Origin of the sequence: Acidovorax sp. SUPP3434 (assembly GCF_030159015.1) — a bacterium.
Classification (GTDB): Bacteria; Pseudomonadota; Gammaproteobacteria; order Burkholderiales; family Burkholderiaceae_C; genus Paracidovorax.
This window is the reverse complement of record NZ_BQXL01000004.1, coordinates 54,518-282,354: the sequence shown is the minus strand read 5'-3', so window position 1 is coordinate 282,354 and position 227,837 is coordinate 54,518. Positions and strand designations below refer to the sequence as shown.

At 68.9% G+C, this 227,837-nt stretch carries 196 protein-coding genes, 3 pseudogenes and 1 riboswitch (2 of these 200 running past the window's edge); of the genes and pseudogenes, 107 read left to right on the top strand and 92 right to left on the bottom strand.

Translation table 11 applies throughout. The features are described from left to right. From AVKW3434_RS10220 to AVKW3434_RS10165, 12 genes are all read right to left on the bottom strand, one after another. Window positions 1-67, bottom strand: the beginning of a protein-coding gene (locus AVKW3434_RS10220) for a GyrI-like domain-containing protein (RefSeq protein ID WP_284405752.1). Its footprint begins 404 nt before the window's first position; only the first 67 of its 471 coding nucleotides appear in the window; the start codon lies at window positions 65-67; the stop codon falls past the left edge of the window. A 13-nt stretch (window positions 68-80) separates the two neighbouring features. Next, window positions 81-482 carry a VOC family protein gene (locus AVKW3434_RS10215; RefSeq protein ID WP_284405751.1) on the bottom strand — a complete coding sequence of 134 codons (402 nt, stop codon included), beginning with the start codon at window positions 480-482 and terminating at the stop codon, window positions 81-83. 102 nt (window positions 483-584) lie between these two features. After that, complete coding sequence (locus tag AVKW3434_RS10210; protein ID WP_284405750.1) at window positions 585-1,562, bottom strand: ProQ/FINO family protein; 978 nt, start codon at window positions 1,560-1,562, stop codon at window positions 585-587. 78 nt (window positions 1,563-1,640) lie between these two features. Beyond that, the gene (glcF, locus tag AVKW3434_RS10205; RefSeq protein ID WP_284405749.1) at window positions 1,641-2,900 is read right to left on the bottom strand and encodes a glycolate oxidase subunit GlcF; all 1,260 of its coding nucleotides are present in this window, start codon (window positions 2,898-2,900) and stop codon (window positions 1,641-1,643) included. Between the two features lie 23 nt (window positions 2,901-2,923). After that, the gene (locus AVKW3434_RS10200; protein WP_284394659.1) at window positions 2,924-3,727 is read right to left on the bottom strand and encodes a YoaK family protein; all 804 of its coding nucleotides are present in this window, start codon (window positions 3,725-3,727) and stop codon (window positions 2,924-2,926) included. Window positions 3,728-3,731: 4 nt separating this feature from the next. Then, window positions 3,732-4,856 (bottom strand): glycolate oxidase subunit GlcE, encoded by a 1,125-nt coding sequence (gene glcE, locus AVKW3434_RS10195; protein ID WP_284405748.1) that lies wholly within the window; start codon window positions 4,854-4,856, stop codon window positions 3,732-3,734. A gap of 113 nt (window positions 4,857-4,969) precedes the next feature. Further along, on the bottom strand, window positions 4,970-5,941 hold the full coding sequence (locus AVKW3434_RS10190) for an SMP-30/gluconolactonase/LRE family protein (protein WP_284405782.1): 972 nt from the start codon (window positions 5,939-5,941) through the stop codon (window positions 4,970-4,972). A gap of 210 nt (window positions 5,942-6,151) precedes the next feature. Then, window positions 6,152-7,588: an ammonium transporter gene (gene amt / locus AVKW3434_RS10185; RefSeq protein WP_284405747.1), complete on the bottom strand. Its 1,437-nt coding sequence runs from the start codon at window positions 7,586-7,588 to the stop codon at window positions 6,152-6,154. A 46-nt stretch (window positions 7,589-7,634) separates the two neighbouring features. Then, the gene (gene glnK / locus AVKW3434_RS10180; protein WP_092744562.1) at window positions 7,635-7,973 is read right to left on the bottom strand and encodes a P-II family nitrogen regulator; all 339 of its coding nucleotides are present in this window, start codon (window positions 7,971-7,973) and stop codon (window positions 7,635-7,637) included. 42 nt (window positions 7,974-8,015) lie between these two features. Then, entirely contained in the window at window positions 8,016-8,744 is a 729-nt protein-coding gene (locus AVKW3434_RS10175) for a TorF family putative porin (protein WP_272565959.1), read from the bottom strand. A gap of 298 nt (window positions 8,745-9,042) precedes the next feature. Continuing rightward, window positions 9,043-10,656: a SulP family inorganic anion transporter gene (locus AVKW3434_RS10170; protein WP_284405746.1), complete on the bottom strand. Its 1,614-nt coding sequence runs from the start codon at window positions 10,654-10,656 to the stop codon at window positions 9,043-9,045. 18 nt (window positions 10,657-10,674) lie between these two features. Then, window positions 10,675-11,337, bottom strand: a complete 663-nt coding sequence (locus AVKW3434_RS10165; RefSeq protein ID WP_284405745.1) for a carbonic anhydrase — start codon at window positions 11,335-11,337, stop codon at window positions 10,675-10,677. Window positions 11,338-11,855: 518 nt separating this feature from the next. On the opposite strand from AVKW3434_RS10165, the gene AVKW3434_RS10160 reads away from it, so the two are divergent. Beyond that, a complete protein-coding gene (locus tag AVKW3434_RS10160) occupies window positions 11,856-13,397 on the top strand; it encodes a YifB family Mg chelatase-like AAA ATPase (RefSeq protein ID WP_284405744.1) in 1,542 nt (513 codons plus the stop codon). Window positions 13,398-13,405: 8 nt separating this feature from the next. On the opposite strand, the gene AVKW3434_RS10155 is transcribed toward AVKW3434_RS10160, so the two are convergent. Then, on the bottom strand, window positions 13,406-14,212 hold the full coding sequence (locus tag AVKW3434_RS10155; protein WP_284405743.1) for an SDR family NAD(P)-dependent oxidoreductase: 807 nt from the start codon (window positions 14,210-14,212) through the stop codon (window positions 13,406-13,408). Window positions 14,213-14,318: 106 nt separating this feature from the next. Here AVKW3434_RS10155 and AVKW3434_RS10150 point away from each other — a divergent pair, with 106 nt between their 5' ends. Then, window positions 14,319-15,239, top strand: coding sequence for a LysR family transcriptional regulator (locus tag AVKW3434_RS10150; RefSeq protein ID WP_284405742.1), 921 nt, complete (start codon window positions 14,319-14,321; stop codon window positions 15,237-15,239). Between the two features lie 7 nt (window positions 15,240-15,246). Here the strand turns inward: AVKW3434_RS10150 and AVKW3434_RS10145 are convergent, their stop codons facing one another. From AVKW3434_RS10145 to AVKW3434_RS10130, 4 genes are read right to left on the bottom strand one after another with little or no spacing between them, the layout of a single operon-like run. Beyond that, the gene (locus tag AVKW3434_RS10145; protein WP_284405741.1) at window positions 15,247-15,894 is read right to left on the bottom strand and encodes a TetR family transcriptional regulator; all 648 of its coding nucleotides are present in this window, start codon (window positions 15,892-15,894) and stop codon (window positions 15,247-15,249) included. Window positions 15,895-15,934: 40 nt separating this feature from the next. After that, window positions 15,935-17,389 carry an AdeC/AdeK/OprM family multidrug efflux complex outer membrane factor gene (gene adeC, locus AVKW3434_RS10140; RefSeq protein ID WP_284405740.1) on the bottom strand — a complete coding sequence of 485 codons (1,455 nt, stop codon included), beginning with the start codon at window positions 17,387-17,389 and terminating at the stop codon, window positions 15,935-15,937. Window position 17,390: 1 nt separating this feature from the next. Beyond that, window positions 17,391-20,558, bottom strand: a complete 3,168-nt coding sequence (locus AVKW3434_RS10135) for an efflux RND transporter permease subunit (RefSeq protein WP_284405739.1) — start codon at window positions 20,556-20,558, stop codon at window positions 17,391-17,393. Between the two features lie 18 nt (window positions 20,559-20,576). Further along, window positions 20,577-21,785, bottom strand: coding sequence for an efflux RND transporter periplasmic adaptor subunit (locus AVKW3434_RS10130; protein ID WP_284405738.1), 1,209 nt, complete (start codon window positions 21,783-21,785; stop codon window positions 20,577-20,579). A gap of 125 nt (window positions 21,786-21,910) precedes the next feature. Here AVKW3434_RS10130 and AVKW3434_RS10125 point away from each other — a divergent pair, with 125 nt between their 5' ends. After that, window positions 21,911-22,531 (top strand): TetR/AcrR family transcriptional regulator, encoded by a 621-nt coding sequence (locus AVKW3434_RS10125; protein WP_284394670.1) that lies wholly within the window; start codon window positions 21,911-21,913, stop codon window positions 22,529-22,531. Between the two features lie 231 nt (window positions 22,532-22,762). Continuing rightward, the gene (locus tag AVKW3434_RS10120; protein WP_272549805.1) at window positions 22,763-23,536 is read left to right on the top strand and encodes a ferredoxin--NADP reductase; all 774 of its coding nucleotides are present in this window, start codon (window positions 22,763-22,765) and stop codon (window positions 23,534-23,536) included. Window positions 23,537-23,814: 278 nt separating this feature from the next. On the opposite strand, the gene AVKW3434_RS10115 is transcribed toward AVKW3434_RS10120, so the two are convergent. After that, window positions 23,815-24,618: an outer membrane lipoprotein gene (locus AVKW3434_RS10115; protein ID WP_284405737.1), complete on the bottom strand. Its 804-nt coding sequence runs from the start codon at window positions 24,616-24,618 to the stop codon at window positions 23,815-23,817. A gap of 219 nt (window positions 24,619-24,837) precedes the next feature. Here AVKW3434_RS10115 and AVKW3434_RS10110 point away from each other — a divergent pair, with 219 nt between their 5' ends. Beyond that, entirely contained in the window at window positions 24,838-25,746 is a 909-nt protein-coding gene (locus tag AVKW3434_RS10110) for a DUF72 domain-containing protein (RefSeq protein ID WP_284405736.1), read from the top strand. 36 nt (window positions 25,747-25,782) lie between these two features. On the opposite strand, the gene AVKW3434_RS10105 is transcribed toward AVKW3434_RS10110, so the two are convergent. From AVKW3434_RS10105 to metH, 4 genes are all read right to left on the bottom strand, one after another. Then, window positions 25,783-26,703 carry a YihY/virulence factor BrkB family protein gene (locus AVKW3434_RS10105; protein ID WP_502869046.1) on the bottom strand — a complete coding sequence of 307 codons (921 nt, stop codon included), beginning with the start codon at window positions 26,701-26,703 and terminating at the stop codon, window positions 25,783-25,785. A gap of 66 nt (window positions 26,704-26,769) precedes the next feature. After that, entirely contained in the window at window positions 26,770-29,043 is a 2,274-nt protein-coding gene (locus AVKW3434_RS10100) for a phosphocholine-specific phospholipase C (protein WP_284405735.1), read from the bottom strand. A 46-nt stretch (window positions 29,044-29,089) separates the two neighbouring features. Next, a complete protein-coding gene (locus AVKW3434_RS10095; RefSeq protein WP_284394674.1) occupies window positions 29,090-29,272 on the bottom strand; it encodes a hypothetical protein in 183 nt (60 codons plus the stop codon). Between the two features lie 109 nt (window positions 29,273-29,381). Beyond that, window positions 29,382-32,138: a methionine synthase gene (gene metH, locus AVKW3434_RS10090; RefSeq protein ID WP_284405780.1), complete on the bottom strand. Its 2,757-nt coding sequence runs from the start codon at window positions 32,136-32,138 to the stop codon at window positions 29,382-29,384. Window positions 32,139-32,149: 11 nt separating this feature from the next. After that, window positions 32,150-32,247: riboswitch (S-adenosyl-L-homocysteine riboswitch) on the bottom strand. Window positions 32,248-32,361: 114 nt separating this feature from the next. Here metH and AVKW3434_RS10085 point away from each other — a divergent pair. Beyond that, entirely contained in the window at window positions 32,362-33,201 is an 840-nt protein-coding gene (locus AVKW3434_RS10085) for a transporter substrate-binding domain-containing protein (RefSeq protein ID WP_284405734.1), read from the top strand. Between the two features lie 37 nt (window positions 33,202-33,238). On the opposite strand, the gene AVKW3434_RS10080 is transcribed toward AVKW3434_RS10085, so the two are convergent. After that, window positions 33,239-33,970 (bottom strand): hypothetical protein, encoded by a 732-nt coding sequence (locus AVKW3434_RS10080; RefSeq protein ID WP_284405733.1) that lies wholly within the window; start codon window positions 33,968-33,970, stop codon window positions 33,239-33,241. A 294-nt stretch (window positions 33,971-34,264) separates the two neighbouring features. Here AVKW3434_RS10080 and AVKW3434_RS10075 point away from each other — a divergent pair, with 294 nt between their 5' ends. The 5 genes from AVKW3434_RS10075 (at window position 34,265) to AVKW3434_RS10055 (ending at window position 42,584) form a co-directional block, all read left to right on the top strand. Then, window positions 34,265-35,209 (top strand): DMT family transporter, encoded by a 945-nt coding sequence (locus AVKW3434_RS10075; protein ID WP_284405732.1) that lies wholly within the window; start codon window positions 34,265-34,267, stop codon window positions 35,207-35,209. A 159-nt stretch (window positions 35,210-35,368) separates the two neighbouring features. Beyond that, the gene (locus AVKW3434_RS10070) at window positions 35,369-37,606 is read left to right on the top strand and encodes an NADP-dependent isocitrate dehydrogenase (protein ID WP_284405731.1); all 2,238 of its coding nucleotides are present in this window, start codon (window positions 35,369-35,371) and stop codon (window positions 37,604-37,606) included. A 541-nt stretch (window positions 37,607-38,147) separates the two neighbouring features. Next, a complete protein-coding gene (locus AVKW3434_RS10065; RefSeq protein ID WP_284405730.1) occupies window positions 38,148-39,110 on the top strand; it encodes a DNA adenine methylase in 963 nt (320 codons plus the stop codon). A gap of 26 nt (window positions 39,111-39,136) precedes the next feature. Continuing rightward, window positions 39,137-41,218, top strand: coding sequence for an ATP-binding protein (locus AVKW3434_RS10060; RefSeq protein ID WP_284405729.1), 2,082 nt, complete (start codon window positions 39,137-39,139; stop codon window positions 41,216-41,218). Window positions 41,219-41,234: 16 nt separating this feature from the next. Continuing rightward, the gene (locus AVKW3434_RS10055; RefSeq protein ID WP_284405728.1) at window positions 41,235-42,584 is read left to right on the top strand and encodes a hypothetical protein; all 1,350 of its coding nucleotides are present in this window, start codon (window positions 41,235-41,237) and stop codon (window positions 42,582-42,584) included. A 244-nt stretch (window positions 42,585-42,828) separates the two neighbouring features. On the opposite strand, the gene AVKW3434_RS10050 is transcribed toward AVKW3434_RS10055, so the two are convergent. The 7 genes from AVKW3434_RS10050 to urtA form a co-directional block, all read right to left on the bottom strand. Continuing rightward, on the bottom strand, window positions 42,829-43,185 hold the full coding sequence (locus AVKW3434_RS10050) for an FmdB family zinc ribbon protein (protein ID WP_284405727.1): 357 nt from the start codon (window positions 43,183-43,185) through the stop codon (window positions 42,829-42,831). Window positions 43,186-43,213: 28 nt separating this feature from the next. Beyond that, complete coding sequence (fmdA, locus tag AVKW3434_RS10045; RefSeq protein ID WP_284405726.1) at window positions 43,214-44,440, bottom strand: formamidase; 1,227 nt, start codon at window positions 44,438-44,440, stop codon at window positions 43,214-43,216. A gap of 75 nt (window positions 44,441-44,515) precedes the next feature. Continuing rightward, window positions 44,516-45,205 (bottom strand): urea ABC transporter ATP-binding subunit UrtE, encoded by a 690-nt coding sequence (gene urtE / locus AVKW3434_RS10040; RefSeq protein WP_284405725.1) that lies wholly within the window; start codon window positions 45,203-45,205, stop codon window positions 44,516-44,518. A gap of 50 nt (window positions 45,206-45,255) precedes the next feature. Further along, window positions 45,256-45,999: an urea ABC transporter ATP-binding protein UrtD gene (gene urtD, locus AVKW3434_RS10035; RefSeq protein WP_284405724.1), complete on the bottom strand. Its 744-nt coding sequence runs from the start codon at window positions 45,997-45,999 to the stop codon at window positions 45,256-45,258. Window positions 46,000-46,023: 24 nt separating this feature from the next. Beyond that, a complete protein-coding gene (gene urtC, locus AVKW3434_RS10030; protein ID WP_284405723.1) occupies window positions 46,024-47,226 on the bottom strand; it encodes an urea ABC transporter permease subunit UrtC in 1,203 nt (400 codons plus the stop codon). 49 nt (window positions 47,227-47,275) lie between these two features. After that, on the bottom strand, window positions 47,276-48,190 hold the full coding sequence (gene urtB, locus AVKW3434_RS10025; protein WP_284394685.1) for an urea ABC transporter permease subunit UrtB: 915 nt from the start codon (window positions 48,188-48,190) through the stop codon (window positions 47,276-47,278). Between the two features lie 204 nt (window positions 48,191-48,394). After that, the gene (gene urtA / locus AVKW3434_RS10020) at window positions 48,395-49,660 is read right to left on the bottom strand and encodes an urea ABC transporter substrate-binding protein (protein ID WP_272549824.1); all 1,266 of its coding nucleotides are present in this window, start codon (window positions 49,658-49,660) and stop codon (window positions 48,395-48,397) included. 173 nt (window positions 49,661-49,833) lie between these two features. On the opposite strand from urtA, the gene AVKW3434_RS10015 reads away from it, so the two are divergent. Then, window positions 49,834-53,271 carry a hybrid sensor histidine kinase/response regulator gene (locus AVKW3434_RS10015; RefSeq protein WP_284405722.1) on the top strand — a complete coding sequence of 1,146 codons (3,438 nt, stop codon included), beginning with the start codon at window positions 49,834-49,836 and terminating at the stop codon, window positions 53,269-53,271. Beyond that, on the top strand, window positions 53,255-54,172 hold the full coding sequence (locus AVKW3434_RS10010) for a response regulator transcription factor (protein WP_284405721.1): 918 nt from the start codon (window positions 53,255-53,257) through the stop codon (window positions 54,170-54,172). The genes AVKW3434_RS10015 and AVKW3434_RS10010 overlap by 17 nt, the downstream gene beginning before the upstream one ends. On the opposite strand, the gene AVKW3434_RS10005 is transcribed toward AVKW3434_RS10010, so the two are convergent. Continuing rightward, on the bottom strand, window positions 54,169-55,155 hold the full coding sequence (locus tag AVKW3434_RS10005) for a LysR family transcriptional regulator (protein WP_284405720.1): 987 nt from the start codon (window positions 55,153-55,155) through the stop codon (window positions 54,169-54,171). The genes AVKW3434_RS10010 and AVKW3434_RS10005 overlap by 4 nt on opposite strands. Before the next feature lie 262 nt (window positions 55,156-55,417). Here AVKW3434_RS10005 and AVKW3434_RS10000 point away from each other — a divergent pair, with 262 nt between their 5' ends. Genes AVKW3434_RS10000 through AVKW3434_RS09980 form a run of 5 tightly spaced genes read left to right on the top strand, consistent with a single transcriptional unit; the run spans window position 55,418 to window position 60,009 of the window. Beyond that, a complete protein-coding gene (locus AVKW3434_RS10000; protein ID WP_284405779.1) occupies window positions 55,418-56,434 on the top strand; it encodes an alpha/beta hydrolase in 1,017 nt (338 codons plus the stop codon). A 10-nt stretch (window positions 56,435-56,444) separates the two neighbouring features. Further along, on the top strand, window positions 56,445-57,434 hold the full coding sequence (locus AVKW3434_RS09995) for an aldo/keto reductase (protein WP_284405719.1): 990 nt from the start codon (window positions 56,445-56,447) through the stop codon (window positions 57,432-57,434). A gap of 15 nt (window positions 57,435-57,449) precedes the next feature. Beyond that, window positions 57,450-58,067: a flavodoxin gene (locus AVKW3434_RS09990; RefSeq protein ID WP_272566039.1), complete on the top strand. Its 618-nt coding sequence runs from the start codon at window positions 57,450-57,452 to the stop codon at window positions 58,065-58,067. Further along, on the top strand, window positions 58,064-58,888 hold the full coding sequence (locus tag AVKW3434_RS09985) for a (R)-mandelonitrile lyase (protein WP_284405718.1): 825 nt from the start codon (window positions 58,064-58,066) through the stop codon (window positions 58,886-58,888). Before AVKW3434_RS09990 ends, AVKW3434_RS09985 begins: the two co-directional genes overlap by 4 nt. Before the next feature lie 35 nt (window positions 58,889-58,923). Then, window positions 58,924-60,009 (top strand): alpha/beta hydrolase, encoded by a 1,086-nt coding sequence (locus tag AVKW3434_RS09980; RefSeq protein WP_284405717.1) that lies wholly within the window; start codon window positions 58,924-58,926, stop codon window positions 60,007-60,009. A 91-nt stretch (window positions 60,010-60,100) separates the two neighbouring features. On the opposite strand, the gene AVKW3434_RS09975 is transcribed toward AVKW3434_RS09980, so the two are convergent. Beyond that, complete coding sequence (locus AVKW3434_RS09975; RefSeq protein ID WP_284405716.1) at window positions 60,101-60,910, bottom strand: alpha/beta fold hydrolase; 810 nt, start codon at window positions 60,908-60,910, stop codon at window positions 60,101-60,103. Between the two features lie 96 nt (window positions 60,911-61,006). Then, window positions 61,007-61,912 carry a LysR family transcriptional regulator gene (locus AVKW3434_RS09970; protein WP_284405715.1) on the bottom strand — a complete coding sequence of 302 codons (906 nt, stop codon included), beginning with the start codon at window positions 61,910-61,912 and terminating at the stop codon, window positions 61,007-61,009. Between the two features lie 126 nt (window positions 61,913-62,038). Here AVKW3434_RS09970 and AVKW3434_RS09965 point away from each other — a divergent pair, with 126 nt between their 5' ends. The 3 genes from AVKW3434_RS09965 (at window position 62,039) to AVKW3434_RS09955 (ending at window position 64,124) form a co-directional block, all read left to right on the top strand. Then, window positions 62,039-62,479: a DoxX family protein gene (locus tag AVKW3434_RS09965; RefSeq protein ID WP_284394691.1), complete on the top strand. Its 441-nt coding sequence runs from the start codon at window positions 62,039-62,041 to the stop codon at window positions 62,477-62,479. A 53-nt stretch (window positions 62,480-62,532) separates the two neighbouring features. Then, window positions 62,533-63,357: a DODA-type extradiol aromatic ring-opening family dioxygenase gene (locus tag AVKW3434_RS09960; protein ID WP_284405714.1), complete on the top strand. Its 825-nt coding sequence runs from the start codon at window positions 62,533-62,535 to the stop codon at window positions 63,355-63,357. A 77-nt stretch (window positions 63,358-63,434) separates the two neighbouring features. After that, window positions 63,435-64,124: a hypothetical protein gene (locus tag AVKW3434_RS09955; RefSeq protein WP_284405713.1), complete on the top strand. Its 690-nt coding sequence runs from the start codon at window positions 63,435-63,437 to the stop codon at window positions 64,122-64,124. Window position 64,125: 1 nt separating this feature from the next. On the opposite strand, the gene AVKW3434_RS09950 is transcribed toward AVKW3434_RS09955, so the two are convergent. Then, the gene (locus AVKW3434_RS09950; protein ID WP_284405778.1) at window positions 64,126-64,602 is read right to left on the bottom strand and encodes a PACE efflux transporter; all 477 of its coding nucleotides are present in this window, start codon (window positions 64,600-64,602) and stop codon (window positions 64,126-64,128) included. 117 nt (window positions 64,603-64,719) lie between these two features. Between AVKW3434_RS09950 and AVKW3434_RS09945 the strand changes: the two genes are divergently transcribed. Further along, window positions 64,720-65,667, top strand: a complete 948-nt coding sequence (locus AVKW3434_RS09945) for a LysR family transcriptional regulator (RefSeq protein WP_284405712.1) — start codon at window positions 64,720-64,722, stop codon at window positions 65,665-65,667. Window positions 65,668-65,727: 60 nt separating this feature from the next. Here the strand turns inward: AVKW3434_RS09945 and AVKW3434_RS09940 are convergent, their stop codons facing one another. Continuing rightward, window positions 65,728-66,546 (bottom strand): fumarylacetoacetate hydrolase family protein, encoded by an 819-nt coding sequence (locus AVKW3434_RS09940; RefSeq protein ID WP_284405711.1) that lies wholly within the window; start codon window positions 66,544-66,546, stop codon window positions 65,728-65,730. 85 nt (window positions 66,547-66,631) lie between these two features. On the opposite strand from AVKW3434_RS09940, the gene AVKW3434_RS09935 reads away from it, so the two are divergent. Together AVKW3434_RS09935 and AVKW3434_RS09930 are read left to right on the top strand one after the other, a co-directional pair. Next, window positions 66,632-67,558, top strand: coding sequence for a PPK2 family polyphosphate kinase (locus AVKW3434_RS09935; protein WP_284405710.1), 927 nt, complete (start codon window positions 66,632-66,634; stop codon window positions 67,556-67,558). A gap of 166 nt (window positions 67,559-67,724) precedes the next feature. Continuing rightward, on the top strand, window positions 67,725-69,026 hold the full coding sequence (locus tag AVKW3434_RS09930) for a Glu/Leu/Phe/Val family dehydrogenase (protein WP_284405709.1): 1,302 nt from the start codon (window positions 67,725-67,727) through the stop codon (window positions 69,024-69,026). 111 nt (window positions 69,027-69,137) lie between these two features. On the opposite strand, the gene AVKW3434_RS09925 is transcribed toward AVKW3434_RS09930, so the two are convergent. Next, entirely contained in the window at window positions 69,138-70,262 is a 1,125-nt protein-coding gene (locus AVKW3434_RS09925) for a hypothetical protein (RefSeq protein ID WP_284405708.1), read from the bottom strand. A gap of 219 nt (window positions 70,263-70,481) precedes the next feature. Here AVKW3434_RS09925 and AVKW3434_RS09920 point away from each other — a divergent pair, with 219 nt between their 5' ends. Further along, window positions 70,482-71,012: a GNAT family N-acetyltransferase gene (locus AVKW3434_RS09920; protein WP_284405707.1), complete on the top strand. Its 531-nt coding sequence runs from the start codon at window positions 70,482-70,484 to the stop codon at window positions 71,010-71,012. Window positions 71,013-71,087: 75 nt separating this feature from the next. Here AVKW3434_RS09920 and AVKW3434_RS09915 read toward each other — a convergent pair whose 3' ends face one another. Further along, a complete protein-coding gene (locus AVKW3434_RS09915; protein WP_284405706.1) occupies window positions 71,088-72,098 on the bottom strand; it encodes a LysR family transcriptional regulator in 1,011 nt (336 codons plus the stop codon). 169 nt (window positions 72,099-72,267) lie between these two features. Between AVKW3434_RS09915 and AVKW3434_RS09910 the strand changes: the two genes are divergently transcribed. The 4 genes from AVKW3434_RS09910 to AVKW3434_RS09895 all read left to right on the top strand — a co-directional run bounded on the left by AVKW3434_RS09910 (window position 72,268) and on the right by AVKW3434_RS09895 (window position 77,633). Next, window positions 72,268-73,170, top strand: a complete 903-nt coding sequence (locus tag AVKW3434_RS09910; protein ID WP_284405705.1) for an oxidoreductase — start codon at window positions 72,268-72,270, stop codon at window positions 73,168-73,170. Between the two features lie 583 nt (window positions 73,171-73,753). Then, window positions 73,754-74,812, top strand: a complete 1,059-nt coding sequence (locus AVKW3434_RS09905) for a SagB/ThcOx family dehydrogenase (RefSeq protein ID WP_284394702.1) — start codon at window positions 73,754-73,756, stop codon at window positions 74,810-74,812. Continuing rightward, a complete protein-coding gene (locus AVKW3434_RS09900; RefSeq protein ID WP_284405704.1) occupies window positions 74,813-76,408 on the top strand; it encodes a carbamoyltransferase C-terminal domain-containing protein in 1,596 nt (531 codons plus the stop codon). Window position 76,409: 1 nt separating this feature from the next. Next, window positions 76,410-77,633 (top strand): MFS transporter, encoded by a 1,224-nt coding sequence (locus AVKW3434_RS09895; RefSeq protein ID WP_272566060.1) that lies wholly within the window; start codon window positions 76,410-76,412, stop codon window positions 77,631-77,633. Window positions 77,634-77,684: 51 nt separating this feature from the next. Here AVKW3434_RS09895 and AVKW3434_RS09890 read toward each other — a convergent pair whose 3' ends face one another. Both AVKW3434_RS09890 and AVKW3434_RS09885 read right to left on the bottom strand, forming a co-directional pair. Next, window positions 77,685-80,054: an ATP-dependent DNA helicase gene (locus AVKW3434_RS09890; RefSeq protein ID WP_284405703.1), complete on the bottom strand. Its 2,370-nt coding sequence runs from the start codon at window positions 80,052-80,054 to the stop codon at window positions 77,685-77,687. Further along, window positions 80,054-80,959 carry a hypothetical protein gene (locus tag AVKW3434_RS09885; RefSeq protein ID WP_284405702.1) on the bottom strand — a complete coding sequence of 302 codons (906 nt, stop codon included), beginning with the start codon at window positions 80,957-80,959 and terminating at the stop codon, window positions 80,054-80,056. The genes AVKW3434_RS09890 and AVKW3434_RS09885 overlap by 1 nt, the downstream gene beginning before the upstream one ends. 271 nt (window positions 80,960-81,230) lie before the next feature. Between AVKW3434_RS09885 and AVKW3434_RS09880 the strand changes: the two genes are divergently transcribed. Both AVKW3434_RS09880 and AVKW3434_RS09875 read left to right on the top strand, forming a co-directional pair. Then, window positions 81,231-82,397: a serine hydrolase gene (locus AVKW3434_RS09880; protein WP_284405701.1), complete on the top strand. Its 1,167-nt coding sequence runs from the start codon at window positions 81,231-81,233 to the stop codon at window positions 82,395-82,397. Then, entirely contained in the window at window positions 82,279-83,451 is a 1,173-nt protein-coding gene (locus AVKW3434_RS09875) for a serine hydrolase (protein ID WP_284405700.1), read from the top strand. The genes AVKW3434_RS09880 and AVKW3434_RS09875 overlap by 119 nt, the downstream gene beginning before the upstream one ends. Here the strand turns inward: AVKW3434_RS09875 and AVKW3434_RS09870 are convergent. The 4 genes from AVKW3434_RS09870 to recQ form a co-directional block, all read right to left on the bottom strand. Further along, the gene (locus AVKW3434_RS09870) at window positions 83,448-85,163 is read right to left on the bottom strand and encodes an SAM-dependent methyltransferase (RefSeq protein ID WP_284405699.1); all 1,716 of its coding nucleotides are present in this window, start codon (window positions 85,161-85,163) and stop codon (window positions 83,448-83,450) included. The genes AVKW3434_RS09875 and AVKW3434_RS09870 overlap by 4 nt on opposite strands. A 151-nt stretch (window positions 85,164-85,314) precedes the next feature. Then, window positions 85,315-86,451: a M15 family metallopeptidase gene (locus tag AVKW3434_RS09865; RefSeq protein WP_284405698.1), complete on the bottom strand. Its 1,137-nt coding sequence runs from the start codon at window positions 86,449-86,451 to the stop codon at window positions 85,315-85,317. 28 nt (window positions 86,452-86,479) lie between these two features. Next, the gene (locus AVKW3434_RS09860; RefSeq protein ID WP_284405697.1) at window positions 86,480-87,481 is read right to left on the bottom strand and encodes a hypothetical protein; all 1,002 of its coding nucleotides are present in this window, start codon (window positions 87,479-87,481) and stop codon (window positions 86,480-86,482) included. Between the two features lie 271 nt (window positions 87,482-87,752). Then, on the bottom strand, window positions 87,753-89,627 hold the full coding sequence (recQ, locus tag AVKW3434_RS09855; RefSeq protein ID WP_284405696.1) for a DNA helicase RecQ: 1,875 nt from the start codon (window positions 89,625-89,627) through the stop codon (window positions 87,753-87,755). Window positions 89,628-89,907: 280 nt separating this feature from the next. Here recQ and AVKW3434_RS09850 point away from each other — a divergent pair, with 280 nt between their 5' ends. From AVKW3434_RS09850 to AVKW3434_RS09800, 11 genes and pseudogenes are all read left to right on the top strand, one after another. Beyond that, a complete protein-coding gene (locus tag AVKW3434_RS09850) occupies window positions 89,908-90,879 on the top strand; it encodes a Bug family tripartite tricarboxylate transporter substrate binding protein (RefSeq protein WP_284405695.1) in 972 nt (323 codons plus the stop codon). Between the two features lie 94 nt (window positions 90,880-90,973). Beyond that, window positions 90,974-92,227 carry a CaiB/BaiF CoA transferase family protein gene (locus AVKW3434_RS09845; RefSeq protein ID WP_284405694.1) on the top strand — a complete coding sequence of 418 codons (1,254 nt, stop codon included), beginning with the start codon at window positions 90,974-90,976 and terminating at the stop codon, window positions 92,225-92,227. Continuing rightward, entirely contained in the window at window positions 92,224-92,631 is a 408-nt protein-coding gene (locus tag AVKW3434_RS09840) for a cupin domain-containing protein (protein WP_284405693.1), read from the top strand. The genes AVKW3434_RS09845 and AVKW3434_RS09840 overlap by 4 nt, the downstream gene beginning before the upstream one ends. Continuing rightward, window positions 92,628-93,791, top strand: a complete 1,164-nt coding sequence (locus tag AVKW3434_RS09835; protein WP_284405692.1) for an acyl-CoA dehydrogenase family protein — start codon at window positions 92,628-92,630, stop codon at window positions 93,789-93,791. Before AVKW3434_RS09840 ends, AVKW3434_RS09835 begins: the two co-directional genes overlap by 4 nt. A gap of 52 nt (window positions 93,792-93,843) precedes the next feature. Beyond that, window positions 93,844-94,725 carry a LysR family transcriptional regulator gene (locus tag AVKW3434_RS09830; protein ID WP_284405691.1) on the top strand — a complete coding sequence of 294 codons (882 nt, stop codon included), beginning with the start codon at window positions 93,844-93,846 and terminating at the stop codon, window positions 94,723-94,725. Between the two features lie 22 nt (window positions 94,726-94,747). After that, window positions 94,748-95,812 (top strand): homocysteine S-methyltransferase family protein, encoded by a 1,065-nt coding sequence (locus AVKW3434_RS09825; protein ID WP_272566075.1) that lies wholly within the window; start codon window positions 94,748-94,750, stop codon window positions 95,810-95,812. Window positions 95,813-95,903: 91 nt separating this feature from the next. After that, complete coding sequence (locus AVKW3434_RS09820) at window positions 95,904-97,184, top strand: sensor histidine kinase (RefSeq protein WP_284405690.1); 1,281 nt, start codon at window positions 95,904-95,906, stop codon at window positions 97,182-97,184. Next, a pseudogene (locus AVKW3434_RS09815) lies at window positions 97,169-98,558 on the top strand (sigma-54-dependent transcriptional regulator). Before AVKW3434_RS09820 ends, AVKW3434_RS09815 begins: the two are co-directional and overlap by 16 nt. Before the next feature lie 151 nt (window positions 98,559-98,709). Continuing rightward, a complete protein-coding gene (locus AVKW3434_RS09810; protein ID WP_284405689.1) occupies window positions 98,710-100,023 on the top strand; it encodes a hypothetical protein in 1,314 nt (437 codons plus the stop codon). A 4-nt stretch (window positions 100,024-100,027) separates the two neighbouring features. Further along, window positions 100,028-101,359, top strand: a complete 1,332-nt coding sequence (locus AVKW3434_RS09805; protein ID WP_284405688.1) for an MFS transporter — start codon at window positions 100,028-100,030, stop codon at window positions 101,357-101,359. 164 nt (window positions 101,360-101,523) lie between these two features. Then, window positions 101,524-102,993 carry a methyl-accepting chemotaxis protein gene (locus AVKW3434_RS09800; protein ID WP_284405687.1) on the top strand — a complete coding sequence of 490 codons (1,470 nt, stop codon included), beginning with the start codon at window positions 101,524-101,526 and terminating at the stop codon, window positions 102,991-102,993. Window positions 102,994-103,017: 24 nt separating this feature from the next. Here the strand turns inward: AVKW3434_RS09800 and AVKW3434_RS09795 are convergent, their stop codons facing one another. The 4 genes from AVKW3434_RS09795 to AVKW3434_RS09780 form a co-directional block, all read right to left on the bottom strand. Further along, a complete protein-coding gene (locus AVKW3434_RS09795) occupies window positions 103,018-103,341 on the bottom strand; it encodes a non-heme iron oxygenase ferredoxin subunit (protein ID WP_272566083.1) in 324 nt (107 codons plus the stop codon). A gap of 13 nt (window positions 103,342-103,354) precedes the next feature. After that, window positions 103,355-103,846 carry an aromatic-ring-hydroxylating dioxygenase subunit beta gene (locus AVKW3434_RS09790; protein WP_272566084.1) on the bottom strand — a complete coding sequence of 164 codons (492 nt, stop codon included), beginning with the start codon at window positions 103,844-103,846 and terminating at the stop codon, window positions 103,355-103,357. 3 nt (window positions 103,847-103,849) lie between these two features. Continuing rightward, window positions 103,850-105,115 (bottom strand): aromatic ring-hydroxylating dioxygenase subunit alpha, encoded by a 1,266-nt coding sequence (locus AVKW3434_RS09785; protein ID WP_284405686.1) that lies wholly within the window; start codon window positions 105,113-105,115, stop codon window positions 103,850-103,852. Window positions 105,116-105,197: 82 nt separating this feature from the next. Next, entirely contained in the window at window positions 105,198-106,190 is a 993-nt protein-coding gene (locus AVKW3434_RS09780) for a 2Fe-2S iron-sulfur cluster-binding protein (RefSeq protein ID WP_284405685.1), read from the bottom strand. Window positions 106,191-106,303: 113 nt separating this feature from the next. Between AVKW3434_RS09780 and AVKW3434_RS09775 the strand changes: the two genes are divergently transcribed. From AVKW3434_RS09775 to AVKW3434_RS09745, 7 genes are all read left to right on the top strand, one after another. Beyond that, window positions 106,304-107,215, top strand: a complete 912-nt coding sequence (locus AVKW3434_RS09775) for a LysR family transcriptional regulator (RefSeq protein ID WP_284405684.1) — start codon at window positions 106,304-106,306, stop codon at window positions 107,213-107,215. A gap of 289 nt (window positions 107,216-107,504) precedes the next feature. Beyond that, window positions 107,505-107,741: a hypothetical protein gene (locus tag AVKW3434_RS09770; RefSeq protein WP_284405683.1), complete on the top strand. Its 237-nt coding sequence runs from the start codon at window positions 107,505-107,507 to the stop codon at window positions 107,739-107,741. After that, window positions 107,738-108,832 carry a DNA adenine methylase gene (locus AVKW3434_RS09765; RefSeq protein ID WP_284405682.1) on the top strand — a complete coding sequence of 365 codons (1,095 nt, stop codon included), beginning with the start codon at window positions 107,738-107,740 and terminating at the stop codon, window positions 108,830-108,832. The genes AVKW3434_RS09770 and AVKW3434_RS09765 overlap by 4 nt, the downstream gene beginning before the upstream one ends. A 95-nt stretch (window positions 108,833-108,927) precedes the next feature. After that, window positions 108,928-111,063, top strand: a complete 2,136-nt coding sequence (locus tag AVKW3434_RS09760; protein WP_284405681.1) for an Eco57I restriction-modification methylase domain-containing protein — start codon at window positions 108,928-108,930, stop codon at window positions 111,061-111,063. After that, complete coding sequence (locus AVKW3434_RS09755; protein ID WP_284405680.1) at window positions 111,056-111,649, top strand: hypothetical protein; 594 nt, start codon at window positions 111,056-111,058, stop codon at window positions 111,647-111,649. Before AVKW3434_RS09760 ends, AVKW3434_RS09755 begins: the two co-directional genes overlap by 8 nt. Then, complete coding sequence (locus AVKW3434_RS09750) at window positions 111,630-112,787, top strand: AAA family ATPase (RefSeq protein ID WP_284405679.1); 1,158 nt, start codon at window positions 111,630-111,632, stop codon at window positions 112,785-112,787. Before AVKW3434_RS09755 ends, AVKW3434_RS09750 begins: the two co-directional genes overlap by 20 nt. Window positions 112,788-112,790: 3 nt before the next feature. Continuing rightward, a complete protein-coding gene (locus AVKW3434_RS09745; protein WP_284405678.1) occupies window positions 112,791-114,095 on the top strand; it encodes a 5-methylcytosine restriction system specificity protein McrC in 1,305 nt (434 codons plus the stop codon). A 29-nt stretch (window positions 114,096-114,124) separates the two neighbouring features. Here AVKW3434_RS09745 and AVKW3434_RS09740 read toward each other — a convergent pair. Together AVKW3434_RS09740 and AVKW3434_RS09735 are read right to left on the bottom strand one after the other, a co-directional pair. Next, window positions 114,125-114,271: pseudogene (locus AVKW3434_RS09740) on the bottom strand (thioredoxin domain-containing protein); the annotation flags it as partial. 16 nt (window positions 114,272-114,287) lie between these two features. After that, window positions 114,288-115,154 (bottom strand): fumarylacetoacetate hydrolase family protein, encoded by an 867-nt coding sequence (locus tag AVKW3434_RS09735; RefSeq protein WP_284405677.1) that lies wholly within the window; start codon window positions 115,152-115,154, stop codon window positions 114,288-114,290. Between the two features lie 163 nt (window positions 115,155-115,317). Between AVKW3434_RS09735 and AVKW3434_RS09730 the strand changes: the two genes are divergently transcribed. The 3 genes from AVKW3434_RS09730 to AVKW3434_RS09720 all read left to right on the top strand — a co-directional run bounded on the left by AVKW3434_RS09730 (window position 115,318) and on the right by AVKW3434_RS09720 (window position 122,051). Further along, window positions 115,318-116,250 (top strand): LysR family transcriptional regulator, encoded by a 933-nt coding sequence (locus tag AVKW3434_RS09730; protein WP_284405676.1) that lies wholly within the window; start codon window positions 115,318-115,320, stop codon window positions 116,248-116,250. Window positions 116,251-116,338: 88 nt separating this feature from the next. Next, window positions 116,339-118,006 (top strand): acyl-CoA dehydrogenase family protein, encoded by a 1,668-nt coding sequence (locus AVKW3434_RS09725; protein ID WP_284405675.1) that lies wholly within the window; start codon window positions 116,339-116,341, stop codon window positions 118,004-118,006. A gap of 370 nt (window positions 118,007-118,376) precedes the next feature. After that, window positions 118,377-122,051, top strand: coding sequence for a hypothetical protein (locus AVKW3434_RS09720; RefSeq protein ID WP_284405674.1), 3,675 nt, complete (start codon window positions 118,377-118,379; stop codon window positions 122,049-122,051). A 183-nt stretch (window positions 122,052-122,234) separates the two neighbouring features. Here AVKW3434_RS09720 and AVKW3434_RS09715 read toward each other — a convergent pair whose 3' ends face one another. Next, window positions 122,235-124,019, bottom strand: a complete 1,785-nt coding sequence (locus AVKW3434_RS09715; RefSeq protein ID WP_284405673.1) for an NEL-type E3 ubiquitin ligase domain-containing protein — start codon at window positions 124,017-124,019, stop codon at window positions 122,235-122,237. 157 nt (window positions 124,020-124,176) lie between these two features. Here AVKW3434_RS09715 and AVKW3434_RS09710 point away from each other — a divergent pair, with 157 nt between their 5' ends. From AVKW3434_RS09710 to AVKW3434_RS09645, 14 genes are all read left to right on the top strand, one after another. Continuing rightward, on the top strand, window positions 124,177-125,385 hold the full coding sequence (locus AVKW3434_RS09710; RefSeq protein ID WP_284394762.1) for a threonine ammonia-lyase: 1,209 nt from the start codon (window positions 124,177-124,179) through the stop codon (window positions 125,383-125,385). 128 nt (window positions 125,386-125,513) lie between these two features. Beyond that, window positions 125,514-127,115, top strand: coding sequence for an OpgD/OpgG family glucan biosynthesis protein (locus tag AVKW3434_RS09705; RefSeq protein ID WP_284405672.1), 1,602 nt, complete (start codon window positions 125,514-125,516; stop codon window positions 127,113-127,115). A gap of 82 nt (window positions 127,116-127,197) precedes the next feature. Next, window positions 127,198-127,353, top strand: coding sequence for a hypothetical protein (locus AVKW3434_RS09700; protein ID WP_272549895.1), 156 nt, complete (start codon window positions 127,198-127,200; stop codon window positions 127,351-127,353). 76 nt (window positions 127,354-127,429) lie between these two features. Continuing rightward, complete coding sequence (gene queC / locus AVKW3434_RS09695) at window positions 127,430-128,140, top strand: 7-cyano-7-deazaguanine synthase QueC (RefSeq protein WP_284405671.1); 711 nt, start codon at window positions 127,430-127,432, stop codon at window positions 128,138-128,140. A gap of 214 nt (window positions 128,141-128,354) precedes the next feature. Further along, entirely contained in the window at window positions 128,355-130,001 is a 1,647-nt protein-coding gene (locus AVKW3434_RS09690) for a long-chain-fatty-acid--CoA ligase (RefSeq protein ID WP_284405670.1), read from the top strand. Between the two features lie 112 nt (window positions 130,002-130,113). Continuing rightward, window positions 130,114-131,337, top strand: a complete 1,224-nt coding sequence (locus AVKW3434_RS09685; protein WP_284405669.1) for an ABC transporter substrate-binding protein — start codon at window positions 130,114-130,116, stop codon at window positions 131,335-131,337. Window positions 131,338-131,373: 36 nt separating this feature from the next. After that, window positions 131,374-132,285, top strand: a complete 912-nt coding sequence (locus AVKW3434_RS09680; RefSeq protein ID WP_284405668.1) for an SMP-30/gluconolactonase/LRE family protein — start codon at window positions 131,374-131,376, stop codon at window positions 132,283-132,285. Continuing rightward, window positions 132,282-133,037 carry an SDR family NAD(P)-dependent oxidoreductase gene (locus AVKW3434_RS09675; RefSeq protein ID WP_284405667.1) on the top strand — a complete coding sequence of 252 codons (756 nt, stop codon included), beginning with the start codon at window positions 132,282-132,284 and terminating at the stop codon, window positions 133,035-133,037. Before AVKW3434_RS09680 ends, AVKW3434_RS09675 begins: the two co-directional genes overlap by 4 nt. A gap of 22 nt (window positions 133,038-133,059) precedes the next feature. Continuing rightward, on the top strand, window positions 133,060-133,815 hold the full coding sequence (locus AVKW3434_RS09670) for an ABC transporter ATP-binding protein (protein WP_284405666.1): 756 nt from the start codon (window positions 133,060-133,062) through the stop codon (window positions 133,813-133,815). Beyond that, complete coding sequence (locus AVKW3434_RS09665; protein WP_284405665.1) at window positions 133,808-134,524, top strand: ABC transporter ATP-binding protein; 717 nt, start codon at window positions 133,808-133,810, stop codon at window positions 134,522-134,524. Before AVKW3434_RS09670 ends, AVKW3434_RS09665 begins: the two co-directional genes overlap by 8 nt. Window positions 134,525-134,558: 34 nt before the next feature. Continuing rightward, window positions 134,559-135,440, top strand: coding sequence for a branched-chain amino acid ABC transporter permease (locus AVKW3434_RS09660; RefSeq protein ID WP_272566111.1), 882 nt, complete (start codon window positions 134,559-134,561; stop codon window positions 135,438-135,440). A gap of 8 nt (window positions 135,441-135,448) precedes the next feature. Further along, window positions 135,449-136,405 (top strand): branched-chain amino acid ABC transporter permease, encoded by a 957-nt coding sequence (locus AVKW3434_RS09655; protein WP_284405664.1) that lies wholly within the window; start codon window positions 135,449-135,451, stop codon window positions 136,403-136,405. A 9-nt stretch (window positions 136,406-136,414) separates the two neighbouring features. Continuing rightward, a complete protein-coding gene (locus tag AVKW3434_RS09650; protein ID WP_284405663.1) occupies window positions 136,415-137,206 on the top strand; it encodes an SDR family NAD(P)-dependent oxidoreductase in 792 nt (263 codons plus the stop codon). Window positions 137,207-137,420: 214 nt separating this feature from the next. Then, window positions 137,421-139,124 carry a flavin-containing monooxygenase gene (locus AVKW3434_RS09645; protein WP_284405662.1) on the top strand — a complete coding sequence of 568 codons (1,704 nt, stop codon included), beginning with the start codon at window positions 137,421-137,423 and terminating at the stop codon, window positions 139,122-139,124. A gap of 30 nt (window positions 139,125-139,154) precedes the next feature. On the opposite strand, the gene AVKW3434_RS09640 is transcribed toward AVKW3434_RS09645, so the two are convergent. Further along, window positions 139,155-139,922, bottom strand: coding sequence for an IclR family transcriptional regulator (locus AVKW3434_RS09640; RefSeq protein WP_284405661.1), 768 nt, complete (start codon window positions 139,920-139,922; stop codon window positions 139,155-139,157). 218 nt (window positions 139,923-140,140) lie between these two features. Here AVKW3434_RS09640 and AVKW3434_RS09635 point away from each other — a divergent pair, with 218 nt between their 5' ends. After that, on the top strand, window positions 140,141-140,938 hold the full coding sequence (locus tag AVKW3434_RS09635) for an SDR family NAD(P)-dependent oxidoreductase (protein WP_284405660.1): 798 nt from the start codon (window positions 140,141-140,143) through the stop codon (window positions 140,936-140,938). Between the two features lie 178 nt (window positions 140,939-141,116). Here the strand turns inward: AVKW3434_RS09635 and AVKW3434_RS09630 are convergent, their stop codons facing one another. The 8 genes from AVKW3434_RS09630 to AVKW3434_RS09595 all read right to left on the bottom strand — a co-directional run bounded on the left by AVKW3434_RS09630 (window position 141,117) and on the right by AVKW3434_RS09595 (window position 150,525). Next, window positions 141,117-142,346: a porin gene (locus tag AVKW3434_RS09630; protein WP_284405659.1), complete on the bottom strand. Its 1,230-nt coding sequence runs from the start codon at window positions 142,344-142,346 to the stop codon at window positions 141,117-141,119. 288 nt (window positions 142,347-142,634) lie between these two features. After that, window positions 142,635-143,192: a nuclear transport factor 2 family protein gene (locus tag AVKW3434_RS09625; RefSeq protein ID WP_284405658.1), complete on the bottom strand. Its 558-nt coding sequence runs from the start codon at window positions 143,190-143,192 to the stop codon at window positions 142,635-142,637. Further along, window positions 143,179-145,290 carry an acetate--CoA ligase family protein gene (locus tag AVKW3434_RS09620; RefSeq protein WP_284405657.1) on the bottom strand — a complete coding sequence of 704 codons (2,112 nt, stop codon included), beginning with the start codon at window positions 145,288-145,290 and terminating at the stop codon, window positions 143,179-143,181. The genes AVKW3434_RS09625 and AVKW3434_RS09620 overlap by 14 nt, the downstream gene beginning before the upstream one ends. Before the next feature lie 68 nt (window positions 145,291-145,358). After that, window positions 145,359-146,438 carry an acyl-CoA dehydrogenase family protein gene (locus AVKW3434_RS09615; protein WP_284405656.1) on the bottom strand — a complete coding sequence of 360 codons (1,080 nt, stop codon included), beginning with the start codon at window positions 146,436-146,438 and terminating at the stop codon, window positions 145,359-145,361. Between the two features lie 3 nt (window positions 146,439-146,441). Next, on the bottom strand, window positions 146,442-147,659 hold the full coding sequence (locus AVKW3434_RS09610) for an acyl-CoA dehydrogenase family protein (protein WP_284405655.1): 1,218 nt from the start codon (window positions 147,657-147,659) through the stop codon (window positions 146,442-146,444). A gap of 154 nt (window positions 147,660-147,813) precedes the next feature. After that, window positions 147,814-148,809, bottom strand: coding sequence for a Bug family tripartite tricarboxylate transporter substrate binding protein (locus AVKW3434_RS09605; RefSeq protein ID WP_284405654.1), 996 nt, complete (start codon window positions 148,807-148,809; stop codon window positions 147,814-147,816). A 147-nt stretch (window positions 148,810-148,956) separates the two neighbouring features. Next, a complete protein-coding gene (locus AVKW3434_RS09600; protein WP_284405653.1) occupies window positions 148,957-149,586 on the bottom strand; it encodes a TetR/AcrR family transcriptional regulator in 630 nt (209 codons plus the stop codon). Between the two features lie 165 nt (window positions 149,587-149,751). Beyond that, a complete protein-coding gene (locus AVKW3434_RS09595; protein ID WP_272566129.1) occupies window positions 149,752-150,525 on the bottom strand; it encodes an enoyl-CoA hydratase/isomerase family protein in 774 nt (257 codons plus the stop codon). A gap of 430 nt (window positions 150,526-150,955) precedes the next feature. On the opposite strand from AVKW3434_RS09595, the gene AVKW3434_RS09590 reads away from it, so the two are divergent. The 4 genes from AVKW3434_RS09590 to AVKW3434_RS09575 all read left to right on the top strand — a co-directional run bounded on the left by AVKW3434_RS09590 (window position 150,956) and on the right by AVKW3434_RS09575 (window position 160,766). After that, a complete protein-coding gene (locus AVKW3434_RS09590; protein WP_284405652.1) occupies window positions 150,956-152,842 on the top strand; it encodes a phosphoenolpyruvate carboxykinase (GTP) in 1,887 nt (628 codons plus the stop codon). Window positions 152,843-153,161: 319 nt separating this feature from the next. Next, window positions 153,162-154,436, top strand: coding sequence for an efflux RND transporter periplasmic adaptor subunit (locus tag AVKW3434_RS09585; protein WP_284405651.1), 1,275 nt, complete (start codon window positions 153,162-153,164; stop codon window positions 154,434-154,436). Between the two features lie 52 nt (window positions 154,437-154,488). Then, window positions 154,489-157,650 (top strand): efflux RND transporter permease subunit, encoded by a 3,162-nt coding sequence (locus tag AVKW3434_RS09580; RefSeq protein ID WP_284405650.1) that lies wholly within the window; start codon window positions 154,489-154,491, stop codon window positions 157,648-157,650. Beyond that, window positions 157,647-160,766, top strand: a complete 3,120-nt coding sequence (locus tag AVKW3434_RS09575) for an efflux RND transporter permease subunit (protein ID WP_284405649.1) — start codon at window positions 157,647-157,649, stop codon at window positions 160,764-160,766. Before AVKW3434_RS09580 ends, AVKW3434_RS09575 begins: the two co-directional genes overlap by 4 nt. A 68-nt stretch (window positions 160,767-160,834) precedes the next feature. On the opposite strand, the gene AVKW3434_RS09570 is transcribed toward AVKW3434_RS09575, so the two are convergent. Further along, window positions 160,835-161,275, bottom strand: a complete 441-nt coding sequence (locus tag AVKW3434_RS09570; protein ID WP_272566134.1) for a hypothetical protein — start codon at window positions 161,273-161,275, stop codon at window positions 160,835-160,837. 126 nt (window positions 161,276-161,401) lie between these two features. Here AVKW3434_RS09570 and AVKW3434_RS09565 point away from each other — a divergent pair, with 126 nt between their 5' ends. The 3 genes from AVKW3434_RS09565 (at window position 161,402) to AVKW3434_RS09555 (ending at window position 163,799) form a co-directional block, all read left to right on the top strand. Continuing rightward, complete coding sequence (locus AVKW3434_RS09565) at window positions 161,402-162,370, top strand: LysR family transcriptional regulator (RefSeq protein WP_284405648.1); 969 nt, start codon at window positions 161,402-161,404, stop codon at window positions 162,368-162,370. A gap of 35 nt (window positions 162,371-162,405) precedes the next feature. Next, window positions 162,406-163,251, top strand: a complete 846-nt coding sequence (locus tag AVKW3434_RS09560) for a metallophosphoesterase (protein ID WP_284405647.1) — start codon at window positions 162,406-162,408, stop codon at window positions 163,249-163,251. A gap of 125 nt (window positions 163,252-163,376) precedes the next feature. Continuing rightward, window positions 163,377-163,799: a universal stress protein gene (locus tag AVKW3434_RS09555; protein ID WP_272566139.1), complete on the top strand. Its 423-nt coding sequence runs from the start codon at window positions 163,377-163,379 to the stop codon at window positions 163,797-163,799. Here the strand turns inward: AVKW3434_RS09555 and AVKW3434_RS09550 are convergent. After that, entirely contained in the window at window positions 163,747-164,418 is a 672-nt protein-coding gene (locus tag AVKW3434_RS09550) for a TetR/AcrR family transcriptional regulator (protein WP_284405646.1), read from the bottom strand. The two genes, AVKW3434_RS09555 and AVKW3434_RS09550, sit on opposite strands and share 53 nt — an antisense overlap. A 53-nt stretch (window positions 164,419-164,471) precedes the next feature. After that, a complete protein-coding gene (locus AVKW3434_RS09545; RefSeq protein ID WP_272566141.1) occupies window positions 164,472-165,383 on the bottom strand; it encodes a LysR family transcriptional regulator ArgP in 912 nt (303 codons plus the stop codon). A gap of 88 nt (window positions 165,384-165,471) precedes the next feature. On the opposite strand from AVKW3434_RS09545, the gene AVKW3434_RS09540 reads away from it, so the two are divergent. After that, window positions 165,472-166,815 (top strand): D-amino acid dehydrogenase, encoded by a 1,344-nt coding sequence (locus tag AVKW3434_RS09540; RefSeq protein ID WP_284405645.1) that lies wholly within the window; start codon window positions 165,472-165,474, stop codon window positions 166,813-166,815. A 29-nt stretch (window positions 166,816-166,844) separates the two neighbouring features. Next, window positions 166,845-167,405, top strand: coding sequence for an NAD(P)H-dependent oxidoreductase (locus AVKW3434_RS09535; protein ID WP_284405644.1), 561 nt, complete (start codon window positions 166,845-166,847; stop codon window positions 167,403-167,405). 26 nt (window positions 167,406-167,431) lie between these two features. Here AVKW3434_RS09535 and AVKW3434_RS09530 read toward each other — a convergent pair whose 3' ends face one another. Next, window positions 167,432-168,610, bottom strand: coding sequence for a M14 family zinc carboxypeptidase (locus AVKW3434_RS09530; protein WP_284405643.1), 1,179 nt, complete (start codon window positions 168,608-168,610; stop codon window positions 167,432-167,434). Further along, window positions 168,607-169,389, bottom strand: coding sequence for an alpha/beta fold hydrolase (locus AVKW3434_RS09525; RefSeq protein ID WP_272566145.1), 783 nt, complete (start codon window positions 169,387-169,389; stop codon window positions 168,607-168,609). Before AVKW3434_RS09525 ends, AVKW3434_RS09530 begins: the two co-directional genes overlap by 4 nt. Window positions 169,390-169,482: 93 nt before the next feature. Between AVKW3434_RS09525 and AVKW3434_RS09520 the strand changes: the two genes are divergently transcribed. Next, window positions 169,483-170,040, top strand: coding sequence for a flavin reductase family protein (locus AVKW3434_RS09520; protein WP_272566146.1), 558 nt, complete (start codon window positions 169,483-169,485; stop codon window positions 170,038-170,040). Between the two features lie 64 nt (window positions 170,041-170,104). On the opposite strand, the gene minE is transcribed toward AVKW3434_RS09520, so the two are convergent. The 5 genes from minE to AVKW3434_RS09495 all read right to left on the bottom strand — a co-directional run bounded on the left by minE (window position 170,105) and on the right by AVKW3434_RS09495 (window position 173,521). Continuing rightward, on the bottom strand, window positions 170,105-170,368 hold the full coding sequence (minE, locus tag AVKW3434_RS09515) for a cell division topological specificity factor MinE (RefSeq protein WP_092744488.1): 264 nt from the start codon (window positions 170,366-170,368) through the stop codon (window positions 170,105-170,107). Between the two features lie 3 nt (window positions 170,369-170,371). After that, window positions 170,372-171,187 carry a septum site-determining protein MinD gene (gene minD / locus AVKW3434_RS09510; RefSeq protein ID WP_284397011.1) on the bottom strand — a complete coding sequence of 272 codons (816 nt, stop codon included), beginning with the start codon at window positions 171,185-171,187 and terminating at the stop codon, window positions 170,372-170,374. Window positions 171,188-171,244: 57 nt separating this feature from the next. Next, a complete protein-coding gene (gene minC / locus AVKW3434_RS09505) occupies window positions 171,245-172,027 on the bottom strand; it encodes a septum site-determining protein MinC (protein ID WP_284405642.1) in 783 nt (260 codons plus the stop codon). A gap of 292 nt (window positions 172,028-172,319) precedes the next feature. Continuing rightward, entirely contained in the window at window positions 172,320-172,943 is a 624-nt protein-coding gene (pssA, locus tag AVKW3434_RS09500) for a CDP-diacylglycerol--serine O-phosphatidyltransferase (protein ID WP_272566151.1), read from the bottom strand. 116 nt (window positions 172,944-173,059) lie between these two features. Continuing rightward, window positions 173,060-173,521 (bottom strand): Lrp/AsnC family transcriptional regulator, encoded by a 462-nt coding sequence (locus AVKW3434_RS09495; protein ID WP_284397018.1) that lies wholly within the window; start codon window positions 173,519-173,521, stop codon window positions 173,060-173,062. 153 nt (window positions 173,522-173,674) lie between these two features. Between AVKW3434_RS09495 and ocd the strand changes: the two genes are divergently transcribed. After that, window positions 173,675-174,808 (top strand): ornithine cyclodeaminase, encoded by a 1,134-nt coding sequence (gene ocd, locus AVKW3434_RS09490; RefSeq protein ID WP_284405641.1) that lies wholly within the window; start codon window positions 173,675-173,677, stop codon window positions 174,806-174,808. 158 nt (window positions 174,809-174,966) lie between these two features. Further along, window positions 174,967-175,956, top strand: coding sequence for an arginase (gene rocF, locus AVKW3434_RS09485; RefSeq protein ID WP_284405640.1), 990 nt, complete (start codon window positions 174,967-174,969; stop codon window positions 175,954-175,956). Between the two features lie 23 nt (window positions 175,957-175,979). Here the strand turns inward: rocF and AVKW3434_RS09480 are convergent, their stop codons facing one another. From AVKW3434_RS09480 to AVKW3434_RS09465, 4 genes are all read right to left on the bottom strand, one after another. Further along, complete coding sequence (locus tag AVKW3434_RS09480) at window positions 175,980-178,100, bottom strand: acetoacetate--CoA ligase (protein ID WP_284405639.1); 2,121 nt, start codon at window positions 178,098-178,100, stop codon at window positions 175,980-175,982. Between the two features lie 135 nt (window positions 178,101-178,235). Beyond that, window positions 178,236-178,472: a DUF6139 family protein gene (locus tag AVKW3434_RS09475; RefSeq protein ID WP_272566159.1), complete on the bottom strand. Its 237-nt coding sequence runs from the start codon at window positions 178,470-178,472 to the stop codon at window positions 178,236-178,238. Between the two features lie 209 nt (window positions 178,473-178,681). Then, window positions 178,682-179,506, bottom strand: coding sequence for a M48 family metallopeptidase (locus AVKW3434_RS09470; RefSeq protein ID WP_284405638.1), 825 nt, complete (start codon window positions 179,504-179,506; stop codon window positions 178,682-178,684). A gap of 303 nt (window positions 179,507-179,809) precedes the next feature. Next, window positions 179,810-181,438 carry an IclR family transcriptional regulator domain-containing protein gene (locus tag AVKW3434_RS09465; protein ID WP_284405637.1) on the bottom strand — a complete coding sequence of 543 codons (1,629 nt, stop codon included), beginning with the start codon at window positions 181,436-181,438 and terminating at the stop codon, window positions 179,810-179,812. A gap of 183 nt (window positions 181,439-181,621) precedes the next feature. On the opposite strand from AVKW3434_RS09465, the gene AVKW3434_RS09460 reads away from it, so the two are divergent. Beyond that, the gene (locus AVKW3434_RS09460; protein WP_284405636.1) at window positions 181,622-183,106 is read left to right on the top strand and encodes an aldehyde dehydrogenase (NADP(+)); all 1,485 of its coding nucleotides are present in this window, start codon (window positions 181,622-181,624) and stop codon (window positions 183,104-183,106) included. 52 nt (window positions 183,107-183,158) lie between these two features. Here the strand turns inward: AVKW3434_RS09460 and AVKW3434_RS09455 are convergent, their stop codons facing one another. Together AVKW3434_RS09455 and AVKW3434_RS09450 are read right to left on the bottom strand one after the other, a co-directional pair. Continuing rightward, complete coding sequence (locus AVKW3434_RS09455) at window positions 183,159-183,686, bottom strand: class IV adenylate cyclase (RefSeq protein ID WP_284405635.1); 528 nt, start codon at window positions 183,684-183,686, stop codon at window positions 183,159-183,161. Window positions 183,687-183,714: 28 nt separating this feature from the next. Beyond that, window positions 183,715-184,170 carry a winged helix-turn-helix transcriptional regulator gene (locus AVKW3434_RS09450; protein ID WP_284405634.1) on the bottom strand — a complete coding sequence of 152 codons (456 nt, stop codon included), beginning with the start codon at window positions 184,168-184,170 and terminating at the stop codon, window positions 183,715-183,717. A 121-nt stretch (window positions 184,171-184,291) separates the two neighbouring features. Here AVKW3434_RS09450 and AVKW3434_RS09445 point away from each other — a divergent pair, with 121 nt between their 5' ends. The 6 genes from AVKW3434_RS09445 to AVKW3434_RS09420 all read left to right on the top strand — a co-directional run bounded on the left by AVKW3434_RS09445 (window position 184,292) and on the right by AVKW3434_RS09420 (window position 190,238). Beyond that, window positions 184,292-185,512 carry an MFS transporter gene (locus tag AVKW3434_RS09445; protein WP_284405633.1) on the top strand — a complete coding sequence of 407 codons (1,221 nt, stop codon included), beginning with the start codon at window positions 184,292-184,294 and terminating at the stop codon, window positions 185,510-185,512. A 59-nt stretch (window positions 185,513-185,571) separates the two neighbouring features. After that, window positions 185,572-186,183 (top strand): helix-turn-helix domain-containing protein, encoded by a 612-nt coding sequence (locus AVKW3434_RS09440; RefSeq protein ID WP_284397041.1) that lies wholly within the window; start codon window positions 185,572-185,574, stop codon window positions 186,181-186,183. Further along, entirely contained in the window at window positions 186,180-186,758 is a 579-nt protein-coding gene (locus AVKW3434_RS09435) for a GNAT family N-acetyltransferase (RefSeq protein ID WP_284405632.1), read from the top strand. The genes AVKW3434_RS09440 and AVKW3434_RS09435 overlap by 4 nt, the downstream gene beginning before the upstream one ends. Window positions 186,759-186,998: 240 nt before the next feature. Continuing rightward, window positions 186,999-188,297, top strand: a complete 1,299-nt coding sequence (ubiM, locus tag AVKW3434_RS09430) for a 5-demethoxyubiquinol-8 5-hydroxylase UbiM (protein ID WP_284405631.1) — start codon at window positions 186,999-187,001, stop codon at window positions 188,295-188,297. 35 nt (window positions 188,298-188,332) lie between these two features. Continuing rightward, the gene (locus tag AVKW3434_RS09425) at window positions 188,333-189,601 is read left to right on the top strand and encodes a PDDEXK-like family protein (RefSeq protein WP_284405630.1); all 1,269 of its coding nucleotides are present in this window, start codon (window positions 188,333-188,335) and stop codon (window positions 189,599-189,601) included. An 82-nt stretch (window positions 189,602-189,683) separates the two neighbouring features. Then, window positions 189,684-190,238, top strand: coding sequence for a gamma carbonic anhydrase family protein (locus AVKW3434_RS09420; RefSeq protein WP_284405629.1), 555 nt, complete (start codon window positions 189,684-189,686; stop codon window positions 190,236-190,238). A 25-nt stretch (window positions 190,239-190,263) separates the two neighbouring features. On the opposite strand, the gene AVKW3434_RS09415 is transcribed toward AVKW3434_RS09420, so the two are convergent. Then, window positions 190,264-191,301, bottom strand: a complete 1,038-nt coding sequence (locus tag AVKW3434_RS09415; protein WP_284405628.1) for an MBL fold metallo-hydrolase — start codon at window positions 191,299-191,301, stop codon at window positions 190,264-190,266. A gap of 147 nt (window positions 191,302-191,448) precedes the next feature. Between AVKW3434_RS09415 and AVKW3434_RS09410 the strand changes: the two genes are divergently transcribed. Continuing rightward, complete coding sequence (locus AVKW3434_RS09410; RefSeq protein WP_284405627.1) at window positions 191,449-192,093, top strand: TetR/AcrR family transcriptional regulator; 645 nt, start codon at window positions 191,449-191,451, stop codon at window positions 192,091-192,093. Window positions 192,094-192,112: 19 nt separating this feature from the next. On the opposite strand, the pseudogene AVKW3434_RS09405 reads toward AVKW3434_RS09410, so the two are convergent. Then, window positions 192,113-193,008, bottom strand: a pseudogene (locus AVKW3434_RS09405) (LysR family transcriptional regulator ArgP). A 95-nt stretch (window positions 193,009-193,103) separates the two neighbouring features. On the opposite strand from AVKW3434_RS09405, the gene AVKW3434_RS09400 reads away from it, so the two are divergent. The 5 genes from AVKW3434_RS09400 (at window position 193,104) to AVKW3434_RS09380 (ending at window position 197,095) form a co-directional block, all read left to right on the top strand. After that, the gene (locus AVKW3434_RS09400) at window positions 193,104-193,745 is read left to right on the top strand and encodes a LysE/ArgO family amino acid transporter (RefSeq protein WP_284405626.1); all 642 of its coding nucleotides are present in this window, start codon (window positions 193,104-193,106) and stop codon (window positions 193,743-193,745) included. Continuing rightward, a complete protein-coding gene (locus AVKW3434_RS09395) occupies window positions 193,742-194,155 on the top strand; it encodes an ACT domain-containing protein (protein ID WP_284405625.1) in 414 nt (137 codons plus the stop codon). The genes AVKW3434_RS09400 and AVKW3434_RS09395 overlap by 4 nt, the downstream gene beginning before the upstream one ends. Window positions 194,156-194,254: 99 nt before the next feature. Beyond that, on the top strand, window positions 194,255-194,533 hold the full coding sequence (locus tag AVKW3434_RS09390) for a DUF2164 domain-containing protein (RefSeq protein ID WP_272566177.1): 279 nt from the start codon (window positions 194,255-194,257) through the stop codon (window positions 194,531-194,533). Continuing rightward, on the top strand, window positions 194,530-195,096 hold the full coding sequence (locus AVKW3434_RS09385; protein ID WP_284405624.1) for a GNAT family N-acetyltransferase: 567 nt from the start codon (window positions 194,530-194,532) through the stop codon (window positions 195,094-195,096). Before AVKW3434_RS09390 ends, AVKW3434_RS09385 begins: the two co-directional genes overlap by 4 nt. A gap of 85 nt (window positions 195,097-195,181) precedes the next feature. Next, window positions 195,182-197,095, top strand: a complete 1,914-nt coding sequence (locus AVKW3434_RS09380) for a B12-binding domain-containing radical SAM protein (protein ID WP_284405623.1) — start codon at window positions 195,182-195,184, stop codon at window positions 197,093-197,095. 4 nt (window positions 197,096-197,099) lie between these two features. Here the strand turns inward: AVKW3434_RS09380 and AVKW3434_RS09375 are convergent, their stop codons facing one another. Next, a complete protein-coding gene (locus AVKW3434_RS09375; RefSeq protein WP_284405622.1) occupies window positions 197,100-199,082 on the bottom strand; it encodes an ATP-binding protein in 1,983 nt (660 codons plus the stop codon). After that, window positions 199,082-199,789, bottom strand: coding sequence for a response regulator transcription factor (locus AVKW3434_RS09370; RefSeq protein WP_284405621.1), 708 nt, complete (start codon window positions 199,787-199,789; stop codon window positions 199,082-199,084). The genes AVKW3434_RS09375 and AVKW3434_RS09370 overlap by 1 nt, the downstream gene beginning before the upstream one ends. A gap of 171 nt (window positions 199,790-199,960) precedes the next feature. Here AVKW3434_RS09370 and AVKW3434_RS09365 point away from each other — a divergent pair, with 171 nt between their 5' ends. From AVKW3434_RS09365 to AVKW3434_RS09355, 3 genes are all read left to right on the top strand, one after another. Beyond that, window positions 199,961-200,986 (top strand): phosphatidylinositol-specific phospholipase C, encoded by a 1,026-nt coding sequence (locus AVKW3434_RS09365; protein WP_284405620.1) that lies wholly within the window; start codon window positions 199,961-199,963, stop codon window positions 200,984-200,986. 135 nt (window positions 200,987-201,121) lie between these two features. Further along, entirely contained in the window at window positions 201,122-201,682 is a 561-nt protein-coding gene (locus AVKW3434_RS09360) for a hypothetical protein (protein ID WP_284405619.1), read from the top strand. Window positions 201,683-201,869: 187 nt separating this feature from the next. After that, the gene (locus AVKW3434_RS09355) at window positions 201,870-202,715 is read left to right on the top strand and encodes a hypothetical protein (RefSeq protein WP_284405618.1); all 846 of its coding nucleotides are present in this window, start codon (window positions 201,870-201,872) and stop codon (window positions 202,713-202,715) included. A gap of 27 nt (window positions 202,716-202,742) precedes the next feature. On the opposite strand, the gene AVKW3434_RS09350 is transcribed toward AVKW3434_RS09355, so the two are convergent. Continuing rightward, a complete protein-coding gene (locus tag AVKW3434_RS09350; RefSeq protein ID WP_284405617.1) occupies window positions 202,743-205,343 on the bottom strand; it encodes an ATP-binding protein in 2,601 nt (866 codons plus the stop codon). A 213-nt stretch (window positions 205,344-205,556) separates the two neighbouring features. Then, a complete protein-coding gene (locus AVKW3434_RS09345; RefSeq protein WP_284405616.1) occupies window positions 205,557-206,852 on the bottom strand; it encodes an AsmA family protein in 1,296 nt (431 codons plus the stop codon). Between the two features lie 275 nt (window positions 206,853-207,127). Here AVKW3434_RS09345 and AVKW3434_RS09340 point away from each other — a divergent pair, with 275 nt between their 5' ends. After that, on the top strand, window positions 207,128-208,414 hold the full coding sequence (locus tag AVKW3434_RS09340) for a solute carrier family 23 protein (RefSeq protein ID WP_284405615.1): 1,287 nt from the start codon (window positions 207,128-207,130) through the stop codon (window positions 208,412-208,414). A 37-nt stretch (window positions 208,415-208,451) separates the two neighbouring features. Here the strand turns inward: AVKW3434_RS09340 and AVKW3434_RS09335 are convergent, their stop codons facing one another. Then, window positions 208,452-209,180, bottom strand: a complete 729-nt coding sequence (locus AVKW3434_RS09335) for a TFIIB-type zinc ribbon-containing protein (RefSeq protein ID WP_284405614.1) — start codon at window positions 209,178-209,180, stop codon at window positions 208,452-208,454. Between the two features lie 166 nt (window positions 209,181-209,346). Here AVKW3434_RS09335 and scpC point away from each other — a divergent pair, with 166 nt between their 5' ends. Together scpC and AVKW3434_RS09325 are read left to right on the top strand one after the other, a co-directional pair. Next, a complete protein-coding gene (scpC, locus tag AVKW3434_RS09330; RefSeq protein WP_284405613.1) occupies window positions 209,347-210,864 on the top strand; it encodes a succinyl-CoA:acetate CoA-transferase ScpC in 1,518 nt (505 codons plus the stop codon). Between the two features lie 92 nt (window positions 210,865-210,956). Continuing rightward, the gene (locus AVKW3434_RS09325; protein ID WP_284397097.1) at window positions 210,957-211,379 is read left to right on the top strand and encodes a hotdog fold thioesterase; all 423 of its coding nucleotides are present in this window, start codon (window positions 210,957-210,959) and stop codon (window positions 211,377-211,379) included. 39 nt (window positions 211,380-211,418) lie between these two features. Here AVKW3434_RS09325 and AVKW3434_RS09320 read toward each other — a convergent pair whose 3' ends face one another. Beyond that, a complete protein-coding gene (locus tag AVKW3434_RS09320; RefSeq protein WP_284397100.1) occupies window positions 211,419-211,991 on the bottom strand; it encodes a cob(I)yrinic acid a,c-diamide adenosyltransferase in 573 nt (190 codons plus the stop codon). A gap of 167 nt (window positions 211,992-212,158) precedes the next feature. Between AVKW3434_RS09320 and AVKW3434_RS09315 the strand changes: the two genes are divergently transcribed. Then, a complete protein-coding gene (locus tag AVKW3434_RS09315) occupies window positions 212,159-212,539 on the top strand; it encodes an EF-hand domain-containing protein (protein WP_284405612.1) in 381 nt (126 codons plus the stop codon). 131 nt (window positions 212,540-212,670) lie between these two features. Here AVKW3434_RS09315 and AVKW3434_RS09310 read toward each other — a convergent pair whose 3' ends face one another. The 8 genes from AVKW3434_RS09310 to AVKW3434_RS09275 form a co-directional block, all read right to left on the bottom strand. Then, on the bottom strand, window positions 212,671-213,471 hold the full coding sequence (locus AVKW3434_RS09310) for an amino acid ABC transporter ATP-binding protein (RefSeq protein WP_284405611.1): 801 nt from the start codon (window positions 213,469-213,471) through the stop codon (window positions 212,671-212,673). Further along, window positions 213,458-214,108 (bottom strand): amino acid ABC transporter permease, encoded by a 651-nt coding sequence (locus tag AVKW3434_RS09305; RefSeq protein ID WP_272566202.1) that lies wholly within the window; start codon window positions 214,106-214,108, stop codon window positions 213,458-213,460. The genes AVKW3434_RS09310 and AVKW3434_RS09305 overlap by 14 nt, the downstream gene beginning before the upstream one ends. Window positions 214,109-214,140: 32 nt before the next feature. Continuing rightward, a complete protein-coding gene (locus AVKW3434_RS09300) occupies window positions 214,141-214,803 on the bottom strand; it encodes an amino acid ABC transporter permease (RefSeq protein ID WP_284397113.1) in 663 nt (220 codons plus the stop codon). Between the two features lie 53 nt (window positions 214,804-214,856). Beyond that, window positions 214,857-215,666 carry a transporter substrate-binding domain-containing protein gene (locus AVKW3434_RS09295; RefSeq protein ID WP_272566205.1) on the bottom strand — a complete coding sequence of 270 codons (810 nt, stop codon included), beginning with the start codon at window positions 215,664-215,666 and terminating at the stop codon, window positions 214,857-214,859. Continuing rightward, the gene (locus AVKW3434_RS09290; protein WP_284397649.1) at window positions 215,663-216,424 is read right to left on the bottom strand and encodes a GntR family transcriptional regulator; all 762 of its coding nucleotides are present in this window, start codon (window positions 216,422-216,424) and stop codon (window positions 215,663-215,665) included. Before AVKW3434_RS09290 ends, AVKW3434_RS09295 begins: the two co-directional genes overlap by 4 nt. A 91-nt stretch (window positions 216,425-216,515) precedes the next feature. Continuing rightward, the gene (locus AVKW3434_RS09285; RefSeq protein ID WP_284405610.1) at window positions 216,516-218,018 is read right to left on the bottom strand and encodes a carboxylesterase/lipase family protein; all 1,503 of its coding nucleotides are present in this window, start codon (window positions 218,016-218,018) and stop codon (window positions 216,516-216,518) included. Then, window positions 218,015-219,010 (bottom strand): Bug family tripartite tricarboxylate transporter substrate binding protein, encoded by a 996-nt coding sequence (locus tag AVKW3434_RS09280; RefSeq protein WP_284405609.1) that lies wholly within the window; start codon window positions 219,008-219,010, stop codon window positions 218,015-218,017. The genes AVKW3434_RS09285 and AVKW3434_RS09280 overlap by 4 nt, the downstream gene beginning before the upstream one ends. A gap of 76 nt (window positions 219,011-219,086) precedes the next feature. Continuing rightward, on the bottom strand, window positions 219,087-219,758 hold the full coding sequence (locus tag AVKW3434_RS09275) for a TetR/AcrR family transcriptional regulator (protein ID WP_284405608.1): 672 nt from the start codon (window positions 219,756-219,758) through the stop codon (window positions 219,087-219,089). Window positions 219,759-219,892: 134 nt separating this feature from the next. Between AVKW3434_RS09275 and AVKW3434_RS09270 the strand changes: the two genes are divergently transcribed. From AVKW3434_RS09270 to AVKW3434_RS09235, 8 genes are all read left to right on the top strand, one after another. Beyond that, window positions 219,893-221,317: an FAD-binding oxidoreductase gene (locus AVKW3434_RS09270; protein ID WP_284405607.1), complete on the top strand. Its 1,425-nt coding sequence runs from the start codon at window positions 219,893-219,895 to the stop codon at window positions 221,315-221,317. A gap of 94 nt (window positions 221,318-221,411) precedes the next feature. Further along, complete coding sequence (locus AVKW3434_RS09265; protein ID WP_284405606.1) at window positions 221,412-221,939, top strand: hypothetical protein; 528 nt, start codon at window positions 221,412-221,414, stop codon at window positions 221,937-221,939. 31 nt (window positions 221,940-221,970) lie between these two features. Next, window positions 221,971-222,300 carry a hypothetical protein gene (locus AVKW3434_RS09260; RefSeq protein WP_284405605.1) on the top strand — a complete coding sequence of 110 codons (330 nt, stop codon included), beginning with the start codon at window positions 221,971-221,973 and terminating at the stop codon, window positions 222,298-222,300. Window positions 222,301-222,338: 38 nt separating this feature from the next. Further along, window positions 222,339-222,764: a hypothetical protein gene (locus AVKW3434_RS09255; RefSeq protein ID WP_284405604.1), complete on the top strand. Its 426-nt coding sequence runs from the start codon at window positions 222,339-222,341 to the stop codon at window positions 222,762-222,764. A 67-nt stretch (window positions 222,765-222,831) separates the two neighbouring features. Beyond that, complete coding sequence (locus AVKW3434_RS09250; RefSeq protein ID WP_284405603.1) at window positions 222,832-223,206, top strand: DUF485 domain-containing protein; 375 nt, start codon at window positions 222,832-222,834, stop codon at window positions 223,204-223,206. Between the two features lie 130 nt (window positions 223,207-223,336). Further along, window positions 223,337-224,734: an MFS transporter gene (locus AVKW3434_RS09245; RefSeq protein ID WP_284405602.1), complete on the top strand. Its 1,398-nt coding sequence runs from the start codon at window positions 223,337-223,339 to the stop codon at window positions 224,732-224,734. Window positions 224,735-224,768: 34 nt separating this feature from the next. Further along, entirely contained in the window at window positions 224,769-225,614 is an 846-nt protein-coding gene (locus AVKW3434_RS09240) for a shikimate dehydrogenase family protein (protein ID WP_284405601.1), read from the top strand. 61 nt (window positions 225,615-225,675) lie between these two features. Then, window positions 225,676-226,686 (top strand): aldo/keto reductase, encoded by a 1,011-nt coding sequence (locus AVKW3434_RS09235; protein WP_284397135.1) that lies wholly within the window; start codon window positions 225,676-225,678, stop codon window positions 226,684-226,686. A 101-nt stretch (window positions 226,687-226,787) separates the two neighbouring features. Here AVKW3434_RS09235 and AVKW3434_RS09230 read toward each other — a convergent pair whose 3' ends face one another. Next, a protein-coding gene (locus AVKW3434_RS09230) for an MFS transporter (RefSeq protein ID WP_284405600.1) crosses the window boundary here: on the bottom strand, window positions 226,788-227,837 show its 3' portion. It continues 237 nt past the right edge of the window; only the last 1,050 of its 1,287 coding nucleotides appear in the window; the start codon falls outside the window, past its right edge; it ends in the stop codon at window positions 226,788-226,790.

Here is a 227,837-nt window from a genome sequence, read left to right as displayed (position 1 = left end):
GGTTGCAGGTGCGCGTGGCGATGCCGGCAACGGTGAAGGCGCCGAAGGTTTCCAGGGTGGGAGACATGCGGCCCGCCCCTTCAGCGCGCCATGGCGTGCAGGCCGACGGTGTTGCCCTCGGTGTCGCACAGGTGCGCGATGAAGCCGATGCCGTTCGGCAGCTCGATGCAGGCATCGATCACGCGCCCGCCCGCCGGGGCGATGCGCTCGACGGCGGCGTCCAGGCCCGGGGCGCAGTCGAGGTAGATGCGCGTGCCGGCATCGGGCGCCACGCGGCGGCTCGGGCCTTGGATGAGGCAGCCGCCGGTGGCCGGCCGGTCGTAGGCGAAGACGGCCAGCGGATCGCCGCCCATCGTCTGGCGTTGCATGGGCCGGCCCAGCACCTGTTCGTAGAAGGCCTGGGCGCGGCCGAGGTCGGCGCAGGGGATCTCGAACCAGCTGATGGCGGAAACGGAGGAAGTGGCTGCGGCGGTGGAAGTCATGGCGGAGAGGTCCTTTCGGTGGTTGTTGCGAAGGACGCCATGGTGCGGGGGGCCTCCTGACAGCGTCGTGTCAGGAGGCTGCGCCGGCCCGGCCGCGCGGGCTCAGGCGGCGGGCTCGGCCGGGGGTTCGGACGGCGCGTCGGCAGCCGGTGCGGCCGGAGCCGCCAACGGCGCGGCGCGCAGCTGGCGCGCGCGGTGCAGCGAGCGTTCGGCCGTGCGCGGGTCCATGCCGTACATGTCGGCGAACTGCGCCACCGTGCTGCCGCTGGCCTCGAAGGCACGCAGCAGCGCCTCGGCCTTGGCATCGCGTTCGGCCACTTCGGCGAAGGCTTCGTCGAGCAGGGCATTGGCGGCCTCGTCGCGGCCCCGCACCAGCGCGTCGTACGCCTCGCGGGTGAGGCCCGAGGCCTCGTAGGCCTGCGCGATGCGGCGGCGCAGCTTGGCCGTCATGTCCTCGCCGTCGCGGGGCTTGCGGCGGCGGAACACTTCCAGCAGCGCATGGTGCACATGCTCGGGGGCCATGGCCTCCACGGCATGGCCCTGCAGATCGTGGCGCTGGCGGCCTTCGGCCACCACCTGCAGGTAGCGCGTGGACCGGGTGTGGATGCCCAGGGCGAGCTTGAGCGCATCGCGCTCGAACAGGTCGGGGTGGGCGGCCTGCAGGTCCTGGAAGATGCCGCGCTTGAGCGGCAGGAACTGCGCGCCGAACAGATGCGGGTACAGCGCGGCCAGTTGCTCCAGCGCGGGATGCGTGCGGCGCGGGCCTTGCGAGCCTTGCGGGGCGGCGCCCTTGCCGTTGCGGGGCGCGGCCTGCGCTGTGGGCGCGGCGCCTTCGGCGACCGGGGCACCGCCGGGCTTGCGGCGGTTGCGGCCGCCACGGCGCGAGGCGGGGCGGTCGGCGCGCGGCGCGGCCTCCTGCGGCCCTTCGCCTGCCTGCGGGCCATCGGCCGCGGGCGATGCCGTGGCGGCAGCGGCGTCGGTCACCACCGGTGCGCTGGAAGCGTCGGTCGCGGCCGCCGAGGTGGAGGCCGGCGCGGGGACGTGGTTCTGTTGTTCTTGTGCGGTCACGGAGTCGGTCATGGCAGAGGAAAACGCGGTTGGTGCGCGTCAGCGCGGCGGTCAAAACCCACCATCATGCCAGCCTCGGGGCCGGCGGGGTCAGCGCGCGGCGGGCGACAGCGCCTCGTCGAGCACTTCCACCCAGTGGCGCACCGGCAGCGGCGTGCCGCTTTGCAGGTGGGTGATGCAGCCGATGTTGGCCGACAGGATGGCCCCGGGCGGCGGCTCGCCGAACGCCTCGCCCAGCGCCGCGAGCTTGCGGTCGCGCAGCGGATAGGCCAGCTCCGGCTGCAGCACCGAGTAGGTGCCGGCCGAGCCGCAGCACAGGTGCGCCTCGGTGCGCGCCACCCGCACCCGAAAGCCCAGGGCGCTCAGGTGCGTCTCGACGCCGCCACGCAGCTTCTGGCCGTGCTGCAGGGTGCACGGCGCGTGGTAGGCGAACAGCGTGTCCGGCGGCACCACGCGGCCGCGCAGCGTGCCGGCCAGCCCGGCCAGCAGCTCGGGCAGCCACTCGGACAGGTCCTGCGTCAGCGCGCTGATGCGGGCGGCGCGCTCGGCATAGGCCGGGTCGTCCCGCAGCAGGTGGCCGTAGTCCTTGACGGTGACGCCGCAGCCCGAGGCATTCATGACGATGGCCTCGACACCGCCCTGCTCCACGAACGGCCACCACGCCTCGATGTTGGCGCGCATCTGCGCCTTGCCGCCCGCTTGGTCGTTCAGGTGGAACCGCACCGCGCCGCAGCAGCCGGCCTGCGGCGCGACGACGGTCTGGATGCCCGCCGCATCGAGCACGCGCGCCGTGGCGGCGTTGATGTTGGGCGCCATGGCGGGCTGCACGCAGCCGGCCAGCAGGAGCACCTTGCGCGCGTGCTCGCGCCCGGGCCACGCCCCGGCGTCGCGCGGCGCCGGCACCTTGGCGCGCAGGCCCTCGGGCAGCAGCCCGCGCACGGCCTGCCCCGCCTTCATGGCCGGGCCGAACCAGGGCGACGGCAGGCCCTCCTTGAGCGCCCAGCGCAGGGCGCGCTCGCCCAGCGGGCGCGGCACCTTCTCGTCCACGATCTTGCGGCCGATGTCCACCAGATGGCCGTACTGCACGCCGCTCGGGCAGGTGGTCTCGCAGTTGCGGCAGGTCAGGCAGCGGTCCAGGTGCAGCTGCGTCTTGCGCGTGGGCTGCTCGCCCTCCAGCACCTGCTTGATGAGGTAGATGCGTCCGCGCGGGCCGTCCAGCTCGTCGCCCAGCAGCTGGTAGGTGGGGCAGGTGGCGGTGCAAAAGCCGCAGTGCACGCACTTGCGCAGGATGGCTTCGGCCTCCTGCCCTTCGGGCGTGCCCTGGAATTCGGGGGCGAGCGTGGTTTGCATGGCGTGTCTCGGCGGTGGGGTGGTCAGGGGCCGGGGGGCTCGGCGTGCGGCGCGCGCTGGGCCAGCGCGCGGCGGGCGCGCCAGAGCCGGGCCAGGTGTTCGAAATCGGCCGCCAGCGGCGGCAGCGACAGGCCCAGCAGGATGGCGGCCAGCGGCACGACCCAGATGAAACCCACGTGCTTGAACCCGGCCGCGCCCACGATGCCGCCCACGGTGAACATGGCCAGCAGGCTGGCGAACAGCCGCAGCCGCGCCTGGTTGGCGTGCACCTGCGCCTCGGGCGGCGTGCCGTTGCGGTTCCAGTACAGCATCTTGCCGATCTCAATGCCCAGGTCGGTCGCCACGCCGGTCATGTGCGTGGTGCGGATCTGCGCCGAAGACATCTTGGTGACCACCGCGTTCTGCAGCCCCATCAAAAAGGCCAGCAGCAGCACGGTGAGCGGCACGGAAAACGGCGTGCGCCATTCCAGCGTGATGGCGCCCAGCAGCCCGAAGACCAGCAGCAGCACGGCCTCCAGCAGCAGCGGCAGCGCGAAGCCGCTGCGCAGCCGGTGGTGGCGCGCCCAGTTGACCAGGATGGCCGTGGTGCCCGCGCCCGACATGAAGGCCCACAGCGTGCCCACCGCGCCGAGCACCAGCGCCATGTTGCCCAGCACCAGGTTGTCGGCCACCATCGACAGGAACCCCGTCATGTGCGAGGTGTACCGGTGCACCACCAGAAAGCCGCCCGCGTTCACCGCCCCGGCGTTGAAGGCCAGCAGCAGGCCGAGCAGCCGGTTGGTGGACGGGGTCCGGTGCCGGCCGGTGAGGTGCCGCAGCAGCCGCATGGCGCTACCGCCCCGGGCCCATCCGGCCGAGGTTGAAGATGCCCGCCGGATCGAACGCCTGCTGCAGCCGGGCATGGATCTGTGCCAGCGTGCCGGGCAATACCGGATCGAAATGACCAGACGCCCTAGTACCGATTGCTTTGTTTGCTATAAAAAGAGAAGCATTCCCACCCACGGTCTGCGCCGCCTCGTGCAGCGCCGCGCCCGCTTCCGGCGGGGCCTGCACCCAGCGCAGGGCGCCGTGCCATTCGATCAGCGGCGCCGCCACACCGGCGGGCAGCGCCAGCATCGGGGCGGCGGCGGGCACCGACAGGCGCCAAAGGGCCAGGTCCGGTCGCTCGGCCCGGGCAGCGAACCACGGCAGGGTCTGCTCGCGGCAGGCCTGCCAGGCGGGCGCCGCGGCAGCGGTGTCCAGGCGCTCGCCCCCCATGCTGCGGCAGGCGGCCTCCACGGCGGCCACGGCCCCGCGCAGCCGTACCCACAGCGTGCCCGTGCCCCCGGGACCGCCTTCCCAGCGGCTGGCGTTCAGGGGCAGCGGCTGCCCGCCCCAGGCCTGCAGCCGGCGCAGCGCGTCTGCGGGGTTGGCATCGAAGCGCAGGGTGGCCTCGGCCGGCGGCACGGGCAGCACCTTCAGGCTGACCTCGGTGAGCACGCCCAGCGTGCCCCAGGCGCCCACCATGAGGCGCGAGACGTCGTAGCCCGCCACGTTCTTCATCACCTGGCCGCCGAAGCGCAGCAGCTCGGCCCGGCCGTTGACCAGCTCCAGCCCCAGCACGTAGTCGCGCACCGCGCCCACGCTGGCGCGCGCGGGCCCCGACAGCCCGGCGGCCACCATGCCGCCCACGGTCGCGCCCGGGCCGAAATGCGGCGGCTCGAAGGGCAGGCACTGGCCGTGGGCCGCCAGCGCGGCCTCCAGTTCGGCCAGCGGCGTGCCGGCGCGCACGGTGGCGACCAGCTCGCTCGGCTCGTGGTTCACGATGCCCGACAGGGCCGTGGTGTCCAGGCGCTCGCCCTGCAGCACGGCGCCGCCGTGGAAGTCCTTGGTGCCACCGCCGCAGATGCACACGGGGGCCTGGCGCTGGACGCTGTCGCGCACGCGGTCGATGATCTGGCGGAGGGCGGAGTCCATGGCGTGGATCGTACCGGCCCCCCTTCGCCAACGGGTGCCGACGGAGCTCGGCCGGCCGTGAATTTTTTGAACGCCGGGCGTGAATCCACCGTCCCGGCGCCGGGCCCTGGCACTCAGGCGAGGCCGGCGGGCAGCTGCCCCTCTTCGTACCAGTTCACCGGCCGCCCGGCCACCGGCAGGCGCTCGCCGGCGACCAGCAGGTGGCCCGAATGCGGCTCGCGCGCCAGTTCATCGGCCGGGCGCCCCTGGCGGGCCGAGGTGACGAACAGCGTGGCGCCCTCCGGCCCGTCGCCGCCCAGGCAGGGCATGGTGGGGCACTGCGCCGGCACCGGGAGGTCGGCCACGATCTCGCCGCCGGGCGACAGCCGCAGCACGCGGCCGCCCTCGTACATGGCGCACCAGTAGTGGCCTTCGGCATCCACCGCCGCGCCGTCGGGCCGGCCGCCGTAGCCCGGCTGGCCGGGCTTCCAGCCATCGGGCTTGGGCGCGAAGGCATGCAGCACGCGCGGCGCGCCCACGGGCTCGCCCGAGGCATCGCACGCCCAGGCCCGGATGGTGTGCGAGGGGGTATCGACCCAGTACAGCGTGCCGCCGTCCGGCGACCAGGCCAGGCCGTTGGCCGTGGCCACCCCGTCCAGCATCCGGCGCACGCGGGGCACCCCGTCGCCGCGCCCATCCACGCAGTACAGCGCGGCCACCGGCTGGCGGGGGCCCGCGGCGGGCTCGTGCATGGTGCCCACCCAGAAGCGGCCCAGCGCGTCGCACTTGCCGTCGTTGGCCCGCTCCGTGGCCGGATCGATCGGCAGCCGGGCCACCGGCACCAGGGGGCCGCCCCAGTCCTTGGCGCGGTAGAGGGTGTCGCGCAGGGCGATCACCAGGCCGCTGGGCTGGCCTGCGGTGCGCGCGGGCGCGATGCAGCCGGGCTCGGACGGCATGGCCCAGCGCTCGGCCCGGCCCGAGGCCGGGTGCAGCCGGCACAGCGCGCGGCCGGCGATGTCCACCCAGTAAAGGCGCGATTCGACGGGGTGCCAGAAAGGCGATTCGCCCAACTGGTCGGGCTGGGAAGTGGCGGGACGCCAGTCCATGGGCATGGGGGGAACTCCTGGGAAGGCGGTGGAAGGGGCCGGGCACGCCACCGCTGGCGCGCCGGTCTGCGGCTTCCATTATTCGCGGCCGGTGGCCGCGGGCCAAAAAAAAGGCCCACCTTGCGGCGGGCCCAATGTCCAGGAGGAATATCTCGCTTGTTGTCGCACCGCCGCGATGCCACCAGTCACCGCGGCAGGGATCTCAGCCAGTCAGCGGTTGTAGGCGGTTTCGCCGTGCGAAGTGATGTCCAGGCCTTCGCGCTCGGCTTCTTCCGGCACGCGCAGGCCCACCAGCAGGTCGGCGATCTTGTAGGCGATGAAGGCCACGACGCCGGACCACACGATGGTCACCAGCACGCTCTTGAGCTGAATCCAGACCTGTGCGCCCATGGCGAACGTGTCGGGGGTCAGGCCACCCGTGCCGCCCAGGCCTTGCGATGCGAACACGCCGGTCAGGATCGCACCGATGATGCCGCCCACGCCGTGCACGCCGAACACGTCGAACGCATCGTCGGCGCCCAGCATCTTCTTGAGGCCACCCACGCCCCAGAGGCAGACCACGCCGGCGATCAGGCCGAGCACGATGGAGCCCATGGGACCGACGAAACCGGCGGCCGGCGTGACGGCCACCAGGCCCGCCACGGCGCCCGATGCGGCGCCCAGCATGGAGGCCTTGCCCTTGTGCAGCGACTCGCCGGCCAGCCAGCTCAGCGTGGCGGCGGCCGTGGCCAGGACGGTGTTGATGAAGGCCAGGCCCGCAGCGCCGTTGGCGGCACCGGCGGAGCCGGCGTTGAAGCCGAACCAGCCCACCCACAGCAGCGAGGCACCAACCATCGTCAGCGTCAGGCTGTGGGGCGTGAGCGCTTCCTTGCCGAAGCCGATGCGCTTGCCCACCATGTAGGCGCCCACCAGGCCGGCGATCCCGGCGTTGATGTGCACCACGGTGCCGCCGGCGAAGTCGAGCGCGCCGTCCTTCGCCAAAAGGCCGCCGCCCCACACCATGTGCGCCATGGGGATGTAGCTGAAGGTGAACCACAGCACGCTGAAGATCAGCACGGCGGAGAACTTGATGCGTTCGGCGAACGAGCCCACGATCAGCGCCACGGTGATGGCCGCGAAGGTGCCCTGGAAGGCCACGAACACGTACTCGGGGATGGTCGGCAGCGCGCCCGAGAGCGTGTCCGGCGCGATGCCCTTGAGGAAGATCTTGTCGAAGCCGCCGAAGAACGTGCCTTCGCCGCCGAACGTGAGGGTGTAGCCGTACACGGCCCACAGCACGCTCATCAGCGAGAAGATCACGAACACCTGCACCAGCACCGACAGCATGTTCTTGGAGCGGGCCAGGCCGCCGTAGAACAGGGCCAGGCCCGGGATGGTCATGAGGATCACGAGCAGCGTGGAGGTCAGCATCCAGGCCGTGTCGCCCGAATCGAGCTTGGGCGTGGGGGCGGCGGCAGGTGCTGCGGCCGCGGCGGCTTCCGCCGGTGCGGGTGCGGCCGCCACTGGCGCAGGGGCTGCGGCCGCAGGGGCGGCGGCGGGCGCCGTGGCCGATGCGGGTTCGGATGCCGCGGGCGTCTGGGCCAGCACGGCGGTGCCGGAGGCCATCAGGCTCAACCCCAGCAGGAAGGAAGCAAGCAGTTTTTTCATGGCAGTTTCTCTTGGGTGTCTGGTGACAGGCGCGGGGGACCGGGCCTTACAGGGCTTCCTTGCCGGTCTCGCCGGTGCGGATGCGGACGACCTGCTCCAGGTGGCACACGAAGACCTTGCCGTCGCCGATCTTGCCGGTGCGCGCGGCCCCCTCGATGGCTTCGATGACGCGGTCCACCAGCTCGTCGGACACGGCCGCCTCGATCTTCACCTTGGGGAGGAAGTCCACCACGTATTCGGCGCCGCGGTACAGCTCCGTGTGGCCCTTCTGGCGGCCGAAGCCCTTGACCTCGGTCACCGTAATCCCTTGGACCCCGATGTCCGACAGGGCTTCGCGCACCTCGTCGAGCTTGAAGGGTTTGATGATGGCAGTCACCATTTTCATGTTGCTTTTCTCCATTGGAGGCACCCCTCGGCGCCCGTTGTCTTACAGGGTTTTCGTGAGCGCAACGATCAGGCGCGACTTGTTGACCGGGCCGAAGAAGGCCTTCTTGTTGGCGCCCACCACGGCGGCCGACAGGGACAGGCCCGAACCGAAGTCATAGGCACCGCCCACGCTGTAGTCCATGTAGTTGGGCACGCCCAGGTCCTTGATGTCGCTGGCGAAGCGCGTGAAGCCGACCGACGCCTTCAGCGTCGTCTTGGGGGCCACTTCCTGCGCGTAGGCCAGGTTCAGGTAACCGGTGTTGCGGCCCTTGTTGCTGGTCGTCTTGGCGGAGGCCCAGCCGAAGTAGTCCTTGGAGATGGTGTGCGAGTACTTCGCCGTCAGCGGGCCGTAGGTGGCCGCGCCGTAGAGTTCGGTGGTGTTGCCGACGGAATTGCCGGGGTACGCATAGGTCAGCGCGCCCAGGTCCAGGTCCACGTCGCCGGCCTTGAATTTGTAGCCGCCGTAGAAATCCATCTCGATGGAATTGCCCGGCAGCCAGTCCACGCTGGAGTTCCAGTTGCCCAGATACCAGCCGCTGTCGCCGAAGCTGTAGTCGAAGCCGCCCTGGATGGCGGGCTTGACGGCCTTGACCCGGCTGGCGTCCTGGTCCTGACCACGGAACTTGTAGTTGGTGGTCAGGCTGACGTTGCCCGTCAGTTGTGCGCTGGCCAGCAGAGGCAGGGCGGCAACGAGGGCGACGCTCAAGGACTTCATGGATACACGGGACATGGTTCCTCCGGGGGTGGCTGATTAGGGATGTCCACGCTCCAAGCATGGACCGTGCCATCTCCCTCGCACGGTGCCGTCCGGGCCTGGGCGCCGGTCTGGCAGGTATGCCGAAAGTGGTTACATGCTATGCGCCCGCGTTACTTTTTGCACCATTGCAGTGCCATCCAGGCCACGATTCGCCGCGATCGCACCGCCATGCACCGCCATGGGGACAGGGCGGCGGGACACACTGCGTTGGTGCATCCCGCCGCCCCTCCGGGGCCGATCGCGCCGTTTTGGGGGGGAAGCGCTCCCGCCCTCAGCGTGCCGAACGGGCCTTGAGCCACTGCGCCGGAGGCTCGTCCGGCGGGGCGGGGGGCGCCGCCTGCGGCATGGAGCGCAGTTCGACCTGGATGCCGCGCTCCTGCGCATGGGCCATGAAATCATCCAGCGCTTCGCGGATGTCGCGGTCCATGAAGCCGCAGTTGCAGCCGTCGATGACCAGCGAATGCCCCGGCTCCACCCGGTTCAGGTGGTTGCGCAGCGTGGCCTTGCTGAAGAACGAGACATCCTTGCTGAGCCGGATCAGATGGACGTTGCCCTCGGAGATCATCGTCAGCGCGCCGCGCGTGTTCGCCTGGATCAGGAAGAGCATGCTGCAGGCCAGTCCGATGAGGATGCCGATGAGCAGGTCGGTCGCCAGGATCGCGCCCACCGTCACCGCGAACGGCACGAACGCCGACCAGCCCTCGCGCCAGACCGCCGCGATCATGGCCGGCTTGGCCAGCTTGAAGCCGGTGTGAAGCAGCACGGCGGCCAGCGCGGCCAGCGGCACCCACTGCAGGAACTCCGACAGGAACAGCACGCTCGCCAGTAGCAGCACGCCATGGAACACCGCCGACAGCCGGGTGCGCGCACCGGACTGGATGTTGGCCGAGGTGCGCACGATCACCGCCGTGATCGGCAGCCCCCCCAGCAGGCCGGCCAGCATGTTGCCTACCCCTTGCGCCTGCAGCTCCCGGTTGGGCGGCGCCACGCGCTTGAGGGGATCGAGCCGGTCTGCCGCCTCCAGGCTCAGCAGGGTTTCCAGGCTGGCCACGACGGCGAGGGTGAAGGCGATGGTGTAGACCTCCGGCCGCGCCAGCGCCGACCAGTCGGGCGAGGCGAGCTGAGACCATAGCGCGGCCAGGCCGTCGCCTTCGGGCAGGGCCACGCGCTGGTGGTCGGGCAGCGCGACGGACGGCTCGGTGGCCATGGCCACGGCCTGGTACCCGATGCCCCAGAGCACCGCCAGCAGCGGTCCGGGCAGCCGGCCGATCAGCGGCAGGCGCTTGGCCCAGGGGGAATCCCAGGCAAACAGGATGGCCAGCGCACCGGCGGCGATGATCACCGCACTGCCGGTGACGGCGCCGACCAGTCGGCCCAGGTCGTCGAAGCCGTCGATCGTGCGGGGCACCAGGCGCATGGCCTGCTCGCCCGACACGAAGCCGAACGCCACCGGAAGCTGCTTGAGGATGAGGATCAGCCCGATGGCGGCCAGCATCCCCTTGATGACGGGCGAGGGAAAGCAGGCGCCGAGATCGCCGGCCTGCAGGCGGCCGAACAGCCACTGCAGCGCGCCCGCCACCATCACGGCCACGAGGAACGCCTCGAAGCTCCCCAGCTTGGCGATCGCATCGACGACGATCACGACCAGGCCGGCCGCCGGCCCGCTCACGCTGAGCTGGGAGCCCGACAGCCAGGCCACGACCAGCCCGCCCACGATGCCGGAGACAAGCCCCGCCATCAGCGGCACGCCGCTGGCCAATGCGATGCCCAGGCACAAGGGCAAGGCCACGAGGAAGACGACGACGCCCGCTGGCACGTCGCTGCGCCAGTGGGCCAAAAGACCGGCGGCCGACGCGCCGTCCGGGTTGCGAAGGGTGGTTTGCATGGTGCGCACTCCTTCGGGTCAGGCCGCCGCGGCCAGCTGGATGCTGCTGGCATCGAGGTCCAGCACCTGGCGCAGGCGCCCGTCCCGCAAGGCGTAGACCCAGCCCAGCAGCTGCAGGGACTGTCCCCGCTGCCAGGCGCGCTGCACCTGGGGCGTGGCCGCCAGCGTGTGCACCTGATCGGCCACGTTCAGCTCCACGAAGCGGCCCACCCGGGCGGCGACTTCATCGGCATCGTCCGGGTCGGGAACGGTCTGGCCGTCGATCTCGCCCGCACGGCGGCGGTACAGGGCCCGCAGCGGGCGAAGGTGCTCGGCCAGGTAGTCGCCGCGCGCCGGCACCGCGCTTTCGGCCGGCATCAGGGCGGCCCGGACGCCGCCGCACCCTTCATGGCCGCAGACGATCACGTACCGCACCTGGAGCACGTCGAGGGCGTATTGCAGCGCGCTCATGATGTTGGGATCGTCCGGACGGACCAGGTTCGCCACGCTGCGGTGCACAAACAACTCGCCCGGCAAGGCATTGGTGATGCTTTCGGCGGGCACGCGGCTGTCGGCGCACCCGATCCAGAAGACGCGCGGCTGCTGGCCGGCCACCAGGTTTTCGAAGAATGCCGGGTCGCGTGACGTCATTTCGTCAGCCCAGGCACGGTTTTGAAGCATGAGTCGCGTGGTCAGGTCCATGGAAAACTCCGTGTTGTTGATTCGATGTTGCAGTGCAGCACGGTATTAGGCTAGATCAAAAACCACTGCCATTTTTAATATGGGGTTTTTATGTTTCATTTGCTTGCGTGTGATTCGATCAATGGCCTCCACGCCACGCTGGTTTTCCACACAACATAAGGAAATTTTATTTAACGCATCGAGTGAAAATAATATTCGCAGCGAATAAAGTACGGAGTTGTACATTATTAAACCGCTGTTTATCTTTTCGGGTCCGACCTTTTCATGTAATTAATCTCCGGCTTTGCCGGTCCTGATTAACCCCGGCAAACAAAGGCATTCAAAACAGGACCGCAACGGCGGCGCGCGGCGGCCGACCGATGGCGCGATCCCGCGCCCCGGCGCGGCCAGCCTGGGCGCCCTCTGCACTGGTTCTCAACCGCTGCCGTGCCGGGAGGGCCGCGATTGCCGATATCCTCGCCCTTCGAAATTCAGGCGCTGGCGAACAGCCGGCTTTCCAACGAGGGAGAAAATCAACCATGGGTCTTGCTTTGGTGCAGAGCCGGGCATTGCTGGGACTGCAGGCCCCGTGCGTGACGGTCGAAGTGCATCTGGCCAACGGATTGCCCAGCTTCACGCTGGTCGGTCTGGCGGATGTGGAAGTGAAGGAGGCGCGGGAACGCGTGCGCTCGGCACTGCAGAATGCCGGGCTGGAGTTTCCGCACAACCAGAAAATCACGGTCAATCTCGCTCCGGCCGATCTGCCCAAGGACTCCGGCCGGTTCGATCTGCCGATTGCGCTGGGCATTCTGGCGGCCAGCGGGCAGATCGACAGCGCGCGCCTGGCAGGCCACGAGTTCGCGGGGGAGCTGTCGCTGTCCGGCGAGCTGCGCCCCGTGCGCGGCGCGCTCGCCACCAGCCTGGCCCTGCGTTCGGCCGGCGTGGCCGTGCGCATGGTGCTGCCGCCCGGTAGCGCGGAGGAAGCCGCCCTGGTGCCCGGCACCGAGGTGTACCGGGCGCGCCACCTGCTCGACGTGGTGCAGCACTTTCTGCCCGTCTCCGCCCATGCGCCCGCCGAGCCGGCCGGCGAGGGGTTCGTGCGGCTGCAGGCGTCACCGCTGCAATCGGCTGCGCCGCAGGCGGATCTGGCCGACGTGAAGGGCCAGGCCGCCGCCAAGCGGGCGCTGGAGATCGCCGCTGCGGGCGGCCACGGTCTGCTGCTGGTCGGCCCCCCGGGGTCGGGCAAATCGATGCTGGCGCACCGCTTTGCCGGGCTGCTGCCTCCGATGACGGTGGACGAGGCGCTGGAGAGCGCGGCCATCGCCAGTCTGGCAGGACGCTTCGGCCCGGAAAGATGGGGCAACAGAAATACGAGCGCTCCGCACCACACCTGCAGCGCGATTGCACTGGTCGGTGGCGGCTCACCCCCACGGCCCGGCGAGATCTCGCTCGCCCACCATGGCGTCCTTTTTCTCGATGAATTTCCGGAGTACGCCCGCAGTGCGCTGGAAGCCCTGCGCGAGCCGCTGGAGACCGGCCGCATCACCATCGCCCGTGCGGCACAGCGGGCCGAATACCCTGCCCGCTTCCAGCTGGTGGCCGCGATGAACCCCTGCCCTTGCGGCTTTCTCGGCTCCGGCCAGCGCACCTGCCGCTGCACGCCCGACCAGGTGGCACGCTACCAGGGCAAGCTCAGCGGCCCGCTGCTGGACCGCATCGATCTGCATGTGGAAGTGCCCGCGCTGCCCCCGGGCGAGCTGCTGCAGGCCCCGCCCGGCGAGGCCACGGCGGCGGTGCGCGAGCGCGTGGTGCAGGCCCGGCAACGGGCCATCGACCGCCAGGGCCTGCCCAACCAGGCCCTGCAGGGCCAGCAGATCGACACCCACCTGGCGCTGGACGATGCGGCCGCGCGCTTTCTGCAGGCCGCCGCGACCCGGCTGGCCTGGTCGGCCCGCAGCACGCACCGCGCGCTGAAGGTGGCCCGCACGATCGCGGACCTGGCGGGCAGCGCGGCCATCGCCCCGGCGCACGTGGCCGAGGCCGTGCAGTACCGGCGGGTGCTGCACCGCGGCGCGGCTTGAACTGAGGCTTACAGGAACATGCCGCCGGACGCCTCGATGCGCTGCGCGTTGACCCAGCGGCTGCCGGGCAGCAGCAGCGAGGCGATCACGCCGCCGATGTCGTCCGGCTGGCCGACCCGGCCCAGCGCGGTCTGGGACGCGATGAAGGCGTTCATCTGCGCGTTGTCGCGCACCGCTCCGCCGCCGAAGTCCGTCTCGATGGCACCCGGGGCGACCACGTTCACGGCGATGCCGCGCGGGCCCAGCTCCTTGGCCAGATAGCGGGTCAGCACCTCCACGGCGCCCTTCATGGCCGCATAGGCGGCGAACCCCGGCAGCGCGAAGCGGGCCAGGCCGGTGGACACATTGACGATGCGCCCCCCGTCGTTCATGAGCGGCAACAGCTTTTGCGTGAGGAAGAACACGCCCTTGAAATGGATGTCGACGAGCTGGTCGAACTGCGCCTCGGTCGTCTCCATGAAGCCGGCATGGATGCCGATGCCCGCGTTGTTCACCAGGAAGTCGAAGCGCTCGCGTTGCCAGCGGCCCGACAGCACCTCGCGCACCTGGGCGGCGAACGCGGCGAAGCCGGCGCTCTGCGAGACGTCGAGCGGCAGGGCCACGGCGCGCCGGCCCAGGCGTTCGATCTCGGCCACGGCGGCCTCGGCTTCGGCCGCCTGGCTGCGGTAGGTCAGGATCACGTCGATGCCCTGCCGGGCGATGTGCAGCGCGGCATTGCGGCCCAGGCCCCGGCTGCCGCCGGTGACCAAGGCGATGGGCGCGCCGGCTTCCGGCGAGGACGCGGTGGAGGATGGGGAGGGAAGAGCAACGGTCATGGCAGGCCTTTCAGTGGGATGGCAACGGAATGCTTGGCAGTCTATTGAGCAGGCACCCTCCCATAAATCGGCAAAAATTGATCAGTTTGTTCACCCCAGAAAGACAATGAACCCCCTCGACCGCATGCTGGTGTTCGTCCGCGTGGCGGAGCTGTCCAGCTTCACCCAGGCCGCCGATGCGCTCGGCATCCCGAAAGCCGCCGCGTCGGTGGCGGTTCAGCAGCTCGAAAGCCAGCTCGGCACCCGGTTGCTGCACCGGACCACGCGGCGGGTGCAACTCACGCAGGACGGCCAGGCCTACTACGAGCGCTGCAAGGACCTGCTGGCCGATGTGGACGAGCTGCAGTCCATGTTCCAGCAGCCCGGGGGCGAAGCGCTGCGGGGGCGGGTGCGCATCGACATGTCCACCGGCATCGCGCGCCGCGTGGTTATGCCGCAATTGCCCGAACTGCTGCAGCGCCACCCGCGCCTGGAGATCGAGATCAGCAGCACAGACCGCCGCGTGGACCTGGTGCGCGAGGGCTTCGATTGCGTGGTGCGCGTGGGCACCGTGTCGGAGCCGGGCCTGGTGGCGCGGCCGCTCGGGCAGTTGCGCATGGTCAATTGCGCCAGCCCGGGCTACTTGGCGCGGGCCGGGCAGCCGCAATCCGTGCAGGACCTGGCGCACCACCACCTGATCCACTACGTCACCACGCTGGGCGCCAAGTCCGGCGGGTTCGAGTACCTGCATGAGGGCGAAACCGTGCGCCAGCCGATGGCCGGCCCCATCACCGTCAACGGGGCCGAGGCATACCAGGCCGCCTGCCTGGCGGGGCTGGGCATCGTGCAGGCGCCGCTGATCGGGGTGCATGCGCACCTGGAGCGCGGCACGCTGGTGCAGGTGCTGCCCGGCCACCCGGCCCCGCCGATGGCCTTGACCCTGCTCTACGCCCACCGCCGCCACCTGCCCCGCCGCGTGCGTGTGGTGATGGACTGGATGGCGCAGGTGATCGAGGCGCACGTGGCGCGCATCGATGCGTTTGCCTGAGCCCGCGTCAGGGGCTGGGGGCGAGGGCAGCGCGCGGCCTGCCCGGCGCCATGCCGTCCATCAGAAACCCAAGGCAGGCGTCCACATGCCGCCGGTACCCGGCCGGATCGGTCTCCTCCACCGGCTCGGCCAGCACGCTGCGCCCGACCGCATGCAGGCAGCGCGCCGCCAGGGCCGGCTCCAGGCCCTCGCGCAAGTGGCCCCGGCGCGCCGCCACGGCCAGCGCGGACTCCAGGTGGCGAACGGCCGCCGCCTGGGCCACCGCCGCGCGCGGTCGCAGGCCCTCCCACCCCTCTGCCTCACCGGCTTCGCGCAGCACCCATTGCACCAGCGGCCATTGCACCGGGTCTTCACGGCACTCGCCGATCTGGTGGGCCAGGCAGCGGTGCAGGAGCGACAGGGGCTGCGCCGCGCTCTGGTAGGCATCGAGGCGGGCACCGATGTCCAGCGGCCACCGCAGCCGGCCGAGCAGCTCCTGCAGCAGCGCGGTCTTGTCCGCGAAGTGCCAGTAGATCGCGCCGCGGGACACCCCCGCCTGCCGCGCCACCTCGCCCAGCCCGGCGCCTTGCACCCCATGCCGGGCGAAGGCCTGCAACGCCGCGCTGACGATGCGCGCCCGCGTCAGCTCCGCTTCGGTCTTGGTGTGCTTGGCCACGGTGGCAGGCGCTCAGGCCCCGTCAGGTGCTCGGCCGGCATCAGGGTTTCGCGGTGCCGACGGCGGCCACCGGCGTTCCGGTCGACTCCACCCACCCGCCGCCGAGCGTCTTGTAGAGCGTGACGAGGTTGGTGTAGCGCGACAGCCGCGTGCCGATCAGGTTCTGCTGCGCGGTGTAGAGCGAGCGCTGCGAGTCCAGCACGGTCAGGTAGCTGTCCACGCCACGCTTGAAGCGCGCGTCCGACAGGCGGTAGCTGTCGGCCGTGGCGTCCACCAGCGACTGCTGGGCCTCCAACTGGCGGCCCAGCGTGCTGCGCTGGGCCAGCGCATCGGACACCTCGCGAAACGCGGTCTGGATCGCCTTCTCGTACTGCGCCACGTCGATGTCGCGGTCGGTCCGGGCGATGTCCAGATTGGCCTGGTTGGCGCCGCCGTCGAAGATCGGCAGCGAGATCTGCGGCGCGAACGTCCAGCTGCCCGAGCCGCCCTTGAACAAGCCCGACAGGTCCGCGCTGGAGGTACCGGCCGACGCTGTCAGGCTGATGCGCGGGTAGAAGGCGGCGCGGGCCGCACCGATGCTGGCGTTGGCGGCCCGCAAGGTGCGCTCGGCCTGCAGGATGTCCGGGCGGCGCTGCAGCAGGTCCGATGGCAACCCGGGCGGAACCTGGGCCAGCGGGTTCGATGCGGCGCTGGCATCGCTGGGCAGGGCCTGCGGCAGCCACTCGGGCGGCACGTCGGCGCCCACCAGCAGCACCAGGGCATTGCGGTCCTGCGCCACCTGGGCGGTGTAGCGCTCCACATCCACCCGGGCCGAATCCACGCTGGTCTGCGCCTGCCGCAGCGTGAGGGCCGAGGCCACGCCCAGGTCGAAGCTGCGCTGGTTGAGGGCGAAGGCATTGCTCTGGTTGGCGAGCGTGTCCTGCGCCAGGCGCAGCCGGTCCTGGTCGGCCGCCAGCGTGAGGTAGGCCGACGCCACTTCGGACACCAGGCTGATGTGCGTGCTGCGGCGGGCCTCCGCCGTGGCGAAGAACTGCTCCAGCGCCTGCGCATTCAGGCTGCGCACGCGGCCGAACAGGTCCAGCTCGTAGGCGCTGAAGCCCACGGTGGCGCTGTAGCTGTGGGCCACCACGGGCCGGCCCGCACCGGACAGGTCTGCCGGCGTGCGGCTGCCGCTGCCGCCGCCGCTGGCGTTGACGGTCGGGAACAGCGCCGCGTCCTGCACGCGGTACTGCGCACGCGCCCGCTCGATGTTGAGCGCCGCCACGCGCAGGTCGCGGTTGTTGGCGATGGCCATCTCGATCACGCGCTGCAGCGAGGGGTCGGTGAACACGTCGCGCCAGCCGATGTCGGCCACCGGCACCGCGGCGGGCGTGCCGGCATCGCCGGCGAAGGTGGAGGCCACGGGGGCCGCAGGCTGCACATAGGCCGGCATCAGGCTGCAGCCAGCCAGGGATGCGGCGGCCAGGGCCAGGGGAGCGAAGAGGAAGCGGGACATGTCAGGCACCTTCCGAAGCAGGGTGTGGCAGCGCGCCGTGCGCGGCCTGGGCGTTCGGGGCGGCCGGCTTGCGCCGGAACAGGCCCACGATCAACACGAAGAACAGCGGCACGAAGAAGATCGCGAGGACGGTTCCGGACAGCATGCCGCCGATCACGGCCGTGCCCAGCGCATGCTGCGCGCCCGCCCCGGCGCCACTGCCCAGCACCAGCGGCAGCACCCCCAGGATGAACGCCAGCGATGTCATCAGGATGGGGCGAAGGCGCATGCGCACCGCCTCCATGGCCGACTCGACCAGGCCTTTGCCGCCCTCGTACAGCTCCTTGGCGAACTCCACGATCAGGATGGCGTTCTTGGAGGCCAGCCCGATGGTGGTGAGCAGGCCCACCTGGAAGTACACGTCGTTCATCTTCCAGGTCAGCATGGCCCCGAGCAGCGCGCCGAACACGCCCAGCGGCACCACGAGGATCACCGAGAACGGGATCGCCCAGCTTTCATAGAGCGCGGCCAGGCACAGGAACACGATCAGGATCGACAGCGCATAGAGCAGGCCGGTCTGGCCGGTCGAGGCCTTCTCCTGGCGCGACAGCCCGGTCCACTCGAAGCCGATGCCGGGCGGAAGCTTGGCCACCGCTGCCTCGACGATCGCCAGCGCCTCGCCGCTCGATGCCGCGCCCGGCATCGCCATGCCCAGGATTTCCATGGAGGGTACACCGTTGTAGCGCTCCAGCCGCGGCGAACCCGATGTCCAGCTGGCCTTGGCGAACGAGGTGAAGGGCACCATCGTGCCGGCGCTGTTGCGCACGTACCAGCGGTCGATGTCCTCGGGCAGCATGCGAAACGGTGCGTCGGCCTGCAGCATCACCTTCTTCACGCGCCCCTTGTCGATGAAATCGTTGACATAGCTGCTGCCCCAGGCGGCCGAGAACGTGTTGTTGATGTCGGCCATCGACAGCCCCAGCGCCCCGGCCTTGTGCGGATCGATCTCCAGGCGGAACTCCGGCGTGTCCTCCAGTCCGTTGGGGCGCACCGCCACCAGGCGTGGGTCCCTGGACAGCTCGCCCAGCAGCTGGTTGCGCGCCTGCATCAGCGCGGCATGGCCCAGATTGGCGCGGTCCTGCAGCATCAGGTCGAACCCGGTGGCGTTGCCCAGTTCGGACACGGCAGGCGGCGCGAAGGCGAACACCTGCGCATCGCGGATCGTCGCGAAGAACGCACCGGCCTTTTGCGAAACGCCCGACACGCTCAGCGCCTCGCCCTTGCGCTCGTCCCAGGGCTTGAGCTTGACGAAGGCGAACCCCGTGTTCTGGCCGCTGCCGGCAAAGCTGAAGCCGGACACCGAGAACACGCCCGCCACCGCATCCTTCTGGTCCTCCAGGAAATGCTTCTCCACCTGGTGGATGACCTCTTCGGTGCGCGCGTTGGCGGCACCGGGCGGCAGTTGCACCAGCACGAACATCGTGCCCTGGTCCTCGTCGGGCAGGAAGCCCACGGGCAGCTTCATGAAACCGAACACCACCGCCGCCAGCAGCACCGCATACAGCGCCATGTAGCGCCAGCCCTTGCCGAGCATGTGCCGCACGATGCCCTGGTAGCCGCGGTTGCCGCGATCGAAGGCACGGTTGAACGCGCCGAAGAAGCCGGTCGTCGCCATGGCGTGGCCCTTGGGCACCGGCTTGAGCAGCGTGGCGCACAGGGCGGGCGTCAGCACCATCGCCACCAGCACCGAGAGCGTCATCGCCGAGACGATGGTGATGGAAAACTGGCGGTAGATGACCCCGGTCGAACCGCTGAAGAACGCCATGGGCACGAACACTGCGGCCAGCACCAGGGCCACGCCGACGAGCGCTCCGGTGATCTGGCCCATCGATTTGCGCGTGGCCTCTTTGGGCGACAGTCCTTCCTCGGTCATCACCCGCTCGACGTTTTCCACCACCACGATGGCATCGTCCACCAGCAGCCCGATGGCCAACACCATCGCGAACATGGTCAGCGTGTTGATCGTGAAGCCGAACGCCGCGAGCACGCCGAAAGTGCCCAGCAGCACCACGGGCACCGCAATGGTGGGGATCAGCGTGGCGCGGAAGTTCTGCAGGAACAGGTACATCACCAGGAACACCAGCACCACGGCCTCGACCAGGGTCCGCACCACCTCCTCAATGGAGATGCGCACGAACGGCGTGGTGTCATAAGGTTTTTGCACCTTCATGCCGGGAGGGAAGAACTTCTGCAGTTCGTCCACCCGCGCGTCAATCGCGCGGACCGTGTCGAGGGCATTGGCGCCGGTGGCCAGCTTGATCGCCAGGCCCGCGGCCGGCTTGCCGTTGTAGCGGCCGACGGTGCTGTAGTTTTCGCTGCCCAGCTCGATGCGCGCCACATCGCGCAGCCGCACCTGCGAGCCGTTGGTCAGGGTGCGCAGCAGGATCTCCTCGAACTCCGGCGCCGTCTTCATGCGCGTCTGCGCGGTGATGGTGGCGTTGATCTGCTGGTTGCCGGCCGCGGGCAGTGCGCCCAGCTGGCCGGCCGAGACCTGCGCGTTCTGCGCCTGGATGGCCGTCTTCACATCGAGCGGCGTGAGACCGAAGTTGGCCAGCTTGTCCGGATCGAGCCAGACCCGCATGGCGTACTGCGAGCCGAACAGGGTGGTGTCGCCCACGCCTTCCACGCGGCTGATCGCGTCCTGCACGTTGGCGGCCACGTAGTCCGACAGGTCGGAGCCGTTCATGCTGCCGTCTTCGGAGGTGAAGGCCAGCACGTTCAGGAAGTTGGTGGCCGACTTGGTGACCGTGACGCCCTGCTGCTGCACCTCTTGCGGCAGCAGCGGCGTGGCCAGCGACAGCTTGTTCTGCACCTGCACCTGGGCGGTATCGGGGTCGGTGCCGTTGTCGAACGTGAGCGTGATGGTGACCTGGCCGGACGACTCGCTGGTCGAGGCCATGTAGCTGAGCCGGTCCAGCCCCTTCATCTTCTGCTCGATGACCTGGGTGACGGTGTCCTCCAGCGTCTTGGCGGAGGCGCCGGGGTAGTTGGCCGTGATCGCCACGGCGGGCGGCGCGATGCTGGGGTACTGCGCGATCGGCAGGGTGAAGATCGATAGGGCGCCGGCCAGCATCACGATGATGGCCAGGACCCACGCGAAGATGGGGCGGTCGATGAAAAAGCGTGCCATGGGGTTCTTTCGCGCGCGTCAGTTCGCGGGGTTGGCGGCACCCTCGGGGGCGGTGGCCTGTGCCACGGGCGCGGCCGCGGCCTTGGGTGTCCAGGGCATCGCCTTCACCAGGGCGCCGGGCGCGGCCCGCTGCTGCCCGTCCACCACGAGCCGGTCTCCGGCCTGCAGCCCGGTGCGCACCAGCCACTGGTCACCCACCGTGCGCTCGGTCTCCAGGGCCCGCCGCTGCAGCTTGCTGTCGGCGCCGACCACGTAGGCTATGGGCTTGCCGGTGCTGTCGCGCGTGACGGCCTGCTGCGGCACGAGCAGGCCCTGCTCCTTCACGCCTTCCTGCAGCACGGCGCGCACGTACATGCCGGGCAGCAGATCGGCCCGCGGGTTGGGGAACACGGCGCGCAGCGTGATCGCGCCGGTGCTCTGGTCCACGGTGACGTCCGAGAACTCCAGCTTGCCTTCCAGCGGGTAGGCGCTGCCGTCTTCCAGCATCAGCCGCACCTTGGCGGCATTGGCTCCCGCCTTTTGCAGATCGCCGCGGGCCAGGGCCTGCTTGAGGCGCAGCAGCGCGGCGCTGGGCTGCGTCACGTCCACGTAGATCGGGTCCAACTGCTGGATGGTCGCCAGCGCCGTGGCCTGGCTGGCGGTGACCAGCGCGCCCGGCGTGACGCTCGACTTGCCGATGCGGCCCGAGATGGGCGCATCGACCCGCGCATAGGCCAGGTTGATGCGGCTCGTTTCCACGTTCGCCCGGGCCGATGCCACGTCGGCCTCGCCCTGGCCCAGCGATGCGGCCGCGTCGTCGTAATCCTGCTGGCTCACGGCCTGGATGGCCACCAGTTCCTTGTAGCGGTCGGCCTTGAGCCGGGTGGTCTTGAGGCTGGCCTGGGCCTTGGCCAGGGCGGCCACGTTGCTGTCGTAGGTGGCCTGGTAGGTGGCGGGGTCGATCTGGTAGAGCGCCTCGCCGGCCTTCACATCGCTGCCCTCGCGGAACTTGCGTGCCTTCACGATGCCGCCCACCTGGGGCCGCACGTCGGCAACCTGGTAGGGCACGGTGCGGCCGGGCAATTCGGTGCTCAACGCCACGGCCTGCGGCTGCACGGTCATCACGCCCACGATGGGCGTGCCTTGCGGTGGCGGCGGGCCGCCCGGGGGCTTGCCGCAGGCGGCGAGCAGACAGGCCATGGCAGCTGCGGCCGACAGCGTGAGCAAGGGGCGGTGAACGGGTCGCATGGGCAATCTCCAAAGAACAATGCGCCGATGATATACAAACCGTACTGTACGGTAAAGTAAATTTGACTTCGATTCTTCGCCCATCAATACTCGGACGCATGAATACAGAAAACGGAAGTCGGTAGATGCGCGTCAAGACGGAAGCCAAGCGGGACGCGATCGTGGAAATTGCCTCCCAGGTTTTTTCGGAGTCGGGGTTCGAGGGGGCGTCGATGGCGGAGATCGCCGCCCGGGTCGGGGGCTCCAAATCCACGCTGTACGGGTATTTCAGCTCCAAGGAAGAGCTGTTTCTGGAGGTCGCCATCGGCGCGGCCAAGCAGCACATCGAATTGTTCTTTCTCGCGCTCGAGCAGGACGAGAGCGAGCTGGAAACCGCGCTGAAGACCTTCGCCGAGAAGATGCTGGCCGTGATCTGCAGCGAGCCGGCCATCCAGGCCAAGCGCGCCTTCGTCGCCGAATCGGGCCGCAGCGACATCGGCAAGCGTTTCTTCGAACTGGGCCCCCACAAGGGCATTCAGGCCCTGGGTTCGTTCCTGGAAGCCCAGATGCGCAAAGGCCTGCTGCGGCAGGCCGACCCCCTGACCGCGGCGCGCCACTTCATGGCCCTGATGGAGTCGGAGACGGCCACGCCGCGCCTCTTCGGCCTGGAGGACAACCTGTCCAAGGTGAAGATGCGCCAAGCCATCGGCCGGGCCATCGACGTGTTCTTGCGCGGCTACGCGGTGGACCCGGCCGACGGCGCCTGAAGCGCCCGGCACCGCCGATCGCGGGAGCGCCCCGGCGCCCGCCAGCCCCCACCGGGCCCGGCTGGCATAAGCACATGCGCAGATGCCATAAGGCCGCAGGGCCGGTTTGCCTGACAATGTGCGGGTTTGCCCGCATGGCAGGGGGCAGCCCAGGTCGCGCAATGCGCCCATCCGCCACCGGCCCTGCCCCTGAAGGCTTCTTTCGTCTCACACCCAATCTGCACCATTTCCATGAGCGCATTCAACGAAGAACGAGTCCTTTCCGTCCACCACTGGACCGACCGCCTGTTTTCCTTCACCACCACGCGCGACCCGGCGCTGAGGTTCTCCAACGGCCACTTCACCATGATCGGCCTCAAGGTGAACGACAAGCCGCTGCTGCGGGCCTACAGCATCGCCAGCGCCAACTACGAAGAGCACCTGGAGTTCCTGTCGATCAAGGTGCCGGACGGCCCGCTGACCTCGCGCCTGCAGAACATCCAGGTGGGCGACTCCATCGTGGTGGGCAGAAAGCCCACGGGCACGCTGCTCATCGACTACCTGCTGCCCGCCAAGCGCCTGTATTTGATCTCCACGGGCACGGGCCTCGCGCCCTTCCTGTCGGTGATCCGCGACCCCGACACCTACGAGAAGTTCGAGGAAGTGGTGCTGGTGCACGGCGTGCGCCAGGTCAAGGAGCTGGCCTACCACGACTTCATCACCGAAACGCTGCCGCAGCACGAGTTCCTGGGCGAGACGGTGTCCAAGCAGCTCAAGTACTACCCCACGGTGACCCGCGAGCCGTTCCGCAACCAGGGCCGCATCAACGACCTGATCGAAAGCGGCAAGCTCTTCACCGACCTGGGCGTGCCCCCGCTGGACCCGCTGGTGGACCGCGTCATGCTGTGCGGCAGCCCCGAGATGCTGGCATCGCTCAAGGCCATCCTGGAGCACCGCGACTTCGAGGAAGGCAACACCACGAAGCCCGGCGACTTCGTGATCGAACGCGCGTTCGTCGAGAAATGAAGTGACGCGCCGGGCGCGGGCGGGCCCGGGATGGCAGAGGCCGACCCTACCCGCGAGGCACCGGCCTCACGCAGTGCCGGCCCGTGGACAAAACCACCCCTTTAATTGCTATTAAATCAATAGCACAATGCCCTAGTACTGATTGTGCCGGAGGCACAAAACACGAGATACCGCCCCGGTGGCCGGCGGCCCCGGAACTGCCGCCCCCAATGGCAACGGGCGGCCAAGGCCGCCCGTGAGACAGTGATGAGGCCAGGGGCCTGCGCAGGCCCCGCCGATCAGTAGCCGTTGTTGGCCACGCGCATCGACTGCGCGCCCTGCGTGTAGCCGGCCTGGCCCTGCGGCCGGTTGTCCACGCGGAAGCTGCGGCCCTCCACGCGCACCGGCGTGCCCTCGGCCACCGGCTGCGAGCGCGTGAAGGTGCGCACCGAGCCGTCATCCATGCGCACGCGCATCTGGTAGGCCGTGGTGGTGCGGGTGCGCTGCTCCACCGTGTGGCCCAGGTAGCCGCCGCCCACCGCGCCCAGCACGGTAGCCGCCGCGCGGCCCGAGCCCTTGCCCACCTGGTTGCCCACGACGGCCCCCAGCACGCCCCCCGCCACGGCACCCACGCCGGACGCGGGAGCGGCCTGCTGCACCGTCTGCACCGACTCGATGCGGCCACAGGTGCTGCACACTGGAACCTGTGCCGGCATGGCCACCGGGCGGCCGGCGTCTGCGGAGGCGTCGTACCCACCGCCCGAGCCGCTGCCATACTGCGGCGAAGCCGGGGCCCGATTCACGATATTCTGGCCCAGGGGCTGCGGTTGCCGTGCGGGCTGGGCGCCCGCCCGTTCATTGATGACCTCGGCTTCGGGCGTGCGCGTGGCACCGGGGGCCAGTTGCGCGACCTGCGCGGCGGATTCGGCGGGGGCGCTGCCGCCGCGCTGCTGCATGACCAGGGTGGCGCCCAATGCCAGCACGCTCACGCCCAGTGCACCCACGGCCGCCCACAGCCATTTGACGGATGCGCCCCCGGCGGGGGCAGCGGAGGCGCCGAGCGCCGGCGAGAGGGAGGGATTGTTTCGGACGATGAGACCCATGGTGTTCTCCTTTTCAGGTGTTTCGAAGGGAGGGTACACGCGGGTCCGCTTCACACGGCAGGGCGTTCTGTAAACGAAGTAAGTAGCTGTTTGCCCCACCGGACTGTGCGAATGCGCCTACCACCAGGCGCGCTGGCGGGCGGTGGCGGGAATGTCGGCCACACACCACACTGGCGCCACGCATGCCACCCGGCGTGCGTGAAGAAAGGAGGCAGGCAGATGGCTGCACAGATCCGCATCGGGGTGTCCGGCTGGCGCTATGCGCCCTGGCGGGGCCCGTTCTATCCGGAAGATCTGGTCCAGGCGAAGGAACTGGCTTTCGCATCGCACCAGTTTCCCGCGATCGAGTTGAACGGTTCGTTCTACGCGCTGCAGCGCCCGTCCAGCTACGTCCGGTGGGCGGCGGACACGCCCGAGGGCTTCGTGTTCACCGTCAAGGCGCCGCGCTACATCACCCACATCCTGCGGCTGCGCGAGGCGCGGGCGGCGGTGGCCAACTTCATGGCGTCGGGGTTGTTCGCGCTGGGCGCAAAGCTCGGCCCCATCCTGTGGCAATTGCCGCCGAGCCTGCCATTCGACGCGGCGTTGCTGGAGGAGTTTCTCGCCCTGCTGCCGCACGATACCGACGCTGCCGCCACGCTCGCGCAGGCGCGGGAGGAACGCATGCACGGCCGCGAACTGCTCCAGCCGCCCCGCCCCTGGCGCCTGCGCCATGCCCTGGAAGTGCGGCACGCCAGCTACTGCACACCGGAGTGCATCGACCTGCTGCGGCACCACCGCGTGGCCCTGGTGGTGGCCGATACCGGCGGGCGATGGCCCGAACTGGGCGATGTGACGGCAGACTTTCTCTACCTGCGGCTGCACGGCGCGCAACAGCTTTATGCCAGCGGCTACAGCGATGCGCAGATCGCGCAGTGGGGCGAACGCATCCGCGCCTGGGCCCACGGCCAGGCACCGAAGGGGCTGGAGACAGCCGCGCCACCGGACACGGCACCGAGTCGGACCGAACGCGACGTGTTCTGCTTTTTCGACAACACCATGAAGATCCACGCGCCCGAAAATGCCCTGCGGCTCGCACGCTACCTGCAGCTGGGCACGCGCCTGCAGGCCGCCCCGCCCCGGGCCTGACACGGCGGCCCGGTTTGCGAACGCCCCTCGGCCGCCTCAGCGATGACGGGCTGGCGGCCCTTCCAGGTTTTCCTCCCGCACCTCCTGGAAGGCCCGCGCGCAACTGGCCGAAAACAGCAGCACGGCCGACGAAAAGTAGATCCACATCAGCACCACCACCAGCGAGCCGGCAGCGCCATACGCTGATACCACCGCCGCGGTGGCCAGGTACAGCGCCAGCAGCTGCTTGCCCACGGTGAAGAAGATGGCGCCCACCACCGCCCCGAACACCAGGCAGATGAGCGGCGGCTTCTGGCCGCCGCCAATGCGCATCAGCCCCACGAACAGCAGCACGGCAATGCCGAAGGCGACCAATTCGTTCGCCAGCTGCAGCAGCGGGCCCGTGGCCATGGGCAGCCGCGCGCTGGCCCAGGTGGCCACCACGTGGATCACGGTGGACACCACCAACGAGATCAGCAGCAGGAAACCGATGGCCAACACATAGGCCAGCCCCCGCACCCGCAGCGAAGCCATGCGCCACCACGCCTTCTGCTCCGGCACCGGGGTCGAATCCCGCGCCCACAGCCGCTCCAGCGCCGACTGCAGCTCCACGAACACGCCCGTGGCGCCGGACAGCAGCAGCACGAAGCCAACGATGGAAGCGATCCGCCCTTCCGACGGCGCCCGCGCGCTGGACAGCGCCAGCTGCACCACTTCGGCCACGCGGTCGCCCATGACGCCGCGCACCTGGCTGACCATGGTGCTTTCCAGGTAGGACTTGTCGATCCACCAGCCCAGCACGCCCACCAGCAGGAGCAGCACCGGCGCCAGGCTCAGCAGGCCATAGAACGACATCGCCGCGCTCATGCGCAGGCCGTCTGCATCCAGCCAGAGATTGGCCGCCCGCACCAGCGGCATGATCGGGCTGGCGAGCGCTTTCGCGCGCTCGATCCATGGCGTGAGGAACGATGGGGACATGGCGCCCATTGCACACCAAGGCCGGGCGGCCAGGTGTCGGAACAGTTCGCCAGTCCGCCTGCAGCCTCAACCAGGGTGGCCCATGGCAGGGTCGGACACCGAGTCCTTGCCGGTCTCGATGCGGCCGGCGAAGCGGCGCTGGAACGCGGGTGCGGCACTGCAGCGCACCACGAAGTCGTACCAATTGCCGCTGTCGCCCAGGGGCCAGGCGAGTTCCTCCACGCCGCCGGGCGCCACGCTGCGCGTCCAGGGACCGTCGCTGCGATAGGCCCGCGCCTCGGCGGAGAACGTCATCGCGCTGCTGCTGCGGTTGTAGAGCTTGACCCGCACCTGCGGCGGCTCGCACAGCTCGTAGCAGACCTGCACCTCGGGGCCACCGGTGGCCCCCTGCTGCTGCAGGTCGCCGATGAACTCGCGGTGGTAGCCGTTGGGGCCGAGCACCCACAGGTCGTACCGTCCGCCATCGGCCGCGGCATTCCAGACTCCGCTCAGGGCCTTGCCGGCCTCCACGACGTAGCGCCGCGGAATCCGGTCGAGATGGTTCTTGTCGTACACGTGGAACACTGCCGCCGCGGTGCCCGCTTTGCCGGTGTGGGCGAACAGCAAAGTGACCGTGCCGGCACCGGCGCTGGCCTGGGCCGTGGTGTGCAACTCGTAGGGCAGCGCCCGCGAGGGCCGCACGCCTTCGGCCTGCACCGGCAGGGCGGCATCGGCCGTGGCCGTGGGCTGGGGCAGCTTGGCCGCAGCGGCCTGCGCAGCCACCCGCGCGTCCACCGCGACCTTGTTGGTGCGGCCCGCGAGGGTCGGCAAGGTTTCGCTGTTGGGGTTGACGAAGTTGAAGCAGCTCGTCAGGTCGCCGCAGACCGCGCGGCGGTAGGGGCTGACCTGCGGCTCGGCCACGCCGAAGCGCTTTTCCAGGAACAGCAGGGTGGAGGTGTGGTCGAACACCTGCGAATTGACCCAGCCGCCCCGGCTCCAGGGCGACACCACCCACATCGGCACGCGTGGGCCCGGGCCGTAGGGCTTGCCGTCGGCCGCCGGCTGGCTCGGCGTGGCGGGCTGGAAATCGTGGTACTCCACCGCCACGTCGGCGGCGGGCAGCGTGCAGGCACCGGCCAGGCTGCCATCGGGATTGCGCGACGGTGCGGCGGGCGAAGGCAGGTGGTCGAAAAAGCCGTCGTTCTCGTCGTAGTTGATCAGCAGCACGGTCTTGCTCCAGACCTCGGGGTTGGCCGTGAGCGCATCCAGCACCTCCTGCACGTACCAGCCGCCCTGTGCGGGGCTCGACGGCCCGGGGTGCTCGCTGTAGACCGAAGGCGGAATGATCCACGACACCGCCGGCAGCGTGCCCTGGCGGATGTCCTCTCGGAAAGTCTCCAGAAAGCCCTGCGGCATGGTGTTGCCGAAGCCCTTGGCCAATGGGCTCAGCGGATCATCGATCCTGGCGTTGTAGAACGGCCCGGCCAGATCGACCGGCTGCGTGATGTCGGTCTTGGCGACGTAGATCGGCTTGCGGTCCGCGGGCATCTTCTCGATCTCGGCGCGCCAGTGGCGAAAGCCCATCATCTCGTTGCAGCCGAAGTTGTCGATCAGGCTCTGATAGACCTTCCATTTCACGCCCGCTTTCTCCAGGCGGTCCGCGTAGGTGGTCCAGGTCCAGCCGTCGGTGGAGGCGCCGATGTCGTTGCCGCCGTTGAACTGGTTGTTCAGGCCCGCGACACGGACCCTGGAGCCGTCGATGGGGCTGACGCCGTTCGGGCCGTTGGTGCCGGTCCAGTAAAAGAGGCGGTTGGCGATGGTGCCGGTGTGCATGCCGCAGTGGTAGTGGTCGCACAGCGTAAAGGCGTCGGCCAGCGCGCGCTGGAACGGCACCTCCGCCGTTTCGTAGTAGCCCATCGACAAGGGCAGCTTCGCGTCGGGCCACTGGGACATGCGCCCGTGGTCCCAGGCCGCCTGCGAGTCCACCCAGGTGTGGGGCATGCTGCCGGCGCGCTGGGCATTGCCCTTCGCTTCGTCCAGGCGATAGGGCACATAGGTGCTGGGCGGCGACGTCTTGGTGTAGGTCTGGTAGAAAACGTTGCGGCCGTTGGGGGTGGGGATCGGGAAGCGGTCACCGAAGCCGCGCACGCCCTTGAAGGTGCCGAAGTACCCATCGAACGAGCGGTTCTCCATCATCAGCAGGACGACGTGCTGCACGTCCTGGATGGTGCCGGTGGCGTTGTGGGCTTCGATGGCCAGGGCGCGGCGAATGGCCGGTGGAAACGCGGTGAGCGTGGCCGAAGCGGCGCCCACGCCGAGCGCGGTCGTGAGGAAATTGCGTTTGGAGGAATCGACGGTCATTTGGAGGAGTCTTTCTTGTCCGTGGGCGGGGCTCGGGAGGGCCCGTTCAGGGCTTGGGCGCGCAGTGCGTGTCAGGGCTGGCGCATGTGGCCGCCGCGGCCGGAACGGTGGCGTCCGAGCCACCGCTGCCGCCGCAGCCCGCCAGCAGCAGGGCAAGAAAGAGCGCGCTGGCGCCCGGCAACGGGCGGCCGATCAGGGGCAGCGGCGAGCGCTGCAGAGGGATGGTCATGGCGTGGGAAGAAGGGAAGGAATGAAGTCCTTCATTCTTCCCGCCGACTGTGGCGCCAGAGTGACGTCAGCGTGACGCGGCTGGGGCTGCGCCGTGACGCCGCTGCCGGTCAGAGGTTGGGTGCGAGCAGGCGCTGCAGGATGCCTTCGTCCATGCCGCGCCGCGTCGCCAGGTCGTGCACCTGGTCTTCGCCGATCTTGCCGACGTTGAAGTACTGGCTCTCGGGATGGCCGATGTAGAAGCCGCTCACGCTGGCGGCGGGCGTCATGGCCAGGCTTTCCGTGAGGCCCATGCCGATCTCGCCGCACTGCAGCACGCGGAACAGTTCGCTCTTGGCGCTGTGGTCCGGGCAGGCCGGATAGCCGGGCGCGGGGCGGATGCCCTGGTACTTCTCAGCGATCATGTCGTCGTTGCTCAACTGCTCGCCGGCCGCATAGCCCCACAGGTCGGTGCGCACGCGGTGGTGCAGGCATTCGGCAAAGGCTTCGGCCAGGCGGTCGGCCAGGCTCTTGAGCATGATGGCCGAATAGTCGTCCAGCGCATCGACGAAGGCCTGCTCCTTCTTCTCCACGCCCAGGCCCGCCGTGACGGCGAACAGGCCCGCGTAGTCGGCCACGCCGCTTTCCTTGGGCGCCACGAAGTCGGCCAGGCACCGGCTGGGGCGCGGCACGCCGTCGATCACGTGCTTTTCGGTCTGCTGTCGCAGGCCGTACCAGGTCATGGCGACCTCGGTGCGCGATTCGTCGGTGTAGAACTCGATGTCGTCGCCCACGCTGTTGGCCGGGTAGAGCGCCAGCACGCCGCTGGCGCTCAGCCAGCGGCCCTCCACCAGCCGGCGCAGCATGGCCTTGCCGTCGGCGAAGACGCGCGTGGCCTGCTCGCCCACCACCTCGTCGGTCAGGATGGCAGGGTACGGGCCGGCCAGGTCCCAGGTCTGGAAGAACGGGCCCCAGTCGATGTACCTGGCCAGCTCGTTGAGGTCGAAGTTCTTGAACATGCGCCGCCCCAGCAGGCGCGGCGTGGCCGGGCGGTAGGCCGACCAGTCGATGGGCGTGCGGTTGGCGCGGGCCTTCGCCAACGGCCAAAGGGGCGTCTGCTTTTTGTTGGCGTGCTGGGTGCGCACCTTGTCGTAGTCGGCGTTCAGCTCATCGACATAGCTTTGCACGCCGTCGCCCAGCAGGCTCTGCGCCACGCTCACGCTGCGGGACGCATCGGGCACGTAGACCACGGGGCCTTCGTAATGCGGCGCGATCTTGACGGCGGTGTGCACGCGGCTGGTGGTGGCCCCGCCGATGAGCAGCGGGATCTTCTTGATGCGAAAGTGCTCGTCCTTCTGCATCTCGCCGGCCACGTATTGCATCTCTTCCAGGCTGGGCGTGATCAGGCCCGACAGGCCCACGATGTCCGCGCCCTCGACCTTGGCGCGCGCCAGGATCTCGTGGCACGGCACCATCACACCCATGTTCACCACCTCGAAGTTGTTGCACTGCAGGACCACGGTGACGATGTTCTTGCCGATGTCGTGCACGTCGCCCTTCACGGTGGCGATGATGATCTTGCCCTTGCTGCGCACGTCGCGGCCGGCCAGTTCGTCCTGGCGCTTTTCTTCCTCGATGTAGGGGATCAGGTGGGCCACGGCGGACTTCATCACCCGTGCGCTCTTGACCACCTGCGGCAGGAACATCTTGCCCGCGCCGAACAGGTCGCCCACCACGTTCATGCCGTCCATGAGCGGGCCTTCGATCACGTGCAGCGGCCGCCCGCCCTTGGCGACGATGGCCTGGTAGGCCTCTTCGGTGTCTTCCACGATGAAGTCGGTGATGCCGTGCACCAGCGCGTGCGACAGGCGTTCGCCCACGGTCTTGGGATGCTCGGGCGTGCCGCGCCATTCGAGCCGCTTGCTCTCGTCCTTGGCACCGCTGCGGGCCGTCTCGGCCACCTCGACCAGGCGTTCGCCGGCATCGGGGCGGCGGTTGAGCACCACGTCCTCCACGCGGTCTCGCAACGTGGGCTCCAGGTCGTCGTATACGCCGACCATGCCCGCGTTGACGATGCCCATGTCCATGCCGGCCTGGATGGCGTGGTACAGGAACACGGTGTGGATGGCCTCGCGCACCGGGTCGTTGCCGCGGAAGCTGAAGCTCACGTTCGACACGCCGCCCGAGACCTTCGCGCCCGGCAGGTTCTGCTTGATCCAGCGCACGGCCTCGATGAAATCGACCGCGTAGTTGTTGTGCTCTTCAATGCCGGTGGCCACCGCGAAGATGTTGGGGTCGAAGATGATGTCCTCGGGCGGAAAGCCCACCTCGTCGACCAGCACGCGATAGGCCCGCTCGCAGATCTCGATCTTGCGCTCGTAGGTGTCGGCCTGCCCCACCTCGTCGAAGGCCATCACCACGGCAGCGGCGCCGTAGCGCTTCACGAGACGCGCCTCGTGCTTGAACTTCTCCACGCCCTCTTTCATGGAGATGGAGTTGACGATGCCCTTGCCCTGGATGCAGCGCAGGCCGGCCTCGATCACGTCCCACTTGGAGGAGTCCACCATGATCGGCACGCGCGCGATGTCGGGCTCGGAGGCGATCAGCTGCAGGAAGCGCACCATGGCCGCCTTGCTGTCGAGCATGGCCTCGTCCATGTTGATGTCGATGACCTGCGCGCCGTTCTCCACCTGCTGGCGTGCAACGGCCAGGGCCTCTTCGTACTGGCCGTTCAGAATCATGCGGGCGAAGGCCTTGGAGCCGGTGACGTTGGTGCGCTCGCCGATGTTGACGAACAGCGTGCCCTCGCCGATGGAAACCGGTTCGAGGCCCGAGAGCTTCATGGGAGGCGGGATAAGGGGGGCGGACATCAGGCTCACCTGCGCAATCGGTAGTTGGGAACAGGCGAGCGTCGTTGGACAGTGGGGCCATCGCCGCCCGAGCCTGACGCCTGGTTGAGCCGGTTGATCGGCAGGCGCTGCAACGCTCCTCGGGGGCGGCCGGATTTTACGCGCCCTGCGCCCGGGCCATCACCGCGCCCCGCCTCCTGAGCGGGTTCTCCGGACAGCGGCATGGAAAGTGCTTGGCCGCTTCCCAGGAAGGAGCCCTCCCATGCAATCGCCCTTCGATGGTGCAACGCCCAGCCTATGGGCCAGTGAGATTCTGCAACGACGCCGCCTGGTGTGCGGCTCCATTCTGGCCCTGGGCCTGTCGGGCCCGCTGGCGGCCGCCGAACATCGCGATCAGCTGGAACGCATCCGATCCGCCCGGGTCCTTCGCGTGGCGGTCCCGCAGGACTTCCCACCGTTCGGCTTTCCGCAGGGCAACGAGCTGGCGGGCTTCGACATTTCCATCGCCAAGATGCTTTCGATGCACCTGGGCGTGTCGCCGCAGATGGTACCGGTGCCCAGCGGGGACCGGCTGGCGGCACTGCTGGAAGATCGCGTCGACATCATCATCTCCAGCCTGGGCAAGACGCCCGAGCGCGAGAAAAGCATCGACTTCTCCAGTGTCTACGCCCCGACCTACCTCGGTGTCTTCAGCCAGCAGAAATTGAGCCGCGACGAATTGCTGAAACTGCCAGCCCCGGTCGTCGGAGCGGCGGAAAACAGCCTCGAGGAATCCCTGGTCCGGGCATTCCTGCCAGCCGCGAAAATCCAGGGATTCAAAGGCAGCGCCGCGTTGCTGGACGCCTATGCCGCAGGCCATTTCGAATTCTTCGCGGGTGGCAACGTGCTGGTGGAATCTATCAAGGATGTCGGTCTGCAGACCCGTGTGCACCAGGTGGCGCTCCTCAAAGAGAGCCCATGCTATATCGGCCTTCGGCAAAACGAGGCACGGCTGAAGGACGAGATCAACCGCTTTCTGGCAAACATCCGTTCGTCGGGCGCCCTCATGGTCAACGCCATGAAATGGTTCCGCCAGAGCTTCTCGGCCGACATGTTCAAGTGAGCAGCACCGGAAACAGCGCCCACCGCCACCCTCTGATTCATCGCACCGGCAAGAACTGCAGGAAAGAACCGCCCACCAGCCCCTGCACATAGGTGATGGCGGCGCGACGGTACTTTTCGGTGGCCACCGCCGACAGCAGGTCGAGCCGGCCGATGATCTTGCCGAACTCGCGCTCGAAGCTCAGGTTGCGCCCCTGCGGACCGATCTCGTCGGCCAGCAGCAGCGGCTGGCCCGCCGCGGTGCGGCGCTGAGACAGCATCCACACGGCGATCTCCACGTTGCGCGCCGCGTTGTACAGGTGCTGGGCATCCAGGCTGTCGAGCAGGAAGAACTCGATCTTTCCGTCGTGCGCGGTGATCAGCATGTCGGCCGTGGCGTAAATGAACGCCGCCACGCGGTCGCCCGCGAATTCGGGCGCCAGGGCCGCGGCCATCGCCGCGATGTCGCGCCGCCCCTGCAAGGGCGCCCAGACCCCGCCCTTCTCGATGGTGGTGCGGACCTGCTCCATGGCCTGCTCGCGGCCCACGGCGCTGGTCTTGCGCCATTCGGCAGGGTTGCGGCGGTAAAGCTTGTCCATCAGCCGGTAGAGACTGTCCAGGTTCTCGCGCATGGCCAGCGTCGCCATGCGATTCACGTCGGACTGCCCCAATTCGCTGCCATTCGCAGACGCGCCTTTGACCTCTCCATGGGGCGCAGGCGGGCTGCTGCAGCCGGACAGGGCCGCCAGCGTGCAGCAGGACAGGAGGAGCGGAACGAACGTCAGTCGCATTGCGCCGCATTATCGACAAGGCTTGAAAAGCAGCCAGGGTTTCCTGAAACTGCCGAGGCGGTCCTTCCGTACTCACGTCGATGCCGCCGCAGGGCCGTCGGAGGTGGGCCCATGCCTTGTGATCGGCTCCCGAGGCCAGTTCACTGCGGTTTCGGATAGTCATCGGACAATAAGGAGCAAAAATACTCTAAAAGAGGCCACATTCGGCCAAGTCAGGATATTTACATGCAGAGTTGTCGTACAACTTGTGCAAAATTCACCATTTTGGGGCACCGCCCCGCCTGGAAAGAAGCCATGTCGCCCCCTATCTCCCCACTAGCGCAACGCAGGAACGTCTTCCTGCTGGCGTTGTTTTGCTGCCTGCTCTGGGGCAGCTCGTACCCGGCGATCAAGAATGGCTACGCCCTGTTCGGCATCGACAGCAGCGACACCCCGTCCAAACTCGTGTTCGCCGGCTGGCGCTTCGCCCTGGCGGGCCTGGCGCTGCTGGCGTGGGTGGCCGCCAGCGGCCGGCAGATCGGCGGCTGGCCGGCCCGGGCCTGGGGCCAATTGGCGCTGCTGGGCCTGTTGCAGACCACGCTGCAGTACATCTTCTTCTACATCGGCGTGGCGAACACGACGGGGGTGAAGGCGTCGATCATGAACGCCACCGGCACCTTCTTCAGTGTGCTGCTGGCGCATTTCCTGTACCACAACGACCGCATCAGCCATGCCAAGGCCTGGGGCTGCATCGTGGGCTTCGCCGGGGTCATGGCGGTCAACCTCGGCGCCGGGTTGGCTGGGACGCTGAGCGACTTCGAGTTCGCCCTGCTGGGCGAGGGTTTCGTGGTGATCGCCGCCCTGGTGCTGGCGCTGGGCGGCGTCTACGGCAAGCGCATTTCCCAGGGGATGGATCCCATCGTGATGACCGCCTACCAGTTGACCATCGGCGGCCTGGTGCTGCTGGCGCTCGGCTATGCCACGGGCGGCGCGCTGGGCGAAGTGACCTGGGCCTCGTCGTCGCTGCTGGCCTATCTGGTGGTGCTGTCGTCCCTGGCGATCTCGATCTGGAGCCTGCTGCTCAAGCACAACCGGGTGAGCCTCATCACCGCGTTCAACTTCATGGTGCCCGTGTTCGGCACGCTGCTGTCGGCCTGGTTCCTGGAAGAAAGCCTGCTCGAATGGCGCAACGCGGTGGCCCTGGTGCTGGTGTGCGGCGGCATCTGGCTGGTAACGAGGGTATCCGCACCGCGCGCGTGAGCCTGCAGCAGCGCGTCGAGCGGGCACCCCTTTCATGCCCATGATCGGGCGCGTGGGCACCTGCCCCGAACGGCGCTGAGGGGCATCTGTGCCGACTGCCTTCAGAAAGCGCGAAAATCACCGGCTGATCTGTCACCCCTTCCCAAGGAACGCAAGCGAATGAGCACGACGCAACCGACCATCATCTACACGCTGACCGACGAAGCCCCCGCCCTGGCGACCGCCGCCTTTCTGCCGATCGTGCGGACCTTCGCGGCCCCAGCGGGCATCCACGTGGAGACCAGCGACATCTCGGTCGCCGGCCGCATCCTGGGCCAGTTTCCCGAGCGCCTGACCGAGGCACAGCGCGTGCCCGACAACCTGGCCGCCCTGGGCAAGCTGACGCTCTCGCCTGACGCCAACATCATCAAGCTGCCCAACATCAGCGCATCGGTATCGCAGCTGGTGGCAGCCATCAAGGAACTGCAGGGCAAGGGCTATGCGATTCCCGACTACCCCGAAAATCCGACGACCGACGATGAAAAGGACATCCGCGCCCGCTACAACAAGTGCATCGGCAGCGCGGTGAACCCGGTCCTGCGCGAAGGCAACTCCGACCGCCGCGCACCCAAGGCCGTCAAGGAATACGCCCGCAAGAACCCGCACAGCATGGCCGAATGGAGCCAGGCATCGCGCTCGCACGTCTCGCACATGCACCACGGCGACTTCTACCACGGCGAAAAGTCGATCACGCTCGACAAGGCGCGCGACGTGAAGATGGAACTGGTCGGCAAGAGCGGCAAGACCACGGTGCTCAAGCCCAAGGTGTCGCTGAAGGACGGCGAGATCATCGACAGCATGTTCATGAGCAAGACGGCCCTGCTCGAGTTCTACGAAAAGGAGATCGAGGACGCGCACAAGACCGGCGTGATGTTCTCGCTGCACGTCAAGGCGACGATGATGAAGGTGTCGCACCCGATCGTCTTCGGCCACGCCGTGCGCATCTTCTACAAGGAAGCCTTCGCCAAGCATGCGCAGCTGTTCGAAGAACTGGGCGTGAACGTGAACAACGGCATGGTCGATCTGTACAACAAGATCGCCACGCTGCCCCAGAGCAAGCAGGACGAGATCAAGCGCGACCTGCACGCCTGCCACGAAAACCGCCCCGAGCTGGCGATGGTCGATTCGGCCAAGGGCATCACCAACTTCCACTCGCCCAACGACGTGATCGTCGATGCCTCGATGCCCGCCATGATCCGCAACGGCGGCAAGATGTGGGGCGCCGATGGCCGCCTGAAGGACACCAAGGCGGTGATCCCCGAGAGCACCTTCGCCCGCATCTATCAGGAGATCATCAACTTCTGCAAATGGCATGGTGCCTTCGACCCCAAGACCATGGGCACCGTGCCCAACGTGGGCCTGATGGCCCAGCAGGCCGAAGAGTACGGTTCGCACGACAAGACGTTCGAAGTTCCGGAAGCCGGCGTGGCCGACATCGTCGATCTGGCGACGGGCGAAGTGCTGCTGAGCCAGAACGTGGAAGAAGGCGACATCTGGCGCATGTGCCAGGTGAAGGACGCGCCGATCCGCGACTGGGTGAAGCTGGCCGTGACCCGCGCCCGCAACTCCGGCATGCCCGCCGTGTTCTGGCTGGACCCGTACCGCCCGCACGAGAACGAGGTCATCAAGAAGGTGAAAACCTACCTGAAGGACCACGACACGACCGGCCTGGACATCCAGATCATGAGCCAGGTGCGCGCGATGCGCTACACGCTGGAGCGCGTGATCCGCGGCCTGGACACGATCAGCGTCACCGGCAACATCCTGCGCGACTACCTGACCGATCTGTTCCCCATCATGGAACTGGGCACCAGCGCCAAGATGCTGTCCGTCGTGCCCCTGATGGCCGGCGGCGGCATGTACGAAACGGGCGCTGGTGGCTCGGCGCCCAAGCACGTGCAGCAACTGGTGGAAGAAAACCACCTGCGCTGGGATTCGCTGGGCGAGTTCCTGGCCCTGGCCGTCAGCCTGGAAGACCTGGGCCTGAAGACCGGTAACCAGCAAGCCACCCTGCTGGCCAAGACGCTGGACACCGCCACCGGCAAGCTGCTGGACAACAACAAGAACCCCAGCCCCAAGACCGGCCAGCTGGACAACCGCGGCAGCCAGTTCTACCTGGCCCTGTACTGGGCCCAGGAACTGGCCGCACAGACCGAGGACACGGCACTGGCCGCCAAGTTCGCAGGCCTTGCGAAGACCCTGGCCGACAACGAACAGAAGATCGTGGGCGAGCTGGCCGACGTGCAGGGCAAGCCGGCAGACATCGGTGGGTACTACCTGCCCGACCCGAAGAAGACCGAGGCCGTGATGCGGCCCAGCGCCACGCTGAATGCAGCGCTGGAGGCTGTAAGGGGTTAAGAAAGGTTGCGGCCTTAGTGGGGCCTGTTTGATGGAAAGCTGTACTTGTTGAAAAGCAAGTACAGCTTTTTCGCCCATCTCAGTCCAGATCGCTGGGGGATTAGCCACAGATCGATGGTTTCTTGGTTGCGATCAATTTTCTTGAATTGAATCTGGCTAAAGCGGTAATTACAGTTCGTACAACATGTCTGCTTAGGCTGGCTGTGGCTTGCTGATTGAATTTCCGCATTTGTATGAAGTGGACATTTTGTGTGCATCATGGGCCATGCGGTCGGCATTACCAGCGCAATGCGGACGCACAGCGGCTAAATGCATGCGCGCTCCCAACCTGAAAGGAGTCGTCGTCTACCTTGTCTGACCCATCGGGCTATGGTCGCCTAAAAAAAGGAGCCCCATGAGGCTGCCCTAATCCAGCGCGTGATTGCAAAGCCACGCAGTTATGGTCGCAGCATGTTTGAACCGACTTCGCGACATCAACGAATACCATTCGGGACGGGCTATATAAATAGCCAGCGGCTAGATCAAGAAATAAGTTTTGAGCATGAGCACCAGCACAAGAAGCGTCCTTAGATATCCGGGGAGCAAAGCGCGTTTCAGCGACTTCATCGCGAAGACGATCTCTCTCAACGCTGGCCGCCCTCGGCTGTTTGTCGAGCCCTTTTGCGGCGGGGCAAGCGTTTCGATCGCACTGCTCGAAGATGGTGTTGTCGACAAAATCGCGATCAATGACGTCGACCCCCTCATCGCACAGTTCTGGGCGACAGTTTTTTCAAAGGCCGGCGCCGAGTGGCTGGCTTCCCGCGTTGTCGAAGTGCCGCTATCCGTGGAAGAGTGGAAGCGGCAGAAGGCTCTGACGCCCACCAACCAACGCGCGGCAGCGTTGAAGTGCCTCTACCTCAATCGCACATCGTTCAATGGAATCATTCATAAATCGGGCCCTCTAGGCGGGTGGGGGCAGAAGAATATCAAGATCGATGTGCGCTTCAATCGTCAACGAATCGCCAATCGCATCCTCGCGCTTTCGGAGTTGCGTTCCAAAGTCACTGTCGCCAATGAAGGATGGCGCGCCTTCTGCGAGCGCTTTGCCGACGACGAGCGCGCTGTCATCTATCTCGACCCTCCCTACTATCACAAAGCGGACCAGCTCTATGGTTACGTGTTTGACGAGGTAGAGCACGAGGCCTTACGGGACTTTCTTCAAAAAATGAGCCGGCCTTGGCTTCTGTCTTATGACGATGCCCAAGAAGTGCGCGATCTTTACGAGGATGTGACGAACAAGGCCCGCGTCATCGACAACACCTATTCGACACATCCGTTGGGTGGGTGCGCATTCGTGGGGCGCGAGCTTGTGCTCACAAATATGAAGCGACTGCCGGCGGCCGCCAAAGTGGCTATAGCGCACGTTGGGCTCAGCATCAAGAAGCCTCAAAAATCCCGAGCCGGCAGCGACCTCGCCCTCCGGTTTCCGATCTCCGCAGCAGCAGCGGCTTCCCTAGCCCAATAAATTCCGAACGACTCAGAGGAGAGAGCATGTCTAACGTCTTCGATAATGCGGTCCTTCCCAACAAGCTGATGCCGCTCTTGGGCGACTTCGAAACTAACCACATCGGCTACGTTTTCGGCATTGACTTTCAGAGGGCGACGGTCCTGACGAACGACAATTGGAAAGCGCGCGTGGCAGGCATCCCACACAACAGCTTTCTAGTGGCCACTGCGATCAATCCGCAGAGTCCCGCAAATGCGACCGCATTCGACAACGAACTGATTCTGCTGAGAGTACTTGGGCCGGCGCGCCTGCCCTCCGACGGCGAGATGGTGCAGACCCGCATTGAGCACAATCAGCGTCGCGAGGCTAACGAGCGCTATCCGACCAGCGACACCGACGGCTTCGACCCAATGACGCAGAGCGAACTCCAATACGCGGGGCTCGAATGCCGCATCCTAGGAACGTTCTTTCTTGATGATGACGGAGAGATCAAGTTGGGTAGCGATGTCGAGAACTACTTCGCCGCGACACGTCTTCGCGCCTACAAGCCTCGCGCCGGCGCGCTTGAAAAGATCGTCAACCACATCAACACCGACCGCCGCAAGACGATGCTGACTGACGCGCTAGCTGCCGGATTCAAGTCGGCTCCGAGCTCGATTCCCATCGGCACGGTGCGCTATACGTCGACCTCCCGGCTGCACCGCGGCAAGGACGAGCCCAAGGTGCTGGTCCTGATCCAGCCTTCCGACTTCTTGGCTCGACGAACGGCAGTTTTGGGCATGACACGTACTGGTAAGTCGAACACGGTCAAGACCACCGTGGCTTCCGTGGCTACGGCCGGACGTCGAGATGGCATCAAGATCGGCCAGATCATCTTCGACATCAATGGCGAGTATTCGAACGCAAACCACCAAGACGACGGGAGCTCCATTGCGGCGGTGTTCGGCGCCGACTGCGTTCGCTATCGGGCCATTGAGACGGAAGGCTTTCTCGACCTTCGGACCAACTTCTACGAGCAGCCCGCCGAGGCGCTCAACTTGATCTCGAAGCTGCTGGTCAACGATCCGTTCCGCAACCAGACTGATTTGCAGCAGTTTCTCGAATCGGGACTCGAGGAGCCCGAGGCCACCGACATGTCCAACCACAAGCGTTGGCAGCAACGCGTCGCGGTCTTTCAAGCCATCCTATTCGCTGCCGGCTTTCCCGCGCCAACTGGCTTGGTAGTGAAGTTCCCAGCGAACAAGGACGTTCTGGAGGCGGTGAAGAACGCAGACGGCCCGACGCCCACTCCGGTAGGCAAGGGGCCGTGCAGCCTTTCCCCGCAGCAGGCGGTGGATTTCTTCACCACTGTCCGTAGCCTCAACTATGAGCTGCGCGAACAGCAGAAGGCGGAGAGCAAGCCGCAGAAGGGCTTCACGAACTCGTCGGGCAACGCTTGGGTGGACCCCATGATGGAGTCCTACCTGAACGTGCTCGCGAGGGCCAATGCCACCGGCACCTCGATCCGTGGCTTTCGGGCACTGATCGGAATCAAGGAATATCACTCGCCCAAGCGTCAAGGCGACGTCGTCAAGGAAGTCGTCGGCCACCTATGGGCTGGCAAGATCGTGATACTGGACTTGTCGGCGGGGCCGGTCGAGGTTCGCTCCGTCCTCTCCAAACGCATTGCGCAGCAGATCTTCGACACATCCTTCCGCGAATACAACTCGGGCAGGACGCCGCAGAACATCGTGATCTACGTTGAGGAGGCACACAATCTCATCGGCAAGAAGGAGGAGCTCACTACAACTTGGCCGCGGATCGCCAAGGAGGGCGCCAAGGCCAAGATCGCGTTCGTTTACGCCACACAGGAACCGTCGTCGATCCATCCAAACATCCTTGCCAACACCGAGAACTGGTTCGTCACGCACTTGAACAATGACGACGAGTTGAAGGCGTTGGCCAAGTTTTACGACTTCGCGGACTTCGTTGCCTCGCTGAAGTCGGCGCAGGACGTCGGTTTCGCTCGCATCAAGACGCTTTCGTCGCCCTTCGTTGTGCCAGTTCAAATAGACCGATTCACCCCGGCCGAGTTGAAGAAGCAACTCGCGGAGATAGACGCGGCCAACGCCTCCAAGGCAAATTGAGTTTCAAGGAGCGCGCATGCCCTACGAAGGACAGCAGGCCAGCAAGCGGGGGCACATCGACATCGTCAAGAACGATGACGTCAAGAAGTTCCTGTCGGAATGTTCTTATTTGACGCAGCCAGGAGACCAAGCCGCGGAATCCATCGCGGCGCTCTACCAGCCCGCGCCGAAGTGCTATGAGCTTCCGCGACTGGTGGTGGCCTCGGACGGCAGCGCCTACTCGGAGCCCATCGACAAGAAGTTTCCATCTACCCAGGTGGGCTACGTGAAGACCAGCTTCATGGCGTTCGACATGGGCGACTACAACGGGCTGGTGACTCCAGGCAGCCCATTCGTCGACCCATACGCGGCGGCAAGCCTTCACAACAAGGCCCGAGCCGTCGCGTTCACGCTGCCCGGCTCAAATGTCCGCTACAAGGGATTGCGCGTTCAGGACGGATTTCGCAGGGCGGTCTACGAGCAACTCTCCGACGAGCGCACGCAGATCCCCCGAGGCGGCTTGTCCGTGAAGGACATGCTCTATCACTTGGAGGGTGGGCAGATCGCCATTGAGAAGTGCCCGTCGTGCGGTCTCGAATGCCCCCACCTGTTCAAAAAGGGCGAGGACGAGAGCGCTTGTTCCGGCTGCGGCGCTACGGTCTATGTCACCGATTCGCTGCGCATCCACGAGCAGATCTCCGACCAAGGCGACAACTCCTCGGCGATCACCCGTTTTATGAATGCAGTGGAGCACCTGCAGTTGGTGACCCTCCTGAAGGCGATGGCGGACAACAACCTGTCTACAGTGTCCGGGGCTGCCATCATGGTGGACGGGCCGTTGGCCCTCTTCGGCCAGCCCGCGAGGTATCACGCGTCGATCCAAGCCTTCTACAACGGGCTTTTTGAGCGGTGCGCCGCCGCGTGCTTGCCTCCGCCTGTGATCATGGGCCTGCAAAAGGACGGCATGGTCATGGAGCACGCCCGCGCTCTTTCTCCCCACTTGGAGAACGGCACGTTCTGCGCGATCTCGGACAAATACCGTGCTGAGTTCATCAACGGCATCGCGCCGCTGACCGACAACTTCGGCCACGAGACCTACTATGGGCAGGACTTCATCTACAAAACCGACAGTGGGCGCATCTTCGACGTCTGCCTCGCCTACCCGTTCGCCAACAAGCAGAACCGCAAGGACTTCTCTGGGCAAAAGGCTGATCCCAAAAATTATGATCGTTGGCTTGCGCGGGCGTTCGCGCTAATTAGGCACTTGGAGTTCGACCTCTATGAGAACTCCGTTGTGCCTGTCGCGCTTGCCCATCGTCATGCTTCGATCAGCCTCTCGCCGGGCGGCACTCTATTGGACGTGTTGACGAAAAAGCATTTGAGCTAGTGTCGAGTGCTGGTCGGAACCTTGTAGGCGGCGAAGGCCGGAAGGAGCGAACCGGGGTAGCCTGATCCTTGATTAGCCACCACCACGACCGGCAATGTGCTGCTGATTTGGAGGTCTGCTTGAGGTTATATGTGAGGCTGCAGCCGCCAGCGACTGCCTCGTCCCTCTGCAAAGCAATACCAGCTTGAGCTGGTCGACTAACAGCGATGATCCTATCAGGCGACCCATCGTCACCTTGCCATCTTTAGTGGCTAATCATCCAAGGCCTCTTACTAGGAAACGCCTTCGCTCCGTTCGCCGCCGTCACCGTGGCGCCGCGCTTGCCAGAGCCGCAGCAACCGCACCCTGCCGGATGGCGCATCCGGCCGTAACTGCCTTCGTCACCGTTGCGGGAGGACCGCGGCGCATGCTGCGCCCGCTCGTTGGTGTCGAAGGCTCGGCGCTGCTCTGGGCTCACGCAGGCCAGTCGCGGGGCCGTGGCGAAAACGCGGGGGGACGCAGCGCTGCATTGGGGGCAGGCGGCGGGCTCGTTGCGCAGCGCCAGGCTGCGCAGGGCATCGAAGCCGCCACACGTGGCGCACTGGTAGTCGTAGGTGGGCATGGAGTAGGTCCTGTCGTGTGGCGGCCGGTCAGGCGAGGTCGGGCGACAGCGGCATGTCGATGCTGCCATCCAGCATCTTCACCGGGCCGCTGGCGTTCGGGTTGATGTCGAACTCGAAGATCTGCGTCGGCAGCCACAGCGTGGCGCAGGCGTTGGGCACATCGACCACGCCGCTGATGTGGCCCTGCACCGGGGCGGTGCCCAGGATCGAATACGCCTGCGCGCCGCTGTAGCCGAACTTCTTCAGGTATTCGATCGCGTTCAGGCAGGCCTGGCGGTAGGCCACGTTCACGTCCAGGTAGTACTGCTTGCCCGCCTCGTCGACCGAGATGCCTTCGAAGATCAAATAATCGTTGTAGGTCGGCACGATGGGGCTGGGTTTGAAGATCGGGTTCTTGATGCCGTACTTCGCCATGCCGCCCTTGATGAGGGTGACCTTCATGTGCACCCAGCCGGCCATTTCGATCGCGCCGCAGAACGTGATTTCGCCGTCGCCCTGGCTGAAATGCAGGTCGCCCACCGAGAGGCCCGCGCCGTCGACATAGACCGGGAAGAACACTTTCGATCCGCGCGACAAGTCCTTGATGTCGCAGTTGCCGCCGTGCTCGCGCGGCGGCACCGTGCGCGCGCCTTCGGCCGCGGCCTTGGCCTTGGCCTCGCCGGTCAGGCGGCCCATGTGGGCGGTGCCGGCCGAGGGGGGGTTGGCCAGGCCGGCGGTGGGGTCGGTGTCGATGAGCTTTTGCTCACGCTCGTTCCAGAGGTCGAGCATTTTCTTGTCGGGCAGGCAGCCGATCAGGCCGGGGTGGATCAGGCCGGCGAAGTTGACGCCGGGAATGTGGCGCGAACTGGTGAACATGCCCTTGAAGTCCCAGATCGATTTCTGTGCCTCGGGGAAATGCTCGGTCAGAAAGCCACCGCCGTTCTTCTTGGAGAAGAAGCCGTTGAAACCCCACAGGCTGTCCTGCTTGGCGCCGATGTCGAGCAGGTCCACCACCAGCAGGTCGCCCGGCTCCGCGCCCTTCACGCCCACCGGGCCCGAGAGGTAGTGCACCGTGGTCAGGTCAATGTCGCGCACGTCGTCGGCGCTGTCATTGTTCTTGATGAAGCCGCCGGTCCAGTCGAAGGTTTCCAGAATGAAATCGTCGCCCGGATTCACCCAGCAGGCCATCGGAATGTCGGGGTGCCAGCGGTTGTGGATGTTCTCGTTCTGGGTCGGCGATTGGCTCAGATCGACGTGGATGAGGGTTTCAGCCATGGCGTGCTCCTGGAAAGTGAAGGGAAGGGAAGGCGAGAGGGAAGGAACGAAAAATCCGTCGCGGACCGTGGCCGTTCACACGGACAGGTAGGCCTTGATGCGCTGCTGGTCGGTGTCCGCGCGGGCGGTTTCATGCACCAGGCGGCCGCCTTCGATCACGAACAGGCGGTCGGCCACGTCCATGGCGAACGAGAGCACCTGCTCGCTCACCACGATGGTGATCTGGCGCAGCTTGCGGATCTCGTTGAGGGCGCGGGCGATGTCCTTGATGATCGAAGGCTGGATGCCCTCGGTGGGCTCGTCCAGCAGCAGCACCTTGGGATCGGTCACCAGCGCACGGGCGATGGCCAGTTGCTGCTGCTGCCCGCCCGAAAGATTGCCGCCCTTGCGACGGCGCATGTCCCACAGCACGGGGAACAGCGCATAGATCTCTTCGGGGATCTGGCGGGTCTTCGAGTTCTCCAGGCCGGTCTGGATGTTCTCCTCCACCGTCAGCGTGGGGAAGATCATGCGGCCCTGCGGCACGTAGGCGATGCCTTTGGCCACGCGCCGAAAGCTCTCGTCCCGCGTCACCTCCTGGCCGGCCACGGTGATGCAGCCGCTCTTGACCGGCATCACGCCCATCAGGCTCTTGAACAGCGTGGTCTTGCCCATGCCGTTGCGGCCCATGATGGCCACGGTTTCGTTGGCGCGGCCCTCGAACGAGATGCCGTGCAGCGCTTCGCTCTGCCCATAGGCGACGTGCAGGTCGGTGACTTTCAGCATGGGGGGGGCTCCAGAAAACTCAAGGCGTGGGCAAAGGGCAGCGGCGCGTCTCAGTGGCCGAGGTACACGTCGATCACCTTGGGGTCGTTCTGGACCTTGTCCATCGACCCTTCGGCCAGGATCTTTCCCTGGTGCATCACGGTGACCTTGTGCGCGATGCGCTTGACGAACTCCATGTCGTGCTCGATCACGATCACCGCGCGGTTCCTGCAGATGCGCTGCAGCAGCTCGGCCGTGAGCTCGCGCTCGCGCGCGCTCATGCCGGCGATGGGCTCGTCCAGCATCAGCAGCTCGGGCTCCTGCATCAGCAGCATGCCGATCTCCAGCCATTGCTTCTGGCCGTGCGAGAGCAGGCCGGCCTCGGTGGCGAGCAGCCCGCCCAGGCCGATGTCGTCGGCCACGTCCTGCACCCGCTCCTTCACCGCGCTGGTGCAGCGAAAGGCCAGGGCGCCGAACACGGTGCGCCCGGTGGGATAGGACACCTCCAGGTTCTGAAAGACCGACAGGTTCTCGTAGATGGACGGCGTCTGGAACTTGCGGCCGATGCCCAGCCGCACGCGCTTGTGCTCGGCCATGTGCGTCAGCTCCTCGTTCTTGAACTTGATGCTGCCGCTGGTGGCGCGCGTCTTGCCGCAGATCAGGTCCAGCAGCGTCGTCTTGCCCGCGCCGTTGGGGCCGATGATCACGCGCAGTTCGTTCCTGTCCACGTACAGCGTGAGGGTGTCGATGGCCTTGAAGCCGTCGAACGAGACGGTCAGGTCTTCCACGGCCAGGGCGAAGTCGGTGTTGCTCATGGGAGGTGCTCCGGTTGCGTGCGCTCAGGCGCTCTGGCGGCGGGTGCCTTCGGGCAGGCCGGGCCCGCGCACCGCCGGCTCGGTGTCCACCGCGGCGCTGCGTGTCGCGGCGGCCTGCGGCGCGGGCACTGCGGCCTGGCGCAGGGCCTCGCGGCGGCCCTTCCACCAGGGCACGATGCGGCTTTCCCACAGGCCGGCCAGCCCCAGCGGGAAGGCCATGGTCACGCCGATGAACAGTCCCGCCATGAGGAACAGCCACAGGTCGGGAAAGCTCTCCGAGAAGTACGTCTTGCCCGCGTTGACCAGCAGCGTGCCGTACACCGCGCCCACCAGGCTCATGCGGCCACCCACCGCCGCGTAGATCACCATCTCGATGGACGGCACGATGCCCACGAAGCTCGGCGACATGAATCCCACCTGCAGCGTGAACAGCGCGCCGCCGATGCCCGAGAGCGCGGCCGCCAGGCAGAAGGTGAACACCTTGAAATTGGCCACGTCGTAGCCCGAGAAGCGCACGCGGTCTTCCTTGTCGCGCATGGCCAGCAGCAGCGTGCCCAGCTTGCTGGTCTGGATGAAGCGGCACAGCACGATGGACAGCACCAAAAGTGCCACGCACACGTAGTACAGGATGTATTTGGCGCTGTCGGTGCGCGTGTCCCATCCCCAAAGGGTTTTCAGGTCGGTCATGCCGTTCACGCCGCCCGTGTAGCCCTGCTGGCCGATGATGAGCACGGTGCAGATCAGCGCCACGGCCTGCGTGATGATCGCGAAGTACACGCCGCCCACACGGCGCTTGAACATGGCGAAGCTCACGATCCAGGCCAGCAGCGTGGGCACCACGATCACGGCCGCCAGCGCGAACGGCAGGCTCTTGAAAGGCACCCAGAAGGCGGGCAGCTCGGTGATCTGGTTCCAGTCCATGAAGTCGGGGATGCCGGGCGTGGACTGGATCCTGGTGCTCACGGGGTCGGAGGCTTCGAGCTTGAGGAGCATCGCCATGGCATAGCCGCCCAGACCGAAGAACACGCCCTGCCCCAGGCTGAGCACGCCGCCATAGCCCCACACCATCACCAGGCCGATGGCCACGAAGGCATACGTGAGGTACTTGCCCACGAGGTTCAGCCGGAAGATGTCCAGGGCGAGCGGTAGCACCACGGCCAGCAGCACCGTGAGCAGCACCAGGCTGGCCAACTGGTAGCGCAGGATCCAGGCTTTGAGGGCATTCATGGGACGACTCCGGTGGGTGCAGGGTGGGGGCAAAGCAGTGGGCGCGCGCTCAGCGGCGCACCTTCGAGGCGAACAGGCCCTGCGGCCGCACCATCAGGATCAGCACGATCAGCGACAGCGTGATCACCTTGGCCATGGAGCCGGCCAGGAAGAACTCGGTGATCGACTGCGTCTGCGCGATGCCGAAGGCCGACACCACCGTGCCCAGCAGGCTCGCCGCGCCGCCGAAGGTGACGACGAGGAACGCATCGACGATGTAGAGCGAGCCCGAGGTGGGCCCCGTGGAGCCGATGGTGGTGAACGCGGCGCCCGCCACCCCCGCGATACCGCAGCCGATGGCGAAGGTGAGTCGGTCGGTCTTCTTCGTATCGATGCCGATGGCGTTGGCCATCACCCGGTTGCTGACCGTGGCGCGGACACGCAGGCCCCAGCGGCTCCTGTGCAGCGCGAGCAGCACGCCCGCCGTCACCACCAGCGTGAGCGCCAGCACGAACAGGCCGTTGATGGGAATGTCCAGCCCCTCGGCGGGCGCCCACGATCCGAGCAGCCAGTCAGGCAGGGTCGGGCTCACTTCCTTGGGGCCGATGAAGGTGCGAAAGCATTGCTGCAGCCCCAGGCTGATGCCCCAGGTAGCCAGCAGGGTGTCCAGCGGGCGCTTGTACAGGTGGCGGATCAGGCCCCACTCCACCAGCCAGCCCGCGATGAACGCGAAGCCGAAGGCCGCGGCGATGGCCAGCGGGAAATAGAACGGCATCCACTGCGGCGCGTGCGTGGACGCGAGCGTGGAGCCCAGGTAGATGGTGTAGGCGCCGATGGTCATGAACTCGCCGTGCGCCATGTTGATGACGCCCATCTGGCCGAAGATGATCGCCAGCCCCAGGCCCATGAGCAGCAGCACGGCGAACAGGCTCAGGCCGGCGAAGCCCTGCATCAGGCCGATGTTCATCATTTCGGAAAAGGTCATGGTGCAGCTCCTGCGTGCAAGCCCATCAAAGAAAAAAGCCCGATGCGGCAGTGCCGCCCTCACAACGGTCCGCACCAGGCGCGGGACTGACGACCGGCGCGGCCTCATGCCGGGGACACCGAGGAAGGGCCGCCCCGCACCGAAGGTGTCGTCCCCCTCCCGCGCAGCGAGAGAGGGGAAGGCGCTCAGCGCCTCAGGGGGTGGTCACTGATACCCCTTGGGGAAGGGATCGGGCTTGATGAGTTCGGGCGATTCGGCCACCACCTTGAACGTGGCGTCCGGCAGCCCCTGCGCGATGCGGGACTTGCTCCACAGGTGGTGGTTGGCGTCCACCTTCACGTAGCCCTCGGGCGCGGTCTTGAGTTCGATGCCCGGCGATGCGGCCACCACCTTGTCCACGTCGAAGCTCTTGGCCTTCTCGACGGCGGCCTTCCACAGCCAGGGACCCAGGTAACCCGCCTGCGTGACGTCGCCGATCACCGCATTGGGGCCGTACTTGGCCTTGAAGGCGGCCACGAACTTCTTGTTGTTCTCGTTGTCCAGCGACTGGAAGTACTTCATCGACGAATAGAAGCCCGCGAAGTTCTCGCCGCCCACGCCGGTCATCTCGTCCTCGGTGACCGACAGCGTCACCAGCAGCTGCTTGTCGCCCGTGATGCCCGCCGCCTTGAGCGCCTTGTAGAACGCCACGTTGGAGCCGCCCACCACGGCGACGAACAGGCAGTCGGGCTTTTGCACCTTGATCTTGTTCATGAGCGAGCCGAAGTTGGTGCTGCCCAGCGGGTAGTACTCCTCGCCCACGACCTTGCCCTTCTGGAAGTTCTCCACGTGCTTGCGCGCGATCTTCATCGAGGTGCGCGGCCAGATGTAGTCCGAGCCGATCAGGAAGAAGGTCTTGGCCTTCTTCTCGGTCTTGGCCCATTCCAGGCTGTACAGGATCTGCTGCGTGGCCTCCTGGCCGGTGTAGATCACGTTCTTGGACTGCTCCAGGCCCTCGTAGAACGTGGGGTAGTACAGCAGGCCGTTCTCCTTCTCGAACACGGGCAGCACGGCCTTGCGCGATGCGCTGGTCCAGCAGCCGAACACGGCGGCGCAGTGGTCGTTGATGAGCAGCTTCTTGGACTTTTCAGCGAACGTCGGCCAGTCGGAGGCGCCGTCTTCCTTGATGACCTTGATCTTGCGACCCAGCACGCCGCCCATGGCGTTGATCTGGTCGATGGCGAGCTGCTCGGCCTGGATCGATCCCGTCTCCGAGATGGCCATGGTGCCGGTCGCCGAATGCAGCTGGCCCACGGTGACCTCGGTGTCCGTCACCGCCAGCTTGGTGGTGTTGACCTGCGCCGTGGGCTGCGCGAAGGACCATGCGGGCAGGCCCGCCACCGAGGCGGCCCCCATGGCCTGCAGCAGCCGGCGGCGGCCCGCATCCGCGGCCAGGAGGGGGGAGACATTCGGATCGAGGGGGTGCTTCATGGGAGCGCTCCTTGCAACAGGCAATACGGGGTGGTTGGACGGCGTCGGTGGTTCCGCGCTGGGGCCAAGATTAGGGACAACCCTGCTGCGCGCCCATACGTCAATTGACGTAGCCGCCCGCCCGGCCCCGGCGCACGGCGCGGACAAGAACGTTTCTTGCATGCAGGCCCGGCATGGCCCCGATCGCACCGCCCACCCCCCAGACCGCGCCGCAGACCATTTTTCGGTTCCGCCGCGAATACAACGCCTGGGTGGCCGACGAGACGATGGAGGACTACGCGCTGCGCTACACGCCCAAGGGCTTTCGGCGCTGGAGCGAATGGCGCGTGGCCAACACGGCGTTCGGCTCGCTGTCATTCCTGGCGCTCGAAGCCATCGGCGGCGCCATCGCGCTCAACTACGGCTTCGCCAATGCGATGTGGGCCATCCTGGCGGTGGGCGTGCTGATCTTTCTCACCGGCCTGCCGATCGCCTACTGCGCGGCGCGCTACGGGCTGGACATGGACCTGCTCACGCGCGGCGCGGGCTTCGGCTACCTGGGCTCCACCATCACCTCGCTGATCTACGCGGTGTTCACCTTCATCTTCTTCGCGCTGGAGGCCGCCATCATGGCGCTGGCACTGCAGATGGTGGTGGACTGGCCGCTGCAGTGGTGCTATGTGCTGTCGTCCCTCGTGATCCTGCCGCTGGCCATGCGCGGCATCACGCTCATCTCCCGGCTGCAGGCGTGGACGCAGCCGCTGTGGCTCTTCCTGCTGCTGCTGCCCTTCGTGTGGATCGCGCTCGCGCAGCCGCAGCTGTACCGCGACTTCGCGGGGCTGTCGGGCCTCAAGAGCGGCAGCAGCCAGTTCGATCCGCTCATGTTCGGTGCCGCGGCGGCAGTGATCTTCTCCCTGGTGGTGCAGATCGGCGAGCAGGTGGACATCCTGCGCTTTCTGCCCGAGCGCACCGCCGCCAACCGCTGGCGCTGGTGGGGCGCGGTGCTGGTGGCCGGCCCGGGCTGGATCGTGATGGGCATGCTCAAGATGGCGGGCGGCGCGTTCCTCGCCTTCGCCGCGCTGCAGTTCGAGGTGGGAACGCACCGCGCGGCCGAGCCCACGCAGATGTTCCTGGCCGGCTTTCAGCAGGTCATGCAGGCGCTGGGGCTGCCGGGCCTGGCCGTGGCGGTCACGGTGGTGTTCGTGGTGGTCTCGCAGGTGAAGATCAACGTGACCAATGCCTACGCGGGCTCGCTCGCCTGGTCCAATTTCTTCGCCCGCATCACGCGCAGCCACCCGGGACGCGTGGTGTGGCTGGTGTTCAACGTGGGCATCGCCACGCTGCTGATGACGCTGGGCGTGTTCGGCGCGCTGGAGAAGGTGCTGGCCGTGTACAGCAACGTGGCCATCGCCTGGGTGGGCGCGCTGGTGGCCGATCTCGTCATCAACAAGCCGCTGGGCCTGTCGCCCCGGGGCATCGAGTTCCGGCGGGCGCACCTGTACGACTTCAACCCCGTGGGCCTGGGGGCCATGGTGCTGGCGGCCTCCGTGGCCTGCTGCGCCTATGCCGGCCTGCTGGGCGACCATGCGGCCGCGTTCTCGCCCTTCATCGCGCTGGCGCTGTCGATGGCGCTGTCGCCGCTGCTGGCCTGGGCCACCGGCGGGCGCTACTACCTGGCCCGCATGCCGGACACGCTGTGGAAGCCCGGCGAGTCCGTGCGCTGCGCCGTGTGCGAGAACCCGTTCGAGTCCGAGGACATGGCCCGCTGCCCGGCCTACGGCGCGCCCATCTGCTCGCTGTGCTGCTCGCTCGAATCGCGCTGCCACGACCGCTGCAAGACCGGCTCGCGCGCGGCCGACCAGTTGCGCGCGGTGGCCGCGCTGCTGCTGCCGCGCACCTGGGCGGCCCGGGTGAACTTCCGCCTTGGCCAGTACCTGATGGTGCTGGTGTCGCTGTGCGCGGTGATGGCGTTCCTGGTGGGCGTGGTCTATGTGCAGGAGGGGCTGGAGACACCGGCCCAGTTCCTGCGCACCCCGTTCCTGAAGGTGTTCGCCCTGCTGTCCCTGCTGGCGGCCGTGTGCGCCTGGTGGGTGGTGCTCAGCACCGACAGCCGGCGCATGGCGCAGGACGAGTCCGAGCGGCAGACGCAGCTGCTGCTGCAGGAGATCGAAGCCCATAAGCGCACCGATGCCGAGTTGCAGGCCGCCAAGGACCGGGCCGAATCCGCCAGCATGGCCAAGACGCGCTACGTGGCCGGCATGACGCACGAGCTGCGCTCGCCGCTCAACAGCATCCTCGGCTACACGCAGATCCTGCTCAAGAACCCCGAGACCGACGGCTGGATGCGCGAGACGCTGTCCACCATGCAGCACAGCGGCCAGCACATGCACGCGCTGATCGACGGCTCGCTCGAGCTGGCCCGCATCGAGGCGGGCCGGCTGAGGCTGGACCTGGCGCCGCTGCCGCTGGCCGAGCTGATCCGCAACGTCGAAGGCATGCTGCGCCCGCAGGCCGAGGCCCGGGGCCTGACCTTCGTGGTGGAGACGCTGGGCACCGTGCCGGACTGGATCCGGGCCGATGGAAAGCGGCTGCGCCAGATCCTCATCAACCTGCTGTCCAACGCCGTTCGCTTCACCCAGCAGGGCGAGGTGCGGCTGCGCCTGGACTTTCGCCCGCACGTCTCGCGCATCGAGGTGATCGACACCGGCATCGGCATCGAGCCGCAGGACCTGGAGCGCATCTTCCTGCCGTTCGAGCGCGGCAGCGCCGGGCGCCGCGCGAGCGAGGCGGGCACGGGCCTGGGCCTCACCATCACGCACCTGCTCACCGAACTCATGGGCGGCCAGCTCACCGTGGCCAGCCGGCACGGCCAGGGCAGCACCTTCACCGTGCGGCTGTACCTGCCCGGCATCTCCCCCGACCCGGCCTGGCGCCCCACGCACGCCGTGGCCCTGCGGCCCGTCATCGGCCACATCGCACCGCGCCGCACGCTGCTGGTGGTGGACGACCAGCCGCTGCAGCGCCAGCTGCTGGCCGGGCTGCTGGTGCCGCTGGGGTTCACCGTGCGCGAGGCCGCCAGCGGCCGCGAGTGCCTGGAGATCGTGCGGCAGGCGCCCCCCGACCTCGTGCTGCTGGACATCACCATGGACGACCTCGACGGCTGGCAGACGGCCGCCCTGCTGCGGGCGCTGCGCCCGGCGGCGGCGCTGCCGATCGTCTTCGTCTCGGCCAACCAGTTCGACAACGAGCCCGCGCGGCTGGCCGCCGCCCAGTGCCAGGGTTTCGTGGGCAAGCCCATCATCGAATCGGAACTGCTGCAGGCCCTGCAGGCGGCGCTGCAGCTGGAGTGGGTGCACGACAACACGCCGGCCAAGGCCCCTGCCTCGCAGGGCTCGCCACCCGCCAGCCCCGCGCCGCCGCCCCACACCCTGCCCGCCGACCTGCGCGAAGACCTGAACCGCCTGGCGCGGCAGGGCCAGGCCGCCGCCGTGCGCGAGCGGCTGCGCGGCGCACGCGACGGTCTGCCCGGCCATGCCGCCGCGCTGGCGCAGCTGCAGGCCTGCGCGGACCGCTTCGACTTCGACGCCCTGGCCCACCTTCTGCGAGAACCCGAACATGACGAACTCCCCTGACAGCGTGCAGGCCGCCGCCCCGCGCCGCGTCATCCTGGTGGTGGACGATGCGCTGGACACCCTGCGCATGTTGTGCGATGCGCTGGCAGGCGAAGGCTATGCCGTGCTGGCCGCGCGCGATGCCGACGAGGCCATCGAGCGCTTCGAGGTGACCGTGCCCGACGGCATGCTGCTCGATGCGGTGATGCCCGGCACCGACGGCTTCGCGCTGTGCCGCCGCATCAAGGCCACGCCGCCGTGGGCGCACGTGCCCATCGTCTTCATGACCGGGCTGTCGGAGACCGAGCAGATCCTGCGCGGCTTTGCCAGCGGCGGCGTGGACTATGTGGTCAAGCCCCTGCGCATTCCCGAGGTGATGGCCCGCCTGGCCACCCATGTGGCCAACGCGCAGGCCGCCCGGCTGGCGCGCGAGGCCGTGGACGTGGCGGGCCTGGGCGTGGTCGTGCTCGATGGCCAGGACCGCATCGCCTGGCGCTCGCCGCAGGCCACGCGCTGGCTGGAGGCCGCCTTCGGCGGGCACGGCGACGCCACTGCGGGCGACCCCGCGCGCTGGCTGGCGCAGGCCCAGCGGCAGGGCGAAGCCAGCACGCCCCTGCCCGGCGGCCTCCAGCTGCAAGCCCGTCACCTGGGCGCGAGCGGCCTGGCCGAGTCGATGCTGCTGCTCAGCCAGGGCCCGGCCGCAGGCGCCGCCGCGCCGCGGTTGCCGCCCGTGGCGCTGACCCCGCGAGAGACCGAGGTGCTGTCGTGGCTCGCCAAGGGCAAGACCAACCGCGATATCGCTGATATTTTGGGCATGAGCCCGCGCACGGTGAACAAGCACCTGGAGCACATCTTCGAAAAGCTCGGCGTGGAAACGCGCACCGCCGCAGCGGCGCTGGCGGGGCAGCTGCTGCAGGACTAGGGCCGGGCCACGGCGCCCTTCGACAACGCGCGCCTCGCTCCCTGCGTGGCCGAGGCCAGTTCCTTGCCGGAGAGCACGTAAGCAGGGCAATCGAGCAGGCGAGCGATCGCAAGGTCCAGGAACGCCCGCACCCGCCTGGGCTGGGCCGTGCGGTTTCCGTAGTAGATGTGCAGGCCGATGTGGGTGCTGAGGTGCGCCACCAGCACGGGCACCAGCCGCCCCGCCCGGATATGCGAGGCCGCGGAGAAATTCGCGAGCTGCCCGATCACCTGCCCCGACAGCACGGCCTGCAATTCCAGTTCGGAATCGTTGGTCGCGAACGCTGGCGACATTTGCCGGTGCTCGACCTTTCCATCGACGGTCAGATACCAGGCGGAGACCTTCCCCGTGGCCGGATGGCGGTACACGCTGCATCGGTGTGTGGCCAGATCCTCCAGCGTGTGGGGCATGCCGTGCGCAGCCAGATAGGCCGGGGCGGCGCACACGATCATCTGGATCGGAAACAACTGGCGGCCGATCACCCCATCCTGGGGCGATGCCCCGATTCTGAAACCGATATCGACCCGGTCCTGCACCCAGTTGCCAATGCCGTCGTCCAGGTGAACGTCCGGTTGAATGCCGGGATGGGCTTGGCAGAACTCGTCCAGCACCGGCATCAGGATTTCCGCAAAGGAGGTCCTGGGTCCGACGATGCGCAGGGGGCCGGCAATGCCCTCCTTGCTCTGGCGGGCCGAGGCCAGGGCCCGGTCCAGCGCCGCCAGTGCCGGCTGTGTGCTCTCCAGCAGGTTCTGTCCCTCTTCGGTGAGCGCGAGATGGCGGGTCGTGCGGTGAAGCAGCCGGACACCGAGGTGCTGCTCCAGTTGGGCGATGGCCTGACTCGCCGCCTGCGGAGAGACCCCTTGCGCCAGGGCCGCCTGTCGAATGCTCCCCAGTTCGACGGCCTTGGCGAAGGTGGAGATTGCCTTGAATTCATTGATTGGCATGGTGGGTGTGACCGGATGAGAACACGCTGTCGCGCGCGCCCCAGTATCAACCTTTACTTGCCACTGGTGCAAGCTGAAGCGGCCTAGTGGCTTGCAGCCTCACTGCTTAAAGTCCGAGGCGAGGGTGGAACGCTGCGCAGTCGCGATGACAACGATCCGTCGCCAGTCGCAGCGTGCGAAGCCACCCGGATTCCACAACCCTTTCTGGACAGGAGCCTCGCCCATGATTCCCAACCCATTGAAAACCACGCTTCTTGCGGCGATGGTCGGCATCGCCGGCGCAGAGGCCGTCTCGGCGGACCATGAGAAGAACCCCTTCACCCTGGTCTACGAGGGTGCGATCACCAGGAACGAGCCCGGCAAGGTTCAGATCCACCCCGTCAGATACGTGCTCAATGGCCTGGACATTTCCGCGAATGTCTACACGCCGGCCCATTTCGATCCTGCCAAGGCCTATCCCGCCGTCGTGGTCGCGCATCCGAACGGCGGGGTCAAGGAGCAGGTGGCGGGCCTGTACGCGCAACGACTGGCCGAGCAGGGCTACATCACGATCGCGGCGGATGCGGCCTACCAGGGCGCCAGCGGCGGACTGCCTCGCAGCGTGGACAAGCCCGCGAACCGCATCGAGGACATCCACGGCATGGCGGATTTCCTGGCGCGGTATGCCGGGGTGGACCCCCAGCGCATGGCGCTGCTGGGCCTGTGCGGCGGCGGTGGGTATTCGCTGGCTGCGGCCCAGACGGACAAGCGGTTCAAGTCGGTCGCGACGGTCAGCATGTTCAATTCGGGACGGGTGCGCCGCAATGGCTATGCGGATTCCCAACTCCACACCGTGCCGCAACGGCTGCAGCAGGCTTCGGCGGCCCGGGCGCAGGAGGCCGCGGGCGGAGAAGTCCTTTACGCAGGCGATGCCAACCTCAACGACGAGCAGATCGCAAAGCTGCCCTTCGACCTGTACCGCCAGGGCTACGCGTATTACTGGAAGACGCACGCACACCCGAACTCGACCTTCAAGTACACGATGAGCAGCCTGGTGGACCTGATGCGCTGGGATGCGACCGACCATATCGACCTGATCGAGCAGCCCTTGCTGATGATCGCCGGCAGTCAGGCCGACAGCCTGTACATGAGCGAGGACGCCTTCGCCAAGGCCACGGGCGCCAAGGACAAGGAACTGTTCAAGATCGAAGGGGCCACCCACATCGAGACCTATTGGGTCCCGCGCTACGTGGATGCGGCCATGGCCAAGCTGACCGCGTTCTACGCAAAAACTTTGTGAGGTGAACCCCATGGAAAAACGTCAACTGGGCCAATCCGGCCTGCAGGTGTCCGCACTGGGCCTGGGCTGCATGGGCCTGAGCCATGGCTATGGGCCGGCGACCGACCGGCAGCAGGCGGTCTCTCTCATCCGGGCCGCGGTGGAGCGCGGCGTGACCTTCTTCGACACCGCAGAGGTGTACGGCCCCTATCTCAACGAGGAGGTGGTCGGCGAAGCCTTGGCACCGATGCGCGATCAGGTCGTGATCGCCACCAAGTTCGGCTTCACGTTCGGGGACGACGGCAAGCAGCAGATTCTCAACAGCCGGCCCGAGCACATCCGCCGGGCGGTGGAGGGTTCGCTCAAGCGCCTGCGCACGGGCGTGATCGACCTGCTCTACCAGCACCGGGTGGACCCCGATGTGCCCATCGAGGATGTCGCCGGCACCGTGAAGGCGCTGATCGCCGAAGGCAAGGTGCGCCACTTCGGCCTGTCGGAGGCCGGGGCGCAGACCATTCGCCGTGCCCACGCGGTGCAGCCGGTGACCGCCTTGCAGAGTGAATACTCCCTGTGGTGGCGCGAACCGGAGCAGGCGATCCTGCCGACCCTGGAAGAGCTGGGGATCGGCTTCGTACCGTTCAGCCCCCTGGGCAAGGGGTTTCTCACCGGGGCCATCGACCCGACCACGCCCTTCGGCCAGGACGACTTCCGCAGCATCGTGCCCCGCTTCAGTCCGCAGGCGCGCCAGGCCAACCAGGCGCTGGTCGAGTCCTTGGGCGCCATTGCGCAAGCCAAGGGCGCGACGCCCGCACAGGTGGCCCTGGCGTGGCTGCTGGCGCAAAAACCGTGGATCGTGCCCATTCCCGGAACGACGAAGCGGCACCGTCTGGACGAGAACCTGGGCGCGGCATCCCTGGCGCTTTCCGCCGACGATCTCCGCAGTATCGCGCGCGTGCTGGCCGAAGTGCCGATCGAAGGCGACCGCTATCCCGCAGCGCTGCAGGCGCGCGTGGGACGTTGATGCACAGGCGCTCGCATGGCATTCCCACCAGCGCCTGACCGGCGTGCGCTGATGGCCTCGCTGGCGGGGCTGTCGCTCGGCGGCCCGGCAGGCGCCAGCACCCGATCGGAGGGGCCGCGCCCAGGCCCATCGCCGACCACGCTGGTGGCCTGCTTCTCGCGCACCGGCAACACGCGCGTCGTGGCCGGCCTGATCCAGCGCGCCCACGGTGCCGATTTCTTCGAGATCCAGACGGCCGTGCCCTATCCCGCGGAATACCTCGCGGTGGTCGAGCAAGCCCGGAAAGAGCGCGACAGCGGCCTTGAACCCGCGCTGCATGCGCAGGTGCCGGGCATCGGCCGCTACGACACGATCTTCCTGGGCTTTCCGATCTGGGGCGAGACGGCACCTCCTGCCATCCGCTCGTTCCTCTCCACACACGATCTTGCAGGCAAGACCTTGATCCCCTTCGTCACCCACGGGGGCTACGGATTGGGCAACAGCCCGTCCGTGCTCGCGGCCCATGCGCCGAAGGCGCGGCTGCACCGCGGCTTCGCCATGGAGGCGGACCAGGAGCGGCGCACCATGAACCAGGTGACGCAATGGCTGCAAGCCCATCTCCCGTCCACCACACGCCAAGGAGGCACACCATGAAACCCATCGCAGCCGCTGCGCTTGCGCTCTCGATGCTGAACACCGCCGGCGCCGCAGAACCGGAAATCCGGATCTCCCGCGCGGCCTCGCGCCCGGTGCAGTCGGCACCGGCGCAGAACTTCACCGGCACGGTCCAGGTCGAGATGCTCTTCACCCCCGACGGCGGCACCCGCACCTCGGCGGGCAAAGTCCGCTTCGCCCCCGGTGCCCGCACCGCGTGGCACACCCATCCGCTGGGCCAGACGCTGATCGTGACGGAAGGGGTCGGCCGCGTGCAGCGCTGGGGTGGACCCGTCGAGGAAATCCGTCCGGGCGATGTCGTGCGCATCCCGCCCCATGCGCGCCACTGGCACGGCGCCGCGCCGGACAGCGCCATGGCGCACATCGCCATCCAGGAAGCGCAGGACGGCAAGACCGTGGACTGGCTGGAGCAGGTCAGCGAACAGGACTACCAGGCAAAGCCGCGCACGGACACGCCCCCGTCTCCCTCCGCTTCTGCGGCCCAGCCCTCCCGTGCCCAGCAGTTGCTCGGCGACGTCGCGCCGAAGCTGGCCCAGCTCACCGACGACGTGCTGTTCGGCGATGTCTGGGCCCGGCCGGGCCTGTCGCCGCGTGACCGGAGCCTGGTCACCGTCAGCGCACTGATTGCGATGAACCGCCCCGACCAGCTGCGCTCGCACATGGCGCTGGCGCGGCAAAACGGCGTCACCGAGTCGGAACTGGTCGAGGCGCTGACACACCTGGCGTTCTATGCGGGCTGGCCGAACGCCGTGACGGCTGCCGGCGTGGCGCGGGACGTCTTCAAGGCCCCTGTCCAATGAGAAAGCGCAAAGCCCCGACCCCGTGGAGGAACACCATGCAACGCCATCTCTGCAAGACCCTGACCGCGCTGCTCGGCGGCACGGTCGCTCTTCACGCCCATGCCGCGCCGCAGGAGACTGCGGCTTCTGCACCCATCGCCGTCCAGGCGCAGGGCAGTTTCGCGGTCGGCGGCACCGTCGTGCAAAGCCCTGGCACCTACGTCCTCGGACAGCCGGGACCGGCCGGGCAGACCTTGCACGGCGACCATGCCCGCGTGACCTACCAGATCCCGGTGAACGCGCGCCAGCTGCCCCTGGTGATGTGGCACGGCTTCGGCGTGTTCTCCAAAACGTGGGAGACCACGCCCGATGGCCGCGAAGGGTTCCAGACGATCTTTCTGCGCCGCCGATTTCCGGTCTACCTCGTCGATCAGCCGCGCAGAGGGGGTGCCGGCCGCAGCACCGTGGCCGGCCAGATCACGGCGGAGCCCGACGAGCAGCGCTGGTTCAACGTTTTCCGCCTGGGTGTCTGGCCGAATTTCTATCCGCAGGTGCAGTTTCCGGGCGACCCGGAGTCCTTGAACCAGTTCTTTCGGCAAATGGCGCCCGACACCGGTCCCCTGGACAACCCCGTGGCCGTCGATGCCATGTCCGCGCTGTTCCGGCGCATCGGGCCCGGCGTGCTGGTGACGCACTCCTACAGCGGCGGGCTCGGCTGGAAGGCCGTCATGGACAACCCCGCCATCCGCGCCGTCGTCTCCTACGAGCCCGGAAGCGGCTTTGTTTTTCCCGAAGGTGAAGTGCCCCCCACCCTGCCCAGCCTGACCGGCCCGCTGAACGGGGTCGCGGTGCCGATGGCGCAGTTCAAGGCGCTCACGCGGATTCCCATCGTCCTCTACTACGGCGACAACATCCCTGCAGCGCCGAGCACGGACCCCGGACAGGACAACTGGCGCGTGCGGCTGGCGATGGCACGGCTGTGGGTCGAGGCCGTCAACCGGCATGGCGGCGACGCGAAGCTGGTGCATCTTCCCGAGATCGGAATACGCGGCAACACGCATTTCCCGTTCTCCGACCTGAACAACGTGCAGGTGGCCGATCAGATGCAGCAGTTTCTGTCCAGCAAGCGGCTGGATCGATAGGGTGATTCGACGGACGGGCAGAGCGCCTGCTTGCAGGGAAAGCCTTCGGACACGGGTTCGCGTGGCAAAGACAACAGCCTCTCCACCGGCTTCATATCTCGCCCAAAAACTGCCTCAGCAAGTCCGTGACGGCATCGGGGCACTCCAGGGACGGCAGATGCGCCACGCCGTGCAACGCGATCCCCTGTGCATTCGGCATCTGGTCTGCGGCCCTCTGGGCGCGCTGCTGAACGTGGGGAAAATCCAGGTCACCCCAGACCACTTGGGCAGGCAACCGGATCTCCGCGAGCCGGCCGTACACCGGCACGTTGTCTGTCTCCCCGCCCCGGAGCCTGTTCGCGATGGCGATCGCATTCATCGCCAGGAACAGCTTTCGCGCGTCGCCTTCCACCCGGAGTTCGGGCGACAGGGGGCCGTCCAGCCAGAGGCGTGCCTTGATACGGTTCAGTGCCTCCCAGTCCTGAGCCTGCTCCGCGAGTTGCTGCGCTCTCAGCAGGCTTTCGATCTCGGGGGGATACGCCGGCGCCGGGGCGCCGCTGAGCGAGGGGGCGATCAGAAAGAGGCCCCGCACCCTGGACGGATGCGCCAACGCCATCTCCAGCGCGATGCGGCCACCCTGGGAGCAGGCCACCACGACCGCCGGTTCCGTCACGCCCAGGCCCTCCAGAACGGCCAGCCCATCCGCCATCGATGACGAATCGGCCGTGCGCAGGGGCGAGTCACCGAATCCGGGGCGGTCATAGGCCATCACCCGGCAGGTGCCGGCCAATGCGCCCATCTGGGCCGCCCACATGCGCCTGTCACAGACCGCAGCGTGGAGGAACACGACGGGCAGGCCTTGCCCGATGGCCTGCACCGACAGCAGCGATCCTTGCGACGGGAGGGTCCTCATTTCTGTCATCGCGCTCTCCAGGGGATCGCATGGCGTTGGAATGGGCTGCCTTGGGTGGTGGGATCTCCGGCGGCGGCTGTGCGCATTGTCATCGGTGCGCGAGCGTCAGGACGGCAATGGCGCCCCACCCAGGCGCTCGGCCAGAAAGTCGATGAAGCTGCGCAGCTTGAGCGGCATCTGTCGCCGGCTGGCATAGACGGCATACAGTGTGCCCACGAACTCCGCATCGCCCGGCAACTGCACCAGCCGCCCGCTGGCCAGGTCGTCGTCCACCAGCCATGCGGGCAGGAAGGCCGCGCCCATGCCGGCCACCACGGCGTGGTAGCTCAGGGTGCTGTCGCTGGACTTCATCACGGCGTCGATGTGCCGGTGCATGCCTTCCTGCAGGGCATTCTTGAGGCGCTCGAGCTGCACGTAATTGGGCATGACCATCGGGATGGGCCGGGGCGCGCCGGCCGAATCAACGTCCCCGTCGGGGCCGGACTGGAAGCCGGGCGCCGCGACCAGATGGAACGCCATCTGGCACAGGGGCCGCGCGATCAGTTGGGGCGCAGGCTCGGCGGTCATGCGTAGCGCCACGTCGAACCCCTCCGAGACGAGGTCCACCATGCGGTTGTCCAGGTGCAGGTCCAGCCGCACCTCGGGGCATGCCCGGCGATAGTCGGCCAGCAGCCGGGCGAAGCGCGGGGTGGCACACCACACGGGGGCGCTGATGCGCAACTCGCCCCGCGGCCGGTTCTGCCCGTGGCCCACCGAGGCCGCGGCTGCGTCGAGCAGTTCCAGCGCCTGCCGGCCCTGCTCGTAGAACGCCGTGCCGGCCTCCGTCAGGCTCATGCTGCGGCTCGTGCGGTGCAGCAGGCGCGCGCCCAGCGTGCGTTCCAGCCGGGCGATGTGCTTGCTCACCATGGGCGGCGCCATGCCCAGGCGGTCCGCGGCGGCACTGAAGCTGCCGGCTTCGACGATCGCCTGGAACACGCGCAGGCCGGTCAGTTCCAGGTCTGCAGGGTTCATGGTTGCCAAAAAAGGAAAGAATGCCATCACTCTAACGCCATCGATTTCCTTTGGGGGAAATCTTAAATTGCGTCCAGTCCCATTCCCTTTCATCGCCACGCGCTGTGGCCCCTTTGGAGAACCGCCATGCCCGCCACCCCGTATTCGCCCACCGCCGCCACCCCGTCCGCGGGCCGGGCGCTGCGCATCGGCCTCTGGATCGCCCAGGTGCTGGTCGCCGCGGTGTTCTGCGCCTCGGGCGTCGTGAAGCTGACCACGCCCATTCCTGAACTGAGCGCGATGATGCCGTGGACGGGGCAGTACCCCGTCGCCTTCGTGCGGGCCATCGGGCTGATCGACATTGCGGGCGGCCTGGGCATCCTGCTGCCCGCGCTGACGCGCATCCTGCCCCGGCTGACCGTGCTGGCGGCCCTGTGTTGCGTGGTGCTGCAGGGGCTCGCCATCGCCTTTCACCTGAGCCGCGGCGAGGCGATGGTGGTGCCGCTCAACCTCGTGCTGCTGGCGCTGTGCACCTTTGTGCTGTGGGGCCGCGCCCGGCGCGCGCCGATCCGCCCGCGCGGTGCCTGACACCCTCGCCGGCGCCTTTCGCCCTCTACCGCCCCCCATTCCCACGGACCGCCATGAACTCGCCCTCCTCCCCCCTGCCCACCTATTTCCTGTCGCACGGCGGCGGCCCCTGGCCGTACGTGCCCGAGATGCGCCGCACCATGCACACGCTGGAGCACTCGCTGCAGGACATCCCGCGCCAGATCGCCACCCGCCCCCAGGCCGTGCTGGTGGTGTCCGGCCACTGGGAGGACGAGGCCTTCGCCGTGATGGCCAGCCCCCGGCCGCCGATGGTGTACGACTACCACGGCTTTCCGCCCCACACCTACGAGGTGCGCTACCCGGCGCCGGGCGCGCCCGCCCTGGCGCAGCGGATCGCCGCCCTCATCGGGGCCGCCGGCCTGCCCAGCCGGCTCGATGCGGAGCGGGGCTTCGACCACGGCACCTTCGCGCCGCTGCAGGTGATGTACCCGGCCGCCGACGTGCCGGTGATCCAGGTGTCGCTGCAGCGCGATCTGGACCCGGCCCAGCACCTGGCGCTCGGCCGCGCACTGGCGCCGCTGCGCCATGAAGGCGTGCTGATCGTCGGCAGCGGGCTGAGCTACCACAACCTGCGCCGCTTCGGCGAGGCCGGGCGGGCGCCTTCGGTGGCGTTCGACCAATGGCTGCAGGACGCGCTGGTGCACGCGGATCCGGCCGACCGGCCCGCGCGGCTGATGGGCTGGGAAAGCGCGCCGGCGGCCCGCATCGCCCACCCGCGCGAGGACCACCTGATTCCGCTCATGGTCGCGGCCGGCGCGGCCGAGGCCGAACGGGCCGACTGCGTGTACCACGAGGAAGGCGTGTACGGCGGCGTGACGGCGTCGAGCTTTCGCTTCGGCGCTGGCGCGGCGCACTGAAACGCCCGGCAACGCCTGGCCTGGGCGCTTCGGGCATCATGGGCAGCCTCTTTCACTGCACGCCGCCGCGCCACGCCATGAAGCCCCTTCCCGCCCCCGCACGCCTGTCCCCGCTCTTCGTGGCGGCCACCCTGATCCTGGGCGCCGGCGCGGCCACGGCCCAGACGGCCCCGGCCGCAGCGCCCACGGCGGTATCCCCCGCCGCCGCACCCGCCCAGACCGTGCGCCTGCGCGGCACCATCGAAGCCGCCACGCCCACTTCGCTCACCGTCAAGGAACGCGGCGGGCAGACGGTCACGCTGGCGCTTTCGCCCACGCTGGTGGTGCAGGAGGTCTATCCGATCGCGCTGGCGGACATCCAGCCGGGCAGCTTCATCGGCACGGCCGCGCTGCCCCAGGCGGACGGCACCCAGCGCGCCATCGCCGTCACGGTGTTCCCCGAATCCGCGCGCGGGGCCGGCGAGGGCCACCGCCCGTTCGACCTGCAGCCCCAGAGCACCATGACCAACGCCACCGTGGCCGACGTGGCAGGCGTGTCCGATGCCGCCGGCGGGGCCGCCAAGGGCCGCACGCTGAAGCTCACCTACCTGGGTGGCGAGAAGACCGTCATCGTGCCGCCCGGCGCACCGGTGGTGACCTTCCGCGGCGGCGACCGCAGCCTGCTGGTGCCGGGCGCCAGCGTGTCGCTCACCGCGCAGGAGGTGAACGGCACCCCCACGGCCACGCGCATCAACGCCGGGCGCAACGGCTTCGCACTGCCTTACTGAATCACTGAATCACGGTCTGGGGGGTGGCCTGCGTGGTGGCCTGAACGCCGGACGGCCCCGCCTGGGCCGATGCCGGCAGGCCGAAGATGCGGTCGAAGCCCCAGTTGAAGACGAAGGTGTAGCAAAGAAAGAAGGCGATCAGCCCCAGGTCCATCACGAAGGCCTGCCACAGGCTGACCTTGAACCACCAGGCGAACAGCGGCACCAGGGTGAAGACCAGGCCGCCCTCGAACCCGATGGCATGGGCGATGCGGCGCGCCGTGCTGCGCCCGCGCACCGGCTGGCGCACCTCCCAGCGCTCGAACGCCCAGTTGAACACGAGGTTCCACACCACCGCGATGGCCGAGGCCGCCACGGCGACCACGCCGGAATGCCCCGGCCCCTGCCCCGTGAGCCACGCCAGCGCCGCCGTGGCGGCCACGATGGCGATGAGCTCGTACAGGGTGACGTAGAGCACGCGGCGCGGCAGGCCTTGCAGGCCGGTGGGGCGGTGGGTAGCGGGGGCGGTGTGCGTGGACATGGGGCCACTGTATGTGTGTCAGGCTGATACATAAAGTCAGCTTGTTTCAGTTTTATTGATAGATACTCCGGCCCCATGGCGTTCTCTTCCGACAGCGTGCAGGTGTTTCTGGCCGTGCTGGACCAGGGCTCGTTCTCGGCCGCGGCGCGGGCGCTGTCGCGCGTGCCCTCGGCCGTGAGCATGACCATCGCCCACCTCGAAGCCGAGCTGGCCGTGCCGCTGTTCGACCGCACCGGCCGCGAGCCCCGCCCCACCGCCGCGGCCCGCGCGCTGGAGCCCCAGGCGCGGCTGCTGGCGGCGCAGCTCAAGCAGCTGAACGCGCAGGCGCTGGCCCTCACCCAGGGGCTGGAGGAGCGCCTGACCCTGGCCATCGCGCCCGAGCTGCTGGCCGCCCACTGGCGCAGCCCGCTGGCGGCCCTGGCCGAGGAGCACCCGCTGCTGCAGGTCGAGGTGCTGGCCGCGCCGCAGGCCGATGCGCTGGCGCTGCTGCACGCCGGGCGCGCGCAGCTGGCGCTGGTGTTCGAGCGGCCCAGCATGGACGGGCGCGAGGGCTTCCAGGAGGTGGGCAGCGAAACCCTGGTCGCCGTGATGGCGCCGGGCCACCCCGTGCTGGCCGCCGCGCAGGCCGCGGCCGCGGAGCGCGGCGAGCCCCCGGACGCCGCCCTGCTGCGCGAGGAACACCTGACCACCACGCGCCAGATCGTCGTGGCCAGCCGCGACCTGGCGCAGACCGATCCGCGCTTCGTGTTCGCGCGCCACCACTGGCGCACCGACAACCACCTGGCCGCGCTGGGCCTGATCGAGGCGGGCCTGGGCTGGGGCTGGCAGCCGCGCGCGCTGGTGCAGCCGCGCATCGCGGCGGGCTCGCTGGTGGAGATGCCGTTCGAGAACCTGAGCAACGGCGTCGCGCTGTGGGTGGACGTGGTGTGGTCCAAGGAGCGCCCGCTGGGCCTGGGCGCACGGCGCTTCGTGGAGCTGATCGACGGGCAGGCCGCGCGGCCTTTGAGCCAAAACCGGCCCTAGCGCATATTCCACTAGGGCATATTGCTATTTATTCAATAGCACAACACTCCGAGGTACCGGCTACAGCTGCACGCTCGCGGTGCCGATGCCGTCGAACGCCACCTCCACCGCATCGCCCAGGCGGGCGTTCAGCCGACCGGCCCAGTTGCCGGTGGTGACCACGGTGCCGGCCGGCAGGGTGCCGAAGTGCTGCGTGGCATGGCGCAGCCACGCGGCCAGCAGCCAGGCGGGGTCGCCCAGCGAATGCGTGCCCTGGCGCTCCACCGCGTCCTGGCCCGTGATGCGCACCGTGCAGCGCTGCTGCGCCCAGTCGGGCGGCGCGCCGGCATCGAACGGCACCCAGTCGCCCAGCACCAGCGCGCCGTGCGACTGCTGGTCGGCCAGCGTGAGCAGGCCAGCCACCGCGCCGTCCTGGGCCCAGCGCGTTTCCACGATCTCGATCAACACGGCCATCGCGTCGACCAGGTGCGCGCCCTCGCCGTCGGCCAGCCGGGCCGCGGTGGCGGCATCCACCGCCTGGCCCAGCCGCAGGGCGATCTCGGCCTCGATGCCGCGCAGCGCGAACGGCCAGGCCTGCGCCTGGGCCGGATGGGCCCACACGCCCGCCTCGGGCAGCGGGGCGTGGGTGAGCACGGTCGCCCGGTCCGCGCCGCCGGACTTCCAGTACCGGGGCACGCCGGTGGACCACCAGCCCAGCGCCTGCGCCACGGCGCCCTGCACGGCATAGGCGGCATCGGCGTCCGGCAGGGCCGCCGCCAGCGGCTGCGCGTCGGCGGGCACGGCGGTGGCGCGGGCCTGCAGCAGGGCCTGCGCGACCGCGGCAACCCCGGCAACCGGAGGGGAGGAATCGGCGGAATTCACGGCGGGGTCGACGGACATGGCAGGCTTTCTCGTTCAGGGGCTCGGACAACGATTGTGCGGCCCGCGCGACACTATGGACTTTCCCACCCCACCAGGACCCGCCATGGCCGCCAAAGCCCCCGCCCCCGCTCCCCTGACCCCCGACGAGATCGCCCGGCGCCTGGCGCCATGGCAGCCCGCGCCGGCCCAAGCGGAGCCGGCCGGCAAGGCCGCGAAGGCCGAGGCCAAGGCAGCGGCGAAAGAAGGCCCCCTGCCCGCCCTGGACCTGGCCCGCTTCGACCCCTCGGCCAAGCCCTTCTCGCAGGGCGACAAGGCCAGCGACAAGGCGCGCGTCGAGGCCCTGGCCCTCGAACTGGACGCCCTGCAGGACCTGCTGTACGCCGACAAACGCTACAAGCTCCTGGTGATCCTGCAGGGCACCGACACCTCCGGCAAGGACGGCACGGTGCGCGGGGTGTTCGGCCGCATGAGCGCGCTGGGCGTGCACGCCGTGGGCTGGAAGGCGCCCACCGACACCGAACGCGCCCACGACTACCTCTGGCGCATCCACCAGCAGGTGCCCGGCGCGGGCGAGCTGACCGTGTTCAACCGCAGCCACTACGAAGACGTGCTGGTGCCCGTGGTGAACGGCTGGATCACACCCGAGCAGCACCGCCAGCGGCTGGCGCACATCAACGACTTCGAACGCCTGCTGACCGAAACCGGCACCGTGGTGGTGAAGTTCATGCTGCACATCAGCCGGGACGAGCAGCGCAAGCGCCTGCAGGAGCGCCTGGACGACCCGGCCAAGCACTGGAAATTCGACCTGGGCGACATCGCCGCGCGCAAGCAGTGGGACGACTACCAGCGCGCCTACGCCACCCTGCTGGCCGCCACGCACACGCCGTGGGCCCCCTGGACCATCGTGCCCGCCGACTCCAAGACCCATCGCAACCTCATGATCGCCACCGTGCTGCGCGAGGTGCTGGCCCGGCTCGGCCTGCGCTACCCCGAAGGCGATCCCGCGCTGGCGGGCATCCAGGTGGAATGAGCCGCGCGACCGCCCGTCGGCCGGCCCTTGAAAAACGGCGCTGCGACCCGCTGCCCAGGTTATGCATTCGACGCATAAACCTGTAACACTACGGCCTTGGACAGTTGCCGGGGGCAGGCATAAGCTCCGTCGTCTGAACTGATCCCTCCTTCAAGGAAACCCCCTCATGTCGAACACCAACGGCACCCGCACCCAGCACGAACTGCCCTCCTACCTCCAGGCCGACGACCTCGGCCCGTGGGGCAACTACCTGCAGCAGGTGGACCGCGTCACCCCCTACCTGGGCAGCCTGGCCCGCTGGGTGGAAACGCTCAAGCGCCCCAAGCGCATCCTGGTGGTGGATGTGCCGATCGAAATGGACAACGGCACCATCGCCCACTTCGAGGGCTATCGCGTTCAGCACAATCTGAGCCGCGGCCCCGGCAAGGGCGGCGTGCGGTTCCACCAGGACGTCACGCTGTCCGAAGTGATGGCCCTGTCGGCCTGGATGTCGGTCAAGAACGCGGCCGTGAACGTGCCCTACGGCGGTGCCAAGGGCGGCATCCGCGTCGATCCCAAGAAGCTGTCGCGCGGTGAGCTGGAGCGCCTGACGCGCCGCTACACCAGCGAAATCGGCCTGCTCATCGGCCCTTCGAAGGACATTCCCGCCCCCGATGTGAACACCAATGGCCAGGTCATGGCCTGGATGATGGACACGTACTCCATGAACACCGGCGCCACCGCCACGGGCGTGGTCACCGGCAAGCCGGTGGACCTGGGCGGCTCGCTCGGCCGCGTCGAGGCCACCGGCCGCGGCGTGTACACCGTGGGCGTGGAAGCCGCCAAGCTGACGGGCCTGCCGCTGGAAGGCGCGCGCATCGCGGTGCAGGGCTTCGGCAACGTGGGCGGCATCGCCGGCAAGCTGTTCGCCGAAGCGGGCGCCAAGGTCGTGGCCGTGCAGGACCACACCGGCACCATCTTCAACCAGGGCGGCCTGGACGTGCCCGCCCTGCTGGAGCACGTCAAGAAGACGGGCGGCGTGGGCGGCTTCGCCGGCGCCGATGCGATCGCCAAGGAAGACTTCTGGGGCGTGGACTGCGAGATCCTCATCCCCGCCGCGCTGGAAGGCCAGATCACCAAGCACAACGCCGGCCAGATCAAGGCCAAGCTCGTGATCGAAGGCGCCAACGGCCCCACGACCACCGAGGCCGACGACATCCTGCACGACAAGGGCGTGCTGGTGCTGCCCGACGTGATCGCCAACGCCGGCGGCGTGACGGTGAGCTACTTCGAATGGGTGCAGGATTTCTCCAGCTTCTTCTGGAGCGAGGACGAGATCAACGCCCGCCTCGTGCGCATCATGCAGGAGGCCTTCGCCGGCATCTGGCACGTGGCGCAGGAACACAAGGTGAGCCTGCGCACGGCCACCTTCATCGTGGCGTGCCAGCGCATCCTGCACGCCCGCGAAATGCGCGGTCTGTACCCCTGATCCGCCTTTGCCCGAGGAGGGTCCGCCCGGCCTACCCGGCCGGCGCCCTTCCCTGGAATGGACCGCCAGCGCCCCACCGGGCCTGGCGGTTTTTTCATGCCCGTACGCCGGTCAGGGCGGCGGACCGGAGCCCTGCGGCGCATCGCCCGCCGGCCGCGCCGCGCCGGCCTCGAACACCCGCAGCGCCACGCAAAAGGGCTGCACGCAGGGCGCCCGGCCCGCGTAGGGGCAGCCCGCCGTGTCGCACGCCTCGCCCTGCCCGCTGCGCCCGGCCTCGTCGTCCTCGGGGCGCCAGCCGCTGGCCTGCAGCGCGGCCATCTGCAGCCAGGGATCGGAGCGCTGCAGGGCCAGCATGTCCCGCCCGTACACCACGGCCGCCGCCTGGGCGTGCGGCGCCAGGTCCAGGGCCAGCAGGGCGCTGGTGCGGCTGGCCGCCGCGCCCTCGCCCGACTGCAGCACCAGCGCGAACAGCCCCGACTGCAGCGCCTGCGGGCGGCCCGCGAACACGAGCGGCGGCGAGGCTTCGCCGGGCACCGCCGGGCCGGCCCCTGCCGACGCTGGCGACCCGCCTGCCGCCGCCGACGGCTGTTGCTGCTGCAGCCACGCCGCCGGCACCCGCAGCGTGAGGGCGTAGCCGCGCGGGCCATCGGCCGTTTCCACCACGCCCTGGCGCGCCAGCCAGGTCTGCAGGGGCGGCAGCTCGTCCGCCGCGCCCTGCGCCAGGGCCGCGGGCCACGGCTGCGCCACGGCGACCTGCTGCGGCCGCCCCGTGGGCGCCGTGAGTTGCTGCAGCAGCGCGCCGAGCATCTGGCGCAACGGGGCGCCGACGCCACTGGTGGGCCAGGGCAGGCCCTGCACGGCGGCCGCGCCCGGTGCGGGTGCGGCACCGGAAAGCCCAGCGGCGGGCGCTGCCGTGGCGGGAGCGCCCGGCCCCGGGACGGCCACACGGGCGGCGGATGCCGCGCCCGCCGGCCCGGTCGCCGCGCCCTCCAGGCTCTGGCGGGCCTGCGGAGAAATGCTGACGCGGTCGGCCGGCGCGGGCAGGGGCGGGCGCTGCGCCGTGGGGGGCAGGGGCAACGCGCCGGGCACCGGGGTGCCGCCATCGGCACCGCTCGCCGCGGGCACCCCCGAGGCATCGACGCCGAGCAGGGTGTTCTGCCGCTGCAGCGCCGCTTCGGCCAGCACGCGCGCCACCGGGGCGAGCGGCGCGCGGGGCGGATCGATGGAGGCGGACATGGCGTGGAGCGGGGTCAGGGGTGGCGGGCTCGGTCGGCGGTGGGGCGGTGCGTTCGCGGAACTGTGCACCGATTCTGGCGGTTCGCCAACCCGCCGCCACCGCGCAGGTTGGTATAACGGAACGCATCCCCGCGCCGGATCGTGCGCCCGCCCCCGGAGGCCGCCGCGACGGCCCGGCCCCCGGCCCTTCTCGGCCGCCCCGCTTGACCCATGCCCTCCATGCCCCCCGACCTCGACGCCCTGCAGTTGCGCCCCCTCACCCCCGGCGACGCCGCGCCGTTCGCCGCCCTGCGGCTGCGCGGGCTGCGCGAATACCCGCAGGCGTTCTCGTCCAGCTACGAGGAAGAGGCCGCCACGCCCCTGGCCGACTTCGAACGCCGCCTGCAGCCCCAGCCCGGCCGGGCTGTGCTGGGCGCCTTCGACGGCGGCACGCTCGTCGCCACCGTGGGCATCAAGCGCGAAGACATGCGCCAGCTCTCGCACAAGGCGTTCCTCTGGGGCATGTACGTGGCGCCCGAAGCGCGGCGCCGGTCCGTGGGGCGTCGCCTGCTGCGCCATGCCCTGGAATACGCCGTCGAGCCGCTGGGCGTGCGCCAGGTCAACCTGGGGGTGACCGCGTCGAACACGGCGGCGGTGGCGCTGTACCGGGCGCTGGGTTTCGTGGCGTACGGCGTCGAGCGGGAGTACCTCTGCGTCGACGGCCAATACCACGACGAAATCCTGATGGCGTGCCGGCTGCGCCGCGGCTGACACGGGCGATGCGCGGGCACGCCACGGTGATGCGCCCGGCACCCGGCACCTTGGATTCGGGGCCCGCCTGGCGCGTCACCCCGAGCGGGTCGGCGCCTGGGCGGCAGCGGCTTTGTGGCTTTTCTTCAGCGCCTTCGCGTGCGCCGCGCTGGCCCCCGCCAACTCCTGTGGGCTCAGGCCGAACGCCGGGTTGTCCGCCAGCATGTCCACCGCCAGGTCGATGAAGGCGCGCACCCGCGCCGGCTGGGCCGCACGGCTGCCGTAATAGACATACAGGCCCAGGTGGTGCGCGACCACATCGGTCAGCACCGGCACCAGCCGACCGCTGCGCACCAGCGGCGCGGCGGTGGTGCCCACCAGCTGGCCGATCGCGTGGCCGCCCAGCACGGCGCGCGCCTCCAGCTCGATGTCGTTGACGCAGAACGCCGGCGCGACGGCATGGGCCACGATCTCTTCGCCCACGCGGAACTCCCACGGCATGGGCTTGCCCGTGGCGGGGTGGCAAAAACCGCTGCAGCGGTGCCCAGCCAGGTCTTCGATGCGCAACGGCACGCCATGGCGCGCCAGGTACTCCGGCGTGGCGCACACCACCAGCTGCAGCGCCATCAGGCGCCGCGCGACCACCCCGCCCTCGGGCGGGTAGCCGGAGCGAAAGCCCACGTCCACCCGGTCCTCCACCCAGTTGCCGATGCGGTCGTCCAGCTGCACATCGGGCTCCACCTGCGGATAGCGGCGGCAGAACGCGTCCACCACGGGCCAGATGACCTCCAGCATCATCGACCGCGGCGCGGTGATGCGCAGCGGCCCGGCAATCTCCTCACGCCCGCGCCGCGCGCCGTGCACCGCCCGCTGCAGGGTGGCCAGCCCGGGCTGCGCGGCATCGAGAAACCGGCGGCCCTCCTCCGTCAGGCTGAGGCTGCGCGTGGTGCGGTGGAACAGCCGCACGCCCAGGTGCGCCTCCAGCTGTGCCAGCGCCAGGCTGGCCGCCTGCGGCGTGACGCCCTGTGCCGAGGCCGCCTGGCGCAGGCTGCCGAGTTCGGCGGCTTTCGCGAAGGTGGCGATGGCCCGCAGTTCGTTGATGGCCATGGCATTCCCCCTTGATTGACCGTCGATTGACAAGTATTGCTTGCGTATGAATCGAGGGATTATGGGCTAGTGCAATGGCAATGGTGTGCCTAAAGTCCCACCCACGGCAGCCGGATCGACCGGCCTGCCAGACCGAGCAGACCGCCAATAGAAACCCGAGGACCTTTCCATGACCGCCACCGCTTCCATTGCCACTTCCGCTTCCACCTCCGCTTCGTCGTCTGCCTATCCCCGCGTCTGGCTGATCACCGGCGCCTCGCGCGGCATCGGTGCCCGCATCGCAGAGGCCGCGCTGGCCCGGGGCGATGCCGTGGTGGCCACCTCGCGCAGCGCGCAGTCCGTCACCCAGCGGCTGGGCACCCATGACGCACTGCTGGCCGTGTCCCTGGACGTGACCGACGAGGCACAGGCCCGCCAGGCGGTGGGCGCCGCGCTGGAACGCTTCGGCCGGATCGACGTGCTGGTCAACAACGCGGGCTACGGCCTGCTGGGCGCGGTGGAAGAGGCCACCGCCGACGAGGTGCGCAGCCTCTACGACACCAACGTGTTCGGCCTGCTGAACGTGACCCGTGCCGTGCTGCCCACCCTGCGCGCGCAACGCGCCGGCCACGTGATCAACATCTCGTCGCTGGGCGGGGTGCAATCGAGTGCGGGTTTCGGCGTGTATTGCTCGACCAAGTTCGCGGTCGAGGGCCTGACCGAAGCCCTGCACGCCGAGCTGGCACCGCTGGGCATCCACGCCACGGTGGTGGAGCCGGGCTACTTTCGCACCGAATTCCTCGACACGGCGTCGCTGGCGATCTCGCCCCGGGTCGTGCAGGACTACGCCGCCAGCGCCGGCGCCGTGCGCGAGGCGGCCCGCCGCATCCACCTGAACCAGCCCGGCGACCCCGTGCGCCTGGCCCAGGCCATCCTGCAACTGGTGGACAGCCCCTCGCCGCCCCTGCGCCTGCCGCTGGGCACCGACACGCTGCAGGCCATTGCCGACAAGCACGCGTTCGTGCAGGCGGAAACCGCCCAGTGGCGCGCGCTGGCCGCGTCCACGGACTTCCCGGCGAACGCAGCCGCATGACCCCGGCGGCGCGGCACCCCTCGCGGAAGCCGCGCCACCGTCGCGCCGCGCTCTGTTTCGATGCGCAGGCATGCAAGATCGATTCAGTCGAATGCTACAAATTAAATAGCAACATACCCTAGTGGAATATGCGCTAGAGGCCGATTGGAGACCAAACTCTCTGCCACTCACCGTCCGGCTACAGGTGCGGCACCACGGCTTCCGCCATCGTAGGCCCTGTTTATCGACGCACTATCATTTTTTATTAGCCCACTGGATTGGGGGAAGCAATTCATAAAAAATTCAAATAATTATATTAAATAAAATTTATATAGAAAATTATTTCTTCGCAGATAAGTTATTTTTATTTTGTTGATGTTTCTCATATTACCTTTCCAGACACCTATTTGGTGGCAATATTGTTCTGTCGCAATTTCGCGGCGTTTTAAATCTTAAGGATCATCATATGAAGAAAATTCAAATTGAATCGCCATTGAAATGCCAATCCAATGACGCATATCGAGACCACGCGATCAGAAAATAATTAACTCAGCAATGGGTGAACTTGTGTTCACCCATTTCAATAAATTCTCCAATTACAGTTATGAAGTGGCTGCAGCCTTCTCACTTTCTAAAAATAGATGCGGGAAAATTGATTTTTTGGGACTATGAAAAACATCAACAATTCGAAATAACACCCAAGCATCTTAATCGCCTGCTTGAATTTTCAACGGGGGCCTTTGTCAAAAAAACGCAGGTTGACGAAGATATTTCCAATGCAGAGGTATTAGTTGATGCCTTTCGGGAGCAAAAATGGTCTTGGGATTGGCTGTCTCATATTTTTCATTATGGCACCCAGCACCCCCTAGCGCCAGAATCAATGCAGTCGCCCACAAGCTCACACGAATATGCAGCTTCATACTTGGATTTCTGCGCCTCTATTCGTGATGCCATGCCGCCGGTCGAAATCATCAAAGGAGGCACCCGATTTGCCCTACCGGATTTCGAATTAAAAGAACTGAATAGTGCAAATCTGTGGGAATCTTTGCTCAGCAGGCGGACCTGCAGGGATTTCGATAGCAAGCCCGTGTCTCTCAGAAAGATTTCAACGTTACTCTACTGCGCCTTTGGTGATATCAAGGCAGACGAAAATATGGAAAATCTATCTGTCTATGGATACAAGCGGACTTCGCCAGCTGCTGGGGGATTGCAATGCACCGAACCCTATCTATGGGCAATCAATATCGAAGGCTTGCCTAGTGGCATATACCACTACCTGTCGAAAAGACACGAATTAGAGTTCATCAAGGCACTTCCAGAGGAACCGATAGGCACTTACTTATGCCATCAAGATTGGGCTAACGACATGGCTTTCGCCATTGTGATGACCTCACGATTCGACAAGATGTGGTGGAAATATCCGCACTCCCGAGCCTACCGCCCGATGTTGATGGAAGTGGGCCACCTCTCCCAAACCCTGAATCTATTGATCACAGCCATGGAATTGAAGCCTTGGCTTACCGGTTATTTTCACGACCGGGAGCTTGCGGAAATTCTGGAGTGTTCTGCGGATATCGAACATCCAATTTTGGTCGTGGGCGGAGGCACAGGCAGTGGAAACAGTGTGGATAGAATAACCCGCAAGATAACAGGGGGAGTTTAGTTGATAACATCCATTAAGGATTTATGTATATTAGTCATAAAACCCGGTCATGACGGCACAGCCGCTCTGATTGAAAATGGCGAGCTAATCTATTCCCTAGAATCGGAAAAAGACAATGGCCGCCGATACAGCGATTTTTCCGGAGACACGCTGTTGAAATTGATGCTCACTGGAGAAAAACAGCCCAATGTGCTGGCTTATGGCGGTTGGAGCAAAGGCTCAGACCCTGAAGGTTTTTCGATTGAAGCTGGGTATTCGAACACCGATGGTGTCATATCAAAAGCGGTAACGATCTGGGGCCAACCCGCGACTTATTTCAGCTCTAGTCACGCCCGCTCCCATTTGATGTGCGGCTATGGGCTTTCGCCATGGGAACAGGGGCGGGCATGTTATGTTCTTCTTTGGGAAGGTTATCTCGGCGCGTGGTACTTCATCGACGAGAACGTGCAAATCAAGAAAATCGGCGATGTCATGACTTATCCGGGGGTACGTTACGCGTTCCTTTTCGGGCTCGCAGACGCTGAATTCAAATTGAAGCCTGGACTCGTCAGACTCAGCGATGCGGGCAAGCTGATGGCCATCGCAGCTTATGCCCAGCCCAGCGGGGTAGACCTTGAGGTTCAGGAACTCATCAGTCGAATTCTTTCCACTGGCGATATTAGAAACACGCTAGATAAAGAAAAACTCAAAAATAGCAAATATTATAATTGCGGCGTTACGAGTCAAAAATTTTCCAATGTGGCCCGATTATTATCCGATACCATCTATTCGAAGTTTGAAGAGGCGGCGCGATCTGCAATAAAACTGTATGGAAAACATCCACTCATCATTTCAGGAGGATGCGGCCTCAACTGTGAATGGAATTCAAAATGGGTAGACAGCCAGTTATTCGAGGATTTTTTCATTCCGCCGTGCGTGAATGACAGTGGCTCGGCCATCGGAACGGCGATCGATGCGCAACATTTCCTCAGTGGCCATGCAAAAGTCAAGTGGAACGTTTACGCCGGAGAATCTCCCTACGATGACAATCCCGATCTCAGCGGTTGGGACATCTTCGATTACGCTGCGCCTGCATTTGCCAAGTTGCTCGCAAATGGGGCTGTTCTAGGATGGATGCGCGGTCGCTATGAAATGGGACCTCGCGCACTGGGGGCGCGATCCATACTGGCATCCCCTTCAACCAAAAACATGCTGGCAAAGCTCAACAAAATCAAAAAGCGGGAAGCCTACCGTCCAATTGCACCAATATGCCTAGCCAACGACATGCAGGAGTATTTCGGCTCCTCCGTCCCCAGCCCGTACATGCTGCATTTCAGGAATGTCAATTCCGACAAAATTCCAGCCGTCACCCATGTAGACAATTCGGCCAGACCTCAGTCGATCACGCCAGAAAATAATGCCGATATATTTGAATTATTAGTGGAATTCAAAAAATACACTGGCCTGGGAGTGCTATGCAACACCTCACTGAATTTTAACGGAGGAGGTTTTTTAAACCGACTTAGTGATCTGATTCATTTCGCAAAAGAACATGGCCTAGACGGCTTTGTTTTTGAGAACAGAATTTTTACTCCAAAACCCAAAAATATTCCCTAACATGCAAAAAAATCACCAATCCAAGTATTGGTTTTTGCTGTGCATTCAGACATTGGCAGGCTTTGCTTCCTGGATAGATATTTTTTTAATCTTTTCAGTGGCCTCTTTTATTTGGAAGTCGTCCCCTTCTGAAGTTGCATTGGTCGCGGCCCTCTATGGCTTACCTAGTTTAATCATTGGCCCTATCTTTGGCGCATTTCTTGACCGAAGCGACCCCCGAAAGTTGATGCTCTTGGGCACGATTTTCCGCACCTTTTTCACTGTTCTCATTGCCGTTGCCCCGTCATTTTGGATCTTTGCTATTTTGGTGCTGGCAAAAGGTTTGGCCAATCTGGCTTATTGGCCATCTAGCGCCGTTATCACGAACCAAGTTATCCACCAAAATGTTCGCACCCGCTATTTTTCAAGCTTGAGCGCCTTGGATCAATTGGCCAAAATCGCCACCCCGGCATTGGCAGGTTTGCTCATTCTGGCAGTGCCAGCCCAACGGGTCTTTTTCGTATCTGCAGCTTCGACTGGTATCTGCGTGTTGGTACTACCGCGCTTGTTCAAGGGCATCGACTTTCCAATCAAGGAAAATATCCGTGGCGTCAGAAATCTCGCGATGAATCTCATCGACGGCTTCAAATCATTCAGCAGCCTCCCTCCCGCTTTATTGATTAGTATGTGCTTGACAATCGGGGCTTCACTGGCCTTGGCAATCTACGACCCCCATTTGGCTTCTTTTGTCAGATCAAAGGGATTCGACACCACCGTTTTTTCCCTCATCGTTTCGAGCACTGCGGCAGGGGCAATCACTGCGGCATTCTTGGTACGGTTTCTTTTGAAGAACAAGGAGGCAGGATTTCTTATCCGCCATGGCATTGTTATTTTTTCGCTCGCCATCGTTTCTTCGGCAGTTATTATTAAAGTGGCGCCACACCATTTGAATAATCTGTCCTTCGCGGCGCTTTGGTTTACCAACGGTTTCGGTTATGAATTATTCACCATCGGCGCGAGTGTCAATATTCAGAACCTGTGCCCCCAGCATTTGCTGGGGCGGGTAAGCACCTCCTTGAGGAGTGTGTCTACCTTCGCGATCGTGTCGGCCCCGTCTCTTGGTGCTTTGCTTATTGCACATGGAGGCACTGAAATACCGTTCATCGCAGCCGCTGCCATCTCGGTGATGCTGTTGGCACTGGTGTTCATGTCAAACCGCTGGAATCGCCCTTTTTTTCGCTACTAATTTAATAGCAACATGCCCTAGTGGAATAGGTGCTGAAGGCCGATTGGAGACCTAACCCTCCACAGCCCACCAAGCCGGCAGCAGCCGCTGCACCTCGGCCCGAGCGAAGCGGTCGTCGATGAGGTGCACCACGCCCTCGTCGCTGGGCGAGCGGATCACACGGCCGGCCGCCTGCACCACCTTCTGCAGGCCCGGGTAGAGGTAGGTGTAGTCGTAGCCCGCGCCGAAGAGGGCGTGCATGCGCTGGCGGATCTGCTCGTTCACCGGGTTCATCTGCGGCAGCCCGAGCGTGGACAGGAACGCGCCGATCAGGCGCCGGCCCGGCAGGTCGATGCCCTCGGAGAACGCGCCGCCCAGCACGGCGAAGCCGATGCCCTCGCCGCCCTCGGTGAAGCGCGCCAGGAACTCGCGCTGCCCGGCTTCCTGCATGCGGCGCGACTGCAGCCAGTGCGGCACCTGCGGGTGGCGCCGCGCGAACGCCTCGGCCACCTGCTGCAGGTATTCGTAGCTGCTGAAGAACGCCAGATAGTTGCCCGGCCGGTCAGCGAACTGCCGGGCCATCAGGTCCGCGATCGGCACGAGTGAGGCGGACCGGTCCGGGTAGCGCGTGGAGATGTGGCGGGCCACGGCCACGCGCAGCTGGGCGGCCTGGAACGGCGAGGCAACGTCCACGCCGGCATGGCCGGTCGGCAGGCCGAGCAGGTCGGCGTAGTAGCGCGCCGGCTGCAGCGTGGCGGAAAACAGCGTGCTGGTGTGCGCCGCCGCGAAGCGCGGCGCCAGGAACGGCGCCGGCACCACGTTGCGCAGGCAGACCACCGAGCTGCCGGGCGCGCCGCCGGGGGCGCGGGTTACGTCCACCATCGAATGCGTGTCCAGGCACTCGGCCAGCCGCTGGGTGTGCAGCAGCTCCAGGTAGAAGGCCTGCAGCGCCGGGTCCATCTGCTCGGGGTGCTCCGCGAAATGGTCGGCCAGGGCGCTGCCGCACTGCTGTAGCGCGACCAGCAGCGCGGCGGGGAAGGCCTCGTGCACGGCGTAGGCCCCCGGCTGCGCCTTGTCCAGCGCCACCCAGGCGCGGCGCACCTTGTCGAGCGCCTTCTTCACCGCCGGCACGCGGGCGGCGGTGTCCGAATGCCGCGCCTGGTAGAGCGAATCGGGCAGCAGCTCGGCCGTGTACATGCGGCGGCCGCGCTCCACGAGGTTGTGCGCCTCGTCCACCAGCACCGCCACGCGCCACTGGTTGGCCTGCGCCAGGCCGTGCAGCAGCGCGCCGGCATCGAAGTAGTAGTGGTAGTCGCCCACGACCACGTCGGCCCAGCGGGCGAGCTCCTGGCCCAGGTAGTAGGGGCACACGCCGTGGGCCAGGGCGGCGTCGCGCACGTGGGCCTGGTCTAGGAGAGGCCGGTCGCCGCCGCCCGTCGTGGGCGAAAGCGCCGCCGCGCGCGCGGCCGGCAGGCGGTCGTAGAAGCCCCGGGCCAGCGGGCACGACTCGCCGTGGCAGGCCTGCCCGGGGTGCTCGCAGGCCTTGTCGCGCGCGATCAGCTCCAGCACGCGCAGCGGCAGGCGGCCGGCAGGCGCCGGGGCCTGTGCGCCATCGCCCCCCGGCGCAGCGGCCGGGTCCGCCACCGGCTGCGCCGCGGCGATGCGGGCCAGCGCATCCAGCGCCACCTGCCGGCCCGAGGTCTTGGCGGTGAGGAAGAACACCTTGTCCAGCCGCTCGCCCGGCGCCGCCTTGAGCAGCGGGAACAGCGTGCCCACCGTCTTGCCGATGCCGGTGGGCGCCTGCGCGAGCAGGCACCGGCCCGCTGTGGCGCTGCGGTACACGGCCTCGGCCAGGGGCCGCTGCCCGGTGCGAAAGCCTCCGAACGGAAACACCGCCGCGCGCAGCGCTGCATCGCGCGTGGCGCGGTGGGCCGCCTCCTGCTCGGCCCAGCCGAGAAAGCGCTCGCACTGCGCCTCGAAGTGGGCGCGCAGGGCGTCGGCCGTGCAGGGCTCGACCAGCACCGTCTCCTGCTGGCTGCCGATGTCGAAGTACACCAGCGCCACGTCGATCCGCGCGAGCTGCCGCGCCTGGCACAGCAGCCACCCATAGACCCTGGCCTGCGCCCAATGCAGCGCGCGGTGCGAGTCGGGCTGCCGGTCCAGCCGGCCCTTGAAGGTCTTGACCTCGTCCAGCCGGCCCGCGGCGGCATCGAACCCGTCGGCCCGGCCCCGCACATGCAGGTGGCGGTAGTGGCCCTCCAGCGCCACCTCGCTCTCGTAGCCCGGCCCGGCGCCCGTGCCCCGGCCCGCCATGCGCCGCTGGGCCACGGTGGCATGGCCGGCGATGCCTTCGAGCGCGGTGGGCGCGGGGGTGAAGCGCAGGTCCAGATCGCCCTGCTTGGCCGTGAATTCGCACAGCTCGCGCACGGCCACGGTGTACATCAGGCGGCGCCCTCGCAAGGGTCCGGCGCCGGCCCCCGGGCCGCCTCCCGCGAAAGGTCGGCATCCTCCAGGCCGGCCAGCCCCTCACCCAGCAGCCCCTGCGCCGGCTCGCCCTCGCTGCGCAGCGGCGTGGCCTTGCACAGCGCCATCCAGACGGCGAACGGCAGGCTGCAGCCCGCGTGGCGGGCGGGGCGCAGCAGCTCGAACCGGCCGTGGTCGATCTCGCCGTGCAGCACCCACACGCCGAACTGCTCGGGAATCTCCTCGGGCGCGGCCACGCCGGCCGGGAACACGTAGTAGCACTCCTCGCACAGCCACTGGTAGGCCTGGCGCTTGGCGCCGTGCCGCAGGTCGGACAGCAGGTCGGCGCGGCTGGCCTTCACCTCGTGCACCATGGGCTGCAGGTAGGCGGGCACGGTGGTGTTGCGCACCGAGAACAGATCGGGCCGCGCCATGCGCCAGACCTGGGCGGCGGCGCGGGCCGGGGGCGCATCGGCCTCATCGGCCCAGAGCCGGCCCGGTTCCGCGGCACGGCCCGCCACCGGCGCTGCGGCGGGCCCTTCGGCGGCCAGGGCCACCTCCGGGGGCGCCGGCTCGATGGCGGCGCGCAGCGACAGTTCGCGCCAGACGATGCGGCCGGCGCCCAGCAGGTGCTCGGCAAAGCGCTGGGCCAGCCGGTCGTGCGCGCTCAGGGCCCGCAGGCCGCGCTGGCGGGCCTCGGCCAGCCACTGGATGCCCGCGTCCGTCAGGCGCAGCACCGCGTGGCCCTCGGGCACGGTGTGCAGCGCGACCATGTGCGCCGCCAGCAGGTCGATCTCCAGCGCGTCCTGGCAGGGCCAGCCGGCCGAACGCCAGATCTGCATCAGGCGGGTGCGGTGGGAACGGGTGAGCGTGGGCTCGGGCATGGTGGGGAGGCGGTGGGGGGCCGGGTGCGTGAGTGCGTGTGAGGGTGGGGGGTGCGCGAAGGCACTGATTATAAAAACAGTGCCCGCAGCCGGCCATGCGCTCCTGTCCCACACCCACGCCGCACGGGGTGTTACGCCGCCGGACCGGGGGCCGGTGTACCTTGGCGGCTTCGCATCCCTTCCCGGTTGTCCTCACACGCCACGCATGCCCTCTATCGCCTTCGCACGCTTGCGCCCCATCGCCCTGGCCTGGACCACAGGGGCGGCACTGATGCTGCCGCCGCCCGCGCTCGCCACACCGCCCGACCCCTCGCCCCCGGCGACCACCCCTGCGCCGCCCTGGGCCAAGGCCCTGCAGCGCGAGCTGGACCGCGTCGCCGCGCACAGCAGCGCGGCCTTCGGCGTGCACGTGCGCGACCTGGACACGGGGCAGTCCTTCTCCTTTCACGGCGAGGAGCGCTGGTACCTGGCCTCGTCCATCAAGGTGCCGGTGGCCATCGCCGTGCTGCGCGGCGTGGAGCGCGGCGACTACACGCTGGACACGCCGCTCACCCTGCGCGCCACCGACTACGTGGACGGCGCCGGGCCCGCCAAGAACCAGCCGGTGGGCGCGGCGCTGAGCGTGCGCTGGCTGCTGGAGCAGATGATCGTGTACAGCGACAACACCGCCAGCGACATGCTGATCGACCTCGTCGGCCTGCGCGAGGTGAACGCGCTGGTGCAGTCGGTGGTGCCGGGCGGCTTCGAGCGCATCACGCACCTGGCGGACGTGCGGCGCCAAGCCTACGCCCAGCTCACGCCCGAAGCCGTGCACCTGTCGGGGCGCGACTTCATCGCGCTCCACCAGCAGCGCACCGATGCCGATGTGAAGGCCACCCTTGCACGCCTGCTGCGGGTGCCGGCCGATGGCCTTCGGCCCCTGTCGGTGGGCGAGGCCTACGAGGCCTACTACGCCAGTGGGCTCAACTCCGGGCGGCTCGATGCGTACGCCGAACTGCTCGCGCAGCTGGTGGAAGGCAAGCTCCTGGAGCCGCGCCACACGGCCTACCTGCTGGGCGTGATGGAGCGGGTGAAGACCGGCCCGAACCGCATCAAGGCCGGACTACCCACCCGTGCGCGCTTCGCCCACAAGACCGGCACGCAGCGCGCCCGAACATGCGACTCGGGCCTCGTGACGGTACCGCGCCTGCCGACAGACCGGCGCGTGATCGTGGTGGCCTGCACGCGCGGCGAACTGTCCACGGCCCGGTCCGACCGCACGCTTCGGCAGGTCGGCATCGCCCTCTGCCAGTCGGGCCTGTTGTCGGATGGAAAACCCCATGAAACTCCCTGCCAAACCGTGCCGAGCCGCGCCGCGGCCCCTTCCGGCACCGCGGGCCCGGGGGGCCACGCTGGCCCTGCTGGTCCTGGCGCTGGCGTGGACGACGACCCACCCTGAGCCCGCCCATGCCGCGCCCGCCTGGGCCGATGCGCTGCGCCAGCAGGTGGAACGCATCGAACAGGCCACGCCCGGCCAACTGGGCCTGTACGTCAAGCGGCTCGACAACGGCGAGACCTTCGCGCATGCGGCCGACCGGCCCTGGTACCTGGCCTCGTCGGTCAAGCTGCCCGTGGCGATCGCCGTGCTGCAGGAGGCAGAAGCCGGCCGCCTGCGCCTGGACCAGCAACTCGTGGTGCAGGCGCGCGACAAGGTCGACGGCTCGGGCGCCGTGGTCTGGCAGCCCGAAGGCACGCGCCACAGCGTGCAATCGCTGCTGCAGCGCATGCTGATGGAGAGCGACAACACGGCCGCCAACATGCTCATCCGCGCCGTGGGCGAAGACACGCTGAACCAGCGCGCGCAAGCCCTGCTGGGCGGCCGCGGCGTGGGCCGCATCACCAACTTCACCGAGGTGCGCTACCAGGTCTATGCCGAGGCCCACCCCGACGCGCGCCGGCTCTCCAACATGGACCTGGTGCGCATCGCAGGCGCCCCCGTGGGCCCCAAGCGCCTGCAGGCGCTCGCCCGCACGCTCGGCGTGACGCCCTCCGCGCTGCGCGTGCAGACCCTGGACGAGGCCTACGACCGCTACTACCGCACGAACCACAACACCGCCACGCTGGAGGGCTACGGCGCCATGCTGGAAAAGCTGGTGCGCGGCCAGCTCGTTTCGCCGGCGCACCAGCAGTTGCTCTACAAGGACCTGAAGTTCGACACCTACGACGCCTACCGCCTGGAGGCCGGCCTGCCGCGCACCGTGCGGTTCATCCACAAGACCGGCACGCAGCTGCACCGGGCCTGCCACATGGGCGTGATCGACCCGCAGGACAACGGCCGCAACGCCATCGTGGTGGCCGCCTGCGCCGAGGGGCTGGACGAGATGAAGGAGGCCGGCAAGGCCTTCGAACAGGTGGGCCGCGCGATCACGCAGACGATGCTGCAGGACCGGATACCGGCCAAGGGCCGCGGGGCGCCGGCCGGGCCCCAGGCGGGAAGCAGGCCGCCGCTCTAAGCCGCCTGCAGCCGTGCGGCGCGCTCTGCGGAGCGCTGCATTTCCGTGGCCCGCAGCGATGCCATCTGGGCCAGGATCTGTTGCTGCTTTTCCAGCAGGCGGGGGCCGTGGATGCCGTGCACGTCGCCCGCCAGGCCCCGCGCCACCGCACCGAGCGCCTTCTCGAAATCCGCGCGCTGCTGCCAGGCATAGGCCAGGTTGAGCTGGGTGCGCGCGTCCTTCGGATCGATGCGCTGCGCCTGGAAGTACGCCTCCTGGGCCTCGCCATGCCGCTCCAGGCAATAAAGGCAATCGCCCAGGACGTTCCACAGCCAGGCGCTCAGCCACGGGTTGATGTCCAGCGCGCTGCGCGCCAACTCGATGCCTGCGGCGAAGTCACGCAACTGGATGCCCACGAACTCCGCCACCTCGCCCAGCAGCCGCCAGTCCCGCGGATTGCGCGCAATGGCCAGGCGGTAGCTTTCGAGCGCAGCATCCTGCCGGCCGGCCTGCAGGTGCCCGCGCGCGTCCTGCGCCGGGCCATCGAAGAACTGCTGCGCATCGGCGCAAAAGCGGTTACTAAACGCCGCAATGGTGCGCTCCTGCTCCGCCTTGACCAACAGGCGGGCATGGATGGCGCGCGTGGCATCGCCCTCCGGCACCACCACGCGCCAGCCGTCGCGGTCGAACAGTTGCCCGAGCAGCGGGAAATTCAGCCCGATCGCGCTGGTCTTGCCGAAGCGCTGGGGCGCCGCCGACTCCGCAGCTGCCTGGGGCGTGCTGGCACCATAGTCGTTGATGAGGATGAATCCCCCGTCCACCAACTGCCCCTGCAGCGTGTGCAGTGCGCCGAATGCCCCGTGGTTGACCAGCAGCTTCGGCACCGGATCGGCCCGCTCCAGCGCCTGCTCGGCAAATGGCGGCAGTTCGCCCTCCAGCGGAAAGAAGTCCACCTCGTAATCGAACAGGCCTGCCAGCGGCAGCAGCAATGCGCGTTGGTCCGGATCGTGGGCATTCGCCAAGGCCCGAATCTCCTCCAGGCCCAAGGGGGTGTACTGGCGCACCAGGTCGGCGTTGTCGGTCAACCGGGTGCGCACGCGCAGTTCCTCGATGCGTTCCCCCTGGCGGCGCAGCACCGTGGCGGGCAGCACGTCGAGCACGTAGTTGCAGAACACGGCCTGCAGCGCTTGCAGCGACTGGACCCTTCCGTCAGCGAGGCGGATCTCGGTCGGCCGGGTGGCATCGCATCGCGCCATGACCACCTGTGCCCCGAATGCATCGAACATGCGGCGCTCGCGCCACTGCGCCAATGTGCGCTCGGACGCATCGGTGACGAAATACACCAGTTGCCTGTCGAAGGCACGGCCTTCCTGCTGGCACAGCTGGTTGAAGGCCTGCAGAAAATAGCGGGCGAACAAGCCGCAGCCCGCGCCCAGTTCAAGCACATGGATCGGGCCTGCCGGCTCGGTCGACACGCAGTGGTTGAACAGCAGCGCGGCCGCGTCTTCCGACAGCCGCCCACTGTTGTTCACCACGAACGGCACTTCGTTCTCGGCGAACGCCAGCAGCCCCGCCCGGGCCCAATGCAGATGGCCCAGGTCCCACTCGATGCTCTCGGCGATGGGCCGGAAACCCTGAAGCTCGTGCGAGGCGACCTTGACGCAAGACAGCACGTCCTGTGGAGAGCGCGGTCCCGAAGGCATCGCGCTGGTGGACTCAGGATTGAAGGGCAAGGGGATGCGCGCGGCACCCTCCAGGGAAAAATCATTTCTCAAGATAGGGCCCCTCGGGCATGGAATGTCGAACGGCAAAACTTCGCAGGGGCGAAGACGCCTGCAGGTACGGACCGTCCAAGGCACCGAGGCCCGGTCCGGGACCCGTGCATCAGGGCACGGCGGTCCACTTCACCCAGTTGTCATCGGCGGCCTGGAAGTCCGCCTTCAGCGTCTTGCGCATGGCGTCGACCTCGGCCTGCGCAATGTCGGCATCCTTGACCTGCTTTCCGGTGGCCGCGGTTCGCGCCTTGGCCAAGTCGGATTTCGTCACCGTCGCGTTGCCGGCCCAGATGGCTTTCGCCGTGCCGACATTCGCCCAGTATTTGCCCTGGGACTGCAGGTCGGCCTGGTAGGCCGCTTTCCAGCGCATGTTGCTCGCGGACACCGCGTTCAACAGCTGGGCCAGCGATCGCTGGTTGCTCACGCCCTTCTGTGCGAACGCCTGCAGATGCACCCGCTCGAAGTTCAGCGGCAGCAGCCCTTCCTTGGCGGCCAGCAGATCGCGCTCGTTCCACCAGCGGGTCGCTTCGCCGGCCTTGGCGGCTTCGAGCCCGTTGAGCCAGTCGGCATCGGTGGCGATCACCCCGTTGCCCTTGACCCACTGGAACCGCCGAAAGCCGATGTCCGCCGCGCGGCCGAAGTTGTGGTTGCTCTCGCCGGGCCCGGCATTGGTCTGCGTCTCTGCCGCCTGCTGGGCGAAGGTGCGGCGGCGGCCCGTGGGCGTGATCCACAGGACGATCTTGTGGGTGTCGTACATCTGCTGCACCAGGTTGGACAGCTTGGCGCGAAAGGTGGGCTCGTACTCCGCATCGCTGGCGATCGCCGCCTTGCTGGTGGCCGCATCCTTGGCATCAGCCGCGATATACACCGTCTTGGAGCCGGGGGAAGAGCGCATCGCCTGGTGGGTGGCCGGCAGCATGGCATTGAGTTTTTGCAACGTCGCGCTGCCAGGGGCGACCAGACCCAGTGTCTCCTGGGCTCCGCCCGCCGCAGCCGGCACGGGTGGTACCGCTGCAGGACCTTTCGCTGCAGCGGCCTTGGCGACCGGGCTCTGCGCCAGCTTCTGGTCGATCTGAAAGCGTTCGATCGCCGCGCGGGTCTGCCCACCGTAGCTGCCGTCGTAATCCACGCTGAGGTAGGGCGCATTCTTGGCATCCTTGATGACCCGCAGCATGGCTTGCAGAAGTGCCACGTCGTGGCCTTGGTTCTTGGCGCCTTCTCCGACGCTGTCCTTGATGTCCGGCATGGTGCTCCCTCGGTGCGATGGTTCGGGCTTAGGGGTTGGAAGATGAACGCGGCGACAGGCGACTGAGCAGATGCTGCCGTGCCTGCAGGCCTGGCTGGCACTGTCCCAGGCGCGCCGCCTCCGCATGGGCCTGCTCGGGTGCCACCGCCAGTGCGATCAGCGCGTAGCGGTGGGGCACCCGCCCTTTGCCAGGCCAGGTGTCCACCACGCCATATCCCGCGAAACAGGCCGACGCGGCGCGTGCAGCGCGGGCCGCACGGACGGTGGGATACGAACCCGCCACCACCGCTTGCACGGCGGCCAGAGACGGTTCTTCGGAAAACACCTGCCGTTTGGCGTCCCACGCCAGACGCTGGGCGGACACCTTGTCGGCCGCATCGTCATCGGGGGAAAAGAACACGGAAAGGTACATGGGCGCATGGCCTGGCGTGGCGATGACCTGGGACACGTAGGGTCCCTGCGGTTCGCTGCGCGACCATGCCATCTTGAGAGTGCCCTGCGAAGCCACGTACAGCGCGTGGCGGCGCTTGGGGTGGTCGAACCCGGCCATCTGCGTGACCAGCAAGGCGCGCGCACCAGAGGGCTTGCCCGGCTCCACCGGCACGGCGCTGGCCGACGCGGTGACCGTGCTTTCCTCTTCCCCCGTCGACCAGACGCGGGACGCGGCGGTGTTGGCCAGAAACGGGCCGGTTCCCGGCTGCGGGGCGTCCAGCGGCTGCGCGGGCGCTGCAGAGGCAGGCCACTCCAGCGCCGTGGCCCCCAGTACCGATACACCCGCACCGCCTTCGGCCAGCGGCTCCCCGACCCCGGACAGCAGGCGAACCTCGAAAGCACAGGCCGCATCCTTGCATGCAGCAAGGGAAAGCTCGTAGCCCTGCTGCACCCCAGGCACCGGCTGGCCATTCGCCGGGAAAGACTCCAGCACCTGGCGGGAGGAAGGAACGTCGTTCTGTGCGGAGGCGGCATTGGCCACCCCTGCCAGCAACAGGAAGGACGCCAGCACCCCCAGCGCCCGGGTGGCGGCGGGCACGCCAACCGACGGGCAGGCACTGCGACATGACGATGAGGGGGAAACCATGGACATCCGCCTAGAAAAAGAAGGAAACACGGTGCGCTGGCCCCAAGGAAGGACAGGCAAAGCATGCGCGCGCCAGGCCATGCGCTTCGGGCAAGACCGGGGGCCATGGCAACGCCCGGCGCAGCGTTCGAGAGCGAACGCCGGCGGATGGTACCGGGCGCGTTACACCTGATCCAGTCTTCTTACGAGCTGAATCAATTAAGGCCGCGGTGTCAGGCGGGTGTCATCCAACGGTGCTCTCGCCCTGCCCGCAAACCCGCAGCACCTCGGCCCCATACGCCTCCATCTTCTTGGCGCCCATGCCGCTGATACCCTGCAGATCGTCCAGCGTGGACGGGTTGCGTTCGGCGATCGCGGCCAGCGTGGCGTCGTGGAAGATCACGTAGGCGGGCAGGTTGTGCTCGCGCGCGACCTCGGCGCGCCAGGCCTTGAGGTTGATGAAGCGCACCTGCGCGTCCGGCCCCAGGTTGGCCGCGGCGGCCGGTGGGGCGGCGCTGCGGCGCGTGCGCCGGGCCGGCGTGGCGGCCGTGGATTCGCGCAGCTGCACCGGCGTCTGGCCCTTGAGCACCGGGCGCGAGCCGTCGGTGAGGCTGAGCGTGTCGAAGCTGTGGCCGCTCTCCAGCATCACCTTGTGAAGGCCCACGGCGCCGGTGGCCAGCAGCTGGCGCAGCACGCCGCGCAACTGCGCCTCGGAGTAATCCTTGCCCAGGCCGAAGGTGGAGAGCTGGTCGTGGCCGAACTGCTTGACCTTTTCGGTGTCCTTGCCGCGCACGATGTCCATGATGTGCCCGGTGCCGAAGGTCAGGCCGCTGGCCTCGTGCACGCGGTAGATGGTGGACAGCAGCTTGCGCGCCGCATCCGTGCCATCCCACACCGCGGGCGGGCTGATGCAGTTGTCGCAGTTGCCGCAGGGCTCGGACGGCTCGCCGAAATAGCCCAGCAGCCGCACGCGCCGGCAATCGGTGGCCTCGGCCAGGGCCAGCAGCGCGTCGAGCTTGCCGCGCATGACCTGCTTGAATTCCTCGCCCGCCGGGCTTTCGTCGATCATGCGGCGCTGGTTGACCACGTCCTGCAGGCCGTAGGCCATCCAGGCGTCGGCCGGCAGGCCGTCGCGGCCGGCGCGGCCGGTTTCCTGGTAGTAGCCCTCGATGTTCTTGGGCATGTCCACGTGCGCGACGAAGCGCACGTCGGGCTTGTCGATGCCCATGCCGAAGGCGATGGTGGCCACCATCACGATGCCCTCCTCGCGCAGGAAGCGGTCCTGGTTCTGCTGGCGCACCTCGGGTGGCAGACCCGCGTGGTAGGGCAGCGATTTCAGGCCCGCATCCACCAGCGCGGCGGACATCTCTTCCACCCGCTTTCTCGATTGGCAATAGACCACGCCCGCGTCTTCGGGGTGCTCGCGCTCGATGAAGCGCAGCAGCTGCGCGAGCGGCTCCTTCTTTTCTTCGATGCGGTAGCGGATGTTGGGCCGGTCGAAGCTGCTGACGAAGTGCTGCGCGCCTTCGAGCTGCAGCCGTTCGACGATGTCGGCCCGCGTGAGCGCATCGGCCGTGGCGGTGAGCGCGATGCGCGGCACGCCCGCATAGCGTTCGTGCAGCACGGTGAGCGCGCGGTACTCGGGGCGGAAGTCGTGGCCCCACTGGCTCACGCAGTGCGCCTCGTCGATGGCGAACATCGACAGTTGCCCGCGCTGGTGCAGGCCGTCCAGCAGCTCCAGGAATCGCGGCGTGGTCAGCCGCTCGGGCGCGGCGTAGAGCATGGTGATGTCGCCGCGCGCCACGCGCTTTTCCAGCTCCTGCGTCTGCTGCCAGTCGAGCGTGGAATTGAGGTAGGCCGCATCGACGCCCGCCTCGTGCAGCGCGCCCACCTGATCGTGCATGAGCGCGATGAGCGGCGAGACCACGATGGCCACGCCCCGCCCCGCATCGCGCCGCACGATGGCCGGTACCTGGTAGCACAGCGACTTGCCGCCGCCCGTGGGCATGAGCACCAGGGCGTCGCCGCCGGCGATCACGTGCTCGACGATGGCCTGCTGGGGGCCGCGGAACTGGTCATAGCCAAAGACGTCGTGCAGAACGAAATGCGCGGGGGACAAAATCGAATACTCTCTTTTTGATAGCAGATCGCCCTAGTGGAATATGCGCTAGAGGCCGATTGGATGGGAATTTCCCGGCCCCGCCGCGCCAGGCGGCCCACCGGGAAAGGCGCTTATTGTGCGCCGGCCCCGCGAACCCACCACCGGCCGGCGGCCCCCAACGATTCGCAATGCGAATGGATCGCTCCGATTATTCAATTGGACGCGAATCGCTGCGCCGGACAAGATGCCTTCAGCCCCGGCACAGGGGCATGGCCTACCGACCCAGGAGACAAACGACATGAAGCACCTCATCCCGGCCCTGCTGGCAGCCTGCGGCCTGGCCGCCGCCGTGGCGCCCGCACGGGCCCAGCAGCCGCCGTACCCCAACGCCCCCATCACCCTGATCGTGCCGTTCGCGGCCGGCAGCGGCACGGACTCGGTCGCGCGCACCGTCGGGCAAAAGCTCGCGGAGCGCCTGAAGCAGCCGGTGCTGGTGGACAACAAGCCCGGCGCCAACGCGCAGGTGGCCGCGCAGATCGTGGCCAAGGCCAAGCCGGACGGCTACACGCTGTTCATGACGACCAACACGTCGCACTCGGCCAACCCGGCGCTCTACAGCCACCTGAAGTACGACCCCATCAAGGACTTCACGCCCGTGGCGCGGGTGGGCGAGCTGCCCTTCGCACTGGCGGTGCACCCCGGCGTGCCGGCGAAGACGCTGGCCGAACTGATCGACTACGCGCGCGCCAACCCGGGCAAGCTGAGCTACGCCACGCCCAACAGCACCTCGCTGGTGGCGATGGAGAGCATCAAGCACATCGCCCAGGTCGATGTGCTGAGCATCCCCTACAAGTCCAGCCCCCAGGCCATGACGGACCTGGTGGGCGGGCAGGTGCAGGTCTACGTGGCCGACCTGGGTTCGGGCAAGAGCATGCTCACCAGCGACAAGGTGCGCACGCTGGGCATCACCACCACGCAGCCCTCGCCCCTGCTGCCGGGCGTGCCGCCGATCGGGCAGACGGTGAAGGGCTTCGACCTCACGTCGTGGAACGGCATCTTCGGGCCGGCCGGCATGCCGCCGGCCATCGTGAACCGCCTGAACACGGAACTGCAGGCCGTGCTGGCCGAAAAGGACACGCAGGACAAGCTCGCGCAGATCGGCTTCCAGGTGTGGCCCAGCAAGACGCCGCAGGAGTTCGCGACCTACGTGGCCGACCAGCTGGCCCACTGGCGCACGCTGATCCAGCAGGCCCGCATCCAGCCCGAATGAACGACATCCCCCTGAGCGGCGTTGCGGCGTCTGCTCGCGCGGGCCGCACCGGTGGCGCCGGCCGCTGCCCCTGTCAGACGTTCTGGAGAATGGCATGACCGACAACACGCATAGCACTTCACGCACCGGCCCCCTGGCGGGCGTGCGGATCCTGGACCTGACCTCGGTCATCATGGGTCCGTTCGCCACGCAGATCCTCGCCCAGCTGGGCGCGGAGGTCATCAAGGTGGAAACGCCCGACGGCGACAACATGCGCCATGTGGGCCCCATGCGCCACCCCGGCATGGGCCACATCTTCCTGCATGCCAACGCGGGCAAGCGCAGCATCGCGCTGGACCTCAAGCACCCGGAGGGCCGCGAGGCCGCGCTGCGGCTGGCCGAGCACTGCGACGTGCTCATCAGCAACGTGCGCCCGCAGGCCCTGGCGCGGCTGGGCCTGGACCCGGCCAGCGTGGCCGCGCGCAACCCGCGCCTCATCCACGTGAGCTGCTGCGGCTTCGACCAGGAGGGCCCCGACGCGGCGCGCCCCGCCTACGACGACCTGATCCAGGGCGCCACCGGCATCCCGTGGCTGATGCAGCAGTACGGCGCGCCCGAGCCGGCCTATGCGCCCACCACGCTGTCGGACCGCGTGACCGGGCTGCATGCGGTGTACGCGGTGACGGCGGCGCTCTATGCCCGCGAGAAGACGGGCCAGGGCCAGGCCATCGTCGTGCCCATGTTCGAGGCCATGGCGCAATTCATCCTGGGCGACCACATGGCGGGCCTGACCTTCGAGCCGCCGCAGGGCGAGGCCGGCTACGCCCGGCTGCTGACCACGCACCGCAAGCCCTATGCAACCGCCGACGGCATGCTCTGTGTGCTGATCTACAACGACAAGCACTGGCGCAGCTTCTTCGCGGCCATCGGCGAGATCGGCGAGGCGCAGGGCCTGGCGCAGGACCCGCGCTTTGCCACGCACGGCGCCCGCGCGGCGAACATCGATGCCGTCTATGCCGAGGTGGCGCGCATCCTGCGCACCCGCACCACGGCCCAATGGCAGGCGCTGCTGGATGCCGCCGACGTGCCGCACATGCCGATGAACTCGCCGGCCGATCTGCTCACCAACCCGCAGCTGCGCGCCACGGGCTTCCTGCACGACAGCGTGCACCCCACCGAGGGGCCCATGCACGCCATGGCCCACCCCACGCGCTGGTCGGCCACCCCGCCGCCCCGCACCCTGGCGCCCGCGCCGCAACTGGGCGAACACACCCGCACCCTGCTGGCCGAGGCCGGCTACACCCCCACCCAGATCGACGCCCTGCTCGCGCAAAACGCCTGCCACGCCGCCACCGGAGAATCCGCATGACCCTCGCCACCACCACCACCGCGCCCCGGTACCGCGTGCGCGCCGCCCAGGTACCCAGCTACCAGCCCGCCAACCACCACCACACGCACAACCAGCGCCTGATCGGCCCCGAGACGGTGGGCGCGCGGCAGATGGAGGTGCTGCTGGGCACGCTGCACAAGGGCGGTGGCGCCCTGCCCCATGCCCATCCGGGCATCGAGCAATCGTGCTACTTGCTCGAAGGCACGGCCCGCGCCGAAGTGGTGGGCGAAGCCTTCGACATGGTGCCGGGCGACATGTGCTTCTTTCCGGCCGACCAGATGCATGTCTTCACCGTGACCAGCGACACCCCCGTGAAGCTGCTGGTGATCTACAGCCCGCCCTACGGCGAGTCGCCCGACAAGGTGATCCGGCCCGCCCCATGAACTTCGACCTCTCTCCCGAACACGCCCAGATCCAGGACGCGATCGAGCGGGTGTGTGCCCCGTTCGATGCCGACTACTGGCTGCGCCGCGACCGCGAAGGCGGCTTTCCGGAGGACTTCCACCGCGCGCTGGCCGACGCCGGCTGGCTGGGCATCGCCATGCCCGAGGCCTACGGCGGCGCCGGCCTGGGGATCCGCGAGGCCGCGCTGATGATGCACACGATCTCCGCCACGGGCGCGGGGCTGTCCGGCGCCTCGGCGGTGCACATGAACATCTTCGGCCTGCACCCGGTGGTGGTGTTCGGCACCGAAGCGCAGAAGGCGCGCTGGCTGCCGCCGCTGATCGCAGGAAGCGACAAGGCCTGCTTCGGCGTCACCGAACCCAACACCGGGCTGAACACGCTCCAGCTCAAGACCCGCGCGGTGCGGGAGGGCGACCATTACGTCGTGCACGGCCAGAAGGTCTGGATCAGCACCGCGCAGGTGGCCAACAAGATCCTGCTGCTGGCGCGCACCACGCCGGTGGAGCAATGCCGCGGCACCGAGGGCCTGAGCCTGTTCTACACCGACCTGGACCGCAGCACCGTCGAGGTGCGCGAGATCGACAAGCTGGGGCGCAAATGCGTGGATTCGAACCAGGTGTTCATTGACGGCCTGCGCATTCCGGTGGAAGACCGGGTGGGCGAGGAAGGACAGGGCTTCCAGTACATCCTGCACGGCCTGAACCCCGAGCGCATCCTGATCGCCAGCGAGGCCGTGGGCCTGGGCCGCGCGGCGCTGGCGCGCGCCGCGGGCTATGCCAGGGAGCGCGAGGTGTTCGGCCGCCCCATCGGCCAGAACCAGGGCATCCAGCACCCGCTAGCCCTGTCGTGGATGGAGCTGGAGGCCGCGCACCTCATGGTGCAGAAAGCCGCATGGCTGTACGACCAGCACCTGCCGTGCGCGGCAGAGGCCAACGCCGCCAAGTACCTGGCGGCCGAGGCCGGCTACCACGCCTGCGAGCGCGCCATCTTCACCCACGGCGGCATGGGCTACGCCAAGGAATACCACGTGGAGCGCTACCTGCGCGAGTCGTGGATACCGCGCCTGGCGCCGGTGAGCCCGCAGCTCATCCTGTGCTTCATCGCCGAGAAGGTGCTGGGCCTGCCGAAATCCTATTGAACGGCCGCAAGCCCCTTTTGGCGCTGCGGGCCGCGCTGGCATCATCGCCGCCATGAAACTGCACCTCCTGCGCTACTTCGCCGTGCTGGCCGAGGAACTGCATTTCGGCCGGGCCGCCGAGCGGCTGGCCATCACGCAGCCGCCGCTCAGCTCGGGTATCAAGGCGCTGGAGGACGAACTGGGCGTGCGGCTGTTCGAGCGCACGAGCAAGCAGGTGGCGCTCACGCCCGCCGGCCATGCCTACCTGGCCGAAGTGCGCGTGGCGCTCGACCGCGTGGCCCGCGCCGGCGAGACGGCCCGCGCCGTGGCCGCGGGGCAGCGCGGCCGGCTGGACATCGGCTTCACCGGCTCCATGGTGTACCGCGACATGCCCGCCATCGTGCGCGCCTTCGGCGAGCGCGCGCCGGGCATCGAGGTCAACCTGCGCGAGATGTCCTCGGGCGAGCAGCTCGAAGCCCTGCTGCACCGGCAGTTGCATGCCGGCTTCATCAATGCCAGCGTCGTGCCCGCGCCCCTGCGCAGCCTGCCGCTGGCCGAGGACCATTTCGTGGCCTGCCTGCCGCAGGGCCACACACTGGCGGGCCAGGCGGAAGTCGACCTGCGAAGCCTCGCCGACGAGACTTTCGTGATGTTCGCGCGCGACGTGGCACCAGCCAACCACGACAACGTGATCGCCCTCTTTCACCGTGCCGGCATCCACCCCCATACGCGCCATGCCACGCGGCAATGGCTCACCGTGGTGGCGCTGGTGGCCATGCGCATGGGCGTGGCCCTGGTGCCGGCCTCGATGGCGCAAGCGGCCGTCCAGGGCGTGCGGTTCGTGCCGATTGCCCACCTGGAGCATCCGACCGTCGGGGTCCTGGCGTGGCATGGCGACGCGTTGACCCCGGTGCTGCAGACTTTCCTCGACGTGGCCGGGCACGGCAAGGGTTGACGCGGCTTCCTACAATCGGGGGATGACTCCGCTCCACTACACCCGCGCCCGACAGCTACCCGACATCCTGGCCCGCCGCATCGCCATCCTCGACGGCGCCATGGGCACCATGATCCAGCGCTTCAAGCTGGGCGAGGCCCAGTACCGCGGCGAGGGCTACAGCGGCCCGGACGGCGCGGGCGACCGGTTCAAGGACTTTCCGCGTGACGTGAAGGGCAACAACGAGTTGCTGAGCCTCACACGCCCCGACGTGATCCGCGACATCCACGAGCGGTACCTGGCCGCCGGCGCCGACCTGATCGAGACCAACACCTTCGGCGCCACGACCATCGCGCAGGAGGACTACAAGATGGCCGATCTCGCGCGCGAGATGAACCTGAAATCGGCGCAGCTGGCCCGTGCCGCCTGCGACAAATACGCCACGCCCGACAAGCCCCGCTTCGTGGCCGGCGCCCTGGGCCCCACGCCCAAGACGGCCAGCATCAGCCCCGACGTGAACGACCCGGGCGCACGCAACGTCGATTTCGAGCAGTTGCGCGCGGCCTACTACGAGCAGACCGAGGCCCTGGTCGAAGGCGGCTCCGACGTGCTGCTGGTCGAGACCATCTTCGACACGCTCAACGCCAAGGCGGCCCTCTTCGCCATCGACGAGTTCTTCGAGAAAAGCGGCGAGCGCCTGCCGCTCATCATCAGCGGCACGGTGACCGACGCCTCCGGCCGCATTCTCTCGGGCCAGACGGTGACGGCGTTCTGGCACAGCGTGCGCCACGCCCGCCCGCTGGCCATCGGCCTGAACTGCGCTTTGGGCGCCACCCTGATGCGCCCCTACATCCAGGAGCTGAACCGGGTGGCGGAAGACACCTTCATCAGCTGCTACCCCAATGCGGGCCTGCCCAACCCGATGAGCGACACGGGGTTCGACGAGACGCCCGAGGTGACCAGCCGCCTGGTGCATGAATTCGCCGCCGAAGGGCTGGTCAACATCGTGGGCGGCTGCTGCGGCACCACGCCGGACCACATCGCGGCCATCGGCCAGGCCGTGGCGCCCGTGCCGGCACGCAAGCTGTTCTACCCCGAGGCCGCCTGATCCCAATGGGGCCGGCTCGGCCCCATTCGAAGCCCTCGGCCCCGGCACGGGCCTGCGGCCACCACCGGGCGCCACGCGCTACGCCAAGTCGGTGCCCGCCGTGCCGGCCGACAGCCCCCAGACCGACCTGCTGCGCGTGCTGCTGCACGTGGTGCTGCTGGAAGTGCCGCAGGTGGAAGGCGGCGTGTGGCGCGCCGGCAGCGGCATGCTGGCCTACGCCTACCCCACCTATGAAGGCAGTGGCGTCAAGATCGACGTGCCGGCCGCCGAGCAGCCCCTCATCGTCGAGTCGGCCAAGCAGGCCGGCAGCACCGGCCAGCCCATCGTGAACCTGGTGCGCGGCAGCCGCGAGGTGCTGGTCGTCGCGGCCTGCCCCCTGGCCGCGCACCCCGGCACCGCGGTGTGGACCATGACGCGCGCCCACGCCGGCGCCATCGCCGCCCAGGACACCCTGCGCACCGGCATCGCGGTGCTGGCACTGCTGGTGGTGGGATCGGGTGCCTGGCTGGGCTGGATGCTGCTGCGCGGCCTGCGCCAGGTGCGGCGTCTGGAAGGCGCGCTGGCGCAGGCCCAGGGCGACGCCGTGCCGCACCTGGAGCGCACCGGCATCCGCGAGCTGGACCGCATCGTCGACGGCTTCAACGCGTTCGGCACCCGCTTGGAAGACGCCCGGGCACGGCTGAAGGAGGCCCTGGCCCAGCGCCACCGCGACCTGCGCCTGACCGCCCTGGGCCGCATGACGGCCTCGGTCGCGCACGAGATCCGCAATCCCATCGCCGCCATGCGCCTGAAGGCGGACAACGCCCTGGCCGCGCCGCCGGCCCGCCATGCCGACGCGCTGGCGTCCATCGTCACGCAGATCGACCGTCTGGAGGGCCTGGTGCAAAGCCTGCTCTCGCTGGTGCAGCCGCTCAACCTCAGCCCCCGCACCGTGCCGCTCGGCCCCTGGCTGCAGGAACGGCTGGACACCGCCCGCCCGGGCTCGCAAGCCCGTGGCGTGCGGCTGGTGCTGCGCGGCGAGGCCCCCGCCGACGCCGTGTTCGACCCTGTGCACGCGGCGCGCGCCATCGACAACCTGCTGGACAACGCTGTGCGCCATGCGCCGTCCGGCGGCGAGGCCGTGCTGTCGGCGCAGGTGGATGCGGCGCGCACCCTGTGCACGCTGACGGTGGAGGACGACGGCCCCGGCGTGCCCGAAGACCTGCGGGCACAACTGTTCGAGCCCTTCGCCACCGGCCGCGCCGACGGCAACGGCCTGGGGCTGGCCCTGGCGCGCGAAGTGGCGCTGGCCCATGGCGGCGACCTGCACTACGCGCCCCGCGAGGGCGGCGGCGCCCGTTTCATCCTGGAGCTGCCATGGCACGCCTCTTAGTCGTCGATGACGACGCGGCCTTCCGCGAATCGCTGGTCGAAACCCTGCAGAGCCTGGGCCACGAAGTGCATGGCGCCGGCGGCGGGGCCGAGGCGCTGGGCCAGGTGGAGCGCCACCGCTACAGCGCCATCTTCCTGGACCAGCGCATGCCCGGCATGGACGGGCTGCAAACGCTGCAGGCGCTGGCCGCGCGCATGGCCCGGCTGCCGCCCGTGCTGGTGCTCACCGCCTACGCCAGCGGCTCGGGCACCATCGAGGCCATGCGCCTGGGCGCGTTCGACCACCTGACCAAGCCCGTGAGCCGCGCGGCGGTCGTGGAGGTGCTGGAGCGCGCCCTGCGCTCCGAGGCCGACGCCGGTGCCACGGCCGCTGCGCCAGCACCGCCACCCGATGCACAAGAGGACGGCGAACTCATCGGCATCAGCGAAGCCATGCGCGAGGTGCACAAGCGCATCGGCATGGCCGCCGCGAGCGATGCCCCGGTGCTCATCGAGGGCGAGACCGGCACCGGCAAGGAACTGGTGGCGCGTGCCCTGCACCGGCATTCCACGCGCGCGGCGGGCCCGTTCGTGGCGGTGAACTGCGCAGCGATTCCGAAGGAATTGCTGGAAAGCGAACTGTTCGGCCATGTGAAAGGCGCCTTCACCGGCGCGGCCACCGAGCGGCCCGGGTGCTTTCGCGCGGCCGATGGCGGCGTGCTGCTGCTCGACGAGATCGGCGACATGGCGCCGCAGGTGCAGGCCAAGCTGCTGCCGCGCGCTGCAGGAGGGCGAAGTCACGCCATTGGGCAGCCACCGGCCCGTGAAGGTGAACGTGCGCGTGCTGGCCGCCACGCACCGCGACCTCGCGGCGGCCGTGCGCGGGGGGCGGTTTCGCGAAGACCTGCGCTATCGGCTGGATGTGCTCCACATCGTGCTGCCGCCGCTGCGCGAGCGCCTGGCCGACATCGTGCCGCTGGCCGAGCATTTCCTGCGCGTCGCGGCGGCGCCGCAGCCCGCCAAACGGCTGTCGGCCGGCGCGGCGCGCGCGCTGCTGGACCACGCCTGGCCCGGCAACGTGCGCGAACTGCGCAATGCCATGGAACGCTGCCATGCCCTGCAGCGCGGCCCGGTGGTGGGGGCCGCCGACCTGGGGCTGCAGCCATCGCCGGCCACGCCCGACGACCCCGGCCCCAGCCACGGCGCCGGGACGGGCGACGCGTTGCCCGCTGCCTGGCTGGAGGGATCGCTGCCCCAGGCCATCGAGCAGTTGGAGCGGCGGATGCTGGCACACGCGCTCGCACAGGCCCAGGGCAACCGCTCGCTCGCGGCCCGGCGGTTGGGCATCCACCGCCAGTTGCTCTACAGCAAGCTCACGCAATACGGCATCGAATGACCGCCAGCCTGTCGCAAAAGCAGACAACCTGTCGCCGTTCCACCCACTGCGCGTGGTCACCATCGCACGCAAGTGATTGATTCATAAGGAATTCAGCCCTGACACGCGTCTTGAGTGAGAAAGCGCACCACCACTCGAAAGGATGACTTTCATGACGCTCCACCCCTTGCTCCGCACCAGCCTGATGGCCGCCGCCCTCGCCGCCGCCAGCGCCCGCGCACAGCTGCCCCCACCCCCGCCCGGCGGGCCGGTCCCCCTGGCCCAGGCCCCCGCCGCCGAGCAGTCCGCGACCGCGAGCGGCCGGCTGCAGCGCTGGCTGCCCAACCCGAACGGCGAAGCGGACGGCCTGCTGCTGCAGGACGGCACGCAGATCGCCTTCCCGCCCCACCTGTCGGAGTCCCTCACCGCGTGGCTGCGCCCCGGCGACCCGTTGGAGGTCACCGGCTGGCATCGTCCCGATGCCCCCGTGCTGCGCGCCGATACCTTCCAGTCGCAAGGCCGCACGGTGCAGGACACGCCGCCCACGCCCGGCCAGCGCCCCCCGCCACCCTCGCGCGAAGCCCTGACCGCCCTTCAGGCCAATGGCCGCGTGGCCCAGGTGCTGTTCAACAGCCGCGGCGATGCGCATGGCCTGCTGCTGGAAGACGGCGTCGTCGTGCGCTTTCCGCCCCACATGGGCACGTCGGTCGCGGCGCTGCTCAAGCCCGGCGCCACCGTTGCGGTGCGCGGCTGGGGCACCCGCAATGCGCTGGGCACCGGCATGGAAGCGGCGCAGATGGGCGCCACGCCGGACACCCTGCAGGACATGCTGGGCGGCCCGATCGGCGCCCCGGCGCTGCGCCGTGAAGCCGCCGCCCGGCCCGCGTCATACACCCGTTTCTTCTTTCCTCACCCATTCGGAGACACCATGAGCAAACCCCAGGAAATGATCGACGTCTGGTCCCTTGAAGGCCAGTTCCAGCATGCCCTCTACAGCCCGCGCGGCGACGTCGAGGGCGTGATGATCGACGTGGACGGCGTGCCTGCGCAGTTCGTGTTCGGCAAGCACGACGACCGTGCGGCCCAGTCCTTCGAGGCCCTGCGCGCCGGCCAGACGGTGGTCGTCGACGGCACCGTGGCGCCACCGCCTCCCCATGGCGAGGCCGCGCACGAGGTCTATGCGTTCGAGCGGCTGGTGTCCATCGACGGCCAGGCGTTCGCGCCGGACGACGCACCGCGCCAGGTGAAAGGCCATGTGGCGCGCCTGCACCACGCCCGGCACGGTGAGCCCAACGGCGTGGTGCTGGACACGGGTGATTTCATCCACACACGGCCCGAAGGCTTTGCCCGGCTGCACCTGAAGCCGGGCGATGCGGTGACGGCCGAGGGCCCCGCACGGCCCTTGCGCGGCAGCACCGGCGCCCACGTGATCGATGCGCACACCGTCAACGGCCACGCCGTGCCGGGCAAACCCGCCAAGCCGTAACGCCATGACCGCCGCGCACACCGCCCCCGGCGCGCTTTCCGCGCCCACCCCGGCCGTACCGCCGCCCGCCCGCACGGGCGTTGCGGCCGGGGCTTCCCTGACCGCCCTGGCCTGGATGGCGTTCTTCATGGCGGACGTGCGCGACGGGCTCGGTCCGTTCCTCGCCACCTACCTGCAGACCCAGCGCATCGACCAGACGATGATCGGCATCGTGCTGTCCGCCGGGGGGCTGGCCGCCATGGCGGCCACGCCGCTGGCCGGCGCCCTCGCGGACCGTACGCGCGCCAAGCGGGCGCTGGTGGCGGTCTGTGCGCTGGCGGTGCTGGGCGCCAGCGCCGTCGCCTTCCTGACCCGGTCGCCCAGCCTGCTCGTGCTGTCGCAGGTGCTCACCGGCGCGGCCGGCGCCGTGCTGGCGGCCGCACTGGCCGCGCTCACACTCGGGCTGGCGCGCAGCGCCGGCCTGCGCCACCAGACCGGCCGCAACGAGGCCTACAGCCATGCCGGCAACATCGTGTCCGCGCTGGGGGCCGCGGCCTTTGCGCACTGGATGGGCGCGCCCTGGATGCTCATCGTCATGACCGCCATGGCCGTGGGTGCGCTGGCGTGCCTGCGGGCGATCCGGCCCGGCGACATCGACCATGTGGCCGCGCGCGGCGCCGAAGCCGACGGTGCCAAGCCTGCCCCCTCCTCCCATCCCGAAGCCGTGGCACCCGAAGGTTTCCGCGCGTTTCTGGGCCACCGCGCGCTGTGGTGCTTCGGGCTGGCCTGCGCGCTCTTTCATCTGGGCAATGCGTCCATGCTGCCGCTGCTGAACCAGCGGCTCGCCGCCACGGTGCCCGACTCGTCTCCGCTGCTGTGGACGGGCGTCGCCATCGTCGTCGCCCAACTCACCATGGTGCCGGTGGCCCTGTGGGTGTCGCGCAGCCGGCGGTGGGACCTGCAGGTGTTCGTCTACATCGCCATCCTGGCCCTCCCCGTGCGGGGCGTCATCGCCTGGGCCATCCCCGATGCCTGGGCCAACATTCCGGTGCAGGTGCTCGATGGCCTGGCGGCCGGCGCGCTGGGCGTGGCCACGCCGTTGATGGTGGAGCGGTACGTGCGCGGCAGCGGCCGCTACAACACCGCGCTGGGGCTGGTGATGACGCTGCAAGGCGTGGGCGCCGCGCTGAGCCCCGCCGTTGCCAACAGCGTGGTCGGGGCGCAGGGGCATTTCGGCCTCGCGTTCGCCGTGCTGGCGGGCTGCGCGGTGCTGGCCCTGCCGGTCTTCTGGCTGGCGCAGCGGACTGCGGGCCGCCGCGGCGCGGCAACCGCACCGCCGCCGCCCTTGCCGGCCTGAGCTGGAAGGCCCCTCCCACGCCGTTCCGATTGACGCCTGCGGGCCTGCTGCGTTACAACATGTTTCCTGCCGCGTCCCGATGGCTGATACCGATTCTCCGGTGCAACCCCTGCGTTGCCTGCCCCCGCGGCCTGTCCCAACCGAAACTGCAGGGAGCACACCGCATGGCACGACGCGACGGCATCCACGACATCTCCATGGGCGCGCACGACGCCCTGCATGCGATCGGCCGCCGGGCTGACGCGCTGTTGCTGGGCATCGTCGCCCTGGGCGGGGCCGTCGCCCTCTGGATCGGCGCGGTGCACGGCCGGCCCGGCACCGCCGCGCTGTGGGGCCTGGGGCTGACGGGCCTGACCGCCCTGGCCTACCTGCTGGCACGCGGCACGCTGCTCAGCCGGCTGGCCATGGTGGTGGCCGGCATGGGCATGGTGGCGCTGCACATCCAGCTCAGCCTGGGCGCCACCGAAATGCACTTCGGCGTGTTCGTGTTCCTGGCCTTCCTGCTGGCCTACCGCGACTGGCGGCCCATCCTCTTCGCGGCGGGGCTGATCGCCGTGCACCACATCGCGTTCGACCGGCTGCAACTGGCGGGGCTGCCGATCTATTGCCTGACCGAGCCCGACTTCGGCCGCATCCTCATCCATGCCAGCTTCGTGGTGGTGCAGACCGCGGTGGAAGTCGCCATCGCCCTGCGCACGCGGGCCGACGCCATCGAATCGGCCGAGCTGCAGCAGCTGTGCCGCCTGCAGCCGAACGGCCAGCTGTCGCTGGACGTGGGCCACGTGGCCGTGCGCAGCGCGGCGGCCCGGGCGCTGCAGGGTGCCTTGGGGCGTCTCAATGGCGTGGTGGCCGACGTGCACCAGGCCGCGGCCGGCCTGGCGTCGGCCTCGGGCGAGATCGCCTCCGGCAACCGCGACCTGAGCCAGCGCACCGAGCGCACCGCCTCGCACCTGCAGGAGGCCGCCGCATCCATGGAGCAGCTGGACGGCGTGGTGCGCCACAGCGTGCAGGAGGCCGTGGCCGCGCGCCGCCTGACGCAGGAGGCCACGCAACTGGCCGAACGATGCGGCGGCGTGGTGACGGAGGTGGTCGCCACCATGGAGGGCATCCATTCCAGCGCCGGCCGCATTGCCGACATCGTGGGCGTGATCGACGGCATCGCCTTCCAGACCAACATATTGGCGCTGAACGCAGCCGTGGAAGCCGCCCGTGCCGGCGAGCAGGGCCGGGGCTTCGCCGTGGTGGCCAGCGAGGTGCGGGCCCTGGCCGGGCGCAGCGCCGAGGCCGCGCGCGAGGTGCGCACGCTGATCGCCGCCTCGGTGGCGCAGGCCGAGCGCGGCAGCACGCTGGCGGCCGACGCGGGCCGCAACATGCAGAACGTGGTCGATTGCGCACGGCGCGCCTCGCAGGTGGTGGGCACCATCAGCACGTCGGTCGAAGGCCAGTCCAGCGACCTGGGCCGCGTGAGCACGTCGGTCACCGAACTCGACCACATGACCCAGCAGAACGCCGCGCTGGTCGAACAGTCCTCCGCCGCGGCGGCCAGCCTGCTGGAGCATGCCGGCCGGCTGAAAAGCGTGGTGGAGGGCTTTCAGTTCCAGGCGCCGCGCGGCACGCTGGCGGCGCCCGCATGAGACGGCGGCGCATGCCGCCTCGCGTCAAGCGAGCTTGAGGTACACCGTTCCCTGCTCCACGCGGACGGGGTAGCTGCGCAAGCCCTGGGTGAGCGGCGCGCACAGCGCGCTGCCGTCCCTCACGTCGAAGCGGCCCTGGTGCAGCGGGCATTCGATTTCGTGCCCCTCCAGGAAACCGTCGCACAGCCGCGCATTGCCGTGCGTGCACAGGTTGTCGGTGGCGAACACTTCGCCGTCCACGGTGTAGAGCGCCACGTCGCGTCCCTCGACGGTCACGCCCACCACGTCGTCCTCGGGCAGGTCGGCGCGCGCGGTCGCTTCGGTCCATCCGGTGTCGATTGCTGGCATGGTGTGTCTCCTCTCAGATGGGGTAGATGATGGAATTCGGGATCATTTCGCTGTCGTAGATGCACTCCTTGCGGGCGAAGCGCAGGCCTTCGGGCGTGCGCACCACCACGTCCAGGTAGCGCCCGACGTTGAACACCGTGGAAGGCTCCGAGAGCTTGGTGCGAAAGACGGCGTAGTTCGCCTCGCACGCCCAGCGGCCCTCCCCGGCCCGGCGAACGATCGGCGCGCCGATCACGTGGCGCTGGTAATACGGGTCGTGGAACAGCGTCTCGCGGATGCCGTACACGCGGTCCTTCAGCATGCCCTGGCTGTCGAACGACAGCGTGGCCAGCGGCAGGCCGCGCTCGTGGTTCTCGCGCGGCTGCAGGCGGTAGAGGCAGTCTTCGGTGAAGAAGCCGGGCCACCGGTCCCACTGCGCTGCGTCGAGCGCGGCGGCGTAGTCGGCATAGAGCTGCTGCAGGGCGAAGTAGTCGGCGAATTCGATCGCGGTGGATTGGGCGTCCATGGTTCAGTCCTCCTTTTCCATCACGCCGCGCCAGTACTCGTACATGCCGCGGATCAGCGTTTCGGTGACCATGTGGTCGGTGTCTCCCACCTCCCGGCCGCCCAGCTCCACCAGCGCGCGATGGAAAGGTTTTTGCTCGAAGCCCTGCTGCGAGAACTCGATCACCTCGCCGTCGTCGGCCGAGACGAAGCCCGCCGGCCCGAACAGGTTGGCCTGGCGCAGGCGGCGCTCGGTCATCTCCTCGGTATCGTCCTCGAAGCCGAAATGCGTCCATTCGAAATCGAAGGCATCGTGGCCCACGGGCTGGATGTGGCGCGTGGAGACGCTGTTGACTTGCTGCTGCAGGATCACGCTGGGGAACAGCGTGGTCATCACCGCCGTGGGCCCGCCCCACCAGGGCTCGGGCACGATGTCGAGAAAGCGCGGGTCTTCCAGCTGCATGCCGGCCTTGAAGCTGGAGACGTTGGACACGTCGGACTGCCTCTTGGCCTCGCCGCGCGTGGACACCATGGCCGCGTGGCGGTGGCGCGCATCCATCTTCAGCTCCGACTTGTTGTCGGCCCGCCAGAGGCCGAAGGTCACGAACCAGGTGTGCAGCAGGCCGGGGTGGTAGGGGTCCTTGATGTTCTCCTGCATCAGCTTCCAGTTGCCCGGAATGCGCTGGCGGTTGTAGCCCAGGATCTTGAGCTTGCGGCCGTTGAACAGGCGATCGAAGTAACCCAGGATCACCGGCCCGAGGAAATCCTCCAGCGGCTCCACGCCATGGTCGAACGAGGCAAAAACCACGCCGCCGCGCGTGGCCACCTTGAGCCGCGTCAGGCCGTGTTCCTCCAGCTTGAAATCCGCCGGCATGCCGCCGTGGACCTTGCCGTCCTGCTTGACGCCGCGCCGGAAAGGCACGCCCTGCAGCGCGCCGTCGAGCTTGTAGTTCCACTGGTGGTAGGGGCAGACGAACTCCTTGCGGTTGCCATGGCGCTCCCGGCAAAACCGCATGCCGCGGTGCGCGCACACGTTCTCCACCACGTGCAGCTGCAGGTCCTCGCCACGCACCAGGATGACGGAGCGCTCGCCGATGGCGGTGCGCTTGAAGTCGCCCGGGTTCGGCACCTCGGCCTCCAGGCCCACGTAGCACCAGTGGCCGCGGTAGAAGAACCGCTCCAGCTCGCGGCGGTAGATGTCCTCGCTGGTATAGGCCGCGAAGGGCACGCGGTGCGTGCCGGGGCTTTCCCAGGTCGGATGCAATGGGAAGACGGGGTGGGGCGTACTCATGGCGTTGTCTCCTTGGGGCTTGTGATGGGGCGCTGCGAATCAAGAGAGGGAAGGGCGCGCAGGAAGGGGCGCTGGCCCTGCCTCACGGCGTGCTGGCGTAGAAGGCATCCGCGTAGAGGTGCTCGGCGGCGACACCGCGCTGGCGCGCCAGCAGCGACACGGCCTCCACCATGGGCGGCGATCCGCACAGGTACGCGCGCCAGCCTTCCAGCGTGGGCCAGTCCTGCGCGATCGCGTCGGTGACCAGGCCCGTGCGCTGGCCCGGCGCCGCATCGGCCGCGGCCACCACGGCATGCACCTGCAATTGCGGGTGCCGCTGCTGCAGATCTTTCAGCCACGGCAGGCCGTAGACGTCGCGCGCCGATCGGGCGCCGGCATAGACGTGGATGGGGTTGGGCATGCCCGACTCCAGCGCACCACGCACGATGGAGAGGATGGGCGCCAGCCCCGTGCCGCCCGCCACGCAGAGCATGGGACCTTCGTACTTGCGGCGCAGGTAGGCCGAGCCCAGCGGCCCGCTCACGCGCACCGCATCGCCCACGGCCAGCACCTGGGCCACATGGGTGGACACCCGCCCACCCTCGACCAGCCGCACGTGGAATTCGAGTTCGTCATCGTGCGGCAGCCCGGCCATCGAATACGGCCGCACCAGGCCCGGGCCGAACTGCAACTGCGCGTACTGCCCCGGCGAGAAGTCCAGCGGCTTGGCCGGCTTGAGGCGCAGGCGGCGGATGTCGTGCGTGAGCGTTTCCACCGCCGTCACCGTGGCCTTGAGCGTGCGGGCGGTGTGCACCACCACCTCGTCAGGCTCGGGGATCTCGATGGTGCAGGACTCGCTCAGCACCGTCTGGCAGGCCATCACGTACTGCCCCTCGCCACCACCCAGCGGCGGCATGCGCAGCGCTTGACCGGAATCGAGTACCTCGCCCGAGAGCACCTTGCAGCGGCAGGTGCCGCAGCGCCCGGCCATGCAACTGTAGGAAACGGGAATCTGGTGCTCGCGCAGCACTTCCAGCAGGTTGGCGCCCGGCGCCACGGGCAGCACGCGGCCCAGCGGCTCGATATGCAGTTCCATCGGGTTGTCTCACTCAAGGTCGTTGTTATGGCCCCGATCATTCCTGTGATCCGATAATCAGCCAATAGAATGGCGTGAATACACCGCATCACCCTGATGAATAAAGGTGCCCCGTGGAACTGGAAGACATCGATCTGAATTTGCTGGTGGTCTTTCAGCAGCTGCTCGTCACGCGCAAGGTGTCGCAGGCCGCGGAAAACCTGGGCCTGACGCAACCCGCGGTGAGCAACGCACTGGCGCGGCTGCGCCGCCTGCTGGGTGACGAGCTTTTCTTGCGCACGGCCCAGGGCATGCAGCCCACGCCCTATGCCGACCAGTTGGCGGAGTCGGTGTCGTACGCGCTGGCCATGATCCACGGCGCCCTCAACCACAGGCTGGGGTTCGATCCCGCCACCAGCCGGCGCGTGTTCAAGGTGGGCATGACGGACATCGGCGAGATCTACTTCCTGCCCCGCCTGCTGGAGCGGCTGGCCCAGGTGGCACCGGGCGTTCGCCTGACCACCGTGCGCAATTCAGCCACCGACCTGAAGGACGCCATGGAAGCCGGCAAGGTGGACCTGGCCGTGGGCCTGCTGCCGCAGCTCAAGGCCGGCTTCTTCCAGCGCCGGCTGTTCCGCCAACCCTACGTGTGCCTGTTCCGCGAGGGCCACCCGCTGCACAAGCGCCGCAGCATCGCACTGGCGGATTTTTCCAAGGCGGAGCACGTGGTGGTCGTCTCCGAAGGCACGGGCCATGGCAAGGTGGACGAGCTGCTGGAGCGCATGGGCGTGGCCCGCGACGTGCGGCTCACCGTGCCGCATTTCGTCGCCATCGGCCACATCCTGCAGGCCACCCAGATGGTCGCCACCGTGCCCGAGAAGATGGCCCAGAGCATGGCCGAGCCCTTCGGCCTGGCGTATGCGCCCCACCCGGCCAAACTGCCGCAGGTGGCGATCAATCTGTTCTGGCATACGAAGTACCACCGGGACCCCGGGAATCAGTGGCTGCGGGGGGTGTTGGTGGAGATGTTTGCGGAAGGGGAGTGAGGGCGTGGGCCCATCGCACGGATTGACCATCGCGATTCGCAAGTCTATTGCTGCGGCGCTGCTTCCCCCGGAGCGGCAATCGGATGAATGTCGCCTAAAGGCTGGGAGCGGTCGTTGGAGGTCATCGCACAGGATGTGCCGGTCTCCTCCGCCACCAGTCGTTCCCTGAATGAACCGCCCACGGTTCATCTTGGAGGGCGTTGGTGTGTGTCTACTGAGTGTCTGGACGCAACAGAATGCTGGATGTCTGTACACTAACGCAACTGCACAGACACTTGCGGGGCACCCCATGCGATTCACAGACACCAAGAGCGATACCCTGAACCTGCGCGTCTCCCCGACCTTCAAGCAGTTGCTTAAAGAGGCCGCAGACCACGAGCAACGCAGCATGGTGAACATGCTGGAAGTGCTGCTGGGGGACTACTGCGACCGCAAGGGCATCGTTCCCCCTGGCCAAAAAGCTACCCCTCCTGCACACAAGCGGGCGCGTGCAGACAGTAGGGCGCACGTGGGAGCTGCGGCATGACCTTCCGCTACATCGGCTCGAAGTCCCGGCTCATCGATCAGATCACTGCCTACATGGGGCATCCCAAACAGGGTGCCTTCTTTGTGGACGCCTTCTGTGGCACGGGGGTAGTGGCTGAGGCTGCTGCTGACCGTGGCTGGAACGTGCGCATTAACGACAGCTTGCACTCTGCGGTGATTTCCGCAGGAGCACGCCTCATCAGCACAGAGCAAGCGGCTTTCAAAAAGCTCGGGGGCTATGCCAAGGCCATCGCCAAGCTCAATGCTGCCAAGCCCAAGCACGGCTTCATGTGGCGCGAGTACAGCCCCGCATCGATGGACACGTGTGGCCTTGAAAGGCGCTATTTCACTCAAGAGAACGCAGCGCGCGTCGACGCGATGCGCTCATTGATTGGTGAGTGGGTGGAGGCCGGAACCATTGATGAAGTGGAAGAGCGCCTGCTCATCGCTGACCTCTTCGGAGCTTTAAATAGAGTGGCCAACATTGCGGGTACTTTTGGCTGCTTCCTCTCCAAGTGGACCCGTCAATCGCAAGACAAGATTGCGATGCGTTGCCGTGAGCTCAAAGCCAGTGGTGTGCGCGTGGAAGCTGCGGTGGGTGATGTGTTTGACGTACCCAACGCCGTGGAAGACTTGGTTTATCTGGACCCCCCTTACACCAAGCGCCAGTACGCAAGCTACTACCACATCCTTGAAACCGTAGCCTTGGGCGATGAGCCTGAGGTGGAGGGCGTTGCAGGGCTGCGTCCTTGGAAGGTTCTGGCTTCGGACTTTTGCTACAAGACCCGAGCACTCAAAACGCTCTTTCGTTTGGTCAGTGGCTTGAAGGCTCAAAAGGTTCTGCTCTCGTACAGCAGTGAAGGGCACATCAGCATGCCCGACATGAAGGCCGAGCTCTCGAAGATCGGCAAGTCCACGATGCACCCGCTAGGGGCCATTGGGCGCTATCGCCCCAACAAGGTTGCCAGCAACACAGCGTCTGATGTGAACGAGTTCTTGGTGGTTGTGGAGCGTCCCATGGCGCAGATTCCCAAGGCTCAACCCAAGACTGTCAAGGCGACCAAACCCATTCTCGTGGAGAGTTATGCATGAGTGCACCGCGTCCCGCGGAAGCGGAGTACCTGTCCTCAGCAGAAGCCGCCCTCACTCGGGCTGTGAGTGGAGGTCATGGGCCAGCGAGTTTTGAGTTGCGCCTCCAAGTGTTGGAGGCAGCATCAGCGCGCTTTGGTGGGTTCGATTTGGCCGCGTTTCACGAGGCGTTTGGCACTAAAAGCAAGCGCTCGGCAGCAGAGCTCTTGGAGCTTGCTGCACCCGTGGCAAGTGCCATCGAGCGCTCACCGATTCATCCTGCATTGGCGCTGAGTGCATTGGCACGCGAAGCCCTGCATGAACAGGGCCGGAAGAGCACGGGCGCGTATCACACGGACTTTCGCTTGGCCACGCGGTTGGCCCAGCTCGCAGCCCCCAAGCTCACTCACAAGAGCCGAGTGATTGATCCGGCAAGTGGTGCGGGAATTTTGCTTGCTGCACTGACCCATGCGGTGTGTGGCATGGACCGAGCCAGGACAACTCATTGGCTGGCTCATGGCGTGTGTGCCGCAGACCTTTCGGCCAATTCACTGCGCGCAGCACTGCTGGCACTGGCCTCCTTTACCGACGATGTGTCGGCTCTCAAAGCCATGCGTGCGCGTTGGCACTGTGGCGATAGCTTGATGGCAGATCGCAAGGTCTGGGCTGCGATGGCCCCTGAGGGCTTTGACGCGGTGATCGGCAACCCCCCATGGGAGAAGGTCAAGCTCTCACGGCATGAGTTTTTGAAGTCCTCAGGCGCCAAGCGCCACTACGGAGCACAAATTCATGGGCTTGATGAAGAGCGCTTTGCCCAGCAGCGCGATGAGGTTGCCAACTACTCTCGGCGCCTCTTGGCGCGGTACCCAGATTTGGGCAATGGTGAGCCAGACCTCTACATCGCCTTCACGGACCTCTTCTTTGAACTGTGCAAAGGGCAGGGGGTTGTGGCTGCGCTGATTCCCGGTGGCCTCATTCGTTCGCAAGGCACTCAGGCCATACGGCATAAGATTTTTGACGCCAGCCAAAGCGTGTCGCTCTCGATCATCGACAACCGTGCACGGTTCTTTGCCATCGACACGCGCTTTAAATTTCTGGCGGTGGCCCTCACCAAAGCTGGCTCTGAAAAGAGCAAGCGTGAGCCCATTACGCTCTTGCACGAACGGGGCACTCCCACGGGGTTGGAGACGACTGGAACGGCCACCATTGGACATGCAGCACTTGCTGCAGTTCGGGACGATTTGAGCCTTCCAGAGGTTCGTAGCGTTGCCGAGTGGAAGCTCTTCTCAAAGATCGCAGAAGCTGGGGTGTCGTGGGAAGAGCCGGGTTGTGGCTGGACGCCGAAGTTCTGTCGTGAAGTCGATATGACCAAGGAGCGCCCTAAGTTCCTGAGTCGCGCCACCCCAGGTGCTCTACCGTTGGTGGAAGGGCGCATGGTGCAGGCACATCGCTTCGGTGTGAAAGGGCATGTGTCTGGCACCGGCCGCAGTGCCTTGTGGGAAGCATTCCCCATCGGAGGCTCGCGCCTCTCGCCTCAATTTTGGATTCGCCCCAGCGACATGCCCCGTTCCAATCAGCACCGTGCGGATGTGCTGCGCGTGGGCTTCTGCGACATTGCAGGTCAAACCAATGAGCGCTCGCTCATGGCCTCGTTGATTCCGGCTGGGGTGGTCTGTGGTAACAAAGTGCCCACGATCCTGTTTCCCGATGACCCTTCGGAAGAGCGGTTGCTGGTGTGGGTGTCCATCGCCAACAGCTTTGCTTTTGACTGGATGCTTCGGCGCGTGCTCACCACCACGGTGAACTACTTCCTGCTGCAAAGCGTGCCCATGCCAAAGCTGGCCAAAGAGGGCTTGCCGTGGAAGAAGCTGGTGAGCGCTGCGCGCGAGCTGCGCACACTCGATGGCGCTGGGGCCACCCGTGAAACCTACGAGCGTATGGCGCAGCTTCGTGGGGAAATTGACGCCGAAGTGGCCGTGGCCTACGGGCTCGATTTAAAGGACATGGAGCTGGCGCTTCAAGACTTCCCGATTTTGGATCGGGGCCAATTGGGACTGCCGGGAGAGGCTAAGTCCACGATTACCCGAGACACCGTTTTGGCCGCTATGGCAAAACGCACAGGAAGTCGGTCTACAGTTTGGTCGCGCCGTGCGGTGGAGGCACGTGCGTTGGGGGCAATGGCTTATGTGCCCTCAGAACTCGCCCTTGGCGGCGAAGAAATCGAAGAAGGTGTGGGGGATAAGAACTATGGCTGAGGCTGCAAGCCAACAGGTTGCGCGATTGGTCTTCAAGGAAATCTTGGACGGGGATCGAAAGAAATTCTTGGCCAAATCGAATAATGATGCCGAAGCAGGAGGAGGTGCGAGAGACCTTCGCTTTGGGTCGGTCGATCAAGTAAAAGATACGTTAAAGCAGTTGTTCCCCGAGGTTGAACAGAAGACAAACAAGGCGGGCAACGCGCAGTTCAAGGGCGCATTCAATTGGATTGACCAGAACGGTGAGCATCAACAAGCAACCGCATTGTTGAAGCCGCCATACCTAAAACGCAACGAATTTCGGATCGCCCAAGTCCACAAGTATGCTTGCTTTCAGGTCCGGCCGATTCCGAAAGCAAGCAAGGGCAATCGGGTCTTGCTGCTACTGATCCAGCGGCACGATGGGTCCGTATGGCCGCACTTTGTTGAAGAGAAATCGTTGCGTACTCCGGACGCTTGGGATGAGTCGGTGAGTAAGCCGCTTCTTGAATGCTTGGACGCCAAACGGGCCAAGAATGTTGCCGCCATGGGATTCATCGATCTTTCAACCTCCAAGAAGTTCTGCAATGGCAAACAATGTGTCTGAGGATTGCAAGCAAACATTGAAGCTCTTGGCGCGATCCAGAAACGTTCTTGTTTCCGGGCCGCCAGGCACAGGGAAGTCAAAGCTTTTGGCTGAGGTTGCGCTTGCCTTCTTGACCCCTCCTGGGCAACAGTCGGACGCCGCTCCGAAACATGACCCAAATAACCCTGTCCCAATTCCGCCAGCCAAGAAGGCCTCAGATGCGTTGACTGAGCATTTTCCTAGCGCGAATAAAACGGATCGCAAGGTCTTTCGCACGGTATTTCACCAAAACTCCAAGTACCGCGATTTCGTATCGGGCATCACGCCTGCTGTGAACAAGCAAGCAGGAGAGCCTGACTTCACCATCGTGAAGGGCACGCTGTACCGTGCCAGTGAGCATGCGAAGGGCGCCAATGGCGCTGCACTCTTGATCATCGATGAGATCAACCGAGGGCCAGCAGTGCAGGTCTTTGGTGGTGCCATCGTGGCCATTGAGTCCGACAAACGTCTAGCCTCTGATGGGTCCAAGCGCGCCGAAACACAGTTCTTTGAAATGCTCGATCCCAAGACCGGTGATGTGATCGAGTACGCGTTGCCCCATGACCTCTACATCTTGGCTGCGATGAACCAAGCCGATGCTTCGGTGGAGCCTTTGGATGTGGCCTTCCTGCGCCGTTGGGAGCCTCTGCGTTTGGAGCCCGATGAAGCAGCGCTGCGAACCTTTTATGGGCTTGGCGCCAAGGGCGCTAACCCGTTGCCTGATGCACCTGCCAACGTGGGTGATGCCTTGGAGGCGTCGGTTCGTGCATGGGTGGCAGTCAATGCCCAAATCGCTCTGGGGCGTGGCCCCGATTTTCAGATCGGGCATGGCGTGCTGATGTCGGATGTGAGGCCCCAAACGCTGGCACTTTCTGAGGCTCTTGGCACCCTGTGCGTTGGTTGGGCCAAGGTGCGAGGGCACGTGGAAGAGGTGTTCTTCGGGGACACCCGTGGCATTGCTGCTGCCCTCAATGCACTTGATGGCCCAGCGTTCAATCCGTTCAAGCTCACCGAGATGACCTTTGCCGATGACCTGCGGTTTCGTCTTGAAGGCCCCACGAATTTTGCTGAGGACAACATCTACGCAGCACTGCGGGCATTTGCCAATCCTCGGGGGTAGCGCGTGGCGCACACCCGAACACGGCTGTCCCTTGTTGAGTACGGTGCACCCGTAGACCTGAGCCGTGCGATTGCCGAGGCCATTGGGGTAGATCGCACGAAGGCCAACAGCCTGTTGATGGAGGCTGGGAGTCGTGCTGCGTCGAGCCTTCGGCTCAACTACAACCCCATCAGTGTGGATGCCAAAGGCGCACGGGCCATTGATTTTGCAGGCCTCATCCGCCTGGCACCTTCACTGGAATTGGAAGTCGCGCCCAAATTTTTGGGACTCGATGACACCGATGCCGCGTGGCGCGAGGACTTCTTTTTTCTCTCCACGCTTTCAAGGCATGGGCGCCTATTGGCCTCTGAACGACTCTCGGCCTCAGGAGGCACACCACGGGACCTCTCCACGTTGGTGGCGCGTTCCATCACGAGCATGTACGAGGCCCGAAAGCGGCGCCCTCTGCGCAGCTATCGCAGGGTACGTGAGGCAGACTTTTTCATTGATGGGGACCCCGACCCGGTGGACCTCATTTTTCCGTCTCCCGATGGCTTTGAGCAAGAGCTCATCCGCTTTGACCGCAAGAACGGTTGGAACGGGGACGTCGTGGCGGCGGCCAAGGAGCTGCTGCCTGAGGTGAGCGACCCATCGGCTGCAAGTTCCTTGGTGCGCTTGATCGAAGACCTCTCGCCCCAAAACGCCCCTGCCAATCGTCGCAAACCCATTCCTGCAAGGCACAGAGCGTGGAAGCCACTGCATGAGCTCTCCATTGATGTGCTTGGAGGCTTGGGCCTCAACTACAAGCAGGGTCAGGCGCATGCACCGGGCTATTTGGTCGATACGTGGCGCGTGTGGGAAGACCTGTTGACGGTCGCTGCTCGATTGGGCTTTGGTCGCAATGCAGTAGTGCCTCAACGAGGCTACCCCTTGGGCACCAAGACCAAGATCAGCACCTGTGCTGTGAGCAAGCTTTCGGTGTATCCAGACTGCGTGATTGAGCCCGAAGGCACACGCCCAAGGATGCTGCTGGATGCCAAGTACAAGGGCCACGTGGAGAAGGGGCAGCTTCGCATTAGTGAGGCAGACATCTACGAAGCTTTAGCCTTCTCGAAAGCCACCGGATGCAACTTGGTGGCACTTGCCTATCCGGCGCAGCCAGGAGATGCCCCGCAGCCTGTGGGCACCTGCACGGTCTTTGAAAAGGCTGTGGTCGATGCGGTTCAGATCGTGGGCATCCAGATCGAGAGCCGTTTGATTTCCAAGACGGGCGCTCTCAGGGTGTTCGCCGCCAACATGGCTGCTGGGGTGGCAGCAGCCTTTGCCTGACCCGATTTGAGGACCCGCTGTGAGCCTGGCGCGGCGTTCAGTTCGGCATAGCCCGCGGCGCGGTGCTCGCCGGTGCGGATGTTCACCCCGTGGTAGTCGGCGGGCAGCCCCTTGAGGGCCAGCGCGATGCGCACCCGGTACGAGGTGGAGCTGTTGAAGAAGCTGTAGAGCTGCACGGCGGGCTCCACGGCGTCAGACCACGTCCACCCGCAGCTCGCCCAGGCGTTCCACGCCCACGACCATGCGGTCGCCGCGCACCACCGGGCCCACGCCCTCGGGCGTGCCGGTGTAGATCAGGTCGCCCGCCTCCAGGCGAAACCAGGTGGAGAGGTCGGCGATGGTCTCGGCCACCGACCAGATCAGGTGCGACACATCGCTGCGCTGGCGGTCCGCGCCGTTCACGGTGAGCCAGATGCCGGCCTGCTCAAAGTGGCCCACGTCGCTGGCGCGGTGGATGGGCCCGATGGGCGCGGAGGCATCGAAGGCCTTGCCGATCTCCCAGGGCCGGCCCATCTGGCGCATTTCCATCTGCCGGTCGCGGCGGGTCATGTCCAGGCCCACGGCATAGCCCCAGGCGTGCTGCAGCGCGTTCTCGCGGGCGATGTCGCTGCCCGCTTTGCCGATGGCCACGACCAGTTCCGCCTCGTAGTGGAAGTTGTCCGTGCGCGAGGGGTAGGCACCCTGCCCTTCCACGATGAAGCGCAGCGCCGACTGCGTGTGGCGGTGGCTGGGCGCCACCTCGCCGGGCAGGATGAGCTGCAGCCCCGCATACAGCGTGGAGGTGATGCTCGCGCGGCCGGGCAGGCCGGGGTTCTCCAAGATGAGCACGCGGCGCACCGCCTCCTCGGCGCTGATGACGTCGCCGGCCTGCATCACCAGCGGGCGCACGTCCTCGTATTTCCAGAAGGCGGGCACGGCCCGCGGGCGGGGTTCGCGCGGCACCAGGCTGTGCAGCGATTCCCAGAGCGGGGCCATGCCGTGGCGGGCGATGTGGTCGTAGTAGGCCTGCCGGTCGGCGGATGCGGCGGCAGGCGGCGATGCCAGGGTGGGCGTGTCCATGGGTTGTCTCCTGTGTCTGCGGCCAGCCATGCCAAAGCGCTCGAATGCGCGTTGCCAGCCGGTCCATGGGGCGGATTATTCGAACCCGTCGATAGTCCGTAAAATCATTTATTGGTCTTATCCATAATCTTTTGGATATACCTTCAACACCACCGACGACCCCATGGACTGGACCCACCGCCTGCGCCTGCGCCTGCGCCTGCGACAGCTGCAGATGCTTTTGAGCCTGGCGCAAACCGGCAACATGAGCCAGTCGGCGCAGTTGCTCCACACCGCGCAGCCCGCGCTCTCCAAGTGGCTCAAGGAACTGGAGGAGGACCTGGGCATGGTGCTGTTCGAGCGCCATGCGCGCGGGCTCAAGCCCACGCCCCAGGGCGAGGCGCTGATCGCCCACGCCCGGCGCATCGAGGCCCACCTGGACAGCGCCCGCGACGACATGCAGGCCCTGCGCGACGGCGGCAGCGGGCTGGTGGCGGTGGGCACCTCGGGTGCGTCGGCGTCCGACGTGGTGCCCATGGCGGTGCTGCGCCTGCTGGAGTGGCTGCCGCGCGCACAGATCCGGCTGGCCGAAAGCACCATGAACGTGCTCATGCAGCAGCTGGCCCATGGCGAGCTGGACGTGGTGGTGGGCCGCTCCGCGCCCGAACTGCACGACACCCACATCCACACCGAGATGCTGTACATGGAGCCCATCCATTTGGTGGCGCGCCCGCAGCACCCGCTGCTGCGGCAGGAGCGCGCGCTGGAATGGGGCGATCTCATGGCCTACCGCTGGCTCGTCTGGCCGCGCGGCACGCCGATCCGCAATGCGCTGGAAGGCGCGCTGGCAACCGCCGGGCATGCGCTTCCGCAGGGCAGCGTGGAATCCAACTCCGTCACGCTCAACCTCACGCTGCTGGGCCACAGCGACATGATCGGCATGGCCTCGCACCGCGCGGCGCTGCGGTTTTCACACATGGGCGCACTGCGCGTGCTGCCGGTGCGGCTGTCGGGCTTCGGCTCGGTATCGATGTACTGGCGCGAGAACACCACCGACCGGGCGGCGGTGGCCAGCATGCTGCGCGCCCTGCGCGAGGCCGCGGCACCCGCCTCCTGACCGCACGCACGGCGTGCAGGCCCGTGCCAATGGGGGCACCATGGCGGCCTGGGCGCACGGTGCGCCCCCACGCGCAGGAGACGACCCCATGGCCCAGGCCACCCACGCAGTTTTCAACCAGTTTTCCGAACGCACCGACTACGACCTGCTCGCCACCGATGCCGCGCTGCAGGACGGGCTGCGCCGCACGGGTGCGCAAGGCGCCCTGCCCGCCCTGGGCGCCTACGCACGGCAACTCGGCACGGCCGCGACAGGGGCCCTGGCCGAACAGGCCAACCGCCACACGCCGCAACTGCACCGCTTCGACAACCGGGGCCGACGCATCGACCGGGTCGAGTTCCATCCCGCGTGGGACGCGCTCATGGCGCTCTACCGCGCGCAGGGCCTGGTCTCCATGCCCTTCGACAGCGACCGGCCCGGCCGATGGGCCGCCTGGGCCGCGGGCTTTTACCTGCACGGCCAGGTCGAGCAAGGCACCCTGTGCCCCGCCACCATGACGCAGGCCGCGATCCCGCTACTGCGCAAGGAGCCCGTGCTCTGGGCGCAGCTGGCGGACAAGCTCCACAGCCGCACCCACGACCCGCGCGACCGGCCCGCGCAGGAAAAATCCAGCGTCTGGCTGGGCATGGGCATGACCGAAAAGCAGGGCGGCTCCGACGTGCGAGCCAACACCACCGTGGCCACGCCCGTCGGCGCGGGCGGGCGCGGCGGCGAATACCGGCTGCAAGGCCACAAGTGGTTCTTCTCCACCCCGCAGAGCGACGCGCACCTGGTGGTGGCGCGCACCGGCGAGGGCGGCCCCTTTGCCTGCTTCTACGTGCCGCGCTGGCGGCCCGACGGCACGCTCAACGCGGTACACGTGCAGCGCCTGAAGGACAAGGTGGGCAACCGCAGCAACGCCAGCGGCGAGGTGGAATTCGACGGCGCCTGGGGCCTGCTGATGGGCGAGGAAGGCCGGGGCATTCCCACCATCATCGAGATGGCCACGTATACGCGCCTGAACTGCGTGGCCGGCAGCGCCGCCATCCTGCGCCAGGCCACCGTGCAGGCCATCGCCTATGCCCGCCAGCGCCACGCCTTCGGCCGGGCCCTGGCCGAGCAGCCGCTGATGCGCGCCGTGCTGGCCGACCTGGCGCTGGAGAGCGAGGCCGCGCTGGCGCTGCTGATGCGCCTGGCCGAGGCCTTCGAACGCGACGACGACGGCACCGCCAGCGCGGTCGACCGCGCCTGGAAGCGCGTGATGACGCCCGCTGCCAAGTTCTGGGTCTGCAAGCGTGGCGTGGAGTCGGCCGGCGAGGCCATGGAGGTCTTCGGCGGCAACGGCTACGTGCAGGACGGCGTGATGGCGCGCCTCTTTCTCGAATCGCCCGTCAACTCGATCTGGGAAGGCTCGGGCAACGTGATGTGCCTGGACGTGCTGCGCGCCCTGGCGCGCGAGCCCGAGGCCGCGTCAGCGCTGCTGCAGGACTTCGCCGACGCCGCGGCCGGGGAGCCGCGCATCCTCGACGCGCTCCGGCCGCTCCAAGGCCTGCTGGCCCTCCCGCCCGAAGAGCGGGAGCCCCTGGGTCGCCAGCTCGTGCAGCGCCTGGTGCTGGTGGCGCAAGCCTGCCTGCTGCGCCGCCATGCGCCGCAGGCGGTGGCGGATGCGTTCATTGCCACCCGGCTGGAGGACGGCGGCGCAGGCCGCGTCGTGGGCGCCATCGACACCCGAGCGATGGACACCGGGGCGATTCTGGAACGGGCGTTTCCGGCGTGATCCGCCCGGCGGCGCCCTTCGCGCCATGGCGCGGGGCTTCGCGCGGCCGCCTGGCGAGCGGCCAGGGCTGCCGCACCATGCGGCGGCATCCGCCACGGCCCGCCGTTGGCCCCTGCGCCACCCGTCCGCAAAGCGCCCCATGCATCCCATCCCCACACGCCCCTCTTCCCCGTCAGCGCGACCGAACGTTTCCGGCGAACCCGCGGCACCCGAGGCTCCAGGCCGCTCGCCTTCGCGTTCGCCATCGCCCCACCTGCGGCACGGCACGCTGTCCTCCCGACCGGCCACGCCCGCGTCGCCGGGCACGCCGATGGCGCCACGGCTCACCGAACTTGGCAGGTCCAGCTCCAGCGAACAACTGCAGGCCCTCATGCGGCAGCAAGCCAAAGAGTTCGGCATCGAGATGGATTGGGATTCGAACTCGGATTCGGATTCGGATTCCGACGCAGGCTCCGAGGCAAGCCTCGACGTCATCGTGGACGACAGTGCCCTCCACGCCGCGCGCCAGGACCGGATCGCCGAACTCACGCAGGCCCTGGCACAGGCCCGCACGCCCGAAGCCTTGAACGCCATGGTGGCGCAAGCCGTGCAAACGGCGTGGCAAGCGGCGCAAAGCAGCGCACTGCCCACCGGCGCGGACATCTCCAAGGCGCTTCAACCCACTTACGACCATCGCACCAACGGCTTCATGGAGGCCAAGCAGGCCATCCGGCGCCTGGAGACGGCAGCGAACGCCTGGGAGGCCGCCGTGGAGCACCACCAGGCCGCGCTGTCTGCCCGCGACCTGCTGCTGCCCCATGCGGGCCCCGACGTGCTCGACCACCAGCTGTTGCAATGGGAGGCGGTGGCCTACCGGGTGCGCGCGCAGGAAAAAGCCCTGAGCGGTCTTTTGCTGCCGCTGCAGTTTCCCTATGCGCGAGCCGTTGGCAAGGCCCGCACCCAGAACGAGGCCGCAGGCCGCCTGCGCGAGGCCTGCGCCCTGCGCGAACGCGAGCCCCTGCACGCACTGCCCCCGAATGTGGCGGACATCGACGCGGCGCTCCGCCAGCAGCTGGCGGGCATCGGTCCGTCAATGAAGGACCTTTTGAACAACATCGGCCCCAGTGGTGAATTGAAAAGCACCGCCTCCCGTTCGGCGCCGCCGGGCAGCCAAGCCCGTCAGCCCGAGGCCATGGACGAGGACGGCCTGACGCAGTATGTGCAGTCCTGCGCTGCCCTCGAAGCAGCAGCGCAGGGCTTGCTGGCCGCCTGGGCACACCCGCCCGCTGGACCGATTGCCGAGGCAGGCGAGATTGCCAAGGCCATGCTCAGCCCTCAGGCCCAGGAAACCCGTGCAGCCCTGCGGCGGGAAGCCGCACTGACCAAGGCCATCGATTCCTTGCTGGTCGGGGAGCAAAGGCTGTCAGGCCGAGCCACCGCAGGGCAGGACACCGCGCCACAGGCGCCCTGGCTGGCCACGTTGAAGGTGTTCAACGACCTGAACCTCGCATTGCAACGCGCGGACAATGCCGAGCGCACGCTCCAGGAACATACCGCGCAGTGGAGCGCCGAACAATGCGAGGCCTCGCGGAAGGTCATCGATGAACTGCAAACCCGCATCGCCACCGCCCGGGAGCACGCATCGCAACAAGGCAGCGCAGCCCTGCATCAGACGCTCGACCACCTGATTCAGCAAGGCATTGGCATGCTGCAGGGGACGCGCGGCGAAGCCGGCGACGGCCAGGCCGAAGCCCGGGCCGCGTTGCCCGGCTTGGCCGCGGCGGCGCGGCATGCCCTGGCGGAGCTGAAGCAATCCAGGGTACACCCCCGCATCGCCGCCCCTTCGCTGGAGCAGTGCCGTTGGGTATGCACCGCCGTCGCTCAGGCTTGCGACGACATGGCCCAGGTTCCCGAGACGCTGGCCGAGACGCAGCAACACGCAGCACGCCTGCAGGTGGCCGAGCAACGGGCACGGCAGGCGGCCCAAGGGGCGCTGGCTCCCGCCATGCACCAGCTGGCCTACCTCTGCGAGGCTGCCCGCACGGACACGCTGACTGCGGCGGCTGGCATGCAGGCGCAGGCCGCCCGCCAACTGGAGGCACGGGCCGCCATGGAGGCGCAGGCCGCTGGCAAGCTCCAGGCGCTGCGGGAAGGCGCCCTGCAGGCGGCCATGGCGCCGGTGCTCATGGCGCTGGACCAACGGCCACAGCCTGCCGCCGATGCGCAGACCTCGCCCACCCATCCATGGCCACGCCACGGCGACGTTCTGGATCCGTTGAACCGGGGACTGCGCGCCGCGCGTGACGCGCAGGCCACGCTCGACGGCCATATCGCGTCGTGGAGCGACGAGCAGCGCCAGGAGTCGAGCGAGGCCATCGGCGCACTGAAAACCCGTATCGCCGCTGGTGGCAAGGCCGCGCTCGAAGGCGCGATTTCCGACCTGCACCGGGCTTTCGGGACGATCTGGCGCGCCGGGGCGCAAATGCTGTCGGCAGAGCCAGCGGATGGGCCGGAAACCGCCTTGGCGCACTCGCTGGCCCACCAGGCCCTGGACGCGGCCCAGGGCTTCCACGGCGCGCTCCAAATTCCTCTTGAGGGCACGCCCCTGCTGGAGCACCAGGTGGTCGCGTTCTTCGCCAAGGCCTTCGGCCCCCTGTCCAAAGCCGGGGAAGGGCTGCGCATGCCGCTGGGCACGCCGGCCGAGGCGTTGGCGCGCGCCGCCGTGCTGGAAACCGCCGCCAAGCAGGCACGGGAAGCCGCGCAAACCGGATTGACGGCCCCCCTGCAGCAGTGGGCTCTCTGGTGCGAAGGCCTGCGCACGGATGCCATCGGCGCGGCCGTGCTCCACGACATGAAGGCGATCGATGCCCTGTGCGAAGCCAGCGACGAGGCCCTTTCCGCTGCGGTGTGGCAGCTCAGCGATCGCCTTCTCGCAACGCATGAACTGGTTTTCGACCTGCCTTTCCAGGTCACGGCCGAGGGCTTGTTGACTGTGGCAACTCCCGCGGCGGCGCCTGCCCTGCCGACGGCTGAGGAAGACCTGGACATGGCGAAGAACGCAGCCGCCATCGCGCAGCGTGCCACCGAACTGCGCGCCAGCCTGCCGAAAACGGTGCCGCCCGGTGCCCTGCCGGAGATGGCGCGGGACTACCAGTCCTCCCGCAACCGGCTCAGCGAGATGGCCTACGCGGCCCGGGTGGCATCCGGTCTGCTGCCGCTCTTTCATGAGGCCTCGCAAGCCATCGCCCAGGCCTCCGTGGCCGAACGGCCCCGCGTGGCCAAGCAGTTCGCCAACGCCGTACTGTCCTTCCACCAGGATGCGACCGACGCCCTGAGCGATTACCTGGAAGCCAGCCTGCGCCTGCAATCGCGCAGCGACCGCCAGTCGGCCGCCATCGACGGCGCGAATGTGCGCCAGAGCGAACGGCTGGTGACGCTGATGCAGCGCAGCCTGGAAGGTCTGGGCCATCTCCTGGAGTGCCGGAAGATGGCGATCGACATCCATGCCCGACAGGCCAGCAGGCACCGCGACGTCAGGGATGGCCTGATGACCATCACCGACCGGTATGAACGGGCGACCCAGAAAATCGACGACAGCATGGAGCACCTGGCGCAGCGGCTGGACTTGGAAAGCCAACTCCCGGACTATGCCGACATCGCGAACGCGGAGAAAGCCAATGTCATGGGCGCGTTCGGCATGCTGATATGGCGGGGCAAATTCGAAAGCAGCATCGTTCAGGCCCAGCTGGCGTCCGATTGGCTGGCGAGGTTCCTGGGGCCGGACCAGCCGCTGCGCACGGCCTCGGACCTGACCGGCTGCACCGAGTTGATCGACTTGCTCCACCGCAGCCTGTCCGAGCAGAACACCTTCGCCCTCAAGCAGGTGCGCGACGACAGCAACACGCATCTGGTGCGGCAGATGCTCAAGGTCTCGCTGGATGGCATGCAACGGCTCAAGACCTTCGAAGCCCGGATCGGCGTTCTGAGACAGGCGCTGGCCACCACCGCCGCCACAGCCTCCTCCAGTGCCGTACCGCAGAAGACACGCCAACGCCGCAGACGCTGACGCTGACGGGAGACCGGTGGGCGTTGCCTTCGCCTTCCATGATTTGCTACAAATTTAATAGCATCACAGGCATGTGATATCCCGGCATACCGCTGTTTTCGCTTGAAACCGGATTCGCCGGCCATTTCACGATGGACGAGGGCGCGCCAGCGGTCGTTCCGGCACCACCGCCAGGGAGAGGGCTCACCCCGGCACGCCGCCCCAGCGCTGCAGCAGCAACGCATCCTCGGCTGCGCGCTGGCGTTGCATGAACTCGGCGGCGGCCTCGTTGTAGGCCACGCGCTCCTGCACGTGGGCATCGCCATCGCGTGGCAGATCGCGGTCATGGAACGGGTCTTCGTCGAAAGCCGCTTCGAGTGCGGCGAACGGCTCGCGATGCAGGTGCCGCATGCCGACGCGCCACGTTTCGTTGGACAGCAGGTAGGCCGTGAGTTGCCGGTCGTCGCCTTCGGCGTCCATCACCCCCGCGGCCAGGGCCGACAGGTCGCCGGGCGTTAGCACGCTTTGCGTGGCATAGGTCATTTCGGAAGGCACGCTGCCCGGCAGCACCAGCAGGGCCTTCAGGCTGACCTTGGCGTGCAGCATGGTCTCCAGGGGTTCCCTGCGCAACTGCCGCTCCATCTCCTCGGGAATGCCGGGTGTTTCCAGCGCCTGGCGGATGAAGTGGTGCACGGCCGTCTCCAACGCTCCCAGCCGGAACTGCTGCCGCGCCCAGCTGTCCAGCCCCGCCGCGTCGATGCGGCCCTCTTGCACCGCCTGGGCCATCTGGTGGTTGCGCACCGCGAGGACGATGGCGGAAAAGCCTTCGGCCACGTTGTCGCCGCACGATCCGAGCGCGTTCTCGGCCATGGCCAGCACCCGCGCCCGGAGCGGGCCGTCGCGGGCGATGGCCCGAATCACCTGCACCCCTTCCTGCAGGACGGTGGCGCCCGGCCCGTGGGCTTTCTGCAGCGCCAGGGTGGACGGCAGCCTTCGTTCCAGCAAATGGGCGAACGCGGGCGCGTTTTCCTCCCCATCGAAGGCCTCCTGGGCTTCCAGCCAGAGCGAGAAGGGTTCCCACAGCTCGGATCGAAGGTGGGGTGGCGTGGCTTTGTGCAGGGCCCCGGCACCGATTGCCCGGTAGCCCCGCTCCGCGAGGGCCACGATGCCCTCCCGGGACAGCCGTTCGGCATGGTCCGGTGTGAGCGTGGCGCCGTTCTCGCCATGGGCCTGCAAGGCACATGCGGCCGCATCGCGCAGGGGCTGCGCGAGCGATTCGTCACCGATCACCCGCAGGAGCTGGTTGAACGCCGCGCGGTACTCCGGCCCCCGCATGCGGCCCTCCCCGTCGCGGGCCGCCACCCCACCATCGATCGGGGCGCAGGCCCGCAGCAGAGACAGGACCCGCTGGCCGGCCTGGGCCAGGCGCCCGGCATCGTGGCGGATCTCGCGGCGGGCTCGCAGTTGCGCCTTCAAAACCGACATCCACAGGTTCATCTCCGGGGAGGGCGCCTGCAGGTCGGGGTGCTTTCGCCAGTGCGCTTCCAGAGTTTGCGCGAGAAGCGCGCGCTGCGCGGGGGCCAGTGCCTTGGCGTGCAGATACTGGGCGGAGGCAGGCGCTTGCAGCCAGTCCGCCCATGCCGGCAAGGGCACGGCAGGCGCCTCGGCCGCCGGGCCCGGGGCGGACGCTGCGGCCGGCACGGGCGTGGCTGGTGCGCCGTGCGCGGCCCCGCCTGCGGCAGGCGCGGGCGGGATTCCCAGCAACTCCCCCAGCGTGCGGCGCACGGGGGGCGCGGGCATCGGCGCGGTGGCGGCGGCCCCTGGTGCCGAAGGGGGCCGCGCCGCCATGGCCCCCAGCGGCATTCCCAACAGCGATCCGAGCGTGTGCCTCTCCGGCGGGGCGACCGGCGCGGCCACGTGATCGGCCGGCCTCTGCGGTGGCAGCGCGGCCGGCACGGACAGCGCACGGGAAGGGCCGGACAGGGGCATGGCGCAACGCGGAGTGAAGAACGCCGACATGCTGCCCCGAACCCGAACCCAGGGTCGCCCACCCTCCGAAGAGGGTGCGCTGGAGGCGAACCGGCCGGCCGGCGCCGCCGGTGGGTTGGCGTTGTCATGGCCGGTGCGCGGTCCGGCACGCGCCACAATGGCGGCCATGCTCACGCTCCAAACCATCCAGGATGCCGCCGCCCGCCTGCGCGGCCATGTGCTCGACACGCCGTGCGTGGAATCCAAGACGCTCTCGCAGATCGTGGGCGCCCAGGTGTTCCTCAAGTTCGAGAATCTGCAGTTCACCGCCTCCTTCAAGGAGCGCGGCGCCTGCAACAAGCTCAGCCAGCTGTCGCCCGAAGAGCAGCAGCGCGGCGTGATCGCGATGAGCGCCGGCAACCATGCCCAGGGCGTGGCCTACCACGCGCAGCGCCTGGGCCTGCGCGCCGTGATCGTGATGCCGCGCTTCACGCCGGGCGTGAAGGTGGAGCGCACGCGCGGCTTCGGTGCCGAGGTGGTGCTGCACGGCGACACGCTGGAGGAAGCCCGCGCCCACGCCTATGCACTGGCCGAGGAGCGCGGCCTGACCTTCGTGCACCCCTACGACGACGAGGCCGTGGCTGCCGGCCAGGGCACGCTGGGCCTGGAGATGCTGCAGGCCGTGCCGGACCTGGACACCCTGGTCATCGCGGTGGGCGGCGGCGGACTGATCTCCGGCGTGGCGACGGCGGCCAAGGCGATCCGCCCCGGCATCGAGATCGTGGGCGTGCAGACCGCGCGCTTTCCGGCCATGGTCAATGCCATCAAGGGCACGCAGCATCCGCAGGGCACCTCCACCATCGCCGAGGGCATCGCCGTGGGCACGCCGGGCACGCTCACCCGCGAAGTGATCGCGCGGCTGGTGGACGACCTGGTGCTGGTGCAGGAGGGCGACATCGAGCAGGCTGTGCTCATGCTGCTGGAAATCGAAAAAACGCTGGTCGAGGGGGCCGGCGCCGCGGGCCTGGCGGCGCTCGTGCGCTACCCGGAACGCTTTCAGGGCAAGAAGGTGGGCCTGGTGCTGTGCGGGGGCAACATCGACCCGCTGCTGCTGGCCGCCATCATCGAGCGCGGCATGGTGCGCTCCGGGCGGCTGGCCCGCATCAAGGTCAGCGCGCGCGACATTCCGGGCGTGCTGGCCCGCATCACCGCCACCGTGGCCGAAGCCGGCGCCAACATCGAGGAGGTGCACCACCAGCGGGCCTTCACCATGCTGGCCGCCCAGAACGTGGAGATCGAACTCGTGCTGCAGACGCGCGGCAAGGCGCACGTGCAGCAGGTGCTGGAGCAATTGCGCGCGGCCCACATGGAGGCCGACCTGATCTGAGGCACCGAAAGGCGTCCGCTCCGGGCCGCGGGTTTTTTGTAGGAGAAACGCGTTTTTTTGCCGAAATTCCCCGCCGAATACACGGCGTTGCATGGGATGGCGCACGGTTTTCGGCACACTGCTGGCCCATGCAGCAACCAAAACGACGCCATTTCCTGCGCACCCTCGGCCGAGGCGCCGCCCTGGCCTCGGCCGGGACCCTCGGCCTGAACTGGACCCAGGCCTTCGCCACGCTCAAGCCCCTGGGCAAGCCGCAGCCCTTCGATTTCGCCGCGCTCAAGGGACAGGCCCGCGCCCTCGCAGCCAAGGCTTACGAGCCGTACAAGGGCACCCTGCCCCCCTCGGTCACGTCGCTCGACTGGGACCAGTACCAGTCCATGCAGTTCCGGCCCGACCACTCCCTTTGGGCCGACGAGAAGCTGCGCTTCCAGGCCAAATTCTTCCACCTGGGCCTGTTCTTCAAGAAGCCCGTGCACATGTACGAACTGGCCAACGGCCAGGCGCAGGAGCTGGCCTATGACCCGGCCATGTTCGACTATGGCAAGAGCGGCCTCAAGGCCGGCGATCTGCCCGCCGATCTGGGCTTTGCGGGCTTTCGCCTGAACTTCCACACCGACCCCGTGCGCGACGTGGCGGCCTTCCTGGGCGCCAGCTACTTCCGGGCCGTGGGCGGCGAGTGGCAGTACGGCCTGTCGGCGCGGGGCCTGGCCATCGACACCGGCATGCAGCGGCCGGAAGAGTTTCCGGACTTCACCGCGTTCTACCTGGAGCGGCCGGCCCCGGGCTCCAACACCGTGGTCGTTCTCGCCCTGCTCGACTCCCCCAGCGTGGCCGGTGCCTACCGCTTCGCGATCACGCCGGGCGACACGCAGGTGATGGAGATCGACGCCGCGCTGTACCCGCGCAAGGAAATCGAGCGCATCGGCATCGCCCCCTGCACCAGCATGTTCCAGCACGGCGAGAACGACCACCGGATGGCCAACGACTGGCGTCCGGAAATCCACGACTCCGACGGCCTGTCCATGTGGCGCGGCAACGGCGAATGGGTGTGGCGCCCACTCACCAATCCGCCGAACCTGCAGTTCAACGCCTTTGCCGACCAGAACCCGCGCGGTTTCGGTTTGCTGCAGCGCGACCGCAACTTCGACCACTACCAGGACGACGGCGTGTTCTACGAGCGCCGGCCCTCGCTGTGGGTGGAGCCCAAGGCCGACTGGGGCGCGGGCTCGATCCAGTTGGTGGAGATTCCCACCATCGACGAGACCTTCGACAACATCGTGGCGTTCTGGAACCCCGAGCGCAAGCCGAAGGCGGGCGAAGAGCTGCTGGTGGGCTACCGCCTGTACTGGGGCGCGCACCCACCGGCCCGGCCCGCGCTGGCCAGCTGCGTGGCCACGCGCACGGGCCTGGGCGGCGTGGTGGGCCAGCCGCGCAAGTATTTTTCGTGGCGCTTCGCGGTCGACTTCGCGGGCGAGAACCTCGTGGCCCTCGGCCGCGATGCCAAGGTGGAGCCCGTGATCACGGTGAGCCGCGGCAAGGTCGAGATCACGTCGGCCCGCCCGCTGGACGCCGTGAACGGCTGGCGCGCGATGTTCGACATCCGGCCCGAGGACGACAGCACCGAACCCATCACCATCCGCCTGTTCCTGCGCGTGGGCAAGGAGCCCATCACCGAAACGTGGCTCTACCAGTGGGTGCCGCCGGCCCCTGCGGACCGCAAGCTGGTGTGACACCCGTCGAAACCCTGTGGTGGCCGCCCGGCGGCTGCCGCTAGAATTTCATCACTTTTTGAGGCAGCCACCAGGAGAACCCATGGCCCACGACACGACCACCACCCCGCACGTTGGCGAACACCACCATGCCCCCGATGGCGTCGAAGCCGTGGTCCCGCTCATGCCCATCGTGCTGCCCGTGGTGGGCGGTGTGCTGATGTTCCTGCTGGCCTTCATCGCCATCTACATGGCCTGAGCGCCGGCCCCTCCCCCTTCGCAGAGCCCCGCGCCGCGGGGCTTTTTTACGCCCACGTCCTTCAAAGGAACACACCATGAGAGCCGGCCACGCCCTGGTCCTTTTTTCCGGTGGACAAGACTCCACCACCTGCCTGGCCTGGGCTCTGACCCACTTCGAGCGGGTGGAAACCATCGGCTTCGACTACGGCCAGCGGCACCACGTGGAGCTTCAGGCACGGCAGGACGTGCTGACCGCGCTGCGCGCCGAGTTCCCGCAATGGGCCGGCCGCATGGGCGAAGACCACATGGTCGATCTCGCGGTGCTGGGCCAGATCAGCGACACCGCGCTCACGCGCGACACCGCCATCCAGATGACCGAGGCCGGGCTGCCCAACACTTTCGTGCCCGGCCGCAACCTGCTTTTCTTCCAGCTCGCCGCCGCGGTGGGCTACCGGCGCGGGCTGCACACGCTGGTGGGCGGCATGTGCGAGACCGATTTTTCGGGCTACCCCGACTGCCGCGACGACACGCTCAAGGCCTTGCAGGTGGCGGTGTCCCTCGGCATGGGGCAGCGCTTCACCTTCGAGACGCCGCTCATGTGGATCGACAAGGCCGCCACCTGGGAGATGGCGCGCCAGTTGGGCGGCGATGCGCTGGTGGACCTGATCGTGCAGCGCTCCCACACCTGCTACCACGGGGTGCGCGACACGCTGCACGCCTGGGGTTACGGCTGCGGCACCTGCCCGGCGTGCGAACTGCGGCGCGCAGGCTACTTTCAGTGGACGGGGCTGCCGCCAGGCCCTTGACGACTGCGGAGATGCGCCACTTTCCGGCCTTCTCCGCACATTCCCTGTGTCCCCACCCGGCGTCGAATGCCTCACGACGCAAGGGTTTTCACCCAGCGCGCGGGCGTTGTTGGTCCGGAGTCGTTCTGCTAGCATCAATTCACTTACCGGCCGGCATGTAAAAAACAGATCGCTCATGGAATCAGGGCGACGCCGCAGAGAAAGAGGAAGACAAATGCAGGGTTTGATGCAATCCGGAGCACTGCTCATCTCCACGTTGCTGGAGCACGCGGCTCGCCACCACGGCGACGTGGAGATCGTCTCGCACGTCGACGCGCACACCAGCCTGCGCACCAGCTGGGGCGAAGTGGGCCGCCGCGCGCGGCGCCTGGCGAGTGCCCTGCACGCCCGCGGTCTGCCGCAAGGCGCGCGGGTCGGCACGCTGGCCTGGAACACGCACCGGCACCTGGAGCTGTACTACGCGGTCTCGGGCATGGGCGCCATCCTGCACACCGTGAACCCGCGCCTGTTCCCCGAGCAGATCAGCTACATCGTCAACCACGCGGCCGACGAGTACCTGTGCTTCGACCCGGACTTCGCGCCGCTCGTGGCCCAGATCGCGCCGCACCTGCCCTCCGTCAGGGCCTACGTGGCCCTGTGCCGGCGCGACCAGTTGCCGGCGGTGGATCTCCCCGCGCCGCTGCTGTGCTACGAAGACCTGGTGGACGCGGGCGACGCCGCTTTCGCCTGGCCCGCGCTGGACGAGAACACCGCCTCGTCGCTCTGCTACACCTCGGGCACCACCGGCCACCCCAAAGGGGTGCTGTACAGCCACCGCTCGACGGTGCTGCATTCGTGGACCGCCTGCGCCACGGACGGCCTGGGGCTGGGCGCGCGCGACAGCGTGCTGCTGGCCGTGCCCATGTTCCACGTGAACGCCTGGGGCATTCCGTATGCCAGCGCCATGAGCGGCGCCAAGCTCGTGCTGCCCGGCCCCAACCTCTCGGGCGAGCGCCTCTTCGCGCTGCTGCGCGACGAACAGTGCACGCTCTCGCTGGGCGTGCCCACGGTGTGGCTGGGCTTCTTCCAGCATGCCGAGGCGTTGCCCGCCGCCGAGCGCGCGGCGCTGCGGCTGCAACGCGTGGTGGTGGGCGGATCGGCCGCGCCGCGCGCCATCATCGAGAAGTTCGACCGACTCTTCGGTGCGTTCGTGATCCAGGCCTGGGGCATGACGGAGACCAGCCCGCTGGCCACCATCGGCAACCTGCTGCCCCGGCATGCCGACCTGCCCGCCGAAGGGCGCCACGCCGTGCAGGCCCGCCAGGGGCGCGCCATCTTCGGCGTGGAGATCGCGGTGTTCGACGCCGAGGGGCGCCAGCGCGCGCAGGACGACCGCACCCCCGGCGACCTCAAGGTGCGCGGGCCCTGGGTGGTGTCGGCCTACTACGGCCAGGAGCCGGACGCGGCCCTGGATGCGGACGGCTGGTTCGCCACGGGCGACGTGGCGCTGATCGACGCCGAGGGCTACGTGCAGATCACCGACCGCTCCAAGGACGTGATCAAGTCCGGCGGCGAATGGATCTCCTCCATCGACCTGGAGAACCTGGCCGTGGGCCACCCCAAGGTCCAGGAGGCCGCGGTGATCGGCGCCTACCACAGCAAGTGGCAGGAGCGCCCCCTGCTCATCGTGGTGCCCAAGGCGGGCGAGTCGGTGAGCGGCGCGGAGATCCTCGACTTCATGAAGGACCGCATCGCGCGCTGGTGGATGCCCGACGACGTGGTGTTCATCGACGCGCTGCCCCACACCGCCACCGGCAAGCTGCAAAAGACGCGGCTGCGCGAATTGTTCCGCGACCACCGCCTGCCCACCGACGCGGCCTGACTCCACGCCCCGCGGCCCCTGCCGGCCGCTGGCATCACACACCCCGCGGACGGCGGGGCCCTGGATGCATCCGTCCCGACCGAAGACACGCACACACCAAGGAGACACACCCATGCCATTGCCCAGCCCCCGCCTCGCCCTTGCCGCCCTGGCCCTCGCCTGCGGCGCAGCGGCCCATGCCCAGATCAGCGACGATGTGGTGCGCATCGGCGTCATGGCCGACCAGACCGGCCCCTACTCGGGCAACGGCGGCCCCTGCTCCACGCTGGCCGTGCGCATGGCCGCGGAGGACTTCGGCGGCGCCGTGCTCGGCAAGCCCGTCGAGGTGGTCGTGGCCGACGACCAGAACAAGCCCGACGTGGGCTTGAATATCGCCCGCAAGTGGCTCGACACCGAGAAGGTGGACACCATCGTCGGCGGCTCGGCCTCGTCGATCGCGCTGGGCATCTCCAGCCTGCTCAAGGAACGCAAGAAGCCTTACCTGATCGCGGGCACGGTGAGCGCGGAGCTGACCAACAAGTCCTGCTCGCCGATGAACTTCCAGTTCCTCACCGACACCTATGCGCTGCCCAAGGCCGGCGTGCAGAGCCTGATGAAGCAGGGCATCAAAAGCTTCTATTTCATCACCGTGGACTACGCCTTCGGCCAGGCCTACCAGGACGATGCGACGCGCTTCATCCAGGCCGCCGGTGGCAAGGTGGTGGGCTCGGTCAAGCACCCCCTGGGCGCCACCGATTTCTCGTCGTACCTGCTGCAGGCGCAGTCCAGCGGCGCGCAGGCCATCGTGATCCTGAACGCGGGACTCGATCTGTCGAATGCCCTCAAGCAGGCCGCGGAATACAAGATCACGCGCGGCGGCCAGGTGGTGACGGTGTTCGGCATGACGATCAACAGCGTCTCGGCCATGGGACTGGACGTGGCCCAGGGCCTGCAGCTGACGCTGCCGTTCTACTGGGACCGCGACGAGGCCTCGCGCGCCTGGGCCAAGCGCTTCATGGCGCGCAACAAGGGCGTGGTGCCCACCTACATCCACGCGGGCGCCTACAGCGCCGCCTGGCACTACCTGCAGGCCGTGAAGGCCGCGGGCACCGACGACGGCGCCAAGGTCGCGGCCAAGATGCGCGAGCTGCCCATCAACGACTTCTTCTCCAAGGACGTGAAGATCCGCGAGGACGGCCAGGCGCTGCGCCCGGTGTACGCCATACAGGTCAAGAAGCCCGCCGAGTCCAAGGGCCCCAACGACTTCTACACGGTGCGCGGCGAGATCCCGCCCGAGCAGACCTGGCGCCCGCTGTCCGAGAGCAGCTGCGACTACATCAAGGCCGCCGCCAAGTAGGCGCGCGCCCGGCCGATACGCAGCCCGAGCCCCACCATGGACCTCCGGATCGACATCCTGGCCCCGCAGCGGGACCTGCTGGGCGAATGCCCGCTGTGGGACGCGCGCACCCAGTCGCTCTACTGGATCGACGGGCGCGCCGGCATCGTGCGGCGCCACACGCCGGCCACTGGGGCCGGCGCGCAGTGGCAACTGCCCCAGCACATCGGCGCGATCGCACTGTGCGACAGCGGCCGGCTGCTGCTGGCGCTGGAAGACGATTTCCAGTGCCTGGACCCGGACACGGGCACCCTCTCGACCCTGGGCGTGCGGGTGGCGCACGGTGCCGACCGGATGCGCCTGAACGACGGCCGCACCGACCGCAACGGGCGCTTCGTGGTGGGCTCGATGACGCTGGGCCGCATGGCGCCCGAGGGCGCGCTCTACCAGCTCGGCGCGAACGGCGTGCGCACGCTGGACACGGGCATCCACGTGGCCAACGGCACCTGCTTCAGCCCCGACGGGCGCTGGCTGTACTTTGCCGACAGCCCCACCCACCAGGTGCGCCGCTACGCCTACGACCCCGCCACGGGCGGCATCGGACCGGCCGAGGTGCTGGTGGACACGCGCGCACTGGGCTCCGTGCCCGATGGCGCCACCGTGGACGCCGAGGGCTGCCTGTGGGTGGCGCTGGTGCAGAACGGCCAGCTCGCGCGCTTCACGCCCGACGGGCGGCTGGAGCGCCGCATCCAGCTGCCCGTGACCTTCGTGACCTGCCCCTGCTTCGGCGGGCCCGGGCTGGACGTGATCTACCTCACCTCCATCCGCGACAGCGGCAACCTGCTGCGCAGCGACCACCCGGACGCGGGCGCCGTGTTCGCCATCCATGGCACGGGCGTGCACGGGCTGGAGGAAGCCCGCTTCGCCGATTCCCCTTCTTCCGCTTCTCCGAAAAGGACTTCTCCATGACGACCCGACGTTTCGAGGGCAAGGTCGCCCTCATCACCGGCGGTGCGCGCGGCATCGGCCGTGCCATCGCCGATGCCATGGCGGCCGAAGGCGCCGCCGTCGGCATCCTGGACCGCGCCGAGGACATGGCGCACGAGGCCGCCGAGCAGTTGCAGGCGCAGGGGCTGCAGGCCATGGCCTTCGGCGGCGACGTGGCGCGCCGCGCGAGCTTGAGCGACGCCGTGGGTGCGCTCAAGGAGCGCTTCGGCCGCCTGGACGTGCTCGTGAACAACGCCATCTGGGTGCGGTACGGCCCCATCGACGCCATCACGCCCGAGATGGTCGATCGCATGGTGGGCACGGGCTTCAACTCGGTGGTCTGGGGCATCCAGGTGGGTGCCGAGGCCATGGAGGCCGGCGGCAGCATCGTCAACATCGCCTCGTCGGCCGCCTTTCTGGGCCTGCCCGAGGGCATGCTGTACTGCGGCGTGAAGGCCGGCGTGCTGGGGTTGACCCGCTCGGCCGCCGTGGACCTGGGGCCGCGCGGCATCCGCGTCAACGCCATCTGCCCGGGCTCGGTGCTCACCGAGGGCGTGAAGATCAACGTCGATGCCGAAAAGGCCAAGCTGCGCATCGCCAAGACGCCGATGAAGCGCCTGGGCGAGGTGGAGGACATCGCCAAGGCCGCATGCTTCCTGGCCTCGGACGACGCCAGCTTCGTGACCGGCGAATCGCTGCTCGTGGACGGCGGCGTCACCCATGCCTTCCTCTGAGCCGCCCAACGGCCGCCCCGCCATGGACGCCCCCTTCATCCTCGAAGCCCGCCAGCTCAGCCGGCAGTTCCGTGGCTTCTATGCCGTCAAGGACGTGGACCTGCGGGTGCGCCGGCACTCGGTCCACGCCCTCATCGGGCCCAACGGCGCGGGCAAGACGACCTGCTTCAACCTGCTCACCACCTTCCTGCGGCCTTCCTCGGGCACCGTGGTCTTCAACGGCCGCGACATCTCGCTCAGCGACCCGGCTTCCGTGGCCATGGCGGGCCTGGTGCGATCGTTCCAGATCTCGGCCGTCTTCGGACAGATGACGGTGCTGGAGAACGTGCGCGTGGCGCTGCAGAAGCGCCACGGCGGCACCTTCGCCTTCTGGCGCAACGTGAAGGTCCTGCGCACGCTGGACGCGCGGGCGCTGGAGCTGCTGGAACGCGTGGGCCTCACGCGCTGGCGCGACACGCCTGCCGGCGAACTGCCCTACGGGCGCAAGCGCGCGCTGGAGCTGGCCACCACCATCGCCATGGAGCCCGAGATGATCCTGCTGGACGAGCCCATGGCGGGCCTGGGCCACGAAGACATCGGCCCGGTGGTGGCGCTGATCCGTGAGGCCGCGCGCGGACGCACGGTGCTCATGGTCGAGCACAACATGAAGGTCATCGCCGAGCTGTGCGACCGCGTGACCGTGCTGCAGGCCGGCCAGGTGCTGGCCGAGGGCAGCTATGACGAGGTCTCGCGCGACCCGCGCGTCATCGAAGCCTACGTAGGAGGTGCCCATGCCTGAGACCCCCGACACGCAGCCCCTGCTGCAGGTCCGCGGCCTGCGCGGCTGGTACGGCGAAACCCTGGCGCTGCAAGGCATCGACCTGGACGTGAACGAGGGCGAAGTGGTGTGCCTGCTGGGGCGCAACGGCGCCGGCAAGACCACCACGCTGCGCGCCATCATGGGACTGCTGGGCCGGCGCGAGGGCGGAATCACGCTGCGCGGCCAACCCACCGAGGGCCTGCCGCCCGAGGCCATCGCGCGCCTGGGCGCGGCCTACTGCCCCGAAGAGCGCGGCATCTTCGCCAGCCTCTCGACCGAAGAGAACCTGCTGCTGCCGCCGGTGCTGCTGCCCGGCGGCCTGAGCGTGGCCGAGATCTACACGCTGTTCCCCAACCTGCAGCAGCGCCGGCACAGCCCGGGCACCCGCCTGTCGGGCGGCGAGCAGCAGATGCTGGCCATCGCCCGCATCCTGCGCACGGGCGCCAAGCTGCTGCTGGACGAGCCCACCGAGGGCCTGGCGCCGGTGATCGTCGAGCGCATCGGCGCCACCATCCGCATGCTGCGCGAGCGCGGCTTCACCGTGCTGCTGGTGGAGCAGAACTTCCGCTTCGCCTGCGCGCTGGCCGACCGCTTCTACGTGATCGAGGAAGGCGAGGTGGCGGGCCACTTCCGCCGCGACGAGCTCGACACGCAGCGCGGACACATCGAGTCGCTTCTGGGCCTGTGAGCCCTTCTTCACCCAACGCAGGACGGACAACACGATGGACGGGCTATTCGGAATCCCCTGGGCTGCACTGATCGGGCAGCTTCTGGTCGGGCTCATCAACGGCGCCTTCTATGCCCTGATGAGCCTGGGGCTGTCGATCATCTTCGGACTGCTGCACGTGGTCAATTTCGCCCACGGCGCGCAGTACATGCTGGGCGCTTTCGTGGCGTGGGGGCTGCTCGAATACCTGGGCATCGGCTACTGGCCGGCGCTCGTCATCGCGCCGCTGGTGGTGGCGGGCTTCGGGGTCGTGTTCGAGCGCCTGATGTTGCGCCGGCTGTATGCGCTGGACCATGTGTACGCGCTGCTGCTGACCTTCGGCGTGGCGCTGCTCATGGAGGGCGCCTTCCGCCTGCAGTTCGGCGTGAGCGGCCAACCCTACCCCAACCCGCTGACGGGCGGCATCGACGTGGGCGTGACCTTCCTGCCGCTGTACCGCGTGTGGGTGATCGCCGCGGCGCTGGCGGTCTGCCTGGGCACCTGGTTCTTCATCGAGAAGACCAAGCTGGGCGCGTACCTGCGCGCGGCCAACGAGAACGCCCCGCTGGTGCGCACCTTCGGCATCAACGTTCCGCGCATGCTCATGCTCACCTACGGGCTGGGCGTGGGCCTGGCGGGCCTGAGCGGCGTGATGGCCGCGCCGATCTACCAGGTGAGCCCGCTGATGGGCTCGAACCTGATCATCGTCGTGTTCGCGGTGGTGGTGATCGGCGGCATGGGCTCCATCCTGGGCTCCATCGTCACCGGCTTCGCGCTGGGCGCCATCGAGGGCCTGACCAAAGTCTTCTATCCCGATGGCGCGGGGGTGGTCATCTTCGTGGTGATGATCCTCGTGCTCGCCGTCCGTCCCCATGGCCTCTTCGGCCGTGCCCACTAGGAGTCGCCATGGACCTGCTGAGTCGACGCACCCACAACGCGCTGCTGCTGGCCGCCCTGGCCTGCCTGGCCGCCGCGCCGTTCGTGGTGGATCCCATGTTCCTCATGAAGCTGATGTGCTTCGCGCTGCTGGCGGCATCGGTCAACCTGCTGGTCGGCTACGTCGGCCTGCTGTCGTTCGGCCACGCCATGTTCTACGGCACCGCCGGATACATCACCGCGCACGCGGTTAAGGTCTGGGGTTGGGAGGGCCTGAGCGGCATCGCCCTGGGCGCGGCCGCGGCCGCGGTGCTGGGCCTGCTGACGGGGCTGCTGGCCATCCGCCGCCAGGGCATCTACTTCTCGATGATCACGCTGGCCTTCGCGCAGCTGGTGTACTTCATGGCGCTGCGCCTGCCGTTCACGGGCGGCGAAGACGGCATCCAGAACATCCCGCGTCCCACCGTGCTGGGTCTGTTCTCGCTGGAGAACACGCTGGTGCTGTACTACTTCGTCACGGTGCTCATCGGCGGCGCGTTCTGGCTGATCCACCGGCTGGTGCACTCACCCTTCGGGCAGGTGCTGCGCGCCATCCGCGACAACGAGCCGCGCGCCCAGAGCCTGGGCTACCGCGTCAACCGCTACAAGCTGCTGGCCTTCGTGCTGTCGGCCGCCATCGCGGGCTTCGCGGGCTCGCTCAAGGCGCTGGTGTTCCAGCTCGCCTCGCTGACCGACGTGCACTGGGCCACCTCGGGCGAGGCCCTGCTCATCTGCATCGTGGGCGGCATGCAGACGCTGCTGGGCCCGGTGGTGGGCGCCATGGTCATCGTGACCATGGAGAACTACCTCGCCTCGTTCGCCGAGTGGGTGCTGATCCTGCAGGGCGTGGTGTTCGTCATCGTGGTCATGCTGTTCCGCAAGGGCATCGTCGGCCAGTTCCAGGCCTATCTCGCCAGCCGCCGCCAGCGCGGCGCGGCACCGCTGTAGGGAGACCCCATGCCAGCCCATGCACTTCCCCCCACCTGGCCGGCCACCCCCGGGCTGCTGGCCGGCCGCCTGGCCCTTGTCACGGGTGCGGCCAGCGGCATCGGCCGCGCGGTGGCCGTGGCCTTCGCCCAGGCGGGCGCGCGCGTCATCGTGACCGACCTGCAGGCCGAGCGCTGCGCGGACACGCTGCGCGACGTGCGCGCCGCCGGCACCGAGGGCTGGGCCTGGGCGCTCGACGTGTCCAGCGCCCAGGCCTGCCATGACCTCGCCACGCAGGTGGCGCAGTCGATCGGCGACGTGGACACGCTCGTCAACAACGCGGGGGTGATCATCCGCGAAGGCATCGACAGCCCGCGCGCCGCCGAGAACCTGCGCCGCACGATGGACGTGAACCTCTTCGGGGTGTTCCACACGGTGCACGCCTGGCTGCCCGCGCTGCGGCGCACGCGCGGCTGCATCATCAACCTGGCCTCGGGCGCGGCCTTCATCGCGCAGGGCGGTGCGCTGGGCTACTCGCCCTCGAAGGCGGCGGTGAAGATGTTCACGCAGACCCTGGCGCTCGACCTCGCGCCCGATGGCATCCGCGTCAACGCGCTGGCGCCGGGCGTGATCGACACACCGATGACCGAGGCCACGCGCGCCAACCCCGAGCGGCTCGCGCGCTTCATGCAGCGCATCCCCGCCGGCCGACTGGGCCAGCCGCACGAGCTGGCGGGGCCGGCGGTGTTCTTGGCCTCGGACATGGCGAGCTTCGTCAATGGCGTGACGCTGCCGGTGGACGGCGGCACGCTGGGCGTCTGAGGCAGGCGGGCACGGGCCGCGCGAGCACCCGGAAATCATGGATGTGATGTTGCAGGCCCCACCCGTGCATTTGCTTGATGCGCGCACGGCGCGAACGCATCATTTCCCGCAGGACAGACCGCACGCCGCAAGCGCCAGCGCAGCGCCGGTGGCGACCTGACCCCATCTGAAACCATCCGCGGCACGGACCATGCCGCCCCCCAGAGGAGACAACATGACAACGCAAACCCCGCACGGGAACGCCAACGCTCCCACCCCGCCCCAGCGCATCGACGTCGCCATCGTCGGCGCGGGCTTCGGCGGCATGTACGCCGTGTACAAGTTCCGGGAAATGGGCCTGAAGATCCAGGGCTTCGAGGCCGGCGGCGACGTGGGCGGCGTGTGGTACTGGAACCGCTACCCCGGCGCGCGCGTGGACCTGCCCAGCATCGACTACAGCTTCTCCTTCTCGCCCGAGATCGAGCAGGAGTGGACCTGGTCGGAGCAGTTCGCGGCCCAGCCCGAGCTGCTGCGCTACATCAACTTCGTGGCTGACCGGCTCGACCTGCGCCGGCACATCCAGTTCAACACGCGCGTGACCAGCGCCGTGTGGAGCGAGGAGCGCCAGCTGTGGACGGTGAAGACCGACCGCGGCGCCGTCTACGAGGCTACTTACTGCATCATGGCCACTGGCCCGCTCTCCATCCCCAAGGACCCCGAGATCCCCGGCCTGGAGCGCTTCAAGGGCCGCCTGCTGCGCCCGGCCAGGTGGCCGCACGAGCCCGTGCGCTTCGAAGGCCTGCGCGTGGGCGTGATCGGCACCGGCTCCAGCGGCATCCAGATCGTGCAGGAGGTGGGCAAGGAGGCCGGCGAGCTGTTCGTCTTCCAGCGCACGCCCAGCTTCACCATGCCCATGCGCAACGAAGACCTCACGCCCGAGTACATGGCCGAGGTCAAGCGCCACTACGCCGGCATCCGCGAGTCCGCGCGCAACAGTGCCGTGGGCGGCGTGCGCCCGCAATCCACCCGCGCGTTCTTCAGCGTGACGCCCCGCCAGCGCCAGCAGCTGCTGGAAGATGCCTGGAAGAGCGGCGGCCTGGCCATGCTCGGCACCTTCTGCGACCTGATGACCAACGCCGAAGCCAACGAGCATGTGGCGCAATTCGTGCGCGGCAAGATCGGGGAGGTCGTGAAGGACCCGGTGACGGCCGAGCAACTCAAGCCGCGCGGCTACCCCATCTTCGCGCGCCGTCCCTGCCTGGACTCCAGCTACTACGAGACCTACAACCGCCCCAACGTGCACTTGGTGGACCTGCTGAACGACCCGATCGTGGAGATCACCGAGAAGGGCGTTCGCACGCAGTCCGGCGAGGTCGAGCTGGACATGCTCATCCTGGCCACCGGCTACGACGGCCTGACGGGCGCAATGCTGGCCTTCGACGTGGTTGGCCGCGACGGCCGCACCGTCAACGGCAAGTGGCAGGACGGCGCGCGTTCCTACCTGGGCCTGATGATGGAGGGCTTCCCCAACCTCTTCATGACCACCGGCCCCAACGGCCCCGCCGCGCTGGCCAACATCATCCGCATCAGCGAAAACGACGTGGACTGGATCGCCGCCGCCATGCAGCACATGCAGCGCCAGGGACTGGCCACCATCGAGCCCACCGCCCAGGCTGAGCAGGGCTGGATGGACCTGGTCTACACGCTGTCGCAGCGCTCGCTGCTGCTCAAGGCCAAGACCTGGTATGTGGGCGCCAACGTGAAGGACAAGCCGCAGGGCCTCACGCTGTTCACCGGAGGTTTCGCCAAGTACCGCGAGCACTGCGCGGCCGCTGCGCAGGACGGCTACCGCAACTTCACCTTCCAGCGCCCAACCCTTGCGCGGCCGGCGCCGTACAAGGGCCAGGAAGCCCCGGCCGAAGCAGCGGTGGCGGGCTGACCGCCCGCGCCGCCCTGCCCGATGCGTGCGCTACGCGTGGCCCGGCCCGGGCTGCGGCTGCTCCAGCTGCAGGGCCAGCCGCCGCATGAGCGCGGTGTAGCGCGCCCGGTGGGGCCGCATGCGCTCGATGGTGCCACCCATGCCCAGCACCACGAGGCGGCCCTGCACACGCCAGGACAGCACCACGCCGATGGTGGCGCCACCCAGCAGCGGCAGGTTCTCCAGGTAGAGCGCCTTGCGCAGACGGGCGCCGGCCACCTCGGGGGCGATGGTCTCCAGCGGCACCCGGTCTTCGCGCCCTTGCACGGCAATGTTGGCGCGGTGCACGAGCTTTTCCACCTCCGCATCGGTGCGGTCGGTGAGCAGCAGCCAGCCCACGGCCGAACGGGTCAGCGGGCGCAGGCTGCCCTCGTCGGTGTGAAAGCGGATGGCATGCGTGGACTGGATGACGCGGATGTACTGCACATAGATGTCGTTGAGCATGGCGATGGACACCGTCTCGCCCGTGGCGCCGTGCAGGTCGTGCATCAGTTCGAAGATGCGGCCCTGCCCGAACAGCGCCTGCGAGATCCAGTCACCCAGCGACGTGACGCGCGGCGTGGGGAAGTACAGGCGCTCGGTGCGGTCATAGCGCAGGTAGCCCATGGCGATGAGGTTCTTGAGCAGCACCGTGGTGCTCGACTGGGGGTAGCCCAGCGCCTCGCTGATGCGCTTGAGCGGCAGGGGCGTGCGCACCTGCGAGAAGTATTCCAGCACCTGCAGCACCCGGGTGGCGGACTTCACCGTACTGGCGGGCATGGGAAAGCTCCGGAGACGACGCGGCGGGTGCATGGCATGGCCGGTCCATTGTGCGGCCCCGCGCCACCGCCGGCAGCCCTGCGCGCGACACGGGCCCAGGCCCGCGCGGCATACCGCTCTCCTTCCCGCAAGCCTTCATTCCAACCCTTGAACCCCATGGCACACCTTCCTTTCTCTTCCATCGGCCAGCCCGGCGTTACCACGGCAGCGGAGGCCGCATGAACCGCTGCATCATCACCGGCGCCGCGCGGGGCATCGGCCGCGCCATCGCACTGCGTCTGGCGCGGGACGCGGCGCCCCACGGCGGCGCCCGCATCGCGCTGGCGGACCAGCACCTGGCCGAGCTGGAGCCCCTGGCGGCCGAGATCCGGCAACTGGGCGGCACCGCGCTCGTACTGGGCGGCGACCTGGCCGACGCGGCCTTTCCGGCCCGCCTGTGCGCGCAGGCCGTGAACGCCTTCGGGGGCCTGGACGCCGTGGTCAGTAACGCGGGTTTCGCGGCACCGGGCCCCCTGGCCACGTACGACCCCGCCACCTGGGACCGCGTCTTCGCCGTCAACACGCGCGCGCCGCTGCTGCTGGCCCAGGCCGCCTACCCGGCGCTGAAAGCCGCGCGTGGCACCGTGCTGTTCATCACATCGATCTCGGGCAGCCATGCCACGCCGCCGCTGGGCGCCTACAGCGCCAGCAAGGCCGCCGCGCTCATGCTGATGCGCCAGATGGCCGCCGAGTGGGGCCCCGAGGGCATCCGCGTGAACGCGCTCTCGCCCGGGCTGACGCTCACGCCGGGCACGGCTGCGGCCTATGCCGACCCCGAGGCCCGCACGCTGCGCGAGGCGCGCGTGCCCCTGCGGCGACTGGCCGAAGCCGATGACATGGCAAGCGTGGCCGCCTTCCTGCTGGGCCCCGACGCGGCCTACGTGCATGGCGCCGAATTGCTGGTGGACGGTGGTCTGGCGCACACGCTCATGGGCTCGCTGCCCATGGGCGGCTGGGGCCGGCCCGCCACCGGCTGAAACGCCTGCGGGCGCGGTGCGCAGGCCCGTCGAGCCTGCGCACCGCGCCTTCCAGAGCTTGGTACCCGGCAGCCGACCCGCGCTGCAACGCGGCCGGTGCCCTTGGACTCCTGCTGCTCCGCGCGCCATCAGGTCAGGCCCCGTCCCCACCAGGTGGGCCTGCCCGCGACCGCGGGTTTCAGAAGGCGTGGCGCACGCCCACGTGCACGGCATCGCTGTTGCCGCCGTCACCGAGACCGGCCTGCGACGTCGCGCCCGTCAGCGCGTAGCCTGCACCGTTGCGGTTCTTCACCTTGCCGTAATCCGCATACAGCGTGGTGCGCTTGGACAGGGCATACAGATAGGCCACGCCGAACTGCGTGGCATCGCGGTTCAGCGGGCCGCGGTCATCCACCTTGACGACCTGCGCGAGCACCGTGCTGGCCCCGAACGGTACCGCCACGCCCAGAGAGGCGCTGCGGTCGTCCTGCCCGGCGTAGTAGCCCACGGTCGGAATGCCCGCCAACTGCACATTGCCATCCAGCGCGGCATGCACGGCCGGGCTGAGGTCGGCGCCGGGGTTCTTGAATGTCGCGAACGAGCCGAACAGCTTGAAGCCGCCGAAGTTGTAGGCCAGGCTGGAGTTGAGCCAGCGCACCGTGCTCAGGTCCGTGGGATGGCGCAAGGTGGTGTACGCCACCGCGCCGCTGAGCGCCTGGCCGGAATAGAACAACGCGACGGCGGCCTGGTTGGCGGCCTGGGTGCCGCCGGTGGCACTGGTGCGCTCGCCGAAGGAGTACGAGAACTTGCCGATGAATCCGGACAGCGAGGGCGACTGGTACCAGACCGTGTTGTTCGCGCGGCCCGTGGCCGGCTGGATGCCCTGCAGGTTGCCGGCGCCACCCAAACCGAAGGCATCGCCCACGGCCTGCGCCTCGGAGCTGATCGTGGTCACCGTACGGCCCAGCCGCACCTCGCCGAAGTCGCCCGTGAGGCTGACCAGGGAACCCCGGCCGAAGAACTTGGCGCCTGCGCCCTGGTTCTGCCCCGAGCCACCCGTGTCGGAGTTGATGCCTGCCTCCAGCCAGAAATTGGCACGCAGCCCGCCGCCCAGGTCTTCGGAGCCCCGGAAACCGAACCGCGATCCATTCATGTGCCCGCTGTCCAGCTTGGTGATGCGCCCGCCCGCGCCGGAGGCATAGGCGATGCTGGTGTCGATCAGTCCATAAAGGGTCACGCTGGATGCGGCGGCGGCCATGCCGCCCGCGGGCGTGGTGATCTGGCGCAGCTCTTCTTTCTGCGCCTGTTGCGCCCACGCCGGCGCTTGGCCACAGGCCCAGGCGGCCATGGCGCCCACTAGCACGCGTGATGGCGTGCCCTGGATGCCCCGGCGAATGCAGCCGGCTGTTTTGTTGAATATTTCCGACATCGAATGTCTCCTCACGCAGCAATATGAATCGCCACCCGCCAGGGTTGGCACATGACCGGCCACCCAAAGCAAATTCATCAGTTACCTGTCGACCGGTTAAAAAATGGTAAGAAAAAATCCTATTGATTTCAATGACCTACATAGCAATTGCAGGGTATGCACCGATCGGTTACGGGTATTCACCGACCATCAAAGAAAACCCATCCGAAAATCAAAAAATCCAGCGCCAATGGCCCGGATTATTCATCCAGGCTATTATTGAAGACCAACGAAAATCAGGCGTCGAAATTATCCATCGGGTAATCCAGACAGCAGCGCATACCACGCATCCGCCGGCTTGTGCGCGCCCACAGGCATGCGCACGCCGAAGCGCTGCGCATCCGTGCCCGGGGCGGCGGGCGCCTCGCGGATCCAGTCGTAGACCACGGTGCGGGCCGCCACGCGCCATTGGCCAGCGCGGCGCTCGAAGCGGTCGATGTAGCGGCCGCACAGAAAGGTCTCGGCGGCCGTCCCCTGGGCGCCGGTACCCGTCTGGAAGGCCTGAAAGTAGCTCTCGACCGCGGCCTGCTCGCCCCGCAGTTCGATCGCGATATTGCCCAGCAGGTGCACCATTCGGCCGCCCCCCGGCAGCTTGTCCAGGGCCCAGTCGATGAATCCCTCCGCACTGCCCTGGTAGGGGCCGTGGCGGTCGGTAGCGTCGGGCCAGTAGGCGCTGCGCAGGGCCTCTGCATCGCAGCGGTCGATGCCCCGGCTGTAGCGGTACAGGCATTCGCGGATGGCATCCTTGTCGGCCAGAGCTTGCCACCCGGCCTCCAGCGCCGTCAGGCGCGCTTCAATGGGTACCATGGGAGTCCCCTGGCGCGGGAGCGCGCACGGCGATCACAGCATCCAGGCAGGCGGCGCCCTGCACCCGCACCACCAGCGGGTTGATGTCGATGCTCTCGATCTGATCGGCATGCGAGAAGGCGAACTCCGACAGCCTGCACAGCGCGTCGGCCAGGGCCTGTTCGTCGTACTGCGGACCGCCGCGCCAGCCGCGCAGCAACTGTGTGGAGCGCACGCGCTCCATCAGCGCCCGGGCACGCTGCGGCGTGAGCGGTGCCGACGCGAAGGCCACGTCCTTGAACAGCTCCACGGCCGTGCCGCCCGAGCCGAACATCACCATGGGTCCGAAGGTCGGGTCCCGGTGGATGCCGGCGATCAGTTCCACCCCGCCCTTGAGCATGGGCGCCACCAACACGCCGTCGAGCCGGGCATCGGGCCGGGCCGTTTGCGCGCGCTGCATCAGCGTGGCAAAGCCTTCGGCCACGGCCTGCGCGTCGGGCAGGTTCAGCAGCACCCCCCCCACTTCGGTCTTGTGCACGATGTCGGGCGAGACGATCTTGGCCACCACGGGGTAGCCCATGGCGGAGGCCGCCTCGGCAGCCTCCGTGGCGCTGCGGCAGATCCGCTCGGGCAGCACGGGCAGGCCCGCGGCCGCGAGCGCACGTTTGGCGCCGTCTTCGGTGGCCACGTTCCCCAGCGGCGCGGAAGGCCCGGTCGACGGGGGCGGCAGGTGCAGGGCGCTCCGGCGCTGGTGCACGTGGGCCAGCGCCGCCACGGCCTGCACGGCGCGCGAAGGGTCTTCGAACACGGCGATGCCGTGCTGTTCCAGCGCCGCATTCACCTCGGGCCGCGAGAGCATGACGAGCACCAGCAGCCGGTGCGGATGGCGCTGCTTGAGCGCGATCAGCTCCGCCTGCGTGGCCGCGAAGCGCTGCGGCGACAGGCCCACATGCGCCAGGTAGGCGAACACGGTGCCGTAGTCGGCCTGGTCCAGCATCAGCGCCACGGTGCGCGGCACGCCCTGGGGCACGGCGGTCACCTGCGCTGTCATGTCCAGGGGGTTACTGGCCACGGCGAACGGCAGCAGCTCCAGCGCCGCGGCCCGCGCGGCGGCCGGCAGCGGCGACAGCTGCAGCCCGCGCTCGCCTGCGTCGTCGGCCATCAGGATGCCGATGCCACCCGAGCCGGTGACCACGCCGACATCGGTGTTCTGCGGCAGCCGGCCCGTGGTGGAGTGCAGGTAGGCGATGTCGAGCATCTCCTCGATCGAAGCGGCGCGCCAGGCGCCGCACTCCTCGAACACCGTGGCGTACACCGCGTCGTCGCCGGCCAGCGAGCCGGTGTGCGTGGATGCGGCGGCCGCGCCCAGTTCCGTGCGCCCCACTTTCATGATGACCACGGGCTTGCCGGCATGCGCGGCCTTGAGCAGAGCGGCGCGCAGGCGATCGCCATCGCGGCAGGACTCGAGCGCCGCGCAGATGACGCGCGTATCGGGGTCGTCCACGAGGTAGTCGATGCACTCGGCGACATCCACGTCCGCCTCGTTGCCCGTGGCCACGATCTTGCTGAAGCCCAGGCCGCGCAGCGATGCCGCGCCGTAGGCGGCCGAGCCGAAGGCTCCGCTCTGGGTGGCCAGGGCGATGGGGCCGGGGCGCGGCTTTAAGCCATTGAGCGCCGTGGAGAAGGTGGCAAAGAAGCGCGTGGGCACGTTCAGCAGACCCAGGGAGTTGGGGCCGACCATGCGCACCCCGGCATCGCGGCACAGGCCCACGATGCGGTCCTGCAGCGCGAGCCCCTCGGCGTCCACCTCGGCGAACCCGGCCGTGAGCACCTGGATGGCCTTCACGCCCTTGGCGATGCTGTCGCGCACCGCCGCCTCCACGCCCGCCACGGGCACGCAGATGATGGCGTGGTCCACGGGGTGCGGGATGTCGCGCACGCTGGCGTAGGCCGGCAGGCCCTGGATGGTGTCACCGCTGCGGTTGACGGGGTACAGCGGCGCCTCGAAGCCCCCTTCGAGCATGAAACGCAGCGGCCTACCGCCGATGCGTTCGGGGTCCGACGAGGCGCCCACCAGGGCGACCGACGTGGGGTGGAACAGGGGGTGCAACGAATGCATGGGGAAGCGTCCTTCTGTACGGGGGTCTCTGTCTGGTCGGTTCGGGAGGGTGGCGTGGCCGGGGCAGCTCAGTGCAGCGCGGGCCGCGCCAGGCGGTCCAGGTGCGCGAAGCGATCGCCCCACTGCAGGCTGCAGGCCAGTGCGTGCATGGCCAGGCGCGCCGCGGGCAGTTCGCGTGACATGCCGATGCCCCCGTGCAGCTGGATCGCGGACTCGGCCACTTGGCGCCCCGTGACCGACAGGTAGAGCTTGACCAACGCGATGTCGCGCGGCGCGCTGCCGGCCGGGCCTTCGCACAGGTCCAGCACCTGCCGGCGCACCATGCCGCGCACGTTCTCGTAGGCCACGTACATCTCCACCACTCGGTGGCGCAGCGCCTGGAAGGTGGCCAGCGCCACGCCGAACTGCACGCGCGTGGTGAGGTACTCGATGGTCTGCTCGATCATCGCGCCGATGGCGCCCACGGTCTGGGCGCAGGCCAGCAGGCCGCCGACCGCGCTGGCGCGCTCCACGCGGGTGTGCACGCCCTCGCCCTGCGCCAGCACGCTCGATGCCGCCAGCGTAACGCCGGCCAGGGCGATGTCGGCCGTCTGGCGCCCGTCGATGCCCAGCCAGGTGCTGGCGTGGCCCGGCACGGCATCGCGCGGTGCCAGCACCAGCAGCGGCAGGCCATCGTCCTGCGTGGCGACGAACACGAAGTGTGTGGCGGGCTCGGTCAGGTCGGCGCCATGCAGGCGGCCGTTGAGCGTGAGGCGATCGCCATCACGCACGGCAGCCAGGGGCACCGGACCCGTGTCCAGCACGGGGCAGACCGAGGCCTCGCCCGCAGCCATGGCCCGCAGCACGTCGCTGGCGCCCGGCAGGCCGGCCAGCAGCAGGGGCACCACGGCACACCGTGCGGCCAGGGGCTGCGCCAGCGCATGCCGGCCCGCGGCTTCGGCGATAGCGGCCACGTCGCCCAGCGAGGCGCCGGCGCCGTCGTGCGCCTCGTCGATCAGCACCCCCTGCCAGCCCAGTTGCAGGAACTGGGTCCAGGTCTCGCTGGGCTCCTGGGATTCGAAGGCCTCGGCCACGGGCGCCGCAGCGGCCACGCGGGCGGTGGTGTCATAGAGGTCGCCGGGAAACATCGGCGTCGCGTGGAATGTCATGGGTCAGGCTCCAAAAAGGTCGCGGGCGATCACGTTCTTCTGCACTTCGCTGGTGCCCCCGGCGATCGTGCGCGAGCGGTAGAACAGGTAGGTGTGGATAAGCTGGCGCAGGGGATCGTCCGCATCGCTTGCCACCTCCTGACCCGTGGCCGCGACGGTGTCGACCAGGCGTGCGGCGTACTCGGGGCCGGCGATGTCCAGCGCGATGCCGATGAGCTGCTGGGACAGGTCCGAGCAGTAGAGCTTGAGCGCCGACGATTTCGAGGCTGCCAACGTGCCCTGGATCTCCTCCTGGATCGCGCTGAGCAGCATCTCGCGCGCGCCCGCCACGCCGGCCTGGGCCAGGTACAGGCGTTCGAGCAGCACATGCTGGCTCGCGCTGGGCGCCGATCCGCCAGCGCCGCGCGCGCGCAGCAGCTCCCCGACCTGCTCGGCCAGGCGGGCCAGGCGCGGCACCGTCGCGGGCGAAAGCCGCTCACGGTCAAGCAGGAACTTGGCGCATTTCCAGCCCTCGCCCTCCACGCCCAGGAGGTTGGCGCAGGGCACGCGCACGTCGTTGAGGAACACCTCGTTGACGTGGTGCCAATGGTCGATCGTGGGGATGGGCCGCACCTCGATGCCCGGCGTGTCCATGGGCACGAGCAGCAGCGAAATGCCGGCCTGCTTGCGCCCCTCGTTCGACGTGCGCACCAGCGTGTACATCATGTCGGCCTCCTGCGCGTGCGAGGTCCAGATCTTCTGCCCGTTGATCACGTAGTGGTCGCCATCACGCACCGCCGCCGTCTTGAGCGACGCCAGGTCCGAGCCCGCGCCGGGCTCGGAGTAGCCCTGACACCACCACTCGCTGCCGTCCAGGATGCGCGGCAGAAAGCGCGCCTTCTGCTCGGGCGTTCCGAAGTGCATGATCACCGGGCCGATGTGGCCCAGGCCGTGGTGATACTGGGGCGGGCAGTCGGCCTGCGCGGTGACCTCCTCGAACAAGTAGCGCTGCTGCAGGTCCCAGCCTGTGCCGCCGTATTCCACCGGCCAGTTGGGCGCACCCCAGCCGCGCGCGAAGAGCTTTTCCTGCCAGATGCGGTACTCGTTGCGCGTGACCTTCTGGTTGGTGCGAACGACCTCCTTCAGGGCCGGCGGGCATTCGGACTCGGCGAACTGGCGCAGTTCCTCGCGGAAGGCATCGTAGGGGTCGAGGGTGTGCGATGAAGGGTTGGGGATCGTCATGGTGCTTGGAAGTGCTGGGGCGCTAGCCCCGGTTCGTTGCAGGAAAGAAGGAAGCCACAGCCCTGGACCACGGTGCGGCCGCCAGGGCGGGTGCTGGTGGAGGGCCGCGGCGTGGCGGCTGCGCGCGCAGGCGGGGTGGAGGGCACGGCACGCATCAGTCCAGTTGGATGTTGCGTTCACGGAAAACGGGGGCCCAGCGCTCGCTCTCGGCGCGCAGGTAAGCCGCGAAGGCCTCCAGCTCTAGGTTGCGGGGCTCGACCCCGGCACGCTCCACGGCCTCGCGCACGGCGGGCTGCTCCAGAACCTGGCGCAACTCGGCATGCAGCCATCGCTGCAGTGCCGGCGCAGTGGATGCCGGCAGGAAAAAGCCGAACCAGCCCCCCGCGGTGAAATGGGCCAGCTCCGGCACGCCGGACTGGGCGATGGGCAACAGTTCGGGCGCCCGGGCCAGCGGGGCGGTGCTCGCAACGCCCAGCGCCCGCAGCCGTCCGCTGCGCACATGGGACAACGACGCCACCGAATCGAACATGGCATGCACTTGCCCGCCCAGCAGATCGTTCAGCGCGGGCCCATTGCCGCGGTAAGGCACATGCACGATGTCCATGCCCGTGAGGGACGCCAGCAGTTCTGCGGCGATGTGCGGACTGGACCCGTTGCCGGACGAAGCGAACACCAGCTTGCCCAGGTGTGCCTTGCCGTACGCCACCAACTCGGCCACCGACGTCACGGGCAGGCGCGTGCTCACGTACAGGACGCTGGGCGTGTCGCCCACCATGGCGAGGGGAGTCAGGGCGCGCGGATCGTAAGCCAGCTGTTTCATCAACAGCGGATTGGCGATGTAGCCGAATGCCGTGAGCAGCAGCGTATGGCCATCGCCCGGCGCGCGCGCCACCACCGCCGTGCCGATGGTGCCACCCCCGCCGTTGCGGTTGTCGACCACCACTGGCCGTGACCATCGCGCCGAAAGGGCCGACGCAATCGGGCGTGCCAGGTTGTCCGTCAGACCTCCAACGGCATAGGGTACGACGATCTGGACCGGCCTGGACCCCACCAGCCCCTCGGCGCCCACTACGCCTTGCGCCCGCGCCTGGGCACAGGCCAGGCCTGCACTCCAGGGCAACAAGAGGAAATGGCGGCGGTCAGTGTGCATGGGTAGACTCCTGCGAAAAGTCTACTAAACGGCCGGCAAGTAAATGAACAGGGAAAACCCGCGCCGCGCGCCAGGAAAGCCAGAAACGAAAAAGCCGCCCCGGCGCAGGCCGGGGCAGCTTGGGGTAGGGCCGGGCGGTGGCGCGCTTTACTGCAGCAGGCCGCCGAACGCCATGTCGAGGTACTGCTCGATCACCTGCCGGGTGGTGAGTCGCCCTCCAGGCGAATGCCACCGCGCGATGTGGTTCAGCATGGACAGCAGCATGCGCCCGGCCATGGCCGGGTCCACCGCGCGGAACTGCCCTGCAGCGATGGCCTGCGCGATGCTGTCGCGCAGCAAGTGTTCGTACTCGTCGCGCAGATAGACGGCCATGGCACGCGGGTCAACCGCGCTGCCGGACCAGAAGGCGTTGGAGCCCGCGATCCAGGAATGGCGGCTGCGGTCGAGGAAGTCGGCCGACGACTGCATGAACAACCGCACCTTGTCGACCGGCGTGGCGCCCCCGGCCATCGCCTCGCGCACGGAGTCCACCAGCGCCTGCATGGATTCCAGCACGATGCGCTCGTAGAGCGCTTCCTTGTTGGGAAAGTGGTAGTACAGCGCAGCCTTGGTGATCTTGGCCTCTTCGGCGATGTCACGCAGCGAAGTGCCCTCGTACCCGCGCTGCGCGAACAGGCGGCATGCAATGTCGATGAGCTGTTCCTGCCGGGTGTCGGAGCGGGTCGGGGGCGCCGAGTCGACGGGGTCGTTCGCCGAAGCGGCTGGGCGGTTTGCCATAGGGGGAGGCCTCCTCTCTTTTGTAGTTCTGGCACCCGGCCGGGCGGCGGATCGGCGCCACCCCGGTGCCACAAACCCCTCGCATCGCTGCGATGGGGATGGTGTCGTGCAGCCTCCATTTTGCAGCAGCGTCCTGGGCACAGCCCCGGCTGCTCTCTCTGCCCGTCAGCGGCCCACGTAAACCGGAGCGCGCTTTTCCAGGAAGGCGCGCTGGGCCTCCTTGGCATCCTCCGTCTTGGACAACGCGACGGTGTTGCCCTGCTCGTAGCGATAGGCGTCGCGCGACGGCATCAGCTGCGTCAGTCGCGCGGCCTCCTTGGCCAGCCGCAGCGCAATGGGGCTTTTGGATGCGATCTCGCGCGCCAGGTCCATCGCGTAGGGCATCAGCTCCTCGGCAGGCAGGCAGGCCTCCACCAGGCCGAGGCGATAGAGTTCGGCGCCACTGACCTTCATCCCAGTGAAGAACATGCGACGTGCGCGTGAACGGCCGAACACCTCCTGCAGGAAAGTCACGCCCCCTGCGAGCCCTACGTTGATCTCGGGCATCGACACATAGCAGTCCTCGGAAGCCACCCAGATGTCGGAGGCCATCACCAGACCGAAGCCCGCACCCATGGCGGGCCCGTTGATGGCCGCGATGACGGGCTTGGAGCATTCGACGACGGCGTAGAACGATTCGCGCACCAGCCGGTTGTGGCGGCCGTAGGCGCCCGCGGTCGCACCGAGGTTGGGGCGCTCGCGGATGTCGGCACCCGCGGAAAAAACTTTGCCTGCGCCGGTCAGCACCACGACCGAGACGTCCTCCCGATCCGACAATTCATCGAATACCTGCGTGATCTCGGCACGCAGCTCCGCGTTCTGGGCATTGACCGGTGGCCGGTTCAGCGTCACGACGGCGATGCGGTCCTGCACCGCGAGTTGCAAGGTCTGGAAGTCCATATATCTCCTTGGTGGCATGGAATCTCGCCACGGCCAAAACACTGCAATCCATTTTTTACCTGCCGGGCGGTAATTGAACTTTCGGAGAAATCCGCAAGGCATGCAAGCAGCCGACTACGGAAAAACCGGCAGATTTGTCCCGGCAGCGACATGGCAGTCCAGATCATGCTCACCACTCACATAACCTCATGCATTTTTTGCATGAAAGTAATGCCCGTCTGACAGACAGGCGCGGGTGGGATTCATAAAATCGTCATCCCAGCCGACCCGCGGACCCTGCAGCTCTCGCCGCACTCCCCGCCCGCCGACTGAGCATCCAGCCGTTTTTTCAAAGGCAGCGCTCAGAAGACCCATGCGCAGGCCCCCACGTCGCGCCGCTCGTCGGCAGCTTCCTTTGAAAAAACTGTTTTTCAACTTCAGGAAGCTCCCGATGAACGCCCCCACCATGCAAGGCCTGGATCTCAAAGCCCCCGCCTACGTCAAAAATGCCCGCCTGCTCGCCTGGGTGGCCGACATGGCCGTCCTCTGCAAGCCCGACACCATCTACTGGTGCGACGGTTCCCAGGAAGAGTACGACCGCCTCTGCCAGCAACTGGTCGATGCCGGCACGTTCCAGAAACTCAATCCCGCCAAGCGCCCCGGCAGCTACCTTGCCTGGTCCGACCCGAGCGACGTGGCCCGTGTGGAAGACCGCACCTACATCTGCTCCGCACAGAAGGAAGATGCCGGCCCCACCAACAACTGGATGGCACCGGCCGAAATGCGCGCCACGCTGCAGCCGCTGTTCGACGGCTGCATGAAGGGCCGCACCATGTACGTGGTGCCGTTCAGCATGGGCCCGCTGGGCTCGCCCATCGCACACGTGGGCATCGAGCTGTCCGACAGCCCCTACGTCGCCGTGAACATGAAAATCATGACCCGCATGGGCCGTGCCGTGTACGACGTGCTGGGCATGGAAGGCGACTTCGTTCCCTGCGTGCACACCGTGGGCGCCCCGCTGCAAGCCGGCCAGAAGGACGTGTCCTGGCCTTGCAACAAGACCAAGTACATCGTGCACTACCCCGAAACGCGCGAGATCTGGTCGTATGGCTCGGGCTACGGCGGCAACGCGCTGCTGGGCAAGAAGTGCTTCGCGCTGCGCATCGCTTCCACCATGGGCCGCGCGGCTGCTGGCGGCCCCTCCGGTAGCCCGGGCTGGCTGGCCGAGCACATGCTGATCCTGGGTGTCTCGAACCCCGAAGGCAAGAAGTACCACGTGGCCGCCGCCTTCCCGAGCGCCTGCGGCAAGACCAACTTCTCCATGCTGGTGCCACCCAAGGCCTTCGAAGGCTGGAAGGTCACCACCATCGGCGACGACATCGCCTGGATCAAGCCCCAGGCCGATGGCAGCCTGCGCGCCATCAACCCCGAAGCCGGCTATTTCGGCGTGGCCCCGGGTACGAACTACCACACCAACCCCAACTGCATGGCCAGTCTGGACAAGAACGTGATCTTCACGAACGTCGCGCTGACCGACGACGGCGACGTGTGGTGGGAAGGCATGGAAAAGGACACCGGCAAGCTGCCCGACCACCTGATCGACTGGCAAGGCAAGGACTGGACGCCCCAGATCGCCAAGGAAACCGGCGCCAAGGCCGCCCACCCCAACGCGCGCTTCACCGTGGCTGCCACCAACAACCCCGCGCTCGACGAAGCCTGGGACGACCCCAAGGGCGTGAAGATCGACGCGTTCATCTTCGGCGGCCGCCGCTCCACCACCGTGCCCCTGGTGACCGAAGCCCGCAACTGGACGGAGGGCGTCTACATGGCCGCCACCATGGGCTCCGAGACGACTGCCGCCGCTGCCGGCCAGCAGGGCGTGGTGCGCCGCGACCCGTTCGCCATGCTGCCCTTCATGGGCTACAACATGAGCGACTACTTCCAGCACTGGCTGAACATGGGCGAAAAAATCGCGGCCGCCGGCGCACAGCAACCGAAGATCTACACCACCAACTGGTTCCGCAAGGGTGACGACGGCAAGTTCGTCTGGCCCGGCTATGGCGACAACATGCGCGTGCTCAAGTGGATGATCGACCGCATCGAAGGCCAGGCCAGCGGCCAGGACACGCCGATCGGCACCGCCCCCCAGTACGGCGAGATCAACTGGAAGGGCATCGAATTCACCCCGGCCCAGTTCGACACGGTCACCCGCATCGATGCCGCCGCCTGGGCCGACGAGCTGAAGCTGCACACGGCCCATTTCGATCAATTGGCCTACCACCTGCCTGCCGCGTTGCTGGACACGAAGGCCGCGCTGGAAAAGCGCCTGGCTGGCTGATCCCTTCGCGCACGGGGTTCGGTGGCGCCACGCCCCGAATGGCCGTTCCGATGTAAAGCGCCCGGTCCGCACAGCGGCACGGGCGCTTTTTCGTGGTGGCACAGATCACCTTCCAATTAAAAGTCATTATCATTTAGACCGTTCTTTCGGCTAAATTCGCAGGCGGCCAACCCCCACCGGGCATCGCACCGCACACGTCCCCACTGCCCCGTCTTCGCATGGGGCCGACAATGCCGCTGCGCCGCCCGGTTCGCCGGGTTGCGCACCCGCTTCCTGCGCCCTCGGCGCTGGCAATCTTCTCCCCCTCGACGGGCCCGACATGGTTGAAATGGTTTCTGAGCGGATGCCGGCGGCATCCACACGCCGTCTCTGGCTGCGGCTGCTGGGCTGCGTGGTGCTGGTGTTGCTGGCCTGGGTGGCGTGGTATCTCGTGTGGCGCCAGCCTGCGCTGCAGGAGCCGGGGCCCAGCCCCTGGAGCGGTCCCGTTCCGGTGCGCCTCGTGGGCGTGCAGCGGCAGGCCATGGACGAGCAGATCAAGGCCATCGGCACCGTGACTGCGCTGCAAAGCGTGACCGTGCGCAGCCGCGTGGACGGCCAGTTGGCGCGCGTGCTGTTCCAGGAGGGCCAAGAGGTGCGGCGTGGCCAGGTACTTGCCGAGATCGACCCCGCACCCTTCCGCGTGAAACTGGCACAGGCCGAGGGCCTGCAGCAGCAGATGCAGGCGCAACTGCAGAGCGCGGAGCGCGACGTGGCGCGCTACCGCACGCTGCTGCAGCAGGACTCCATCGCGCGGCAGCAGCTGGAAACCCAGGAAGCCCTGGTGGCCCAACTGCGCGGCAGCCTGGCGACTGCGCGCGCCCAGGTGCAGGAGGCCCAGTTGCAGCTGTCGTACACGCGGATCGAGGCCCCGGTGGCCGGCCGTCTGGGCATGCGGCGGGTCGATGCGGGCAATCTGGTCGCGACGGCCGATGCCCAGGGCCTGGTGTCCATCACGCAGACGCACCCCATCACAGTGCTGTTCGCCATTCCCGAAACCCAGCTGCCGGCCGTACGTGCCGGCGCACGCGATGCCCGGCCCCTGGTGGTGCAGGCTTGGGACCGCGCCGAAGCCGCCCTGCTGGGAACCGGGCGGCTGACCACCCTGGACAACCAGATCGACACGGCCACCGGCACCTTGCGGCTCAAGGCCCAGTTCGACAATGCCGACGAAGCGCTTTTTCCCAACCAGTTCGTCAACGTGCGGCTGAAAGTGCGCACGCTGGAGAATGCCCTCGTTGTGCCGGCGGATGCGGTTCAGCACGGCAGCCAGGGGCCCTACGTGTACACCGTGCGGGACGGTAAAGCCGTGCTGCGCCGCGTGGCGCTGGGTGCCAGCGATGGCGAGCGCCTGGTCGTGACCCAGGGCCTGGCCGAAGGCGATTCCGTCGTGCTGGAAGGGCTGGATCGTCTGCGGGACGGCATCGACGTGGCGCAGGTGGTGGATGGCGAGCCCCCCCGGACCGCGCAGCAGTTGCAGCAGCGCGCGAAGGCGCAGGCCGCCGCGGCCTCCAGCGCGGAGCAACCCGCCTCCACCCCCGCCAGCACCGCGCGCTGATGGCGATGTCCCGCAACGCCCACCCGACCGTCGCCCTGGTGCCGCCGCTGCCATGAATCTCTCGCGCGCGTTCATCCTGCGCCCGGTGGCGACGCTGCTGCTCATGCTGGCGCTGCTCATCGCGGGGGCGATCGCCTGGCGCCTGCTGCCGGTGGCGGCGCTGCCGCAGGTGGACTACCCCGTCATCCAGGTGTTCACCTTCCAGCCCGGCGCCAGCCCGGATGTCACGGCCCGCGCCATCACCGCACCGCTGGAGCGCCGGCTCGGGCAGATCCCGGGCCTGCGGCAAATGTCGTCCACCAGCTCCAGCGGTGCCTCGGTCATCACGCTGCAGTTCATGCTGGACGCGGATCTGGCCGTGGGCGAGCAGAACGTGCAGTCCGCGCTCAACACCGCGGCCAGCCTGCTGCCCGCCGACCTGCCCGCACCGCCGATCTATCGCAAGGTGAACCCGGCCGACGCGCCCATCCTCACGCTGGCCATCACCTCGGCGAGCCTGCCGCTGCACGAGGTGCACGACCTCGTGGAAACGCGCATGGCGCAAAAGCTTGCGCAGCTGTCGGGCGTGGGTCTGGTGAGCCTGGCCGGCGGTCAGCGCCCGGCCCTGCGCGTGCGGGTCAACCCCACGGCGTTGGCCGCGCAGCAACTGGGCATGGAAGACGTGCGCCGGGCGATCGCGGGCGCCAATGCCAACCAGCCCAAGGGCAGCTTCGACGGCCCGTACCGCACCACCTTGCTGGACGCGAACGACCAGATCACCTCGCCGGACGCCTACCGCCGGCTCATCGTCGCCTGGCGCACCCCCACCGGCACGGTGGCGTCCAACCCGGCCGTCGCCGGCACGGGCACTGCGCCGCCGGGCGCTCCGATCCGCCTGGGCGACGTGGCCACCGTCGAATCCGGCCCGGAAGATCGCTTTCTGGCCGCGTGGGCCGACCGACAGCCGGCCGTGCTGCTCAACGTGCAGCGGCAACCGGGTGCCAACGTGATCGACGTCGCCGACCGGGTGCGCGCCCTGCTGCCCCAGCTCACCGCCACCCTGCCCGCCGCCGTGGAGGTGGCGCTCCTCACCGACCGCACGCAGAGCATCCGCGCCTCGGTGCGCGACGTGCAACTCGAGCTGGTGTTCGCGGTGGGTCTGGTCGTGCTGGTGACCTTCCTGTTCCTGCGCAGCGCCACGGCCACTTTCATTCCGGGCGTGGTGGTGCCGCTGTCGCTGGTGGGCACCTTCGGCGTGATGTACCTGCTGGGCTTTTCGGTCAACAACCTGAGTCTGATGGCGCTCACCATCGCCACGGGCTTCGTGGTGGACGATGCCATCGTCATGCTGGAGAACATCGCGCGCCACCGAGAGCAGGGCCTGCCGCCGCTGCAGGCAGCGCTCAAGGGCGCGTCGGAGATCGGGTTCACCTTGGTCTCGCTCACCGTGTCGCTGGTGGCCGTGCTGATTCCGCTGCTGTTCATGCGCGACGTGGTCGGGCGGCTGTTCCACGAGTTCGCACTCACGCTGGCCGTGGCCATCGGAATCTCGCTGCTGGTGTCGCTCACGCTCACGCCGATGATGAGCGCCCGGCTGCTCAAGGCCCCCCTTCACGCGCCGCCCGGCGAAGGCAAGGGCACGGGCTTCATGGACCGCGTGCTCGAGCGCTATGGCCGCGCGATCGACGCGGTGCTCGCGCACCAGGGCCTGACGATGCTGGCGATGCTGGCCACGTTGGTCCTCACCGTCCTGCTCTACCTGGCCGTGCCGAAGGGATTCTTTCCGGTGCAGGACAGCGGGGTGGTCCAGGTGGTGACCGAGGTGGCGCCCGACAGCTCGTTCACCGTGGTGTCGCAGCGGCAGCAGGCGCTGGCCGACGCACTGCTGCAGGAGCCGGATGTGGCGAGCCTTTCGTCCTTCGTGGGGGTGGACGGCAGCAATGCCTCGCTCTCCAGCGGGCGCATGCTCATCAACCTGCGCGCCCATGGAGAACGGCAGGCCAGTGCCCGCGCCATCCTGGACAGCCTGCGCGCCCGCGCGCGCCAGGTGGGCGGCATCACGGCCTGGTTCCAGCCGGTGCAGGAACTGTCCATCGAAGACCGCGTGAGCCGCACGCAGTACCTGTTCACCCTGACCACGCCGGACCCGGCATTGCTCGACACCTGGGTGCCACGCCTGGTGGAGCGGTTGCGCGCCCGCGCCGAACTGGCGGATGTGGCCAGCGACCTGCAGCAGCAGGGCCGGCAGGCGCATGTGGAAGTGGACCGCGACGCCGCTGCGCGCCTGGGCCTCACCGTGGCCGACATCGCCACCGCCTTGCAGAACGCCTACGCGCAGCGGCAGATCGCCACGCTGTTCACCCAGGCCAGCCAGTACCGCGTGGTGCTGGAGATCGATCCGCGCCACGCACGCGGGCTGGATGCGTTGCAGACCACGTTCGTGTCCACGCCGTCCGGGCGCAGCGTGCCGCTGGCGGCCGTGGCGCGCATCACCCAGCAGCCCGCGCCGCTGCAGGTCCTGCAGCAGGGCCAGTTTCCGGCGGCCACGGTATCGTTCAACCTGGGCGCTGGCCACTCGCTCGGGGCGGCCGTGGCGGCCATCGAACGGGAGCTTGCAGCCACCGGCCTGCCGCCACAGATCGAGACGCGCTTTCAGGGCGCGGCAGAGGCGTTCCGTGCATCGCTGTCCAACACGCTGTGGCTGGTGTTGGCCGCGGTGGTCACCATGTACATCGTGCTCGGGGTGCTCTACGAAAGCACCATCCACCCCATCACCATCCTCTCCACGCTGCCCTCGGCCACCGTCGGCGCGCTGCTGGCCCTGCTCATCAGCGGCCGCCCGCTGGACCTGATCGCGGTGATCGGCATCGTGCTGCTCATCGGCCTGGTGAAGAAGAACGGGATCATGATGGTGGACTTCGCCCTGGATGCGCAGCGCCGCCTCGGGCTGCCCGCGCACGAGGCCATCCGGCGTGCTGCGCTGCTGCGCCTGCGCCCCATCCTCATGACGACGCTGGCCGCCCTCGTGGGCGCTTTGCCCCTCATGCTCGCACAGGGCTCGGGCGCGGAGTTGCGCCAGCCGCTGGGCATCGTGATGGTGGGCGGGCTGGTGGTCAGCCAGGTGCTCACGCTCTTCACCACCCCCGTGGTGTATCTGTATTTCGACCGGCTGGGCCAGCGGCTCTCGCGCCGCCGTGCGGCCTGGCAGGACGACACGGCGGGCAGCGGGCCATGAACCTGGCGCGCCTGTGCATCCGCCGCCCGGTGGCCACCTCGCTGCTGTCGCTGGCGCTGGTGCTGATGGGCCTGCTGGCCTGGCGGCTGCTGCCGGTGGCGGCGCTGCCGCAGGTGGACTACCCCGTCATCCGCGTGAGCGCCAGCCTGCCCGGCGGCAGCCCCGAAAGCATGGCGGCCACCGTGGCCGCCCCGCTGGAACGCGCCCTCGGTGCGATTGCCGGCGTGGCGGCCATCTCGTCCAGCAGCAACCAGGGCACGACGGAGGTGAAGCTCGAGTTCGTGCTGGGCCGCGACCTGGATGCGGCCGCGCGCGACGTGCAGGCGGCGATCAATGCCGTGCGCAGCCAGTTGCCGGCGGGCATGAAGGGCAACCCGACCTTCCGCAAGATCCAGTCGTCTCAGCGGCCCATCTTGGTGCTGGCGCTGTCCTCGCCGGACCTGGCGCCCTCGGCGCTGTACGACGCCGCCTCTACGATCCTGGCGCAGAAGATCGCGCAGGTGCCGGGTGTGTCCGATGTCTCGGTCGGGGGCGCCTCGCTGCCGGCGGTGCGGGTGCAGCTCGATCCGGGCGCCCTGGCGCACCAGGGGCTGTCGCTGGACGAAGTGCGGTCGGCCATCGTGCGGGCCGGCTCGGTGCAGCCCCTGGGCGCGGTGGAAGAAGGCGCCCGCCACTGGCCCCTGGCGCTGGATGGCGCGCCGGCCTGCGCGGCCGACTACGAGTCGCTCGTGGTGCGCTGGGCCGAGAACGCCCCGGTGCGCCTGTCCGACGTGGCGCGGGTGACCGACTCCACCGAGAACCGCTACAGCAGTGGCTTCCACAACGAGCGCGATGCCGTCATCCTGCAGGTGCGGCGCCAGCCCGGCGCCAATACGGTGGCGACCGTGGACGCGATCCGCGCCCAGCTGCCCTACCTGCGCACGCTGGTGCCTGCGAGCGCGCGGCTGGACATCGTCGTCGAGCGTTCACAGGGCATCCGGGCCACGCTGCGCGAGGCGCATCTCACGCTCGCGCTCTCGGTAGCGCTGGTGGTGGCCGTGGTGGCGGCCTTCCTCGGGCGGCTGCGCGCGGCGCTCATTCCCACCGTGGCGATCCCGGTGTCGCTCATCGGCACGTTCACGGTGATGTACCTGGCGGGCTTTTCGCTCAACAACCTGTCGCTCATGGCCCTCATCGTGGCGGCCGGCCTGGTGGTGGACGACGCGATCGTGGTGCTGGAAAACGTGGAGCGCTACATCGAACGCGGCATGACGCCGTTGCGCGCCGCGCTGCGCGGCGCGGGCGAGGTGGGTTTCACGCTGGTGGCGATGACGCTCGCCCTCGTGGTGGTCTTTGTCTCGATCCTGTTCATGGGCGGCGTGGTGCAGCGGCTGTTCCGCGAGTTCTCCATCACGCTGGCGGCGGCGGTGGTGATCTCGCTGGTGGTGTCCCTGACGCTCACGCCCGTGTTGTGCGCCTATGGGCTGCGCGGGCAGCGCAGCGCACGCCAGGCACAGGCGCGGCATGCCTGGGCCGCTCGCGTGGGGGCCGCCAGCGCCGCGATGCTGGCCGACCTGCGCCACGGCTACGACCGCAGCCTGGGTTGGGCGCTGCGCCACAGCTTCGTGGTGCTGCTCGCCTTCCTGGCCGTCGTGGGCGTGAACGTGTGGCTCTACCAGTCGCTGCCCAAGATCATGATGCCGCGTCAGGACACCGGCATCGTCCACGCTTTCATCCGCGGCGACGATGGCTTTTCGTTCCAGGTCATGCAGCCCAAGATCGAGGCCTACCGCCGCCTGCTGCTGGCCGACCCGGCCGTGGCGCACGTGGCCGGCACCAGCGGCGGCAGCGGCAGCATCGCCAACAGTTTTTTCGTCGTCAGCCTCAAACCCTTGGCGGAGCGTGGCGGCGAGCCGACGCAAGCCGTGGTCAACCGGCTTCGCGAGAAGGCGCCGGCCGTGCCGGGCGGGGTGCTGAGCCCGAGCATCGAGCAGGACATCCAGATCGGCGGCGTGTCGTTCGGCGAGGCCGATACGGCCGTCATCCTGCGCTCAGGCGAAGTGCGCTCGCTGCGCACCTGGGCCCGGAAGGTGTCGCTGGCCATGGGCGAGGCACCGGAATTCACCGACGTGCAGGCCGTGAGCGACGGTGGCGCGCAGCAGGTGGTGGTGGACATCGACCGCGAGGCCGCGCAGCGGCTGGGGGTTGACATGCAGGCCGTGGCGTCCGTGCTGAACAATTCCTACGCCCAGCGCCAGGTGACCACGCTGTACGACCGGCTCAACCAGTACCGCGTGGTGATGGAGGTGGACCCGCGCTTCACTTCGCAGCCGCAATCGCTGGCGCAGATGCAGGTGCTCACCCCGAACGGATCGCGCGTGCCGCTCACCGCCTTTGCCACGTGGCGCTACGGGCTGGCGGAGGACCAGGTGTGGCACGACGCGCTGTTCGCGTCGATGTACATCGGCTACAGCCTCGCCCCCGGCGTGACGCAGGAGCAGGGCCAGCGTGCCCTCAACGCCGTGATGGCGCGCGTCATGCTGCCCGCCTCGGTGCACCTGGCGCCGTCCGGGGAAGACGCGGCACGGGCCAGCGCGGTGCGCTCGCAGCCCTGGCTCATCCTGGGCGTGGTGCTGGCCGTGTACCTGGTGCTGGGGGTGCTGTACGAGAGCCTGGTGCACCCGCTCACGATCCTCTCCACCGTCCCGCCGGCGGGCGTCGGCGCGCTGCTGGCGTTGTGGCTGACCAACACCCCGTTCAGCCTCATGGCGCTGCTGGGGCTGTTTCTGCTCATCGGCGTGGTCATGAAGAACGCCATCCTGATGATCGACTTCGCGCTCGACGCCCAGCGCCGCGAGGGATTGCCGCCGCAGCAGGCGATCCGCCGCGCGGCGGCGCTGCGGCTGCGCCCGATCCTGATGACCAATCTGGCAGGCCTGCTCGGCGCGCTGCCCCTGGTGCTCGGCACGGGCGAAGGCTCCGAGTTGCGGCGGCCGCTGGGCCTGGCCATCATGGGGGGGCTGGCGGTCAGCCAGTTGCTCACGCTGTACACCACCCCTGTCATCTATTACGGCCTGGAGCGCTGGCGCCAGCGGTGGCTGGCAAGGGGTGAGGAGCCCGTACCCGGCGCGCCATGAAAAAGAAAAAGGGCGCCTGGTGGGGCGCCCTTGATGGGGAGACTTCGCGGCCGGTCCGGCCGCCGATCTCAGTAGTAGCGGCGGATGTTGTCCACGGCGATGCCGTTCATGGCACGGCTCAAGTCGGCCATGATGCGGGCGTCGTACAGTGCGGCGTTCCAGGTCTTTTCGTCTTCGGCTTCACGGCGGCGGGCTTCGGCCCAGGCCTTGTAGCCGGAGCGCAACACGGCGCTGGCGCGGCGGGCGGGACCGGCCAGCAGGGCCAGCGCGGCGAAGGCGATCACCCACATGACCATCCAGGCGGCCAGCATGTGGCCTTCGGCGCGGGTGTCGACCACCTGGTTGGCGACCACCAGCACGGCGGCCACAACGGCGGCCAGCAGGAGGGAGGATGCGCCCCGTGCGCCGTCCAGGCTGGCGGCAGCGCCCTTCAGGGAAGCGGCGAAGCGCTCTGCGCGCTGCACGCCGGGGTGTTCGGTGCGGTATTCGATGTGTACAAAATTTGCCATGATGAGGACCCTTTTCAGACGCTTTTGGCGAAATTGCCGGGCGAATGCGTGAATCTTAGGGTTTACCCCATGACTGTTCCACTTTATATTTTGAATCTCAGTCATTCATTGAGGTGATGGTTCAACATGCTGCCTCTCAACTTCCGCTCACTCGACCTGAACCTGCTGCGCGTGTTCGATGAGGTGATGACCGAGCGCAACCTCACCCGTGCGGCGCACAAGCTGTCGCTCACCCAGCCGGCCGTGAGCAACGCGCTGCGGCGCCTGCGCGAGGTGCTGGGCGACGACCTGGTGGTGCGCAGCGGGCAGGGCGTGCAGCCCACGCCCCGGGCCCTCACGCTGTGGCCGCCGGTGAGGCAGGCCTTGGCGCAATTGCAACAGTCGCTGGCGCCGGGGGATTTCGACCCTGCCACCGCCAGTTCCACGTTCGTGCTGGCCATGGCCGACGCCACGGGCGCCACGCTGATCCCGCCGCTGGTGGAGATCATCGAGCGCGAGGCGCCCGGGGTGTCCGTGCGCGTGGTGCCGCTCACCACGCGCGACCCGCGCAGCATGCTGGACGACGAATCCGCCGACATGGCCGTGGGCTACTTCCCGGCGGTGATGGCCGACCTGACCGCGCGCGCGCAGGCCGACAGCGTGGTGGCCTTCGAGAGCGTGCGCCTGTATGACGGCGAATACGTGTGCGTGATGCGCCACGGCCATCCGCTCGCGCAGGTGCCGATGACGCTGGACCTGTATTGCAACGCGCGCCATCTGCTGGTGAGCTTCTCCGGCAAGCCCTACGGGTTCATCGACGAGGCGCTCACCGCGCTGGGCCGCGAGCGGCGCATCGTGCTCACGGTCAACCAGTTCTTCACCGCGGGCCGGGTGGTCACCACCACCGATCTGCTCACCGTGCTGCCGCGCCACTTCGTGGGCGTGGCCAGCATCGCCGGCGAACTGGTGTGGCGCCCGCTGCCCATGCCCCTGCCGACGGTGCACGTCGATGCGCTGTGGCACCGCCGGCGCCTGCACGATGCGGCCCATCGCTGGCTGCGGGGCGCGATGGTGCGATCGGCCCAGCCCACGGCCCGGCGCCCGCCCCTGGCCTGACGGCGGCCCCGCGCCCAGCCTCCACAATCGGCGGCATGAAGATTCAACTGCTGTCTGACCTGCACCTGGAAGCCCATCCCGCCTTCGCCCCCAGCCCCGCCCCGGGCGCCGACGTGCTCGTGCTGGCCTGGGACATCGGCTCCTACCAATCCGGTTCGCAACTGGACGACGACGACTTCGGGCTGGCGCGCTTTTCCCCGCTGCCGCAGTTCGCCGGCTGGCCGACGCCCGTGCTGTTCGTGCCCGGCAACCATGAATACGACATGCAGGATTTCGACGCGGCCCAGCAGCGCCTGCGCCAGGTGTGCGACCGCCTGGGCCTGGTCTGGCTGGAGCGCGAAAGCGTGGTGCTGGAGGGCGTGCGCTTCGTCGGCACCACCCTCTGGAGCGACTTCGACGCGCTGGCCGAGGACGAAGGCAGCACCGACCTCGCGCGCCGCCTGCGCCAGCGCGAGAAGGCCTTTCGCGCCGCCAACTTCTACCTGCGCAAGACCGGCGGCACCCGCAGCGGCGAGCCCTTCCTGGCCGAACCGATGCGCGAGCAGTCCCTGGCCTGCCAGGCCTGGCTGCGCGACGCGCTCGCGCGCCCGTTCGACGGCCCCACCGTGGCCGTGACGCACTTCGCCCCGAGCCTCAAGAGCGCCGACCCGCGCTACGGGCTGATTCCCGGCACCGCGGGGTTCTGCAATGCGCTGGACGATCTGCTGCCCCATGCCCAGCTGTGGATGCACGGCCACCTGCATTCGCCCAGCGACTACACGGTGCAGGGCGCGCGGGCCGATGGCACGCCCTGGCGCTGCCGCGTGGTGGCCAACCCGCTGGGCTATGCCCGCAAGGGCGAGCAGGACACCTTCTCGCCGCATTTCACCGCCACCGTATGATCGTTCACAGGTGCCGGCTTCCACGCCGGCGCTTTCGCCGCGCAGGGCATACAAAGATGACGCAGGTCAAGACAACAGGCGCACGCGCAGATTAGTCTGGTCCCTTCTCTTTCGGAGACGTCTTCATGAACATCCTCCTCGCCGTCGACGGCAGCCCGTACACCAAGAAAATGCTCGCCTACCTCGCCACCCACGAGGAACTGCTGGCCGGCACGCACGATTACACCGTGGTGACCGTGCAGCCCGCCCTGCCGCCCCGCGCCCGCGCGGCCCTGGGCAAGGAAACCGTCGAGAAGTACCACGCCGAAGAGGCCGAAAAAATCATCGGCCCGGTGGTCAAGTTCCTCGCCCGCCACGGGGTGGTCGCCCAGCGGATCGTGAAGACCGGCCCCATCGGCGAAACCCTCGGCAAGGTGGCGGACACCGGAAAGTTCGATCTGCTCGTGATGGGCTCGCACGGCCACGGCGCGCTCGGCAAGCTGGTGATGGGCTCGGTCAGTACCCAGGTGCTGGCGAACAGCCAGGTGCCGGTGCTGCTGGTGCGCTGACCCCTTGCTGCGCGGCCAGGCCGCCGAAGCACGTCTCCACCGCCCAGTCGAGGATGCGCGCATCGGTGTACCGGCCGGTGGCGCGCAGCATGGCCGGCAACGGGTCGGCCGAACGGGCCAGCAGCGCCCACAGCACCACGTCGGGCGGCCACTGGGCGTTCAGCTGGCCGGCCTCCTGGGCTTCCACGATCCAGGTGGTGATCAGCGCGCTGGCGGTCTGCAGCGACGCCTGGTAGCGCTCGCAGTCGCGCAGCGGCCCGGCCAGGCCGGAATTGCGGCTCAGCAGCAGGGGCATCTCGTCGGTCAGCTGCAGCGACAGCATCCAGCGCAGCAGCGCCTGCAGGCGCTCGATGGCGGACTGGCCGGGCGGCACGCTCTGCAAAAACCCTTGCAGCCGGTCCACGGCATGCACCATGGCGGCGGCGCACAGGTCGTCCTTGCCGGCGAAGTGCTTGTACAGGCTGGCCTTGGCCACGCCCACTTCGGCGGCCACGTCGTCCAGCGTCATGGCCTCGAAGCCCTTTTCGCCGAGCAGGCGGCCCGCCGCCGCCACGATGGCCTCTTCCCGTGCCTGGTGCATTTGCGCCTTGAAGGAGGGGCGGGACGGGGGCGTGTTCATGCGGCGCATCTTAGCGACCGGCCGCGGCCCCCGGTACCGGGACAGCCCGGGGCCTACACCGCCAGCATGCGGGCCGCGGTGCGGGTCAGCGCCTCGGACAGCGCATCCAGCACCTCCGATTCGAGGTTCCAGCAGTGCCAGTACAGCTGGATCGGCAGCGAATGGCCGGGCGCCAGGTCCACCAGGCTGCCGTCGGCCAGCGCCCCGCGCACCAGCAATTCGGGCACCACGCCCGCGCCCCAGCCGGCGGTGGCGGCGCGCACCTGGCCTTCGGAGCTGGGCACGAACAGGTGGTGCAGCGCCACGCGCTTGAGGCCGAAGGCGCGCATCACGAACTCGGCCTGCATGTCGTCCTTGCGGTTGAACGACAGGAACGGCACGTCGCGGAAGTTGTGCGGCGTGAGCCCGTGTGGCAGGTAGCGCGCCGCGAGCGCCGGCGAGGCCACGGCCACGTAATGCATGGCCCCGAGCGGCACGACCTTGCAGCCGCGCAGCGCCTGCTTGAGCGTGGTGACGCAGCCCAGCACCTGGCCCGAGCGCAGCCACTCCTGCGTGAAATCCTGGTCGTCCACGATGATTTCCACCGGCAGGCGCTGGCGCACCAGATCGTGCAGCGCCTCCAGCGCCCAGGTGGCGATGCTGTCGGCGTTGATGGCAATCGAGATGCGCTCGTCCTCGCGCGCGCCGCCCGGGGCGCTCGGGGCGAGTTCCTGAAGGTCGCGCTCCAGGTCGGCGCGCAGAAGGCGCAGCTGCTTGGTGTGCTTGAGCAGCAGCTGGCCGGCGGTGGTGGGTTTGAGCGGCCGGCTGCGCACGATGAGCACCGAGCCCACCTGCGCCTCCAGGGCGCGCAGCCGCTGCGAGACGGCCGACTGCGTGACGTTCAGGCGCTGGGCGGCGCGCTCGAAGCCGCCCTCCTCCACGATGGCGGCCAGGCATTCCAGTGCGGCGGGATCGAAGCTGCTCATGGGCGTGCGTGCATTAGAGGTTCTGATGAATTTGGATGAAGTTTAATTTTGCTTTTAATTCGCCGCAACGCGATCCACACTCCGGCCCATGAAAACCATCGTCTTGGGCGCCGGCATCATCGGCATCAGCACCGCCTGGCATCTGCTCGAGCGCGGCCATGAAGTCACCGTCGTGGACCGCCAGCCCGGCGCGGCGCTGGAGACCAGCTTCGCCAACGCGGGGCAGATCTCGGTGAGCTACTGCGAGCCCTGGGCCAACCGCGATGCGCCGCTCAAGGCGCTCAAGTGGATGTTCGACAAGGAAGCACCGCTGCTGTTTCGCCCGCAGCTCGACTGGGACCAGTGGCGGTGGGGCCTGAAATTCCTCGCGCAGTGCAACGATGCGGCGTTCGAGCGCAACGTGCAGCAGATCGTGGCCCTGGGCGCCTACAGCCATGCCGCCCTGAAGGACGTGGTGCGCGCCACCGGCATCGAATACCACCGGCTGGAGCGCGGCATCGCCCACTTCTACACCGACCAGAAATCGTTCGACGCCGCCGGCCACGCGGTCGAGGTGATGCGCCGGCACGGCGTGCAGCGCCGCCTGGTCAGCCGCGACGAGCTGCTGCAGATCGAGCCGGCCTTCCGCGCCTACGGCGACCACATCACCGGCGGCACCTACACCAGCACCGACGAAAGCGGCGACGCCCGCCTGTTCACGCAGGAGCTCGCGCGCCGCTGCGCCGAGCGCGGCGTGCAGTTCCTCTACGGCCACGACGTGGTGCGCCTGAACCAGGCCGGTGGCGCTATCGAATCAGTAGCTGTCCGCGCAAGAAACACTAACGCTGGAGGTCAGAAAGACCAAAACCTCACCGCCGATGCGATCGTCGTCGCCTGCGGCACCTACAGCGCCCCGCTGCTGCGCACCGTGGGCGTGGACCTGCCGATCTACCCCGGAAAGGGCTACAGCGCAACCTTCCCGCTGCTGCGGCCCGAGGGCGCGCCGCTGGTCTCGACCATCGACGACGGTAAGAAGATCGCCATGAGCCGCCTGGGCAACGTGCTGCGCGTGGCCGGCACCATCGAGCTGGGCGGCTACGACCTGTCGCTGGACAGCCCCCTGGCGCGGGCGCGCTGCCACATGCTGTCGCGCCGCATCGAGGCCATCCTGCCCGGCGTGTGCGACACCCGCACGCCCGAGGAAGGCGGCAACCCGCAGTACTGGACCGGCCTGCGCCCGGCCACGCCCACCAACATTCCGTTCATCGGCCGCACGCGCGTGGGCAAGCTGTGGGTCAACGCGGGCCACGGCACGCTGGGCTGGACGCACGGCGCGGGCTCGGGCAAGGCGGTGGCCGAACTGATCAGCGGCGAGCGGCCGGCCATGGCCTTCGGCTTCCTGGGCCAGGGCGTGGCCGCGGGTGCCGCCGCGTCCGCCCCCGTCGCGGCCTGACCGGGGCGCCCCCCCCGGCCGGCGCTACCATGCCGGGCATGCCTTCCCACACCCTGTTCCTCACCACCTCCACCCGCGAGCCCGGCCATGTCGGCAACACCGAATGGCTGGCGCGGCAGGCCGCCGCGGCCCTGCCGGCGGACACCGTTCAGACCTGGCTGAACCTCGCGCGGATGGAGCTGCCGCCCTTTGTGGACCGGCGCCACACCACCGGCGAGTACCCCGCCCCCTCCGGCGAAATGAAGACGCTGCTGGAGGCCACGCTCGCCGCGACCGACATCGTGTTCGTCGCACCCGTGTACTGGTACAGCATTCCCTCGCCACTCAAGACCTACCTGGACCACTGGAGCGGCTGGATGCGCATTCCGGGCCAGCCGTTCAAGGAGCCCATGGCGGCCAAGACGCTGCGGCTCATCACCACCAGCGGCGACCGCGCCAAGGCGCAGCCCATGATCGATTCGGTGCGGCTGTGCGCGCAGTTCCTGGCCATGCCCTGGGGCGGCGCCCTATGGGGCAAGGGCGGCCCGCCCGGCGCGGTGCAATCCGACGCGCAGGCCCTGGCATCGGCTGCTACATTTTTAATAGCATAATGCCCTAGTCGAATCTGCACTGGAGGCTATTTTTGCGGTGATGCCTGGCCGTCCACGACGGCCAGGTGCTCGTCCATCCAGCGCAGCAGGTCGCGCCACATCACGCGCACCTCGTCGTCCTGCGGCATGCGCAGCTCGTGCTGCAGCTCGATGGTGACCACGGGCAGCCCCAGGTGCACGCTGCCGTAGTGCCCGAGCGAGCCCGGGAAGATGCCCAGCTGGTCCAGCCGCAGGCGCCCCAGCCGGCTGGGCGGCGGCTGCGGGCCGTCGAAGTCGAGCACGCCGTAGGGCGCATGGATGCTGACCACCAGATCGGGCTCGAACTGCGCCATCTGCGTGTGCAGGAACTGCGATTCGGGCTCGGACAGCGCCGCGGGGCCAGGCCAGCGGCGGGGGTCGCGGCGGGTGCGCTTCTCCCAATAGATGGGGGCGTCGCGCTCCCAGTTGGGGGTGGGAAAGTTGCGGTTCAGGTCCACGCCGCGCGCGTTCACCCGGGTGGCGGGCTTGGCGAGCATGCCGTCCGGGTTCAGCGCGGGAATGAACCGCCAGTGCACCGGCCGCCGCGTGGGCAGCAGGCGCGTCTCGGCGAACCCGATCCAGCGCAGCGCGAGCGACGCCGCCGTGGGCTCGTCGCCATGCATGGCGCCCACCACCAGCACGCGCAGCGGCACCGTGCCCGGGGCCAGGCCGGCCGGCGGCACGTCGCGCCAGTACAGGGGGATGCCGTTGCGCGACAGCGCGCCGCTGGGCACCAGGTGGGCGGACTGGCACTGGGCCTTGGAGATGCCGGGCAGGCGCGGCAGGAGCAGCGGGCAGGCGGTGTCCGGTTCCGCGCCGGCGGTGCCCACGGCGCCGGTGCCGGCCGGCGATGGCGCCGGGGCCGATGCGGGCGCCGCCTTGTGCGGCGCGCCGGGGCCGGCATGGGAAGGGGCCACGCCCCGTTCCGGCGTGCGGGCCTGCGGCAAGGGCGCCTGCGGAGAACGGGGCTGCACGATCACGGCCGACTGGATGCCGGCCATGCGGGCAGGCACCGTCACCTGGGCGGTGGCCGGCCCCTCGCCGAGCGGCGCGCGCGCGCCGCCCACCAGGTCCGGGTTCCAGATGCGCGTGCCCATCAGCGCCAGGGCCAGCGCCGCCCCCAGGGGCAGCAGCCAGGGCAGGGCGGCCGCGGCGGCGCCGCGCGTCGTGCGGTCGGCGGCGCTCAATGCAGCACCCGCTCGGAAGCAGCCAGGAACGCCAGCAGCGCGCCGTCGAAGCCGTCGGGGTCTTCCAGCTGCGGCCAGTGGCCGACGTGGGGCAGATCCAGGTGGCGCGCATCGGGCAGCACCTGCGCCAGCGCCTGCAGCGCCTCGGGCGGGGTGCAGCGGTCCTGCTCGCCGCCCAGCAGCAAGGTGGGCATGTGCAGGCGCGACAGCTCGGCCGCACTGCGCGCGAACGTGGGCAGCGCCTCCAGCGCACGGCGGTAGGCCGAGCGGTGCACCTGGCCCATGGCGTGGCCGGCCAGGCGCACGCCCTCGGGCAATGCACCGGTGCCGATGTGGCGCGGCACCAGGCGCTGGGCGATCTGCTCCATCGACTGGCCGGCGTCCAGCTCGGCCAGGCGCGGCGCCACCCATTCGTCCAGGCTGTGCGCATCCAGGGCCGGCCCGCCGCTGCACAGCACCAGCCGGCGCACCAGCGAAGGCTCGCGCAGCGCCACCTCGATGGCGATCATGGCGCCCAGGCCGTGGCCCACCAGCACGGCGGGGCCGCACTGCAGCGCCTGCAGCAGCTGCACGCAGCTGTTGGCCAGGCCCTTGAAGCTGTAGGGCTCGATGGGGGCGCTGCGGCCGTAGCCGGGCATGTCCCAGGCCACGGCGCGGTAGCCGGCCGTCGCCAGGGTCTCGACCTGGGGAGCGAAAGTGAGGTGGTCGCCGTCCGCGTCGTGCAGCATGAGCACGGTGGGTCCGGATCCGAGGGTCGTGAAAGTGGGTAGAAGGGCCATGAAGAGAACGGCAGGCGCCGCGGCCGCCGGCAGCAAATCGCCAGGCGCCGGACCATAATAGCCGACCCCTTCCCTCCAGCCGCCCGCGCCTTCGTGAACAGCCCCCTGCACCGCCCCATCGCCGCCCGTCCGCCCGGTTTCTCCACGCGCGAGTTCCGCGATGCGCTGGGCATGTTCGCCACGGGCGTGACCATCGTCACCGCGCGCGGCCCGGACGGCGGGCTCATCGGCCTCACGGCCAGCTCCTTCAATTCGGTGTCGCTGCAGCCCCCGCTGGTGCTGTGGAGCCTGGCGCACAAGGCCTCCACGCTGACCGCCCTGTCGGCCGGCTCCCACTACGCGATCAACGTGCTGGCGGCCGACCAGCGCGCCCTGGCCGAGCGCTTCGCCTCGCGCGGCGTGGACCGCTGGGCCGGCGTGGCCCACCAGCCGGGCATCGCCGGCGCCCCCGTGCTGGACGGCGCCGCGGCGGTGTTCGAGTGCTTCAACCGCAGCCAGTACGTGGAGGGCGACCACACGATCTTCGTGGGCGAGGTGGAGCGCTGCAGCCACCGCACGGGCGCCTCGCCGCTGCTCTACCACGGCGGCACGTTCTACACCGAGCACCCGCTGGGCGCCGCGCCCGCGCTGCAGGCCGAGATCCGCAAATGACGACGCCGCGGGCCCTTCGAGGGGGCACCGCGGCGCGGCGGGGACCGAACGGCCAGGGCGGCGGCTATTTCACGCCATCGGGCAGCTCGATCTTGACCTCGAGCACTTCCAGGTTGTCCTGGCGCTCCAGGTGCACCTTGATGTCGTCGGCGTGGATCGACACGTACTTGGAGATCACCGCCACCAGTTCGCGCTGCAGCGCGGGCAGGTAGTCGGGCGTGGAGGCGTTGCGGCCGTTGCGTTCGTGCGCGAGGATGATCTGCAGGCGCTCCTTGGCGACCGAGGCGGTCTTCTTTTTCTCGCCCAGCAGGAAAGACAACAGAGACATGCGTTACCTCCCGCCGAAGATGCGTTTGAAGAAGCCGGGCTTGTGCGCGTCGATGAACCGCAGGGGCTTGTCCTCGCCGAGGAAGCGGGCCACCACGTCCTTGTAGGCCTCGGACACGTCGGTGCCCTGCATGTGGATGGCCGGCGTGCCCTGGTTGGAGGCCTGCAGCACGTTCTCGGATTCGGGCACCACGCCGATCAGCTCGATGCGCAGGATGTCCTGGATGTCCTCCAGCGACAGCATCTGCCCGTCTTCCACGCGATTGGGGTTGTAGCGCGTGATGAGCAGGTGCTCCTTCACGGGCTCGCCGCCGGCGATGGCGCGCTTGGTCTTGCTGCCCAGCATGCCCAGGATGCGGTCGGAGTCGCGCACCGAGGACACCTCGGGGTTGGTCACCAGCAGCGCCTCGTCGGCGAAGTGCATGGCCATGAGCGCGCCGCTCTCGATGCCGGCGGGCGAGTCGCAGACGATGTACTCGAAGCCCATGCCGGACAGGTCGTTCAGGATCTTCTCCACGCCGTCCTGCGTGAGCGCATCCTTGTCGCGCGTCTGGCTGGCGGCCAGCACGAACAGGTTGTCGCACTGCTTGTCCTTGATGAGGGCCTGGTTCAGGTTGGCCTCGCCCTGGATCACGTTGATGAGGTCATACACCACGCGGCGCTCGCAGCCCATGATGAGGTCCAGGTTGCGCAGGCCGACGTCGAAGTCGATCACCGCGGTCTTGTGGCCGCGCAGTGCGAGGCCGGATGCGAAGCTGGCACTGGTGGTGGTCTTGCCCACGCCACCCTTGCCGGAGGTCACGACGACGATTTTGGCCATGTTGTGAAAATTCCCTGCGTTGGTCCGAATGAAAGAAGAAGGCGGTCAGAACGGGTTCTAGAGCGGCTCGATGAGCAGCTTCTCGCCGTCGAGCCGCACCTGGGCCGGCTTGCCGCGCACGGCGTCCGGCAGCTCGGTCTCGGTCGTGCGGTAGATGCCTGCGATCGACACGAGCTGCGGCTCCAGGCACGTGCTGAAGATGCGCGCGCTGGTATCGCCGCGCGCGCCGGCGATGGCCCGCCCGCGCATGGGCGCATAGACGTGGATGTTGCCGTCCGCGATCACCTCGGCGCCGAAGCTCACCACGGCCATCACGACCAGGTCGGCGCCACGGGCATACACCTGCTGGCCCGAGCGCAGCGGCTTGTCCACCACCACGGTGGTCGGGCCGCCGGCGGGCACCTCGCGCACCACTTCGACCTCGCGGATGACTTCGCGCACCACCTCGCGCGGGGGCGGGGCCGCGTCGCGCGGGGCGTCGGCCGCCGGGGCGTGCACGCGGGCCGGGGGCGCCTCGGGCGCGGCGATCAGGCCGGCGGCGTGCGCGGCCTCCATCTGCGCGGGGCTACCGCCGCGCACGGCCACGGGCAGCGTGTGGTGGCTGCGCAGCGCGGCGCACAGGGCGCGGAAATCGATGGAATCCTCGGCCTCGCGCACGCCGGCCAGGTCGATCAGCACGGGGTCGTTGTCGAAGAAGTCCGGGTCGCTCTCCAGCCGCGCGGCCAGGTCGGCGGCGAGCACGCCGACGTCGGTGGTCTTGAGCACGACCGCCACCACGGGCAGCTGGGCGCTCTTGAGGTCAAAGCTGGTGCGGGCCTGGCCCGCCGTGTCAACGGCCATGGAAGGGGGGGTGCGTGGTGCGGAAAAAAAGGGGGAGCGGTACGCCCGGCCCGAAGGCGCGAAGTGTACCGTGGGGGCCCGCCGGTGCCTGTCGCGGGACGTATCCGCGCGCCACGCGTCCCACGGGGCGAGCCCGGGGCGCCAAGGCCCGGCCGGACACGCCCATGTTTGCAGGCCGTGTGCGGCAGGCGCCGGCACCCTGGATCGAATCGGCCTTCAGCGCAATCAAATCACCGGCATGCAGCTATTATTTTCATAGCAACACTTCGTCTCCCGAAGCCCGTTGCCCCCTTCAGAACTTGGGAATGCGGATGCGGCTGATCATGAGCGAGCCCGACAGCGCGAACAGTAGCACCAGCGGGTGCAGCGTGAACCCGCCCAGCACCACGCTGCCGAACCACAGGTGCTCGCGCACCGCGCCCAGGGAGGCGGCCAGCGCCATCAGGGCCACGAGCACGATGGAGGTGGGGATCGGCGTGCCCTCGAAGTATTTGACCTTGCCCGAGCCTTCCGACAGCGTTTCGGCGGTGACGTTGTAGCGCGCCAGGCGCGAGACGCCGCAGGCCACGAAATACGCCAGCACGATGCGGTCGTACAGGCCCTGCATGCCGCAGGCGTAGGCGATGATGGCCGGGGCCACGCCGAACGAGATCACGTCGGCCAGCGAGTCCAGTTCACGCCCCATGGCCGAGGACTTTTGCCGCCAGCGCGCGATGCGGCCGTCCAGCACGTCGAAGATCAGCGCCGCCAGCACCAGCGCGCAGGCGAAGTACACGTGGCGCACCTCGCCGGTCTCCAGGAACGTCATGGACGAGAACAGCGCCCCCACGCCGCACACGGCGTTGCCCAGCGTGAACCAGTCGGCGAGGTGGAACTCGCGGATCATCGAAAAGCGCTTGGGGGTGGACTGGGACATGGACTCTCCTGGGTGGGTGGCGGCCGCCGTGCGCCGTGGAAGGCCGCGATGGCAATGCCTGCCGATTATGGGCGGCGCCCCGGGGCGCGCACCGTCAGGCATGTCCTACGGGCCCGCTACGGCCCGGCCGTGCCGCGCCCGCCGGACGCGATGGGCGCGCGCACGGTCTCCAGGTGGATGCTGGTCTCGGTGTTGCTGATGCCCTTGATGAGGCGGATGCGCTCCAGCGCGTGCGCCAGCTCCGCCAGGCTGCCCACCTGCAGTTCGGCCAGCAGGTCCCACCGGCCATTGGTGCTGTGCAGCGCCAGCACGCTGGGCTCGCCCAGCAGCGAGGCCGTGACCCGGCGCGCGTCGTTGCCCTCGATGGAGATGCTGGTCCAGGCCTGCAGTCCGCCGCCCGTCTCGCGCTCGGGCCGCAGCCGCACCGTGTAGCCGACGATCACGCCCGTGTCCTCCAGCCGGCGGATGCGGTTGGTGACGGTGCCGCGCGACACGCCCAGCCGCGTGGCCAGCGTGGCGACGCTGGCGCGGGCGTTGTGTCGCAGCTGGGCGATCAGTTGCTGGTCGATATTGTCCATTTCGGCAATTCCTTTGAGCAAAAAGCCAGTTTTTTGCGCTTATGCGTGCATTTTTGCCGATTTGAATTGGCGTGGCCTTGTGGGACGCTTGGGAAAACCCCATGGCGCCCCGACCCTGTCGCGTGGCGTGCCCACCGACGAGGAGCCGATCCCATGACCCCCGACCAACGCCCCATCCCCGGCACCATGTCCACCGAGTTCCTGAGCGCCACGCGCGCCGCGCAACTGGTCGGCCGCACCGGCGTGGTGGAATGCCTGCGCGGCATGGCGCAGGCCATCGAAGAGGACTACGCCCGGTGGCAGGACTTCGACAAGTCCGCGCGCACCGCGAGCCATTCGCCCAACGGCGTCATCGAACTCATGCCCGTCGCCGACGCCCGCGACTACGCCTTCAAGTACGTGAACGGCCACCCGGTCAACACCCGCCGCGGCCTGCCCACGGTGATGGCCTTCGGCGCGCTGGCCGACGTGGCCACCGGCCACCCCTCCTTCCTGAGCGAGCTCACCCTGACCACGGCGCTGCGCACCGCGGCCACGTCGGCCATGGCCGCGCGCTACCTGGCCCGCCCGGACAGCCGCAGCATGGCGCTGATCGGCAACGGCGCGCAGAGCGAGTTCCAGGCCCTGGCCTTCGTGGGCCTGCTGGGCATCGGCGAGCTGCGCCTGTACGACATCGACCCGGCCGCCACGGCCAAGCTGGCGGCCAACCTCGCGCCGCTGGTGGCGCGGGGGGAGCTGGAAATCGTCCGCTGCGCCAGCACCGCCGAGGCCGTGCGCGGCGCGGACATCGTCACCACCGTCACCGCCGACAAGGCCTACGCCACGATCCTGCACGGCGACCTGGTCGAGCCTGGCATGCACATCAACGCCGTGGGCGGCGACTGCCCCGGCAAGACCGAACTGGCGGCCGAGGTGCTGCGGGCGGCCAGCGTGTTCGTGGAGTACGAACCCCAGACCCGCATCGAAGGCGACCTGCAGCAGATGCCTGCCGACTTCCCCGTGACCGAGTTCTGGCGCGTGGTGCGCGGCGAGGCGCCGGCCCGCACGTCGCTCGCGCAGGTCACCGTGTTCGACTCGGTGGGCTTTGCGCTGGAGGACTATTCCGCCCTGCGCTTCATGCGTGCCCTGGGCCGCAGCGCGGGCCTGCTGCAGCCGCTGGAGCTGATTCCCGACCAGGCCGACCCCAAGAACCTGTACGCGCAGATCCAGCCGTGGATCGCCCTGGGCACGCCCGCAGGCGCGCCCCCGCTGGTGCAGGCCGCCGCCCACCTGGCGGAAGCGCTGTAAGAACGGGCAGGCCGCGCCAGGACACGCCACCCATCGTCACCGTCCGCGTGCACACTGCACGCGCCCCATCCCGTTTTCCGCAAACCGCCAGACCGCATGCGGGTCAAAGCTTCGGCGCCACGGCGCCCGCACGCCGTGCGTTTCCAGGAGATGAATCCATGACCGACACCGTCCCCACCGTTACCGCCGCACCCACCGCCGCCCCGCACACCCGCGCCACCCTCATCGGCGCCCCCACCGATGCCGGCGCCGCACGCCTGGGCGCCGCCATGGGCCCCGACGCCCTGCGCGTCGCCCAGCTGGGCCCCGCCCTCGCGCGGTTCGGCGTGGACGTGGAAGATGCCGGCAACCTCTTCGGCCCGCCCAACCCGCAAAGCGCGCGGGGCGACCACGGGCTGCGCAACCTGGCGGAATGCGTGGCATGGAACCGCGCGGTGCACGACGCCGTGTCCGCGCAGTTCGCCGCCGGCCGCATGCCCATCCTGCTCGGGGGCGACCACCACCTGGCGGTGGGCTCGATCAGCGCGGTCGCGCGGCACTGCCGCCAGACGGGCAAGCGCCTGCGCGTGCTCTGGCTCGATGCCCACGCGGACTGCAACACGCCCGCCATCTCGCCCAGCGGCAACGTGCATGGCATTCCCGTGGCGAGCCTGTACGGCTACGGCCCCGAATCGCTGTCGGCCCTGGGCGGCGCCGTGCCCGCGCTGCAGGGCGCGCAGCTGTGCCAGATCGGCCTGCGCAGCGTGGACGACGAGGAAAAGCGCCTCATCCGCGAGCTGGGCATCGAGGTGTACGACATGCGCTCCATCGATGAGCTGGGCATGCGCGAGGTCATGCGCCGCGCGCTCGACGGGCTGGAGGGCGAGGCCGGCGAAGGCGTGCACCTGCACCTGAGCTTCGACGTGGACTTCCTCGACCCCGAGATCGCCCCCGGCACCGGCACCACCGTGCGCGGCGGCCCCAACTACCGCGAGGCGCAGCTGTGCATGGAGATGATCGCGGACACGGGCCGCCTGGCCTCGCTGGACATCGTGGAGCTGAACCCCGCGCTCGACATCCGCAACCAGACCGCCGAGCTGGTGGTGGACCTGGTGGAAAGCCTGTTCGGCAAGAGCACGCTGGTGCGCGCCCGCCCCACGGCCGCGTGACGGTGCGCTGACGTACTGCAGCGCTAGTGCGCCGCCACGGTGGCCGCGCGCCGCTGCGCGAACGCCACGTACCACGGCAGGCAGCCCGGGTTGGCCATGGCGTCCTGGTTGACCACTTTGTCCAGCGGCTGGCCCAGCAGCAGCTTCTTGATGGGCAGTTCCTGCTTCTTGCCGCTCAGCGTGCGCGGCACCTCGGCCACCTGCACGATCTCATCCGGCACGAAGCGCGGCGACAGCGCGGTGCGGATGGCCGCGGCGATGCGCCCGCGCAGGGCATCGTCCAGCTCGACGCCGCCCCGCAGCGCGACGAACAGCGGCATGTAGCTGTCGCGGCCCAGCGATTCCAGATCGACCACCAGGCTGTCCAGCACCTCGGGCAGGGCCTCGACGGCGCGGTAGATCTCGCTCGTGCCCATGCGCAGGCCGTGGCGGTTGATGGTGGCGTCGCTGCGCCCGTAGATCACGCAGCCGCCGTGGCGGCCGATGCGGATCCAGTCGCCGTGGCGCCAGACCGGGCCCATGTCCACGGGCCCGTCGCCCCCGCCCGGCCGCCGGCCGTGGCCCGGCGGGTACATGTCGAAGTAGCTCGCCAGGTAGCGTTTTCCGTTCGGGTCGCCGCCCTGCCCCGCGGGGCCCGGCTCGCCATCGCCCCACAGGTACAGCGGCATGGACGGGATGGGCTGCGTGCACACCAGTTCGCCCACCTCGTCGATCACCGGCTGGCCCTCGGCGTTCCAGGCCTCGACCGCCGCGCCCAGCATGCGGCACTGCATCTCGCCGGGCACCTGGGGCAGTTCGCGGTGCCCGCCGATGAAGGCGCCGCAAAAATCGGTGCCGCCGGAGATGTTGTTCCACCAGATGTCGCCGTCCGCATGCCCCGCCACGCCCAGGGCGCGGAACTGCGCCGTGCCCCAGGCCTGCACCTCGGGCGCGAGCGGCGAGCCGGTGGTGCCCAGCGCCCGCACGCGCGACAGGTCGCCGCAGTCCGCCAGCGACAGGCCCGACTTCATGCAGTTGGCGTAGAAGGCCGCGCCCGCGCCGAAGAACGTCACGCCCGTCTCGGCGGCGAAGCGCCAGAGCGTGCCCCAGTCGGGCCGCTCGCGGCTGCCGCCCGGGTTGCCGTCGTAGATCACGCAGGTCGTGCCCGCCAGCAGGCCGCTCACCTGCGCGTTCCACATCACCCAGCCGGTCGAGCTGTACCAGTGGTAGCGCTCGCCGAACGAATTGGGCTCGTAGCTGCAGCCGATGTCGTTGTGCAGCCCCTTGAGCTGCAGCGCCACCAGCACCATGCCGCCGTGGCCGTGCACGATGGGCTTGGGCAGGCCGGTGGTGCCGCTGGAGTAGACGATCCACAGCGGGTGGTCGAACGGCAGCCACTCGGGCTCGAACGCAGCCACTTCGGCATCGTTTTGGCCGCACGCCCTAGAAAAATCTGCCGTGTCTGCTATGGTTTCAGGAGCATGCAGGTGCTGCACCACCACCATGTGGGCGACCGAGGGCAGCGCCGCGCGCAGCTCGGCCAGCACGCCGGTGCGGTCGTGGTCGCGCCCGCCGTAGGTCACGCCGTCCACCGCGATCAGCACCTTGGGCGCGATCTGGCGGAAGCGGTCCAGCACGGCGGCCGTGCCCATGTCGGGCGCGCACACGCTCCACACCGCGCCCAGGCTGGCCGTGGCCAGCAGGGCCACCATGGCCTCGGGGATGTTGGGCAGGTAGGCCGCCACGCGGTCGCCGCGCTGCACGCCCTGGCGGCGCAGGTGCAGCGCGAGCGAGGCGACCTGGCGGCGCAGTTCAGGCCAGGACAATTCGCGGTGCAGGCCGCGCTCGTTGCGGCTCACCACGGCCGGCAGGCCCGCGGCGTGCGCCGGGTCCACATGGCGCAGCACCTGGCGCGCGTAGTTGACCTGCGCCCCGGGGAACCACACGGCCCCCGGCATGGCGTTGCGCGCCAGCACGGCCGTGTGCGGGGTGGGCGACTGCAGGTCGAAGTAGTCCCAGATGCTCTGCCAGAACGCATCGAGGTCGGTGACCGACCAGCGCCAGAGCGCGTCGTAGTCGGCGAAGACGAGGCCGTGGCGGGCCTGCAGCCAGTCCTGGTACCGGCGGATCTGGGGAACGAACGGGGGGGTGTTTTTTGTCTCCATGGCGCCGCAGCGTAGCGTGCGCCACCGCCGCTGTCACCGGGCGGGCGTCCCCGAATGGACAAAGCCGCCGGCCGGGTACGGCGGGCGGCCTTTCGAAGGGGGCGGCAGCGGGGCGCTGCCCGCCGGCACCCCGGGTCAGTCGGTCAGCTCGTGCACGCTGGTGATGGCATAGCCCTTTTCCTCGATCTGCGCGGCCGGTTGCGCGATGCCGTAGTCGTCCCAGTGGTCGGCGTTCTCGTCCATCTCCTGGCCACGGGCTTCGGTGTCCCAGTCCACGTTGATCGCCTCCTGCGGGATGGGGCGCCCCTCGGGCACGGCGAGGTGGGAGAACTTGCCATCGGCTTCGGCTCGGCGATAGATGTCTACGCGCATGTGGGAGTCCTTTTCGGAAATGAAAAACAGGCTGTCCACTCTATCGAGCAGGGCCGTGCCGGGGCGTAGGAAAAACACCTCTGGCGGCGCGGTGGCCCAGCCGGTGCCGGAACCGCCCGCGGCCACGAAAAAAGGCGGCCGGGCCTTCGCCCGCCGCCTTTCCGGTTTGGCTGCCTTGGTTGGCTGCTTTGGCTGCTTTGGCTGGCCGATTACTTCGCCGAGGCCAGGTCTCGCATGCGGTCCGCGCGGCCGCCCGCGTCCGGGTGGGTGGACAGCATGGCATCCATGCCGCCGCTCTTGCCGCCCAGCGAGGCGATCTTGCGGAAGGCCGATTCCATGGCCTGCACCTTGTACTTGTGCTTCTTCATGAAGGCCAGGCCGTAGTCGTCGGCGGCGGTTTCCTGGCTTTGCGAGAACTGGCTGTTGACCAGCTTCTCGCCCAGGGCGCCCAGGTCCGTGTCGGCCAGGCGGCCCACGCCGCCCGCGGCGGACGCGGCCTTGCGGCCGGCGGAGGCCATGTAGGCCGTGCGCATCGCCGACAGCGAGTGCTGCAGCTTCACGTGGCCGATTTCGTGGCCGATGACGCCCAGCAGTTCCTGGTCGTTCATCATGTCCATGAGGCCGCTGTACACGCGGATGGAGCCGTCGGCCGTGGCGTTGGCGTTCACGTCCTTGCTCAGGTACACCTTGAAGTTCAGCTTCATGCCGTCTTCGTTGACGTGCTTCCTGGTCAGGCGCGCCAGGCGCTGCGCGTACTTGTTGTTGGCCGGGGCGGCGTTCTCGGTGCGGTCTTCATAGTTGCGGTACTGCAGCGAGACGGTCTTGAGCTCTTCGTCGGAGACGGTCACCGCCTTGAACACGTCCAGCGCGGCGCCCGCCTTGTTCTCGGTGCTGCTGGAGCCGGAGCCGCCTGCCGTGCCCAGCACGCTGGAGATGGCCGAGGTGCCGGAACCGCTCTTGCTGCCATCGCCCGTGGTGGCGCAACCGGACAGCAGCAGGGCGAGCGCGACGGCGCTCAGTGAGAACTTCTTCATGGAAACACTTTCGTTGAGGTCTGGAAACAAGCGCCAATGGGGGCGACGGATGCGGTGCCCGGGAGGCTCTCCGGCCCCCTGGCGGTCACGGGCTGGACCGGGCAGGCGGAAATTGTTTCACGGGCCTGTGGAATGCCGCCTGGCATGCCGCGGCGAATGCATCGAGTTGTATCCACGGCGCGGTTGCCGTTCCCACGGCTTTACAAAGTAACGAAACGCCGCGGTGCCATAGCGCGAACCGCCCTGCATACAACTTTTTGTTTCAATAAAGTGGCCGCCCACAGGGAACGAAACGGCGCTTCGCTACACCGCGACCTCGAACAGCCGGCCCGACAAAGGCGCCTTGGCCAGCACGTCCAGCGGCACCGGCTGGCGCGCCGTGGTGATGAACAGCCGCCGCCCATCGGCCCCGCCCAGTTCCACGTCGGTGGGACAGGGCACCGGCAGCGCGACGACGCGGTCCAGGCTGCCGTCGGGCAGGAAACGCACCACGCTCCAGCCGTCGCGCAGGGCCGTCCACACCCCGCCCTCCGCATCCAGCGCCAGCCCGCTGACCCGGCCCGAGCCCTTGGGCACGGAGACGAGGCGGCGCACGGCGCCGGTCTCGGGCTGCAGCGAAAGGATCGCGCCCGTGTCCGGCACGGCGGCCCAGAGGGTGCCGTCCGCGGCGCGCCAGCGCAGGCACTGCACCGGCTCGGGCAGGCGCCAGCGCACCTCCAGGGCCGCGCCGGGCCGCAGGCAGCCCACGGCGCTGCCGCCCTCGGGCGTCTCGCAGGCCAGCCACAGGTCGCCGCCCGCGCCGCGGCAGACGGCCTGGGCCGGCAGCGCGGGCCAGGGGGCCAGGCGCTGCGCCGGCCCGCCCCGGGGCAGCGCGAAGGCGCCGTGGGCGCACCAGGCGATGGGCGGGAGCGAGGGTGCGCAGCCGGTACCGGTCGCTTGCGCCTCGCCGCTGCCGTCCCGCCCCAGCAGCAGGCCGTGCACGGGGCCTTCGGCCTCGGCCCAGACCGTGTCGCCTTCGTCCCCCGGGCCCACCGCCCGCAGCGCGGGGGCAAGCGTGTCGGCCCAGAACAGCCGGCCGCTGGCCACGCACCAGCGCGGGTGGGCGCCGTGGAATGCCCAGGGGCCGGGCACGGGGCGGGCCTCGGCATCGCCCAGGGTGGGGCGCACGCCGTGCAACTGCGCGCCCACGCGGCGCGCGGCCTCGGCCACCTCGGGGCCCAGCAGCTCCAGCCGCTCGGGCGTGAGCCGCCAGGCCGGCCCGGCCACGCTGAGCGCGCCGCGCACCTGGCCCAGGCCGTCGACGATGGGCGCGCCCACGCAGCGCACGCCGGGCACGATCTCTTCGTCGTCGATGGCGTAGCCGCGCGCCGCCGTCACGCGCAGTTCGGCCAGCAGGCGCCGCCGGTCGGTCAGCGTGCGGGGCGTGACGGGGCGCAGCACCAGTTCGCGCACCAGGGCATCGCGCGCCGCGCCGTCCATGGCGGAGAGGATGGCCTTGCCCTGGCTGGTGCAGTACACCGGCTTGCGCTGGCCCAGCGCGCTGGCCGAGCGCTGGCTGTGCGCGCCATCGCAGCGCTCCAGCGACACGACGTCGCGCCCGTCCAGCGCGGCCAGGTAGGTGGTCTCGCCCGTCAGGTCGCGCAACGTGCGCAGTTCCATCACGGCCGCCGCGGCCAGGTCGGGCATGGCATGGGCCTGGCGTGCCAGCTCGAAGCAGCGCACGCCCAGGCAGTACACCTTGCGCAACGGATCGCGGCGCAGCATGCCGCGCGCCACCAGCGTGGCCAGGAGGCGGTAGGCCGTGGTGCGGGGCAACGCCAGCCGCGCCGCCAGGTCGGCGTGGCTCAGGCCTTGCGGTGCGGCGCCCACGGCGTCCAGCACGTCGAGGGCTTTTTCGAGCGCGGCAGTGCCGTCTCCGGGCGATGCAGCCATGTTTGTCTCACGAAATGGAATTCAGAACCGCACCGGGAAGGGACGGCGGGCCGCAGGGATTTTAGGTGGCTCGCCCTTTCATTACGATGGCAGGCTCCCACCGGCGAGCCCCTGCCGATCGGCGAACAATTCCATTCAGTGAGACAGCAGGCCGCGACGGCCCTTGCCTTTTCAGGAACCTCCATGCCCGACAACACCCTGCAATCCATCGACGCCCGCACCGGCCAGCCCCACGGCGCCGCCTGGCCCGAATCCACCCCCGCCGAGATCGACGCCGCCGTGGCCGCCGCGGCGAGCGCCGCCGATGCCTTCGCCGCCACATCGGCCGCCGACCGCGCCGCCTTGCTGCGCGCGCTGGCCGAGGCCCTGGAGGCCCAGCGCGAGGCCCTGGTGCCCGTGGCCGACCGCGAAAGCGGCCTGGGCCCGGTGCGCCTGAACGGCGAGCTGGACCGCACGGCCTTCCAACTGCGCGGCTTTGCCGATGTGCTGGAGCGCGGTACGGCCCACACCGTGCTGGACGACGCGGCCGTGGCCGGTGCGCCGCCCGCCGGCCGCCCGCGCCTGACCCGCGTGCGCGTGCCCGTGGGTCCGGTGGCCATGTTCTCGGCCAGCAACTTTCCGTTCGCGTTCTCGGTGCTGGGCGGCGACACGGCCTCGGCCCTGGCGGCCGGCTGCCCGGTGGTGGTGAAGGCGCACCCCGCACACCCCGAGCTGTCGCGCCAGACCGCGGCGCTGGCGCAATCCGTGGTGGCCGCGCGCGGCCTGCCGGCCGGCGTGTTCCAGCTGGTGCAGGGCGGCTCCATCGAGGCCGGCGTGCGCCTGGTGCAGGCGCCAGCGGTCGCGGCCGTGGCCTTCACCGGCTCGTTCAAGGGCGGCACGGCCCTGGCCAAGATGGCCGCAGAGCGCCCGCGCCCGATCCCGTTCTACGGCGAGCTGGGTTCGGTGAACCCGCTGGTCGCGCTGCCTTCGGCGCTGCAGGCCAACGGCGCCGCGCTGGCCGAGACGCTGGCCGGCTCCATCTGCCTGGGCTCGGGCCAGTTCTGCACCAGCCCCGGCGTGATCGTCGTGCGCCAGGACGCCTCGGGCGATGCCTTCGTGCAGGCGCTGGCCGACAAGCTGCGCCCGCTGGCGCCGCACGCCATGCTCACCCCCGGCATCCGCGGCGCGTTCGACCGGGGCGTGGCCGCATGGCGCGGCCACGGCAAGCTCAAAGCCCTGGTGAGCGAAACGGCCGAGGCCGGCGCCACGCCGCGCCCGTTCCTGGGCGAAGTGCAGGCGGCCGACTTCATCGCCGACCCTGCGCTGCACGAAGAGGTCTTCGGCTCCGCCGCGCTGGTGGTGCGCGTGGCCTCCATCGAGGAGACCGTGGCCGTGCTGCAGGCCATCGGCGGCTCGCTCACCGTCACGTTGTGGGGCGCTGACGCCGACACCGCCGAGCACCGCACGCTGGTGCGCGCCGCCACGCAGGTGGCCGGCCGCGTGCTGTTCGCGGGCGTGCCCACGGGCGTGGCCGTGACCGGCGCGCAGATGCACGGCGGCCCCTACCCCGCCAGCACCGCGCCGTTCACCACCTCGGTCGGCTATGCGGCGCTGGACCGGTTCCTGCGCCCCGTGGCGCTGCAGGACGCCCCCGCCTGGCTGATCGAGCGCAACGGCGTGCCCTGCTGAAGGGCGGTGCCGCGGGGCCGAAGCCCTGCGGCGCAGCGCGCGCGCCCGGGCGTCAGCCGCCCCGGCCGCGCAGCAGATCGACGTAGGCGCAGTCCACCCACTGCGCCGGTGCCACCCCGAGCCGGGCCATCAGGTCGTGCGCCTCCCGCAGGCCGGCGCCTTCCGGCTCGGCCTCGGCCAGCACCACCTCCAGCTCCATGAATTCGCCCAGGCCCGCCACGCGGTCCAGGTGCACGCGCGTGCGGCCCACCAGGTACAGCGTGCGCTCCTTGACCACCCGACCCGCCTGGCCATGCGCCAGCGTGAGCGCCTCGCGCAGCCCGTCGGGATCGGCCGTGGGCGTGCGCACGTAGAACGCGGTCTTGGGCCCCTGCACGTCGGGGCGGCGGTAGAAGATCAGCTCGCCCGCGCCGGCGCAGAACGCGCGCAGCTTGAGCCGGCCGGCCGCGCAGCGAAAGAATGTGTCGTCCTGGTGGATCTGCTGCGGGCCGCGGTCGGCCAGCGTTGCGGCGCGGGCCTCCAGCGCGGCCAATGCGCCGGGAGAGGCCAGGCGTGCCTTCATTTCGATGTTGCGGGGCATGGGCCCAGTATGCCGGCGGCCGTGCGGATCAGGGCCGCGCGCGCACCTTCTTCACGAGGGTGTCCGCCGGCCGGACGACCCGCCCGTCCTCCAGCCGCAGCAGGGCTTTCGGCAGCGGCTTGCCCGTGGCGCGATCGACGAGCACCGAGTGCTTCTCGCCCCGGGCGTACAGGTGCGCCTCGCCCCACTGGCGCAGGGCCACGACCACCGGGAACAGCGTCTCGCCCTTGGCGGTCAGCACGTATTCCTGGTAGGCGCTGCCATCCGAGGCGGGCGCGATCTCCAGCACGCCCGCTTCCACCAGCGTGCGCAGGCGGTCGCTGAGGATGTTGCGCGCCGCGCCCAGGCTGGCCTGGAACTCGCCGAAGCGCCGCAGCCCGTCGAACGCATCGCGCACGATCAGCATCGCCCAGCGGTCGCCCACCACGTCAAGCGAACGGGCCACGGGGCAGGGGGAATCCGCGAGGCTTTTTCTTTTGGCCATGGCCACTCCTTGGATGCCGGTGGCGGACCGGGCATTCGATCCACGCACCAAAGTGGTTTCATTTTAAAACAGGATGGGACTACACTCGATCCAGTTTCAATCAGCAACTGGATCAGAGCCCATGACCGCCACCACCCCGCCTGCCCGGCGCGCCGCCCCCAGGCCCCCTCTGACGCCGGGCCTCGTGCGCCTGCTGGCCGTGTGCTGCGGCGTGAGCGTCGCCAATGTCTACTACGCCCAGCCCCTGCTGGATGCCATCGCGCTGGATTTCGGCATCCCCGCCATGGCGGTGGGCGGCGTGATCACCGCCACGCAGGCGGGCTGCGCCATCGCCCTGCTGTTCGTGGTGGCGCTGGGCGATCGGGTGGACCGAAAGCGCCTGCTGTGCGGGCAGCTGGTGCTCCTGGCGCTGGCGCTGCTGGGCGTGGCCTGGGCGCCCACGCCGCTGCCGTTGCTGGCGGCCATGGCCGCCATCGGGCTGCTGGGGACGGCCATGACGCAAGGGCTGATCGCCTGCGCCGCCACGCTGGCCCCTCCCGCCGAGCGGGGCCGGGTGGTCGGCACCGTGCAGGGCGGCGTCGTCATCGGCCTGCTGCTGGCCCGCACGCTGGCCGGCGCGGTCACGGACCTGGCGGGCTGGCGCGCCGTGTACCTGGTCTCTTGCGGGTTGTCGCTGGCGATGCTGGCGCTGCTGTGCAAGGCCCTGCCGCCCGCCCGCGTGCCCCCGGCCACGTTGGGCTACTGGCCGCTGCTGCGCTCGATGGGCACGCTGCTGGCGACCGAGCGCGTGCTGCAGATCCGCGGCGTGATCGGGCTGCTGATGTTCGCGGCGTTCAGCGTCTTCTGGAGCGCGCTGGTGCTGCCGCTGAGCGCGCCGCCCCATGCCCTGTCGCACACCGCCATCGGCGCGTTCGGGCTGGTCGGCGTGGTGGGCGCCCTGGCCGCCGCGCGGGCCGGCCGCTCCGTGGACCGGGGCCGGGGGCAATGGACCACCGGCCTCGCGCTGGCGTGCCTGCTGGCGTCGTGGGTGCCCATCGCGTTTGCGGCGCACACGCTGTGGGCGCTGGCGGTGGGGACCGTCCTGCTCGACCTGGGCGGGCAGGCGGTCCACGTGGTCAACCAGGGCCTGATCTTGCGCACCCGGCCCGAGGCGCACGGCCGCCTGGTGGGCTGCTACATGCTGTTCTACGCGGTGGGCAGCGGCCTGGGGGCGGTGGCATCGACCGCGGTGTACGGCCTTGCCGGCTGGTCCGGCGTGTGCGCGCTGGGCTTCGGCCTCAGCCTGGCGGCGCTGCTCTTTTGGGCGGCGACGCTGCGGGCGATGCCTGCGCAGGGGGCGTGATCCGGCCTTGATCCGGCGCCCATCCATTTTTCTGGAATCATTTCCATTAAACTGGAGGCATGGACATCAATACCCGCCTGGCCCGCCGCGTGCGCGAACTGCGCGATGCGCGCGGCCTCTCGCTCGACGCCCTGGCCGAACGCAGCGGCGTGAGCCGCTCCAACATCTCGCTCATCGAGCGCGGCGAAAGCAGCCCCACCGCCACCGTGCTGGACAAGCTGGCCACCGGCCTGGGCGTGGCGCTGGCCTCGCTGTTCGATGCGCCCCAGGCCGAGGGGGACGAAGGCCGCGCCGCGCCCTCGCCCGTGGCCCGCGTGGCGCAGCAGCCCGTGTGGACCGACCCCGCCTCCGGCTACCTGCGGCGCAACGTGTCGCCCACGGTGGCGTCGCCGCTGCAGCTCGTGGACGTGGTGTTTCCGCCGGGCCAGCGCGTGGCCTACGAGCGGGCCGACCGCGGCGCGGAGATCCACCAGCAGATCTGGATGATCGACGGCCGCATGGACATCGCGCTGGACGGCACGGTCTGGCGGCTGGAAGCCGGCGACTGCCTGGCCCACCGGCTGGAGGGCGCCGTCGAATACCGCAACCCCACGCGCAGCCCCGCGCGCTACCTGGTGGCTCTGGCCACCCTGCCCGCCATTCCACCCCACCCGACCCGGAGCCCGACATGACCGCCGCCACCTCAATCGCTACGCCCTCTGCCGAAGTCCCTGCCGGCGCCCCCGCCGTGACCGTGCGCCGCCTGGGCGTGAACGAAGCCGCCGCCTGCGTGCCGGCGCTGGCCGAGGTGCTGATCGACTGCGTGGCCGGCGGCGCCTCGGTGAGCTTCATGCACCCACTGGCGCACGACAGGGCCGTGGATTTCTGGCGCGGCGTGGCCGAAGGGGTGGCGCGCGGCGAACGGGCGCTGCTCATCGCCGAAGCGGTGGACAGCGGCGCGGTGCTGGGCACCGTGCAGCTCGTGCTGGCGCAGCCCGAGAACCAGCCGCACCGGGCCGACGTGGCCAAGATGCTGGTGCACCGCCGCGCCCGCCGCCAGGGCGTGGCCCGGCAGTTGCTGGACGCCGTGGACGCGGTCGCCCGGCAGGAGGGCAAGACCCTGATGGTGCTGGACACGGTGACCGGCGGCGACGCCGAACGGCTCTACGCCCGCGCCGGCTGGCAGCGCGTGGGCGAGGTGCCGGGCTATGCCCTGATGCCCGACGGCGCGCCGTGCGGCACCACGTTCTTCTACCGCGCGGTGTGACGCAGCGGGCCGTGGCCCCATGGCCCGCCGGGGTGCCGCCGGGGTGCCGCCGCGAGGCATTGGGGTCTTTTGGGCCCCAAAGGCAATCGATACTAGGGCATGTAGCTATTAAATCAATAGCAAATCAACCAGTGCAGCCGGCCACATTCCCTTGACCCAGTGCAAGCCGGGGGCACGGCGGGGCCCGCACAATGGCCGCCGGCGCCCGCCGGGCGCTCGCCTTCCTTGGTCTTTCCTCCCATGCCCCAGCAGCATTGCGACGTTCTCATCGTCGGCGCGGGCCCGGCCGGCCTCTCGCTGGCCATCGCCCTGTGCCAGGCCGGTTTCACCAGCACGGTGCTGGACCGGCAACCCGCCACCGCGCTCACCGATCCCGCTCCGGATGGCCGCGAGATCGCGCTCACCCACGCCAGCGGCGACACGCTGCGCCGCCTGGGCACCTGGGCGCTGCTGGCCCCGCACGAGATCGGCCGCATCGCCGAGGCCCGGGTGCACGACGGCCCGGTGGGGCGGCACGCGCCGCTGCGGCTGCACCCGGGCCTGGCGGCGCACGGCGAGGCGGTGACGCACCTGGGCTGGATCGTGCCCAACCACGCGCTGCGCCGCACCGCCCACGCCGTGGCGTCGCAGCGGCCGGGCGTGCGCATCCTGGCCGGCGCGCAGGTGGCGCAGGTGTCCGTGGCGGCCGACCATGCCGCGGTGGAAACCATGCCGGCCGCTGGCGATGCAGGCGATCCGGCCGCGCCCCGCACGCGCCTGCAGGCCCGGTTGGTCGTGGCCGCCGACAGCCGGTTTTCCGCCGTGCGCCGGCAACTGGGCATCGGCGCGCGCATGGCGGACTTCGGGCGCACCGTCATCGTCTGCCGCATGCGCCACGCAGCGCCCCACCACGGCATCGCGCACGAAGCCTTCGGCCACGACCGCACGCTGGCCGTGCTGCCGCTGCCGAACGACCCGGCGGACGGCGCGCCGCAGTGCTCCGTGGTCGTCACCACCGGCGCGGCCGAAGCGGCGGCCCTGATGGCGCAGGACGCCGCCACGTTCGCCGCGCAGGTGCAGGCCCAGTTCGCGGGCCGGCTCGGCGCGATGGCGCTGGTGGGCGAGCGCCACGCCTATCCGCTGGTCGCCACCTACGCGGACCGGTTCACCGGCCACCGCTGCGCGCTGCTGGGCGATGCCGCCGTGGGCATGCACCCGGTGACCGCCCATGGCTACAACCTGGGTCTGGCTGGGGTGGATGGCTTGGCGCGCGCCCTCGCCGACGCCCGGCAGCGCGGCCAGGACATCGGCAGCGCCGACGCGCTGCGGCCCTATGCCCGCGCGCACCATCGCCGCGCCTGGCCGATCTACGAAGGCACCAACGCCATCGTGCGGCTGTACACCGACGCGCGCCCCCTGCCCCGCGCCGTGCGGCAAGTGGTGCTGCAGGGCGCCCGGCGGCTGGCACCGCTGAAGGCGGCCATCGTGGGGGAGCTGACGGGGCGCAGTCCGTGGCGGTCCGGTACGCTCGGGCGGGATGCCCAAACGCCGCTGCGATGAGCGCGGTCAACCCCCAGCCACCAGTCCCCCGCCACATGACCCCGGCCCATCGCAACGAATACGCGCTGCTGCAGCAAGTGCAGGTGCGGCAGCAGGCCCGCCGCATCGCCGCCCAGCAGTTCGCCAGGCAACTGGCCCCGGACTTCTCCCTGCTGGAATACCTGCGCAGGAACGAGATGGCGATTTCGGAGTACCTGGCGCTGCTGCTCGATCCGGCGGGCAGCCACGGACAGGGGCCTTTGTTCCTGCACCGCTTTCTGCAGGTGCTTTCGGCGGAGCATCCAGACGCTTCATGGACGCTCGGCAGCCAGCGCTGCCGGATTCAGCGCGAGAAGTCCATCGACGGCGGCCGCATGGACATCCACCTGGAACTGGACCGCGGCTGCATCTGCATCGAGAACAAGCCGTGGGCCGCCGACCAGATCGGGCAGTTGCAGAACTACGCCCGCCATCTCGAAAGCGCCGCGCTCGGCAGGCCCTGGATGCTGGTGTACCTGTGCGGCGCCGGCCCCAGCAGCCGCAGCATCGACGAAAAAAGCCTCCGGGCCATGGAAGACCGGGGGCGGTTCATCTGGCTGAACTGGCCCGGCATCGTCGCCTGGCTGGAAGACTGCGCCCTGCACATCCAGGCCCCCACCGTGCGCCTTTTCGTGGACGCCCTCGTGCAGTTCATCCGACAGAAAATCATTCGGGAGCCTTCGATGGAAAACTCGCAGGGAATCGTGGACGCGATGACGGCTACCCAAGCGAATATCGCGTCGTCCATTCGCATTGCCCAAGCGATGCCGCACATGAAGCGCGCTCTGCTTCGCAAGATTCACGAGCAGATGCAAATGATGGCGGGGGCGCCCGGTGCCTTAGCGGCCCATTGGGACGAAGATTGGCAGACGTCGGAAGAGTGGATCGGCTTTGAATTCGACCTCGGTTTGCGCGATTTGCGACTTCGGTACGAGACGAGCGACCTGACCGAGGCTGGTACTTTCTACTGGGGCATCTACACGAATGGCGAGTTGGCGAAGCGCGACACATTGGTGTGGCCTGAGATTCAGCGCTTGATGAAGCTGCACTATCCCAATGGGCAGGAAGATTGGATTCACTGGCCATGGTGGCAGTATCTGGAACACGATCTGGACTACGACGGACAAGAACAGGAAAGCCGGCAGATGCAGCCATGGATATCCATCGCCGATCCTGCCGGAGCCCATGCTTTTGCCAGCACCGCCATGCGCCGCGCGGCAGAGGTCAAGGAACGGCTATACGCTAGCGCGATCGTGTCGACGCGATGCCACGGGGCTGCTGAATGAGCCTCCCGCCAACGCCCCGCGGCCTGACCTGACCCGTGGCCGCCAAGCCACCATTTACGCACCGCATTTCCCTGGATAGCCCATGCCCCTCGCCCCCTACCTCGACACCGCCCCCACGCTGGACGCCGGCGTCTACCTCCACCCTTCGGCCCAGGTGATCGGCGATGTGCACCTGGGGCGCGACAGCTCGGTGTGGTGCAACGCGGTGCTGCGCGGCGACGTGAACCGCATCGTGGTGGGCGAATGCTCCAACGTGCAGGACCTGGCCATGGGCCACGTGTCGCACCGCCATCCGGGCAAGCCGGACGGCTCGCCGCTCGTGATCGGCAGCCACGTCACGCTGGGCCATTCGGTGATCCTGCACGGCTGCACCATCGGGGACGAGTGCCTGATCGGCATGGGCAGCATCGTGATGGACGACGCGGTGGTGGGCGACCGCGTGATGCTCGGCGCCGGCAGCCTGGTCACGCCCGGCAAGGTGCTGGAGAGCGGCTACCTCTACACGGGTCGCCCGGCCGTGCGGCAGCGGGCGCTGACACCGCAGGAGATCGCGTACCTGCGGTATTCGGCCGAGCACTACGTGCGCGTGAAGAACAACTACCTCGCGGCGGCGCAGGCAGGCGCGACGGCGGCCTGAAGCCCTCGCTGCGCGGCGCGCCCCTTCAGCGCGCGGGCGGCACCGCGGCTTCGCGCCACCACTGGCGGGACGGCGCCGGGGCCCGGATGTCCAGCCGCTCGCCCATCGCCGGCGCCACCAGCGGCACGCCGGCCGCGGCGGCCAGCGCGGTGATGCGCTCGAAGGGCTCGGTCCACGGGTGCAGCGACAGGTCGAACGTGCCGTTGTGGATGGGCATCATGTGGCGGCCCTTCACGTCCAGATGGGCCTGCAGGCTCTGCTCGGGCTGCATGTGCACGTCGGGCCAGTCGGCGTTGTAGGCGCCGGTTTCCACCAGCGTGAGATCGAACGGGCCGAAGCGCTCGCCGATGGCTTGGAAGCCGTTGAAGTAGCCCGTGTCGCCGGTGAAGAAGATGCGGGTGTCCGCCGTCATCAGCACCCACGACGCCCACAGCGTGCGGTTGCCGTCCGCCAGGCTGCGCCCCGAAAAATGCTGTGCCGGCGTGGCCACCAGGCGCAGCCCGCCGAGGGTCGTGCCCTGCCACCAGTCGAACTGCTGCACCTTGGCCGCCGGCACGCCCCAGGCGATGAGCCGGTCGCCCACGCCCAGCGGCGCGACGAAGTGCTCCACCTTGGGCGCGAGTTTCAGGATTGCCGCGTGGTCCAGGTGGTCGTAATGGTCGTGCGAGAGGATCACGCCCGCGATGGGCGGCAGGTCTTCGATGGCCAGCGGCGGCGCATGAAAGCGCTTGGGGCCCAGGAACTGCACCGGCGAGGCGCGCTCGGAAAACACCGGGTCGGTGAGCCAGAACCGGCAGTCGAGCTTGAGCAGCAGGGTCGAATGCCCCAGCCGCCACAGGCTGTCGTCCGGCGCCTGCAGCAGTGCGGCGGTGGTCAGGGGCTGGACGGCGATGGGCCGGTCCGGCACCGTGTCCGCGGGCTTGCCGAGGGCGAACCGCCACAGCACGCCGAGCGTCTTGAGCGCGCCCAGGCGGTGCCGGGGCGCCGCGTTGCGAAAGCGCCCGTCAACGAACTGGGGCGACTGGCCGTACGGAGCGGCCGGCGATTCGGAACAGGAGGACATGCGGTGAGCCATGGCGATGTAGGGAGTGAAGCAGCCGGGAAATCCGGAACATGCGGCGAGGCAGGAAGCAAAGCCTTCGCAAAAACTGCACTGCACAGTGTAGTGTTCGATCCAGAAAAGTAAACTGCCCAGTGTAAAATTTTGCCTATGACCGCCATCGCTCCGCCGCCCTCCCGCCTGACCGACCGCAAGCGCCATGCCATCGTCCAGGCGGCGATCGGCGAGTTCCGCGAGCACGGCTTCGCCGGCACCAGCATGGACCGGGTGGCCGCCGCGGCCGCGGTCTCCAAGCGCACGGTCTACAACCATTTCCCCAGCAAGGACGACCTGTTCGCCGCCATCCTCGGGCAGCTGTGGGACCGCAGCCAGTCGCTGGCGGCCCCGGGGCACGATCCGCAGCGGCCCCTGCGCGCGCAGTTGCTGGAGCTGCTGGAGCGCAAGATGGCGCTGCTGGGCGATGCGGCGTTCATGGACCTGTCGCGCGTGGCCATGGCCGAGATGCTGCACACCCCGGCCCGCGCGCAGGCCATGGTGTCGCGCCTGGGGGAGAAGGAAGAAGGCGTTCCCGCGTGGATCCACGCGGCGCAGCAGGCCGGCCGCCTGCGTGGTGGGGTCGATCCGCAATACGCCGCGCACCAGCTGCAGGGCATGGTCAAGGCCTTCGCCTTCTGGCCGCAGCTGGCGCTGGGGCAGCCGCCGCTCACGGCGGCCCAGCAGCGACAGGTGCTGCACGACGCGGTGGACATGTTCCTGGGCTTCTACGCCGTGCCCGGGCCGGGCGCCGCCACGTGAGCGGACGCCGGCCGGCGCGCTACAGCAGCCCCCGGGCCGCCTGCATCACCCGCTGGGCGAGCCGCTCCAGCCGGGGCGGCTGCTGCGCCCAGCCGTGCCAGACAGGGCCACGTCCGTCGCCGCATCGGGCAGCACGTCGATCAGCTCGCCGCGCTCGATGGCATCGCCGATCTGCAGCTCCGGCACCATGCCGTAGCCCAGCCCCAGCCGGATCGCCGCAACGAAGGGCTCCGATGCCGGCACGTAATGGCTCGGATAGGCGCTGGCCTGCAGCCCGAACGCATTGAGCAGCGCGTTGGCCTGCAGCGGGTCCTTGCGGTTGAACACCACCGTGGGGGCCCGGCGCGCCGACGCCCGGGTGATGCCGCGCGGCCCGAACCATTGCGCGGCGAATGCGGGCGAGGCCACCAGCCGGTAGCGCATGCGGCCCAGCGGCTCGGCCGTGCAGCCGCGCATGGCATGCGGCTGGGCCGACACGCAGGCATGGGCCAGGCCGGCCTCCAGCAGCGCGTGCGTGTGCTCCTGGTCGTCCACCACCAGTTCGATGGCGATGCGCTCGCGCTGCAGCACGCCCGACAGCGCCGGCAGCAGCCAGGTGGCGAGCGAATCGGCGTTGATCGCGAGCGTGACGGCGAAGAACGCATCCGCCTCCCCATCGCCGCCCGAGAGCCCCGCCAGCAGGTCGTGCTCCATGACGCGGGCGCGCTGCAGGTGCTGCAGTAGTTGCCGGCCCGCCCGGGTGGCGCGGCTGGGCCGCCCGCGCACGATGAGCGGCTGGCCGAGCCGCGTCTCCAGCGCCCGCACGCGCAGCGACACCGCCGAGGGCGTGATGTGCAGCGCGGCGGCGGCCTGCTCGAAACTGCCCGCCTCGGCCACGGCGAGAAAGGCTTCGCATTGTTTGGAATCCAGTGCCATGGCGCCTTTGGGGTTGAAAGCTGAGGAATTTTCAGCCAAATCGATATTTTCCCCATTCAGGATGGGATTCGGCCCCGGCCCCAGACAATTCGCCGATGTGGTCTTCCATCACCCCTTTTCTGCATGGTTTCGGCGCCGGGGCCGGCCTGATCATCGCCATCGGTGCGCAGAACGCGCATGTGCTGCGCGTCGGCCTGCTCGGGCGGCACGTGGCCCTCACGGTGGGCACCTGCATCGCCATCGACGTGATCGCGATCGCCGCGGGCGTGGCCGGCATGGGCGCGCTGATCCAGGGCCAGCCGTGGCTGCTGGCGATCGCCCGCTGGGGCGGCGCGGCGTTTCTGGCCTGGTACGGCCTGGGGGCGCTGCGCCGCGCGTTGCGGCCCGATGGCGCCCTGGCCGCCGGCCTGGGCGCGCCGGGCGCAGGCCCCACGGCGCGGCAGGCGCTCGCGGCGGTACTGGCCGTGTCGCTGCTCAACCCGCACATGTACCTGGACACCGTGGTGCTGCTGGGAGCGCTGGGCGGCCAGCAGCCGGCGGGCCAGCAGCTGCGCTTCACGCTGGGCGCCACCACGGCCTCCACCCTGTGGTTCCTCACCCTCGGGCTGGGCGCGCGGCGGCTGGCGCCGTGGTTCGCCCGGCCGCTGGCCTGGCGCTGCCTGGACGCGGGCATCGCGGCGGTCATGTTCTCGATCGCTCTGTTCCTGGCCTTCACCCCACTGCATTCCACCCCATGACCGCACCCCTCCTCGCCACCCGCAGCATCACGCTCGCCACCCTGCCCTCCCTCTACGCCGTCGCCCGGCTCGCACCGCAGGCGGCCATTCCGCCGTGGGCCGATGGCGAGGGGTTCGTCTCGATCTCGCGCAGCGGCGAGGAGCTGTCGATCACCTGCCTGCAGGCGCGCGTGCCGGACGGCGTGCAGGCCGACCGGGGCTGGATGGCGTTCCGTTTCGTGGGGCCGTTCGGCTTCGGCGAGACAGGCATCGTCCTGTCGGTGATCCGCCCGCTGTCGGAGAACGGCATCGGCATCTTCGTGGTCTCCACCTTCGACGGCGACCACCTGCTGGTGTCGCAGGCGGACGGAGAACGCGCCTGCGCGCTGCTGGCCGCCGCGGGCCACCGGGTGGTGCCGGCGGCCGGCTGAAAGGTCGCGGGCGGGGACCGAAGGCGGGCAGAATCGGCGGGATCGCCGGCTTGGGGCTTGCTTCCCTCCCGCAGCCGGCCCCTTCCCACCGGAGCCCGCATGACCATCGCATTGCCCAAGGACGTCCACCAGCAGGCCGTGGCCTCGATCGAGCGGTATTTCCGCGACAACATGGAAGAGAAGATCGGCAACATCGCCGCCAGCGGCCTGCTGGGCTTCTTTCTGGAGGAGATCGGCCCCAGCGTCTACAACCAGGCCGTGGCCGACGTGCAGGAGCGCCTGCAGCAGCGCGTGGCCGAAGTCGATATCGAGGTGCACGAAGACGAATTCCGGTACTGGCAGAAGTTCGACCGCGCGGCAAAGAAAGGCCGGCCATGACCGCGCTGCTGCGCCCCGCCCGACCCTCCGACGCCCCGGCCATCGCGGCCCTGCACACCGCCAGCTGGCGGTTCGCCTACCGGGGCGCCCTGTCCGAGCACTACCTCGCCACCGACGTGGAGGTCGACCGGCTGGCGCTCTGGACACAGCGGCTTCAATCACCGCAGCCGCCCGCAGGGCAGCACGTGATCGTGGCCGCCGAAGGCGACCGCCTGCTCGGCTTCGTCTGCGCCTACCCGGGCGAAGACCCGGTGTGGGGCAGCCTGCTGGACAACATCCACGTGAGCGCGCAGGCGCACGGGACGGGCATCGGCGCGCAGCTGCTCGCCGCCGTGGCGGACCACTGCGCCGCGGCCTGCGCCGATGCGGGGCTGTATCTCTGGGTGCTGCAGAGCAACCTGCAGGCGCAGCGCTTCTATGCCGCCCACGGGGCCGCGAACGTGCAGGCCGACCAGTGGGACGCGCCCGGCGGCACGCGGGTGCCCACGTTCCGCTTCGCCTGGCAGGCGGGCGCACTGCCCGTGTCCGGGCGGCCGAAGCCCCCACGCGGCGCGCCGGCCTGAGCCCGGCGGGATAATCGGCCCTCGCCCGCCTTCCGCCGCGCTTTGCTGCCCCCCGCCTTTTGCGCGGCCGCCCTGCCCCACACCCATGTCCGCCTCGACCCCCCGCGTGCTGGCCGTCATCCCGCCGATGACGCAGCTGAACACGCCCTACCCCTCCAGCGCCTACCTGACGGGCTTTCTGCGCTCGCGCGGCGTCACCGCGTTCCAGGAAGACCTGGCGCTGGCCCTGGTGCTGCGCCTGCTCTCGCCCGAGGGCCTGCAGGCCGTGGCCGCGCGGGTGCAGGCCCTGCCCGAGGCGCAGCGCAGCCCGGCGGTCCAGTCCTTCGCCGCACAGCAGGACCGCTACCTCGCCACGGTGGCGCCGGCCATCGCGTTCCTGCAGGGACGCGACTCGACGCTCGCGCACCGCATCGCCGGGCGCCACTACCTGCCCGAGGGCCCGCGCTTCGCCTCGCTCGACGTCTATGTGGACGACGAGGGCGGCGACCCGCTGGGCTGGGCCTTCGGCGCCCTGGGCCTGCACGACAAGGCCAAGCACATCGCCACGCTGTACCTGAACGACCTGGCCGACGTATTGCGCGATGCGGTGGACGAGCGCTTCGAGTTCGTGCGCTATGCCGAGTCGCTGGCCGGCAGCCAGCCCACCTTCGACCCGCTGGCCGACGCGCTGGCCGCGCCGCCCACGCTGGTGGACGAAATGCTCGAGGCGCTCACGCACGAGGCCATCGCGCGGCACACGCCCGACGTGGTGCTGCTGTCCGTGCCTTTCCCCGGCTCGGTGTACGCGGCCTTTCGCATCGCGCAGGCCATCAAGGCGCGCTACCCGCACATCGCCACGGTGCTGGGCGGCGGCTTCGTGAACACCGAGCTGCGCGAGCTGGCCGAGCCCCGCGTGTTCGACCATTTCGACTACGTCACGCTGGACGCGGGCGAGCGCCCGCTGCTCGCGCTGCTGGAGCACGTGCAGGGCCAGCGCGGCCGCCAGCGACTGGTGCGCACCTTCGTGCGGGGCGACGACGGCGCCGTGCAGTACGTGAACATGATGGAGGCCGACATCGCCTTCGCCGAGGTGGGCACGCCCACCTGGGACGGCCTGCCGCTGGACCGCTACCTCTCGCTGCTGGACATGCTCAACCCCATGCACCGGCTGTGGAGCGACGGGCGCTGGAACAAGCTCACCGTGGCCCACGGCTGCTACTGGAAGAAGTGCAGCTTCTGCGACGTGAGCCTGGACTACATCAGCCGCTACGAGGGCGCAAGCGCCGCCGTGCTGGCCGACCGCATCGAGCAGATCGTGCGCGAGACCGGGCAGACCGGCTTTCACTTCGTGGACGAGGCCGCCCCGCCGAAGGCCCTCAAGGCGCTGGCCACCGAGCTGATCGAACGCAACGCCGGCATCTCGTGGTGGGGCAACGTGCGGTTCGAGAAGACCTTCACGCCCGATCTGGCCGAGCTGATGGCCGACTCCGGCTGCATCGCGATCTCGGGCGGGCTGGAGGTGGCCTCGGACCGGCTGCTGCAGCTCATGAAGAAGGGCGTGTCGGTGGACCAGGTGGCGCGCGTGACGCGGGCCTTCACCGATGCCGGCATCCTCGTGCACGCCTACCTGATGTACGGCTTTCCGACCCAGACGGTGCAGGACACCGTGGATGCGCTCGAATACGTGCGCCAGCTGTTCGCCAACGGCTGCATCCAGAGCGGGTTCTTCCACCGCTTCGCCTGCACCGTGCACTCGCCCGTGGGCAAGAACCCCGGGGAGTACGGCGTCACGCTCGCGCCGCTGCCGCCGGGCGGCTTCGCCAAGAACGACGTGGCCTTCATCGACCCCACGGGCGTGGACCACGACGCGCTGGGCGGCGCGCTGAAGAAGGCGATCTACAACTACATGCACGGCATCGGGCTGGACGAGGACGTGCGCGCCTGGTTCCCGTTCAAGGTGCCCAAGACCACCGTGGCGCGGCACCGCATCGAGCGGGCGCTCGCCAGCCGCGCGCACTGAAAAGTCAATCGCCCGAAGGGACCGGGGGAACTGGCGGATCGGCGGCCTGCCATGCCACGTCGACGGCCACCCGGCACCCCTGGCCCGGGGCGGTTTCGAGCTGCAGCACCGCCTCCAGGGCGATCGCGCGCTGCCGCATGTTCGCCAGTCCCATCCCCTGCGCGCCGGCCCGCGTGGCATCGAAACCCCGGCCGTCGTCCTGCACGCAGACCTGCAGGCACGGCCCCCGGCGCAGCACCGATATGCCGACGCGGCGCGCTCCGCTGTGCCGGATGGCATTGGTCACCGCCTCCTGCAGGAGCCGCAGCAGGTTCAGCGCACGCGCCCCCTCCAGCCGCACCCCGTCCAGGCCCTCGGCATGCCAGCGGGCATCGATGCCCGCGGCCTGCAGGCGCGACATCAGGCGGCGCCGGGGGGCGGCCAGCAGGGCCTGCAGATCCCCTTGCGGCACATGGGCCGTGGTGTCGATGATCAGCCGCAGGTCGTCGCTGATCTGGGCCAGCACCGCGAGCGCCTGCGGCGCGGGTACCGGCACCTGCGGCGCCTCGCCCCAGCAGGCCGCCGCATGGACCAGCGTGCCGCCCAGGCCGTCGTGCAGGTCGCGCACCATGCCGATGCGCTCGGCCTGGCGGGCGTTGGCCAGTTCCAGGGCGCGCTGCCGGGCCAGCGCCGCGGTCAGCTCGGCGCGCGCGCCCTCCACCTTCTCGCGCAGTTCCGCATTGAAGTAAGCCTCGCGCTCGAACGCGCTGCGCAGCCGCCACGCCAGCAGGAACGCCATGCTCACGAGCGAGAAGGTGGAACAGACCACCGCGTAATATCGCGTGTCGTCGATCCACGCGAGAAGGGCCGCCATGTCGTGCAGCCCGCCGGCCAGCGCGATCACCACGGCCAGCGCCAGCGCGATGCTGGAGGGGCTGCGCGTGCGCAGGGCGTGCTGCAGCACATAGGCCACCGCCAGCATGAACAGCAGCAGCCCGGCCAGCAACGTCGCCATCCGCACGGCCGGCAGCGCCTGCGGATACCGGCCCATGGCCAGGATGCCGGCGAGGACGGCCGCGCCCAGGGTGCAGGCCAGGGCGGCCTCGCAGCGGACATGGCGCCGGCCGGCGAAGCGGAAGACGAAGACCAGGTAGCTGCCGGCGAACAGCAGCAGCAGCGCGGCCATCGCGAACTGCCATTGCGGCACGGTGCGCAGCGGCCACACGCCCGTGGCCACCTGGTTGTAGCAGCCCGCGGACCACGCCAGCGCCGTGAGCGCGAACCATCCGTACAGCCGCTCGCGCGGCCAGCAGATCCACAGCATGAGAAACAGCAGCGCCATGGCCACGTTGACCCCCAGGCTCACCTGCTGCAGGCCCACGCGCCACCATTGCGCCTGGGCATGCAGGCGCTGCACCGGGTCCGCGGCCCCCAGCCACACCTCGCTCAGGCCGCCCACATAGGGCGCGTAGCCGGTGATTCGGACCAGCAGCGTGTGCTCGACCCCGGCCTGCGCACGGCCCGGCCCCGGCGCCCGCAGCGCGCCCAGGCGCACGAAGCGCGGCTGGTTCCAGGCCCGGGTCAAGCCGGGTTCGGCCAGGAGCTCGTCGCGCCACAGCAACTGGCCGTCGAGCCACACCGCGCCAGCCATGTTCATCGCGTCCAGGGCGAGTGCGAACTCCCGGTCCGCGGGGATGTCGGGCGGCAGCGTGAAGCGCAGGCGGTACCACACCACGCCGTCGTGCGCGGGCCAGCGGTCGCTCCAGGCATCGGGCAAGGTGACGGGCACCCAGCCGTGCGCGGGCGGCACGGCCACGGCGGGCGCCTGGGGCGCCATGGCCTCCAGCGGCTCGCCGCGCACCGACTCCACGGCGGTGAAGGCCAGGAGATCGCCCGCCCCCCAGGCCCGCGGGGATGGCAGCAAGGCGCTCACCAGCAGGGCCACCGCACCCAGGGCGAGCAGGGCAGCCAGTGCCAGCGAGGCACCACGCGACGCCCTGCGCTCCACTAGAGCCAGCCTTGCGCCTGTGCCAGGACCACGGCCTCCGTGCGGGTGCGCACCACCAGCTTGCGGTAGATGCTGCGGGTGTGGCATTCCAAGGTGTGCACGGACAGGCCCAGGGTGTGCGCGATCTCGCGGTTGGTGTCCCCGAGCGCCACCTGGTGCAGCACCTGCAACTCGCGCGCCGACAGCGCCACGCGCAGCACCCCGTCGGCAGCGCCGCTGCCGGCGCCAGGGGTTGGCGGCGCGGTGCTGGCGCATTGGCCGGGGGCCGAGGCCAGCAGGGCGAGGATGCGCGCGGCGACCAGCGGGTCGATAGGCGCCCCCCCGGCCCGCATGCAGGCCAGCGCGCGCACCAGTTCATCGTCTTCGGCGCTCTTGAGCAGGTAGCCCCGCGCGCCGGCCTGGATGGCCGCGACGATGGTGTCGGTGTGCCCCCAGGCGGAGACCACCACGGCCTCCAGTGGCGGTCGGGCCCGCGAAAACGCCTCCAGCAGCGCCAGTCCCGAACCATCGGGCAGGTGCAGGTCCACCAGCGCCAGATCGAAGCCCCGCGCGGGCCACAACGCGCCGGCCTGGGCCAGGCTGCCGGCGTGCGCCACCGAGGCCCCGGGATGGACCTGCCCGAGCAGGCGGGCCAGGCGCCGCGCGCAGGCGGGGTCGTCCTCCACCAGCAGCACGGCGGCCACGGCCGGCGGTGCGGGCGCGCTCATCGGCAGGGGCGCCGCACGCAGGAAAAACAGCACGCATCCCCGATATCAGGGATGCGCGCGAGGCACTGCCTCTCTAGTCTTGCGGGTCGGGGGTGCCGGCTGCTACAGGTGGGCGGCACCACCCGCCCGGCAACCGATTTTTCACAAACATGCATTTTTAGGAGGTGAACGATGACTCAGGTGCTCATGCAATGCGCGGCGATCCACGTGCCCACGGGCGAGCTGGCGGCCAGCCGGCAGGGATATTCACATGATTCGGAAATAAAGACCAGCAACACCGACTGGATGGCGCACCTGCCGGACGGGCGCAGGCTCAGCGAGCTGTCCCTGCCCGGCACGCACGACACCATGTCGTTCTATGGCGGCGACATCACCCAGACGCAGTCGATGCCGCTGGCGAACCAACTCAAATCCGGCATCCGCGTGCTGGACATCCGGTGCAACCACACCAAGGACGAACTGCCGATCTACCACGGCATCCAGTTCCAGTACGCGTACTTCTCCGACGTGCTCGCCACCGTGATCGACTTCCTGAAGACCCACCCGTCGGAAACCGTGTTCATGCGGATCAAGCAGGAGGGCGACGGCGGCGGCAACACCGAGACCTTCGAGGAAACGTTCAAGAACCGCTACTACCAACCCAACCAGGCCGCCTTCTGGCAGCCGCCCGCGGACGGCACCGGCGGCAACCCCGTGCTCAAGGACCTGCGCGGCAAGATCGTGGTGCTGCAGAACTTCACCGCGACGCACCAGTACGGCATCGCGTACCCCGGCGCGTTCAGCATCCAGGACGAGTGGAAGCTGGGCACCAACTGGGACCTGTACGACAAGTGGGAAAAAGTCAAGGCACATGCCCGCGCGGCGATCGCCGGAAGCCGCGACCAGGCCTATATCAACTACCTGAGCGCCGCGTCCGGCTCGTTTCCCTATTTCGTCGCCAGCGGGGCGTCGAGCCCCCAGACCAACGCCCCCCTGCTCATGACGGGGCGGACCACCCCGGGCTGGAAGAACAGTTGGCCCGACTTTCCCCGCGTCAACTGCTTCATCGGCATCTGCTCGATCGCCTTCGACGGGACGAACCAGCTCCTGTACCCCCGCATGGGCCCAGGTGGGGAACTGCACGGGCGGGTGGGCATGGTCATGGCCGACTTCCCCGGCCCCGGCCTCATCAGCGCGGTGATCGCCACCAACGGCTGACGCCCCCGCCGCAGGGTCTGCCACAGGGCCCTCGCCTTGGCCGCCGCGCCATGGCGGGGGGCAGGCGCCTGCGTACACTACGCCGGTCCCGGCTTTCCCTCCTGCCCCATGCACGTATCCCGGCTGCGCCCTGTTTTGTCCCTGTTTCCTAAGGCGCGCCCGAGGCTATACGCCTGGGTCCTGGCGGCCCTGGCGGCCCTGGCGCCCGGCGCCTGGGCCGACGCGGGCCGCCCGCAGCCCGTGGCGGCCGACCCGGCCTTCTCGACCCCGGCCCCGGAACACATCGCCAGCCCGGCCATGCTCCGCGCGTTCCTGACGGAACTGCGGCAGACGCGGCGGCCCCAATCGTTTTGCTTCGTGCAGCAAGCGTTTCCGCCGTCCAAGGCCGATCCGGAAGGCTTTGCGCTGGTGTGGATGGTCTGGACCACCGGATCACACATCTACCGGCTGCGGGTGCCGCCTCCGATGCCGCCGGGGGCCCCGAACCCCGCACAGGACGACGACCCGGCCGAGCGCGGCGCGGCGCTGGCGAATGGCAAATCGGTGAACCTGCGGACCGACGTGGTGCCCACCGACGAGGCCGTGGGGTCCAGCACCTTCCTCGTGAGCCGCGCCTGGGTGGAGCGCGTCCAGGGCCAGTGCCGGCGCATCGGCACCGCGGTGCGCGTGCCGGCGTTCCGCCCGCCGCCGCCATGACGCTGCACTGAGGCCGCCCTGGGCGCCTTCCAGGCGTCTCGGCCCTGCCCCGTTCCCTCTTCCCTTTTCTCGTCCCTCTTGCCACTTCGCGGCGCATTCCGTGTGGAGGCCCGAGGCACCTGCCTGCGGGTCTGCCGCAGCCCCCTTTTTCCTTTATTTCTCTCTCTTCCGATCCGAGCCCTTTGCCATGCCCAATGCCCTCCTGAAGTTCGCCTACAACGACCCGGTGCCCAGCGTATTGACCCTGGTGGTGGGCAACAAGCTGCGCGTCAAGCTCGAGGCCATCGACAAGCGCCAGAAGCTCGTCGCCGTGAGCGACATCCCGAACCTGCTGGAGGTGAGCAGCACCCACAACAGCCGCGCCGACTCGTGGGCCTTCGTGGTCACGGCCCTGCGCGAGGGCAATGCCAAGCTGGCCATCCAGGTGCAGCAGGGCGCGGGCGCGCCGCTGCTGACGATCACCCCGCCGCTGGTCAGCATCACGATCCGAAAGCCGGTGTCGCTGCCCGATGCCGCCTCCGAGGCCGGCATGCTGATGCGCCTGTTCCTGGCCGAGGCCCCGGCGCCACAGACGTGGCGCGACACCGGCGTGAAGGACATCGAGGACGCCAAGCAGGGCATGCGCATGATGCGGCGCGTGCTCCACAACCGGCTCGCTTCGGGCAAGCCGCAGGACTTCGGCGCCCCCAATGCGCGCAGCCTGACGGACATCGTGCGTGCCAGCGCCCACGGCGTGCAGTTCAAGGGATTCGACCAGTATCCCCGGCTGGGCGGGGGCCAGGAAAAGGTGATCAACGGGGTGCTGGCACTCGTCAACGACGCCACCAACCTGCGCTGGAACGCCCAGTACACGGCCTTCTACAACGCGGCGCTCGAGGTGGCGACGGAGGGCCTTGCGCCCGACCCCAGCCCGACCGGGCTCTTCGGCTGGCGCACCGCCGGCTCGGGGGCGCCGTCGCGCGAGTTCAGCGAGTTCAAGACCTCGGGCGGCAACACGTTCTTCACGCACGCCACCCAGCGGGTCCGCCCCTGAACCAAAAGCGCACGGGGCGCGTGCCCCTCAGCGCTCGATCATCTCCCGCACCTTGGCGGCCAGCGCGCCCACGTCGAAGGGCTTGGTGATCACCTCCATGCCGTATTCCAGCAGGCCGTTGCCCACGGCCGCATTCTCGGCATAGCCGGTGATGAACAGCACCTTGAGGCCGGGGCGCGTGACGCGGGCAGCGTCGGCCACCTGGCGGCCGTTGAGGCCGCCGGGGAGCCCCACGTCGGTGAGCAGCAGGTCCACGCGGCGCCCGGACTGCAGCACGTGCAGGCCCGCCGGCCCGTCGCCCACCGAGACGACCCGGTAGCCCAGGTTTTCCAGCTCTTCGGCGATGAGCCCCCGGATGATGGACTCGTCCTCGATGACCAGCACCACCTCGCCCTCGCCGCGGTGGTCGTCCATGGCCGGCAGCTCGGGCACCTCGGCATCGGCGTCGCCCAGGTAGCGCGGCAGGTACAGGCACATGGTGGTGCCCTCGCCGGGCACCGAGTAGATGCGCACCTGCCCGCCCGACTGGCGCACGAAGCCGTACACCATCGACAGGCCCAGGCCCGTGCCCTGCCCCATGGGCTTGGTGGTGAAGAAGGGGTCGAACGCGCGGGCGGCCACGTCGGGCGCCATGCCCGCGCCGGTGTCGGTCACGCACACCGAGATGTACTGACCCGGCGCCAGCTCGCGCTCGGTGGCGGCGCGGTCGTCCAGCCACTTGTTGGCGGTCTCGATGGTCAGCCGCCCGCCGTGCGGCGACATGGCGTCGCGCGCGTTGATGCACAGGTTGAGCACCGCGTTCTCCAGCTGCGACGGATCGACCCGGGTGAGCCACAGCCCCCCCGCGCCGACGACCTCCACCTCCACGCCCGGGCCCACCGTGCGGCGCACCATCTCCTCGATGCTGCCGATGAGCCGGTTGACGTCCACCGGCTTAGGGTCCAGCGTCTGGCGGCGCGAGAAGGCCAGCAGGCGCTGGGTGAGGGACGCGGCGCGGCGCACCGAGCCCTGCGCCATGCCGATGTAGCGCTCGGCGTTGTCGAACTTGTGCAGCGCGATGCGCTTTTCCAGCACCTGCAGGCTGGCGCTCATGGCGCCCAGCAGGTTGTTGAAGTCGTGCGCGATGCCGCCGGTCAGTTGGCCGATGGCCTCCATCTTCTGCGCCTGGCGGTACTTGGCCTCGACCTCCATCAGCTCGTGGGTGCGCTGCGCCACCGCCTGCTCCAGCGACTCGTTGACCTCGCGCAGCTGGGCCTCGGTGCGCGCGCGCTCGGCGGCGGTGCGCGTGCGGGCGGCCACTTCGCGCATGAAGGCGATCTCCTCGCCCGTCCACTCGCGCACGTGCTCGTGGTGGGCGAACAGCATGGCCACCAGCTGGCCGTGTTCCACCACCGGCATGTTCATGAAGGCGCGGGCGCACAGGCCCTCCAGCGCCGGGGCCCGATCGCGGGTGCGGGCGTCGCCGCGCACGTCGGCCACGCACACGGATTCGTCGCGCGCCAGGTCGTCCAGGAAGCCGCCGAAATCGGGCAGGTGCAGCACCGGCGCGAGCGGATCGCAGCCGGGCGCCATCCAGTCGTGGTGAACGTGCACGGCCTGCGCGGCGGCATCCACCGCGCCATAGCCCGCGCGGCTGACCTTCAGGGTGCGGCCCAGGGTTTCGGCCGCGGCCAGGCAGACGGCGTCCACGCTGTCCAGCGACCGCAACTGGTCGGAAAACCGCGCCAGCGCCTCGCGCCGCGCCTCGGCCGCCATGCGCTCGGTGATGTCCACGCCCTCCACGAAGATGCCGGTCACCGCGCCCGCGGCATCGCGGATCGGCTGGAAAACGAAGTCCACGTACAGCTCGTGCTCCGGCCCGCCAGGCTCGGCCTGGCGGACGTAGCGGGCGGCATGCGCCGTGAGGGCCTCTCCGCTGCCATAGACCCGGTCCAGCAGCTCGACATAGCCCTGCGTGGCCGCGTCCGGCAGCGCCTGCGCCACGGTCAGGCCCAGCAGCGGGCGGTTGCCCACGAGCCGCAGGTAGCCGGGGTTGGCCAGCACGATGCGGTGCTCGGGCCCTTCCAGCATGGCCATGAAGCTGGGCGACTGCTCGAACAGCTGGGCGAAACGCTCCTGCTCGCCCTTGAGCTGCCGCTCGGCCTGGACCTTGGCGGTGGTGTCCACCACCAGCGCGAGCACGCCCGCGGGCTGCCCGGTCCCGTCGAGCAGCGGCGAGTAGTCGAGGTTGATCCACACCGGCTCGGCACGCCCGTTGAGGTTCAGCACGAACGGCTGGTCGCGGTAGCTCAGGGTGCCGCCGGCCAGGACGGTGTTCACGACGTGGCGGTTGAACTGCGCCGCCTCGGGCCAGGCGTCGCCGATGTTGCAGCCCAGCAGCTGCGGATGGCGCTGGCCCGAGAAGGCCGCATAGGCGTCGTTGTAGAGCAGCACGCCGGACTGGCCCCACAGCGTGGCCATGGGCACGGCGGCGTGCAGCATGGTGGAAATGGCCCATTGCATGTAGGCCGGCCAGGCGGCCAGGGGGCCGAGGGGCGTGGCGGCCCAGTCATGGCGGGCGATGCGCTGCGCCATCTCGCCGCCGGAGGCGAGAAACGAAGGGGGGTGGGTGGGGACGCCGCTGGACATGGCACGGTTTCCTATCGATCGAAAGCGACCCGCCCCATGCCCGGCGGGGCCGGATTGCGACCCGTCATGCGAACGCTCCTTCTCGTTGATTTGCTCCTGAATTCATAGCGTAATGCCCTAGTGTTTATTGCGGTGACCGGCATTTTCAATGGGGTTATCCATGCCGCACCGAAAAAAGAAGATCCAGCCCTGGTGGCGGGGTTCCGGGCGCGCTCAGTGGCGCGCAGCCGGGCGTTTGGGGGGCGGCACCTCCGGTTCGTCGCCACCGAAGATGCGGCGCAGGGTTTCACCGATGCGGGCGCCGATGGCCGTGCCGACGCCCGGCGCCACGGCCGTGCCCACGGCCGCCCCGGCCAGCGCGGCTGGCGGAAGGGTCAGCGTGGTGTCGTCCATGGTGCCACCGAATTCGAGTGGAATGCCCACCACGCCGTCCACCAGGTCCACGGCCACGTGGCCGCTCACCCGCCGGTTCTGCAGCACCGCGTCGCCCGTGGCCGTGAGCACGCCGGAGGTCGCCTTGAGGTCGCTGTAGCGCACGATGGTGCCGCCGCGGTCCGCCTCGGTGCGCACCACGCCTTCCAGGCTGTCGAGCTGCGTGGTGCCGCCGCGCTGGGTGCCCACGGTCTTCACGGCCCGCTCCAGGTCGAAGGTCAGCAGCCGGGCGCGCGCCACCGTGAAACGGGTGCGGGTGTGCAGGGCCTGCACCGCCTCGGCCGGGTCGGCCCCCTCGGCGATCAGGTCGGTGTGGCCGCTGGCCTTTCCGGCCACCACGGCGCGGCGCTCGAAGGCGGCCATGACGCCCTCCACATCGACGCCGGTGAAGTCGATGGCGCCCGTCACCCGGTAGCGGCCGTTGATCTCCTGCAGACGCAGGGTGCCCTGCTCGGTGCGCCCGCCGGCGGACACGTCGGCCCGCCAGCGGTCCTCGGCGCCCTCGCGCGCGATGGCCATGCGCGTGGGCACGGGTGCGCCGGCGCGCTCCAGCCAGGCCTGGCGGGGCCGCCATGCGGTGTCGAATTCGGCGCTGCCGGCGTAGACGAGCGTGCGCCCGTTGCGGCCGATCCAGCGCACGCCTTGCCAGTCGGCCCGCTCCACCGGGATGGGGGCCAGGGTGAACGGCAGGGAGGATTCGGCGCCGCCATCGGTGGGACGCACCTGGAAATCCGACAGCGAGGCCTGCGGGATGGTGGCGTTCTCCAGCTGCAGGTCGGTCAGCGCCAGGCGCCGGTGCAGCAGGTCGCCCCAGCGCACGCCGGCCGAGAGGCGCCCGGCGCTCAAGGGGGCTTCCTGTTCGGTGCGCACGTCGCGCAGTTCAATGCGCGGCGAAGGAAACAGCGACCAGTGCAGCTGGCCGACCTGGACCGGCACGCCCAGCCGCTCGGTCGCGGCATCGCCTGCGCGGCGGGCCAGTTCGGCCTCGGACGGCCACCAGATCGCCAAGGCAGCCGCGCACGCCAGCGCCACGGCAGTGGCGCCCAGGGCAATCCAGCGGAGGCGGTGGCGCGGCATGTGCGTCAGGAAGGTTCAGAAAGGTCAAAAAAGCCCCGGGCGCGGGCGGCGGGACGTGCTGCGATACCGAAGGGCTACGTTATCGCAGGGCCCGGCCGTGGCAGGTCGGCCCTGTCCTACGCGGCTGTGGGTCCAGGGGCCGAAACGCGGCGCCCCGCCCCCCGGCGGGACCGGTGTGCATTGACCCTAAACTCGCCCACGCCCTACCGGCCGTTCCCCCCATCCAGACGGCACCCGCACGCCGCGGTGCCCATACCTTTTCAGGAGACCTTCCCGTGACTTCCCCCTACTTTCCCCGCTGGCGGGTGACCACCGCTGCCCAGGGCGCCGTCGTCGCCCCCGACGAACGCCTGCCCTGGGGGCAGACCGCCGTGATGGGCGTGCAGCACGTGATCGCGATGTTCGGCGCCACGGTGCTCGCGCCTATCCTGATGGGGTTCGACCCCAACGTGGCCATCCTGATGAGCGGGCTGGGCACGCTGATCTTCTTTCTCATCACCGGCGGGCGGGTGCCGAGCTACCTGGGCTCCAGCTTCGCCTTCATCGGCGTGGTGGTGGCCGCATCGGGCTACGCCGGCCAGGGGCCCAACGCCAACATGGCCGTGGCGCTGGGCGGCATCGTCGCGTGCGGCCTGGTCTACACCCTGATCGGCGCGCTGGTGCAGGCCATCGGCACCGGCTGGATCGAGCGCTTCATGCCCCCCGTGGTGACGGGCGCGGTGGTGGCGGTGATCGGGCTGAACCTGGCCGGCATTCCCATCAAGAACATGGCGGCCAACAACTTCGAGAGCTGGATGCAGGCCGTCACCTTCGTGTGCGTGGGCCTGGTGGCCGTGCTCACGCGGGGCATGGCGCAGCGCCTGCTGATCCTGCTGGGGCTGATCGGCGCCAGCGGGGTCTATGCCATGTTCACCAACCTGCTGGGCTGGGGCAAGCCGATCGACCTGTCGGCCCTGGCCTCCGCCCCCTGGCTGGGCCTGCCGCACTTCACGGCGCCGGTGTTCAGCGGCTCGGCCATGCTGCTGATCGCGCCCGTGGCCGTCATCCTGGTGGCCGAGAACCTGGGCCACATCAAGGCCGTGACGGCCATGACGGGCCAGAACCTGGATCGCTACATGGGCCGCGCCTTCATCGGCGACGGCATCGCCACCATGGTGAGCGGCAGTGCGGGAGGCACGGGCGTGACCACCTATGCCGAGAACATCGGCGTGATGGCCGCCACCAAGATCTACTCCACCGCCGTGTTCCTGGTGGCGGGCCTCATCGCGCTGCTGCTGGGCTTCAGCCCGAAGTTCGGCGCGCTGATCCAGGCGATTCCGCTGCCGGTGATGGGCGGCGTCTCCATCGTCGTGTTCGGCCTCATCGCGGTGGCCGGCGCCAAGATCTGGGTGGACAACCGGGTGGACTTCTCGAACAACAAGAACCTCATCGTGGCGGCCATCACGCTCATCATCGGCACGGGGGACTTCACGCTGAAATTCGGCGACTTCGCGCTGGGTGGCATCGGCACCGCCACCTTCGGCGCCATCGGGCTCTACGCGCTGCTGAACCGCCAGCGCTGACCCCTGCCGCAGCGGGCGCCCGGCCGCTGGTGCGGCCTCAGCGCCGCACCAGCGTCCAGACCAGTTCCAGCCCCGCGGCCAGCAGGTCGAAGCCTTCGCCCGCGCCGGTCAGCCGCTCCCGCTCCATCTCGCGCCGCTCGCGCGAACGCACGCGCTCCAGGGCCACCAGCGCATCCGCCACGTCGGAGGGCCCGGGCGCGGCGGCAGCCGGTGCGGTCCGAGCCGCGCTGGCATGGCGGTCCAATGCCCGGTCCACGGCCTGCGGGTCCAGCAGCGACAAGGCCGAGCGGCAATAGGGACAGGCGTGGTCGTTGCGGATGTCCACCGTGCCGCCGCAACTGGTGCACTGGATGGTGCCCACGCGCTCGGCCAGCGCGTCGATCTCCGCCACCGACAGGTGCCGCACGAACCCCTTTTCCACCATGAGCGAGCCGAAGGTGCTGAACCGGCCGTGCCCTGCGGGGCAGCGGAAGGTCTTGTACCGCCCGCCCTTGACCACGTCGAAGCCGGGCTCCAGCGCGCGCGGGCAGTGCGGGCATTGCAGCCGCTGGGCCACCGGGTGGCGCGCATCCCCGCGGTGCTGGTGCAACAGCTCGAACAGCGCCACCACCCCGGCCGGGGCCAGGCGCGTGTTCTCCCGCGGGTCGAACCACAGGCCCTGGCAGGCGAAACACAGGTCCAGCTCGATGGTCTCGCTGCCGTGCGAGCGGAAGCGATGGGACTCGGCGGGCTGCCGGCAGGAGGGGCAAAGGGAGGTCGTGGACATGGGTGGCATCGATCGTACCGCCGGTCGCCGCGGGTGCATTCCAAAGTGACCGGGACCGCTTTCGCTCACGGGTAAACCCTGAGTGGCGACACAGGCGGCTGCTAAGATTTCGAGCCGCCTTGCGGTCTCTTGCGGCCGCCTCTCCTTGCGCAGAAAGCACCCTCCTATGACCCCACCCAGCCGCGTTCTCAACCCCCTGCTGCGCGAACGCACCCTGTCGGCCGAACAGGCCGCCGAGCTGATTCCCGACGGCGCGCGCGTGGGCATGAGCGGCTTCACCGGCGCGGGCTATCCCAAGGCCGTGCCGGCGGCGCTGGCCCGCCGCATCGAGCGGCTGCATGCGGCCGGCGAGGCCTTTCGCATCGGCCTGTGGACCGGAGCCTCCACCGCACCGGAGCTGGACGGCGCGCTGGCCAAGGTGGGCGGCATCAGCATGCGCATGCCCTACCAGTCCGACCCCACCTGCCGCCAGCAGATCAATGCCGGCCAGATGCAGTACGTGGACGCCCACCTGTCGCACGTTGCGCCCTACGTGTGGTTCGGCTTGTGGGGCAAGCTGGACGTGGCGGTGATCGAGGTGGCCGGCGTGCTGCCCGACGGCCGGCTGATCCCCTCATCGTCGGTGGGCAACAACAAGACCTGGCTGGACCAGGCGGACCGCATCATCCTGGAGGTCAACAGCTGGCAGCCCGAGGGACTGGAGGGCATGCACGACATCTACTACGGCACCGACCTGCCGCCCAACCGCGTGCCGATCCCGCTGGTGCGCCCGGCCGACCGCATCGGCGAGCCCTACCTGCGCTGCGACCCGGCCAAGGTGGTCGCCGTGGTGGCCACGCACGCGCCGGACCGCAACTCGGCCTATGCCGCACCGGACGACACCTCCCAGCGCATCGCCGGCCACATCATCGAGTTCCTGCAGCACGAGGTGGCGCGGGGCCGCCTGCCGCCGGGTCTGCTGCCGCTGCAATCCGGCGTGGGCAACATCGCCAACGCCGTGTTGGCCGGCCTGAACGCCGGGCCGTTCGACCACATGACGGCCTACACGGAGGTGCTGCAGGACGGCATGCTGGACATGCTGCGCTCGGGCAAGCTCGACAGCGCCTCGGCCACGGCGCTGTCGCTCAGCCCGGCGGCCACCGAGGAATTCACCCGCCACATCGACTTCTACCGCGAGCGCATCGTGCTGCGCCCGCAGGAGATCAGCAACCACCCCGAGCTGATCCGCCGCCTGGGCCTGATCTCGATGAACGGCATGATCGAGGCCGATATCTACGGCAACGTGAACTCCACGCACGTGATGGGTACGTCCATCATGAACGGCATCGGCGGCTCGGGCGACTATGCGCGCAACGCCTACCTGTCGATGTTCCTCACGCCATCGCTGGCCAAGGGCGGCGCCATCTCGTGCATCGTGCCCATGGCCTCGCACGTGGACCACACCGAGCACGACGTGCAGGTGATCGTGACCGAGCAGGGCCTGGCCGACCTGCGCGGGCTGTCGCCCTCGCAGCGCTCGCGCGTGGTGATCGAACGCTGCGCGCACCCGGACTTCCGCCCCGCGCTGCGCGACTACGTGGCCCGCGCCGAGGCCAGCGGCTGCGGCCGCCACACGCCCCACCTGCTGGGCGAGGCGCTGTCCTGGCACGAGCGCTACGTGCGCACGGGGACCATGCGCGCCTGAGCGACCCGCGCGGCGGGAAGGGCGCCGGATAATCCGGCCCACTTTCCCGGCCGCCCGCGGCCGGCCCCACCCACCAACGCAAGGAATCCCCCATGCCCATCTGGAAGCGCCCCATCGACCTGCCCACCGTGCAAGCCGGCAACGAAGGCACTGCCGTGTCCCACCTCGGTATCGAGTTCACCGAGATCGGCGACGACTTCCTGCGCGCCCGCGTGCCCGTCGATGCGCGCACCAAGCAGCCCTTCGGGCTGCTGCACGGGGGCGTGAGCGTGGTGCTGGCCGAAACACTCGGCTCCGTGGGCGCGGTGTACGCCTCGCCCGAGGGCTGGCATGCCGTGGGCCTGGACATCAACGCCAACCACCTGCGCTCGGCCCGCAGCGGCTGGGTGACCGGCACCGCCAGGCCCGTGCACATCGGCCGCACCACGCAGGTATGGCAGATCGACATGGTCAACGACGAAGGCGAGCTGACCTGCGTGTCGCGCCTGACGATCGCCATGCTGGCGCCACGCTGACCGCCGCGGCGGCGGATTTCAGGCCGGCGGCGGTGCCAGTCAGGCCGCGCCGGACTCCGCGCGCGCCATGCGCTCGCTCTTCCAGTACACGTCGTCGCCGCCGTCCAGGCGGTTGAGCACGCGCGCCAGCACGAACATCAGGTCCGACAGCCGGTTGAGGTAGCGCCGCGGCGCATCGCGCACCGGCTCGGCGGCGCCCAGGGCCACCACCGCACGCTCGGCGCGGCGGGCGACGGTGCGGCACACGTGGGCCTGCGCCGCGGCGCGCGTGCCGGCGGGCAGGATGAATTCGGCCAGCCGCGGCAGCGCCGCATTGTGGGTGGCCAGGGCCTCGTCGAGCTGCGCGAGCGCCTCGTCCTTGAGCAGCTCGAAACCGGGAATCGACAACTCGCCGCCCAGGTTGAACAGCTGGTGCTGCACGTCCGACAGCAGCGTGCGCACCTCGGCCGGCAACGGCTCGCACAGCAGCAGGCCGATGTGGGAATTGAGCTCGTCCACATCGCCCATGGCATGCGGGCGCGGGCTGTCCTTGGAGACGCGGGTGTTGTCGCCCAGGCCCGTGGTGCCGTCGTCTCCGGTGCGCGTGGCGATCTGTGTCAGTCGGTTGCCCATGGGCTGCTCCTTGTGCGTTGCAAGCCGCGCTGGAGGCGGCCGCGGGCATTGTGCGTTACAACCGGCAGGCAAATGTGTATCAGGGCAACAGCGGGCAAAATCACTGGCCGGGCACCGCAGGTTGCGGTGCAATGCAATCCTGTTCAACTTTCACGGAGCGTGAACCCATGGCACCTCAGCAACGACGCACCCTTCCTTTCGACAGCCGCAGCGTGATGCTGTTCGCGGCGATCACCCTGGGAGGTGCCGCAGTGCATGCACAAACGCCTTCCCCGACCCTCACCTCCCCGTCCAACCAACCTCCCCAGACCGCGTCGGGCACCTCCATGGGCCTGCATCCCGGCGCCAAGGGCGCCACCTTCGGCGGCTCGCAGCCAGCCGCACAAACTTCCAGCGCATTCGATCGCGTTGACAGCGACAAGAACGGACAACTGACCCTGGCAGAGGCCGCACGCCTGCCCGCCATCGGCAACCGTTTCAAGGAGCTCGACAAGGACCATAACGGTGCCCTGTCGCGCTCGGAATTCGAGGCCGGCGCCCACTCCTGACGCTGCCCGGAGCAACTACCACACGAACTCCACTCCACCCCGACGGGCCCGCATGCTGAGGAGCATGCGGGCCTTGATGCGTGTGCGGGCACGGACGGCCCGCCGCCATGGGAGCTACCGGCGAAGGCGGCTCAATCCTTGAGCGACGACAGGAACTGCCGCAGTTCCGGCGTCTGCGGGTCGCCGAACAGGTCCTGTGGCGGACCCATCTCGTGCACGCGACCCTGGTGCATGAAGATCACGCGGTTGCTCACCTTGCGGGCGAAGGCCATCTCGTGCGTGACCATCAGCAGGGTCATGCCCTCGCGCGCCAGCGACTCCACAACGCGCAGCACCTCGCCCACCAGTTCGGGGTCGAGGGCCGAGGTGATCTCGTCGCACAGGAGCACGGCCGGCTCCATGGCCAACGCGCGGGCGATGGCCACGCGCTGCTGCTGACCACCCGACAGCTGGTCGGGCATGGCGTCGAATTTCTCGCCCAGGCCCACGCGCTGCAGCAGCCGGGCCGCCTGTGCGGCCGCGTCCTTTTGCGAGCGCTGCTTGACCAGCGTGGGGGCCAGCATGACGTTGCGGCCCACCGAGAGGTGCGGAAAGAGATTGAAGTTCTGGAAGATCATGCCCACGCGCTGGCGCAGCTCGCGCATGGCCATGGCGCTGTCGTGCAGCAGCGGCTTGCCGTCCACCGTGAGCGCGCCGTCCTGGAAGGTTTCCAGGCCGTTGATGCAGCGCAGCAGCGTGCTCTTGCCAGAGCCGCTCTTGCCGATGATGGCGATCACCTCGCCGGGCTGCACCGTGAGGTCGATGCCCTTGAGCACCTCGTTGGTGCCGTAGGACTTGCGCAGCGCGGTGACCTGTACGATGGAGCGGCCCGGCGGCGCGGGCACGGCAGGTGCCACAGCGGGCGCGTCGGCCAGGGTTTCAGCGGCGGCCATGGAACTTCCTTTCGAGGTGTTGCGCATACAGGCTCACGGGAAAGCACAGCGCGAAATAGACGAGCGCCACGCAGGCGAAGACGGCGAACGGCTTGAAGGTGGTGTTGGCGATCATTCCCCCGGCCTTGGTCAGCTCCACGAAGCCGATCACCGAGGCCAGCGCCGTGCCCTTGACCACCTGCACCAGAAAGCCCACCGTGGGCGCCGTGGCGATGCGCACGGCCTGCGGCAGGATCACGTGGCGCATCTGCTCGCCAAACGACAGGGCCAGACTGCCCGAGGCCTCCCACTGGCCCTTGGGCACGGCGGCCACGCAGCCGCGCCAGATCTCCACCAGGAAGGCGCTGGTGTAGAGCGTGAGCGCCACGGCGGCCGAGGTCCAGGCCGACACGTTGAGCCCGAGCAGCGCCAGGCCGAAGTACGACAGGAACAGCTGCATCAGCAGCGGCGTGCCCTGGAAGACCTGCACGTACACGCCCACGGCGCGCTCGGCCACGCGGCCGCCGGTGAGCCGGGCCACGAGCAGCAGCCCGCCCACCAGACCGCCGCCGACGAAGGCGATCAGCGAGAGCACGACGGTCCAGCGCGCGGCCAGCAGCAGGTTGCGCAGGATGTCCCAGAAGGTGAAATCGACCATCTCGCGTTCCTAGAAAATTGCTGGAGCCATGCTCAGCGGCCGAAGAGAAAGCGCGGGCCCACCCAGTGCAGCAGCCGGCGCAGCGCGATCGAGAGCACGAGGTAGATGCCCGTGGCCACGATGAACGATTCGAAGGCGCGGAAGTTGCGGCTCTGGATCAGGTTGGCGGCGTAGCTCAGGTCCTGCACCGAGATCTGGCTGCACACGGCCGAGCCCAGCATCACGATGACGATCTGGCTCACCATGGCCGGCCACACCTTCTTGAGCGCGGGCGGCAGCACCACGCGCGTGAAGACCTGCACCCGCGACAGCGCCAGACTCACCGCCGCCTCGATCTGGCCGCGCGGCGTGGCCTGGATGCCGGCGCGGACGATCTCGGTCGAGTACGCGCCCAGGTTCATCACCATGGCGATGAACGAGGCCGCCTCGGGCGAGAGCTTCAGGCCCGCCGCGGGCAGCCCGAAGAAGATGAAGAACAGCTGCACGATGAAGGGCGTGTTGCGGACCAGCTCCACATAGGCCGCCACCGGCCAGCGCAGCGCCGCCGGCCCCTGGGACCGTGCCCAGGCGCAGGCGATGCCCACCGCCATCCCCACCACGGTGGCCACGGCGGTGAGGGCCAGGGTCCAGGCCACGCCCGTGGCCAGCAGCGGCCACTGCGACAGCACGGCCATGAAGTCGAACTCGATGCGCATGGGCAGCCGATCAGGTCAACGGGTCAGGGAAAGTGCACTGCAGCCAGGGGAGGTCAGACCGGCAGGTCGCCGGCGGGACGGCCCAGCCACTTCTTGGCCATGGTGTCCAGCTCGCCGCTCTTCTTGGCGCCGGCGATGATTTCATTGACCTTGGCCATCAGCGCGGCCTCGCCCTTGGGCAGCCCGATGAAGCACGGGCTGTCCTTGAGCAGCAGCTTGTATTCGGCCTGCAGCTGCGGGTTCTTCTGCATCATGTTGCCCGCCACCGAGGCGCTGGTGGCCACGAACTGCGTCTGGCCGGCCACGAAGGCGGCGATGGTGGCGTTGTTGTCCTCGAAGCGCTTCACGTCGATGCTGGGCGGGGCGACCTTGGCGAGTTCCTGGTCTTCCATGGCGCCGCGCGTGACCGCCACGCTCTTGCCGGCCAGGTCGCTCCAGGCCTTGGCCGTGAGGGACTTGGGCCCGAACACGGCCTGGTAGAACGGCGCATAGGCCGAGGTGAAGTCGATGACCTTCTCGCGCTCGGGGTTCTTGCCCAGCGTGGAGATGACGAGGTCGGCCTTCTTGGTCTGCAGGTAGGCGATGCGGTTGGCGCTGGTGACGGCGACCAGTTCCACCTTCACGCCCAGCTTGGCGGCGATGAGCTCGGCCATGTCGATGTCCAGGCCCTGGGGCTTGAGGTCGGTGCCGACGAAGCCGTAGGGCGGGTAGTCGGTGGGGATGGCGATCTTGATCGTCTTGGACTTCAGGATGTCGTCCAGCGCGGTCTGCGCCTGTGCGGGCGCCACGGCGCACACGAGGCCGGCGGCGGCCACGAGGCCCAGGGCCAGGCGGCGGGAGAGAAAGCGGGTGGCGAAGGTCATAGCAAGGCTCCTAGGTAGGTGGATGCGTCGCCCGGGGACGCGGCGGGGGAAGGGGAAGCGGAAGGGGCGGCCGGGCCACTGGCGGCGCCGGCGCGCACGGGCGCCAGCGCGCTGCGCAGGTGTTCGAGCGGATCGGCGCTGGCCTGCAGCCGCAGGGCGGACTGCACCGAGCCGATGTGCTCGGCCATCAGCGATTCGGCGCGGGCGATGTCGCCCGCCTCCAGCGCCTCGACGATGCGCACGTGGTCTTCGCACGACTGCGCCGCGTCGTGCGACGACTGGTACAGCATGGCGATGAGCGTGGTGCGCGCGGTGAAGTCGCGCAGCGTGTCGGCCAGCAGGCCGTTGCCCAGGCACTCGGCCAGGCACACATGGAAGTCACCCAGCAGGAAGCTGCGCGCGCCCACGTCGCTGCCCGCCAGGGCCGCCTTCTCGCGCTGCAGATGGGCCCGCAGCTTGCGCACCGCGGCCTTGTCCACCGTCTTCAACTGGTGCAGCAGGCCCAGTTCGATCACGCGGCGCGCCTCGAAGGCCTCGCGCGCTTCGTCCTCGGAGGGCTCGATCACGTACCAGCCACGGCGCGCGCTGACGGTGACGATGCCGCGCGTGGACAGCCGCGTGAGCGCCTCGCGCACGATGGTGCGGCTGCAGTCGAACAGCATGGCGAGTTGCTGCTCCCCCAGGCGCGCGCCGGGGGCGAGCTTCTGGGCCATCACGGCTTCGATGATGCGGTTGCTGATTTCGGTGGCGCTGGTCATTGCCAGGGAACTACGCAGGTTCCGTGCCAACTGGTATACAAGCCAGATGCACCAGTTTGGCGACTGGCAGGCCGCCCCGGATCCGGTCAGTTCAAAGCACGCCGTCCCACGCGTCCAGCGTGGCGGAGGCCGGCGCCGGACCGCACCAGCCCAGGTCGTCGAAGAACTGCATCCAGGGCGTTCCGGGGCCGTGCTCCGGCCAGCCGGGGTCGCCTTGCACCACGAAGTCCGCCCACGCACCGTGCATGGCATCGGCCAGCGGCTGCGGCGGGGCATCGCCGGTCAACTCGCGCCCGGTGGACGTGGCCAGGCGGTCGAAGACGAACGGCAGGTCCACCCCGTGCGCGGCGCCCAGTTGCCCGCTGCACTGCGGCGACCGCCATTCCAGCTCGTACCGGTGCACCGGCAGCCGGTTCGCGACGGCCAGGGCCGCGATGCGGCGCGCCGGCACGCGGTAGTAGTAGTCGGACTGCATGGCGCACAGCATCTCGCCGGCATGGGCGCCGCCCTCGCACGCGGGCAGCGCCGCATACGCCGCACGCGCCGCGGGTGGCAGGCCCGTGTCCCGCATGAAGGCCGTGACCTGTTCATCGGTCACGCGGTCGATGGCGCCGCCGGGCACGTGGTACAGGCGCATCTCCTCGGCATTGCTGCCCACCAGCACCTGCAGCGGCGGCCGCGATGAATCGGACCATTGGCGCTGCAGCGCTGCCAGCGGCGCCTGGGCGAGCACCTGACCGTCGATCACCGGACGCAGCGGGAACACGTTGCGGCGGCTGATGCCGTGCTGGTCGCGCAGGGCCGCGTCCTCGGCCAGCCGGTGCACGGCGAACAGCACGTCCGCCGGCGGCGCCGCGCCCAGCGCTGCGAGCGTAGGGGCCACGCCCAGCAGTTGCGCCACGGCAGTGCGCACCACGGTGGCCTCTTCGACGGTCTGGCAGGCCACGCTCGGGCTTTGCAGGATGGCGCGCTGGAACAGGCCCTGCGCCGCCGGCATGCCCATCAGGCAGGTGATGGCGCCCGCGCCCGCCGACTGGCCGAACACCGTCACGCGCCCGGCATCCCCGCCGAAGGCCGCGATGTGCTCCCGCACCCAGCGCAGCGCGGCCAGCAGATCGAGCAGGCCCCGGTTGGCGGGCGCCTCGCCACCGAAGTGCATGAAGCCGTCCACGCCCAGCCGGTATTGCAGCGACACGAACACGATGCCCTTGCGCGCGAACGACGCGCCGTCGTACAGCGGGTCGCTCGCACCGCCGCGCAGAAAGCCGCCGCCGGGAATCCAGACCATCACCGGCAGGTTCGCACCCGCGCGGGGCTCGGGGGTCCACACGTTCACCGCCAGGCAGTCCGGGCCGCCCAGCGGGCGGGCCCGGGCACCGCCGCCGCGCGGCCACTGGGGCGGCACCGGCGCGAAAGCCATCGCCTCGCGCAGCCCCGACCAGGCGGGGGCAGGCTGGGGGGCTAAAAAGCGCAGTGCGCCTTGTGGGGCCTGCGCATAAGGCACGCCGCGAAACACGGCGACGCCATGGTCAAGGCGCCCCTGCAGCCCACCTCCGTGGGAAAGGTGCACGCACGGCACGGTATCCAGAGTCATTCAGTGGCCAATCCCAGTTTGTCGATCAACGGTTTCCAGACCGAAGTATCGCGTGCCGCCCAGGTGCGCGCATCCCCCGGGACGGACGCGGCCAGCGTCACGTTCATGGCCTCCATCCGCGCGCGGTAGGACGCATCGCCGCTGCGGCATTTCTCGGTCGCGGCATTGAGCGTGCCCAGCAGCGCGGGCGGCGTGCCGGCCCGGGCCACCACGGCGATCCACGCGGTGCGGGCCAGGTCCTTGGCGGCCGGCAGGGCCTCGCCGATCGAGGGCACATCCGGCAGCAGGGGCGAGCGCTGCGGCGCGAACACCGCCAGGGGCACGAGCTTGCCCGACCTGGCATGCGGCGCGGCCGTGCCGATGACCAGCGTCATCGCCTGGATCTGCTGGCCCATGAGGGCGGTGAGGCCGGCGCCTTCGCCCACGAAGGGCACGTGCGTGCCGGACACGCCCATGCGGTCGAGCAGCGCCGACGTCAGCAGGTGCGCCGGGCTGCCCTTGCCGGGCGAGCCGAAGTCGAGCCCGCCCGGGTGGGCCCTGGCCTGGTCCGCCAGCTGCGCCAGCCGCGTGATGCCCAGCCCCGCCGGCACGGCCAGCACCAGCGGCGTGCTGCCCAGCACCGCCACGCTGTCGAAGTCGTGCAGCGGGTCGTAGGGCGGCTGCCGGTAGACGTAGGGCGTGATGGTCATCTGCGACATGCCGATGGTCATCAGCGTGTAGCCGTCGGCCGGCTGGGCCTTGAGCGCATTGACCGCCAGGATGCCGTTGGCCCCCGGCTTGTTCTGCACCACCACGGGCTGGCCCATCTCGCGCGCGGCGCAGTCGGCCCAGGCGCGCGTCATCGCATCGGACGCGCTGCCCGGCGGCTGCTGGGCGATGAGCTGGATCGGCTTGGCGGGGTAGGCCGCGGGCTGGGCACCGGCCGCGAAAGCCAGCGACGCGAGCGCGGCGCCGGCCAGGGCGCGCCGTGCGCCTGTGGGAGGGGGGTTCATGGTGTGTCTCCTGTTGTCGTGATGGATGCCGGGTGCCCTGGGGTGCGCACGTGCCCGGGCCAGGGCACGGCGCCGGTCATGCCGCGCGCGGGGGCCTGGCGCGGGGTCGGGGTTTCGATGCCGGAGCGCCCGCGCGGGCCAGGCCGTCGCAGCGCTGCGCGATGAGCGTGGCCAGGCAATCGAGTTGCGCATGGGCGGCTTCGTCGGCGGGACGGAACATCTCCAGCAGGCCCAGGCCGCGCAGGGTGGAGAACACCAGCCCCACGAACCCTTCGCGCTCCGGGTCGCCCTCCAGTTCGGGAAACGCCTCGAAGAACCCCGTGTGCATGCGCGCATTGAGGTCCTGGCGCAGCGCGGCGATGTGCGCCACCACCTCGGGCTGGTTGCGGCTGCCCAGGTAGACGTTCCACGCCGCCATGAAGCGCGGCTGGGCATAGACGATGTGCCACGCGGACCGCACGAAATGCCGCGCGCGCTGCAGCGCCGGCAGCGATGCGGCGGGCCACAGCAGGCCCTCGCGGTCCTGCGCCGCGATCAGCTCGGCGAGCACGCGCATCATCAGCGCGGCCTTCGACTCGAAGTGGTGCTGCACCGCCCCCGACGTCATTCCCGCCGTGCGGGCCAGCTCGTGGATCGACATCGCCTCGAAGCTGCGCGACTGGATGACCTCGATGGCCGTGGCGATCAGGCGCTGCTGCGTGGCGGCGCTGCGCTCGGCATGGGTGCGGCGGGGCGTGCGGTGGATCATCGGCGGCAAACGTTATACATTTCGAACGTAATGTAAATACGCGGCAGCGAGACCGTCAATCCCGGGCAATCCCCTGCCTGCGACGGGCTGCCTACAATGAAAAAGCCGCACCCATCCCAGCCTGGAGACACGCCATGAACGCCCCCGCCGCCGCCAAGCACCTGCTTCCCGAAATCCACCTGCGCCCCGTTCCGCAGGCACTGCTCGACGCACTGGCCGCCCGCTTCGGCGCGCAGTGCTCCACGGCCCAGGCGGTGCGTGAACAGCACGGTCGCGACGAGGGCTCGCTCAAGGCGCCGCCCCCCTCGGCCGTGGTGTTCGCCGAAACCACGCAGGACGTGGCCGACGCCGTGAAGCTCGCCGCGCAGCACGACGTGCCGGTGATTCCGTACGGCGCGGGCTCCTCGCTCGAAGGCCACCTGCTGGCCGTGCAGGGCGGCATCAGCATCGACGTGAACCGCATGAACCGCGTGCTCAGCGTCGATGCCGACGACCTCACCGTGACCGTGCAGCCCGGCATCACGCGCAAGCAGCTCAACGATGCCATCAAGGACACGGGCCTGTTCTTTCCCATCGACCCCGGCGCGGACGCCAGCATCGGCGGCATGTGCGCCACCCGCGCCAGCGGCACCAACGCCGTGCGCTACGGCACCATGCGCGAGAACGTGCTGGCCCTCGAAGTGGTCACGGCCGGCGGCGAGGCCATCCGCACCGGCACACGCGCCAAGAAGAGCGCGGCGGGCTACGACCTCACCCGCCTCCTGGTGGGCAGCGAAGGCACGCTGGGCGTGATCACCGAGGTCACCGTGCGCCTGTATCCGCTGCCTGAGGCCGTGTCGGCCGCCATCTGCTCGTTCCCGAGCATCGAGGCCGCCGTGCGCACCACCATCCAGACCATCCAGCTGGGCGTGCCGATCGCGCGCGTGGAGCTGATCGACGCGCACACCGTGCGCATGGTCAACGCCCACAGCAAGCTGGGCCTGCGCGAGGAGCCCATGCTGCTCATGGAATTCCACGGCTCGCCGGCTGGCGTGAAGGAGCAGGCCGAGGTGGTGCAGGAGATCGCGGCCGAGTTTGGCGGCAACGCGTTCGAATGGGCCACCACCCCCGAGGAGCGCACCCGCCTGTGGACCGCGCGGCACAACGCCTATTTCGCCGCGGTGCAAAGCCGCCCTGGCTGCCGCGCCATCAGCACCGACACCTGCGTGCCCATCAGCCGCCTGGCCGACTGCCTGCTCGACTCGGTGACCGAGGCCGACGCAAGCGGCATCCCCTACTTCCTCGTCGGCCACGTGGGCGACGGCAACTTCCACTTCGGCTACCTGATCGACCCCGAAAGCGCCGAAGAGCGCCTGAAGGCCGAAGACCTGAACCACCAGCTCGTCGCCCGCGCCCTGCGCCTGGGCGGCACCTGCACGGGCGAGCACGGCGTGGGCCTGCACAAGATGGGCTTCCTGCTGGACGAGACCGGCGCGGGCGCGGTGGACATGATGCGGGCCATCAAGCGCGCGCTGGACCCGAAGAACATCCTGAACCCGGGTAAGATCTTCGCGCTGTGACGCGGGCGGCCGAAGGCCGGTCCGGAGGCGGGCGGATCGCCGGCCATGCCAGCCGCCCCACGCCGCCGTCTCGGCCATCGGCCCATCCGAAGCCATGCCTGCGAAACGACTGACCTTGCGCCGCCGGCGCTGGACGCTCATTTTTTCCCTGCCGTTCACCGTGCTGATGCTGGCCATCTGCATCTACTCGGTCGTTCTCATGTTCACGGGGAACCGGCTGTTCACTTTCCTCGCGGGGCTCTCGGCCTTCGGCGCCTTCTGCGTGGGGGGCACGCTGGGAAAGACGGTGCTCGAAGCCCTCTGCGACCTTCAACCCGCCGTGATCGTCGATTCGCACGGCTTAAACGACCTTCGCGGCGGGACGGGCCTGGTGCCGTGGCACGAGATCGAGCGGGTGAAGCTCGACCTGGACGAGCAGCGCATCCTGGTGGATGTGGCGGACCATGCGGCGCCCGATCGGCGCAGATGGATCAGCCGGACCCGGCGGCTTCTCTCCGGCGGCGACTACACCGTGGCGCTGGCGGGCCTGAGCTACCACCCCCAGGAACTGGAACGGGCGCTGGCCTGGCACCACCGGCAGGGCACAAATCGCCGCGCGGCCCATGGCAAGATCGGGGTCTGATCCCATGGCGGCGATCGCCGGGTGAACCACGATGTCCAAGATCCTGCTGCTCATTGCAATGACCATTCCGCCCGGGCTGGCGGCCAGGCTGGATGCGCCCAGGTGGGCCTTGCTGCTTTGCGCCGTGCCCTTCGGCCTGCTCGCGATGCACATGGGCGATTCGGACGAGCACCTGTTCGGCGACGCGTCGGAGAAGGTCGGGCGCTTCCTGTTCTTGGCCATGGGCATCGGCGGCGTCGCGCTGGGGCTGCTGGCGTGGAGCCTGCGGGGCACGGCCTCGGCCCTGGGAATGCTCTGGTGGTTCCTGCCGGTCGCCCTGGTGCTTCTGCTCGTGGGCATCGTCCGCGTCCTTTTCAAGTGATGGCCGCTCCCCGGGCGCCCGTTCCAGCGATCCCAGACATGCCACGTTCTCCCGACGGAACCCACCGGGCGGTGCTGCGCTTCGAAGGCGAGATCCGATTCGGCCCGGAGTACTTTCGCCTGTCGATCGACGGCCGCGGCATCCCGCACCGGATCTTCGGCCAGCCCCTCCTGTGGTCGTCCGACTCGCGCTTCCTGGCCGCGCAGGAGTGGCTGACCACCGACTACGCCACGGGGCCCATCACCTGCGCTGCGCTGATCGAAGTGAACGGGTGGAAGATCGCCCGGCTGGAGGTGCTCGCCAAAGGGTTTGCGCAGGACTTCCGATGGGAGGGGGCCACCCTCCATTACCAGCAAGTCTTTGCTGCCCGATCCACGGCCTTCTCCGCCCAGGCCACGCTGGAATCCGTGGCAGGCTGGGCGCCCATCGACGCCGCCCCGCCGCTTCCAGCCGAGGGGGCATGACGCCTGGGACCGCGTCGCCTGCAACGCTAAAGTCCGCCCCAAGGGCCACCACCCAACAGGAGAATCCATGAAGTGCTTCGTACACCAGGCCGCCGACGCCGTGGGCACCTGCCGCGCCTGCAACAAGGGGGTCTGCCCGGCCTGCGCCAAGGACCTGGGCCATTCCATCTGCTGCAGCCAGGGCCCTTGCGAGACCAAGGCGCGCACGCTGGATTCGCAGGTCGCGCAAAGCAGCGTGGTGCTGGCCGCGCAGCGGCGCAACCGGTTCCTCGCGCCCCTGTTCTTCATCGTCGCCGGTGCCCTGTTCATCGCCTTTTCCGGCAGCGGCAAAGGGTCGTGGTTCAGTTTCGGCCATGCCTTCGGGCTGGGGTTCATCGTTTTCGGCATCGTCCTGGGCATCGCCAGCCACCGGTACGCCAGGGAGCTCGAACGCAAGGCCTGATGCACCGCCGGCCGGCGCCACCCGCCATGCACGGATGGCCAAAAGGCATCCCAAGGCATGCGATGCTCCGCCAAACGCCCAACGCAGGCTTTTGCGTCCATCCAACCATTCCAACAGGGGAGACAAACCCATGCCAGACCACCACGCCGCCGACAGCGGCTTACAGCAAACGCGCAAGGCCACCGCCAGTGGCTGGATCGGCTCGGTGCTGGAGTACTACGACTTCTTCATCTACGCCACCGCCGCATCGCTGATCTTTCCGCAGATCTTCTTTCCCGCGGGCAACCCGACGGCGGCCATCGTGGCCTCGCTCGCCACCTACGGCGTGGGCTACGTGGCCCGGCCCATTGGGGCCCTGGTGCTCGGCCACTGGGGCGACACCCATGGCCGCAAGCAGGTGCTGGTGCTGTGCATGTTCCTGATGGGCTTTTCCACCCTGGCCGTGGGCCTGCTGCCCACCTATGCGCAGGCCGGCCTGCTGGCCCCGGCGATGCTCGTGGTGCTGCGTTTGATCCAGGGCTTCGCGGTGGCCGGCGAGATCTCGGGCGCCAGCTCAATGATCCTGGAGCACGCGCCGACCGGGCGGCGGGGCTTTTATGCGAGTTTTGCGCTGCAGGGCGTGCAGGCAGGGCAGGTGCTGGCGGCGGCGGTGTTCCTGCCACTGGCGTATTTCTTGCCGGCGGAGCAGTTCAACACCTGGGGCTGGCGCGTGCCGTTCCTGCTGAGCTTCATCGTGATCCTGGTGGGCTACTACATCCGCCGCGAAGTGCAGGAAACCCCCGTGTTCAACGCCGAACGCCGGCAGGGCGCCGTGCCGCGCGCGCCCATCGTGCAGGCGTTTCAGGAGAACGGACCGAACATGCTGCGCGTGGTGTGCATGGCGCTCATGAACGTGATCCCGGTGGTGGCGACGGTGTTCGGCGCGGCCTATGCCGTGCAGCCGGGCTATGGCGTGGGCTTCGACAAGAGCGTGTACCTTTGGATTCCGGTGCTGGGCAACATCGTCGCGGTGCTGGTGATCCCGCACGTGGGCAACCTGTCGGACCGCATCGGCCGGCGCCCGCCGATCATCGTGGGCGCGCTGCTGTCGGGGCTGCTGGCGTTCCTGTACCTCTATGCCATCAGCATCCACCACGTGCCGATGGCGATCGGCATGTCGCTGCTCATGTGGGGCGTGGTGTACCAGGGCTACAACGCGGTGTTCCCGAGCTTCTACCCCGAGCTGTTCCCGGCCCGCACCCGCGTGACCTCGATGGCCATCTCGCAGAACGTGGGCACCACGCTCACCGCCCTGCTGCCCGCGCTGTTCGCCGCCGTGGCGCCGCCCGGCTCCACCAACGTGCCGGCCACCGTGGGCGCGATCGCATTCGGCGTGACAGCCATCGCGGCGCTGGCCGCGTGGTCGGCGCGCGAGACCTTCCGCATTCCCACGCAGGACCTGGGCCAGCCCGATGCCCAGCCCCTGTCCGAGGCCGCATACGAACAGGCCCGCCAGGAAGCCCTGCGCAGCCACGGGCGCGGCCGCTGAAAGACCCACGGCAATCGGCCCACCATCGTTCCCCATGCAGCAGCAAACCATCAACGGCAGCACCCGCCTGATCGCCCACCTGGGCTACCCGACCGAGGCCTTCAAGGCCCCGATGATCTACAACCCGTGGTTCGCGCAGCAGGGCATCAACGCCCTGGTGGTGCCCATGGGCGTGCAGGCCGAGGACTACCCCGCCACCCTGCAGGTGCTGCGCCGCATGACCAACTGGCACGGCGCGCTGGTGACCATGCCGCACAAGGTGAGCACGCTGGCGCTGGTGGATGCGCTCACGCCCACGGCGCGCATCGCCGGGGCCTGCAACGCCATCGTGCGCCGACCCGACGGCACGCTGCTGGGCGACCAGTTCGACGGCGCGGGCTTCGTGCGCGGCGTGCAGCGCAAGGGCCTGGCCCTGGCGGGCCGGCGCGCGCTGGTGTCCGGCAGCGGCGGGGTCGGGTCGGCCATCGCCGCCTCGCTGGCCGCCGCAGGGGTGGCCGAGCTGGCCCTGTTCGACGTGGACGGCCACCGCGCGCAGGCGCTGGCCGACCGGCTGCGGCAGCACTACCCCGCCCTGCGCACGGCGGTGGGCCGCAACGACCCCGCCGGCTTCGACCTGGTCGTCAACGCCACGCCGCTGGGCATGCGCGAGGACGACCCCCTGCCCTTCGACGTGGACCGCATCGCCCCCGGCACCTTCGTGGGCGAGGTGGTGATGGCGCAGGCCCACACCCCGCTGCTGAAGGCCGCGATGGCCCGGGGCTGCCCGGTGCAGCAGGGCACCGACATGCTGTTCGAGATGATTCCCGCGTACCTGGAGTTCTTCGGCTGGGGCGGCGCCACGCCCGAGGCGCTGCGTGCGGTGGCGCGCATCGTGTATTGACCGGTGCCTGCCCGGCCGCTACCGTCACGCCACCTTCCGCTTCGCACACCAGCGCCATTCGATGCCCACCACCCCCCGCTCCCTCGGCCCCTTCCAGGTCCACCCCATCGGCCTGGGCTGCATGAACCTCAGCCATGCCTACGGCGTGCCGGCCTCGCGCGAGCAGGCCGAGCGGGTGCTGCTCACCGCGCTCGACGAGGGCGTGACGCTGTTCGACACCGCGGCGCTCTACGGCTTCGGGGCCAACGAGACGCTGGTGGGCGAGATCCTCGCGCCGCACCGCCAGCGCATCACGCTGGCGAGCAAGTGCGGCATGCAGGGCGTGGACGCGAACGGCGACGGTAAGCTGGTGCGCGTGATCGATGGCCGCCCCGCCACCTTGCGCGCGACCTGCGAGGCCAGCCTGCGCCGGCTGCGCACGGACGTGATCGACCTGTACTACCTGCACCGCTGGGACCGGCGCGTGCCCATCGAAGACAGCGTGGGCACGCTGGGCGACCTGGTGCGCGAGGGCAAGATCCGCGGCGTGGGCCTGTCGGAGGTGTCGGCCGCCACGCTGCGCCGCGCGCATGCCGAGTACCCCATCACCGCGCTGCAGACCGAATATTCGCTGTGCACGCGCAACCCCGAGATCGCCGTGCTGCAGGCCTGCCGCGAGCTGGGCACGGCGTTCGTGGCGTTCAGCCCGCTGGCGCGGGGCTTTCTGGGCGGCGCGTTGCGCGATGTGTCCACGCTGGCGCCGGGCGACATCCGCCGCACGATGCCCCGCTTCGCGCCCGAGGCCTACGCGGCCAACCTGCGGCTGCTGGGCGCCTACGAGGCCCTCGCCCGCGAGGCCGGCTGCACGCCCGCGCAGCTGGCCCTGGCCTGGCTGCTGGCGCAGGGGCCGGAGATCATCCCGATTCCGGGCACCACGAGCGTGGCGCACCTGCGCGACGACCTGGGCGCGGCGGATGTGCGACTGCCGCCCGAGCTGCTGGCGCGGCTCGATGCGCTCGTGCATGACCGCGCCATGGCGGGCGACCGCTACCCGCCCCAGGCACAGGCCGAAGTGGATACCGAAGCGTTCTGAGCCTCAAAGCATATTGCTACATTTTTAATAGCAATATGCCCTAGTGGAATCTGCACTGGAGCCCTGAAAGGCTTGAAGCCCTTCCGCCGGTGCCCCCCGCGTCAGGCGGCCATGGGCCGGGCCGCGCGGGCCCGGGCCGCCACACCCGCACCGACCACGCCGGCCGAGGCCACGCCCAGCACCAGCGCCGCGGCCGATCCATAGAAGATCCCGTGCGCCGCGCCGCGGTCCAGCAGCGCGCCGAAGATCGGGGCCGCCACGCAAAAGCCCAGGTCCAGGCCCGAATACACCGTGCCATAGACCCGGCCCGTCGCCCCGGGGGGCGCGGCCCGCTTGATGAGCATGTCGCGCGAGGGGCCCGCCAGGCCCGTGCCCAGGCCCGCGATGGCGGCGAACGCCACGGCGCCCATGCCGGGCAGCCAGCCGGTGCCCACCAGCAGCAGCAGCACGCCGGTGGCCAGCAGGCACACGGTGATGATGCCCTCCAGCCGCGCCACGCGGCCGGCGAGAAAGCCGCCCACCACCATGCCGGCGGCGCCGCACAGCATGTAGCCCGTGACCACCATGGAGGTCACCGCCAGCGGCAGGCCGTACATCTGCTGCAGCGCGGGGCTGGCGAAGCTCTGGATGGCGCTCAGGGCGCAGGTGGTCCAGAAGAAGAACGAGAAGCACAGCCACACCGAGGGCAGCTTGAGGAAGGCCATGGGGTGCTCGGCCACGGCCGCAGCGCCCGGCGCGCCGGCGGTGCCGGGCTTGGGCGCGTGGGCCCAGGCACCCTGCCGGTCATCGAGCGCGTCGCGCTGCCACACCATGATGGCCAGCACCACCGCCGCCAGCGCGGCCCCGCACAGGCAGGCGGTGCGCCACGATCCGGTGGCCGCGGCAATGCCGGCCATGAAGACCGGCGCCGTGGCCCAGCCCAGGTTGCCCGAGATGCCGTGCACCGAAAAGCCGTGGCCCAGCCGCGCGGGCGACACGCGCTTGTTCAGGATGGTGAAGTCCACCGGATGGAAGGGCGCATTGCCCAGCCCCGCCAGCGCCGCTGCCAGCATCAGCCCCGCGTAGCCCTGCGCCGTGCCGGCCACGAGGCCCGCCACGGCGAAGCTGGAGAGCGCGAAGAACAGGATGGGGCGCGCGCCCACCCGGTCCAC

Coding starts and splice junctions, on each gene's coding strand:
- AVKW3434_RS09980 (WP_284405717.1), top strand. CDS start 58,924: ATGCAACGCCATCTCTGCAAGACCCTGACCGCGCTGCTCGGCGGCACG.
- AVKW3434_RS09420 (WP_284405629.1), top strand. CDS start 189,684: ATGCCCCTCGCCCCCTACCTCGACACCGCCCCCACGCTGGACGCCGGC.
- AVKW3434_RS09705 (WP_284405672.1), top strand. CDS start 125,514: ATGCAGCAACCAAAACGACGCCATTTCCTGCGCACCCTCGGCCGAGGC.
- minC (WP_284405642.1), bottom strand. CDS start 172,027: ATGGCCGTTGACACGGCGGGCCAGGCCCGCACCAGCTTTGACCTCAAG.
- AVKW3434_RS09560 (WP_284405647.1), top strand. CDS start 162,406: ATGAAGATTCAACTGCTGTCTGACCTGCACCTGGAAGCCCATCCCGCC.
- AVKW3434_RS10075 (WP_284405732.1), top strand. CDS start 34,265: ATGTCGCCCCCTATCTCCCCACTAGCGCAACGCAGGAACGTCTTCCTG.
- minE (WP_092744488.1), bottom strand. CDS start 170,368: ATGTCTCTGTTGTCTTTCCTGCTGGGCGAGAAAAAGAAGACCGCCTCG.
- AVKW3434_RS09415 (WP_284405628.1), bottom strand. CDS start 191,301: ATGTCCTCCTGTTCCGAATCGCCGGCCGCTCCGTACGGCCAGTCGCCC.
- AVKW3434_RS09620 (WP_284405657.1), bottom strand. CDS start 145,290: ATGCATTCGTTGCACCCCCTGTTCCACCCCACGTCGGTCGCCCTGGTG.
- AVKW3434_RS09395 (WP_284405625.1), top strand. CDS start 193,742: ATGACCGCACCCCTCCTCGCCACCCGCAGCATCACGCTCGCCACCCTG.
- AVKW3434_RS09380 (WP_284405623.1), top strand. CDS start 195,182: ATGTCCGCCTCGACCCCCCGCGTGCTGGCCGTCATCCCGCCGATGACG.
- AVKW3434_RS09365 (WP_284405620.1), top strand. CDS start 199,961: ATGACTCAGGTGCTCATGCAATGCGCGGCGATCCACGTGCCCACGGGC.
- AVKW3434_RS09985 (WP_284405718.1), top strand. CDS start 58,064: ATGAAACCCATCGCAGCCGCTGCGCTTGCGCTCTCGATGCTGAACACC.
- adeC (WP_284405740.1), bottom strand. CDS start 17,389: ATGTCCCGCTTCCTCTTCGCTCCCCTGGCCCTGGCCGCCGCATCCCTG.
- AVKW3434_RS09495 (WP_284397018.1), bottom strand. CDS start 173,521: ATGGACAATATCGACCAGCAACTGATCGCCCAGCTGCGACACAACGCC.
- AVKW3434_RS09545 (WP_272566141.1), bottom strand. CDS start 165,383: ATGAGCAGCTTCGATCCCGCCGCACTGGAATGCCTGGCCGCCATCGTG.
- AVKW3434_RS09730 (WP_284405676.1), top strand. CDS start 115,318: ATGGACTGGACCCACCGCCTGCGCCTGCGCCTGCGCCTGCGACAGCTG.
- AVKW3434_RS09840 (WP_284405693.1), top strand. CDS start 92,224: ATGACCCTCGCCACCACCACCACCGCGCCCCGGTACCGCGTGCGCGCC.
- AVKW3434_RS09880 (WP_284405701.1), top strand. CDS start 81,231: ATGCTGCCGCCGCCCGCGCTCGCCACACCGCCCGACCCCTCGCCCCCG.
- AVKW3434_RS09665 (WP_284405665.1), top strand. CDS start 133,808: ATGCCTGAGACCCCCGACACGCAGCCCCTGCTGCAGGTCCGCGGCCTG.
- AVKW3434_RS09305 (WP_272566202.1), bottom strand. CDS start 214,108: ATGGTCGATTTCACCTTCTGGGACATCCTGCGCAACCTGCTGCTGGCC.
- pssA (WP_272566151.1), bottom strand. CDS start 172,943: ATGTCCCAGTCCACCCCCAAGCGCTTTTCGATGATCCGCGAGTTCCAC.
- AVKW3434_RS10170 (WP_284405746.1), bottom strand. CDS start 10,656: ATGCAAACCACCCTTCGCAACCCGGACGGCGCGTCGGCCGCCGGTCTT.
- AVKW3434_RS10055 (WP_284405728.1), top strand. CDS start 41,235: ATGCCCTACGAAGGACAGCAGGCCAGCAAGCGGGGGCACATCGACATC.
- AVKW3434_RS09255 (WP_284405604.1), top strand. CDS start 222,339: ATGCCACGTTCTCCCGACGGAACCCACCGGGCGGTGCTGCGCTTCGAA.
- AVKW3434_RS09865 (WP_284405698.1), bottom strand. CDS start 86,451: ATGCCGGACATCAAGGACAGCGTCGGAGAAGGCGCCAAGAACCAAGGC.
- AVKW3434_RS09825 (WP_272566075.1), top strand. CDS start 94,748: ATGACTCCGCTCCACTACACCCGCGCCCGACAGCTACCCGACATCCTG.
- AVKW3434_RS10150 (WP_284405742.1), top strand. CDS start 14,319: ATGAACCCCCTCGACCGCATGCTGGTGTTCGTCCGCGTGGCGGAGCTG.
- AVKW3434_RS09790 (WP_272566084.1), bottom strand. CDS start 103,846: ATGGACGCCCAATCCACCGCGATCGAATTCGCCGACTACTTCGCCCTG.
- AVKW3434_RS10175 (WP_272565959.1), bottom strand. CDS start 8,744: ATGTCCCGTGTATCCATGAAGTCCTTGAGCGTCGCCCTCGTTGCCGCC.
- AVKW3434_RS10115 (WP_284405737.1), bottom strand. CDS start 24,618: ATGGGTCTCATCGTCCGAAACAATCCCTCCCTCTCGCCGGCGCTCGGC.
- queC (WP_284405671.1), top strand. CDS start 127,430: ATGAGAGCCGGCCACGCCCTGGTCCTTTTTTCCGGTGGACAAGACTCC.
- AVKW3434_RS09770 (WP_284405683.1), top strand. CDS start 107,505: ATGCGATTCACAGACACCAAGAGCGATACCCTGAACCTGCGCGTCTCC.
- AVKW3434_RS10105 (WP_502869046.1), bottom strand. CDS start 26,703: ATGTCCCCATCGTTCCTCACGCCATGGATCGAGCGCGCGAAAGCGCTC.
- AVKW3434_RS10010 (WP_284405721.1), top strand. CDS start 53,255: ATGACGAACTCCCCTGACAGCGTGCAGGCCGCCGCCCCGCGCCGCGTC.
- AVKW3434_RS09575 (WP_284405649.1), top strand. CDS start 157,647: ATGAACCTGGCGCGCCTGTGCATCCGCCGCCCGGTGGCCACCTCGCTG.
- AVKW3434_RS09335 (WP_284405614.1), bottom strand. CDS start 209,180: ATGTCCACGACCTCCCTTTGCCCCTCCTGCCGGCAGCCCGCCGAGTCC.
- AVKW3434_RS09675 (WP_284405667.1), top strand. CDS start 132,282: ATGACGACCCGACGTTTCGAGGGCAAGGTCGCCCTCATCACCGGCGGT.
- rocF (WP_284405640.1), top strand. CDS start 174,967: ATGACCGACACCGTCCCCACCGTTACCGCCGCACCCACCGCCGCCCCG.
- AVKW3434_RS10095 (WP_284394674.1), bottom strand. CDS start 29,272: ATGACCATCCCTCTGCAGCGCTCGCCGCTGCCCCTGATCGGCCGCCCG.
- urtD (WP_284405724.1), bottom strand. CDS start 45,999: ATGAGCAACACCGACTTCGCCCTGGCCGTGGAAGACCTGACCGTCTCG.
- AVKW3434_RS09630 (WP_284405659.1), bottom strand. CDS start 142,346: ATGTCGGAAATATTCAACAAAACAGCCGGCTGCATTCGCCGGGGCATC.
- AVKW3434_RS09725 (WP_284405675.1), top strand. CDS start 116,339: ATGGCCCAGGCCACCCACGCAGTTTTCAACCAGTTTTCCGAACGCACC.
- AVKW3434_RS09975 (WP_284405716.1), bottom strand. CDS start 60,910: ATGACAGAAATGAGGACCCTCCCGTCGCAAGGATCGCTGCTGTCGGTG.
- AVKW3434_RS09800 (WP_284405687.1), top strand. CDS start 101,524: ATGGCACGACGCGACGGCATCCACGACATCTCCATGGGCGCGCACGAC.
- AVKW3434_RS09715 (WP_284405673.1), bottom strand. CDS start 124,019: ATGCCCCTGTCCGGCCCTTCCCGTGCGCTGTCCGTGCCGGCCGCGCTG.
- AVKW3434_RS10165 (WP_284405745.1), bottom strand. CDS start 11,337: ATGGACCTGACCACGCGACTCATGCTTCAAAACCGTGCCTGGGCTGAC.
- AVKW3434_RS09355 (WP_284405618.1), top strand. CDS start 201,870: ATGCCCAATGCCCTCCTGAAGTTCGCCTACAACGACCCGGTGCCCAGC.
- AVKW3434_RS09780 (WP_284405685.1), bottom strand. CDS start 106,190: ATGGAACTGCATATCGAGCCGCTGGGCCGCGTGCTGCCCGTGGCGCCG.
- AVKW3434_RS09450 (WP_284405634.1), bottom strand. CDS start 184,170: ATGGCCAAAAGAAAAAGCCTCGCGGATTCCCCCTGCCCCGTGGCCCGT.
- AVKW3434_RS09905 (WP_284394702.1), top strand. CDS start 73,754: ATGAAGTGGCTGCAGCCTTCTCACTTTCTAAAAATAGATGCGGGAAAA.
- AVKW3434_RS09460 (WP_284405636.1), top strand. CDS start 181,622: ATGCCCGACAACACCCTGCAATCCATCGACGCCCGCACCGGCCAGCCC.
- AVKW3434_RS09875 (WP_284405700.1), top strand. CDS start 82,279: ATGAAACTCCCTGCCAAACCGTGCCGAGCCGCGCCGCGGCCCCTTCCG.
- AVKW3434_RS09910 (WP_284405705.1), top strand. CDS start 72,268: ATGACCGCCACCGCTTCCATTGCCACTTCCGCTTCCACCTCCGCTTCG.
- urtB (WP_284394685.1), bottom strand. CDS start 48,190: ATGACCTTTTCCGAAATGATGAACATCGGCCTGATGCAGGGCTTCGCC.
- AVKW3434_RS09680 (WP_284405668.1), top strand. CDS start 131,374: ATGGACCTCCGGATCGACATCCTGGCCCCGCAGCGGGACCTGCTGGGC.
- AVKW3434_RS09235 (WP_284397135.1), top strand. CDS start 225,676: ATGCCCACCACCCCCCGCTCCCTCGGCCCCTTCCAGGTCCACCCCATC.
- AVKW3434_RS09435 (WP_284405632.1), top strand. CDS start 186,180: ATGACCGCCGCCACCTCAATCGCTACGCCCTCTGCCGAAGTCCCTGCC.
- scpC (WP_284405613.1), top strand. CDS start 209,347: ATGACCCCACCCAGCCGCGTTCTCAACCCCCTGCTGCGCGAACGCACC.
- AVKW3434_RS09565 (WP_284405648.1), top strand. CDS start 161,402: ATGCTGCCTCTCAACTTCCGCTCACTCGACCTGAACCTGCTGCGCGTG.
- AVKW3434_RS09350 (WP_284405617.1), bottom strand. CDS start 205,343: ATGTCCAGCGGCGTCCCCACCCACCCCCCTTCGTTTCTCGCCTCCGGC.
- AVKW3434_RS09250 (WP_284405603.1), top strand. CDS start 222,832: ATGAAGTGCTTCGTACACCAGGCCGCCGACGCCGTGGGCACCTGCCGC.
- AVKW3434_RS09455 (WP_284405635.1), bottom strand. CDS start 183,686: ATGCCCCGCAACATCGAAATGAAGGCACGCCTGGCCTCTCCCGGCGCA.
- AVKW3434_RS09940 (WP_284405711.1), bottom strand. CDS start 66,546: ATGTCCGTCGACCCCGCCGTGAATTCCGCCGATTCCTCCCCTCCGGTT.
- AVKW3434_RS10060 (WP_284405729.1), top strand. CDS start 39,137: ATGTCTAACGTCTTCGATAATGCGGTCCTTCCCAACAAGCTGATGCCG.
- AVKW3434_RS10070 (WP_284405731.1), top strand. CDS start 35,369: ATGAGCACGACGCAACCGACCATCATCTACACGCTGACCGACGAAGCC.
- urtC (WP_284405723.1), bottom strand. CDS start 47,226: ATGAATGCCCTCAAAGCCTGGATCCTGCGCTACCAGTTGGCCAGCCTG.
- AVKW3434_RS09965 (WP_284394691.1), top strand. CDS start 62,039: ATGCCCGCCACCCCGTATTCGCCCACCGCCGCCACCCCGTCCGCGGGC.
- AVKW3434_RS09890 (WP_284405703.1), bottom strand. CDS start 80,054: ATGTACACCGTGGCCGTGCGCGAGCTGTGCGAATTCACGGCCAAGCAG.
- AVKW3434_RS09480 (WP_284405639.1), bottom strand. CDS start 178,100: ATGGAGACAAAAAACACCCCCCCGTTCGTTCCCCAGATCCGCCGGTAC.
- AVKW3434_RS10215 (WP_284405751.1), bottom strand. CDS start 482: ATGACTTCCACCGCCGCAGCCACTTCCTCCGTTTCCGCCATCAGCTGG.
- AVKW3434_RS09960 (WP_284405714.1), top strand. CDS start 62,533: ATGAACTCGCCCTCCTCCCCCCTGCCCACCTATTTCCTGTCGCACGGC.
- AVKW3434_RS09265 (WP_284405606.1), top strand. CDS start 221,412: ATGCCTGCGAAACGACTGACCTTGCGCCGCCGGCGCTGGACGCTCATT.
- AVKW3434_RS09685 (WP_284405669.1), top strand. CDS start 130,114: ATGCCATTGCCCAGCCCCCGCCTCGCCCTTGCCGCCCTGGCCCTCGCC.
- AVKW3434_RS09990 (WP_272566039.1), top strand. CDS start 57,450: ATGGCATTCCCACCAGCGCCTGACCGGCGTGCGCTGATGGCCTCGCTG.
- AVKW3434_RS09600 (WP_284405653.1), bottom strand. CDS start 149,586: ATGGCAAACCGCCCAGCCGCTTCGGCGAACGACCCCGTCGACTCGGCG.
- AVKW3434_RS09345 (WP_284405616.1), bottom strand. CDS start 206,852: ATGCCGCGCCACCGCCTCCGCTGGATTGCCCTGGGCGCCACTGCCGTG.
- AVKW3434_RS09785 (WP_284405686.1), bottom strand. CDS start 105,115: ATGAGTACGCCCCACCCCGTCTTCCCATTGCATCCGACCTGGGAAAGC.
- AVKW3434_RS09895 (WP_272566060.1), top strand. CDS start 76,410: ATGCAAAAAAATCACCAATCCAAGTATTGGTTTTTGCTGTGCATTCAG.
- AVKW3434_RS09550 (WP_284405646.1), bottom strand. CDS start 164,418: ATGAACACGCCCCCGTCCCGCCCCTCCTTCAAGGCGCAAATGCACCAG.
- AVKW3434_RS09290 (WP_284397649.1), bottom strand. CDS start 216,424: ATGACCAGCGCCACCGAAATCAGCAACCGCATCATCGAAGCCGTGATG.
- AVKW3434_RS10100 (WP_284405735.1), bottom strand. CDS start 29,043: ATGACCGTCGATTCCTCCAAACGCAATTTCCTCACGACCGCGCTCGGC.
- AVKW3434_RS09710 (WP_284394762.1), top strand. CDS start 124,177: ATGGCGGCCATGCTCACGCTCCAAACCATCCAGGATGCCGCCGCCCGC.
- AVKW3434_RS09915 (WP_284405706.1), bottom strand. CDS start 72,098: ATGGCCATCAACGAACTGCGGGCCATCGCCACCTTCGCGAAAGCCGCC.
- glcE (WP_284405748.1), bottom strand. CDS start 4,856: ATGGACTCCGCCCTCCGCCAGATCATCGACCGCGTGCGCGACAGCGTC.
- urtA (WP_272549824.1), bottom strand. CDS start 49,660: ATGAAGCACCCCCTCGATCCGAATGTCTCCCCCCTCCTGGCCGCGGAT.
- AVKW3434_RS09400 (WP_284405626.1), top strand. CDS start 193,104: ATGTGGTCTTCCATCACCCCTTTTCTGCATGGTTTCGGCGCCGGGGCC.
- AVKW3434_RS09555 (WP_272566139.1), top strand. CDS start 163,377: ATGAACATCCTCCTCGCCGTCGACGGCAGCCCGTACACCAAGAAAATG.
- AVKW3434_RS09410 (WP_284405627.1), top strand. CDS start 191,449: ATGACCGCCATCGCTCCGCCGCCCTCCCGCCTGACCGACCGCAAGCGC.
- AVKW3434_RS09845 (WP_284405694.1), top strand. CDS start 90,974: ATGACCGACAACACGCATAGCACTTCACGCACCGGCCCCCTGGCGGGC.
- AVKW3434_RS09835 (WP_284405692.1), top strand. CDS start 92,628: ATGAACTTCGACCTCTCTCCCGAACACGCCCAGATCCAGGACGCGATC.
- AVKW3434_RS09810 (WP_284405689.1), top strand. CDS start 98,710: ATGACGCTCCACCCCTTGCTCCGCACCAGCCTGATGGCCGCCGCCCTC.
- AVKW3434_RS09295 (WP_272566205.1), bottom strand. CDS start 215,666: ATGACCTTCGCCACCCGCTTTCTCTCCCGCCGCCTGGCCCTGGGCCTC.
- AVKW3434_RS09285 (WP_284405610.1), bottom strand. CDS start 218,018: ATGACTCTGGATACCGTGCCGTGCGTGCACCTTTCCCACGGAGGTGGG.
- AVKW3434_RS09830 (WP_284405691.1), top strand. CDS start 93,844: ATGAAACTGCACCTCCTGCGCTACTTCGCCGTGCTGGCCGAGGAACTG.
- AVKW3434_RS09920 (WP_284405707.1), top strand. CDS start 70,482: ATGCCCCCCGACCTCGACGCCCTGCAGTTGCGCCCCCTCACCCCCGGC.
- AVKW3434_RS09535 (WP_284405644.1), top strand. CDS start 166,845: ATGCCGGGCATGCCTTCCCACACCCTGTTCCTCACCACCTCCACCCGC.
- AVKW3434_RS09445 (WP_284405633.1), top strand. CDS start 184,292: ATGACCGCCACCACCCCGCCTGCCCGGCGCGCCGCCCCCAGGCCCCCT.
- AVKW3434_RS09270 (WP_284405607.1), top strand. CDS start 219,893: ATGAACGCCCCCGCCGCCGCCAAGCACCTGCTTCCCGAAATCCACCTG.
- AVKW3434_RS10155 (WP_284405743.1), bottom strand. CDS start 14,212: ATGACCGTTGCTCTTCCCTCCCCATCCTCCACCGCGTCCTCGCCGGAA.
- AVKW3434_RS09240 (WP_284405601.1), top strand. CDS start 224,769: ATGCAGCAGCAAACCATCAACGGCAGCACCCGCCTGATCGCCCACCTG.
- AVKW3434_RS09385 (WP_284405624.1), top strand. CDS start 194,530: ATGACCGCGCTGCTGCGCCCCGCCCGACCCTCCGACGCCCCGGCCATC.
- AVKW3434_RS10110 (WP_284405736.1), top strand. CDS start 24,838: ATGGCTGCACAGATCCGCATCGGGGTGTCCGGCTGGCGCTATGCGCCC.
- AVKW3434_RS09850 (WP_284405695.1), top strand. CDS start 89,908: ATGAAGCACCTCATCCCGGCCCTGCTGGCAGCCTGCGGCCTGGCCGCC.
- AVKW3434_RS09425 (WP_284405630.1), top strand. CDS start 188,333: ATGACCCCGGCCCATCGCAACGAATACGCGCTGCTGCAGCAAGTGCAG.
- AVKW3434_RS09605 (WP_284405654.1), bottom strand. CDS start 148,809: ATGCACACTGACCGCCGCCATTTCCTCTTGTTGCCCTGGAGTGCAGGC.
- AVKW3434_RS09755 (WP_284405680.1), top strand. CDS start 111,056: ATGGCTGAGGCTGCAAGCCAACAGGTTGCGCGATTGGTCTTCAAGGAA.
- AVKW3434_RS09470 (WP_284405638.1), bottom strand. CDS start 179,506: ATGAAGAAGTTCTCACTGAGCGCCGTCGCGCTCGCCCTGCTGCTGTCC.
- urtE (WP_284405725.1), bottom strand. CDS start 45,205: ATGCTGAAAGTCACCGACCTGCACGTCGCCTATGGGCAGAGCGAAGCG.
- AVKW3434_RS09690 (WP_284405670.1), top strand. CDS start 128,355: ATGCAGGGTTTGATGCAATCCGGAGCACTGCTCATCTCCACGTTGCTG.
- AVKW3434_RS09645 (WP_284405662.1), top strand. CDS start 137,421: ATGACAACGCAAACCCCGCACGGGAACGCCAACGCTCCCACCCCGCCC.
- AVKW3434_RS09610 (WP_284405655.1), bottom strand. CDS start 147,659: ATGACGATCCCCAACCCTTCATCGCACACCCTCGACCCCTACGATGCC.
- AVKW3434_RS09795 (WP_272566083.1), bottom strand. CDS start 103,341: ATGCCAGCAATCGACACCGGATGGACCGAAGCGACCGCGCGCGCCGAC.
- AVKW3434_RS09570 (WP_272566134.1), bottom strand. CDS start 161,275: ATGGCAAATTTTGTACACATCGAATACCGCACCGAACACCCCGGCGTG.
- AVKW3434_RS10130 (WP_284405738.1), bottom strand. CDS start 21,785: ATGCGACCCGTTCACCGCCCCTTGCTCACGCTGTCGGCCGCAGCTGCC.
- AVKW3434_RS09660 (WP_272566111.1), top strand. CDS start 134,559: ATGGACGGGCTATTCGGAATCCCCTGGGCTGCACTGATCGGGCAGCTT.
- AVKW3434_RS10135 (WP_284405739.1), bottom strand. CDS start 20,558: ATGGCACGCTTTTTCATCGACCGCCCCATCTTCGCGTGGGTCCTGGCC.
- AVKW3434_RS10005 (WP_284405720.1), bottom strand. CDS start 55,155: ATGCCAATCAATGAATTCAAGGCAATCTCCACCTTCGCCAAGGCCGTC.
- AVKW3434_RS09640 (WP_284405661.1), bottom strand. CDS start 139,922: ATGCCCGCCAGTACGGTGAAGTCCGCCACCCGGGTGCTGCAGGTGCTG.
- AVKW3434_RS09540 (WP_284405645.1), top strand. CDS start 165,472: ATGAAAACCATCGTCTTGGGCGCCGGCATCATCGGCATCAGCACCGCC.
- AVKW3434_RS09720 (WP_284405674.1), top strand. CDS start 118,377: ATGCGGCAGCAAGCCAAAGAGTTCGGCATCGAGATGGATTGGGATTCG.
- minD (WP_284397011.1), bottom strand. CDS start 171,187: ATGGCCAAAATCGTCGTCGTGACCTCCGGCAAGGGTGGCGTGGGCAAG.
- AVKW3434_RS09625 (WP_284405658.1), bottom strand. CDS start 143,192: ATGGTACCCATTGAAGCGCGCCTGACGGCGCTGGAGGCCGGGTGGCAA.
- AVKW3434_RS09650 (WP_284405663.1), top strand. CDS start 136,415: ATGCCAGCCCATGCACTTCCCCCCACCTGGCCGGCCACCCCCGGGCTG.
- AVKW3434_RS09635 (WP_284405660.1), top strand. CDS start 140,141: ATGAACCGCTGCATCATCACCGGCGCCGCGCGGGGCATCGGCCGCGCC.
- AVKW3434_RS10120 (WP_272549805.1), top strand. CDS start 22,763: ATGAGCGCATTCAACGAAGAACGAGTCCTTTCCGTCCACCACTGGACC.
- glcF (WP_284405749.1), bottom strand. CDS start 2,900: ATGCAAACCACGCTCGCCCCCGAATTCCAGGGCACGCCCGAAGGGCAG.
- AVKW3434_RS10085 (WP_284405734.1), top strand. CDS start 32,362: ATGCAATCGCCCTTCGATGGTGCAACGCCCAGCCTATGGGCCAGTGAG.
- AVKW3434_RS09595 (WP_272566129.1), bottom strand. CDS start 150,525: ATGGACTTCCAGACCTTGCAACTCGCGGTGCAGGACCGCATCGCCGTC.
- AVKW3434_RS09440 (WP_284397041.1), top strand. CDS start 185,572: ATGGACATCAATACCCGCCTGGCCCGCCGCGTGCGCGAACTGCGCGAT.
- AVKW3434_RS09525 (WP_272566145.1), bottom strand. CDS start 169,389: ATGGCCCTTCTACCCACTTTCACGACCCTCGGATCCGGACCCACCGTG.
- AVKW3434_RS09970 (WP_284405715.1), bottom strand. CDS start 61,912: ATGAACCCTGCAGACCTGGAACTGACCGGCCTGCGCGTGTTCCAGGCG.
- AVKW3434_RS09475 (WP_272566159.1), bottom strand. CDS start 178,472: ATGCGCGTAGACATCTATCGCCGAGCCGAAGCCGATGGCAAGTTCTCC.
- glnK (WP_092744562.1), bottom strand. CDS start 7,973: ATGAAAATGGTGACTGCCATCATCAAACCCTTCAAGCTCGACGAGGTG.
- AVKW3434_RS09275 (WP_284405608.1), bottom strand. CDS start 219,758: ATGATCCACCGCACGCCCCGCCGCACCCATGCCGAGCGCAGCGCCGCC.
- AVKW3434_RS09925 (WP_284405708.1), bottom strand. CDS start 70,262: ATGTCCGCCTCCATCGATCCGCCCCGCGCGCCGCTCGCCCCGGTGGCG.
- AVKW3434_RS09465 (WP_284405637.1), bottom strand. CDS start 181,438: ATGGCTGCATCGCCCGGAGACGGCACTGCCGCGCTCGAAAAAGCCCTC.
- AVKW3434_RS09930 (WP_284405709.1), top strand. CDS start 67,725: ATGTCGAACACCAACGGCACCCGCACCCAGCACGAACTGCCCTCCTAC.
- AVKW3434_RS10080 (WP_284405733.1), bottom strand. CDS start 33,970: ATGCGACTGACGTTCGTTCCGCTCCTCCTGTCCTGCTGCACGCTGGCG.
- AVKW3434_RS09615 (WP_284405656.1), bottom strand. CDS start 146,438: ATGACATTCCACGCGACGCCGATGTTTCCCGGCGACCTCTATGACACC.
- AVKW3434_RS09765 (WP_284405682.1), top strand. CDS start 107,738: ATGACCTTCCGCTACATCGGCTCGAAGTCCCGGCTCATCGATCAGATC.
- AVKW3434_RS09590 (WP_284405652.1), top strand. CDS start 150,956: ATGAACGCCCCCACCATGCAAGGCCTGGATCTCAAAGCCCCCGCCTAC.
- AVKW3434_RS09995 (WP_284405719.1), top strand. CDS start 56,445: ATGGAAAAACGTCAACTGGGCCAATCCGGCCTGCAGGTGTCCGCACTG.
- AVKW3434_RS10000 (WP_284405779.1), top strand. CDS start 55,418: ATGGTCGGCATCGCCGGCGCAGAGGCCGTCTCGGCGGACCATGAGAAG.
- AVKW3434_RS10190 (WP_284405782.1), bottom strand. CDS start 5,941: ATGGACTGGCGTCCCGCCACTTCCCAGCCCGACCAGTTGGGCGAATCG.
- AVKW3434_RS09300 (WP_284397113.1), bottom strand. CDS start 214,803: ATGCGCATCGAGTTCGACTTCATGGCCGTGCTGTCGCAGTGGCCGCTG.
- AVKW3434_RS09315 (WP_284405612.1), top strand. CDS start 212,159: ATGGCACCTCAGCAACGACGCACCCTTCCTTTCGACAGCCGCAGCGTG.
- ubiM (WP_284405631.1), top strand. CDS start 186,999: ATGCCCCAGCAGCATTGCGACGTTCTCATCGTCGGCGCGGGCCCGGCC.
- AVKW3434_RS10200 (WP_284394659.1), bottom strand. CDS start 3,727: ATGCGGCTGCTGCGGCACCTCACCGGCCGGCACCGGACCCCGTCCACC.
- AVKW3434_RS09945 (WP_284405712.1), top strand. CDS start 64,720: ATGGCGTTCTCTTCCGACAGCGTGCAGGTGTTTCTGGCCGTGCTGGAC.
- AVKW3434_RS09885 (WP_284405702.1), bottom strand. CDS start 80,959: ATGCCCGAGCCCACGCTCACCCGTTCCCACCGCACCCGCCTGATGCAG.
- AVKW3434_RS09390 (WP_272566177.1), top strand. CDS start 194,255: ATGACCATCGCATTGCCCAAGGACGTCCACCAGCAGGCCGTGGCCTCG.
- AVKW3434_RS09670 (WP_284405666.1), top strand. CDS start 133,060: ATGGACGCCCCCTTCATCCTCGAAGCCCGCCAGCTCAGCCGGCAGTTC.
- AVKW3434_RS09805 (WP_284405688.1), top strand. CDS start 100,028: ATGACCGCCGCGCACACCGCCCCCGGCGCGCTTTCCGCGCCCACCCCG.
- fmdA (WP_284405726.1), bottom strand. CDS start 44,440: ATGGCTGAAACCCTCATCCACGTCGATCTGAGCCAATCGCCGACCCAG.
- AVKW3434_RS10050 (WP_284405727.1), bottom strand. CDS start 43,185: ATGCCCACCTACGACTACCAGTGCGCCACGTGTGGCGGCTTCGATGCC.
- AVKW3434_RS09585 (WP_284405651.1), top strand. CDS start 153,162: ATGGTTGAAATGGTTTCTGAGCGGATGCCGGCGGCATCCACACGCCGT.
- ocd (WP_284405641.1), top strand. CDS start 173,675: ATGACCCCCGACCAACGCCCCATCCCCGGCACCATGTCCACCGAGTTC.
- AVKW3434_RS09320 (WP_284397100.1), bottom strand. CDS start 211,991: ATGGGCAACCGACTGACACAGATCGCCACGCGCACCGGAGACGACGGC.
- AVKW3434_RS09370 (WP_284405621.1), bottom strand. CDS start 199,789: ATGAGCGCGCCCGCACCGCCGGCCGTGGCCGCCGTGCTGCTGGTGGAG.
- AVKW3434_RS09325 (WP_284397097.1), top strand. CDS start 210,957: ATGCCCATCTGGAAGCGCCCCATCGACCTGCCCACCGTGCAAGCCGGC.
- AVKW3434_RS10160 (WP_284405744.1), top strand. CDS start 11,856: ATGGGTCTTGCTTTGGTGCAGAGCCGGGCATTGCTGGGACTGCAGGCC.
- AVKW3434_RS09245 (WP_284405602.1), top strand. CDS start 223,337: ATGCCAGACCACCACGCCGCCGACAGCGGCTTACAGCAAACGCGCAAG.
- AVKW3434_RS09955 (WP_284405713.1), top strand. CDS start 63,435: ATGAAGCCCCTTCCCGCCCCCGCACGCCTGTCCCCGCTCTTCGTGGCG.
- AVKW3434_RS10125 (WP_284394670.1), top strand. CDS start 21,911: ATGCGCGTCAAGACGGAAGCCAAGCGGGACGCGATCGTGGAAATTGCC.
- AVKW3434_RS09260 (WP_284405605.1), top strand. CDS start 221,971: ATGTCCAAGATCCTGCTGCTCATTGCAATGACCATTCCGCCCGGGCTG.
- AVKW3434_RS10210 (WP_284405750.1), bottom strand. CDS start 1,562: ATGACCGACTCCGTGACCGCACAAGAACAACAGAACCACGTCCCCGCG.
- AVKW3434_RS09750 (WP_284405679.1), top strand. CDS start 111,630: ATGGCAAACAATGTGTCTGAGGATTGCAAGCAAACATTGAAGCTCTTG.
- AVKW3434_RS09310 (WP_284405611.1), bottom strand. CDS start 213,471: ATGGCCGCCGCTGAAACCCTGGCCGACGCGCCCGCTGTGGCACCTGCC.
- AVKW3434_RS09735 (WP_284405677.1), bottom strand. CDS start 115,154: ATGGACACGCCCACCCTGGCATCGCCGCCTGCCGCCGCATCCGCCGAC.
- amt (WP_284405747.1), bottom strand. CDS start 7,588: ATGAAAAAACTGCTTGCTTCCTTCCTGCTGGGGTTGAGCCTGATGGCC.
- AVKW3434_RS09935 (WP_284405710.1), top strand. CDS start 66,632: ATGGCCGCCAAAGCCCCCGCCCCCGCTCCCCTGACCCCCGACGAGATC.
- AVKW3434_RS09580 (WP_284405650.1), top strand. CDS start 154,489: ATGAATCTCTCGCGCGCGTTCATCCTGCGCCCGGTGGCGACGCTGCTG.
- AVKW3434_RS09655 (WP_284405664.1), top strand. CDS start 135,449: ATGGACCTGCTGAGTCGACGCACCCACAACGCGCTGCTGCTGGCCGCC.
- AVKW3434_RS10015 (WP_284405722.1), top strand. CDS start 49,834: ATGGCCCCGATCGCACCGCCCACCCCCCAGACCGCGCCGCAGACCATT.
- AVKW3434_RS10065 (WP_284405730.1), top strand. CDS start 38,148: ATGAGCACCAGCACAAGAAGCGTCCTTAGATATCCGGGGAGCAAAGCG.
- AVKW3434_RS09700 (WP_272549895.1), top strand. CDS start 127,198: ATGGCCCACGACACGACCACCACCCCGCACGTTGGCGAACACCACCAT.
- AVKW3434_RS09280 (WP_284405609.1), bottom strand. CDS start 219,010: ATGAACCCCCCTCCCACAGGCGCACGGCGCGCCCTGGCCGGCGCCGCG.